We start from the raw sequence: 230686 nt of genomic DNA, 5'->3' as shown, positions 1-230686 counted from the left end.
TGCGCCCCGAGGGCCAGTGCCTGACCGTCCCGGCCGCCGACCGGTCCGGCCCGGTCGACGACCTCGACGGCACGTCCAAGCTGGTGCGCGAGTGCGGCCGGCGCGCCGCGGACCAGGCGCAGCCGGACGGCGGCGACCGCTGGTTCGAGGTCGTGCGCTCGATCCTCGACGACGAGGACAACCCGTGGTGGACGACCTCCCCCACGGCCTTCTACGACAAGGACAGCGGCCGGACCCGCACCACCCGCGACGAGCTGCTCGCCCAGGCCATGAAGGACGCCCGCTACGAGCTGACCGCGAAGCTCGGCAAGAACATCGACACCTGGAGCTGGGGCCGCCTCCACACGCTGGACCTGCGCAACCAGACCCTGGGCACCGGCGGTCCCGCGGTCGTCCGGTGGCTGCTCAACCGCGGCCCGTGGCAGCTCGGCGGCGGTGAGGCCGCGGTCAACGCGACCGGCTGGAACGCGGCCGGCGGCTACGAGGTCGTCTGGGTGCCGTCGATGCGGATGGTGGTCTCGCTCGACGACTTCGACAAGTCCCGGTGGATCAACCTGACCGGAGCCTCGGGCCACGCCTACAGCTCGCACTACACCGACCAGACCACCAAGTGGGCCAAGGGCGAGCTGCTGCCGTGGGTCTTCACCAAGCAGCGGGTCGACGGGGCCACGGAGGACACCCTCGCGCTGACCCCGTAGCCCGCACGGGCGGCGTGCGAGGACCAGCACGGGAGGGGGGCGGGCCGTCGGGCCCGCCCCCCTCAGCCGTCCGCCGCTCCCTCGTCCGCCCCCCTCAGCCGTCCCCGAAGCGCCGTACGCCCTCGGGGGTGACCACCGCGTCGACCGGCCGGTCGTGCGGCTCGTCGGGCACCCGGTCCAGCACCTCGTGCGCGTACAGCAGCACCACCAGAGCGGGCGTCACCCCCGCCGTGTCCAGCCGGGCCAGGACCCGGTCGTACGAGCCCCCGCCGCGGCCCAGCCGCAGCCCTCGGCCGTCGACGGCCAGCCCGGGGAGCAGGACCGCGTTCGCCCCGGTCACCGCGGCCGGGCCGAGCCGGGGGCCGGTGGGCTCGTACAGTCCGCGGGCGGTCCGCACCAGGCCGCCGGGGCCCTCGTACGGGGCCCAGTCCAGGTCGTTGTCCGGCAGCAGGACCGGCAGCAGCACCCGCTCCCCGCGCTCGCGCAGCACGTCGAGCAGCGTGCGGGTGCCGGGCTCGCCGCCCATCGACACATAGGCCGCCACCGTCCGGGCGCCTGACAATTCAGGCAGATCCAGGGCGTGTTGCGCGATCGCCCGCTCGGCCACCGTGCGTTCACGGGCCGTCAACCCGCGTCTCACCTGGAGGAGGTGCTCCCGCAACTCCCTCTTGCTAACGTTTTTGTCACTCATTTGACGCGCAACCGCCGCCTATCCCCATCAAGCAACCGCAACTTCATCTTCACCTCATATACAGCGGTTATCGTTGTCCCATGACGCACGCACGTACCCGGATTAGCAAGGCTGTGATCCCTGCCGCCGGTCTCGGCACCCGGTTCCTGCCCGCCACGAAGGCGACTCCCAAGGAAATGCTGCCGGTGGTGGACAAGCCCGCCATCCAGTACGTCGTGGAGGAGGCCGTCGCCGCGAACCTCTCCGACGTCCTCATGATCACAGGCCGGAACAAGCGTCCGCTCGAGGACCACTTCGACCGCAACTACGAGCTCGAGTCGGCGCTGACCGCCAAGGGCGACGAGGCCCGCCTGGCGAGGGTCCAGGAGTCCAGCGACCTCGCCACCATGCACTACGTTCGCCAGGGCGACCCGCGCGGCCTCGGCCACGCCGTGCTCTGCGCCGAGCCGCACGTCGGCGACCAGCCCTTCGCGGTGCTGCTCGGCGACGACCTGATCGACCCCCGGGACCCGCTGCTCGGCCGCATGATCGAGGTGCAGGAGCAGCACGGCGGCAGCGTCGTCGCGCTGATGGAGGTCGACCCGAGCCAGATCCACCTCTACGGCTCCGCCGCCGTGGCCCCCACCTCCGACGGCGACGTGGTCCGCGTGACCGACCTCGTCGAGAAGCCCGCGCCGGGCGAGGCCCCCTCCGCCTACGCCGTCATCGGGCGCTACGTGCTGGACCCGGCGGTCTTCGCGGTGCTCGGCAAGACCCAGCCGGGCCGCGGCGGTGAGATCCAGCTGACCGACGCGCTGCGCGAACTGGCCCAGCAGGACGGCCCGGACGGCCCCGTGCACGGTGTCATCTTCACCGGCCGGCGCTACGACACCGGAGACCGTGGCGACTACCTGCGTGCGATTGTCCGACTGGCATGCGAACGTGATGACCTGGGCCCGGACTTCCGGTCCTGGCTGCGCACGTATGTCAGCGAGGAGATGCAAGCTTGAGCAGTGGCACGGCCGACCGCGTCTGGTCCGTCTCGGAGCACCTCGACAACATCCTGCGGCAGCTGAAGCCGCTGGAACCCATCGAGCTGCAACTCCTCGACGCACAGGGGTGCGTCCTCGTCGAGGACGTGATGGTGCCGGTCGCGTTGCCGCCCTTCGCGAACAGCTCGATGGACGGCTACGCGGTCCGCACCACCGACACCCAGGGCGCCGACGCATCACATCCGGCCGTGCTCACCGTCATCGGTGACGTGGCGGCCGGCAGCGGCGAACTGCCCACCGTGGGGCCCGGGCAGACCGCCCGGATCATGACCGGCGCCCCGCTGCCCCCCGGTGCCGAGGCCGTCGTCCCCGTCGAGTGGACCGACGGCGGCACCGGCGGTGCTCCGGTCGTCGGCATGCCGGCCGCGAGCCGGAGCCCCGACGCCGTGGGCGGCGAGGTCAGGGTCTACCGGCCCGTGGGGCCGGGGGACCACGTCCGCGCCCGGGGCAGCGACGTCGCCGCGGGTGAGCTGGCGCTCAGCGCCGGCACGGTGCTGGGCCCGCCGCAGATCGCCCTGCTCGCCGCCGTCGGCCGGGCCACCGTACGGGTGCGGCCCCGGCCGCGGGTGGTCGTGGTCTCCACCGGCAGTGAGCTGGTCCCGCCCGGCGAGGAGCTGGGCCCGGGCCGTATCCACGACTCCAACAGCTTCATGCTCACGGCCGCCGCCCGCGAGGCCGGCGCCCAGTCCTACCGGGTGGGCGCGGTCGCGGACGACGCCGAGACCTTCCGGGCCACCGTCGAGGACCAGCTGATCCGGGCGGACCTCGTGGTCACCAGCGGAGGCGTCAGCGTCGGCGCGTACGACGTGGTGAAGGAGGCGCTCGGCGAGGAGATCGAGTTCCGCAAGCTGGCGATGCAGCCCGGCAAGCCGCAGGGCTTCGGCTTCATCGACGTCGGCGCGCGCAGCGAGGCGGAGGGCGGCGGTGAGGACGCGGACGCCGCGCCGCCGGAGCCCGAGCGCACCCCGCTGCTCGCCCTGCCCGGCAACCCGGTCAGCGCCTACGTTTCCTTCGAGCTGTTCGTCCGGCCCGCGATCCGCACCCTCATGGGCGTGGAGCCGGTCTTCCGGACGACCGTGCAGGCCGTCTGCGAGGGCGGACTGACCTCCTCGCCCAAGGGCAGGCGGCAGTTTCTGCGCGGCCGCTACCACCCCTCCACCGGCCGGGTCACCCCCGTGGGCGGGGCCGGATCGCACCTGGTCAAGGCGCTCGCCCACGCGAACGCGCTGATCGTGGTGCCCGAGGACACGACGGAGGTCGCGGCGGGCTCGGAGGTCGAGGTCGTGCTGCTCGACTGAGCGGGTACCGTTACTGCCCACGCGAGCACGCGGCGAGCAGTGGGAGTGCCGTACCGATGACAGAACAGCAGCATCTGACGCACATCGACGAGGCGGGGGCGGCCCGCATGGTCGACGTCTCGGAGAAGGACGTCACCGCCCGTACCGCCCGCGCCACCGGCCGGGTCCTGGTGTCGCCCCGCGTCATCGAGCTGCTGCGCGGCGAGGGGGTGCCCAAGGGCGACGCCCTCGCCACCGCGCGCATCGCCGGGATCATGGGCGCCAAGCGCACCCCCGACCTCATCCCGCTCTGCCACCCGCTGGCGGTCTCCGGGGTGAAGGTCGACCTGGTCGTGGGCGACTCCTCCGTGGACATCACGGCCACCGTGAGGACGACCGACCGCACCGGCGTCGAGATGGAGGCCCTCACGGCGGTGAGCGTCGCCGCGCTCACGGTCGTCGACATGGTCAAGGCCGTCGACAAGGCCGCGGTCATCACGGACGTACGGGTCGAGGAGAAGACCGGCGGCAAGTCCGGGGACTGGAGCCGCAGCCGATGAGGGCGCTCGCGATCACCGCGTCCAACCGCGCGGCCGCCGGGGTCTACGAGGACCGGGGCGGCCCGCTGATCGTCGCCGGGCTGCGGGACATGGGCTTCACGGTCGACGGCCCGCGCGTCGTCCCGGACGGCGAGCCGGTCGGCAGCGCGCTGCGGGAAGCCGTGGCCGGGGGGTACGACGTCGTCGTCACCACCGGCGGCACCGGCATCTCGCCCACCGACCGCACCCCGGAGGTCACCCGCGCCGTCCTGGACTACGAGGTCCCCGGTGTCGCCGAGGCCATCCGGGCCGCGGGCCGCGAGAAGGTGCCCACCGCCGCCCTGTCCCGTGGCGTCTGCGGTGTCGCCGGGCGCACCCTGGTGGTGAACCTCCCGGGGTCGACCGGGGGCGTCAAGGACGGCCTGGCCGTCCTGGCCCCGATCCTCGTCCATGCCGTCGAGCAGATCCACGGCGGCGACCACCCTACGTCTGGGAGACCGAGCTGAACGGGTCCTGGCCGACCGAGCTGGCGGACGGGGACGTCCTCCTCCGCCCGATAAGGATGCGCGACCAGCGGGCCTGGCGCGAGGTGAACCGGCGCAACCGCGAATGGCTGCGCCCATGGGAGGCCACCGTGCCCCCGGCGCCCCCCGGCCACCTCACCCAGCGGCCCACCTACCGGCAGATGGTCCGCCATCTGCGCCACGAGGCCGCCGCGGGCCGCATGATGCCGTTCGTCATCGACTACCAGGGACGGCTCGCCGGACAGCTCACCGTCGCCGGCATCACCTGGGGCTCCATGTGCAGCGCCCACGTCGGCTACTGGGTCGACGAGGCCGTGGCCGGCCGCGGGGTCATGCCCACCGCGGTCGCGCTCGCCGCCGACCACTGCTTCCGCGCGGTGGGACTGCACCGCATCGAGGTCTGCATCCGGCCGGAGAACATGCCGAGCCGGCGGGTGGTGGAGAAACTCGGCTTCCGCGAGGAAGGCCTGCGCCCCCGCTATCTCCATATCGACGGAGCCTGGCGTGACCATCTGGTCTTCGCGTTGACGGCGGAGGAGGTGCCGGAGGGAATGCTCCACCGCTGGCACCAGGCCCGACCTGGCACGGCTCACAAATAAAATATCTGTTCGAAAATAGCCGCGGATCCGACTCCGACTTGAACGCAATCAGAAAAAAATTTCGGAGTATCAGCCAGATCGTGCGACACACCGCGCCAAATTGCGTATGCCCTGTCGCGAACCCCCCTACCGTGTGATGCGTGAGCAGCAGCGGCCTCATCTACGCAGTCATCGTCGGGGCCTGGGCTGCCTACTTGGTGCCGATGTGGCTCCGTAGGCAGGACGAGCTCAACGAAGCGCGCCCGACGGAACGCTTCAGCACCGCCATCCGGCTGTTGTCCGGACGTGCGGCACTGGAGCGCAGGTACGCCAAGACGGAGGACCCGGAATCGGAGGCCGAGGCGGAGCCCGCGGTCGACGTCCGGGCCCTTGCCGTGCCCGCGACGGAAGTGAAGCCGACGTCCCGGCAGAGCGGCCAGGCGGGCGCGTCGGGGAAGAAGGCGAAGCAGGCGAAGCAGGGCGGTCAGGCGAAGTCCGGGAAGTCGAAGAAGCCCAATCCGCGGGCCAAGGTGCTCGCCGCCCGTCGCCGCACCATCACGCTGCTCTTCCTGGGTTTCACCGCGGGCATGATCGTCGCCGCCGTCGGCGGCGTCGCCTTCCTCTGGGCCCCGGCCGCGCCCGCCGTGCTGCTCACGTTCTACATCGCCTACCTGCGCGCCCAGGAACGCCGCCGGTTCGTGGTCAAGCTCGACCAGCGCCGCGCCGCCGACGCCGCCAAGCGGCTGCGTGAGGCCCGTACGACCCGCGAGCCCGCCCCCCTCGACGCGCACGACGTGGTGGAGCCCGCACCGCCCGCCGAGGAGCCCGCGACGGCCGACCGGCGCGCCCTCGTGGAGCAGACCGACCACGCCGAGTGGGTCGACCAGCAGCGCGTCCCCACCGAGGACACCTGGGAAGTCCCGGCCCCGCGGCCGACCTTCTCCACCGCCCCGGTCACCCCGCGCCGCTCCCGCGACCGCTCCCGCACCCCCCTGTTCGACCAGCACGCCGACCGCGACCGCCCCCGCGCCGCCAACGAGTGACCTCCCCGCACCCGGGGGCGCGGAGCACCCCCGCCGGGATGCTAGAGTTTTCCTCGTTGCAAGGGCCTGTGGCGCAGTCCGGTAGCGCACCTCGTTCGCATCGAGGGGGTCAGGGGTTCGAATCCCCTCAGGTCCACAACAGCTCGAAGCCCCTGTCGGAGAGATCCGGCAGGGGCTTTGTCGTGCCGTACGGCAGCGAAGTGCAGCAGCACGCCAGTTGCGCGGCACCTGACTACCTGAGCAATGATGCGTGCGTGAGCGATGAACCAGACGAGGTGAGCGAGGCGATAGCGGGCGAGCTGCGTCTCATGGATCCCATCGTGCGGGCGTCGCGGTCCCTGACCGGGCAACTGCTCGACCCTGAGTTCGTCGAGGTCGGCTCCTCGGGCCGGCGATGGACCTATGCGCACATGCTGGCCGAGTTGTCGGACATGGAAGGCAGCTCCGAAGACGGTCCCCGTTACGAGCCCACGGACGTCACGGGGGTCGTCCTGGCTCCCGGACTGGTGCACCTCACGTACGAGACGACGATCAACGGTCGGCGGGCCCGCCGCAGCTCACTCTGGCGCAAGCGGGGCAGCGGAGCGCAGTGGCGGATGTACTACCACCAGGCCACTCCCGTGCCGCCGGAAGTCGCATAGCGGCGGATTCAGCATCGAGGGGGTCACCAGCGCGGAGGCCGTGCCACTCTCGTGCCGGAACGGGCGGGGAGTCCGGGGGGAATCCCGGTGCGCAGAGGGAATCCCCTCAGGTCCACAACGCACGGGATCCCGACCCGACGGTCACCGTCGGGTCGGGATCCCGGCGTTCGGGCCCCGGTTCGCGGGTTTCCCACCCGGCGAGCCGCGCCGGAGGCGGAAGGGCTGACGCCGATGGAACGGAAAGAGCCCGGTGGGTGAACATCATCCGCCGGGCCCGTTCGTGTGCTGCCGCGGCTTCCGGGGCTGCTGGGGCGACTGTTACGGTCCTTGACAATTGCGTGGGGGGTACAAGCCGGGGGGCTTGGGGAATCGCGCGGCGCGGGAGCGCCGCGACACGGCTGCCGCTGTGCCGCTCCGCTTTCTTCGTGACTTCCAGGAGGAACGGGTGGCCAGACGTGCCCTCGTCCGTATCGCCGCCGTGACTGCCGCCGTGGCGTGCGCGGTTGCCGTGGGCTACGGTCCGCCGCCGACGCCGGCCCGGGCCGCGACCTCGCAGGAGACGGTCATCCCGGCCGAGCCCCGTTCGATGCCGCAGCGGGCCTCGCTGCAGAGCGCAGGTGTCTCCGGGTTCCTCGAGTACCGCTCCGTCTCGGCGCGCGGAGCCCTGTGGTGGACCCGCAACGACGGTACCCGGGTGCAGATGGACGACCCGGGACGACACGGCCCGGCCTCGTTCGGCACCTCCGGCACCTCGGACGTCGTCGCCCTGGAGTACCAGCACCACGTCGTCCTGCGGGACATGACGGACGGCACCGTGGACACCGTCACCGTGCCCGGCGAGCAGTACTACATGCAGACGTACGGACGGACCGTCCTCAGCGTCCAGAACACCAACGGGGAGCACACCGGACTGCACCTCCTGCACGACGACCACGGCACCACGGTGGACGTCCCGGTCACCGGGCTTCCGGAAGGCGCGGTCTTTCCCCTCTTCCCGCACGGGTCCAGTGACGGATTCCTGCTGTTCGTCTCCCTCCCCGGCACCTCCACCGGCTCCTACGCCTGGGTCGACGTGGCCACGGGCAAGGCGGTCCTCCTTCCCGCCGGCGTCGCCGACTCGACCCCGGTGATCGATTCGCGGTACGTCCTGAGCCGGGCGTCGGGCACGGTGGCGGCCTACGCGCGCGGCAGTTGGGACGCTCCCGCGCACACCGTCGCGCTGTCCGACGACGCCAAGGTCCTGGGCACGGTGGGGGACGCCCTCGTCGTGGCGCGCCATGTGCCGGAGTACGGCGTGGCGGACTCGGCGACGGCCGTGTGGCGGCTGTCCGCCCTGCCCTTCGACGGCTCTGCCGAGCGCCCTCTCGTCACCCGTGCGTCCGCGACGGCGGTCCCGGCCCCGGACGGGAGCCTGGTCTTCGCGGGAGGCGAGTCGGCCACCGACTACGGGATCGGGAGGATCACCGCCGATGCCGACGGGCGTCCGAAGGCCACGCGCATCACCGGCCTGCCGCCCGTGCCCATGGCCGTCGAGCAGGTGGCGGTGTCCAACGGACGGCTCGTCACGCTGGAGAACGGCAACGGCCTGACCGCCTTCTACAGCCGTGACCTCGGCGGCACCACCCAGGTGACGTACGGCGAGCGGCGGCAGGTGGCCCCCGTCGCGCGCCGGCACAGCAACTGCACCACCGGGTGCCCGCTGATCAAGGCCACCGGCGACGGGCGCGTCGTCTACACCGGCTTCGCGAACGCCGGCGAGGCCGACGCGCAGAGCCTCTACGCCACGGGCGACGGCCCGGCGAGCGCGGTGACCGAGCGCGCCACCGGCTTCTCCGGCCCCGAGGACGTCGCACTCAGTGCCGCTTCCGGCCGGACGGCGGTCGTCTGGTACCGGCAGGGCAAGGACAACTACAACTTCACCGACCTGGACACCGGCAGCGTGCTGCGCAAGCTCCCGGAGGGGTCGCGCTGGGCCCTGTGGGGACGCACCCTGTGGACGCCGACGGGGACGACGGGCGTGGCCGCCCAGGACCTCCGTACCGGCGCACGGATCACCAGCTTCTCCCTGACGGGTTGCTCCGACAGCGCGGCCCTGGCGGCGGTGGGCCGCTGGGTGCGCTGGGCGTGCCCGAGCGGGGACACGGTCAAGGTCGGCGTCTACGACACGGTGACCAAGAAGCAGGTCGCGCTGCCCTACACGGGCGTCCAACGACTCGGCGACGGCTTCGTCGTCTCGCGTGAGAGCGACGGTGTCCTGACGCTGTACGACGTCCACACCGGCACCGTGGTGAAGCGGACGCTCGCGGGCAACTCCGTCTCCTGGTCGGTGGACCCGTACACCGGCTACGTCGCCTACACCGACACCGCCCAGAACGTCCACGTGCTCAACGTCGCCGTACCCGCGTCCGCGTTGAGCGTGCCGGACGCGCAGGTCGGCACGACCGTCGACACCGACTCCACCCCCGTGGGCTGGCGCGGGAAGTGGTGGCTCTCCAAGCCCGCCGCGTCGTGGAAGCTGGTGCTCAAGCGCAAGGCGACCGGCGCGGTGGTGCGGACGGTGAGCGGGGGCGCGGCCCGGGCCACGATCAGCGCCGTCTGGGACGGCCGGGACGCCAAGGGTGCCCTGCTGGCCAACGGCGCCTACACCTGGACGCTCAGCGCCGTCCCCGCCGACGGCGCCGGCGCGGCACTGACGACCTCCGGAAGCGTGAAGCTGAGCGGTGGAGCAGCCGTACGACGGGACTTCGCGGGCGGTGACGGCTTCGGCGAGCTGCTGACGCTCACCTCCTCCGGCACCCTCGCCTTCCAGAAGGGCAACGGCGCCGGGAAGTTCTCGGGCACGCTCTCGGGCGCCGGGTGGCCCGCCGGCATCACCGCGGTCCCCTACGGCGACGTGAGCGGTGACCGGTGCAACGACGTGATCGTGCGCTTCAGCAGCGGCACCGTGCGGGCGTACAAGCCGGGCTGCGGCAAGGCGGTCACGACGTCAACGCCGTACACCTCCCTGGGCACCGGCTTCCAGCAGTACAACGTGCTGACCTCGCCGGGGGACGTGACGGGCGACGGCCGTGCCGATCTGATCGCGCGCAAGTCCTCCAACGGAGACATCTACCTGTTCGCCGCGACGAGCGGTGGGAAGCTGGCGGCGGGCAAGCGGATCCGGGCGTCGTGGGACGAGTACAAGAGGCTCATCGGCGCGGGCGATCTGAACGGGGACGGGTTCGGCGATCTGCTGGCCCAGGACAAGTCCAACGAGCTGTGGCGCTACGAGGGCGACGGCAAGGGCGCGTTCAAGGCCCGGGTCCTGGTCGCGAAGGACTGGGGCGCCACGTACAACGCGGTCGTCGGCGTCGGTGACATCACGGGCGACGGCAAGGCCGACCTGGTGGCCCGGGACACCGCCGGCGTCCTCTACCGGCAGACCGGTCACGGCAAGGGCACCTTCGCCGCCCGCGTGAAGATCGCGACGGGCTGGAAGGCCTACAAGAGCGTGTCCTGAGTCGTCCCCGGCCGGCGGACACGCCCGGCGGACACGGCCCGGCAGACCGAGTTGCGGTCTGCCGGGCCGCCGCGCCTGGGGTCGGCGCCACCGCGGGTGGCGTGACTCAGTGCGCGGGGCAGGGGCCCGTCAGCCGCGGACGATGTTCTCCGCCTGCGGGCCCTTCTGTCCCTGCGTCACGTCGAAGGTGACGTGCTCACCCTCCGTGAGCTCGCGGTAGCCGTTGCCGGCGATGTTCGAGTAGTGGGCGAACACGTCCGGCCCTCCCCCGTCCTGCTCGATGAAGCCGAAGCCCTTCTCCGCGTTGAACCACTTCACGACGCCAGATGCCACGGTGTTCGTCCTTCGCATGCTGCTGCTGCGGCGCACCCAGGGCGCGCCGGCGGACCCTCGATTCCGGGCCGCCGCTCCTTGCTTACCCGATGATGTGCTGCCTTCGCCAGCGAATACGCCTGCGTCGGCGCAGGTGTCTTCGCGGGTCGTGTGTTCCCCGGTGGCGCGGGGCCCGGGCCGAGGGTTGCGAACGGGCCTTCATGGAGCGCACCTTCGCACGGCAGGTGCTCGCGGCGAGCGTTGGCGGGGCGGCGTGGACATGGTCGTACCCCGGGCGGCGGCCAGGTCGGCGCACGTCGGGACGGTGCCGTTCGGCGCCTACTTCACCACCACGCACCCGCCGACCGACACGCAGCGGCAGATGACGCAGCAGGCCCTCGACGACACCGGAGCCGACGTCCGGTTCCATCTGGAGGAGGGCCCCGACGACCCGACCGACGTCGTGCCGCTGGCGCTGGGGATCTTCGCCGCGGTCATCACGCTCGGCGCCGCCGGAACCGCGACCGGCCTGGCACGCGCCGACGCCGAGACCGACCTGGCCACGCTCGCCGCCGTCGGCGCGCCGCCCGGGATCCGCCGACTGCTCAGCGCCTTCCAATGCGCCGTCGTGGCCGCCACAGGCGTGGTGCTGGGCGCCGTGACCGGGATCGTCCCGGCCATCGGCCTCCGCCTGGTCGACCGGCGCATCATGCTGGCCTTCCACCAACGGCAGCTCGACGAGGGCACCGCGCCCCGGATCACCGAGCACGTGCTCATCGTGGTCCCCTGGGGGCTGCTGGCCGCCTTGCTGATCGCGGTGCCGGTGGTGGCCGCCTGCCTGGCGGCACTGGCCACCTCGTCGCGACCCACGACCACGCGCCGGGCCGCGTAGGGCACTCCCGCCGGACGCCCCGGCCGCGGGAAATGGGCTGGCCTTCGGCGGGGTTCGGGGGGAGCATGCGACGGTGGGGATTTCGAGGCCGCCGGACGGCGAGGTGGAGGTGCCCGCGCCGATCGGGGCGCTGGCGGGGGAGCGGACGCCGCTGCCCGTGTGGCGGAACGAGGCGGGCGGGGTGACGTTCCGGCTGGGAGCGGGGGAGGACCGGCTGTTCGCCAAGTGGGCGCCGGCGGGCTCGGGGCTGGATCTGGGGGCCGAGGCGGAGCGCCTGGAGTGGGCGGGCCGCTTCACACCCGTGCCGCCCGTCCTGGAGCACGGGGCGGACGGGGACGGGGCCTGGCTGGTGACGCGCGGGCTGCCCGGGGAGAGTGCCGTCAGCCCGCGCTGGACGGCGGATCCCGGCACCGCGGTGCGTGCGCTGGGAGCCGGGCTGCGCGCGTTGCACGAGCGGCTGCCCGTGGACCGCTGCCCGTACGACTGGTCCGTCGGCACCCGCCTGGAACGCGCCCGGCGGTCGGGCAGGGACGTGCCGGGGGACCTGCCGCCGGCGCCGCCCGTCGAGCGGCTCGTGGTGTGCCACGGCGACCCCTGCGCGCCCAACACGCTGCTCGGGGAGGACGGGACCTGGTCGGGCCACGTCGACATGGGCGCCCTCGGGCTGGCCGACCGCTGGGCGGACCTGGCCGTCGCCACCTGGAGCACCGAGTGGAACTACGGCCCCGGCTGGGAGGACGCGCTCCTGGACGCGTACGGCATCGCCCCCGATCCGGAGCGGACCGCCTTCTACCGGCGGCTGTGGAGCGTCACCTGACCGGTGACCCCGGGCGGGTGGGGTGGCACGATCGGGGCGGAAGAGGAAGCGCGAGCGTGAGGGGGCGGGGCGCAATGGCCATCGGTCTGGAGAAGGTGCAGGCGGCGGCGCCCGGGCTGGTGAGCCTGTACAAGGGTGCCCGGGTGTCGCTGGAGAAGGCCGGGGTCGCGGGGGAACGGGCCGCGGTGTACCTGGTGCTGGACCGGTCCGGCAGCATGCGGCGGCACTACCGGGACGGCACGGTGCAGCGGCTGGCCGAGCAGGCCCTGGGGCTCGCGGCGAACCTCGACGACGACGGGGCCGTGCCGGTGGTCTTCTTCTCCACAGAGGTGGACGGCGTCGCCGAGATCGGCCTCGACGGCTACGAGGGGCGGATCAACGCGCTCCACGACAGCTACGGCCACATGGGCCGCACCAACTACCACCTGGCGATGCAGGCGGTGATCGACCACTACCGGGCGTCCGGCGCGACGCAGCCCGCGTTCGTCATCTTCCAGACGGACGGCGGTCCTTCCTCACGCACGGCCGCCGAGCGGCTGCTGTGCTCCGCGGCCGGGTTGCCGCTCTTCTGGCAGTTCGTCGGCTTCGGGGATCCGGAGGGCAAGGACTTCGACTTCCTGCGCAAGCTGGACGAACTCCCGGTGCCCGCCAAGCGGGTGGTGGACAACGCCGGTTTCCACGCCGCCGGGGAGGAGCCCGCGGCGGCGTCGGACGCCGAGCTGTACGCGGCGCTGATGGAGGAGTTCCCGCAGTGGCTGGCGGCGGCGCGGGCGGCGGGCGTCATCCGGGGCTGACGGTCACCTCGGCGGGACCGGCGGTGGGTGCGGCGGCCGTCGCGACGAGGCGGTCGAGTTCGGCGGCCGACCCGGGTGCGAGCCGGTAGACGCCCTGGAGGCCGACCGACCGCATCAGACGGCCGTCCTCGACGAACCGCAGCCGGCGTTCGGCGCGGCGCGAGCGGTAGGTGAGCCGTTCCAGCAGCTCGCCGGGGACGGTGGTGCCGAAGTCGAGCGGGGTGCCGGGTGGGCCGACCAGCACCTCGGACACGCAACCGCCCTCCAGCGGCGACCAGTCGGGCAGTTTCGCCAGCTCGTCCGCGGCCTCCTCGTACGGGATGATCCGTGCCACCTCCAGGCGGCCCAGCACATGGAGCCTGGTCCGGTGGACGCGCAGCGGGAAGACGCGGTCGCCGGGCCGTACGCCCGCGAGCCGGAAGCTGGGCAGGGACTGGTGCGGGCCGCCGAACAGGACGCGGAGCGGGCGTCCGGTGTAGCCGTCGCGCGTCAGCCGGCGGCAGAGGTCGTTGGTCCACAACGTCGTGAAGGACTGCGGGGTGTCGGACGGTTCGGACATGGCGGCCACGGTAGGGGGCGGGACCGACAACGTCCGCGGCCGGGGCGGGGGGCGTGGCGTGTGACCGAGGTCATGGCAGGGCCGGGGGTGGATCCGCCACGGGGCGCCCGGGCCACGTGGGATGCTCAGGGCGGTTGTTACCCGCCGGTAAGTCGCGGGTTGCCCTCTCTGCCGTGCGTACCCCCCACCACACGCTCCGAGGACCCTCCATGCGCGCATCCGCCTCCAGGCACGTCCGCTTAGCCGCCGCCGCGGCCGTCTCCCTGCTGCTCGCCGGGTGCTCGGCCGCCGCCCCCTCGGCCGTCACCCCCGCCCCGGCCGCACCGCCGTCCGCTACCGCGCGGGCCGCGGCCGGCGTCCAGGCCGCGCCGTCCCACGACCTCGCCGTCAGGGCGGCGCCCACGAACACCTCGACCGCCGTCGCCCGGGCCGGCGGCGACGGGCGCGCCCGGCGGGCGGCGCTCAAGGTCGCCTCGTACGACGGCAGGACCCGGCGGGCCGTCATCTCCGCCGCCGAGGCGCCGCGAACCGGCGACGTGATCGCCAGCGGTCCTGCCCCGGGCGCCCCCGACGGGCTGCTGGCCGAGGTCACCCGCGTCCTGGACGGCGACGGCACACGGACCCGGGTCGAGACGGCGCCCGCCACGATGAGCGCCCTGCTCGGCGGGGACAAGGCCGAGGGCACCGTGCCGGTCGACCCCGCGGAGGTGGACGTCGAGCCCCTGGTGGCGGACGTCGAGGTCTCCCGGGCCACGCCGGGCAGCCGTACGACCGGCCCGGGCGGTGCCCAGTTGCCCCTGGGCAGCCTGCGCCTGGACGTCGGCGCGGAGGGCGGGGTGCCCGCCGCGGGCCTGCGGGTGTCCGGTTACGTCGAGGTCGTGCCCGAGGTCGAGTTCTCCTACGACGGCGGTCCGGCGCTCTCGCCCGACGCCGCGTTCCTCGGCCTGTCGGGACGGTGGACCTCCGGCTGGGAGGTGCGCGGCCGGGCAGCCGTCCCGGCGGAAGGCGGCCGGCCGCTGCGGGTGCCCTTCGCCAGGCTGCACGCGGACCCGGTCATCCAGGTCGGGCCGGTCCCGGTGGTCGTCAACCTCGACCTGACCTGCTACCTCCAGGTCGAGGCGGACGGCACGGTGAGCGTCGACGTACGGCAGGACCTCAAGGGCGGATTCCGCCTCGGCGGCGACTACGAGCGGACCGCGGGCTGGCGACCGGTCACCGCGGCCGACATGACGAGCACCCCGGTCCGCGCCGCGCTGACCGCCACCGGCCGGGTCAAGGCCACGGTCGGCGCCGAGGCGAGCGTCGGCCTGTACGGGGCCGTGGGCGTCACCGCCGACCTCGCGCCCTACCTGCGCGGTGAGGCCACGGCCGGCGCCGCGTCCCGGGGCAGCGCCGGCTCCGCGGCCCTGGCCTGGAGGCTGTACGGCGGTGTGGACCTCACCGGGGCGCTGCAACTGCGCCTGGGCGTCTTCGGCACCCCGCTCATGGAGCAGCGCGTCCCGCTCGGCGCCCTGCATCGCGAATGGCTCCTGGACGACGGCTCCCTCAGGCCGAGGGCCTGACCCCGGCCCGATGCCCAGCTCCGGCCGCCGGATCGGGTGGTCAGCGCAGGGGGTTGGGCAGGCCGGTCCAGTGGTCGCCGCTCGCGGAGGTCTCCAGCCGCATCAAGGTGAGCGCCTTGACGGGGAGTTCGGGGGCGGCGAGCAGGGCCGCGCGGTCGGTGCGGGTGTCCGCCGTGGCGGGAAGGGCGTCGAAGGCACGGGCGGCCTCGGTGCGCACCGCGGCCCACAGCCGTGCCTCGGTGGGGCGATGGGCCTCGCCGAGCGCGGAGACGAGGCTGCCGAACGTGGTGGCGACCAGGGAGCCGTAGAGCTTGGCGTGCAGGACCGCGGGGTCGTCGCTCAGGCCCCGGCCGAGCGGGGGCACGGTGATGCCGTGCCGGGCGAGGCGGGCCGGGCTGATCCGGACGTCGGCCAGGTCGCGGTAGACCAGCCGCAGCGGGCGGGCGTGCCGGTCGAGGACGACCAGGAGGTTCTGCCCGTGCGCCTCCAGGGCGACGCCCTGGGACAGCAGCCGCAGCATGGCCGGCAGCGCGAGCCGGGCGAAGGCGGTGAGCCAGGCGGTGCCGTCGTGCGGGGCGCCCGGTCCCGCGGCCGTGAGCAGTGAGCGGAGCAGGGGCGGCCCGCCGTCGGCGGGCCGCCCGGTGAGCGCGGCGACGGGCAGCACGCTCTGCCCGGCCGCCGGGTCGGCGAAACCGGACGGGGACTCCCGCAGCAGCGCCGCGAGGTCGGGGCTGGCCTCACCGCCGACGACGGCGGCGACCGCCGCGAGGTTGCGGGTGACGCGCAGCGTGCCGCCGCCGAGCCGCAGGGTCAGCTCGTCCAGCAGCGCGGACAGCGGCTCGCTGTCGGTCACCGAGCGGGCCGAGATGTCGCGGACGGCCGAGGTCATCCGCATGCTCAGCGCCGTCTTCAGATGCGGCCCGCCGTCGAGCGGGGCGAGGGTGCGCACCGACATCAGCGGCCGGGTGGGGACCGCGGCCTCGGCGTACGGGCGCAGCCCCAGGGCGGGCAGGATGTGCCGGGTCTGCCAGGGGTGGACGGGCAGCAGGACCCGGTCGCCGTCGCGGAACCGGTCCGGCCAGACGCCCGTGACCAGGGAGCGGGCGGCCGGGACGGCGACGAGGTCGAGGGCGACGACGGGCCGGTGCTCGGGCCCGTAGGCCAGTTGCTCGGCCACGGAGAAGCCGGGACGGCTGCGGCAGCACGGGTGGTAGGGATGGCCGTCGACGACGCCCTGCTCGAAGGAGGCGAGGGTCGGCGGCCGGCCGCCGTGGCCCGCCAGGCCCGCGGCGCCCGCCCGGGACAGGGCCAACGAGGCGACGCTGTCGTCGAGTTCGTCGCGCAGCAGGCCCGATCCCGGCAGCCCGAGGGCCTCCACCAGGGCGGCCGGGTGGTCGTGGGACCGGCCGTCCAGCAGCAGGGGCAGGGCGGGCTCGTCCGGCGACCCCAGGTCGTGCGGCAGCCGCCGCGGCCCGGTGAGCACCCGGCCGTCGAGGAACAGCACGCGGTCCGGGCCGCGCGAGGCGATGCCCGGCAGGGGTTCCAGGAGCAGGGCACGCCACAGACGGCCGAGGACGGCGGCGCGCGCACCGGGGAGCGCGGCGGTGTACGCGTCGTGCAGGTCGGGGCGGAGCGTCGCCAGCTCGGTGGCGAACGCCGTCTCCAAGGGGCGCCGCGTCGCAGCCGCCGAGTGCGGGTACATGATGGGTCCCTACCCTACGAGGAGGCGGCCGACCGTGCATCGACCAGGGCACCGACCAGCGGGAACGAGCCGTCGTGGGTGACGCCTGGGACCGCGCCGAGGCGCTCTCCGCGACGGCCCTGCTGAACTGCCTGCTGCGCGAGCTCGCCGAGGCCGCGGGCGAGGACGGGGGCCGTCCGGTCCACCGGCTGCCCGCGACCGGCCGGCTGCTGCGGGTGCGGGCCGGGCGCCATCCCGCCGGGCCCGAGCTGCGCACCGGGGACGGCTGGCGGCCGCTCCCGCTGGAGGCGCTGGTCGACGTCGCCGCCGCGGAGCTCACCGCGCGCACCGGTGTCGCGGGCACCGGGCTGCCCGCCGAGATCGGCGACAGCCGCGACGTGCTCGCCTCCCTGCTGGAGGCCCGCGAGCACGCGCCGTCGCCCGCCGATCCGTACCTGCGCTCCGAGCAGGCCCTGGTGGCCGGCCACCGCCACCACCCCGCCCCCAAGACCCGCGGCGGCGGCCCGCCGGAGAGCTGGCTGCCGTACTCGCCGGAGGCGCACACGAGCTTCCCGCTCACGCTGCTCGCGGTCCGGGCGGACCTGCTGGCCGGTGAGGGCGACACCTCGGTGCTCGACCGGCTGTACCCGGACGTCCCCGAGGGCTACCGGGTCCTGCCCGCGCACCCCTGGCAGCTGGCCCTGCTGGGCGACCTCCCCGCGTTCCGGGACGGACGTCTGCTGCGCCTGGGGCACACCGCCGTACCGGCCGTGCCGACGGCGTCCCTGCGGACGGTGTACCTGCCGGACGCCGACCTCTTCCTGAAGTTCAGCCTCGACGTGCGGATCACCAACGACATCCGCCGACTGTGGCGGCACGACCTGCGCTGGCTCGGGCCGGTGGACGAGGTGCTGCGCGCGGTACCGGAGGCGGACGTCCTGTCCGACCGCGGCTACCGGACCGCCGACCTGGGTGGCCGGGACGCGTTCGAGGGGCTGGCCGTGCTCGTCCGGGACGGCTTCGGGGAGCACCTGCGCCCCGGGCTGACCCCGCTGCTCGCGGCGGCCGTCGCCGAGGGGTACGAGAGCAGCCCGCTCGCCGCGCCTGGCCTGACCGCGGACGGCGCGCTGGCCTGGTGGGAGGCGTATCTACGGCAGGTCGTGCCGCCGGTGCTGCACGCGTACCTCCGGCACGGTGCGGTGCTGGAGTGCCACCTGCAGAACGTGCTCGTCGCCGTGGACGCCGACGGCGTGCCCGGCCAGGCGCTCTTCCGCGACCACGAGGGCGTCAAGCTGGTCGAGGAGCGGCACCACGAGCTGCTCGGCCGCCACGCACGTCCGGACGCGCCCGGGCCCGGCGTGGACGCCGCCCACGGCTGGGAACGGCTGGTCTACTGCCTCGTCACCAACAACCTGCTGGAGATCGCGGGCGCGGTCGCCGAACGCCACCCGGCGCTCACGCCGGTGCTGTGGGCGCGGGCCCGGGCGTTCCTCGTGGAGTGGGCGGCCGGTCAGGGGGACCCGGTGCCCGTGCGGGAGCTGCTCGCCGCCCCGTACATCCCCGCGAAGACCAACCTGCTGCTGCGCTGGACCGGCGCGGACGGCGCCGCCGCCCGCTACCTGCCGCTGCCGAACCCGCTGCGGCCTCAGGGCGCCGTGGTGACCGACTCCAGCGAACGCCGCGTGGCGGGGCCGTAGAACCCGGAGGTGTCGCCCGTGACGCCGTAGCCCATCTGGTACCGCTGGACGGCGTACTTGACGCCGCCGTCGTACTTGCCGTCGGCCGGACCGTCGTAGAGCTGGACCTGGGTGAGCCGCTGCTGCAGCGCCACGACCTCGGGGCCGCGCGAACCGGGCTTGAGCACCGCGCCGGAACCGGCGGTCGCGGTGCCGGTGGTGCCGCCCGGGGCGGTGGCGGTCGCGGTGCCCGTGGCGGAGGCCCGTGGCAGGGTGCCGGACGTGGAACCGGAGCCGGAGGCGGACGGGGAGGCCCCGCCCGCGCCCGTGCGCGCCGACGGGACCGGGGCGCCGCGCGAGGGCTCCGCGGTGCCGTCGGAGTCCGGCAGGGTGGGCAGCGCGAGCCGCGGCGGCGAGGTGCTCGGATCGGGCAGCGCGCGGTCGGCCCCGCCCGGACCGGTGACGAGGTGCCCGAGCAGGGCCAGGACACCGACGCCGGCGACCGCCCCGGCCACGGTGACGACGGCCCGCAGGCGCCGCCGGGAGCGGGCCGCCCCGCCGCGCGCCCTGCGGTGCCCGCCCGCCGGGTGCGGTACCCGCGGCGGCTCCTGCGGGTCGCCGGGGCCACCGCCCGTGCCGTGCGGCGTGTCGGGGAACAGTTCGGCGTAGTCGGGCGCGGGCCCCTCGGGGCCCACGCCTATCAGCGGTCTGACGGTCGTCCCGCCCGGCCGGCCGTCGTTCATCTCTCCTCGCCCGCCTGGTCGGGCACGAGGCGTTCGAGGACGTCCTGGAACTCCTCGCCGACGGTGATCAGCAGCCCGTCGCCGTCCTTCCGGCTGAGCTGGGTCAGCACGCCGTCCCGCCACCAGTAGACGTACGGGCTGATGGGGCCCACCGCGTCCTCGTGGCCCGCCGCCGCGAAACCCGCCATGCCGTTGAGCGCCGGGATGACGCCGCTGTCACGGATGGCGTGGAAGGCCAGCTGGTGCCGGAACGGCATGGCCACCAGCGCCCCGTCGGCGGTCAGCGGCTCCCCGGTGACCCGTTCCACCAGCTCGTCCAGGACCAGCACCCGGGCGGCGGTGAAGAAGGAGTCCCCGACGAGGACGTCGAAGCGCACGTCGGCGTGCCGGACCACCTCGTGCCGTTCCACCGGCAGGTCGCGCAGGTTGAGCAGGGCGCGGCCGCGCAGCTCACGGGCGTCGCCGAGCGGGACCAGGGCGTGGTCGGCGAGCGTCATCACGCTCTCCGGGAGGTCCAGGGCGAGCACCTCCAGCAGCCCGGGCGCGGCGATCCGGGCGTAGCGGAAGGTCTCCGGGTCGATCGCCTCGGGGGTGACCAGACGCGGGTAGAGCCGTTCGCGGATCTCCTCGGCGGGCAGGGTCTCCAGCGGCGAGGGCCCGTCGAGGGTGCGCAGCACCGCACCGATGTGCTCCCGCGCCAGCAGCGGCCACACGCGCGGGCCGCGCCGGTCGTTGTGGCACAGCGCGGCGAGGTTGCCGAGCCCGAAGCGACGGCCGGAGTCGTCGGTCACCATGTCCGCGAAGACCGTGACCTCCAGCCCGAGTTCGGCGAACGACTCGCGCACGATCGCGCGGAAGCGCGCGCCCTCGTCCACCGAGAAGAAGGCGTACTCGGGGTCGCGGGGTGCGTCCCGCTGGTCACGCTTCGGCCCGCGCCGGAAAATCCCCACCTCAGCTGTCCCCTCGACCTGGACTCGACGAGCAGGGCGCGATCCTATCGGCAGGCGCCCGGGGCCGCCGTCTCCGTCAGCCTTCGCCGTCCGGCGCGTCCCGGTAGGTCTCCAGCAGCCGCAGCCACACCTCGCTCATCGTGGGGAAGGCCGGTACGGCGTGCCACAGCCGTTCCAGCGGCACCTCGCCGGCGACGGCGATGGTGGCGGAGTGCAGCAGTTCGCCGACCGACGGGCCGACGAAGGTGACGCCGACGAGGTGACCCCGGTCCAGGTCGACGACGGCACGCGCCTTGCCCTTGTACCCGTCGGCGTACAGCCCGGCTCCGGAGACGTTGCCGATGTCGTAGTCCACGACCTTGACGCGGCGGCCCTCCCGCTCGGCCTGCTCGGCGGTGATGCCGACGGCGGCGGCCTCGGGTTCGGTGAAGACGACCTGGGGGACGGCGACGTTGTCGGCGGTGGCCGCGTGCCGGCCCCAGGGGGCGGTGTCCAGGGGTTCCCCCTTGGCGCGGGCGGCGATGGCGGCGCCGGCGATACGGCCCTGGTACTTGCCCTGGTGGGTGAGGAGGGCGCGGTGGTTGGTGTCGCCCGCGCAGTACAGCCAGCCGCCCTCGACGTCCTTGACCAGGCAGGTGTCGTCGACGTCCAGCCACGACCCGGGGGTCAGGCCGACCGTCTCCAGGCCCAGGGCGTCGGTGTGCGGGACGCGGCCGGTGGCGAACAGGACCTCGTCGGTGACGAGTTCCGACCCGTCCGAGAGCGCCAGGGTGATCGGCCCGGACTCCGACGCCCTCCGCAGTTCGGTGACCGACACACCGGTGCGGATGTCCACCCCGGCGGCGCGCATCCCGTCCGCGACGAGCTCGCCCACGAACGGCTCCCAGCGGGGCAGCAGCCCGGAGCCGCGGACCAGCACGGTCACCTCGGAGCCGAGCGACCGCCAGGCGGTCGCCATCTCGACGCAGACGACGCCTCCGCCGACCACCACGAGCCGCCCCGGCACCTCGGGGGAACTGGTGGCGTCGCGGCTGGTCCACACGTGGTCGTCGGCGATGCCGGGCAGGTCGGGCAGTTGCGCGCGGGTACCGGTGCAGACCGCCACGGCGTGCCGGGCGACCAGGACGCGCTCGCCGCCTTCCGGGGTGTCGACCACGACCCGGCGCGGGCCGTCGAGCCGGCCGCGCCCCCGGACGAGGTCGATGCCGGCCGAGTCCAGCCAGCCCACCGCCCCGTCGTCCTTCCAGTTCCCCGTCCACCAGTCGCGCCGGGCCAGCACCGCGGCGGCGTCGAGCCGCCCGCCGGCCGCCTCCCGTGCCCCCGCGACCGCCCGCGCCGCGTCCAGGGCGGCCTGCGGGCGCAGCAGCGCCTTGCTGGGGATGCACGCCCAGTAGGAGCACTCGCCGCCGACCAGTTCCGCCTCGACCACCACGGTGGTCAGTCCGGCCTGCCTGGTGCGGTCGGCGAGGTTCTCCCCGGTGGGGCCCGCGCCGATGACGATGACGTCGTAGGTGTCCGTGCTCGCGTTCGTGCTGCTGTCTGCCGCCGTGGTCATGGTCCCACCGTAGGCAACACCGCGTCCGCGCACAGCCGGAACCAGCGTGTCCCGCCGCTTCACCCGTACGGCGAGGGGCGTCCCCGCCGTGGTGACCGGCCCCAGGGGCGGGACGGGCGGCGGCGCCGGGAGCGCGCTTCGTGGACATCGCCCGGGGCGCATGGGGAGCGGGACCCCGCGCGACTGGTGGGCCATCAGGGCGAGGCCGCAGGCGGCGCCCGAGGGTGCCGGCGTCCGCGGCCGCCGGTCGGGGCCGCTTCAGGCGGGCAGTTGCTGCTCCGTCCAGATGACCTTGCCCCGTTCGGTGTAGCGGGTGCCCCAGCGCCGGCAGAGCTGGGCGACGAGGAAGATCCCGCGGCCGCCCTCGTCGGTGGTGGCCGCGCGGCGGAGCCGGGGGGAGGTGCCGCTGGCGTCGGCGACCTCGAAGACCAGCGCCCGGTCGCGCAGCAGCCTGGCCTGCACGGGGCCGGCGCCGTGGCGGATGGCGTTGGTGATCAGCTCGCTGGCGATCAGCTCGGTGGTGAAGGTGAGCTCGTCGAGGCCCCAGGCGCGCAGCCGGCGGGTGATCGCGGAGCGGAGCGCGGAGACGGCCGCGGGGTCGTCGGGCACGTCCCAGCAGGCGACCTGACGCTCGTCCAGGGACCGGGTGCGGGCGACGAGCAGGACGACGTCGTCGGCGGAGGGGGCGGGGCGCAGCGCGGCCTCGAGCGCCGCGCAGACCTCCTCCGGCGGGCAGCCCCGCGGGACGGCGGTGAGGGCGCGGCCGAGCCGGCGCATCCCGGTGTCCGGGTCGAGGTGGCGGCCCTCGATGAGGCCGTCGGTGTACAGGACGAGGCCGCTGCCCTCGGGGACCGCGAACTCGGCGGACTCGAAGGGGAGTCCGCCCAGGCCCAGGGGCGGCCCGGCGGGCAGGTCGGGGAAGCGCACCTCGCCGTCCGGGGCGAGCAGCGCGGGCGGCGGATGGCCGGCCCGGGCCAGCTGGCAGCGCCGTGCGACCGGGTCGTAGACCGCGTAGAGGCAGGTCGCGCCGGCGAGGCCGGGACCGGCGCCGCTCTCGTCGTCGAGGCGGACGACGAGGTCGTCCAGGCGGCCCAGCAGCTCGTCCGGGGGCAGGTCGAGGGCGGAGAAGTTGTGCACGGCGGTGCGCAGCCGGCCCATGGCGGCGGCGGCGTGGATCCCGTGCCCGACGACGTCACCGACGACCAGGGCCACCCGCGCGCCGGAGAGCGGGATGACGTCGAACCAGTCGCCGCCGACCCGGCCGCGCGCCGCGGGGAGGTAGCGGTGGGCGACGTCCACGGCGTGCTGCTCCGGTACGCCGTGGGGGAGCAGGCTGCGCTGGAGTTCGAGGGCGAGGTGGTGCTCGCGGGTGAAGAGCCGCGCGTTGTCGATGCAGACGGCGGCGCGGGCGGCGAGGTCGCGGGCGAGGGTGAGGTCGTCCTCGGCGAACGGTTCCGTCCGCGCGGCGCGTTGGAAGGTGGCGACGCCCAGCAGGGTGTCGCGGGCGCGCAGGGGGACGGCGAGGACGGCGCTCGCCTCGCCGTCGGGGCCCGGGGCGGTGTCGCGGACCGCGGAGCCGCCGTACAGCGCTCTGGCCTGGGGGCTGTCCGGGGCGAGGCGAATCGGTTCGCCCCTGGCGTACGGGCCGTGGCCGCGGGCCGCGCCGTCCGTCGCCACCCGGCGCAGCTCCGCCCCGGGGGCACCGGGGGCACCGGGGGCACCGGGGGCCGTGCCGTCCAGGACGGGGCAGTACAGGTCGACGGTCGCGTGGTCGGCGAACCGGGGCACGGCGGCCTCGACGATCTCGCGGGCGGTGCGGGCGACGTCGAGGGTGGTGCCGATCCGCAGGGCGGCGTCGCTGAGCAGTTCCAGGCGGCGGCGCGCGGCGACGGCCAGGCGGCCGACCCCCGGCTCGCCGACCAGCAGCGGGCGGCTCGTGGCCCCGCCCGGGGCGTTGCCGCGCGTGCCGGCGTCCCCGGGCACGCTGACCTCCACGACGGCGCCGCCCGCGAGGGGCCGGCACAGCAGATGGGCCGTGCGGCCGTGGGAGAGGGGGAGTTCGAGCGCCTCCCGCCGTCCGGCGGCGATCAGCCCGGCCGCGGTCTCGGCGAGCACCGACTCGTCCCCGTCGGTGAGCCCGGCCGGCGGGCCGACGCCGGGGATGTGCCCCACGCCGTCGAGCCGCAGGGGGGCGGCCGCGGCGCCGCGGTGCTCGGCGGTCAGGTAGCCCTGCAGCAGGGCGCGTTCGCGTTCCCCGCACTCCTCCAGGAGCCGCTGCTCGATGGCGAGGGCGCAGCCGCGGGCGAGTTCGGCCATGAGGGGGTGCGCGTCGCCGTACAGGCTGGTGAGGTCGAGCACGCCCTCCACCCGGCCGCTGAGGGGGTGGCGGACGGGCACGCCGAAGCAGGTGAAGCCGCGCAGGGCGGCGGAGAAGTGCTCCTCGCCGGAGACGCGGACGGGGTGCCGGGCGGCCAGGGCGGTGCCGATGCCGTTGGTCCCGGCGTCGAGTTCGTGGTAGCTGAAGCCCGGGGCGAGCCGGACCCGGTCAAGGGCGGGCAGCAGCGGCGGCTCGGCGGCCCGGCGGTCGATCACCAGCCCCCGGTCGTCGGTGAGCAGGACGGCGGTACGGGTGCCGGAGAGCGTGCCGGCGAGCCGGTCGAGGACCGGACCGGCGGCCCGGACCAGTGCCCCGGTGGGGTCGACGTCGTCGGTGTACGGGACCTCGAGCCGTTCGGGGTCGAGGCCGGCGGTCTGACAGCGTTCCCACGAAGCGAGGATGGGTACCCGCACGGATTCGACCACCAGGCTCACTCCTTGACGTCCGCGTCCCAGGTCCCGAACGTAGGGCGGCGGCACGGCGACGGGGGGCGGGTCGGTGAAATCCCTGCGTACAGCCACCCTTGTGGGTGACGGCCCGTTTGACAGGGGGCAACACGACCGTCACGGCGGGGGAGATCGCTTCGCGAAGCGGCGCGCGGTGGTGAAGACTTGGACCCGCCGCAGCCGTACGCCGTACTTGGGAGGATCCACCATGTCCACCACGCCGCACTCCACCACGCGGGTCGCGCACACCGTCTGGGACGGCAGTCTGACGGAGGGCAGCGGGGTCGTGACCCTCGACTCCTCCGGCATCGGGGAGTACCCGGTGACCTGGGTCGCCCGTTCCCAGGAGCCGGGCGGGAAGACCAGCCCCGAGGAGCTCATCGCCGCCGCCCACTCCAGCTGCTTCTCGATGGCCCTGTCGGCCGGCCTGGGCAAGGCGGGCACCCCGCCGACCCGGCTGCGCACGCAGGCCGACGTCACCTTCAAGCCGGGCACCGGGATCACCGGCATCCACCTGACCGTCGAGGGCGAGGTGCCCGGGATCGACGAGGCGGAGTTCGTCAAGGCGGCCGAGGACGCCAAGGCGAACTGCCCGGTGAGCAAGGCGCTCGCGGGCACGGAGATCACGCTCACGGCCTCGCTGGCCTGACGCCGCGCGGCGCCGGCGCGTGAGCCGGACCGTGTGCACTGCCCATCGAAACGTTTCGGTTTCGGTGGGCGGTGCCATATTGTCGTTGGGATACGAAACCGTTTCGCAGGGGACGAGAGACGGAGCGCGGAACATGACGACCGACGCGAGCGCACCGGCGCGCCGCACCCGGCTGACGCCCGAGCGGGAGCAGGAGCTGTACGGCGCGGTGATCGACCTGCTGCGCGAGGTCGGGTACGACGCGCTGACGATGGACGCGGTCGCCACCCGCACCCGGTCCAGCAAGGCCACCCTCTACCGGCAGTGGAAGAGCAAGCCGGAGCTGGTCGTGACCGCGCTCAGGTGCACCAAGCCGGTGCACGTGGAGAACGTGGACACCGGTTCGCTCCCCGGTGACCTGCACGAGCTCGCCGACCGCATCGGCGACGGCTCGGACGTGGACACCCCGCTGATCCGGGGCCTGGCCCACGCCTCCGCCACCAACCCCGACCTCGCCGAGGCGATGCGCCAGCACCTGATCGAGCCCGAGCTCACCGGGGTGCGGCAGCTGCTGGGGCGGGCCGCCGACCGGGGGGAGATCGACGCCGCCGTCCCCGCGGCCGAGTTCATGCCGCACATGATGCTCGGCGCCGTGATCACCCGCCGCCTGCTGGAGGACGTGGAGGTCGACGCCGCCTTCATGCACCGCTACATCGACGCGGTGGTGCTGCCGGCGCTCGGCATCGGACCCGGTCACGGCACGGCGCCTCGTTGCGTTGGCGGATCGTCCGAGTAGCCCACGACGAGGACGCCTCTCCGCCGTGCGATGGACCGCACCAGACCCCGCGGGGCCCGCCCTCCGGGCGGCCGGCACTGCTTTGACGACGGGCCTAGTCGCTGACCGTGCTGCGCGGCCGGTACTCCAGGTCCTCGTACTCGGGGTGGTGCGCGATCCAGCCCGCGATGAACGGGCAGGCCGCCAGCACGCTCTGGCCGTGCTCCCGCGCCTCGTCCAGCGCGTGGCGGGCAAGCGCGGAGCCCACGCCCCGGCCCTCGAACTCCGGGTCCACCTCGGTGTGCAGGAAGGCGATCATCTCGGGGGTGCGGATGTACGTGGCGAAGCCCGCCAGCCTGCCGCCGACGTGCGCCTCGTAGCGTCGCGCGCCCGGGGTGTCCGTCACCTGTGCGTCGCTCTTCACGACTGGTAGCCCTCCACCGTGTGCGAGGGGCGCACCTTCGCCTCGCCAGGGTCCCCGCCGGCCTCGGCCTTGGCGCGGCGCTGGCGGAGCAGGTCCCAGCACTGGTCGAGCTCGCGCTCCAGCTCGTCGAGCCGGGCCTGCTCGGTCCCGCTGTCCACCCGCCCCTCGCTGAGGAGCTCGCGCAGGGTCCGCTCGTCGGAGACCATCGCGCTGATCCGTTCCAGGATCGCCCTCTCGGGGCGATCTCCCGCGTGCTGCTCGGCCACGGCCGCACCTCCTCGGTCCTCGGCTCCTACTCTAGGCAGCCGGTTGCGCCCCTGCGATCGAAACACTTGCGTTTCGATAAGGCGGGCCCTAGTCTCGACGTGTACGAAACGGTTTCGTATCTCGTCGGGTTCCCGGCGTCCCGACCCCTCCCTGCCCTCCCCGTGACCGACTGGAGCGCGTCCCGCATGTCCCAGAGCACCGCCGACCCGAAGGCCGGCACCGGCGCACCCCCCGCGGGGGGCGAGACGAAGGCGCCCGACGCCCCGGCGGCGCAGCGCTGGTGGGTCCTCGCCGTCATCGGCATCGCCCAGCTGATGGTCGTGCTCGACGCGACCATCGTGAACATCGCCCTCCCCTCCGCCCAGGCCGACCTGGGCTTCACCGACGGCAACCGGCAGTGGATCGTCACCGCCTACGCCCTCGCCTTCGGCAGCCTGCTGCTGCTCGGCGGCCGGATCGCGGACCTCTTCGGCCGCAAGACCGCCTTCCTCGTCGGCGTCGCGGGCTTCGCCGGGGCCTCCGCGCTCGGTGGCGCTGCCGGCAGCTTCGAGATGCTGGTGACCGCCCGGGCCCTGCAGGGAGTCTTCGGGGCGCTCCTCGCACCCGCCGCGCTCTCGCTGCTCACCACGACCTTCACCGACGCCAGGGAACGCGCCCGCGCCTTCGGCATCTACGGCGCCATCGCCGGCTCCGGGGCGGCCGTCGGCCTGCTGCTCGGCGGGGTGCTGACCGAGTACCTGAACTGGCGCTGGACCCTCTACGTCAACCTGGCCTTCGCGCTGGTCGCCTTCCTCGGCGGCGCGGCCCTGCTGCGAAGGGCGAGCCGCCGTCCCGGCGCGACGATCGACCTGCCCGGCACCGTGCTGGTCTCCGCCGGGCTGTTCGCCGTCGTCTTCGGCTTCTCCAACGCCGAGAGCCACGACTGGAGCTCGCCGCAGGTGTGGGGCTACCTGGCCGCGGGCGCGCTGCTGCTGGCCGCCTTCGCCTGGTGGCAGACCCGGGCGCGGCACCCGCTGCTGCCGCTGCGCGTGCTGCTGGACCGCAACCGGGGCGCCTCCTTCGCCGCCTCGCTGGTCTCCAGCGCCGGCATGTTCGCGGTCTTCCTCTTCCTCACCTACTACCTGCGGCTCACCCTCGGCTACTCCTCGGTCAGGACGGGCCTGGCCTTCCTCCCGCTGGTCGGCGCCCTGATGGTCGGCGCCCAGGTCGCCACCACCGTGCTGGTGCCCCGGGTGGGTCCGAAGCCCGTGGTGCCGGCCGGTTTCGGCCTCGCGGCGGCGGGCCTGGCCTGGCTGACCGGGCTCGGCCTGGACAGCGGCTACGCGGCCGACGTGCTGCCGCCGCTGCTGGTGATCGGCCTGGGCATGGGCCTGATCTTCCCGCCCGCGATGAACCTGGCCACCACCGGTGTCGGCGCCGAGGACGCGGGCGTCGCCTCCGCCGCCGTCAACGCCATGCAGCAGGTCGGCGGCTCGATCGGCACCGCGCTGCTGAACACCCTGGCCACCGGTGCCGCCACCGACTACGCCCTGGCCCACCGCACCGATCCGCTGGTGAAGGCGCAGGCCGCGCTGGAGGGCTACGCGACGGCCTACTGGTGGGCCGCGGCCTTCTTCGCGGCCGGCCTGGTGATCAGCTTCCTGCTCTACCGGCGTGGAATTCCTGCTCAGGACGGGAATGCTGAGGCCGCCCCGGTCGTCCACATGTAGGGGGAATGAGCTGCGGGGCCGCCCCTGAGCGGTGGGAAGGTCCCGCACGCGCCGACCCGTGGGGACGGGGTGCGGTGCGACGGAGGGCCCGGTGCCGGCGTCCGTGGTTGCACACGGAAGCCGTGCCGGGCCTTTCCCATGCGATTCCACGGTGATCCGGGGAGCCCGGGGCAGATGTGACGGAATCTGCGTGCGGTGCACCGCAAAAGGGAACCTATGGTCAGTTAATGTGCGTTTTCACTGGTCCACAGGGTTTCGTCGAAAGGCCCCTCGGTTGAACCTGCTCGACCTCCTGCTGCTGGTGCTGACCGTCGCCTACGCCGTCGCCGGCTTCCGGCGCGGACTGGTCGTGGGCTGCATCTCGCTCGCGGGCTTCCTCGGCGGTGCGGTGGTCGGCGTGTGGGTGCTGCCGTACGTGCTGCAGTACGTCGAGTCGGGCACGCCACGGGCGACGCTGGTCGCGCTGCTGACCGTTCTGGTGCCCGCGGCCGGCGGGCACGCCCTCGCCTCCGGGGTCGCCTGGAAGGTGCGGACGGGTCTGGACTGGGGCCCGCTGCGCTGGCTCGACGGGGTGGGCGGCGCGGTGGCGAACGCCGTGGCCGTGCTGCTGGTCGCCTGGGTGGCCGCGAGCGTGCTGGTGACGTCCTCCTCCAGCGTGCTGGCGCAGTCGATCCGCGGGTCCGAGGTGCTCGGCGCGGTCCAGGACACCATGCCCCGGCAGGCACCCACCTGGTTCAGCAGGGCGACCAGCGCACTGGCCGAGGCCGGGTTCCCGCAGGTGTTCAACCCCTTCGAGTCCGAGCCCGTCAACGGGGTGCCCGCGCCCTCCGGGGACAACGTCACCACCGCCGCGGCCGGCGCGGCCGCGCGCAGCACCGTCAAGATCGAGGGCGTCGCGTTCGTGGACGGCCGCCGTCAGGGCCAGGAGGGCACCGGTTTCGTCTTCGCCGACGAGCACGTCATGACCAACGCCCACGTGGTGGCCGGGGTGGACGAACCCGCGGTGCAGGTCGGCGGCCTCGGGCGGGCCTACCGGGCCACCGTGGTGCTCTTCGACCCCGGCAAGGACGTCGCCGTCCTGGACGTACCGGGGCTGGACGCGCCCGCGCTGAGCTTCACCGACGACGCCGTGAGCGGTGACGGTGCGGTCGTGGCGGGCTACCCGCAGGACGGCGGCCTCGACCTGCGCGCCGCGACGGTGGCCGGCCGCATCCGCGCCACCGGCCAGGACATCTACGGCGACGGAACGGTCACCCGCGACATCTACCAGGTCCGGTCCGTGGTGCGCCCCGGCAACTCCGGCGGCCCGCTGCTGGACACCTCCGGACGTGTCTACGGGGTGGTCTTCGCCCGCTCCACCGCCGACTCCACGACGGGCTACGTGCTGACCGCCGACGAGGTGCGCTCCGACGCGCTGCGCGGGGCGCGCGCCACGGAGCCGGTGGACACCGGCGACCGGGCCGCGCTGTGACGGCCGCGCGGTGACCGCCGGACCGCGGCGGGCCTCCGCATACGTTCGACGTTAGACTTTCCCTTTACGCGGAAAACCGGACGAACCCATCGAAGACATAGAAACCATCGAGCGTCGTCCGGCGCCGAGCCGGACGAGGACGACCGCGGCCGAGCACGCGGGAGTGGTGCCGTTGTCATGATCTCCATCCTCTTCGCCGTCCTCGCGGCCTGCAGCAACGCCTTCGGGACGGTCCTGCAGCGGCGCGCGGTGCTCACCGTCCCCGCCTCGAAGTCGCTGCGCCTGGGCCTGATGAAGGACCTGCTGCGCACCCCGGTCTGGCTCGCCGGCATCCTCGGCGTCATCCTCGCCGCGATCTTCCAGGCCCTGGCGCTGGGCACCGGTTCGCTCGCCGCGGTCCAGCCGGTGTTCATCCTGGAACTGCCGCTGGCCCTGGTGATCGGCGGCATGGTCTTCCACGTGGAGCTGTCCCACAAGGCGTGGGCCAGTGTGGCGTGCATCGCCGGGGGCCTGGCGCTGTTCCTCTTCTCGATGGCGCCCAGCGGTGGGCGGGACCAGGTGCCGGGCATCTGGTGGGTGCCGACGCTGCTGATCGTCGGCGGGCTCGGCGCCGTGCTGGTGCTCGCCGGGCTGCGGCGGCCCACCGGCCTGATGCGCGCCGCCTGCCTCGGTGGGGCGGCGGCGGTCGGCAACGCCCTCACGGCCGCGCTGATCAAGTCGTCCATGGACGTCCTGGAGCACCAGGGGATCGCGGCCTGGCTGCTGTCCTGGCAGACCTACGCCTTCGCCGCGGCCGGCGGGTTCTCGTTGTTCCTGCTGGGGACCGCGATGCAGGGGGGACCGCTGATCGCCTCCCAGCCCGCCCTGACGCTCGGCGACGCCGTCGTCGGCTTCTGCCTGGGGGTCACGCTCTACGGCGAGCAGCCGCGCACCGGCTTCTGGCTGCTGCCCGCGCTGGCGGGGTTCGCGGTCCTCAGTTACGGCGTCTTCGCGATGTCCCGCACCCAGTGCCTGTACAAGTGCGTCCACCCCGAGGAGCACCTGGCCAGCCCGGCCGGGGAACCCGCCGCCTCGACCATGTGAACCGCACGCGGACGCCCCCCGGAACCGGCAGCCGGTCCCGGGGGGGCGTCCGCGTGCGGGGCGCCGCTCGTCAGTGGCGCGGGGCGGGGTACGCCTTGGGCAGGCGCATGCCGCGGTCGGCCATGATCTGCCGTACGTGGTTGGGGTAGTCGGTGATGATGCCGTCGATGCCCATGTCCATCAGGGCCTCGATGGTCGGGTTGTCGTCACAGGTCCACGGGATGACCTTCAGGCCGCGCTCGTGGGCGTCGTCCACCATCTTCCCGGTGACGTAGAACGTGAAGTTCGGGTCGGCGATGGTGCCGTTCTGCGGCATGCCGTAGACCGGGGAGAGCGCCTTGACGCCCGGTATGGCGGCGGCGGCCTTGACGAAGTCGCCGTCGTAGTCGTCGGCGTCGATGCCGCCGAGCCACGGGGAGGCGCCGGGCTTGCCGACCTGGAGGAAGTCGTAGTTGGTGAGCGCCACCAGCGGGTACTTCGGCGCGAGCTTGTGCATCTCGTTCAGGGCGCCCCAGTCGAAGGACTGGATGGTGACCTGCTTCTCGATGCCCGAGCGGTGGATCTCCTCGAAGACCCGGCGCACGAACAGCTCGCGCGGCGCGGTCTGCTCGGGGGCGCCGGCCTCCACCTTGGTCTCGATGTTGAGCTTGACCTTCTTGGCCTTGTAGCTCTTGACCAGGCCCAGGACGTCCTTGAGCTCCACCATGCGGTGGCCCTTGATCTGCTCCTGCTCGGGGAAGCCGGGCAGCTGCTGGTAGCCGCAGTCCATCGTCTTGATCTGGGCCAGCGTCAGGTCCTTGATGTACTTGCCGACGTACGGGTACATCGGGTCGCCCGCCGTCACGGGGCCGGTGTCCTTGCACTTCTGGGCGCTGATCTGGCGGTCGTGGTTGACGACGACCTTCTGGTCCTTGGTGACGTGGGTGTCCAGCTCCAGGGTGCTCACCCCGAGGCGCAGGGCCTTGCCGAAGCCCTCCAGGGACTCCTCGGTGGTCATGCCGATGCCACCGCGGTGGGCCTGCAGGTCGAACGAGGCCTTGGGGGAGTGGCCGTGGTCGTGGTGGGCCGTGGCCGCCTGGGCGGCGGTGGGGACCACGAGCGCGGGGACGACGGCCAGGGCTGCGATTGCGTGCCGGAGGGACATTTACACCTCGTCTACATCGGACGAACAGGACCTGGTGACGCTAAGCCGCAGGTCGAGCGCGTACGAAGCCCGCGCGTGAGGGCATGGTGAACGCCCGGGGAACGATCGTCCCCCGGGCGTGGCCCGGTCACGGACGGTGTCAGTCCAGGAGGCCGTCGTAGTCGGGGAGCTTGAAGGTGCGCTCGGCGTGGCCGCCCACCAGGTCGGTGGTGTTGTTGCCGATGTTCGCGACGATCGTGTATCCGCGCTTCTCGATGGCGGCGCGCTGCGCCGTCTTGTACGCGCTGACCTCGTCGAAGAGGTCCGGGATCGAACGGCCGTAGAGCCCGGCGACCGGGTAGCCCTCGCGGTCGAGGTTGTAGTGCGTGGCCGGGTAGATGAAGTCCGGCCGGGCGGTGACGAAGAAGACGTCCACGCCACGGGAGTCCGCGTACCGGGCGAGGTCACGCGTCGGCGCCACGGCCGGGGGGAACCACCAGTCGAAGTACGTCTCCAGCGCGGTGTTGTCGATGTCCAGCACGATCGCCAGCTTCTCGCCGGGCTTCCGGGCGGCCGTGCGGTCCTGGACGTAGGTGTGCGCCTGGTCGATCACCGGGCGCACGTCCCGCAGCCAGGTCCCGTGGTCGACCGAGGCGGCGGTGGCGGAGGCCGTGGTGGCCGCCGCCACCGGGACGCCGGTGGGCTCGGAGGCGTGCGCGTCGGCGGGGAGCGCGATGCCGGACACCCCGGCGGCGATGATCGCCGCGACGACGGCGCCGCGTCTCCAGGTGAGGGTTTTGAGGGTTGTCATGCACCGTACGTTCGCTGGTGCGGGTAAGCGGAAACTGGCGTTCGGATTACCGGTTGGTAACTATCCTTGGGGCGCGGACAATTGGCCGGCGAAGGCCACGAACGCGGTCCACGCGTCCGGCTCGAAGGCCAGAACCGGGCCGGACCTGTCCTTGGAGTCCCGTACGTGGACGGCGGCCGGGCCGACCGCCACCTCGACGCAATCACCACCGTCGCTGCCACTGTGACGGGACTTGAACCACACGAGAGCGCTCACAGTTCACCCGCAATCTGCTCGATCACCTTGGCCGAGTCCTCCGGCGTGAGGGCCTGCGCCCGGATCATGCCATAGCGCTGGTGGAGCAGACTGACCCTTTTCCGGTCATCGGTGAGCAGGCCCCCGGCCTGGCCCTCGGCGTAGGCGAGCAGGTGGCGTTCGGGGTTCTCCAGCAGGGTGAAGGGGCCGTCGAGGCCGGCGTGGGTCCCGTAGCGTGCCGGCATCACCTGGATCTGGACGTTGCGCCGCCGCCCCACCTCGACGAGGTGCCGCAACTGCTCCCTCATCACGGCCGGTCCACCCGTCGGGCGGCGCAGGACCCACTCCTCCAGGACGAAGGAGAGCATGCACACCGGCTTGCGGGTGAACAGCGCCTGGCGGGCCAGCCGGTCCTCGGTCCAGCGCTCGGCCTCGTCCTCCTCCAGGGCCGGACAGCGGGCCGCGAAGACCGCGCGCATGTAGGCCTCGGTCTGCAGCAGGCCCTTGATGACATGGGAGTCGTACGCGCCCAGGCTCAGCGCCCGGGCCTCCTCGTCCGCGTACTCCCCGTACCCCACGGGCAGCTTCTCCCGGGACAGATGGGGTGCCACCGCCTTCAGCGCCCCGGGTGAGCCCAGCAGTTGCTCGGCCTGTCGATGAACGCTGTGCTGGCGATGCGCTCACCGCACTCGATCTTGACGGTCTGCGACTTCGAGTAGCCCGTGTGCGCCGCCACCGCGTCCAGGGTGAGCCCCTGACCCTCGCGCAGCGCCCTGAGCAGGTCTCCGAAGATCCTCATGCTCACCGAGCGCTTGTCCTCGACCGTCACGCGGCCACCCCCGTCCGGCTGCCCTGGCGTCGTCCCGCAGCGCCACGCTAGGCACGCGGCGGCCGGCGGCGCGCCGGGAACCGGCGGAATTCACCTGACGCGGGGAATCGGCTTGCAGGCTTCCCTCGCGGTGCGACGCGGGCGGCATCGCCGCTCCGATGGGTTCACGGCGCCCGCGCGGTCGCGCACACCCTCGCCGAGGGGGACGACGCGTCGTAGCGCGGGGTCACTCCGGCAGTCGCGTCCCCTCCGGGAGCCGTAGGGCGAATTCGTCCGCCAGGACCCGCAGCACCTCGTCCGCGTCCGCCAGTTCCCGTTCCTTGCGGGTGCCGTCGGCCGTCGTCTCCGTCAGGTGGCGTCCGGTCAGGGACAGGTGCGCGTCGCCGGTGGTGCGCTGGGCGTAGACGCCGCGGGAGAAGGGGGAGCGCGGATTGGTCGCCACGTGCCAGTTGATGACCTCGTAGTCGGGGGCCTGGAAGGGTTCCACCGTGAAGGCGTACTGGTCCTCCCAGCCGTCGTCACCGGCGCCGGGCGGGTACGCCTGGAGCTTCCACAGTTCCAGCGGCCCGTCGTGCGGCGCGTGGACCAGCCGGTGGCGGCGCGGCGCGTCGTGCAGCTCCACGTCCGCCACCAGCGGCAACGGCTCCAGCAGGGCGCCGATGCTCCCGAAGCCGACGTCGCTCACGTACGGCACCGGCTCGCCGGGCACCTCGGCGAGCATGAGCATGTGCGTACGGGGGCGGACGTCCCCCGGCTTCGCCCCCACGAGCACGCGCGCGGTGAGCAGCGTGACCCGGAACCCGAGGGCGGTGAGCGCCGCGGCGAACAGGGTGTTGTGCTCGTAGCAGTAGCCCCCGCGCCGGCCGTGGACGAGCTTTGCCTCCAGGTCGGGCAGCGCGAGCGAGGGCGCCCGGCCCAGGACGGGGTCGAGGTTCTCGAACGGGATGCCCAGCATGTGGGCGCGGTGCACGGACCGCAGCACCTCCGCCGTGGGGCGGACTTCCCCGGCCCAGCCGATGCGGGCGAGATAGGCATCGAGATCGAGCGTCATACGACCACCCTACGGATGCGGGGCGATTCCTTCGCCCCACGGACCGGCCCCTACACGGGCGCGGGGTGGCGGTCGTCCTCGCTCTCCTCCAGGAGTTTGCGGGCGAGGCTGTCGACGGCGCGGTCCATCAGGGCACGGTCGGCGGGGTCGGCGATCGTCCAGTCGTCGAGCCGGGAGTCCAGCCAGCGGCGCCAGGCCGCGGCGAGGAGGTCGAGCTGGGCGCGGCCGGCCGCGGTGAGGGCGAGGGTGTCGCCGTCCACGCGGGCCCAGCCGCCGCGGGCCACCTTGGCGAAGGCGGGTTCGAGGACCTCGCCGGGCATGTGGTGGGCGCGGGCGACGGCGTCCAGTGAGGCGCCGCCCTGGAAGCGGTCGCGCCAGTGGATCTGCCCGAGCGCCCAGGCCTCGCCCGGGGTGAGCGGGGAACCGGAGTCGGCCAGGATGCGGAGGGCGACGGCGGGCTCCGCGGCGTGTTCGCGGCGCATGACGCCCGCGACCGCCCGCTCCAGTTGGACGACGGCGTCGGGGGAGTCGGGGGCGGAGAAGCCCTCACCCATGTCCGAGGCGCCGGCGCGGGCGCTGTCGCGCAGCGGCACCTCCTTGAGGAACCAGGCGATGACGAAACCGGCCAGGGCCACCGGGGCGACCCACAGGAAGACGTGCTGGATCGTGTCGGCGTAGGCGTCGACGATCGGGGCGGCCCGGTCGGGCGGGAGCGCCCGCAGGGCCTGCGGGTCCTGCGCCGCGGCGGCCGGGACGCCGGGCACCTCGGCGAGGGCGGCGGACAGGGCGGGGCCGAGCCGGTTGCCGTACAGGGTGCCGAAGACGGCGGTGCCGAAGGCGCTGCCGAGGGTGCGGAAGAAGGTCACCCCGGAGGTGGCGGTGCCCAGTTCCGCGTACGCGACGGTGTTCTGGACGGCGATCGTCAGGACCTGCATGGCCAGGCCGATGCCGAGGCCGAAGACGAGCATGTACAGGGACTCCAGCCACGGCCCGGTCGCCCGGTCCATGGTGGACATCAGGTACAGGCCGAGCGCCATGACGGCGGTGCCCGCGATGGGGAAGGCCTTGTAGCGCCCGGTGCGGCCGATGACGGTGCCGGAGGCCATGGACGTGCCGAGCAGTCCGGCGACGAGCGGGAGGGTGCGGACCCCGGACTCGGTGGCGGAGACCCCGTCGACGAACTGGAGGTAGGTCGGCAGGTAGGTGAGCGCGCCCAGCAGCGCGAAGCCGACGATGAAGCTGAGCAGCGAGCACACGACGAAGACCGGGTTGCGGAACAGGTGCATGGGGAGCATCGGCTCCCTCGCGCGCAGCTCGACCAGGACGAACGCGGTCAGCAGCACGGCCGAGGAGACGAACAGCCCGACCACGACGGCGGAGTCCCAGGCGTACTGGCTGCCGCCCCACTCCAGGGCGAGCACCAGTCCCGAGGCGCCCAGGGCGACCAGCGCGATGCCCGCGTAGTCGACGACGGGGCGGACGGCGGCCCGGACGACGGGGACGGTACGGGCGGCCATCACGACCATCACGATCGCGACGGGGACGTTGACGTAGAAGCACCAGCGCCAGGTGGCGTGGTCGGTGAACAGACCGCCCAGCGTCGGGCCGACGACCGTCGTGACCCCGAAGACCGCGCCCAGCGCGCCCTGGTACTTGCCGCGCTCGCGCAGCGGGATGACGTCGGCGATCAGGGCCATCGCCGTGACCATGAGCCCGCCGCCGCCGATCCCCTGGACGGCGCGGGCGACGATCAGCATGAGCATGCTGGTGGCGGCGCCCGCGAAGACCGAGCCGGCGACGAAGACGACCGCGCTGACCTGGAAGACGACCTTGCGGCCGAACAGGTCGCCGAACTTGCCGACCAGTACGGTGGAGACGGTCTCCGCCAGCAGGTAGGCCGTGACCACCCAGGCCATGTGCCCGGCACCGCCGAGGTCCGCGACGATCGTCGGGAGCGCGGTGGAGACGATCGTCTGGTCCAGGGCCGCCAGCAGCAGGCCGAGCACGATCGTCACGAAGACGACGTTGGTCTGGCGGCGGCTCAGGGCGGGCGGCCGGCCGGCGGTGGGGACGGTGACGGCCATGGCTCCACCCTCGCGCGGGCCCGCCGGTGCCGCCCGGCCACACGCCCGTACGGGCTATGCGCGGGCGTCCGCTACCGCTTGAGCTCCTCGCGCAGCCTGCGGTCGATCGCCAGGGCGAGCTCCGCCTCGACGACGGCCTGCACCAGGGGACGCAGCCGGGCGATCGCCTCGCTCAGCCGGGTGGTGTCGCCGGACTGCAGGTCGGCCTCCGCGTCCGGCAGGACGTAGGTGCGGGCCAGCTCGACGAAGAGCTCGGCGAGCAGGTCCATGCGGCCCCGCATGGCGCGGCCCGCGGCGAGCACCTCGGCGAGCGGGACGCCCTCCCGGACCAGTGCGGCCGAGGCCTCAAGCAGCCGGCGGCTGACGTGGACGACGTCGTCGCCGTCCACGGCGAGGTAGCCGATGTCCAGGGCGGTGGCCAGGTTCTCCGCGGTGGCCTGGTCGCCGTAGTGGTCGGCGAGGCCCTCCGGGGTGAGCCGCAGCGGCTCCTCCTCCGACCAGCGGGTGGGCAGTCCCGGGTCCAGGCCGAGCAGTTCGCCGACGTCGCGGCGGCCGCTCTCCCAGGCGTCCATCAGCTCGGCGATGCCGCCGAGGGTGTGGCCCCGCTCCAGCAGGGCCGTGATGGTCCGCAGCCGGGCCAGGTGGTGGTCGTTGTACCAGGTGATGCGGCCCTCGCGGCGCGGCGCCGGGAGCAGCTTGCGCTCCCGGTAGAAGCGGACGGTACGCACCGGGACCCCGGCCGCTTCGGCCAACTCGTCCATCCGGTACTCGCGCTCGTGCGTCGCCACGCCGATCAGCCTATGCGGTGCGCGCGTCACATCGCGCCGCCCGCCCTCTACCGCTGGTAACGCCTTCTGGTCTACGCTCCGAACCGCGCCAGTGAACACTGGCGCGATTCGGCAAGGGGCGGCACCGAGAGGCGGCGGTATGGCCGGACACAGCGAACACGTGCGGGTTGCGGTGATCGGATCGGGGTTCGGCGGACTCGGCGCCGCCGTACGGCTGCGACGCGAGGGGATCACCGACTTCGTCGTCCTGGAGCGCCGGGACTCCGTCGGCGGGACGTGGCGGGACAACAGGTACCCGGGGTGCGCCTGCGACGTGCCCTCGCACCTGTACTCGTTCTCCTTCGCGCCGAACCCGCAGTGGCCGCGCACCTTCTCCGGCCAGCCGCACATCCGGGCCTACCTGGAACGGGTCGCGGACACCTTCGGCCTCCGCCCGCACCTGCGCCTCGGCACGGAGGTCACCGAGGCCCGCTGGGAGGCCGGCGCCCGGCACTGGCGCATCACCACCTCCCGCGGCGAACTCACCGCCGACGTCGTGGTCTCGGCCACCGGGCCGCTGTCCGACCCCAAGCTGCCGGACGTCCCCGGTCTCGACGCCTTCCCGGGGAAGGTCTTCCACTCCTCGCAGTGGGACCATGACTTCGACCTCAAGGGCAAGCGGGTCGCCATGGTCGGCACCGGGGCCTCGGCCATCCAGATCGTGCCCGCGATCCAGCCCGAGGTGGAGCGCCTGACCGTGGTGCAGCGGACGCCCCCGTGGGTGATGCCGCGCATGGACCGCGGGATCAGCCGGGCCGAGCAGTGGCTGCACGGCAAGGTGCCGGCCACCGCCAGGGCGCGGCGCGGACTGCTCTGGCTGATCCGCGAGTTCCAGGTCGGCGCGTTCACCAAGCGCCCGGCGATGATGCGCGGCGCCCAGGCCATGGCGGCCGCGCACCTGCGCAAGGCCGTCAAGGACCCGGCGCTGCGGGCCAAGCTGACCCCCGACTACCGGATCGGCTGCAAGCGCATCCTGCTGTCCAACGACTACTACCCGGCGCTCGCGCGGCCCAACACCGAGGTCGTCGCCTCCGCGCTGAAGGAGGTGCGCGGCTCGACCCTCGTCATGGCCGACGGCACCGAGCGCGAGGCCGACGCCATCGTGTTCGGCACCGGCTTCCACGTCACCGACATGCCCATCGGCGATCGGGTGTTCGGCGCCGACGGCCGCTCGCTGACCGAGCACTGGAAGGACGGCATGGCCGCGCTGCGCGGCTGCACCGTCGACGGGTTCCCCAACCTGCTGTTCGTCATCGGACCCAACACGGGTCTCGGGAACAGCTCGATGATCCTGATGATCGAGTCCTCGCTGAACTACGTCGCCGCGTACCTGCGTGCCCTGGACACCACCGGCGCCGCCGCGCTCGACGCCCGCCCGGAGGCCGTGCGGTCCTGGAACGGGGAACTGCAGCGCCGCATGGCGCGCACGGTCTGGAACACCGGGGGCTGCGTCAGCTGGTACCTGGACGACCAGGGCCGCAACACCACCGTCTGGCCCGGGACGACCGCGGAGTTCCGGCGCGCCACGCGCCGGCTGGAACTGCAGGAGTACGAGACCGTGCCCGCCGGTGCCCCCGGGGAGCACCCGGAGCGCGTGGAGGTCGCCTCGTGACCGCGTCCGTCTTCGACCTCCCGGCCGCCCGCCGCACGCACTCCGTGCGGTCCGCGGACGGCACCTCGATCCACGTGGAGGAGTACGGCCCCGAGGCCGGCACCGCGCCCACCGTGGTGCTGATCCACGGCTGGACGTGCAGGACCCTCTTCTGGGCCCCGCTCATCCACGAACTCGCCGGGGAGTGCCGGGTCGTGGCGTACGACCAGCGCGGCCACGGCGCCAGCGGGACCCCGCGCCGCGGCGGCTACGGCACCGGCGCGCTCGCCGACGACCTCACCGCGGTCCTGGAGTCCGTCGTCGAGGGCGACGAGAAGGTGGTGCTGGTCGGCCACTCCATGGGCGGGATGACCGCGATGGCGGCCGGCGACCGCGCCGCCGTGCAGACCCGCACGGCCGCGGTGCTGCTGGTCAGCACCGGCAGCGGGCGGCTGCTCGCCGAGGCGGCGGTGCTGCCCCCGCGGGTGCGCAGCAAGCGGGTGCGCGACGCCTTCCACCGCTTCCTGCTGGTCAGTTCGGCGCCGCTCGGCCCGCAGTCCGCGGTGACCCGGGCCGCGCTCAAGTACGGGATCCTGGGAGCGGCGTCGAGTAAGGAACTGGTGGCCGCCACCGCCCGCATCGTGCACGCCTGCGGGCGCCGGCAGCGCGCGGCGTGGGGCCGGGTGCTGGCCGGGCTCGACCTGGACGCGGGCGTCTCCGCGCTGCGTGCGCCCACCGCCGTGCTCGTGGGCGGCGCCGACAAGCTCACCCCGCCGGCGCACGCGCACGGCATGGCCGCCCGGCTCTCCCGGTTCGCCGGGCTCACCGAACTGCCGGGCCTCGGCCACATGACGCCGCTGGAGGCACCGGCCGCGGTGGCGGGCGTCGTACGCACCCTCGTCGAGGACCACCTGCGGCCCGGGGCCCAGGTCAAGGAGGAGACGGCATGAGCAGGTCGCTGAACGGGCAGGTCGCGGTGGTGACCGGCGCCGCCCGTGGGGTGGGGGCGCTGCTGGCCCGCAAACTCGCCGCGCGCGGCGCCCGGTTGGCGCTGGTGGGGCTGGAGCCGGACGAACTGAAGCGCGTCGCAGCGGAGATCGGCCCCGACACCGGGTACTGGACGGCCGACGTCACCGACCGGGAGGCCATGGCCCGCGTGGCCGGGGAGGTCGTGGAGCGCTACGGCCGCGTCGACGTCGTGGTCGCCAACGCCGGTGTGGCGACCGGCGGTCCGTTCCTGGACGTGGACCCCGCCGACTTCGAACGCGTCATCCAGGTCAACCTGCTCGGCAGCGTGGTCACCGCCCGCGCGTTCCTGCCCGCCCTCCTCGCCTCGCGCGGCTACCTGCTGCAGATCGCCTCGCTCGCCGCGATCACCCCGGCGCCGCTGATGACCGCGTACTGCGCGAGCAAGGCGGGGGTCGAGTCCTTCGCGCACTGCCTGCGCGCCGAAGTCGGCGTCAAGGGCGTCAAGGTCGGTGTGGGGTACCTGAGCTGGACCGACACCGACATGGTGCGCGGCGCCGACGAGGACGACGTGATGCGCGAGGCCCGCGCACGGCTGCCCTGGCCGGCCAACCGCACCTACCCGCTGGAGCCGGCGGTCGAGCGCATCGCGGACGGGATCGCACGCCGCTCGCCGCACGTCTACGCCCAGTGGTGGCTGCGTGGAATGCAGTCCGTGCGCGGGTACTTGCCGGGCCTGATCGGGGGTGCCCTGGGGCGGCGCGAAATGCGCCGCCTGGAGCCGAGGATCGCCGCCGCGGGCGGCATCCGGCACGGACTCGTCGGCCGCGGCGGCGCCGCGGACGAGCGGGCCCGGTCGGAAAGGCCCGTCTGACCAGCGCTGTTCACGGAACGCGTTCGTCCGAAATGCGTACTGTGTCCGGCCGTGTCAGCCTGGTCGAGGCCCATTCCATACATCACGAAGGAGTGATCATGGGCAAGAACGACCCCACGCGAAGCAAGGCCGGGCAGCAGAACCGCCCGCAGGCTCAGCCCCAGTCCCAGGAGCGCATCGGCCAGACCCGCGAGCGCGCCCAGGGCATGGCAGGCGAGCCGATGCGCCAGCAGGGCAAGCAGCAGCACCGCGAGCCCGGCCACGGCCAGCCGTCCAGGACGTCCCCGCAGTCGACGCCCAAGGGCGACCGCCAGCGCTCGCTGGAGGAGATCGACGAGCGGCAGGACCGGGACAGCTGACCCGCGTGGTCCAGGCGTGAGCGTGGAGGGGCGCGCCCGTTCAGGGCGCGCCCCTTCCGTCGTCCCTGACGGGGGAGGGACTCAAGGACGCGGGGGGAGCGGGGGCCGACGCCGGTCCGGGCGGTCGGACAGATCGGGCGGTGTGGAGGCCGGGTGCTTCTCCAGCAGGTCAAGTGCCGTCTGCACGGCGACCTCCAGGTCGGTGCGGCGGCCCTCCGCCCAGTCCAGCGGGGTGCGGATGATCGGGATGTCCGGTTCCACGCCGTAGTTCTCCACCGACCAGCCGTAGGCCTCGAACCAGGCGGCGTTCATCGGCACCGTGATCACCGTGCCGTCGCCCAGACGATGCCGGCCGGTCATGCCGACCACGCCGCCCCAGGTGCGGTGACCCACCACCGGGCCGATGCCCAGCAGCCGGAACGTGGCGGTGATCATGTCGCCGTCGGAGGCCGTCGCCTCGTCCGCCAGCGCCACGATCGGCCCGCGCGGGGCGTTGCCCGCGTAACTCACCGGCTGCGCGTGCCGGGTGTGGTCCCAGCCGAGGATCTTGCGGGTCAGGCTCTCCACCACCAGGTCGCTGATGTTGCCGCCCGCGTTGCCGCGCACGTCGACGATGAGCGCCGGATGGACGATCTCGATGCGCAGGTCGCGGTTGAACTGCGCCCAGCCCGAGCCCCCCAGGTCGGGGATGTGCAGGTAGCCGCACCTGCCCTCGCTCAACGCCCGGACGACCGCGCGTCGTTTGGCCACCCAGTCCTGGTAGCGCAGCGGCCGTTCGTCCACCAGCGGCACCACCGCGACCCGGCGCGGATGCCCGCCGTCGGGCGGGGTGAAGGTCAGCTCCACCGTGGTGCCGCCCGCGGCCGACAGCAGCGGACCGGGTCCGGCGACCGGGTCGACGGCACGGCCGTCGACGTGGGTGAGCGTCGCGCCCTCCAGGACGCCGGTGCCGGCCAGCGGCGAACGGGCCCTGGAGTCCGAGGACTCGCCGGGCAGGATGCGCGCGAGCACCCACCGGCCGTCCTTGGTGTGGACGAAGTTGATCCCGAGCAGCCCGATCGGCCGCTGGTAGTGCGGCGGCCCCTCGCTGCGGCGGGCGGGCGCCACGTACGCGTGCGAGGTGCCCAGTTCGCCCAGGACCTCGCGCTGGAGGTCGGCGAACTCGTCCGGGGTGGCGACCCGTTCGACCAGCGGGCGGTACTGGTCGAGGATCGCCGGCCAGTCGATGCCGCACATGTCCGGCGCCCAGAAGTAGTCGCGGATGATCCGCCCGGCCTCGTCGAACGCCTGCCGCCACTCGGCGGGCGGGTTCGCCTCGTGCAGGATCCGGCGCATGTCGATGTAGACGGTGGAGTCCAGGTCGCCCGGCTCGTACGCCGGGACCACGGTCAGGTCGCCCTCGTCGAAGACCACCAGTTGCGTGCCGTCGCCGCTGACCCGGTACCAGTCCATGTGCCGCACCAGCTCGACCCGCTTGGACTTGGCCAGGCCGAAGTACTCCAGGGTGGGGCGCGCGGAGGGATCGGTCGGATTGACGAAGGTCTCGCCGAGCGCGCCGGAGATCGGCCAGCGCAGCCAGGTCAGCCCGCCCCGCACCGCCTCCAGCGAGCTGTACTTGGAGGCGGGCACCGGGAAGGGCGTCACCCGCATCGGCAGCCCGGCCGCCTCCACGGCCAGCGGCCCCTCGGCGAAGCCGGTCGGGTCCAGCCCGCCCCCCGGCGGGCGGCCCTCCACGGGCAGCGCGAAGGGCGAGGGCGTCGCCGAGTGCAGCGGCACCAGGTGCGGGCGGCAGCCCAGTGGGAAGGACAGGTCGCCGGTGTGCACGTCGTACACCGGGTCGAAGCCGCGCCAGGACAGGAAGGCCAGGTAGCGGCCGTCGCGGGTGAAGACCGGCTGCTCGTCCTCGAAACGGCCGTTGGTGACGTCGATGAGGGTGTGCTTGCCGGTCTCCGGGTCCGGGCTGAGCCGGGCGATCCGGATCTTCCGCAGCGAACGGCCGATGACCGGGTGGGACCAGGCGATCCAGTTGGAGTCCGGGGAGAAGGCCAGGTCACGAACGGGGCCGTTGGTGGAGCGGACGAGCTCGGCCACGACGCCCGACTCCGCGTCGACCATGAGCAGCCGCCCGTCGTGGGAGGCGACGGCGAGGATCTGGCCGTCGGGCGAGGGCACCAGTTCGTGGACGCGGCCGAGCAGCCCGCACGCCAGCCGCGTGCCGCCGCTGCGGCACGGGGGCCGTGGCAGCGTCTGCCCCTCGGCGGACGCCGGGTCCTGCGCCGGTTCCTCCTCCGCCTCCTCCACGGACCGCAACGCCTGCGCGACGGCGTCGTCGGCGTCGGCGATGTCGGCCGCGGCCAGCGCCGCGGGGCGGCCCGGCAGCGCGGCGATCTCGATGGCGTCCTCGCCTTCGGCGTCGGTGACGAAGGCGATCCGCCCGGTGTCGCCCAGCATGACCGGCAGCCGGACCCGCGACCCGGGCACGTCGGAGATGGTGCGCGCGGGCCCGTCGCGGTGGGTGAGCCAGTACAGGCTGCCGCGCACGCACACCGCGCTGGCGCGGCCGGTGCGGTCCACGGCCAGCCCGTCCAGGTACGCCGAGGCCGGGACCTGGTACGGGCGCCGGCCGGCGCGCGGGCCGCCGAGGTCGACCGCGACGCGGTGCGGCACCGACCTCGGGCCGAGGTCGTCGACCAGCCACACCTCACCCGCGCACTGGTAGACCACGCGCGTGCCGTCGGTCGCGGCGCTGCGGGCGTAGAAGTCGGCGTGGTCGGTGTGCCGCCGCAGGTCCGTGCCGTCCGGCAGGCAGGAGTACAGGTTGCCGACGCCCTCGTGGTCGGAGAGGAAGGCGATGCGCCCCGCCACGAACATCGGCGACTCCAGGTGGCCGTCGACCTCCGGCACCAGCCGCCGGCACTGCAGCCACAGCCGCCCCGTCGCCCCGCCCCGGTACCGCTTCCACGAGGCCGGTTCGTGCGGCGCGGTCGCCGTCAGCAGCAGCGTCCGGTGCTCGCCCTCGGCGCTGTCGTCCACGGCGATGTCCGACACCGGGCCCCAGGGCAGACGGCTGCCCGGGCCGCCCTCGTCGGGGATCGCGTAGGCCCACGTGTAGTGCGAGAACGGCTCGCCGTGCGACGAGACCGCCAGGATCCGGCCGTCCGGCGTCCAGGAGCGCACGCGCGTGTCGGTGCTGCCCCAGTAGGTCAGCCGGCGGGCCGGGCCGCCCTCGACCGGCGCGACGTACACCTCGGGGTCGAGGGAACGCCAGCTGTTGAAGGCGATCACGGAGCCGTCGGGCGAGAAGCGCGGATGCCCGACCCGGATCCGGTCGGCCGTCACCCGCCACGCGCGCCCCTCGTCCAGGGGCGCGACCCAGATGTCGTCCTCGGCGACGAAACAGAGCCGCTCGCCGTGAACATGCGGAAACCGGAGGTATGCGGCGTCGCTCACTCATCCATCGTTCGCGGCTCCCGGAGCCCGGGCAACTTTTCCGGTCCGCGTCAGCGCAGGCACTCCCGCACCGCGCGGACCAGTGCCTGGGCGCGGGGATCGGCGGTGACGTTCTTCTGCATGCCGTTGGTGACGTATCCGAAGGCCACGCCCTCGCCGGGGTCCGCGAAGCCCAGCGACCCGCCCCGGCCGGGGTGGCCGAAGGAGCCGGGGGACAGGAGCGGGGCGGCCGGGCCGTGCAGCATGAAGCCCAGGCCGAAGCGGGTGTTCACCACCAGCACGCGGTCCGGGCCCTCCGACTCCGGGGTGCGTGCCGAGGTGAGGGTCGCCGGGGCGAAGAGCCGCGCCCCCGGGCCCTCGACCTCCCCGATCAGCGCGGCGTAGAAGCGGGCCAGCGAGCGCGCGGTGGCGATCCCGCCGGAGGCCGGCAGCTGCGCCGCGTGGTACCCGGGGTCGTTCTCGTCCGGCAGCGGGTCGATCGCGCCGAACGCGCGCCGGGTCAGCGACGACGGGTCCTCGTACGCCTCGGTCACGTTCCGCTTGGGTCGCGCCCGCAGCCCGGCCGCGGCCGGCGGCGGCGGGGTCTCCACGGCGGCGATCCGCCCGACGCGGCGCTCCTCGCCCGCGGGCAGCCCGACCCACAGGTCGAGGCCGAGCGGGCGGGCGATCTCCTCCGCCACGTAGCGCCCTATGGACCGGCCGCCGCTCGCCCGCTGCACCAGCTCGCCGATCAGCCAGCTGTAGGTCTGCGCGTGGTAGCCGTGGTCCGTCCCCGGTGCCCAGAACGGGGCCTGGGCCGCGAGCGCCCGCGGTCCGCTGCTGCCGTCCTGCGCCTGGCCCGGGCTGAGCGGGGTGTCCAGCGCCGGCACACCGGCCCGGTGCGCCAGGGCGTCGCGGAACGTGACCCGCTCCTTGCCGGCGGTCTTGAACTCGGGCCAGTACGTGCCGACGGGCGCGTCCAGGTCCAGCTGGCCCCGCTGGTGCAGCAGGAGCAGGCACGCCGCGGCCACGCCCTTCGTCGCCGAGCGCACCACCTGCGCGGTGTCCTGCGCCCAGGGCGCGCCTCCGTCCCCGTCCCCGTCGGCGGAGCCCGCCCACAGGTCCACGACCTTGCGGCCGTCCCGGTACAGCGCCACGGCCGCGCCGCGCTCGCCCCGCTCCTCGAAGTTCCGGACGAAGGCCTCCCGGACCGGCTCGAAGCCTTCCGTCACTGCTCCGTGGACGTCCACCACAGCCCGTGCTCCCACCATGCGCCGCCGTTGTTGCTCCTCCCATGGTGCCTCCCGCCCGCGACCGGTCAGGACCGGGGTCGGCACGGCGCGGCAGCGCCAGGGGGTGTCCCGGGAAGCGGTCAGGCGGTGGCCTTCGCCGCGGCGCGGCCCGCCGTACGGCCGGAGAAGATGCAGCCGCCGAGGAAGGTCCCCTCCAGCGAGCGGTAGCCGTGCACCCCGCCGCCGCCGAAGCCGGCCGCCTCACCCGCCGAGTACAGCCCGGGCAGCGGCTCGCCGTCGGCGCGCAGCACCCGCGCGTCCAGGTCGGTCGCCATCCCGCCGAGCGACTTGCGGGTCAGGATGTTCAGCCGTACGGCGATCAGCGGGCCCGCTTTCGGGTCCAGCAGCCGGTGCGGCGCCGCGGTGCGGATCAGCTTGTCGCCGATGTAGTTGCGGGCCCCGCGGATCGCGGTGACCTGCAGGTCCTTGGTGAAGGTGTTGGTGATCTCGCGGTCGCGGGCCTCGATCTCGCGGCGCAGCGCGGTCTCGTCGATCAGGTCGTCCTTGGTGATCGCGTTCATGCCGCGCACCAGCGCCGCCAGGTCGTCCTCGACGACGAAGTCGACGCCGTGCTCCTTGAACGCCTCGACCGGGCCCGGCGCCCCCGGCAGCGCGCGCTTGAGCACGTCGCGCACGCTCTTTCCGGTCAGGTCCGGGTTCTGCTCGGAGCCCGACAGCGCGAACTCCTTCTCGATGATCTTCTGGGTGAGGACGAACCACGTGTACTCGTGGCCGGAGCGCATGATGTGCTCCAGCGTCCCCAGCGTGTCGAAGCCCGGGAAGAGCGGCACCGGCAGGCGCTTGCCGGTCGCGTCCAGCCACAGGGAGGACGGCCCCGGCAGGATGCGGATGCCGTGCCTGGCCCAGATCGGGTTCCAGTTCTCGATGCCCTCGGTGTAGTGCCACATCCGGTCGCCGTTGATCAGGTGCGCCCCGGCCGCCTCGGCGATCCCCAGCATCAGGCCGTCCACGTGCGCCGGAACGCCCGACAGCAGCTTGCGCGGCGGCGTGCCCAGGCGCTCCGGCCAGGCCTTGCGCACCAGGTCGTGGTTGCCGCCGATGCCGCCCGAGGTGACGACCACCGCCTGCGCACTGAGCTGGAACTCCGCGCGGATCTCCCGCGAACTCGCCTGGCCGCGCTCGGCGTCGCTGTCCACCAGGACCTCGCCCGCCACGCCGTCCACCGCGTCGCCCGTCGTCGTCAGCGCCGTCACGCGGTGCCGGAAACGCAGCTCGACCAGCCCTTTGGCGACCGCCTCCCGCACCCGGCGGACGAACGGCGCCACGACGCCCGGCCCGGTGCCCCAGGTGATGTGGAAGCGGGGCACCGAATTGCCGTGCCCGGTGGCGAGGTAGCCCCCGCGCTCCGCCCAGCCCACCACCGGGAAGAACCGTATCCCCTGCGCGTGCAGCCAGGACCGCTTCTCACCGGCGGCGAAGTCCACGTACGCCTCGGCCCACTTGCGCGGCCAGTGGTCCTCCGCACGGTCGAAGCCGGCGGTCCCCATCCAGTCCTGCAGGGCGAGTTCGCGGCTGTCCTTGATCCGCATCCGGCGCTGCTCGGGGGAGTCGACGAGGAACAGCCCGCCGAAGGACCAGAACGCCTGGCCGCCGAGGTTGCTCTCCGGCTCCTGGTCGAGCAGGAGGACCTTGCGGCCCGCGTCGGCCAGCTCGGCCGCCGCGACCAGACCGGCCAGCCCCGCTCCGACGACGATGACGTCCGCGTCCAGCGCCATGGTGTGCCTTTCCGCTCCCCTTTGGTGTGGGGGCACGTTACGCTACGCGCGAGTAAGGAGGCGAGAGGGCAGCGCCTTTCAACATCGCTCGCCGGCGGGGGATGACGCCATGCGCAGGTTCGAGGGACACGTCGCCGTCGTCACCGGAGGCGCCCAGGGCATCGGCGCGGCGACCGCCCGGCGCCTGATGTCCGAGGGCGCGGACGTCCTGCTGGCCGACCTGGACGCGGAGCGTGCCGCCGCGACGGCGGAGGCCCTCGGCAAGGAGACCGGCGGCCGGGCCGCGGCGGTGGCGTGCGACGTCGTCGACCAGGCCGCGGTGGACGCCGCCGTGACGTACGCCGCCGAGCGCTTCGGGCGGCTGGACGTGCTCGTCAACAACGCCTACGCCTGCCACGTGGACCCGCCGCGGTTCGAGGACCTGCCCGACGCGGAGTGGTACGAGGACCTGGAGGTCACCCTCACCGGGGCCATGCGCTGCGCCCGCGCGGCGCTTCCGCTGCTGGCGCAGGCGGGCGGGCGCGGGGCGATCGTCAGCATCGGCTCCGTCAACGGGCACATGAACTTCGGCAACCACGCCTACAGCGCCGCCAAGGCGGGCCTCGCCTCGCTGACCCGCACGCTGGCCGTGCACGCCGCCCCGCGCGGCGTCCGGGTCAACCTCGTCGCCCCCGGCACGGTGCGGACGCCCGCGTGGGCGGGGCGCGAGGAGGCCCTCGACCGCCTCGCCGGGGTCTACCCCCTCGGGCGGGTCGGCGAGCCCGACGACATCGCGGCGGCCGTCGCGTTCCTCGCCTCCCAGGACGCGTCCTGGATCACGGGCCTCACGCTCCCCGTCGACGGGGGCATCCTCGTCAACGGGTCCGCCTTCCGCGCGGCGCTGGACTGACGCCCGGGCCCGGTGTCTGTCTGCGGCTCGTTTGGGCCTGCGGCGGGCGGTTTCCCCGCCGCCCTCCCGATTGCCCGGCGCGGTCAGTGACCGCCGGCGCGGCACCGACCCAGGCACACGGTGCGAAACCCGCACTGACCGCGCCGGGCAATCGGGAGGGAGGGCGGGGGATAAACCCAACCGCAACCACAACGGCGCCGCAGACGAAGACCCGTCACACGTGAAGCATGAGCCCGATCCCGGCCACGACCACGAGCGCCGCGACGATGCGCGGGCGCCCCAGCCGCTCCTTGAAGAAGACCGCCCCGATGACCGCCCCCGCGATGATGGAGGTCTCCCGGAGGGCCGCGATCGGCGCGAGGGCGCCCCGCGTCTGGGCCCACAGGACGAGGCCGTACGCGGACATGGACAGCGCCCCGCCGAGCAGTCCGCGGGCGGCGACCGGGCGCAGTTGCGCGGGGAGCGCGGCGCGGCGCACCGCGAGGGCGCAGCACACGAGCAGGACGCCCTGGATGAGCAGGAGCCAGGCGACGTAGCCCAGGGCGGTGCCGGACGCGCGGACGCCGACCCCGTCGACCACGGTGTACGCCGCGATGGTCAGCCCGGTGCCCACGGCCGCGCCCACCGCCGGCCAGTCCTTGCTGCGGCCGCGCATGCCCCACAGGGCGGCCCCGCCGAGCCCGGCGGAGGCGACGAGGACGCCCGCGGTCTGCAGGGCGTCCGGCACCTCGCCCACGAAGACCGCCGCCAGCAGCGTCACGACCATGGGGGCGACACCGCGCGCGATGGGGTAGACCTGCCCGAAGTCCCCCAGCGTGAAGGACTTCATCAGCAGGTACATGTACGCCATGTGGATCCCCACCGACACGATCAGGTAGGGCCAGGCGTCCCCCGCGGGCAGCGGGGCGAACCCGGCGGTCGCCGCGCCGCAGATCGCTCCGCCGCCCCCGACGAGGGTGAACGCGACGAGTTGGTCCTTGATGCCGTGGGCGATGGCGTTCCACGCCGCGTGGGTGACCGCCGCGAGCAGGACGGCCGCCGCTATCAGGGGCGTCACGCGGTGCGTTCGCGGACGTCGGCGAGGGTCGCCCCGGCGTGCCCGACCAGTTCGGCCGGGGCCATGGGGAAGACGGTGTGCGGGGTGCCGGCGGCCGCCCACACGGTGCCGTGCGCCAGCAGCCCCCGGTCGGCGAGGACGGTGGTGCGGGTCCGGTGCCCGAAGGGGGGTACGCCGCCGATGGCGTACCCCGTGGTCTCGCGCACCAGGTCCGCGTCGGCCCGGCGCACCTCGTTCGCGCCGAGTTCGGCGCGGACCCGCTCCACGTCGACCCGGGACGCGCCGTCCATCAGCACCAGCACCGGGACCCCGTCCGCCGCGAAGATCAGGGACTTGACGATCTGGCCGAGCTCGCAGCCGATCGCGGCGGCGGCCTGCGCCGCGGTGCGGGTCGCGTCCGGGAAGGCGCGCACGGGTACCTGGAGCCCCAGCGTGGTGAGTGCCTCCGCGAACCGGGGATGGGCTGCAGCTGATGTCGACATGGCCAGCACGCTAGCCCTCGGCGGGGCCGGGGTGCCAAGCCATTTGCGGGCGGGTCACGAGGCGGCCTTCAGCACCGAGGCCACGATCGGCCCGGCGGAGTCGCCGCCGTGCCCGCCCTCCAGGACCATCCCGGCGGCGGCGACGTCACCGCGGTAGGCGAGGAACCACCCGTTGGGCTGTTCCTGGCCGCCGACCTCCGCGGAGCCGGTCTTGGCGCCGACGTCGCCGTAGACCCCGCGCATCGCGCCGGCGGCGGTGCCGCTCGACGCGGTCAGCCGCATCATCGACTTGAGGTTGCTCCGCACGCCGGACGGGAGGGCGCTGCCCGCCTTCGCGAGCGGACCCTCGATCAGGTCGGCGGCCACCAGCCGGGGCTGGCGGAACACCCCGTTCTGCACGGTGGCGGCGACGGAGGCCATGTTGAGCGGGCTCATCTGTATCTGGCCCTGGCCGATCATCTCCTCCGTCATCTCGTCGCCCGGGCCGCCGGGGACGCGGCCGTCCCAGGCCGGGACGCCGACGTTCCAGGTCCGGCCGAAGCCGTAGTAGCGCTGGGCGACCGAGGGGACCGAGGACTCGTCGAGGTGGCCGGCGAGCTTGATGAAGCCGGTGTTGCAGGAGATCGCGAAGTCCCGCTGGAAGGTGGCCGACGGGTCGGAGGAGCTCTCCACGTTGTGGAACATCTTGCCGTTGTCGAAGTTCGCGGTCGCCGGGCACGGCGCCGGGGTGCCCGGGGACACGCCCTTCTCCAGCAGGGCGGTCGCGGTCACGACCTTGAAGGTGGAGCCGGGGGCGACCTGCGCGTTGAAGGCGTTGTTGTTGTCGCTCGCCGGGTTGTTGGCGAAGGCGAGGATCTCGCCCGTGCCGGTCCTGACCGCGGCGACCGAGGACTGGCTGCTGCGCTTGACCGCCTGCTCGGCGGCCTTCTGCAGCGTCGCGTCCAAGGTGGTGGGGAGCTTCGCGGCCGTGCCCTTGGTGATCACGTGCAGCGTCTGCCCGGGGCCGTCGGCGCCGTTCACCCAGGTCTCGATGCCCGGCTTGCCTCCGGAGAGCTTGGCCCCGTAGCGCTCGCGCAACTGCGGCAGCACCGAGGCCAGGGACGGGTAGTCGTCGGCGTCCAGTTCCTTGCCGTTGCGGTCGACGACGACCACCGGCGGCGAGGCGGCCTCACCGGTCTCCAGCGACTGACCTTCCGTCAGTTTGGGGTGCAGCACCGCGGGTTCCCAGTCCACCATGGGGCGGTGGGTGGTCTCGCCGCGGAAGACGGTGAGGGCCGAGGAGTACGTCCACGTGGAGGACTTGCCCTGGTAGGAGAGCGAGGCCACGACCTTGAACGGCACCACGGTCCCCTGGGCCGTGCCCGGCGTCAGCCGTACGCGGGCGACGTGCGCCTGCTTCCGGTACGCGGACAGGTCCCCGGACGCCGCCGCCGCGTCGTTGGTGAGGGCCCCCGCCGCGGTGGTGTCCCCCTTGGCCCACGCGGCCAGGAAGTCCGCGGCGGTCTTCTTCACCTCCGCCGCGGTCGGCGGACCGGTCTCCGCCGGGGCGGCCTCCGTGGCGAAACCGCCGCCCCCGGCCAGCCCGTTGTAGATGTTGTACGCCCCGTACCCCGCGGTCCCCACCAGTCCCGCGGTCAGCGTGGCGACGATCCCCAGCTTCACACCTCGGCGCATGGCACCGACCCTCCCCGTGGTCCCCTGAACGTGTTCAAAAATGAGGCAATGCAAGCGCACTCTACGGGACGGAGAGGGGCCTGAGGCTGTCGACCGGGTCACAGCTTCGGCACGCGCTTCCCATCGATCGGGAAAGTCCGCCGGTCGGGGCCATCGTGCGGCGGGGTCAGCGTTCCGGCCCGGGCGGCAGCCGTTCCTCGTCGGTGAGGGCCAGTTCCGCCCAGACGATCTTGCCTTCGGAGGTCCTGCGGACACCCCACCGCGTGCACAGCTCCGCGACGATCAGCATGCCCCGGCCGCCCTCGTCGGTGGGGTCGGGACGGCGCGGCAGCGGCGGGCCCGGACCGGCGTCGAAGACCTCGCAGGCCAGCTTCATGTGCCGGATGAGCCGCAGCCGTACGGGTCCCGCCCCGTGCAGGACGGCGTTGGCCAGCAACTCCCCGACGATCTGCTCGGCGGCCGCCCGCAGCCGGTCCAGCCCCCAGGCGGACAGCTGCCGGGCCGCCTCGGCCCGCACCCGTCCGACCGCGGCCGGATCGGCGGGCATCTCCACGCGGAACACCCGCTCGGGGCTCAGCCGGCAGGTCTTGGCGAGCAGCAGGGCGACGTCGTCGTCCTGCCCGCTCTTGGGCAGCAGGTCGACCACCGCGGCGGACAGGTCCTCCAGCGACGTGCCCGGCGGCCGGCTGAGCGCGGTCCGCAGGCGCTCCAGGCCCTCGTCGATGTCACCGTCCCGGGTCTCCACGAGCCCGTCGGTGTACAGGGCGATCACGCTCCCCGCGGGCAGTTCCAGGTCGACCGACGGGAAGGACCGCAGTCCCACGCCCAGCGGCGCGCCCGCGGGGATCTCCGGGAAGCCCGCGGTGCCGTCCGGGGTGATGATCACCGGCGGCGGATGCCCGGCCCGGGCGATGGTCAGGCGCTCGTCGGTGGGGTCGTAGACCGCGTACAGGCAGGTGGCGCCGAGGATGCCGGCGGCGGGCGAGGGCTCGTCGGAGTCCTCGAAACCCAGCCGGACGACGAGGTCGTCCAGTGCGGACAGCAGCCGGTCGGGGGGCAGGTCCAGGCCGGCGAGGGTGCTCACCGCCGTGCGGATCCGCCCCATGGCCGCGGCGGCGTTGAGCCCGTGCCCCACCACGTCCCCGACGACCAGCGCCACCCGGGCACCGGACAGCCGGATCACGTCGAACCAGTCGCCGCCCACGCCGTCCTGCGTGTCCGCCGGGAGGTAGCGCCAGATCGTCTCCAGGGAGAACCCGGCGCTCGGGTTGCGGGGGAGCAGGCTGCGCTGCAGCGTCAGGGCCATCGTGTGCTCGCGCGTGTAGCGGCGGGCGTTGTCCAGGCTGAGGGCGGCACGGCTGACCAGCTCCTCCGCGAGCGTCCGGTCGTTCTCGTCGAACGGCGTGGGGTTCTCGCTGCGGACGAGCACGGCGACACCGAGGATCTCGTCCCGCGCGACGACCGGGAGGATCAGCAGGCTGTGCATCCCGAGGTCGAGGACCCGCTCCAGTCGCCGCGGGTCCTCCTCCAGCCACGTGCCGGGCTCGGTGTCCAGCTCCGCCTCCATGTACGTCCGGCCGGAGCTCAGCACCTCGATGAACGGCGAGTGCCGGGGGACGAAGACGGGGCTGCCGCGTGCGTAGAGCGACTCCCGGAAGTCGTGGTGGACCGAGGCGATCCCCGCCCGGTGGAAGACGGGGACGTTGCCGTCCTCCAGCGGGCCGAGCCGGGTGAGCGGGGCGTCACCGAGCCGCACCGATTCCGCGAGGTCGATCGTCGCGTAGTCGGCGAGCAGCGGCACCAGCAGGTCGGCAAGGTCCTGCGCGGTCTGCAGGACGTCCAGGTTGGTCCCGATGCTGGTCGCCGCGCGGCCGAGCACGGTCATGCGGTCCCTGGCCCGCCGGCTCTCGGTGACGTCCACGTTGACCGAGCAGACGCCGGCCCGGCCGTGGCGGACGTCCTCGATCCGGAAGACGGAGAGCGCGTACGCGCGGTGCCGCAGCCGGTCCAGCTGGCTCAGCTCCCGGTCGATCACCGGGACGCCGCTCTCCAGGACCTCGCGCAGCAGGGCCTCGACCTGCTCGGTGTTCGAGTAGAGCGGTGACTCGTCCAGGTGCCGGCCCAGGCGCTCCTCCCGGGAGAGGCCGAACGCCTCGGCCAGGGCGTCGTTCAGCCACGCGGTGCGCAGGTCGCTGTCCCAGATCGCCATCGGGAAGGGGCACAGCTCCGCGGCCGACTCCAGCACGGACGGAGGGACCCCGGCCGTCGAGACCAGCCAGTCCGTCGTGCCCGAGGCCCCCGGCAACCCGGTCACCCGCAGGTCCACGTCCAGCGGCCCGCCGTTGCGGTGCCGCAGCGCGACCGGGCCGGCCCACTCCCACGTGAACCCCCGCGACCCGCCCTCCGGGCCGTCCAGCAGCATCGACGCCGGCCTGCCCAGGACGTCCGCCGCCGCGTAGCCCAGCAGCCTCTGCGCGACCTCGGTCCAGCGGACGAGGACCCCCTCCGCGTCGACCACCGCCAGAGCCGCGCCGACGCTGTCGAGCGCCGACGCCTGACCGGGCACGTTGCGATCGGGGGCGGACATACGTGACATTCCCTCGGGGTTCACGCTAGGTCCGTGGTCGTCCCCCTGCAAACGGTCACCGAGCAGGTCAGCGGCCCCGCGGCCGGGCGGGTCAGATCCAGGTGTCCAGCCACATCCGGTCGCGCCAGGCGTCCATGGGGATCGTCTGCCCGGTGTAGAGCGGGAAGAAGTAGATGAAGTTCCAGACGATCAGCAGCACCAGCGTGCCCGCGCCGACCGCGCCCCACATGCGGCGGCGTTCGCTCGCGCCGGGGGGTCCGAGGATCGCGCCGAGCATCATCGCGACCGCGAGGCAGAGGAAGGGCACGAAGACGACCGCGTAGAAGAGGAAGATCGTCCGGTCCTGGTAGAGGAACCACGGGAGGTACCCGGCCGCGATGCCGCAGGCGATCGCGCCCGCGCGCCAGTCGCGGCGGAAGATCCAGCGGTACAGGACGTACAGCAGGGCGAAGCACCCGGCCCACCACAGCAGCGGGGTGCCGATCGCGAGCACCTCGCGGGCGCAGCCGCCGGCCGCGGTGCAGCCGTCCTCGCCGAGCTTGGGGGACTCGTAGAAGTACGACACCGGGCGGCCCAGGACCAGCCAGCTCCACGGGTTGGACTGGTAGGTGTGCGGGGAGTGCAGGTTGACGTGGAAGTCGTACACCTGCGACTCGTAGTGCCACAGGCTGCGCAGCGCCGCCCAGGACCGGGAGGGGAAGCCGCCGTCGCCCTTGGCCCAGTCACGGTCGTAGCCCTTGTCGGTGGTGAACCAGCCGAGCCAGGACAGCAGGTAGGTGACGACGGCGACGCCGACCATGGACAGGCCCGCCCACAGCCCGTCCAGCCAGAACGCCGTCAGCCGGGGGTAGCGGGCACCCGCCACGCGGCGGGCGCCGGCGTCCCACAGCACGGTGAGGACGCCGAACAGCGCCAGCACGTACAGGCCGTTCCACTTGGTGCCGATGGCCAGGCCCAGGCAGATCCCGGCCACGATCCGCCACGGGCGGACGCCCAGCCACGTGAAGGAGGCGACGCGGTCGTCCGGGCGGCCCTCGGGCAGGGCGGCGGCGAGCCGGGCCCGTGCGCGGTCCCGGTCGATCAGCAGGCAGCCGAAGGCGGCCAGCACGAAGAACATGACGACGAGGTCGAGCAGGGCGACGCGGCTCATGACGAAGTGCAGGCCGTCGACCGCCATCAGGCCGCCCGCGAGGCAGCCCAGCGCGGTCGAGCGGAACAGCCGGCGGCCGATCCGGCAGAGCATCAGCACCGACAGCGTCCCGAGCACCGCCATCGCGAAGCGCCAGCCGAAGGGGTTCAGCCCGAAGATCCACTCACCGGAGGCGATCACCCACTTGCCGACCGGCGGGTGCACCACGTACGAGGGGGCGTCGGAGAGCGGGATGGAGGGCGGGGTGGCGAGGATCAGGTCGTTGGCCTTGTCCGGCCAGCTGCCCTCGTAGCCGTACTGCAGGAGCGACCAGGCGTCCTTCGCGTAGTACGTCTCGTCGAATATCACCGCGTGCGGGCTGCCCAGGTTCCAGAACCGCAGCAGGCCCGCGAAGAACGCCACGAGCAGCGGCCCGCCCCAGCCCGTCCAGCGGGCCAGCCGGCGCGCCGTCGCCGGGCCCACGCCGAGCGCCGCCCACGCCCGTGTCCCCGGCTCGGGGAACGGCGGGACCAGGCGCTCGCGCACCCCGGGGCGCGGGCGGTCCACGTAGCCGAAGCGGCGCAGCTGCCGCTGCCAGGGGCTCTGCTCCTCCGCGGCCTTGGGGGCGTCCTCGACCCGGTGCGCATGCGTCGCGGTGTCACTCGTCACCGGGCCATCGTAGGGAAGCCGCATGTGTATGTGCTGAGGACCGGGCCAACCGGGCGTACGCCGCCGTGCCGCGGCGGGCCCGGCCGGGTGTGCGGCGGATGGGAGACTGGGGCGGTGACTAGCTCCGCAGGACCGGCCGCAGGCGTACTCGTGCTCGCAGGGACCCCCATCGGTGACGTCGCCGACGCGCCGCCCCGGCTCTCCGCGGAGCTGGCCGGGGCCGACGTGATCGCCGCCGAGGACACCCGGCGGCTGCGCCGGCTCACCCAGTCCCTGGGCGTGACCACCACCGCGCGGGTCGTGTCCTACTTCGAGGGCAACGAGACGGCCCGCACCCCGGAGCTGGTCACGGCGCTGGAGGAGGGCGCCCGGGTGCTGCTCGTCACCGACGCCGGGATGCCCTCGGTCTCCGACCCCGGCTACCGGCTGGTCGCGGCGGCCGTCGAGCGCGACATCCGGGTGACGGCCGTCCCCGGACCGTCCGCCGTGCTGACCGCGCTCGCCCTCAGCGGCCTGCCCGTGGACCGCTTCTGCTTCGAGGGCTTCCCGCCCCGCAAGGCCGGCGAGCGGCGGGCCCGGCTGGGCGAGGCCGCGGGGGAGCGGCGCACCCTGGTGTACTTCGAGGCCCCGCACCGCCTCGCCGACACCCTCGCGGCGATGGCCGAGGCCTTCGGCGCCGGGCGCCGGGCCGCCGTCTGCCGGGAGCTGACCAAGACCTACGAGGAGGTCCGGCGCGGTCCCCTGGAGGAACTGGCGGCCTGGGCCGCCGAGGGGGTGCGCGGGGAGATCACGATCGTCGTCGAGGGCGCCCCGGAGACCGGGCCGCAGGAACTGGACGCCGCCGAGCTGGTGCGCCGGGTCCGGGTCCGTGAGGAGGCGGGGGAGCGGCGCAAGGAGGCGATCGCGGCCGTGGCGACGGAGGCGGGGCTGCCCAAGCGGGAGGTCTTCGACGCCGTGGTGTCCGCGAAGCACGCCGCGAACCAGCCCACAACCGGCTAAACGCGGCGCGGTGCAAAGTCCTATCGTAGGAGAGGGAAAAACCTGGGCCGCCTGCTCGGCCCCGTGTCACATACTCCCCAAAACTGGCTCAAGAAAGGGCACCCCCGCTATCGCCGGCGCCTTCCCGGGCGTTCGCTGATGGAGGGAAGTCCCGCTCCGGACGCCTCGTCCGGAGGGCAACAGGAGCTGCCATGAGCGAGACCATCGGAACCGATGGCACGGTTCGTGAGGCGTACGCCTTCGTCTGCATCAGCTGCGGACGGGGATGGGAGCAGGCGTACGAGATCGAGCACCACGTCGACGCACAGGGCCACGAGGTCGTCTGGTACATGGCGGACGGCAAGCGGGTACCGTCCCCGCTGACCCGGCCGACGTGCGTGGAGTGCGAGAGCCACAAGGTCCGCATCATGCGGGCCGGACAGGTCTCCGATGTCGCCGGGTCCTGGTCGGCCACCGCGGCCGCCGGCCCGCTGCCCGCGGCCTCCGACATGCGCCGGGTGCCGGCCTCGCCCGCCGTGGAGGACGCCGAGCGCCGCGCACGGCACTGGTCGCCCCGCAACCTGCTGCACCGCAGGAGGGACGCCCGGTAGCCGCCTCGGCCCCGCGCCTAGGATCTGGGGCATGCCCGAGCAGAACCAGAGCCAGAGCCGGCGCCCGAAGAAGGACGCGTCCGCCGCCCCTCCCCTCCCCGAACCGCTCGCGGTCCCGGTGGCGGACTCGCACACCCACCTCGACATGCAGGAGGGCAGCGTCGAGGAGGCGCTGGCGAAGGCGGCGTCCGTCGGCGTGACGACCGTGGTCCAGGTCGGCTGCGACGTCGACGGCTCCCACTGGGCGGCGCGCACCGCCGGGGCGTACGACCAGGTGTGGGCGGCGGTCGCCCTGCACCCCAACGAGGCCCCCCGGATCGTCCACGGGGACCCAGACGGCTGGAGCCGGCAGGGGGCGCGGCAGGCGGGCGGGCTGTCCGCGCTGGACGCCGCCCTCGCGCAGATCGACGCCCTCGCCGCGCTGCCCCAGGTGCGCGGCGTCGGCGAGACCGGGCTGGACTACTTCCGCACCGGGCCCGACGGGGTCGAGGCCCAGCAGTACTCCTTCCGCCGCCACATCGACATCGCCAAACGGCACGGCAAGGCCCTGGTCATCCACGACCGCGAGGCCCACGCCGACGTGCTGCGCATCCTCGGCGAGGAGGGCGCGCCCGGCACCGTCGTCTTCCACTGCTACTCCGGCGACGCGGAGATGGCCAAGCTCTGCGCCGACAAGGGCTACTACATGTCCTTCGCCGGCAACGTCACCTACAAGTCCGCCCAGGACCTGCGCGACGCGGTCGCCGTCGCCCCCGCCGAGCTCCTCCTGGTCGAGACCGACGCGCCCTTCCTCACCCCCGTACCGCACCGCGGCCGCCCCAACGCCCCGTACCTGATCCCGGTCACCGTGCGGGCCATGGCCGCCGCCCGGGGCGCCGCGGAGGACGACCTCGCCGCGGCCATCGGGGCCAACACGGCCCGGGCCTTCGGCTACTGACGCCGCGTCGCGCGGTTCGCGCGGTCGGCGTAACGCCGGATGTCCGATTCCGGACGCCCGGTGGCCGCGCCGGCGGCCGCCGGGGGCGGCGCAGGGCGCGCTGACCACGGTCACGAAGGGTGTCGCGGCCCCCTCGCCCGGCGACACGGCGTGACCGTTCGGCTTGGGAGAGTGACGAATCCTCCGCTATGGTCCCGGTTCGGTCCGATCGGACCGGGCCGGAGGTACGCCGTGAGCAACATGAGCAAGGCGGGCACGACGCAGGCCGGAACTCGGTCCTACGCGGACGGCCCCTACCACAGGACACCGGGCACGGCCCCCGTCGACGAGGACGTCGAGCCGCGTCCCGGACGTGCGGCCGCCCGGCGCAGGCGCGCCGCACGGCGCCCGGACGCGCTGAGCAGGCTGCTGCCCCAGGCCCTGGTCGTCGCCTGCCTGGCGGGCGGCAGCACCGCCTACCTCGCCGGCGGCAAGGCCGTACAGCTCAGCGTGGACGGCCGGCCGCGCACCCTGCACACCTTCGCCGGGAGCGTGGAGGAACTGCTGCAGCGCCAGGGCATCGACGTCGGCGACCACGACATCGTCGCCCCCGACCCCGACGCGGCGCTGCAGGACGGCGACACCGTCGCCGTCCGCTACGGCCGCCCGATCGCGCTGACCCTCGACGGCCGGCCCCGGCGGATCTGGACCACGGCCGGCACCGTGGACGGCGCCCTGCGTCAGCTGGGCGTGCGCGCGGACGGCGCGTACCTGTCCGCCTCCCGCGGCGAGTCGATCGGGCGGCACGGGCTGGAGCTGGACGTCCGCACCGAACGCCAGGTGACCTTCCTCGTCGACGGCCACGAACGGCCGGTCCGCACCAACGCCGCCACCGTCGGCGAGGCGCTGCGTGACGCCGGCATCGCCCTGCACGGCCTCGACACCACCTCCGCCGACCCCGACAGCTTCCCGCGCGAGGGCCAGACGATCTCCGTCCGGCGCATCCGGGGCCACGACGAGGTCCACGAGGAGCCGGTGCCCTTCCCCGTCGAGCGGACGCAGGACCCCTCGCTGTTCGAGGGCACCACCGCCGTCGACACCCGGGGCAGGAACGGGCTGCGCCGCGTCACATACGCGTACCGCACGGTCGACGGGGTCCGGCGCAAGCCGCGGCGCATCGCCGAGGAGGTGCTGCGCGAGCCCGTGCGGCAGGTCGTGCGCGTCGGCACCAAGCCGCTCCCCGACAGCGTCCAGGGCGCCGACCACCTCAACTGGAAGGCCCTCGGCCGGTGCGAGGCGGGCGGCCGCCCGAACGCGGTGGACGCCTCCGGCACCTACGGCGGCCTCTACCAGTTCGACCAGCGCACCTGGCGCAACCTGGGCGGCCACGGCCGCCCCCAGGACGCCTCCGCCAAGGAGCAGACGTACCGCGCCAAGCGCCTGTACATCCAGCGCGGTGCCAGCCCCTGGCCGGTGTGCGGCCGCAAGCTCTACTCCTAGGGCCCGTCGTCACATGCCCTCCCCCAACCTTCGGCCGGGGGTGCCCCCACCCCGCGCGCTCCCCCAGCCGGCGCTGGGAGGTGCCCCCAGGCACGGCACTCCCCCAGCCTCCGGCCCGGGGGAGTTGTCGAATCGTCCGAGTAGCCCACTACGAGGACAACTCTCCGCCTTGCGATGCACCGCACCTGGGGGCACCCCCCCAGCGGAGCTGGGGGAGCCGCTGGGCCCGGAGGGAGGCAGGCAGGACTTCGACGACAGGCCCTGGCCCGCGGGAGGTCCCGCCGGGCCCGGATACCCTTGAGCGGTGAGCACCACCGACCACTCCGGTCCCGCCGACGACGCCCTGCTCGGCCCCGCCGACATCCGTGAGCTGGCCGCCGCGCTGGGCGTCCGCCCCACCAAGCAGCGCGGCCAGAACTTCGTCATCGACGCGAACACGGTGCGCCGCATCGTGCGCACCGCGGACGTCCGGCCCGACGACGTGGTCGTCGAGGTCGGCCCGGGGCTCGGCTCGCTCACGCTGGCGCTGCTGGAGGTGGCCGAGCACGTCACCGCCGTGGAGATCGACGACGTGCTCGCCGAGGCCCTCCCTTCGACCGTCGCCGCCCGGCTGCCGGGCCGGGCCGGCCGCTTCGCGCTCGTGCACCGCGACGCGCTGCGCGTCGAGGAGCTGCCCGGCCCGCCGCCCACGGCGCTGGTGGCCAACCTGCCGTACAACGTGGCCGTCCCGGTGCTGCTGCACATGCTCGCGACCTTCCCGAGCATCGAGCGCTCCCTGGTCATGGTGCAGTCCGAGGTCGCCGACCGGCTGGCCGCAGGGCCCGGTTCCAAGGTGTACGGGGTGCCCTCGGTGAAGGCGGCCTGGTACGCCGAGGTGAAGCGGGCCGGGGCCATCGGCCGCAACGTCTTCTGGCCCGCCCCGAACGTGGACTCCGGGCTGGTCTCGCTCGTCCGCCGCAAGGAGCCGCTCGCCACCACCGCCACCCGCGAGCAGGTCTTCGCGGTCGTGGACGCCGCCTTCGCGCAGCGCCGCAAGACGCTGCGGGCCGCGCTGGCCGGCTGGGCGGGCTCGGCCGCCGCCGCCGAGGAGGCGCTGGTGGCCGCGGGGGTGTCGCCGCAGGCGCGCGGGGAGGCACTGACCGTGGAGGAGTTCGCGGCGATCGCCGAGCACGGCGGTGGCGGCCGCTCACCGCGGTGACAGAGGGCACAATGGGGGCGCCGCCGTGCCCCACGCACCCAAGGCCCCGCATCGAGTGCCCCGCGCTCACGCTCCGAGGAGAACCGCGCAAGTGACCCGCCGACCCGCGTCCGTGACCGTCCGCGTCCCCGCCAAGGTCAACGTCCAGCTCGCGGTGGGCGGACCGCGCCCCGACGGCTTCCACGACCTGGCCAACGTCTTCCTCGCCGTCGGCCTGTACGACGAGGTCACCGTCACTCCCGCCGAAGAGCTGCGGATCACGGTCGCCGGACCGGACGCCGACCAGGTCCCGGCCGACGCGAGCAACCTCGCCGCCCGCGCCGCGATCGCGCTCGCGGCGCGGCACGGGCTGGAGCCGCGCGTCCACATCCACATCGCCAAGGACATCCCCGTCGCGGGCGGCATGGCCGGCGGCAGCGCCGACGCGGCGGGCGCCCTGGTCGCCTGCGACGCGCTGTGGGGCACCGGCGCGAGCCGCGAGGAGCTGCTCGCGATCTGCGCCGGGCTCGGCAGCGACGTCCCGTTCAGCCTGGTGGGCGGCGCCGCCCTCGGCCGGGGCCGCGGTGAGCTGCTGGAGCCGCTGGAGACCGGCGGCACCTTCCACTGGGTCTTCGCCGTCGCCGACGGCGGCCTGTCCACGCCCGAGGTCTACCGCGAGTGCGACCGGCTGCGCGGCGACGCGGAGGTGCCGGAGCCCGAGGCGTCCCCGGCCCTGCTCGACGCGCTGCGCACCGGTGACGCGGTGGCCCTCGCCGCCTCCCTGGCGAACGACCTCCAGCCGGCCGCGCTCTCCCTGCGCCCCTCGCTGGCCGCGACCCTCGCCGCGGGCGCCGAGGCCGGCTCCCTGGCCACCCTGGTCTCCGGCTCCGGGCCCACCACCGCCTTCCTCGCCAAGGACGCCGAGTCCGCGCAGGCCGTCGCCGCCGCCCTCGCCGCCTCCGGCACCTGCCGCGCGGTACGGGTCACCACCGGCCCCGCGCAGGGCGCGACCCTGCTCTGAGTACCCGTACCCACCGTCTTCCGGGGCGAGTGGTCGAACGGGCGGGCCGCGTCAGGGCTGAGCCGGGCTTCACCCCACCCGGCCGACCTTGAGGACGAGCACGGTGACGGTCCCGGCGCCGGGCCGGTACAGAACACGCCAGTCGCCGACGGACAGCCGCCAGTACCCCGAGGCTCCCAGGGCGCGCGCAGTCCGGGGGTGCGGTTCCCCGGCCACATCCCGGACAGCAGCCGCGCACGCCTTGGGTCACGAGGCATCGGCCTGACGGTCCTCGTCCTCCAACCGGGCCGTGAACTCGTCGTGCGTCATCGTGGGGCCGGTGGGAGCCGATTCGCGGGCCGCCGCCTCGGCGGCGTCCGCCGCATCGCGCAGACGCTGCAGTTCCTCGAGTTCGCTCATCGGGATGAGCGCGGCGGCGGGTTTCCCGTACTCGCTGATCAGGATGTGTTCATGCCCGTGCCGGACTCGGCCGACGAGCTGTCCGAGCCGGTTGCGCGCTTCCACGAGCGGATACGTATCCATGGGAAAACCGCACAGACCTGCGGCTTTGTACGGTTGGCGATTCACCTGTGGTGGGCGAGCCCACCCGCACGGGTGTCCGGGGGGCGGTCGCCGTGCCCGGGGGGTGAGGGGGCCGCACTACCCTGGGAGGTCGTTCTTTCGTAGTGACAGGAGTCCCATGGCCGTCAACCTGGTCAACGTCGAGTCCGTCAGCAAGGTGTACGGAACGCGCACCCTGCTGGACGGGATCTCGCTCGGCGTATCGGAGGGCGACCGCATCGGCGTCGTCGGCCGCAACGGCGACGGGAAGACGACCCTGATCCGGATGCTGGCGAAGCTGGAGGGACCGGACACCGGGCGGGTGACGCACACCTCGGACCTGCGGCTGGGCGTGCTGACGCAGCACGACAGCCTGGACCCGCAGGCCACCGTCCGGCACGAGGTGGTCGGCGACCGCGCGGACCACGAGTGGGCGGGCGACGCGAAGATCCGGGACGTGCTCACCGGCCTCTTCGGGGGGCTGGACCTGCCCGGCTTCCCGCAGGGGCTGGACACGGTGATCGGGCCGCTGTCCGGTGGTGAGCGCCGCCGGATCGCGCTGGCGAAGCTGCTGATCGCCGAGCAGGACCTGGTCGTGCTCGACGAGCCCACCAACCACCTCGACGTCGAGGGCATCTCCTGGCTGGCCGGTCATCTGCGGGCACGGCGCTCGGCCCTGGTGTGCGTGACCCACGACCGCTGGTTCCTTGACCAGGTCTGCACCCGCATGTGGGACGTGCAGCGCGGTGACGTCCACGAGTACGAGGGTGGTTACAGCGACTACGTCTTCGCCCGCGCCGAGCGCGAGCGGATCGCCGCGACCGAGGAGGTCAAGCGGCAGAACCTGATGCGCAAGGAGCTGGCCTGGCTGCGCCGCGGTGCCCCCGCCCGCACCAGCAAGCCGCGCTTCCGCATCGAGGCGGCCAACGAGCTGATCGCCGACGTGCCGCCGCCGCGTGACAACGCCGAGCTGATGAAGTTCGCGACGACCCGGCTGGGCAGGACCGTCTTCGACCTGGAGAACGTGACCGTGCAGGCCGGGCCCAAGGTGCTGCTGAAGCACCTGACCTGGCAGCTGGGCCCCGGCGACCGGGTCGGCCTGGTCGGTGTCAACGGCGCGGGCAAGACGTCCCTGCTGCGGGCGCTCGCGGACGCCGCCGTCAGCGAGGGCGAGCAGCAGCCGGTGGCCGGCAAGGTGGTGGTCGGCAAGACCGTACGGCTGGCCTACCTGTCGCAGGAGGTCGCCGAACTCGAGCCGTCGCTGCGGGTGCTGCAGGCGGTGGAGTCGGTGCGCGGCCGCGTCGACCTCGGCAAGGGACGGGAGATGACGGCGGGTCAGCTCTGTGAGAAGTTCGGGTTCACCAAGGAGAAGCAGTGGACCCCGGTCGGTGACCTGTCCGGTGGCGAGCGGCGCCGGCTGCAGTTGCTGCGGCTGCTGATGGACGAGCCCAACGTGCTCTTCCTCGACGAGCCCACCAACGACCTGGACATCGAGACCCTGACCCAGCTGGAGGACCTGCTCGACGGCTGGCCCGGCTCGATGGTGGTCATCTCCCACGACCGGTACTTCCTGGAGCGCACCACCGACCGCACCTTCGCCCTGCTCGGCGACGCGACGCTGCGCATGCTGCCGCGCGGCATCGACGAGTACCTGGAGCGGCGCCGCGCCGCCGTCGAGGCCGCCACCCCCGCCCCCGCCCCGGCCAAGCCGAAGGGCGGCGGCGACAGCCGCGCGGCCAAGAAGGAACTGCAGCGCATCGAGCGGCAGCTGGACAAGATCGGCGAGCGGGAGTCGAAGCTGCACGCCGCCATCGCCGAGAACGCCACCGACTTCGAGAAGGTGGCCGAACTCGACATGGAACTGCGGTCGCTGGCCGCCGAGCGCGAGGAACTGGAGATGCGCTGGCTGGAGCTGGCGGACGAGGTGTAGCAGTGCCGTAACGGTCCTTCGGCGCGGGGGCGGAACGGTGCGTCACCGGTGGTACAAAGAGGGTCACCGTCCGCCCCGCACACCTGTGCCCGAAAGGTGCCCGCTGATGTCGCAGCCGCCGCCTCCCCCCGGCAACCAGCCCGGATTCGGGCCGCAGCCGCCTCAGTACGGTTACCCGCCGCAGCAGCCCAACCCCTACGCCCAGCCACCGGCCCACCCCCAGGGACAGCCGCCGCCGCCCCCGCCGCCGGGCCCGTACGGCCCCAACCCGTACGCCCAGGCGCCGACCCAGCCCCTCCCGGGGTACGGCTACCAGCCGTACCCGCAGCCGCCGAAGCGCGGCAACGGCAAGGTGGCCGGGATCGTGGCGGCGGCGATCGCGGCGGTGCTGGTCGTCGGCGCGGGGGTCTTCCTGGTCGCGAACGGTGGCGACGACGAGCCCTCGGACACCCCGTCGAAGGGCGGCAGCACCCGGCCGGCCGGCGACGGCCCGCTCAAGGCCCGCGCGTTGTGGGACAAGAGAGCGGTGCGGCCGTCCAAGGCCGAGATCACCGCCCCGGTGGCGGAGGCCTGGTTCACCGGCGACGCGGTCGTCAAGACGATGCCGGACGCGCTGCGTTCCTTCGACATCGACAGCGGCAAGGAGAACTGGTCGATACCGCTGGAGGGGGAGTCCTGCCCGGGCCCGGAGTCGGCGGCCGGTGACCGCCTGGTGCTGCAGTACGGCACGGACTGCGACAGCGTGATCGCCGTCGACATCGCCCACGGCAAGAAGCTGTGGGCGAAGAAGCTGCCCGACCCGGACGGCCGGACCTCGCACAGCTACTCGCAGATCGCGCTCACGGGCGACACGGCGGCCGTCTCCTGGATCGGCGGTTCGGTCGCGTACAAGATCAGCACCGGGGCCGTGCTGTGGACGCCCAAGGCCGGTTCGGAGTGCACCGACAAGGGCTACCACGGCGGCCCCGCGCTGGTCGCGGTCGTCGAGTGCGGCGGCTTCGGCGGTGACGAGTACGTGCAGGGCCTGGGCGAGGGCGGCGCCAAGAAGTGGTCCTGGCAGGTGCCGAGCGGCAGTGAGGTGTACAGCGTCATCTCCACGGACCCGGTGGTCGTGGGGCTGTCGGCGGGCAGCCTGTCGATGACCGACATCGTGTACCTGGACGGCGGCAAGATGAAGAGCCGCATCTCGCTGGGCGCGGGCGGCGCGGACGCCACGTACCGGATCCACTGCGAGGACAACCGGTGCACCAACGTCGCCGTCGACGGCACGACCATCTACCTGCCCACCAAGACCCACTCGGGCAGCGGCACCTCCTACTCCCAGACGAACGAGATCGCCGCGCTCGACCTCACCACCGGCAAGCCGAAGTGGCTCGCCAAGCCCGACCAGGAGCGCGAGCTCAAGATCGTCGGCATCAGCGGCGGCAAGGTCGTCGCGTACCAGAAGAACACCTACGACAAGCCGGGCCGCCTGCTGCGGCTCGATCCCGCGACCCGCGGGTTCACCGTCTTCATGGAACTGCCGGAGAGCGGCAAGGACATGGAGAACGACTTCCTGGACAGCGGTTCGGGCTGGTGGCTGTACCAGGACCACTTCTTCCTGACCTCCGACCACATCTCCGCCTCCGCCAACCTGACGGACCGGTCCATCGCCGCCTTCGGCTGACCGGGCCGGGGGGAGGGGGACGGCACGCGGGCCCACAAACAAGCACACCCGGTCGCAAGTCGGCCATGTTTGGAGATAATGCGGATTTAGGGAGGCTTCTGCCGAGTAGGGGGCGCAAAGCGTCGAACAAGCGTGTACCTTCCCGGGCATGGCCCGGGGCCGCCGCGGGGGCACAGGCGGTATGCCGGAGGGGCTTCGCCGCGGCATGTGAAGGGGGACCGGCTTGGACTCGGTGGGCAGGCCCGCACCAGTCCATGGGGGGATGAGGGGGACGCCCATGGGCGTACGGCTCGTCGTTGTCGACGACCATCGTCTGCTGGCCGAGGCGCTCGCCTCGGCGCTGAAGCTGCGCGGGCACCGGGTGCTCGCGGCGGCCGCGCCCGCGTCGGGCGCGGCGGATCTCGTACTGAGCCGGTCGCCCGAGGTGTGCCTGATCGGGACGGCGGCGCCGGCCGAGCCGGGCGCCTTCGACGCGGTCGTCCGCATCAAGCGGGAGCGGCCGGGGGTCGCGGTGCTGGTCCTGGGGCCGGTGCCCAACCCGCGCGGGATAGCCGCCGCGTTCGCCGCCGGCGCCTCCGGCTACGTACGGCACGACGAGCGGATCGAGGGCGTCGAGCGGGCGATGGCCAAGGCGCGTGCCGGCGAGGTGGCGGTCGCGCCCGCGCTGCTGCAGGGCGCGTTCGCCGAGCTGCTCAACCCGGTGGCCGAGCCGGACGACGAGGGCACCAGGCTGCTGCAGATGCTCACCCCGCGCGAGGTCGAGGTGCTGCTGCGGGTCGCGGAGGGCGAGGACACCCGGCTGATCGCGGCGGGCATGCGGATCGCGCCGAGCACCGCCCGTACGCACGTCCAGCGGGTGCTGATGAAGCTGGGGGTGGGCTCCCGGCTGGAGGCCGCCGCCCTTGCGGCCCGCACGGGGCTGCTGGACCGGGTCAGTCACCATCTCCCGGGCGGTGCGATCCCGCCTCAGGCGTCTCCTGCGCAGCGGGCGGGGGAGGAGGGGGACTGAGCTTCATCCACAGGAGGAAGAGCAGTCCCAGCACCAGCATGCCGATCCCGGTCCAGAGGTTGATGTTGATGCCCTGGGCCTTGGCGATGTCCGCGTCGGACGCGGTGATCCCGGCGATGGTCACGATCACCCCGTAGACCACGAAGAGGCCGCCGATCACACGGCGCACGTCGAACAGGCGTGCCGCCGAGGCCGACTTCTGCTCCAGGTCCTCGATGCGGTGCTGGAAATCCGGCTCGTTGCCGTACTCGCTCACGACGCGTCACCTCACAGGGAGAAGGGGATGTAGCACAGCGCGGCCAGGAGGACGGCGCCCCAGCCGAGCAGAGCGGGCCTGCGGTACCAGGCGTCGTCGCCCTGGGCGGGCGGCTCGGCCATGCCGGGGGAGGTGGTCCCGTAGACGAGTCCGGCCAGTGATTCGACGGGCTTGGGCTGGGTGAACCACGAGACGAGGATCATCACGACACCGCCGACGACGAAGGCGGCGATGGCGGAGACGAAGTTGGCGCCCTGGTCGCTGGGGATCGAGATCAGGCCGCCCTTGTAGAACCAGAAGTAGTTGATCATCGCGGCGACCGTGCCGCTCAGCAGCCCCCAGAAGCCGGCCGCGGCGGTGGAGCGCTTCCAGAACATGCCGAGGATGAAGACGCAGAACAGCGGCACGTTGAAGAACGAGAACAGCGTCTGCAGGTAGTTCATGATGTTGCTGAAGGACGAGGCGATGAAGGCCGTGCCCATGCCGATCAGCACGCCGATCGCGGTCACCACGCGACCGGTGGTGACGTAGTACCGGTCGGGCCGGTCGCGCCGCACGTAGGCGCCCCAGATGTCGTACGTGAAGACGGTGTTGAAGGACGAGACGTTGGCCGCCATGCCGGCCATGAAGGCGGCGAGCAGCCCGGTGATCGCGATGCCGAGGACGCCGTTGGGCAGCAGGTCGCGCATGAGCACCGGGATCGCGTCGTTGTACTGGAGCCCGCTGCCCGGCTTGCCGATGTCCGGCTCCATGACGAGGGCGATCAGTCCCGGCAGGACCACGATCAGCGGGATGAAGATCTTGGGGTACGCGGCGATGAGCGGGGTGCGCTGGGCGGCCGAGAGGTTCTTCGCGGACAGGGCGCGCTGCACCTCGGCGAAGTTGGTCGTCCAGTAGCCGAAGCTGAGGACGAAACCGAGGCCCAGCACGATGGTCAGCCAGTTCGCCCCCAGCGGGTTCGACGAGCCGATGCCGGTGCCGTCCCAGGCGGTGAGGAACGCGGCGCCGTGCGAGTCGGTGAGCGAGTCCGTCAGCCCGGACCAGCCGCCGACCCGCTTCAGGCCGACGACGGTGAGCGGGATCAGCGCCGCGAGGATCACGAAGAACTGCAGCACCTCGTTGTAGATGGCCGAGGACAGGCCGCCGAGGGTGATGTAGAAGAGCACGAAGAAGCCGGAGACGACGATCGCCACCCACTGCGGCCAGCCGATCAGCGCCTCCAGCACGATCGCCATCGCGTAGAGGTTGACGCCCGCGATCAGCAGCGCGGACACCGCGAAGATGATCGAGCTGAGCAGGTGCGAGGCCGGTCCGAAGCGGTGCAGCAGGAACTCCGGCACGGAGCGGACCTTGGAGCCGTAGTAGAACGGCATCATCACCAGGCCGAGGAAGACCATGGCCGGAATGGCGCCGATCCAGTACCAGTGCACCGTGTACGCCCCGTACTGTGCGCCGTTGGCGGCCATCCCCAGGATCTCGGTGGCGCCCAGGTTGGCGGCGATGAACGCCAGACCCGTGACCCAGGCGGGCAGTGACCGGCCGGACAGGAAGAAGTCGAGGCTGGTCCGGACGGCGCGGCGGGCGGCGAAGCCGATGCCGAGGACGACGACGAAGTAGATCGCGAGGATCGAGTAGTCGAGCGCGTTCGTGGGGAGCCGTAGCCCTTCTGCCAGGTTCTGCATGGTGTGATCACTCCCCGCAACGGGGTTTCCGTTGACGTTGCTGTTGCGTTGTGGTTCATTGTGTTTGGTTCTGTTTGTTGGCGTGGTGTGAGGAGCCCGCAGGGTGAAGAAGACATCGACCCGGCTCGCCGACGGGCGCGAGCTGATCTACTACGACCTGCGCGACGACGAGCCCCGCGACGCCGTCGACCGCCGCCCGCTGGACCCGGTGACCAGCGCCTCGGAGATCCGCCACGACCCGCTGCTCGGTGACTTCGTCGCCATCGCCTCCCACCGTCAGGCCCGCACCTACCACCCGCCCGCGGACGAGTGCCCGCTGTGCCCTTCCCGGGACGGCCGGTTGAGCGAGATCCCCGAGGACCACTACGACGTGGCCGTCTTCGAGAACCGCTTTCCCTCGCTCAGCGGAAAACATGGCCGCTGCGAGGTCGTCTGCTTCACCGACCGGCACGACAGGTCCTTCGCCGACCTCACCCCCGAGCAGGCGCGGCTGGTCCTCGACGCCTGGACCGACCGCACGGCCGAACTCTCCCGGCTGCCCGGCGTCGAGCAGGTCTACTGCTTCGAGAACCGCGGCGAGGAGATCGGCGTCACCCTCGGCCACCCGCACGGCCAGATCTACGGCTACCCGCACGTCACCCCGCGCACCGAGCTGATGCTCCGTTCGCTGGAGCGGCACCGCGAGGCCACCGGCGGCCGCAACCTCTTCGACGACCTCGTGGCGCGCGAGCGCGAGGACGGCAGCCGTGTCGTCCTGGAGGGCGAGCACTGGACGGCGTTCGTGCCGTACTCCGCGCACTGGCCGTACGAGGTGCACCTCTACCCCCGCCGCAGGGTGCCGGACCTCACCGCCCTGGACGAGGCGGCCCGCGCCGAGTTCCCCGGGCTCTACCTGGAACTGCTGCGCCGCTTCGACCGGCTGTTCGGTCCCGAGGGGGCGCCGCCCACCCCGTACATCTCCGGCTGGCACCAGGCGCCGTTCAGCAGCGCGCAGCGCGAGGAGTTCGCGCTCCACCTGGAGCTGTTCACGATCCGCCGCACCGAGGGGAAGCTCAAGTACCTCGCGGGCTCCGAGTCCGGCATGAGCGTCTTCATCAACGACGTGCCGCCGGAGACCGCCGCGAGCCGCCTGAGGGAGGTCGCCTCCCCGTGAGCGGCGCACCCGTGATCGTCACCCCGCCCCCTACCGGCGAGTGTTCATCCGGCGCCGCTACCGTGGCCCCGAGTCGAACTCGAGAAAGGCTGTGACCCTGTGAGCGACCCGAGCACGAAGAAGGTTCTGGTCACCGGAGGCGCCGGTTACGTCGGCAGCGTCGTGGCGGCCCATCTGCTGGAGGCGGGCCACCGGGTCACCGTCCTGGACGACCTGTCCACCGGCTTCCGGGACGGCGTCCCCGAGGGCGCCGACTTCGTCGAGGGGCGGGTCCAGGACGCGGCGAAGGTGCTCGACGCCACCTACGACGCCGTGCTGCACTTCGCCGCCAGCTCCCAGGTCGGCGAGTCCGTCGTCCACCCCGAGAAGTACTGGCGCAACAACGTGGTGGGCACGCTGGACCTGCTCACGGCGATGCGTGACGCCGGGGTCCGGCGGCTGGTCTTCTCCTCCACCGCCGCCACCTACGGCGAGCCGAAGTCCGTCCCGATCACCGAGGACGACCCGACGCTGCCGACCAGCCCGTACGGCGCGTCCAAGCTCGCCGTCGACCACATGATCACCAGCGAGGCCGTCGCCCACGGCCTGGCGGCGGTCTCCCTGCGCTACTTCAACGTCGCGGGCGCCTACGGGGCGTTCGGCGAGCGCCACGACCCCGAGTCGCACCTCATCCCGCTCGTGCTGCAGGTCGCCCAGGGACGCCGGGAGGCGATCTCGGTCTACGGCGACGACTACCCCACCCCCGACGGCACCTGCGTCCGCGACTACATCCACGTCGCCGACCTGGCCGAGGCGCATCTGCTCGCCGTCGACGCGCCCGCCTCCGGCGAGCACCTGATCTGCAACCTCGGCAACGGCAACGGCTTCTCCGTGCGCGAGGTCGTCGAGACCGTCCGCCAGGTCACCGGTCACCCCGTCCCCGAGGTCGTCGCCCCGCGCCGCGGCGGCGACCCGGCCGTCCTGGTGGCCTCCGCCGAGCGGGCCAAGGAGCGCCTGGGCTGGCGTCCCTCGCGCACCGACCTCGCCCAGATCGTCCGCGACGCCTGGACCTTCGCCCAGGACCTGCGGGACCGGGAGGACGCCAAGTGAGCGAGGACGGCTTCCGCGCCACGTACGGCACCGGCCCCGAAGGGGTCTGGGCCGCCCCCGGCCGGGTGAACCTGATCGGCGAGCACACCGACTACAACGACGGCTTCGTGATGCCGTTCGCGCTGCCGCACACCACCGTCGCCGCGGTCGCCCGCCGCGCCGACGGCCGGCTGCGGCTGCACAGCGGCTCGCCGGACGTCCCCGCCGGCGTCGTCGAACTGCACGTCGACGAACTCGCACCCGGCGGCGGTGCCGGCTGGGCCGACTACCCCGCGGGCGTCATCTGGGCGCTGCGCGACGCCGGGCACGAGATCACCGGCGCCGACATCCACTTCGAGAGCACCGTCCCCACCGGCGCCGGCCTGTCCTCCTCGGCAGCCCTCGAGGTCGTCACCGCCGTCGCCCTGAACGACCTCTACGGCCTGGGCCTGGAGCGGTGGCGGATCGCCCGGCTCTGCCAGCGCGCGGAGAACGTCTACGTGGGCGCCCCCACCGGGATCATGGACCAGACCGCCTCGGCGTGCTGCACCGAGGGGCACGCCCTGTGGCTCGACACCCGCGACCTGTCGCAGCGCCAGATCCCCTTCGACCTGGCCTCCCAGGGCTTGCGGCTGCTCGTCGTCGACACCCGGGTCACCCACGCCCACAGCGAGGGCGAGTACGGCAAGCGGCGGGCGGGCTGCGAGGAGGCGGCGGCGCTGCTCGGCGTGGACGCGCTGCGGGACATCCCGTACGAGGGGCTCGACGAGGCCCTCGCCCGCGTCGAGGACCCCGAACTGCGGCCGCTGGTACGGCACGTGGTCACCGAGGACCGCCGGGTCGAGCGGGTCGTCGAACTGCTGGAGACGGGCGACGCCCGTGCCATCGGGCCGGTGCTGACCGAGGGCCACGCCTCGCTGCGCGACGACTTCAAGGTCTCCTGCCCGGAACTCGACCTGGTGGTGTCGGCCGGTGTCGAGGCGGGTGCCCTCGGCGCGCGCATGACCGGCGGCGGCTTCGGCGGTTCGGCGATCGTGCTGGTGGAGGAGTCCGCCGCGGAGAAGACCGCCGAGGCGATCGCCGGTGCCTTCGCCACGGCCGGCCACCGCGAGCCGCGCATCTTCACCGCGGTGCCGTCCGCGGGGGCCCGCCGGCTGGTCTGACCCGTTGCGGAGACAGAGAGCAGGCCCCGGTCCCGGGGCCTGCTCCCTGCCGTGGGAGGCCTGCACGGCAGGAAGTCCGTCACGCCCGGCGGGTGGCCGGGCACCGCGTGGACGACGCCGGGGAGCCCACGGTCCGCGCCCCCACCGGCGCTGCCGCGGCGCGGCACGCCTTCCTCCGTCCACCGCTGTGGAAAACCGCACCGTGGACCACAGTTCGGCACGTCCCGGGGAACTCCGTCCCGCAAGTTTTTCCATTCGGGCGCCTTTGTCTGCTCCTGCCCCTACGCTTTTTGGCAGCGCCGGTGGGGGCCGGCGGCATCAGGGGGCGAGACACAAGGGTTCGGCACCTGGTTGGGGACGGCTGCTAGCCCGGCGGCGTGCGGCGTCCGCTCCAGGTGCCGGGCCTCCGTGCACATCGACCTCGTCCGTGGGGGGAAGTGCCGAATGCCGGGAGTGGGGCCCGTGGGACGAATCCGCGTTCTCGTCGTCGACGACCACCGCATCTTCGCCGAATCGCTCGCGGCCGCCCTCGCGGCCGAGCCCGATGTCGACGTCTCGGCCGCCGGGAGCGGGGCGGCTGCCCAGCGCTGCCTGGAACGCGCGGCCTCCGACGGCCGCCGCTACGACGTGCTCCTGGTCGACGCCGACCTGGGGACGACGTCCGCCGTGGGGGTCCGGGTGATGGGCGCGCCCAGGGCCGCCCCGCTTGGCGCGGCCGACGGCGGCGCCCAGGCCGGGCTCGACGGCATCGCCCTGGTGGAACGCGTACGGTCCGAACACCCCGCCACCCGGACGGTCGTGCTCGCCGAGCGGGACGACGCGCGCCGTGCCGCCCGCGCCCTGCAGGCCGGCGCCTGCGGCTGGGTCGCCAAGGACTGCTCGCTGTCCCGGCTGCTGGCCGTGATGCGCGGCGTCCTGCGGGACGAGACGCATCTGCCGCCCGCCCTGCTCACCGGCGTGCTGCGGGAGTTGACCGCCGCGCGCCGGCACCGGACGGAGAGCGAGCGGCTGGTGGAGTCGCTCACCCCGCGCGAGCAGGAGGTGCTGCGCTGCATGGTGGCCGGCCTGGGCCGCAAGGCGGTCGCCGAGCGGCTGTACCTGTCGCCGCACACCGTCCGCACCCACATGCAGAACGTGCTGGGCAAGCTGGGCGTGCATTCGACGCTGGCCGCCGTGGCGCTGGCCCGGCGGGCCGGGGTGCCACCGGCCGACGGAGAGGGTGGCCGGGTGGGTTCCGCGGCCCCGGTGCAGCACGTTTGACGGCATGGAGCGCGGCGGATCGCCCTCCCCGTGACCGGGGAGAGCGACCCGCCGGGTCACCGCGGATACCCGCGGTCATTCACCGCCGACGCCGGTGGCCGGCGCCGGGCGGTCACCGCTGACGCCGGTGGTCGGCGCCGAGCGGCTGGTGTCACGGTCGTTGGCACGGTCGCGGTGACCGTTCTCCTGACCGCGGTCATTGAGGCCGTCGAACGGGTCGCGGCCGTTGTTGTCGCCGCGGTGGTTGTCACCCGCGTCGTCGAAGGGGTCGCGGTTGTTGTCGCCGCGGTTGTCGCCCCGGCCGTTGCCGCCGCGACCGTTGTCCCCGCCGTTGCCGCCATTGCCGCCGCGACCGTTGTCCCCGCCGTTGCCGCCGTGGCCGTTGTCACCGCGGTTGCCGCCCCGGCCGTTGTCACGGCAGTTGAAGCCACCGTTGAAGCCGGGACCGCCGACGAAGCCGGGACCGGCGATACCGCCGATGCCGCCGACACCGCCGACACCGCCGACACCGCCGACACCGCCGACTCCGCCGACTCCGCCGACTCCGCCGACGAAGCCCGGACCGCCGACGAAGCCCGGACCGCCGACGCCACCGACGCCACCGACACCGCCGACCCCGCCGACGCCACCGACGAAGCCCGGACCGCCGACGCCACCGACACCACCGACACCGCCGACCCCGCCGACGCCACCGACCCCGCCGACACCGCCGACACCGCCGACGCCACCGACACCGCCGACGCCACCGACGCCGCCGACGCCGCCGACAAAGCCGGGACCACCGCGACCGCCGGGGCCGTCGCTGCGCTTGGCGAGGGCGACGCTGTCCAGGGGTTCCTCGGCGCGGGTGTCCTCGCGGAACGGGTCGTCCACGCCGTTGAAGCGCTCGTCGCCGCGGCCGTGCTCGCGGCCGCCGTGCCCGTTGTTGCGGCAGATGCCGATGCCGCCGATACCACCGACGAAGCCGGGGACACCGATGCCACCGACTCCGCCGACCCCACCGACGCCACCGATGCCACCGATGCCGCCGACGCCACCGACACCACCGACACCACCGACGCCGCCGACACCGCCGACGCCACCGACTCCGCCGACGCCGCCTACCCCACCGGTGCCGCTGCACCAGCCGGGCACGGGACCGACGTTGGCGACGAAGCGGGCCGAGGACCAGGCCCAGAGGTTGCCGCTGAGCTGGTACCAGCGGGGGTTGCCGCCGATGGGGCTGCCCACGGACTTGCAGACGATGGCCACCAGGGCGTTGAAGGGGATGACGCCGACGCTGGCGAATTGGACGCCCGGTCCGCTGCGGACCCGCAGACCCGTACGGGCGACGACGCGGCCCTGGAACAGGGCTGCGTTGGGGGAGCGTGCGGACTTCACCGCCACTTCACGGGACAGGTCCCGGAGACGCTCCGAGGGGGAAACGAGTTCACTTTGGCCGTCCGGTCCAGGAGCGGCAGGCACCCCGGCGGCAGGCCGGCCGTCGGTGGCGAAGGCGGTGCCCATGGTGCCGATGGCGAGGGTGCCGGCCAAGGCGCCGGTCACCGCGGTTGCGGCTATCTTGCTTGCGCGGGTGTGCAGAGTCATCTGCATCTCCAAGGTGGAGCGGGACCCGGCGGGGTCCAGGGAAATGGAAGCCGGACGCGCCCCGACCGCCTTCCACTTGACGTTGTCGGAATGTGGTGCGCCGGCAGCCGCAAAAGTGGCCATTTGAGCCTTTATGCGGCGTTCACGGTCATCACGCTAAGTGCGCCACTTTGTGTGCGCAACCGGTGGCGGAGCGTGGCCGTTTGTGATCATTCCCTGGCGGTTACGCCGGGTAATCGCCGTCAACCGGGGACGTTGTCGAAGGGCGCGGTCAACTGTCGGAGCAGGTTCGCGAGTTCCCCCCGCTGGCGGCCGGAGAGCTCGCCGAGGATGGCCCGCTCCTGGGCCAGCAGGCCCGCCAGGGCCTGGTCCGCCCGGTCCCGGCCCTCCGGGGTGAGCCGTACGAGGACGCCGCGCCGGTCCGAGGGGTCGGGCAGCCGCTCCACGAGCCCCTTCTTGGTGAGCCGGTCGATCCGGTTGGTCATCGTCCCCGAGGTGACCAGCGTCTGGGTCAGTAGCTGTCCGGGGGAGAGCTGGTAGGGCGCGCCCGCGCGGCGCAGGGAGGTCAGCACGTCGAACTCCCAGGGCTCCAGACCGTGCTCGGAGAACGCCAGCCGACGGGCCCGGTCCAGATGCCTCGCCAGCCTGCTGACCCGGCTGAGCACCTCGAGCGGTTCGACGTCGAGGTCAGGGCGCTCCCTGCGCCACGCAGCGACCAGCCGGTCGACCTCGTCCTCCATGGAGATCAGTGTAAGGGTTGTGTCGACATGAAGTCTCTTGACATCAAGAGATTAGCTCTGGAACCTTGTGGGCAAGGTCGGCGGCAGGAAGAGATCCATCTCTCGCCAGGGAGTTCGAAACATGCCCGCAGCAGCCTGGGATCCCCAGCAGTACCTCCACCACTCCACCCACCGCACCCGCCCCTTCCACGACCTGCTGGCCCGGATACCGGAGCTGCCCGGCGCGAGCCCGCGGATCGCGGACGTCGGCTGCGGTCCCGGCAACGTGACCGCCCTGCTCGCGCAGCGCTGGCCCGATGCCCGGATCACCGGCCTCGACAGCTCCGCCGAGATGCTGGAGGCCGCCCGGGCCTACGAAGGCCCCACCGCCGGGGGCGGCAGCCTCACCTTCCGCCCCGCCGACGCCGGACACTGGGTCCCCGACGGCACCTACGACCTGATCGTCTCCAACGCCGCCCTCCAGTGGGTCGAGGGCCACGCCGAGCGCTTCCCCCTCTGGGTCGAGCACCTCGCTCCCGGCGGTGTCCTCGCCTTCCAGGTCCCCGGCAACTTCTCCTCGCCCAGTCACGCGCTGCTCGGCGACCTCTGCGACTCCCCGGCTTGGCGCGACCGCCTCGGCGAGGGCCACGGCCGCCGCTACGTCCACATCCTCCAGCCCCCCGGCTACCTGGAGCGCCTCATCGAGATCCCGGACGTCGAGGTGGACGTCGACGTCTGGGAGACCACGTACGTACAGCTCCTGCAGGGCGAGGACGCGGTGCTCGAATGGACGAAGGGAACGGCGCTGCGCCCGGTGCTGACCGCCCTCGAGGACGACCCGGAGGCCACCGGGGAGTTCCTCGGCCAGTACCGCGACCTGCTGCGCAAGGCCTACCCGGCAGGGCCGCACGGCACCGTCTTCCCCTTCCGGCGGATCTTCGCCGTCGCACGGAAAGCGGGGTGATCCCGATGATCACCGCCCTCGACCACGTCCAGCTCGCCGCCCCGCCCGGCTCCGAGGAGATCCTGCGCGCCTTCTACACGGGGGTCCTGGGGATGAGCGAGGTCCCCAAGCCGCCGGTGCTCGCCGCCCGGGGTGGCTGCTGGTTCGCCGCGGGCCCGGTCCAGTTGCACATCGGCGTGGAGGAGGACTTCCGCCCTGCCCGGAAGGCCCATCCGGGCTTACGCGTGAGCGGCATCGGGGCCTATGCGGACCGGCTGGAGTCCCGCGGCGCCGCGGTCGTCTGGGACGGTGACCTGCCGGGCCATCGCCGTTTCTACACCGACGACCCGTTCGGCAACCGTCTGGAGTTCCTGGAGCCCGTCGACGCCGTGTGACGCCCCGGCGGCGCCGGTCACCCCGCGGGGGCCCGGCGCCGCCGGGCGGTACAGCCGGTACAGCCGGTACAGCCGTCACAGCGTGAGGAAGGCCGCCCCCAGGAGTGCGGCGCCGGCCAGGGCGGCGGTCCAGGCGGTGCGGGGCCAGCGCAGCCCCCCGGCCAGGACCAGGGAGGCGAGGAGCAGGGCGCCGCCCAGCGGGACCCAGGCGTGCAGCACACCGGCGAGCCCGGTGCGCACCACGTCGTCCGTGCCGGGCTTGACCGCGACCGGTATCCGCTCGCCGGTGCGGTGGGTGACCGCCTTGTCGATCGTCACCTTCCCGCGGAGGGAGCCGAGACCCTCCGGCACGAAGGGGCCGGTGCAGGTGTCGGCGCCGCAGGTGGAGACCGTCATCGTGCCCTGTTCGCGGCCCTTGGTGAGCATGACGTGCTGGGCGGTCTTCCACGAGGTCCACACCCCGGCCGCCAGCATGACCAGGACCAGCGCGCTCAGCACCACGATGCGGCCGACCAGCAGCAGCCCCCAGGCGCTCTCGGCGGTGCGGCGGGCGAGACTCCGTTTGACCATGCGGGCGATCCTTGGCCATTGCATGGCACTCGGTCAACCTTTCGATGGTCAACCGTTGTAGGTTCCCTGCGCCCTCTCCAGCCCCTCGCAGACGAGCGACTCGACCGCGTCGGCCGCCCGGTCCACGAACCACTCGAGCTCCTTGCGCTCGGTGGAGGAGAAGTCCTTCAGGACGAAGTCCGCGACCTGCATCCGCCCCGGCGGGCGGCCGATGCCGCAGCGGACCCGCAGGTAGTCGGGGCCGAGGGACTTGGTGATCGACTTCAGGCCGTTGTGGCCGTTGTCGCCGCCGCCCTTCTTCAGGCGCAGGGTGGCGTAGTCGATGTCCAACTCGTCGTGGACCGCGACGAGGTTGCCGAGCGGCACCTTGTAGAAGTCGCGCAGCGCCGTCACCGGGCCTCCGGAGAGGTTCATGTACGTCATCGGCTTGGCCAGCACGACGCGGCGGCCGCCGATGCGCCCCTCGACGACCTGGGACCGGCTCTTGTGGGTCTTGAAGCGCCCGCCGATCCGGTCGGCGAGCAGGTCGGCGACCATGAAGCCGATGTTGTGCCGGTTGCCGGCGTACTCCGGTCCGGGGTTGCCCAGACCGGCCACCAGCCAGGGCCCCTCGGGGGCGCTTTCCGCTGCGCTCATGCTCATGTCGTCCATTCAACAGGACCGCCGCCCCGCTCCTTGCGGAGCGGGGCGGCGGACGGGGAACTGCGGGTGCTGCCGTACTTACTCGGCAGCGGCCTCGGCGCCCTCGCCCTCGGCGCCCTCACCCTCGCCTTCGGCGGGAGCCTCGGCCTGGGCGGCGACGACCTGCAGGACGACGGTGTCCTCGTCGACGGCCAGGGTGGTGCCCTTGGGGAGCGGGATGTCCTTGGCGAGGATGGAGGTACCGGCCTCCAGGCCCTCGACGGAGACGGTGACGCCGTCGGGGATGTGGGTCGCCTCGGCCTCGACCGGCAGCGCGTTGAGCACGTGCTCCAGCAGGTTGCCGCCGGGGGCGAGCTCGCCCTCGGTGTTGACCACGATCTCGACGGTGACCTTCTCGCCGCGCTTGACCGCGAGCAGGTCGACGTGCTCCAGGAAGCCCTTCAGCGGGTCGCGCTGCACGGCCTTGGGGATGACCAGCTCGTTGCCGTCACCCTCGATGTCCAGGCTGATCAGGACGTTCGGGGTGCGCAGGGCGAGCAGCAGGTCGTGGCCGGGCAGGGCGACGTGCTTGGGGTCCTGGCCGTGGCCGTAGATGACACCGGGGACCTGGTGCGAGCGGCGGATGCGGCGGGCGGCGCCCTTGCCGAACTCGGTGCGCAGCTGCGCGGAGATCTTCACCTCGGACATGGGGATCACACTCCTCGTGATGACGACGGGACTTCGGTCGGTCGCCCAGCCCACGACGGGCCGTTCCACTTACGAGGAGCGCGTCGATAACGGAGTCCGCCGCCGAAACGGGAACGGCCTCCCTCGCCGAGCAACTCGCAGAGTCTACCCGGCGGGGAGGCCGCCCCGGAAATCGATCAGACGGTGATCAGTGCGCGTCCTCGAAGAGGCTCGTCACGGAGCCGTCCTCGAAGACCTCGCGGACCGCGTTGGCGATCGTCGGCGCGATGGACAGCACCGTGATCTTGTCCAGGTCCAGTTCACCCGGCGTCGGCAGGGTGTCGGTGAAGACGAACTCGCTCACCTTGGAGTTCTTCAGCCGGTCCGCGGCCGGGCCGGACAGGACACCGTGGGTGGCGGTGACGATGACGTCCTCCGCGCCGTTGGCGAACAGGGCGTCCGCGGCGGCGCAGATGGTGCCGCCGGTGTCGATCATGTCGTCCACCAGGACGCAGATGCGGCCGCGCACGTCACCGACCACCTCGTGCACGGTGACCTGGTTGGCGACGTCCGGGTCGCGCCGCTTGTGGACGATGGCCAGCGGCGCGCCCAGGCGGTCGCACCAGCGGTCGGCCACGCGCACCCGGCCGGCGTCGGGGGAGACGACGGTCAGCTTCGAGCGGTCGACCTTGGCGCCCACGTAGTCCGCCAGTATGGGCAGCGCGAACAGGTGGTCGACCGGGCCGTCGAAGAAGCCCTGGATCTGGTCGGTGTGCAGGTCGACCGTGAGGATCCGGTCGGCGCCCGCGGTCTTCATCAGGTCGGCCACGAGGCGGGCCGAGATCGGCTCGCGGCCGCGGTGCTTCTTGTCCTGGCGGGCGTAACCGTAGAACGGCACGACCACGGTGATGCGCTTGGCGGAGGCCCGCTTCAGCGCGTCGATCATGATCAGCTGCTCCATGATCCACTTGTTGATGGGAGCGGTGTGGCTCTGGATGACGAAAGCGTCCGAGCCGCGGGCCGACTCCTCGAAGCGGACGTAGATCTCACCGTTCGCGAAGTCGAAGGCCTTCGTCGGCACAAGGTTGACGCCCAGCTCACGTGCCACCTCCTCCGCGAGCTCGGGGTGTGCGCGGCCGGAGAAGAGCATCAGCTTCTTCTCACCGGTCGTCTTGATCCCGGTCACTGCACCGTCTCCTTGGTGTTCAACGCAGCTTCGCCCTCGGTGAGGGAGCTGGCGGAATTGTGTGCACCTCACACGGTACGCGCTGCGTGGCGCGACCGCGCACGTGGGGAAGGCCACCCCGCACGCGCTCCCCCGCCGGTCAGGCCTCCGGCGCGGCCTGCTGGGCCTGTTCGGCGGCGTGGGCCGCCGCGCTGCCGGGCCGCTTCCTGGCCACCCAGCCCTCGATGTTGCGCTGCTGGCCGCGCGCGACGGCGAGCGAACCGGCCGGCACGTCCTTGGTGATCACGGAGCCCGCGGCGGTGTAGGCGCCGTCCCCGACTGTGACGGGGGCCACGAACATGTTGTCGGAGCCGGTGCGGCAGTGGGAGCCGATCGTGGTGTGGTGCTTGGCCTGCCCGTCGTAGTTGACGAAGACGCTGGCGGCGCCGATGTTCGTGTGATCGCCGATCGTCGCGTCGCCGACGTAGGACAGGTGCGGCACCTTGGTGCCCTCGCCGAGGGTGGCGTTCTTCATCTCGACGTAGGTGCCGGCCTTCGCCTTGGGGCCGAGCTTGGCGCCCGGGCGCAGGTAGGCGTACGGGCCGACCGAGGCGGCCTCGCCGATCTCCGCGCTGACGGCCACGGTGTTGCTCACCGTGGCGCCGGGGCCGACCAGGGTGTCGGTCAGCGTGCAGTTGGGGCCGACCACGGCGCCCGAGGCGAGCCGGGTCGCGCCGTACAGCTGGGTGTTCGGCAGCACCAGGGTGTCGGGCTCGAACTCCACGGTGACGTCCAGCCAGGTCGACGCCGGGTCCATGATCGTCGCGCCCTCCAGCATCGCCCGGTGCAGCAGGCGGTCGTTGAGGATGCGGCGGGCCTCGGCGAGCTGCACGCGGTTGTTGATGCCGGCGATCTCGCGGTGGTCCCCGGCGACCGAGGCGCCGACGCGGTGGCCGGCCTCGCGCAGGATGCCGAGGGTGTCGGTGAGGTACTCCTCGCCCTGGGCGTTGTCGGTGGTCACCTTGGCCAGCGCGTCGGTCAGCAACTGCGCGTCGAAGGCGAACACCCCGGAGTTGATCTCGGGGATGGCCCGCTGCTCGTCGGTGGCGTCCTTCTGCTCGACGATCGCCAGCACCGAGCCGTCGGCGTCGCGCACGATGCGGCCGTAGCCGGTCGGGTCGGGGACCTCGGCGGTCAGCACGGTGACGGCGTTGCCGTCGGCGGCGTGGGCCTCGACCAGCGTGCGCAGGGTGTCCGGGGTGAGCAGCGGGGTGTCGCCGGCGGTGATGACCACCGTGCCGGTCAGCTCCGGGAGTTCCGCCAGGCCCGCCCGGACCGCGTGGCCGGTGCCGTTCTGCTCGTACTGCACGGCGGTGCGGACCGCGGCGTCGGTCCCGGCCAGGTGGGCGGTCACCTGCTCGCGGGCGTGACCGACCACGACCAGCAGGTGCTCGGGCTCCAGGGCGCGGGCCGCGGCCACGACGTGTCCGACCAGGGAGCGGCCGCTGATCGTGTGCAGGACTTTGGGGGTCGCCGACTTCATACGGGTGCCCTCACCCGCGGCAAGGACGATGACGGCGGCCGGGCGGTGGGCGCTCACGGAACGGACTCCTCGGCGTGGGGTGAAGGTCACCCGAAGGATACCGGGGCGTTTCGGGCGGGGAACGCGGAAGGGTCGCGACGGTTGCCGCGACCCTTCGGTCAGTGCTCCGCTGCCAGGATTCGAACCCGGACTTAAGGGACCAAAACCCTCAGTGCTGCCGTTACACCACAGCGGAAGGAAACCCCGGCCGGACAGGACATCCGGTCAGGGTGCCCGTCTGGCCTCCACCACTATGCCGCACCGGCGGCCTCCAATGCGACGAGAAAGATCGGTACTTCCCCTCGTGAAAGGTGGGTACAAGTGTCAAGAGCCGTATTCCCGCCGACACGCGTGCTCTGTCCGGCCTTCACTTAGCCCTGCCATACTTACGAAGCCGTAAGTTACGGTGGCGTAGCCCCCGACCTTCATTGAGGGACCACCATGACCACACAGACCGACGTGATCACCGAGTCCCCGGAACCCGGGGCCGGCTCCGGGGCCCCGCTTCCCCGCGCCACGCTCGGTGGTGACAAGAAGCAGTCACTCGAGCAGATCACCCTCGGACTCTTCATCGGCATCCCCTTCCTCGCCCTCGTCGCGGCGATCCCGCTCGCGTGGGGATGGGGCCTGAGCTGGCTCGACCTCGGCCTGATGGTGGGGATGTACTACCTCGGCTGTCACGGCATCACCATCGGCTTCCACCGCCACTTCACCCACGGCTCCTTCAAGGCCAACCGCCCGCTGAAGATCGCCCTGGCCATCGCCGGGTCGATGGCCGTCGAGGGACCGATCGTGCGGTGGGTCGCCGACCACCGCAAGCACCACAAGTTCTCCGACGCCGACGGCGACCCGCACAGCCCCTGGCGCTACGGCGAGACCGTCCCCGCGCTGATGAAGGGCCTGTGGTGGGCCCACATGGGCTGGTTGTTCGACGAGGAGCAGACCCCCCAGTACAAGTACGCCCCCGATCTGATCAAGGACCCGGCGATCCGCCGGATCAGCCGTGACTTCTGGCTCTGGACCTCCGTCTCGCTGCTGCTCCCGCCGCTGATCGGCGGCCTGGCGACGATGTCGTGGACCGGCGCCGCCACCGCCTTCTTCTGGGGCTCCCTGGTCCGTGTGGCCCTGCTGCACCACGTCACCTGGTCGATCAACTCGATCTGCCACGCGGTCGGCAAGCGGCCCTTCCGCTCCCGCGACAAGTCCGGCAACGTCTGGTGGCTGGCCGTGCTGTCCTGCGGCGAGTCCTGGCACAACCTCCACCACGCCGACCCCACCTCCGCCCGGCACGGCGTGCTCCGCGGCCAGGTCGACTCCAGCGCCCGCATCATCCGCTGGTTCGAACTGCTCGGGTGGGCCAGTGACGTACGGTGGCCGACCGCTGACCGCATCGCCGCCCGCCGTAAGGAGAGCGTCAGCGAAGCGGCATGATTGACGGGTGAGCGACGGCAGAAGCAGCAGCAGGGGCAGCGAGGGCACGCCGTCGCGGCGTGCCCGACGGGTCCGCATGACGGGCAAGGAGCGCCGCGAGCAACTCCTCGACGTGGGGCGCACGCTCTTCGCCGAACGCGGTTTCGAGGGCACCTCCGTCGAGGAGATCGCGCACAAGGCGGGCGTCTCCAAGCCCGTCGTGTACGAGCACTTCGGCGGCAAGGAGGGCCTCTACGCCGTCGTCGTGGACCGCGAGATGCGGTGCCTGCTGGACATGGTCACCGGTGCCCTCACCGGTGGCCATCCGCGCGAACTGCTGGAACAGGCGGCCTTCGCGCTGCTGGACTACATCGAGCAGTACACCGACGGCTTCCGGATCCTCGTACGGGACTCGCCCGTCGCCCAGTCCACCGGCACCTTCGCCTCACTGATCAGCGACATCGCCACCCAGGTGGAGGACATCCTGGGCATGGAGTTCAAGCAGCGCGGCTTCGACGCCAAGCTCGCCCCGCTCTACGCGCAGGCGCTGGTCGGGATGGTGGCGCTCACCGGGCAGTGGTGGCTGGACGCCCAGAAGCCCAAGAAGGCGGAGGTCGCCGCGCACCTGGTGAACCTGTCCTGGAACGGCCTGTCCGGGCTCGAGCCCAGGCCGCGGCTGATCGGCCACCGCAAGAACTGACGCCGCGCCCCGCTCCGTACGCACAGGACGAAGGGCGGTGCCCCCGCGCGGGGGCACCGCCCTTCGTCGTGTCCTGCGGCAGGTGGTCAGCCGGTGTTGCGCAGGCCGGCCGCCACGCCGTTCACCGTCAGCAGCAGCGCGCGGGCGAGCAGCGGGTCGGGCTCCTCGCCGCGGGCGGCGGCCTCGCGCTGCCGGCGCAGCAGCGCCACCTGGAGGTAGGAGATCGGGTCGAGGTAGGCGTCCCGGATCCGGAAGGTCTGCTGGAGCACCGGCTGCGCGTCCAGCAGCTCCGCCTCACCGGTGATCCGCAGCACCTCGGCGACCGTCAGCTCGTGCTCGGCCTTGATGACGTCGAAGACGTGCTTGAGCCCGTCGGGCACCAGGGTGCCGACGTAGTGCTCGGCGATCCGCAGGTCGGTCTTGGCCAGCGTCATCTCGACGTTGGACAGGAAGTTCCGGAAGAAGTGCCACTGCTCGTACGCCTCGGCGATGTCCGCCTCCCGGCCCGCCTCGCGGGCGGCCCTCAGGCCCGAGCCGACGCCGAACCAGCCCGGCACGATCTGCCGCGACTGCGTCCAGCCGAACACCCACGGGATGGCCCGCAGCCCGTCCAGGCCCGCCCCGCTGTCCGGGCGGCGCGAGGGGCGCGAGCCCAGGTGCAGCTCGGCCAGCTGGTCCACGGGGGTGGAGGCGAAGAAGTACGCGGGCAGGTCCGGGTCCTCCACCAGCCGCCGGTAAGCGGAGTGCGCGGCGTCGGAGACCACGTCCATGGCCGCGTCCCAGCGGGACAGCGCCTCCTCGGACTGGCGGGGCGCGGTGTGCAGCGCCGAGGCCTGCAGCGTGGCCGCGACCGTCAGCTCCAGGTTCTCCCGCGCCAGGGACGGGATCAGGTACTTGTCGGAGATGACCTCGCCCTGCTCGGTCACCTTGATCTCGCCCTCCAGCGTGCCCCACGGCTGCGCCAGGATCGCGTCGTGCGTCGGGCCGCCGCCCCGGCCGACGGTGCCGCCGCGGCCGTGGAAGAGCCGCAGCCGCACCCCGTGGCGGTGCGCCACGTCACGCAGGCTCCGCTGCGCCCGGTGGATCTCCCACTGCGAGGTGGTGATGCCGCCGAACTTGGAGCTGTCGCTGTAGCCGAGCATGACCTCCTGCACGTCGCCGCGGAGCGAGACGAGCTTGCGGTACGAGGGGTCGGAGAGCATCTCGTCGAGCAGCCTGTCGGCGACCTTCAGCTCGTCGGTGGTCTCCAGCAGCGGCACGATGCCGATCTTGGCGATCCCCGCGTGCAGGTCGATCAGCCCGGCCTCGCGGGCCAGCACCGCCGCCGCGAAGACGTCGTCGGAGCCCAGGCACATCGAGATGATGTACGACTCGACCACCTCGGGCCCGAACCGCTCGAAGGACTCCCGCACGGTGTCGAAGACGCCCAGCGTCTTCGCCCCCGCCGCGTCCAGCGGCGCCGGGGACGGCGCCAGCGGCCGCCGCGAGCGCAACTCCTTGGCGAGCAGCCTGCGCCGGTAGTCCCGCGGCATGTCCGCGTACCGCCAGGACTCCTCGCCGAGCCGGTCGAAGAGCTGGCCGAGGGCGTGGTGGTGGGCGTCGGCGTGCTCGCGGACGTCCATCGTGGCCAGCTGCAGACCGAAGGCGGCCAGCGTGCGGATGGTGCGGTCCAGACGGCCGTCCGCGATCAGCTCACCGCGGTTGGCGCGCAGCGAGTCCTGCACCAGACGCAGGTCGGCCAGGAGGCCGCCGGTCCCGAGGTAGTCGCGGCCGGGCACGTGCGGCGTGCCGCCGGCCAGCCGCTCCCGGGTGTTGAGCAGCTTCTGCCGGATGCAGGTGGCCTTGAGGCGGTAGGGCTCCTCCGCGTTCAGCCGCTTGTAGCGGGGGCTGATCTCCGGGAGGCGCTGCAGGTCCTGCTCCAGGTCGGCCAGCAGCTCGGGCGAGGCGCCCGAGTTGCGGATCGAGTTGGACAGCGCCGCGCGCAGGTCGTCGACCAGCTCCAGGGCGTCGGTGATGCCGTGCTCGTGCTGCAGGATCAGCACGTCCCAGGTGACCTGCGGGGTGACGTTGGGGTTGCCGTCCCGGTCGCCGCCGATCCAGGTGCCGAAGGTCAGCGGGCGGGTCTCCGCGGGCAGCGGCACACCGACCCGCTCCAGCTCGACCGCCAGGTCCTCCAACACGTCGCCGACCGCGCCCGCGTGCAGCTCGTCCAGGTAGTAGATGGCGTTGCGCGCCTCGTCGGCGGGCTCGGGGCGCACGACACGCAGTTCGTCGGTCTGCCAGAGCAGGTCGATGTTCTCCGCCAGACGCAGGTCGCTGCGGCGGCGGTCCCCGCCCCCCTCGACGGACTCGTCCAGCAGCGCGGCGATCACCCGCAGCTTGTTCAGCACGCTGCGGCGGGCCGCCTCGGTCGGGTGGGCGGTGAAGACCGGACGCACGTTGAGGTTGCGCACGGTCTGCCGCAGGTGCTCCGGGTCGGCGTCCTTGAGCAGGTCGGCCGTACGGGCCAGCAGCCCGCCGTCGGCCGCCCTGCGGGAACGCAGCTCACGGCCCCGGTGCACCTGCTCGGTGACGTTGGCGAGGTGGAAGTAGGTGGAGAACGCCCGTACCAGCTTGGCCGCGGTCTCCAGATCGGTCTCGCCGAGCAGGGCGGCGGCGGCCTCGCCGTCGCTGCGGGTCAGCGCCCGCACCCTCTCGACGAGATCGAGGAGCTCCGGGCCCTCCTGCCGGACGAGCGTCCCGCCGAGGAGGTCTCCCAGGCGGCGGATGTCCGCGCGGAGGGGGGCGCTGCCGGTGGTGTTGTCGGCGCTGCTCACAGGTGCGGCTCCTCGTGCAGTGGAATGGTCGGCGGCATTGTCCGGACCGCGCTGTCCGACGGCACAAGGATAGGTCGGGGCCGGCCCACGGACCGGGGCTGACCGCCAGGCGGACACCGTCGCGTCTAGGCTGGTCCGTATGAGTACGACGGGGGAGTACGTACCGGACGGGGCCGGCGGACGAAGCCGGGTGGTCGCCGGGCCGTGGTGGTGGCCCAGGCGGCGCAGCATGGTGCTCGACGTGTCCCTGGCCTTCGTCTCGGCCGTGGAATGCCTCCTGGAAGGCGCGGCCTTCGCCGAGAAGTCCGGGGTCTCGCCGGTCGTCACGGGTCTGTTCGGCCTGCTGGTCGGCTCGGTGCTGGTGCTCCGCAGGCGCTGGCCGGTCCTGGTCGTCCTGGTCTCCATCGCCGTCACGCCGGCCCAGATGGGCATCCTGCTGAGCATCGTGGGGCTCTACACCCTGGCCGCCTCCGACGTACCGCGGCGGATCATCGCGGTGCTGTCGGGGATGACCATGCTCGGCATGCTGATCGTCACCTTCCTGGAGATGCACGGTGACCTCGGCGGCGCGGCGTACCACGCGCCGCTGGCCGTGGTCGTCCTCACCTCCGTGCTCGCGGCGGTCGGCGTCACCGCGCCGCCGGTGCTGCTGGGCCTGTACGTCGGCGCCCGGCGCCGGCTCGTGGAGAGCCTGCGGGAACGGGCGGACGGCCTGGAGCGGGAGCTGTCCCTGCTGGCCGAGACGGCCACGAGCTCCGCGGAGCGTGCCCGCATGGAGGAGCGCACCCGCATCGCGCGCGAGATGCACGACGTCGTCGCACACCGGGTGAGCCTCATGGTCGTGCACGCGGCCGCGCTGCAGGCGATCGCCGTCAAGGACCCCGAGAAGGCCTCGGCCAGCGCGCAGCTCCTCGGGGACATGGGGCGGCAGGCGCTCAACGAACTGCGCGAGATGCTGGGCGTCCTGCGGGCGGAGCCGGTGACGGCGGCGCGGGCGGCGTCGGCGGGTGCGGCGGTCCGTGTCGTGGCCGCTGCGGAAACGATTGCGCCCGCCCCGTCCCCGCCCGCGGCCGCGGCCGGGGACGCCGAGACGGAGGACGAGCAGGGGCCGTGCCTGGCCGAGCTCAGGCGGCTGCTCGACGAGTCGCGGGCCACCGGGATGGACGTCGAGCTCACGGTGGAGGGGGAGGAGCGTCCGCTGGCGGCGCGGGTCGAGGCCACGGTCTACCGCGTCGTGCAGGAGGCGCTCACCAACGTCCACAAGCACGCGCCCGGCGCGTGGGCCCGCATCCGCCTCGCCTACCGCGAGGCGGAGGTCGCGGTCCTGGTGCAGAACGGCCCCTCCGACGGGGCGCCCGCGCTGGTGCTGCCCAGCGGCGGCAACGGGCTGGTCGGCATGAAGGAGCGCGTCACGGCGCTCGGCGGGGGGTTCGCCGCCGGCACGACCCACGAAGGCGGGTTCCGCGTCTCCGCGATGCTTCCCGCGTAGCGGTACGGCCCGGGGTGCCCCTTGCGGCCCGTTGTTGTGTGCGGGTTCGTTGCGCCTGCGGCGGGCGGTTTCCCCGCCCTCCCCTCATGGGCGCATCCCGCCACACCCCCTCCCACGGGTTGGGGCGCACGACGGCCCCGGTGGGGGTGAGTAAGGCACCTGCGGCAACCCCGAACCGCCTTGTCACCCCATCCATCATCGCTGCCATCGACGAGTGGCTGTGATCAGCACCTCCACAGACGTCCTACGCGACCCTGACCACGTACTTGCCCTGGACGCCGCCCGCCTCCAGCGCCCGGTGTGCCGCTGCTGTCTCCTCCAGGGGGAAGACCGTGTCCACCGCGGGGCTCAGCTTGCCCTCGACCACATGGCGGGCGAGGTCGTCGAAGTCCGCCCGCGTGGGGTTGCCGCTGAAGAAACGCACCCGGCCGTGTCCGTGGACCGCGCTGACCGCGAGGTAGCCGAGCGACGCCGCAGGCCGTTTCAGGTCGAAGGCGATGGTGACCATGCGCCCGCCCGGATTCAGTAGGCGCCGGAAGGCCCGCAGGTCGGTCCCCGCGGTGTCCAGGACCACGTCGAAGCGGCCCAGTTCCGCCGGCCGCACGGTCCGGTGGTCGATGGCCTTGTGCGCGCCGAGCCCGCGGACGAAGTCGAGGTTGGCTGCACGGGCCAGGGCCGTGACCTCGGCGCCGTACGCCCGTGCGAGCTGGACGGCGGCGTTGCCGACACCGCCCGCCGCGCCCCGGACGAGGAGTCGTTCGCCGGGGCGCAGCCCGGCTTTGTCCCGCAGCGCGGTGATGGCCGTGGTGGCCACCGGCAGCGCGGCGGCGTCCACCAGGTCAAGGCCGTCGGGGAGCCGGCCGACCCGCTCGGCGGGCACGGTCACGTACTCGGCGGCGCTGCCGAACCCGGCGGTGCGGCCCAAGACCCCCCATACGCGGTCGCCGGCCGTGAACCGTGTGACTCCGGCACCCAGCGCGGCGACCTCGCCGGTGAAGTCCAAGCCGACGCGCTTGGGGAAATTCCGGCCGCTCAGCAGGCGGAGACGGCCGGCACGGGCTGCCAGTTCGCCGCCGTTGACGCTGAACGCGCGCACCTTCACAAGGACCTCGCCGGGGGCCGGCTCGGGGCGTGGCACGCGGCCCGTATAGAGCACATCGGGGCCGCCATAGCGGTCGTAGAGCACTGCCTTCATCATGCGGTCCTTCATCGTTCTGCCTTTGCCGCCGGGGGCCCTACAGGGATCTGGCATCGACCGTAAACTCTTAAGTGGACGCAATCGTCCGCTTGGACCGGAAGCGAGAGACAGTGATGGCGGAATCCTCTCGGATCACCCCCCGGGACGAGGTGCGGGCGGACGCCCGGCGCAACCGGGAGCGCCTCCTCGTCGCCGCCCGTGCGGTCTTTGCGGAGCGCGGAATCGACGCCCCGATGGCGACCGTGGCCCGACGGGCCGGGGTCGGCGTGGCGACGCTGTACCGGCATTTCCCGACCCGGGACGCCCTGGTGGGAGGCGCGTTCGCGCAGCAGATGGAGACCTGCGCGCGGGCGCTCACCGAGGCTCTGGCCGCCCCTGACCCGTGGCAAGGCTTCCAGCAGCTGGTCGAGACGGTCTGCGCTCTGCAACGGGAGGAACGCGGGTTCCCGGCCGCGTTCGTCGCGGCCTTCCCGGAAAGCACCTCGGAACACGCGCAGTCCCGGCAACGAGCCGAGCGGGACTTCACGACCCTGGTACGCAGGGCCCAGGCGTCGGGCGCGCTGCGGGCCGATTTTCACCCTTCCGACCTCGCCGTGGTCCTGTTGGCACACTGCGGTCTGGTGAACGCCCTACCGGATGATGGTGCAGCGTCCCGGCGCCTGGTGGCCTATCTGCTCCAGTCGTTCCGCACCGACACGGCCAACGGTCCGCTGCCCCCGCCGGCTGCCCTGACACTGCGCAGCCTCCCGATCGCAACTGACGGTCCCCAGGGGCAGCGGCCCCCGAGAGCCTGACGGGAAACGGTACCTGCCGCAGGGCACATCCAGTCCGATGACTCCACTTTCGCAACAGGCCCTAGCGGTGCGGGCCTCGCGGGGTCGTTGTGGAGTCGGTGCCGCGCCGGGGTACGCCCCCAGGCTTCGGCCGGGGGGACCCCCAAGGGGGCACTCCGCCACACCCCCTCCTGCCGGTTGAGGCGACGCGCCGGGCAATCGGGCGGGAGGGTGGGGATGCCCGCCGCAGGCGCAACGCACCCGCACACAACAACCGGCCGCAAGGGGCACCGCAAACGCAACGACCCGGCGGCGCGGTCAGGTCGTGAGGCGGTGGGGGCGGGAGCCCGTCGTGAGGGCGCCGAGGGCCGCGTCGATGGTCGGGCCCAGGTAGTAGTCGCCGGTGTGGTCGAGGCAGTAGACGCGCCCCTCGGCGTCGATCGCGAGCTGCCCGTGGCCCGCGGACTCCTCCCCGAGCGGTGCGACCTCCGTGTCGAGCGCGCTGCCGAGGTCGCCGAGGGTGCGCGCGAGGTGCAGCCCGTGGAGCGGGTCGACGCGGACCGTGCTGGGTGCGACGTGGCGGCCGGGGGAGGTGACGGCCGGCACGGTGAGGCCGCCGAACTCGGCCCAGGCCTCTACGGCGGCGGGGAAGACGCTGTGGCGGTGGCCGCCGGGGGAGACGTAGGCGCGGAGCGTGTCGGCCCAGACCTCGGCCTGCCGGATGTCCCAGCGGCCGGGCTGCCAGCCGGCGGCGCGCAGGGCCACGTCGACGCCGACGGGGAAGCGGGTCGAGTTCATTCGGCGTCGGCTCCCGGGTCGAAGGCGCGGACGCCGAAGTGCGCGAGCAGCGCCTCGCAGGAGCGGCAGGGCGGGGCGTAGGTGCCGTGGGCGGGGTCGCCGTCCTCGCGTATGCGGCGGGCGGTGAGCTTGGCGCCCTTGAGGGCCTTGCGGGCCTCGCCGTTCGTGAGCGGCTTGCGCGCGGCGCGCTTGCTGCGGGCGCCGTCGACGGTGGTGAGGTGGCGGGACAGCAGCACCGGCTCGGGACATCGCCCGGTGAAGCGCTCACGCTGGGCGACGGGGAGGGCGTCGAGGACGTCCTGGACGAGCGGGTGGAGCGGGGGCGGCTGGTCCGCCTTGGCGCCGGTGCAGGTGAGGACCTCGTCCTTGACGGACAGCGCGGCGGCGACGGCCGGCAGGATCCCGTCGCGCCGGTGGCGCAGCGACGGTGGCGCGGGCGCTTCGTCGGCTCCCCAGTTGAGCCGCGGATCCGCGGCGTCTCTCGTCAGCATCTTCGTACGGCCCTCCGATCCGTCCTCGCGTCGAGGACGTCCCCCTATGTGCGTAAGACTGCCAAACGGACAAGGCGTTACGGAAGTCGGTTGTGAGGTGAGAGGTTTACTTTGTGCCGGATGTCACGGCACTGTGGGGAGATGCGTATCGTCGTCCGGTGTGCTGCCGCAGTGGCGCTCCTTGCGTTGGCCATTGGTTGTACGGATAGTAGCGCCGGGTCGGACGGGAGAGGGGCCAAGCCCACGGAGAACGGCCGGGATTCGACCACGGCCTCCACGGGAGGGGCACAACGCACGCTCACCGCAGCCCGGTTGAAGGCGGCGCTGATCACCTCCGCCGATGTGCCCGGCTACGTGGTGACGGGCGGCGCGGGCGTGCCCGTCCCCGAGGAGTCGCTGACCGCGGACCGGCCCGGGTGCCGTCCCCTGTCCGACCCCGTGAGCAGCCGCCCCGTCCGGCCGCGCACGGCCCAGGTGACGGCCGCCGTCACCACGCGCGGGGCGCTCGGCGGTGACGGCGGGCTGGACCTGCTGCTGCTCGCCGCCCACCGGCCCGGCGAGGCGGGCGAGGTCGTCGCCGGGATCACCGCCGCCCTGAGGCAGTGCCGTTCCTTCGGGACGACGGACGGGGAGGGAGGCGCCCGGCACTTCGCCGTCCGTCCCGCGCGGGCCCCCGCGGTGGGCGACGAGGCGGTCGCCTACGTGATGACCGACACCGCCGACGCCACGCGAGGCACCGCCACCGTCACCGTCGTGCGCACCGGGGGCAGCACGGCCACGTACGTCACGGTCAGGCCGTCCGGTGACCCGGGGGGACCGCCCCTGGCCGTCGCGCGCGCCCAGCACGGGAAACTCGCCGCGGCCGCCGTCCAGTCGTGACCGGAACCAGCTCAAGCGACTCTTGCCACACCCCATAGGCTGTGCCCAACACCGGATCCAGCATGGGGGCATCGGCAATGACGACAGGTCGGCCCGGGTATCGGGCCGCGCCACCGAACGCGGCTTACGCCGGTCAGATCGTGCACTTCCCGGACCCGGTGCGGCGCGCCCGCCACCCGCAGGGCGTACGCGTGGACGAGCGCGGCTTCCCCGACTTCTCGCCGTACGCCCGCGCGGCGGCCGAGATCGCCGAACCGCCGGACGGCTTCGGCATCGACGAACTCCGGCTGACCGACTACGTGTCGGCCAACGCCGCGCAGCACGCCGCCGGTCACGAGTTGTGGGGCAGCCTGTCCCCCGTCGCCACGCCGCACGGGTGGAGCTGGCACCACGTCGCCGGCAGCCGCCGTCTGGAGCTGATCCCCGCCGAGGTCAAGTCGTTGCTGCGGCACCACGGAGGCCTGGCCACCACCGCCTCCGCCGACCACGACAAGCGCGGCACCCGGCCGCTCCAGGAGACCCGGCCGGTCCACTTCGGCGTGCGCAAGGACGGGGTCGCCGTCACCGAGCAGCAGGTCCGGGACGTCGAGGAGGAGCTCGGCTACCGGCTGCCCGGCGCGTACCGCACCTTCCTCAAGGCGGCGGGCGGCAGCGCACCGCGCGGTGTGGCCCTGCTGCCCATGCTGGGACTCCTGGTCGACCAGCCCTTCTTCACCGTGCGGGACGAGGCGGCGGCCAACGACCTCGGCTACGTCAACAAGTGCCTGCGGGACCACCTCACCAAGGACTACCTGGCGATCTCCTACGTCCAGGGCGGTGTGCTCGCCGTGAAGGCGCGCGGCGCCGACCTGGGTTCCATGTGGCTGTGCCCGTACGACGACGTGCGGGACGCCGACGGCGCCTTCGGTTCCACCGAGGAGCGGGTCACCGGGCTGCTGCTGCCCTGCGGCGAGGACTTCGACGCCTTCCTCGCCGCGCTCGCCGGCGACCCGCCGGAGCTGGAGACGGTGGCGAACCTGATGGTGGACGGCGGCTTCGCCCGCGCCGTCCCGGTGGAGGGGTGAGGCAGGACATGGTCACGTTCGCGGAGGCGCAGGAACGCGCCGAGCGGTGGATCAACGCCGACGTCCCGGCCTACCTCGCACGTGAGGTGCAGGTGCGCGAGTTCGACCGGGGCTTCGTGGTCTGGTCCGAGCCGAGGGACGGCGGTCCGACCTCGGACGACGGGGAGACCCGCATCGTCATCGCCCGGGACAGTGGCGACGCCACGCTCTGGCCCGCGCTGCCCGTGGGCGAGATCATCCGCCGCTGGGAGGAGATCTACGGGGCCGCGGCCGGCGCGGTCGCGGACGCCGTGCCGGAGCGGCCCCGGCGGATCGACCTGGAGGCGACGTCCTTCCTGCTGAGCCCGCCGCAGTGGCTGCAGGACGCCGCCGACCGGCTCGGCATCCCCGACCGCCGTGACGTTCCGGACGGCGCCCTGTCCGACACCGTCCCCACACCGCCGCGCGCCCCGGCCCCGGTCAGCACGCCCGGTCCCGCCACGCCCACCCAGCCGTACGTCCCGACCCCGACCCCGCCGATGCCGACCCCGTACGGCGGCGCGCCCACCCCGCCGCCCGCCGCGTGGCGGGACGCCAACGACAGCCAGGGCGCGGGGGCGTCCGTGCCGCCGCCGGCGACCGTCTACGCGCCGCCGATCAGCGACTCGGACGACGCCCACACCCCGCCGCCGATGACGAGCGCCGACGCCAGCACCGAGCGGCTGCCCGGTGTGGCGGAGGCCGGGACGCCGCTGCCGCGGCCCCAGGCGCAGGGCGGTTACGGCCACCCCGGCGCCGGCACGCCGCCCCCGCCTCCGCCGCCCCCACCGGCTCCCGGGCCCGGCGCCTACGGCTACCCGGGCGGCTCGTCCACGCCCCCGCCGCCGGGGCCCCCGCCCTCCCCGTTCGGCGGTCCGGCCGTGGCCCCGCCGCCCCCGCCGCCGGTGGCCCAGCAGGGCCCGCCCCCGCCGCCGCCCGTGCCGTCCACCCCCGCCAGGCCCGCCCCCGGGGACGTGCACCACGCCGCGACGATGCTGTCCCGCCCGGACGGCCCGCCTCCGCCGCCCCCGCCGCCGCCCGGTCCCGGCCGCGGCGCCGCCGACGTGTCCGCCGCCGAGACCTCGAAGGCCGGCCCGCCCGGACCGCCCGCGCCGCCGCCCGGTCCGGGCGTGCCCGGCACCCCGGCCGCCGGGTACGTGCCCACGCAGCTGGTGCAGGCGCTCCCCGCGAACGACCGGCCCGGTCCGCCCGTACCGCCGCAGCCGGCGGCCGGGGACGTGCACCAGGCCGCGACGATGCTGTCCCGCCCGGACGGCGCCGCCGGGGCGTCGGCACCGCCCCCGCCCCCGCCGCCGCCCGGTCCGGTCGCGGCGCCGCCGCAGCCCCCGGCGTACGGCTACCCCCAGCAGCCGCAGGCCCAGCCGCAGCCGCCCACCGGGGTGCCCACGGTCGGCCCGGGCTACCTGGCCGTGCTCCGCTACCGCGCGCAGGACGGCTCGGAACAGCAGCTGATGCGCCGCTCCGCACCCGGCACGCCGCACCCGGAGTGGCAGATCCTGCACGAGCTGCGCGCCCTCGGCGTGCCGCCGCAGGCGGTGCTGGAGCTGCACACGGAGCTGGAGTCGTGCGACCTGCCGGGCGGCTACTGCGCCCGGATGATCCGCGAGACCTGGCCCCAGGTGCGGATCAGCAGTACCGCCCCCTACGGCAAGGACCACGCGAGCCGTCGCGCGGGCGTGCAGCACCTGCTGACGCACCTCGGCGAGCTGCACCAGGTGGCGAGTGCCCCGGCGCACGCGCACCCGCACCGGGTGCCGCTGCCCGAGCAGCACCAGGTCCAGCGGGTCCCCCCGATCCCGCTGGACGCGATCGGGCAGGAACTGGCGCAGTCCTTCGGGCCGCAGGGCGTGTTCCGCTTCGACCAGCGGGCGGTCGCCCGGCAGGGCGTGCCGGACCTCGTCGCCCAGACGCTCACCTGGTCCGGGCTGCCGGTGGACTTCGGGCCGTTCTTCTGGGCGCAGGCCCAGCCGGGGCGGCCGGTGCCGACCCTGGCGGAGCTGGCGGCCGAGCGCGGCGTGCAGCCGGCCCCGGACGCGGGCTCGTACCTGGTGATGGGCAATGACTTCGGCCGCCAGCTGTGCGTGCAGTACGGCACGGCGCACATCGTCGCGGTGCCGCTGGAGGCCGGGCCGGGCGGTACGGCTCCCGTGCCGCAGTTCGTCAACTCCAGCCTGCCGGAGTTCGTCCGCTGCCTGGCACTGCTCGGGAAGATGTGGCGCTGGCGGCTCGGCCTGACGCCCGAGCAGGCGGGCCGCTGGACGGTCGACTTCCAGAACCAGCTGGCCGCGCTCGACCCGGCGGCGGTGGCGTCGCCCGAGCACTGGTGGCCGGTGCTGATCGAGCAGATGTGGGACGGGATGCTCTAGGTCCCCGTACGGCGTCGCTCCGGCCGGTCTGCGGACCGGTCGGAGTGTCGCGTTATGGGTAAATCCGGCAAATCCCCGAGAATGGGGGTATGAGTACGGCACACCCCCGCGGTGGCCACGGCTTCGCCACCGTCCGTGGCCGCGGGTACCGCACCGAACAGGTCGACCGCTTCCTGGAGGAGCTGTCCGAGGACCGCGACGCTGCCTGGGAGCGTGCCGCGCGGCTCACCGTCCTGGCCAACGAGATGACCGCGGAGTGCGCCGCGCTGCGCGAGGCGGTCTCCACGCTCTCGCCGCCCACCTACGAATCCCTCGGGAAGGGCGCACTGGACCTGCTGCGGCTGGTCGAGGAGGAGGCGGCCTCCGTACGCGAACAGGCCGAGGAGGAGGCCCGGCACGCGCACGACGCGGCCGCGGCCGCCCGCCGCACGCTCATGGACGAGGCCCGCGCGGCCGCCCACGCCCGCCGCGGCACCGCGGACGAGCAGGCCGAGCAGGTGCTGGAGCAGGCCCGTGCCGATGCCGGGCGCATGCTCGGCGAGGCCCGCGACGAGACCGGCCTGCTGCGGGACGAGGTCGCCCGGGAGCTCGACGCCGCGCGGCGGGAGGGCGAACAGGCGCTCGCCGAACTGGAGAAGGAGCACCGCGAGCGCTTCGACACCCAGGAGCACGAACTCGCGGAGGGCGAGGCCGGGGTCGACTCGCGCCTCGCCGAACTCACCTCGTACGCCGAGGCCATGGTGGACGACGCCCGCCGGGCCCTGGCGGAGACGGAGGAGGCCGCGCGGCGTCGCCAGGAGGAGGCCGACGCCGCTGCCGCGGAGCTCCTCGCCCAGGCCAGGGTGCGGGAGGAGCGCATCCGTCTGGCCGCCGAACGCGAACTGCGCGAGCACGAGGTCCGCCGGGAGGAGATCCGCGAGCACCTCGCCCACGTCCGTGGCAGCCTCGCCGCCCTCACCGGCCGCGAGGCCCCCGACGCCGAGGAGGAACCGGGCCCCGCCGCCCCCGACGTGCCCTCCCCCTCACCCGGGGACGATCAGGAACCGTCGTAGGCGGGGAACTCCCCGCTGTCCAGGACCCACGGCCCCACGGGGACGGCGTCCCCGAAGGCGTAGTCGTGGCGCGCCCGGTAACGGGGGCCGTCGTCGCCGGGCGCCGGCCCCGGATCGGAGAGGACGGCCAGAGTCTTGTCGCGCGGGTCGATGATCAGGTAGAGCGGGATGCCCATGGCGGGGTTGTCCCGGGTCTTCTCGCGGTAGTCGTTCCCCGGGTTGGACGTGGCGGCAATTTCGGCCACCAGCGCGACGTCGCCGGGGTCGAGGAAACCAGGGGTGTCGAGGACCTGTTCCGGTACGACGACGAGGTCGGGGCGGCGCATGCGCCCTATGGCGGGCGCCTCGACCTCGGGACCGCTGTGGGCCACGTGACCGGCCCAGTCCGGATCGTCGGCCATCTGCCGCTCGATCTGCCGCCGCAGCCGCAGGGCGATCAGCTCGTGCCGGTTGACCGGCGGCATCATCTCGTGATGACGCCCTCGCCGATCTCCACGGCCCAGGTGTCCTCGCGCTCCATCAACTCGTCGGCGATGGCCCGCATGCGCGCGTAGGTCTTCGCGTCCACGGCGTCACCGTACCGCCGGGTCCTCCTCCAGGACCGGGAAGCGTCGGGGCGCCACCAGGAGGACGGCGGCCAGGGACAGGACCGCCGCGACGGCCGCGCCGGCGTACACGTGGTTGACCGCCGCCGCGACGGCGCGGCGCACGTGGTCGTCGATGTGCGCGGCGCCGGCGATGGAGTCGAGGTCGGTGCCCGAGCCGTGCAGGCGGGAGGCGAGGGTGGCGTTGGCGACGGCACCGAAGACGGCCGCGCCGACGCTCTGGCCGACCTGGCGGCAGAAGAGGATCGACGAGGTGGCGGTGGCCCGTTCGCTCCACGGGACGGTGGACTGCACGCCGACGATCAGGGGGAGCTGGAAGAGCCCGAGGGCGGCACCGAGCAGCAGCATCACCAGGGTGGGCTGCCAGGCGGGACCGGCGTACGGGAGCAGCACCAGTACGACGAGGACGACGGTGGCGGCCGCCATGCCCAGGGCGGCGGTGTTGCGGAAGCCGATGCGCAGGTAGACGCGGTTGCTGAGCGCGGCGGACAGCGGCCAGCTGAGCGTCATCACCGACAGCACGAAGCCCGCCGCTATCGGCCCGAGCCCGAGCACGGTCTGGGCGTACGTGGGGAGGAAGACCGTCGGGGCCACCATGAGGACGCCGAGCATGCCGAGGGCCAGGTTGACGGCGACGATCACCCGGCGCCGCCAGACCCAGCCGGGGATGATCGGCTCGGCGGCCCGGCGCTCGGCCCACACGGTGAGGGCGCCCAGGACGAGGCTGCCGCCGAGCAGCCACCACCGGGCGGGCCCGCCCTGCACGAGGCCGGTGATCAGCAGCCCGCCGGAGAGGAAGAGCAGCAGCGCGCCGGGCCAGTCCACGCGGTGCCGGGTCCGCTCGCCGACCCGCTCGCGCAGATGACGGGAGATGAGCAGGAGCGCGACCGCCCCGACGGGCAGGTTGATCAGGAAGATCCAGCGCCAGCTGGCGTAGCCGGCGAACAGCCCGCCGCACAGCGGCCCGAGGACGGCGGAGACGGCCCAGACTGTGGAGATCGCCGCCTGGATGCGGCCGCGCTCCTTGAGCGGGTACAGGTCGCCGGCGATCGTCTGCACGGTCCCCTGGATGGCGCCGCCGCCGAGCCCCTGCACGATGCGGAAGGCGATCAGGCCGGCCATGTTCCACGCCCCGGCGCACAGCACGGAACCGAGCAGGAAGATCCCGATGCCGGTCAGCAGCACGGGCTTGCGGCCGAAGGTGTCGGCGAGCTTGCCGTAGACCGGGAGGGTCACCGTGACCGCGAGCAGGTAGCCGGAGAAGAGCCAGGAGAAGACGGAGAAGCCGCCCAGCTCGCCGACGATCTGCGGCACCGCGGTGGAGATGATCGTGGAGTCCATCGCCGCCAGCGCCATGGCCATCATCAGCGCGGCGACCACCGGGCCGCGCCGCTGCGGCCCCGTCCCGGAAGCGGTGGCGGCTGCGGTCGCGGTCTGCTCGGTGCGCTCCACGGGACCCCCTGGTTGTGTGTACGACACACGATTTCATGCCGGGCCCCCGCGCGCACAGGGGGTTCCCGCAGGCCGGACGGCAGGGCTTGAACCTCCCGCGGCCGGAGGGTGCAGGCTCGACCCCGAGCCGGGTCCGCCGAAAGGTGCAGTCCCCCTAGGGGTCCCACCGGACTTTCTCCTACCCCCGGTTCGTACCGGCGGAGGACGAGGGAGCCCTCCTGGGCTCCCTAGCCTTCTGGTGGGGCTAACCCCCGGGCCGATACGGAGACCCGCACCATCGTCCCGGCCCCCTCCCCGAAGCCAGTCTTGGTACGCGACGCAGCCCGCCCCGAAACGGCGGCGACGACCACTCGAACAGGAGCAGTCCAGTGACAACGGCAGTATCGATTCCCAAGTCCGGGGGCAGCGGAGAACGTACGGCCGTGGCCGCCCGGGCCCGTCAGGTCACCAAGGCGTACGGCTCGGGCGAGACCCGGGTCGTGGCCCTGGACGCGGTCGACGTCGACATCGACCGCGGCCGCTTCACCGCGATCATGGGGCCCTCCGGCTCCGGCAAGTCGACCCTGATGCACTGCCTCGCCGGTCTCGACACCGTGACCGACGGACGGATCTGGGTCGGTGAGACCGAGATCACCAAGCTGAAGGACAAGAAGCTCACCCAGCTGCGGCGGGACAAGATCGGCTTCATCTTCCAGGCCTTCAACCTGCTGCCGACCCTGAACGCGGCCGAGAACATCACCCTGCCCATGGACATCGCCGGCCGCAAGGCCGACCCCCAGTGGCTGCAGCGGGTCGTGGAGACCGTCGGCCTGGCCGGCCGCCTCAAGCACCGGCCCGGCCAGCTCTCCGGCGGTCAGCAGCAGCGCGTCGCGGTGGCCCGCGCCCTCGCCGCCCGGCCGGAGATCATCTTCGGTGACGAACCGACCGGCAACCTCGACTCGCGCGCCGGCGCCGAGATCCTCGGCTTCCTGCGCCGCTCGGTCGACGAACTCGGCCAGACCATCGTCATGGTGACGCACGACCCGGTCGCCGCCTCCTACGCCGACCGCGTCCTCTACCTCGCCGACGGCCGGATCGTCGACGAGATGCGCGACCCGACGGCCGACTCCGTCCTGGAGCGCATGAAGGACTTCGACGCCCGCGGGAGGACCTCGTGACCGTCGTCAAGACCTCGATGCGCAACTTCGTCGCGCACAAGGGCCGCATGGCGCTGTCCGCCATCGCCGTTTTGCTGTCGGTGGGCTTCGTCTGCGGCACGCTCGTCTTCACCGACACCATGACCTCCACCTTCGACAAGCTCTTCGCCGCCACCGCGTCGGACGTCACGGTCACGCCCAAGGGCGCGCCCAGCGACGACGAGATGCAGATGACCACCAAGGCGGCCACCGTGCCGGCCGCCACGGTCGCGCGGCTGAAGGACGTCGAAGGCGTCAAGTCCGCGACGGGCGAGGCCAACAGCCAGACCCTGACCGTCACCGACGCCGCCGGCGAGAACCTCGGCCCGACCTCCGGCGCTCCCACCATCGCCACCAACTGGGACTCCACGGAGCTGCGTTCGGTGGACGTCACCTCCGGCCACGCCCCGCGCGGCCCCACCGAGGTGATGGTCGACGCCGACACCGCCGACAAGAAGCACCTCGAACTGGGCGACGAACTGCGCGTCATCGCCATCCCCGGCGAGTTCCACGCCCGGATCAGCGGCATCGCCACCTTCAAGGTCACCAACCCCGGTGCGGCGATCTTCTACTTCGACACCTCCACCACCCAGACCAAGGTGCTCGGCGCCAAGGACGTCTTCAGCAGCGTCGGCCTGACCGCGAAGGCCGGGGTCAGCGACGACCAGCTGAAGAAGAACGTCACCGCCGCCCTCGGCTCCACCGCCGGCTACAAGGTGCAGACCCAGGCCGAGTGGACCGCCGAGAACCAGAAGGACATCGGCGGCTTCCTCGACGTCATCAAGTACGCGATGCTCGGCTTCGCCGGGATCGCCGTCCTCGTCGGCATCTTCCTGATCGTCAACACCTTCTCGATGCTGGTCGCCCAGCGCACCCGGGAGATCGGCCTCATGCGGGCCATCGGCGCCAGCCGCCGCCAGGTCAACCGCTCGGTGCTGGTGGAGGCGCTGCTGCTCGGCGTGGTGGGCTCCGTGCTCGGCATCGGCGGCGGCGTCGGGCTCGCCGTCCTGCTCATGAAGCTCATGGGCAGCGCGGGCATGAACCTCGACACCTCGTCCCTGACGGTCAAGGCCTCCACCCCGGTCATCGGGCTCGTCCTCGGCGTCGTGGTCACCGTCCTCGCCGCCTACCTGCCCGCCCGGCGGGCCGGCAAGGTCTCCCCGATGGCCGCGCTGCGCGACGCCGGCACCCCCGCCGACGGCCGGGCGGGCAAGGTGCGCGCCGCGATCGGGCTGGTCCTCACCCTCGCGGGCACCGCAACCCTGTTCGCCGCCGTGCAGGCCACCAAGGCCGCGGACGGCTCGATGTTCCTCGGCCTCGGCATCCTGCTCACCCTGGTCGGCTTCGTGGTCGTCGGGCCTCTGCTCGCCGGCGTCGTCGTCCGGGTGATCAGCGCGGGCGTCCTGCGGGCCTTCGGCCCGGTCGGCCGCCTCGCCGAGCGCAACGCGCTGCGCAACCCCCGGCGCACCGGCGCCACCGCCGCCGCCCTCATGATCGGCCTCGCGCTCGTCGCCGGACTGTCGGTGGTCGGCTCCTCCATGGTGGCCTCGGCGACCGACCAGCTCGACAAGTCGGTCGGCGCGGACTTCATCATCGCCTCCGACAGCGGCCAGCCGATCACCCCGCAGATCGAGCGGGCCATCAAGGCCGCGCCGCACCTCGCCCACGTCACCGACTACAAGTCCCTCGACGTCAAGCTCACCGCCCCCGACGGGTCGGTGTCCGACACCTCCCTGTCCGCCGCGGACCCGACGTACGCCCAGGACCTCCAGGTCAAGACGGTCGCCGGCGAGCTGTCGGCCGCCTACGGCACCAACGCGATGTCGGTCGGCGAGAACTTCGCCGACAAGCACAAGGTCAAGCTCGGGGACGAGCTCGCCGTCCGCTTCGCGCACGGCGAGACCGCCACACTGACGGTCGCCGCCATCACCTCGGCGGACACCGTCTTCGACCAGGGCGCGATGTACACCAACATCACGACCGCGGCGCGCTACGTGCCGGCCGACCGGATGCCGATCAACGACATCATGTTCGCCGCCGCCAAGGACGGGCAGCAGGACGCGGCCTACGCCGGGCTGAAGAAGGCGCTGCACGACTTCCCGCAGGTCCAGGTCCGCAACCAGGCCGACTACAAGCAGCTGCTCAAGGACCAGATCGGCCAGCTGCTCAACCTGATCTACGGCCTGCTGGCCCTGGCGATCATCGTCGCGATCCTGGGCGTCGTGAACACCCTCGCCCTGTCGGTGGTGGAGCGCACCCGGGAGATCGGCCTCATGCGGGCGATCGGCATGTCGCGGCGGCAGCTGCGGCGCATGATCCGCCTGGAGTCGATCGTCATCGCCCTCTTCGGCGCGGTGCTCGGCCTCGGCCTCGGCATGGGCTGGGGCGCCTCGGCCCAGCAGCTGCTGGCGCTCCAGGGGCTCGGGATCCTGGAGATCCCCTGGCCGACGATCATCACCGTCTTCATCGGCTCGGCCTTCGTCGGACTCGTCGCGGCGCTGGTGCCGGCGTTCCGGGCGGGGCGGATGAACGTGCTCGGCGCGATCGCCACGGAGTAGGCCTTGCGGCCCATGGCCCCGGGTGCGCCTCGTGCGCCCCGGGGCCGTCGCCGTGTGCGGCTTGTTTGCGCCTGCGGCGGGCGTCCACCCGGGTGGGAGCACCCCCCACGGCCACCCCGGGGGCCCGCGCGCAAACGACCCCGGACCGGTCGCGGCGCCGGGTGTCCGCGGAGCGTCGTACGCTGGGACACCCCGGCTCGTTCGACGCGTCGGGCTGTTCGCGTTGCCCCGCCTGTCTGCCTCTGGGACGGAAAGCCACATGAGCCTGAACGGTCTGCTCGACGTCGTCGTGGACGACCCCGCGCTCGCGGAGGCGGTCCGCGGTGCCGCGGACGGCAACCGCCCGCACGTCGACCTGGTGGGTCCGCCCGCCGCCCGCCCGCTGGCCCTGGCCGCGCTCGCGGCCCGCGCCGGCCGCACCCTGCTGGCGGTGACGGCGACCGGCCGTGAGGCCGAGGACCTGGTCGCGGCCCTCCAGTCGCTGCTGCCCGAGGACTCCGTCGTGGAGTACCCGGCCTGGGAGACGCTGCCGCACGAGCGGCTGTCGCCCCGCTCGGACACCGTGGGCCGCCGCCTGGCCGTGCTGCGCCGGCTGGCGCACCCCAGCAAGGACGACCCGACCGCCGGCCCGGTACGCGTCGTGGTCGCACCGATCCGCTCCGTGCTGCAGCCGCAGGTCAAGGGTCTGGGCGATCTGGTCCCGGTGGCCCTGCGCACCGGGACGACCGCCGATCTGAACGACGTCGTGGACGCCCTGGCGGCCGCCGCGTACGCCCGGGTGGAGCTGGTGGAGAAGCGCGGCGAGTTCGCCGTGCGCGGCGGGATCCTGGACGTCTTCCCGCCCACCGAGGAGCATCCGCTCCGGGTGGAGTTCTGGGGCGACGACGTCGAGGAGATCCGCTACTTCAAGGTGGCCGACCAGCGCTCGCTGGAGGTCGCCGAGCACGGCCTGTGGGCGCCGCCCTGCCGGGAGCTGCTGCTCACCGACGAGGTGCGGGCGCGCGCCGCCGAGCTGGCCGAGGAGCACCCGCAGCTGCGCGAACTGCTGGACAAGATCGCCCAGGGCATCGCCGTGGAGGGCATGGAGTCCCTCGCCCCGGTGCTGGTGGACGACATGGAGCTGCTGCTGGACGTGCTGCCGGCCGGGTCGATGACCGTGGTCTGCGACCCGGAGCGGGTCCGTACCCGGGCCGCCGACCTCGTGGCGACCAGCCGGGAGTTCCTGGAGGCCTCCTGGGCGGCCTCCGCCGGGGGCGGCGAGGCCCCGATCGACCTGGGCGCGGCCTCGCTGTGGAGCATCGCCGACGTGCGCGACCGGGCCCGTGAGCTCGGCGTCCCCTGGTGGTCGGTGAGCCCGTTCGCGGCGGACGAGGGAACACCGGACGACGAGGGCGACACCCTCAAGCTCGGCATGCACGCCCCCGAGGTCTACCGGGGCGACACCGCCCGGGCGCTGGCCGACACCAAGGGCTGGCTCGCCGACGGCTGGCGCGCGGTCTACGTCACCGAGGGCCACGGTCCCGCCGCCCGCATCGTGGAGGTGCTGGGCAACGAGGGCATCGCCGCGCGCCTCGACACGGGGCTGGACGGGCCGGTCGAGCCCTCCGTGGTCCATGTGGCCTGCGGCTCGCTGGAGAGTGGCTTCGTCGACCCGGCCCTGAAGATCGCGGTGCTCACCGAGACCGACCTGTCCGGCCAGAAGTCCTCCACCAAGGACATGGGCCGCATGCCGTCCCGGCGCCGCAAGACCATCGACCCGCTGACGCTGCAGGCGGGCGACTTCATCGTGCACGAGCAGCACGGCGTAGGCCGCTACGTGGAGATGGTGCAGCGCACCGTCCAGGGCGCCACGCGCGAGTACCTGGTGGTCGAGTACGCCCCCGCGAAGAAGGGCCAGCCGGGGGACCGGCTGTTCGTGCCGACCGACCAGCTGGAGCAGATCACCAAGTACGTCGGCGGCGAGGCGCCCTCGCTGCACCGCCTGGGCGGGGCGGACTGGACGAAGACCAAGGCGCGCGCGAAGAAGGCGGTCAAGGAGATCGCCGCGGACCTGATCCGGCTGTACTCCGCCCGCATGGCCGCGCCCGGCCACAGCTTCGCGCCGGACACCCCCTGGCAGCGGGAGCTGGAGGACGCGTTCCCGTACGCGGAGACCCCGGACCAGCTCACCACGATCGCCGAGGTCAAGGAGGACATGGAGAAGTCGGTCCCGATGGACCGGCTGATCTGCGGCGACGTCGGCTACGGCAAGACCGAGATCGCGGTGCGGGCGGCCTTCAAGGCGGTGCAGGACGGCAAGCAGGTCGCCGTCCTGGTGCCCACCACGCTGCTGGTGCAGCAGCACTTCGGCACCTTCTCCGAGCGCTACTCGCAGTTCCCGGTCGTGGTGAAGGCGCTGTCCCGGTTCCAGAGCGACAGCGAGGCCAAGGCGGTCCTGGAGGGCCTGCGCGAGGGGTCCGTGGACGTCGTCATCGGCACCCACCGCCTGTTCTCGTCGGAGACCAAGTTCAAGGACCTGGGCCTGGTCATCGTCGACGAGGAGCAGCGCTTCGGCGTGGAGCACAAGGAGCAGCTGAAGAAGCTCCGCGCCAACGTCGACGTGCTGACCATGTCCGCCACGCCCATCCCGCGCACCCTGGAGATGGCGGTCACGGGCATCCGCGAGATGTCGACGATCACCACCCCGCCGGAGGAGCGGCACCCGGTGCTGACCTTCGTCGGCCCGTACGAGGAGAAGCAGATCGCCGCCGCGGTCCGCCGCGAACTGCTGCGCGAGGGCCAGGCCTTCTACATCCACAACCGGGTGGAGAGCATCGACAAGGCCGCCGCGCGGCTGCGCGACCTGGTCCCCGAGGCGCGGATCGCCACCGCGCACGGGCAGATGGGCGAGTCGGCGCTGGAGCAGGTCGTGGTGGACTTCTGGGAGAAGAAGTTCGACGTGCTGGTCTCCACGACGATCGTCGAGTCGGGCATCGACATCTCCAACGCCAACACCCTCATCGTCGAGCGGGGCGACAACTTCGGCCTCTCCCAGCTGCACCAGCTGCGGGGCCGGGTCGGCCGCAGCCGTGAGCGCGGTTACGCCTACTTCCTGTACCCGCCGGAGAAGCCGCTCACCGAGACCGCCCACGAGCGGCTGGCGACGATCGCCCAGCACACCGAGATGGGCGCCGGCATGTACGTCGCCATGAAGGACCTGGAGATCCGCGGCGCAGGCAACCTGCTCGGCGGCGAGCAGTCCGGCCACATCGCGGGCGTCGGCTTCGACCTGTACATCCGCATGGTCGGCGAGGCCGTGGCCGACTACCGGGCCGGCCTGGAGGAGGGCGGCGGCGAGGTCGAGGAGGCCCCGCTGGAGGTGAAGATCGAGCTGCCGGTCGACGCGCACGTCCCGCACGACTACGCGCCCGGCGAGCGGCTGCGTCTGCAGGCGTACCGGTCGATCGCCGCGGTGAACTCCGAGGAGGACGTCAAGGCCGTCCGCGAGGAGCTCACCGACCGGTACGGCAAGCTCCCGGAGCCGGTGGAGAACCTGCTGCTGGTCGCCGGGCTGCGGCTGCTGGCCCGCCGTCTGGGGGTCTGCGACATCACCCTGCAGGGCAGCAACGTGCGCTTCTCGCCCGTCGAGTTGCGCGAGTCGCAGGAGCTGCGGCTGAACCGCCTCTACCCCCGCACGGTCGTGAAGCAGGCGGCCAGGCAGATCCTGGTGCCGCGCCCCACCACGGCGCGGATCGGCGGCAAGCCGGTGGTCGGCCGGGAACTGCTCGCGTGGACGGCGGAGTTGCTGACCACGGTCCTGGACAGCTGAAGCCTCCAGGGACGCGAAAGGGCCCCGTCCGCGCGAGGTCGAGGTGCGCGGACGGGGCCCTTTCGCTCCGGAGGCCTCCCGCGGTTCAGCCCAGCAGGCGCCGCAGGTTCAGCCGGCCCCACAGCAGGCTGGTGGAGAACGACAGCACCATCACCGCCAGGACCAGCCCGACCAGCAGCACCGCGGCCACCGGTCCGCTCAGGTCCGGCGAGACCATGCGGTGGACCAGTTCCTCGACGAAGAGCACGTGCACCATGTACGCGCCCAGCGCCGCTCCGGCCAGGTGCTTCAGGCGCGGCTGGAAACGCTCCGGGATGCGGATCCGGCTGACCAGCAGCAGGACGCAGACGCTCATCGCGGCCACGAAGAGGTGGGCGTTGGGGATCACGTAGTGGACCCGCGTGTTGTACCAGAGGCACCCGGCCATGGTGAGCGGCAGCAGTACGACCAGCCACCGGCGCCACGGGACCGCGCCGGCCGGCAGGGCGAAGAGCATGGCGCCGCCGACCGCGTACACCAGGGAGTAGGTGCCGAAGCCCCAGGCCACGGGGGGCAGGTCGGTGTGGGTCAGGTCCCCGACCAGGGCCAGGACGCTCGGCAGGACCGCGATGCCCAGCAGCACCGCCCCCAGCCCCCAGGGCCGCTTGCCGTCCTTGATCAGCATCGCGAAGGCGAGCAGCACGATGATGGGGATGTAGTTGTACATGAACCACAGGTGGTAGGCGGGCTGCACGGAGCCGATGAGCGAGTCCCTCGCGAGCTCGGTCATGGGCCGCTCGTTGCGGTCCCGGAGCCAGGCCCACACCAGGTAGACCGCTGTCCACGCGAAGAGCGGGACGGTGTTGCGGATGATCCTCTGCCACATCCGGGCGCTGTCCCGCGGAGGGGCGCCGACCAGCACCGCCCATCCGGCGATGGCGAAGTACATGGGCACCGCGAACGGGTTGACCGCCTCGGCCACGTGCCCCGCCCAGTACGTCGCGGCCCCGTGGGACGCGTCGTTCCCGGTCGAGCGGATGAACTGGGAGCCCACGTGGCCCAGCATGACGGTGGCGGAGCACAGCAACCGCATCAGGTCGATGTCGTAGCGGTGTTCCCGCGCGTCGGCGGAGTGTCCGGGGGAGGCGGAACTGCGCTGCAACGGCAGTCGGACGGCTGTTTCATTCGACACCGCGTGATGATCGGGCACACGGATGTCGTGGAACCGAACGGTCGCCCAACTCCCCGGGGCCTGGCGGTGTCGGAACGGTCTCGGTCCGCCGGGCGGCCCCGGCGGCCCCGGCGCCCCCGGCGGCCGCGGTGGCCCGGGGTGCCGCCGCAGCCGCCCGGCGGGGTGCCCGTTCACCCGTGATTCGCCCTGATGTGGCGGGGGGTTCGTCCGGCGTCATCGGAGCGGGCTTTCCCTCACCCCTTCGGGTGTCATTGTCCGATGGCCGCAACGCGTGCGCGGCGCCGGGTCCCCTCTTCCCGCCTGGTGTTTCCCGTCCGGCCCGGCGTCCGGAGGTACCGGTGGGCGGCTTGCCCGGCGGGGGGCGCGGGGCTAGCGTCCGGCATCGCTGGACGGATCGTCCGGCGTGGGTGGACGGCGCCGGGACGCCCGCCCCGCCGCGGTGGTCCGACCCGCGCGCCGATGACTCCCGGGCCCGGGGATCCGCCGTCCCATCCCCCTTTCCATGGACGGATCCCCGGGACCCGGGCTCACCACCCAGCCCCCGGAGGAACACGTGCCCGGACCACACCCGCCCGCCCGGCGCCGCGCATGACGCACGGACCCTGGGACCTGCTCGCCCGCGGGGGAGTGGACGTCCTGTCCCTCATGGCGCTGGTGGGCCTGCTCTACCGGCGCGGCTGCCCGGCCCCGCAGATGCCGCTGGTGCTGACGGCGCTCAACGTCGGCCTGTTCGCGGCGATGAGCGCGATGGGCGCAGGCTCGTTCCCGGCCGGGGTGGGCTTCGGGCTGTTCGGGATGCTCTCCCTGGTCCGGCTGCGCAGCACCGCCTTCACCGCCCGGGACGTCGCGTACACCTTCACGGCGCTGGTGATCGCCCTGTGCGGGGGCCTGCCGCAGCGGGAGATCTGGTTCGTCGTGGCGCTGGACGTGCTGGTGCTCGCGGCCGTCCTGGTCGTCGACGACCCGCACGCCCACCGGCCGACCCGGGTGGTGCGCCTCACCCTGGACCGCCTGTACGCCGACCCCGCGGCGATCCACCGGGAGGTCGTGCTGAGGTTCGGCCAGGAACCGCTGGCGGTGCTCGTGGACGAGGTCGACTTCGTGCGCGAGACGACCCGGGTCTCGGTCCGCTACCGCGGCGACTCGCCCCTGGGCTGGGGGTTGCCGGACGACGGTGCGGGGCCGGCCGCCGGACGGGGCGGCCAGGACAGCCTGCTCGAGAGCAGGCTCGTGTGACCGGCCCGGAGGGCTTCGCCGAGGCGCTGGGACTGGCCCGGCTGCGCGGGGCGACCCTCGCCGAGGTCGACGCGGCCGCGGCACTGCAGCACCGGGTCGACCGCAAGTACCTGCTGCCGGCCCTGTCGGCGCGCTGCCTGGTCGCCGCCCTGGCGCCGACGCACCACGTGCTGGACGTCGGTGGCCGCCGCACCACCGGGTACCGCAGCACGTACTTCGACACCGCCGGGCTCGGCGCCTGGTACGCGCATGTGCAGGGGCGCAGGCGCCGCTGGAAGGTCCGCACCCGGCTCTACGTCGAGGACGGGCTGTGCCGCGTCGAGGTCAAGACCAAGGACGGCCGCGGCGCCACGGTCAAGCACGCCCGCATCCTGGCCGCCCGGGAGTACGGCCTCATCGGCGCCGGGGCGGCCGCCTTCGTCGACGACGTGCTCGGCGCCGCCGGGGTCCCGGTCCGCTCCGGGCTGCTGTCCCCCGCCGGGGAGATCCGCTACGTCCGCGCGGCCCTCGCCGACCTGACGGCCGGCAGCCGGGTCACCCTCGACGGCCGGCTCACCTGCCACCGCGGCCGGGCGACGGCCGCACTGAATCACGGCTTCGTCCTCGTCGAGACCAAGGGCGGACCCCGTCCGGGCGCCGCCGACCGGCTGCTGATGGGCCTGGGGGTACGGCCGCTGCCGCTCAGCAAGTACGTCGTGGGACAGGCCCTGCTCGTCCCGGGCCTGCCCGGCAACGACGTGCGCCGCCTGGTGCGGTACTGCTTCCACGCCCCCACGCGCGCCGAACCGGAGGCCCGGGTCCCCGGCCCGGCCGGACCCGCGTGGTGAGCACGGCCCACCGCAGGGCGCCGGTCCGCTCCCGGGCCCCCCGCACGGGCCGCCGGTACCCGGCCGTCGCCGTCGCCGCCGTGGCCGCGGCGGTCCTCGGCCTGATCGGCACCCACGTCACCGCCCCCGCGGACCCCGGGGCGGGCGGCGCGGTGCGGCGGATCGAGCAGGACCCGCCGCCCCCACTGTTCCCGGACGCCGAAGTGCGCGGCTGGACCACGCGGCTCGACGCGCAGCAGCGGGCCGCCGACGCGCTCTACGCCCGGTGGCGGTCGGGGCACGGCACCGCCCGCGACGACCCGGCGTTCGTCCGCTGGGCGGCGGACCAGATGCCCGGTCCGCCCGCGGAAGCCGCACGCGCCGCCGGACTCGGGGAGGTCCGCCGTCTCGCCCGTACGCGCACCGCCGCCGGCCGGACGGCCGCCGCGTGGCTCGCCGCCCACGGGGAGCGGGACATCTGGCGCCTGTACCTGGACGACCGGCGCGAACTGATGCCCCGCGCCGAGGGCGAGGCCGCCCGGGTCCGCCTGGACGCGGCGCTGGAGCTGGCCGGCACGATCAGCGGCCGGCTCGCCGGGCACTACCGGCGGTCCCGCCCCTCCGCCCTCGATCCCGCCCTGGGCCCGGCCCGGAAGGCCACCCCGGCCGCCGATTGCGCCTGCGCCTACCCGGCGGCGCCCGCGGCGCTCTCCTCCGCGGCCGTCGCCGTCCTCACCGCCTGGGCCCCGCGGCGCGCCGCCGAGTACCGCTGGATGCAGGTCCAGGTGGTGCACGCCCGGCTCTACACCGCCGACCACCTACGGGACGACCTCCTCGCCGGCGCCCTGCTCGGCGCCCTGGTCGGCGACTACATCCGGGCGGCGGACACCACCCCGACGAACCGCGCATGACCAACGGCACCCCCTGTGACCTGCGGCGCCAGCGCGTCCCCACGCCAGGTTCACCTGGACGCCACCCCGGGAACGCCGGTGTTCACCACATTCGCACCCCCCTCCCCCCATGGCGTCCCATAATCTGCCGGGGCAGGTGATATCGGACAGCGACCGGGACGGACCCATGCACATCGCCGTCTTCCCGAGGTGCCGGAGGCCGTGGGCCGGACCGGGCCGGCGGACGTGCCCGGCGAGGAAGCCGGGGAAACGGGGTACACGGGGGTCCAGGAACTGTTCGACATCGCCCGGTTCGCAGAGCGGATGGACCGCGCGTGGGGGCCGGCGGTCACGGACGGCCGTGCCGTCCCACCCACCGGCCCGCTGCCCACCGTGCCCGCGATGACGGACCGGGCCCCCGTCCACGACCATCCGATCCCGCAGCCCGGCCGGACCCTGGCCGAGCTCCGCGAGCGCACCCGGGAGTGACCGCCGATCTCCGCCCAGACGACCACCGCCGCCCCCGCCCTCACCACCGGTCACGCGACCGGGACGAGCGAGGCGTCCACCACGCCCGTCGCCCGGCCGCGTGAGCACAGATACGACATCGACCTGCTGCGCGTCCTGTGCTCCATCGGTGTCATCGTCTGCCACGCCGCCGGCCAGCTCCTCAACGCCGTGGGCCGCGAGCCCTCCGGCGGCCGGCCCGTCTACTGGACCGGGCTCGTCTCGGACGGGCTGACCCGGTGCGCGGTGCCGCTGTTCTTCGCGATCGCCGGCTGGGTCGTGCTGGTCGGCGCGACCCCCCGGGACGGCACGCAGGTCCGCAGACGGCTGACCCGCATCGTGGTGCCGATGGGCGTGTGGACCGCCGCGTACCTCGCCTGGGACTGGATCCGGGACACCAACTCCCGTCCCACGCAGCGGCTGGCCTTCGAGTCGCTGTTCGGCTCGATCCAACCCGCCTACCACCTCTGGTACCTGTACGCCTACGTGCCGGTGATCCTGCTGCTCTCGCTCGCCGCGCTGATAAAGGCGGGCAAGCGGCCCTGGGGCCTGGGCGGCCTGCTCGTCCTGCTGGCCATCGCGCCGACCTTCATGGGCGACCTCGGCAAGGTCCTCCACGTCAACCTGCCCGACTTCGAGTGGAACCTGTCCCCGTACCAGGTCGCGTACGCCGCCGCCGGGTCCGCGCTGCTCGCGCTGCCGCTCGCGGCCACCACCGGCCGCCGCCGGCGGCTGAGGTGGCTGGCGGCCGGGGTCTGCGCGTGGGCCGCGGTGGTCGCGTACGAACACTGGGTGCACTACCCCTCGCCCTACGCGGGCCTCGCCGTGCCGTTCCTGGCGGGCGCGCTGGTGATGGCCCTCAACCGGATCAGCATCCCGGAGCGCCTCCGCCCACTGGTGTCCCGGCTCGGCGGTGCGGCCTTCGGCGCCTACCTGGTGCACCTGATGTTCCTGCGGGCGCTCGCCCCGCACCTCGTCTCCGCCGACGCGGGCTGGCCGGGCGCCGTCCTCATGATCACGCTGCTGGTGACCGGGACCGTGGTGCTCTCCTTCGCCGCCAGCCTGCTGTGGACGCGCCTGCGGCTCAACCGCTGGCTGGGCTGACCCCCGAAGGCGCCGGAGCACGTGACGGAGGGGCGCCGTGTCGCGACACGGCGCCCCTCCTGGCGGACCGGTTCCCCCGGGAGGCTCAGCCGAGGACGGTCTTCAGCTTCGCCACGTTGTCCTGCGTCACCTTCCACAGCGCCTCCTGGCGCCCGTGGACGTCGGCGACGGTCGCCGACAGGTTGTCCAGGATGCCGATGGAGCGCTCCGCGAGGATCGCGCCGAGGTTCCGGTCGTGGACCGAGACGCCCCACTCCGGGCGCTCGATGTCGGACAGGAAGTACGCCATCTTCGGGTGGGAGATCAGGCTGATGATGGGCGTGCCGCAGCCGAACGGGATCATGCCCGCGTGGCCGCGCATGCCGATCACCAGCTTGGTGCGCGCGAAGGCGGTGCGCAGCTGGTCGGTGTCGAAGTCGTACATCGGCTCGACCGGCAGCGAGATGCCGTACTCACGCCGCAGGTCGAAGACGAAGCGCTCGTCGTCCAGCGCGTGGGCGGCGTAGCGGACCTCGGCGTGCTTGCCGATGGCACGGACCGCGGTGGCCATCTCCCGGAGGAAGTGGTCGTAGTCGTGGCCGAAGCGCAGCCCGGCGCGGTCGTAGGCGCAGTTGATCAGCACCGTGTCGTCCCGCTCGACCGGGTCCTGCCAGCCGGGCACCAACTGGCGGGAGACGGTGGTCGGGCAGGGCTGGAAGAGCACCCGGTCCTGCAGCTCCGCGGGGAGCAGCGCGCGGACCTTCTCCACCGAGCCGTGGTTGCGCAGACCGAAGAACGCCGACTTGGAGACCAGCAGCCGCAGGCTCTCCTCGAACCGGCGGCGCGTGTACGACTGGCCGTCGAAGGCGTTGTAGCCCACCGCGAAGACCGCCAGCGGGACGTCGATCTTCTCCAGCAGCCGGTCCGGCACGTTCCACTGCCAGGCGCTGTTGCCGTTCGGCGAGGTGTCCGGGATGAACAGTCCGCCGCCGCCGATGACCAGGCCGCGGCGGGAGTTCACCCGCTCCAGGGCCGCCTCGTCGAACAGCTTGTGCGCGTGGATGGAGTGCCAGCCGCGGTCACCGGTGTCCGGGCCGAAGCAGAGCCGGACCGTCTCGGGCAGGATCTTGTCGCCCGCGTTGCCCTGGCGCTCCATGTAGAACGCCACGTGCGCCAGCTGCTCGGAGGGGGTGCCGGTCTCGGCCGGGCGGGCGGCGATCGCCTCCGCGCGCTCGTACGAGATCCGGCAGGCGCGGTCGCTGACGTCCGCGTTGAGGCCGGCCAGGGCGTACTCGCGGGAGGCCGTGTTGTCGCCCAGGATCCACGCCATGTTCGCCAGCCGGCCGAAGGGGCGGGCGGCGGCCGGGGCGTGGGCCGTGGAGAGCAGCAGGTGGGCCGTGGCCTCCTCGTAGCGGGAGGTCGACATCAGGGCCTGGCCGAGCAGCTCGTGGGAACGGCTCTCGTCGGCCGGGATGGGGGAGCGGCCGAGGATCTCCACCGCGTCCTCGTACCGGCCCTTGGACAGGTACGCCTCGGCGACCTCGCGGACGCCGTCGTGCCGGCCCTCGCTCGCCACGAGGTGGCGGCCGAAGTGGATCAGCAGGTCCGGGTGCTTCTCGTCCTCCAGGGCCAGGAAGCGCTCGACGAAGTCCGCGTGGGGGAGGTCGTACTCCTGCCACGCCGCCTCGGCGCCCGAGTAGCCGTGCTCGCCGCCGTTCCACGGCTTGTGACGGCCGGTGAAGTGCAGGATGACGACGTCTTCCTCGTCGGGGGAGCGGTCGCCGGACAGCCGCCGCTTGACGAAGTTGTAGCGCGGGTCGATCTTGACGAACTTGCCCGCGAGCAGGGCGTTGAGGATGCCCTGGTCGTGCTTGTCGAGCTCGTACGTGCCGGAGGTGCCGACGGCGTCGATCTGCGCGCAGAACTCGTCGGTGAGGTACTCCTTCTGGATGACCAGCAGGCCGCTGTTGAGCTTCGACTGGTCCAGCAGGAACTGCGGCACCGCGCCGATGCCGTGCCGCATCCGCAGCAGCTCGCCCAGGTCGCCGAGGACGACCATGTCGGTGTCGAGCGTGATGACCGTGTCGTAGTCGCGGATCCGGAAGACGTCGAGGATGAAGTACGCCTTGCGGATCAGGTAGTTCTCCGGGTCGCCCTTGACGAAGGCGTCGTAGCGCTCGGGGACGACACGGCGCATGACCACGCGCGGGTGCAGCTTGCGGATCTCGGTGACCGAGGCCGGCTGCAGGTCGTCGTAGAGGACGACGAAGTCCTCGCAGAGGCCGGGGTTGGTCAGGGCCAGGCTGCGCAGCAGGGTGAGGAAGCCGGGCAGGTAGTTCTCGTCGACGTACGACGCGAAGGCGACGCGGCGCTTGCCGGTCAGCGTTTCGCTCCGGGGTGCCGGAACCGGGACAGAGGCGGTCATCGGAGCGATATCCTCATTTCAGTGACGTCCTGGGCGCGGGCCATGACCCATTCCTTCTCGTCCGCGTAGCCGTGCGCGGTGGCGATCGGGAGCTTCATCGCTTCCTGCAGGCGGTAGGCACCGCTGTCGTAGAAGTCGAACCCGATGAGGTCGATCTTCGGGTTGACGTCCAGGAAGTCCAGCAGCCACAGCATGTTGAAACCGCTGGTGGGGATGGACGGCATCGCGTCCTCGCCGATCCTGCCGATCTCGCGCACCGGCCAGCGCAGCGTGCGGTCGCCGACGTAGCGCTGGGCGCCGGGGACCAGGCGGCGGCGGACCGAGTTGCGCCACTGGTGGTGGCTGCCGCTGAAGACCAGCCGCGTCTGGACCTTCTTGTCCCAGTTGAAGTTGTGCAGGTGGATCGTCGCGTGGATGTCGGTCTTGGTGCCGGTGGCCGGCGCCTCGATCCGGTACGAGTTGAAGCGGACGACGAGGTCGTAGGAGTCGATCTCCTGACCCATCGTGCTGGAGCCCACCCGCTGGGAGTTGGCGACCAGGCAGATCGTCTTCCCCGCGATGAGGTTGCGGAAGTCGCTGAGGCCGACCATCTCGGAACCGGTCAGCGCCGGGTCCGGGATCGGGTCCAGCTCGCGCAGCCGGCGGTCGTCGGCGTACAGCTCGAGCAGCTGGGTCGAGCCGGCCAGCCGGCCGCGGTCCCGCTCCAGACGGAGGTTCACGTAGTCGGTCAGCGCCGCGCGCACCGAGGTGGCGGAACCCTCCTGCTCGCTCATCCCGACGAGCGCGGCCACGAGCCGGGGCTCGGCGCGCTCCCAGTCGCCGGCGTCCTTGAGGGCCAGGCCCTCGGCCCACAGCTCGGTCTCCGGGACGCCCGCGAACTCACGGGAGCCGGGGGCCTCCTTCTGGAGCAGCTGCAGCGTCCGCGCGAGGCGCTCGCCGCTCTCCCGCAGCTTGGTGATGCGACCCGCGATGTTGAGGTCGTCGTTGGGGGTCAGCGCCAGGAAGCGCTCGTACGCGGCGATGGTGGCCGCGTCGTCGCCGAGCGCGTCCATCAGGCGCGCCCGCAGGCGCCAGCCGGCCCGGGACTGCTTGCGGACGCCGAGGACCGTCTCGGTGATGCGCGTCGCGAGCTGCAGCTCGTCGGCGCCCTGCACGTCCACGGCCTTGTTGCCCACCTCGAGCAGGGCGTCGAAGACCTCGGGGTTCGACTTCGGCCAGGTGCTCTTCCCACCGGTGAGTGCGGCGGCGTCACCCGGATCCGTCATCGCGGCCGCGTACCGGGCCAGCAATTCCCGGATCGCCTCGGCGAGCTGGCCCTTTCTCCAGTCCAGGTTCTTGGCGAGCTTGCCGCCGTGGACCGCACAGGACCGGACGCACTCGGCCACGGAAACCGAAGCGATCGGAATATCCGCGCCCGCGGAGTTGTCCAATCTTTTCTCGAGCCATCCAGCCCGGAACTTGACCATGCTGCTCCCAACAATTACACGGCCGCTGGGGAGAACTGCATGGGTTTCCCGCGCGGATCAACAGACGCCGCCCGGGCACCTCGACGCACATGGACACGCGCACGGCACATGGGGCGGAGGCGATCACCATAGGGAGTGGATATGACGTTCAAGTGAACGAGGATCTAAGCGGATGCGAACGGGGAAGGCGGCGGTCGGGGGGCGTCGCGGGCGACATGGGGAAAAGTGGGAGTTCGTATTCCGTATTCCTTGCGTTCACCTTGCCGAAGCATTCCCGACGCCCTCTCTGGATCTAGTCCGATACGCTTGTCCTCCGGCACCGTCCGGGGGGCCGGAGTCCGTGGCCCGCGTCGAGATCGTCTGGATTCCCAGGTGCCCAAACTTTCGGTAATCGTCCCCTTCCGCAATATTCAGCCATATGCGCACGACATGTTGTGCGGGCTGGCCAACAATGCGGGGGCGGACACCGAGTTCATCCTCGTCGACGATCACTCGACGGACGGCACCCCGGAGATCCTGGACCACTGGGAGCACCGGCTGCCGGGTATGAGGGTGATCCGGCACGAGCAGAACAAGGGCGTCGCCCAGTCCCGCAACAGCGGGCTGGACGCGGCCGGCGGGACGTACGTGACCTTCCTGGACGGCGACGACTGGTACGCCCGCGGCTACCTCGACGAGCTCGTCGCCGGCATCGAGCGGCTGGGCTGCGACTTCGTGCGCACCGGGCACGTCAAGGCCACCGGCACCGAACGGGTCGTGCACCGCCCCCCTGCCAGGCGCTGGGACGCCGTGCTCGACCCGCGCGACGCGATCACGCCCGCGCATGTGTCGACCATGGTCGACTACCCCTTCGTCTGGGCCGGGATCTACCACCGCCGGCTCTTCGAGGACGGCGGCATGCGCTACAGCACCAGCCTGCGGACCGCGGAGGACCGCGAGTGGGTCTGGCGGCTGCACCTGACGGCCCGGTCCTTCGCGGTGATCCGCCCGGTCGGGGTCTTCTACCGGCGCGGGGTCAGCGACTCGCTCACCCAGATCAGCGACGGCCGGCAGCTGGACTTCATACCCGCCCACGACGCGATACTCGACGACGTGCTCGCCGACCGCGAGGCCGAGCGCTTCCTGCCCAAGATCGTCCGCACCTACTGCGCGCTGATCGCCTTCCACATGTCCAACGTGCGGCGCTACGACGCCGGGACCGGCAGGCAGCTCAAGCGGCAGTCCGCCGTCGCCCTGGCCCGCATGCCGCAGGACGTGCTGGACCGGACCCTCGCCGAGATGGACGTCCAGCGCGCCCACGTGCTCCAGCGGCTGCGCGCCGACGCGCGGAAGGCGGCCTGACGATGACCCTGCCGACGGCCGAACGGGCTGAGGAGAGCATGAACCACGACCGGGCCCAGATCTTCGAGGTCTCGACCCTCTACGGCGCCGCGACCCTCGCCGCCGCCCTGGACGCCGGCGCCTTCGGGCCCCGTACCGGCACCCGGCGCATCCTGCTGGTGAGCAACAACGCCCCGGTCCCCGAGACGGTCGTCCAGCTCTCCGACATGCACGGGTACCAGCGGATCGTCACCCGCTTCGACGAGGTCGTCTCGTGGAACGAGGTGATCCACCCGCACCGGCCCTCCAAGTGGGCCCCGTTGGAGGACGAGAGCTCCATCTGGCAGCGGTTGTTCCGGCACTCCTGGGGCCTGGGCGACGTCCCCGTCGAGCTCGTCGTGGAGTCGATCCAGGTCAACCCGGCACGTGCGCTCGCCACGATCTTCGCCGAGAGCGCCGTCCACGTGTACGCGGACGGCCTGATGAGCTACGGGCCCACCCGTGAGAAGCTGCCGGGCCCCCTCGGCAACCGCGTCCAGCGGGTCCTCCACCTCGACCTGGTGCCCGGACTGCGCCCGCTGCTGCTGGCGGAGACCGGCGCGGAGCCCGAGCTCGTCCCCGACGACGCCTTCAGGGCCGTGCTCAAGGAGATCGCCGTCGAGGCGGCGGACGACCCCCGGCTCACCGCCCTCGCCCAGGACCCGCCGACCGCGGTGCTGCTCGGCCAGTACCTCGCCGCCCTGCGCATCCTCACCCCGCAGGAGGAAGAGGAGCTGCACGTCACCATGGTGCGCGGCGCGATCGCCGCGGGTCACCGCTCGATCGTCTTCAAGCCCCACCCCACGGCGCCGGCCGGCTACTCCCAGGCGATGGAGGAGGCCGCGGCCGCCGAGGGCGCGCGGCTGCGCGTCCTGGACGGCCCGCTGCTGGCCGAGACGCTGTACGAGGTCTGCCGGCCGGAGCTGGTCGTCGGCTGCTTCTCCACCGCGATGCTCACCGCGAGCGCCTACTACGACGTCGCGATCGCACGGGCCGGGACCCGTCTGGTGCTGGACCGGCTCACGCCGTACCAGAACAGCAACCGCGTCCCGCTGACCATCGTCGACCACCTCGTGCCCGACGTCGCCACCCCGGGTGCCCAGGGCGGCGCCGCCGGGGAACTCGCCCCGCTCGTACGGGCCGTGGGCTTCTGCATGCAGCCCAGGATGCACCCCGGGCTGCGTGAGGAGACCGCGGCGTGGCTGCGGGACCACCTCGGCCCGGACACCGAGTACTACTTCCGGCGCCGCCGCCTCACCTCGCTCGGGCTGCCCGGCGGCGGCCCGCTCAGCGCCACCCAGCGGCTGCGCGGCAACACCACCGTGCGCCGCATGGTGCGCGTGGCCCGCCGCCTGCGCTCCCGGCGTTAGGCGCCGGCCGCTAACGCCCGACCTGCCCCAGCCAGGTCAGCGTCCGCCGTACCTCCAGCGAGAAGGGGTGGTGCGGGCCGTGCACCCGGTCGGAGTCGTACAGCAGGCGGGACAGCACGTCGTGGGCGGCCATGCGGTCGCCCACCGACAGCAGCAGGTGGCCGATGCGGCGCCGCACCTCCAGCGGCAGCTCCGGGTCGGTGGCGCGGTACTGCTCGAAGGAGGGCAGCAGCGCCCGGTACTCGGCGAGCGCCGCCGGGGCCTCGCCCAACTGCTCCAGGCACTGCGCGGCCTCGTAGCGGTACTGCAGCGACTGGCGGCCCAGCGGCCCCGACTCGGCGGCCAGTTCGTCCGCGAGCCGGCGCAGCTCCGGCAGGGCGCGGCGGTACTGGCCGTCCTCCATCAGCGTGGCCGCGTACTGCTTGCGCAGCATCCGCACCACCGGTGACTGCTCGCCGTGCTTCTCCGCGGCGGCCGGCAGCACGCCGCCCAGGATGTCGACCGCCTGCGTGATGCGTCCGGCGTCGAGCAGCCGCTTCACCTCGTCGACGGCCTCCGCGATGCCGTGGCCCGCGGGGGCCCCGGTCGCGCCCGGGGCGGGGGTGGGCTGCGAAGGGGCGGCCGGCCGGTCGGGCCAGGGCGCGAGCGGACGCAGGAAGGGGCGGGTGGGGTCCATCGGCCCGAGGGGACGGTGGACGACGCCGGGCACCGGCAGCAGCGGCGCCAGCCGGCGGTAGGTCTCCTGGGCGTCGGCCGGGCGGTGCTGCGGGTCCTTCGCCAGCAGTTGCAGCACGAGCGCCTCCAGCGGTTCCGGCACCTCCGGGCGCACCTGTCGCAGCGGCACGGGCTGCTCGTACAGGTGACGGTGCAGCACGCCGAGCGCCGTGGCGCCCGCGAACGGGACGGTCCCGCTGACCAGTTCGTGCAGCAGCACCCCGAGCGCGTACAGGTCGGTGCGGGGCCCGACGGCGCCGCTCATCGCCTGCTCGGGCGCCATGTACGCGGGCGTCCCGATGGGCGTGCCGGTGTGGGTGAGCCGCGTCGTGTCGGTGTCGAGCACGGAGGCGACGCCGAGGTCGAGGACGACCATGGTGCCGTCCGGACGCACCATCACGTTGCGGGGCTTGAGGTCGCGGTGCACGATCGGCACCGCGTGCACCGCCGACAGCACGGCGCACAACTGCGCGGCCACGGCGACCGCCCAGGGCCAGGGGTAGGGGTCGTGCTCGGCGAGGTGGTCGGCGAGGTCGGCGCCCTCCACGTACTGCATGACGAAGTACAGCTCGTCCGCGTCGCTGCCCGCGTCGTGGACGGTGACCAGCCCCGGATGGTCGACCTGGGCGGTGACCCGGCACTCCCGCTCGAAGCGCCGGCGCAGTTCCTCGGCGTCGCCCCCGCCGGCCACCTTGTCCGGGCGCAGCAGCTTCACGGCCACCCGCCGGTCCAGCCGCCGGTCGTACGCGGTCCACACCTGGCCCATGCCGCCCTGACCGAGGACCGTGGCCAGCTCGTAACGGCCGGCGACGATCCGTCCGTTCACTGACCGCCCTCCTGCTTGCGCAGCAGGTCGCTCAGCTCGTCCAGTTCGGCCCGCACCTGGTTGATCCGCGGCGGGTGCGGGTGCGGGTGCGGGGATGCGGGCGACTGCGGCGGCACGGAGGCCTGCGGCGCGGCGGGCGGGGGCGGGGTCGTGCGGTAGGGGTTGTAGTCCACCGGCGGCTGCGGCGGCGCCTGCTGGTGCGGCGGGGGGTACGGCACGGTCGTGGCGTACGACGGGTAGCCGGGCACCGCGGCCGCCCGGTGCAGCGCCAGGTCGGCCACCAGGTAGTGGACGCCGACCAGGGGGACGAGGGCGATGGCGGTGAGCATCGCCACGTCAGTCCAGGGGCTCTCCTCCGGCAGCGTGCCGACGGTCGCGAAGGAGGCGATGCTCACCGCGGTGCAGATCCAGAAGAACACCCAGTCCATGGTCCGGCGCCGCTGGATGGCCAGGTGCAGCAGCGGGAGGCCGGACAGGAAGCCGCAGCTGATCGCGGTGATCGTGAGGAAGATGGCACGGAGCGTGATCGCCGTGGCCTTGGACTGAGCGGGTGGGTACGGCGGGACCGGGCCGGGGCCGTTCATCACTGCTCTCGTACTCCCTGGACATCAGTGCGGAGGACAGCTGCGGGTGGTATCGCGAGAGTATCCGCCGTCGCCGACGGGCTGTCACCCGATCCCGTAACTATTCGGGACGCACCGTGCCGTCGGTCAGCCCGTCGTAGAGCCCCTGCACCAACTGCTCACCCAGCTGTCCCGCCAGCCGCAGGGTCTCCTCGAAGGCGGCCAGGGTGCGGAAGCGTTCCCCGTACCGGCGCTGGTCGGCCGGCGGCAGCCGCGGCACCTGGAGCCGGCGGACGTCCAGCCGCGTCGCGGTGGAGGCGTAGCTGCTGGCCTGGCGGTTGTTGGCGGTGCCGCGCAGGAAGCCGGCGAGGAACCAGGGGTCCAGGGCGGCCGGGTCGGGGCGCAGCAGGTGGAGGTTGCGGCCGAGGGCCGCCCCGGCGGTGGCGGCGTCGACGACGCGGGCGGCCGAACCCCGGCCGAGCACCGGGACGACCACGTCGCCCTCCTGCGTGAGGACCGGCTCCTCCTCGGGCGGCCCCTCGGGCAGGCTGCCGCTCGGCGCGCCACCGCCGAGGACGTCGTGCTCGGTGAGCACGGCGGGACCGCCACCGGGGCGGGCGCTCCCGGTGCCGCCCGCGCGCAGCACCAGCGCCCCGGCACGGGCCAGTTCGCCGACCGTGGTGAGCGGCCAGCGGGCGGGCTCGGCCGCCCCGGCGGGGGCGGGGGTGAGCTCGGCGGTGCGCAGCAAGGTGGCGGCCAACCGGTCGCGCACCCCGGAGAGTTCGGCCGCCCCGCCGCCCGCGGCGGGCGGCGGCAGGTGGCGGGCGGGGGCCAGGTCCACGTCGTCGTCGAGCAGGTCGATGACCTTCAGGGCGCGGCTCACACCGGGCCGCTCCTCCGTGGTGCCGTGCCGGTCGAAGGAGTGCCAGGCGTCCAGCACGGTGGCGCGCACCGACTGCCAGGGCACCTTCTCGCCGCCGGGGGCCGCGTCCTGCGACCCCGCGGTGTCGACCAGCAGCAAGTGCGGGGAGGCCGCCGTGCCGGCGCCCGGCCTGCGCAGCACCCACAGGTGGAGCGGGATGCCGTACGGGGGCGCGGCGCCGGCCGGGAGCGCGACCACCGCGCGCAGGGCGCCGCGCCGCAGCAGGTCGGCCCGGATCCGGCGGCCGGAGCGGCGCGAGGCGGCGGCGGGCGGCATGAGCAGCACGACGGTCCCGCCCTCCCGGACTCGGGCCAGGCAGTGCTGCACCCAGGCGAGTTCGGACTCGGTGCGGGCAGGGAAGCCGTACTCCCAGCGGGGGTCGTAGGCGAGGTCCTCGTGGCCCCAGTTGCGCTCGTTGAACGGCGGGTGGCACAGCACCGCGTCGGCGGCGAGCCCGGGGAAGGCGTCGGCGCGCAGGCTGTCGCCGCCGGCGACCCGCACCACGGCGGCGGGGTCGGCGTGCAGGGCCAGCCGCAGCGCCGCCAGCGCGGCCAGGTCCGGGTCGGCCTCCTGGCCGTACACCTCGTGCGGGGCCTCGACGGCACGCAGCAGGGTCCCGGTGCCGCAGGCGGGGTCCAGCACGGTACGGGCGGGGCCGGCGAGCGCGGCCATCAGCTCGGCGGGCGCGGCCGGGGTCAGCGTGTACTGCCGGGGGTTGGCGTCCAGGTGGCGTCCGAGCAGGAACTCGTAGGCCTGGCGCGGGCCCATCCCCGCGGCGAGCTCGGCGGCGCCGCGCAGCAGTTCGGCGTCGACGGGGGTGCCGAGGGCGAACCGCCCGCCGAAGTGCCGCTCGAAGAGGTCCCGTACGGCGTCCTCGGCCTCGGCGCCCTCCATCGGGAGCCCGTCGGCGGGGTGTTCACGGACCAGCAGGCAGACGGCGCCGGCCTGCCGGAGCGCGGCGGCGGTGCCCGAGGGATGGGACTCGGCCCGCTGCCAGACCCGTTCACGCAGCGGGACCTCGGCGAGTTTGCCCTGGGCACGGAGCCAGCTCTCGACCTCCGGCAGCGCGAAGGCCGGGCTGGTGTCGGTGCCCCCCACGGGCTTGGGGAAGTCGGCGTGCCTGCGGCGCCAGTTGCTGACGGCCGCCCGCCCCACCCCGGCCAGCCGCGCGATCCCGGCGGCGGTCACCTCGCTTGCGTTCTCCGGCACCTGGCTGGCTCCCTTCCCGCGGCGGGTGCGGCTGTGGCCCCGAGCATAGCGGTGAACGAAAGATCCGACCCTTCACGCGTGAACTCATGTGAATCGAGATTTTATGTTGACTCGGTTCACAGCTCATGCTGTCATTGACCCATCGGTTCACGGAGTCCCCGGGCGTTCCGCCGGCCCGCAACCGTCATCCACACGCTGTCCACCAGGGGGGACGATCCTCATGACCACCACTCGCGGAGCGCTCACGGCGCTCGGCTGCGTCACCGCCGCCCTCACCATGGCCGCCTGCGGCCCGCTCGGCGGCACGGCGGAACCGGCCGCCACCGGCCTCGCCGACCAGCCGGCCACCACCATCGAGAAGAAGGCCGTGGCCGCCATGAAGTCCGCCCCGGCGATGACCGTCGACCTCGACGGCATCTCCGACGGCGAGCGGGTGAAGTTCCGCATGACGATGAGCAGGACCGGCGACTGCAAGGGCGAGGTCACCGCCGAGGGCGGCACCGTCCAGCTCATCAAGGCGGGCCCCTCGCTCTACATGAAGGGCGACGACGCCTTCTGGAAGAGCCAGGGCTCCGACGGCGCCGCGATGAAGGACCTCCTGGCCGGCCGGTGGATGAAGACCAAGGCCGACACGCCGGACAACAAGGACCTCGTCAAGGCCTGCGACCTGAACGAGTTCCTCGTCGAGGTGGAGAAGGACTCGGACGGCGAGCTGGGCGGGAAGAAGGGCGAGCCCACCACCGTGGCGGGCAGGCCCGCCGTGCCGATCACCAGCAAGGACCGGGCCGAGACCACCACCGCCTACGTGGCCACCGAAGGCAAGCCGTACCTGCTGAAGCTGGTCGTCAAGGGCGGCAAGGAGCCCGGCACGATGGTCTTCTCCGACTTCCACGAGACGGCCGCGATCACCGCCCCGGCGGCCAAGGACACCGTCGACATCGACAAGCTCGCCGGCTGAGCCACCGGCTACGATCCCCGGGCCCTGGCGCGCGCCGCGCCAGGGCCGTCCCCTTCCCGAGAACGGCGGAACGCACCATGGAAGACCGGATACCCGACGACATCGCCGCCCTCGCCGCGGCCGAGGGGCTCGGACGGCACCGCCTCACGATCATGCCGAAACGGCACGGCTTCCTGATGACGTGCAACTTCGTGTTCATGATCCTCGTGGGGCTGGCCTGCTTCGTGCTGCCCGGCCTCTGGTTCCTCCACCATGCCCTGCGCACCCCCAACTTCTCCCGCAAGGCCGCCGCCCGGCGCCTCCACTTCTTCGAATCCGGGCTGGTCGAGATCGACCACGCCGGCGTCCCCGCCGCCTTCCGCTGGGACTCGATGACGGTGCTGCAGGAGATCACCGAGTCCTACGTCAACGGCATCCACGTCGCCACCGGTTACCGCTACACGCTGCACAAGCCGGACGGCACGGTCCGGAAGATCCTCAACTTCTACGCGGAGCCGGAGCGGTGGGGGCCGTTCATCCAGCAGGAGGTCGCCGCCTTCCAGTTGCCGGGAATGCTGCGGATGCTGGCGGAGGGGCGGACGCTGACCTTCGGGGACATCTCGGTCAACCGCTCCGGCGTTGCGACGCCCCGGCGCGGGGCCGTCACCTGGCAGGAGATCGAGGGCGTCCGGGTCACCGACGGCGTGCTCGTGCTGAAGAAGGCCGGCAAGTCCCTGTCCTGGTCGTCCAAGAAGGTCAAGGACATCCCGAACTTCCTCCTCTTCCTCTCCCTTGTGGACGAGCTGCGCCGAACCTCCGTCGCGCACTGACCGTCCGGGCGCCGTACGCCCCCTGCCCGGCCCCACCTCCCACCCCCTAGAGTGCCAAGGTGCTGACAACCAGGGCGGGATCGGCAGCGGCAGCGGCAGCCGTCGCCGTGCTGCTCGGCGTGGGTCTGGCCGGGTGCACGGGCGAGGGCCTCGGCAGCGGGGCCGGGAGCGACGGGGCCCCGAAGGGCAGCGCGCTCAAGGCGGTCGGCGACCTGGCGGTGAAGGGCCGGGCGCCCAAGACGGGCTACGCGCGGGACGAGTTCGGCGCGGCCTGGGCGGACACCGACCACAACGGCTGTGACACCCGCGACGACATACTCCGCCGGGACCTCACCGGCACCTCCTTCCGCGCCGACCGGGGCGGGGACTGCGTCGTCGCCTCGGGCACCCTCGACGACCCCTACACCGGGAAGCGGATCGACTTCACGCGCGGGCGCAGCACGGTCGACATCGACCACGTTGTGGCGCTCTCCGACGCCTGGCAGAAGGGCGCCAAGTACTGGTCCCGCGACAAGCGCAAGCAGATCGCCAACGACCCGCTGAACCTCCTCGCCGTCGACGGCCCGACCAACCGCGGCAAGGGCGACGGCGACGCCGCGACCTGGCTGCCGCCGGACAAGGCCTTCCGCTGCCCGTACGTGGCCCGCCAGGTGGCGGTGAAGAAGAAGTACGGGCTGTGGGTCACCGGGGCAGAGAAGGCCGCCATGGAGAAGGTGCTCGGCACCTGCCCCGACGAGCCCCTGCCGGACGCCGGCAGGCCGGTGACGTCCGCAGGCGGGAACGGCGGCAGCGGCGACAGCGACGGCTCCGGTTCGGGCGACGGGAAGGAGGGCACCGCCCCCTCCCCGGGTGCCTCGTACGCGAACTGCGCCGCGGCCCGCGACGCCGGTGCGGCCCCGCTGCACCGCGGCGACCCCGGCTACTCCCGGGCGCTGGACCGCGACGGCGACGGGGTCGCCTGCGACACCTGAGGTGCCGCGGATCGTTTGTGCAGTGTGTTGTGCGGATCGCTGGATATCCCGGTGCCCTGCTCAATATCCTCGATCACTGCATCACTGCCAGGTCGTGCACCGTCGCTCGATCCCTTGCCGGGAGGCAAAAATGCTCCGCCGCAGGACTGCTCTCTCCGCCACCGCCGCCGCAGCCGTGCTGCTCGCAGCGCCACTGCTGACCTCCTGCGGCACGCCGCACGCAGGTGCCGCGGCCGTCGTGGACGGCCGGCAGATCACCGTGGAGACGGTCCAGGCGAAGGTCGCCGCGGTGCGCGCCGCGCAGGAGAAGACCCCGCAGGCCGCCCAGCTCATCGAGGCCAGCAGCGACCTCCAGCGCAACGTCGTGCACCGGCTGGTGCAGAACGAGGTGATCGAGAAGGCGGCGCAGGACGTGGGCGTCTCCGTCACCCGCAACGAGCTCCAGGAAGCCCGCGGGGACACCGAGAAGCAGGCGGGCGGCAAGGCGGCGCTGGAGGCCCAGCTGCTGCAGACCTACGCGATGGTGCCCGCCGACATCGACGAGAGCATCCGTACCGACCTGCTGATGCAGAAGGTCGCCGCCCACTACGGCGCCGACGTGCAGACCCCCGAGGGCCAGACGGCGCTGATCAAGGTGCTGCGCGACACGTCGAAGAAGCTGAACATCGACGTCAACCCGCGCTACGGGAAGTGGAACTCCGACAAGCTCGACCTGGACGCCACCAAGGACCCGTGGCTGACCGAGGTGAGCCGCCGCGCCGCCCAGGCCTAATGCACCGGAACCGGGGCCGGGTCCGACCTCGGACCCGGCCCCGGCGCCGTTGCGCGGCGAGGTAGTTTCGTCGGGTGGACCACTCCGATGACTCCGCCCGTCCGGGCCGCCTGGTACTGCTGACCACCACCCACCGGGTCGCCCCCGGCCTGCTCTCCTGGCCCGCCTGGGAGCTGCTGTGCGCCGCCGACCTGGTCCTCTGCCCCGACCCCGGGCACCCGCAGCTGCCGTACCTGCGCGAGGCCGGGGTCGCCGTCGAGGCGTCCGCGCCCACCGGACGGGAGCTGGTCGACCTCACCGAGGGCGGCCGCACCGTGGTCTACCTGGCCGGCGGCGAGGGCGACCGCGGCGTCACCGACGAGCTCGCCCGGCTCGGCGGCTCCGGCCGGGTCCGCATGCCGGACCTGGAGCTGCTGCCCGGGTCCTACGACCTGCCGGGCGCGCGGCTGCTCGACCTGGTGCAGGTGATGGACCGGATCCGCCGCGAGTGCCCCTGGAGCAGCGTCCGCACCACGCAGGAACTGGTGAAGTACGGCATCGAGGAGGTCTACGAGCTCGCCGAGGCCGCCGAGGAGGGCGACCGGGAGGCCCTGCGCGAGGAACTCGGCGACGTGCTGCTGCAGGTCGTCTTCCACGCGCGGATCGCCCAGGACGACCCGGAGGAGCCGTTCTCGATCGACGACGTCGCCGCCACCATCGTGGAGAAGCTGATCCACCGGCACCCGCACGTCTTCGGCGACGAGGTCGCCGAAACGCCGGAGGACGTCCGGGAGCACTGGCTGCGCACCAAGGCGGAGGAGAAGCGGCGCGGCTCGGTCACCGAGGGCATCCCCCTCGGCCAGCCCGCGCTCGCGCTCGCCGCCAAGCTCGGCTCCCGGGCCCGCCAGGCGGGCCTGTCCGTGGCCGCACCAGGCCAGGACGCCGCCGACACCGGCGAGCGCCTGCTGGCGCTCGCGCTCGCCGCCCAGGAGGCCGGCATCGACCCGGAGTCCGCCCTGCGCGCCGCCGCGCGCCGCTACCGGGACGCGATCCTGGAGGCCGAGAAGGCGGAGGCCGAGAAGCAGGGCTGACCCTCCGTTCCGGGTCATCCCCGCTGTCCCGAGTGAGTTGGGGCAGAGCGGGTAAATGGGTCATATGATGCGAGCACTGGAACAGATCCAGCTGGCCGTGCCGCACGACTACATCGTCGGCATCGCGCCGCTGGTAGTGGGCATTTTCCTGGTCGGGATCCTCGTCGGCGCGGTGTCGATCGGGATGTGGGCCCGGGGCAAGGAACCGCCCCCCGAGCAGAAACCGCAGCCCCGTGGCGGGGCGTGGCACACTCGCCAGGAGTACGGCCGGGAGACCCCGGCCGACCACGGCCCCGGCCACCAGGACGGTGAGCGGCACACGCTCACCGAATGGCGGGAGCCGGACGAATGGCCGCAGGACGGCGTCCGGCGCCTCCCGCACTCCCTGAAGGGCTTCGGCAACTGGGGCTCCCACGGCGTGCCCGGCCCCGAGGGCGCCACCCGCGGCCCCGCGGGCACCCGCAGCCCCGAAGGCGGCACCCGCAGTCCCGCGGGCACCGCGGGCGGGTCCCCGGGCGGCGCTCCCAGGGGCGCACCGACCCGTTCCGGGCCGGGACAGGAGGAAGGCGGCAAGGAGGAGCACTGAGCCGCGGCCACCGGGCCCGGCCGCGGCCGCTCTAGGCTGGCGGCCATGCGCATCGACGTAGGGCACGCGTGGCCGCGCGACGAGGCGGAGGCCCGGGCCCTGCAGGACCGGCTCCGTCCGCTGGCGGACCACCGCGGGCCCGGCCCGCAGCGACCGCGGTACGTGGCCGGACTGGACGTCGCCTACGGCGGCGGTCACGGTGTCGAGGGCGACGCCGTCGCCGCCGCCGTCGTCGTGCTCGACACCGCGACGCTGGCCCCCGTCGAGCAGGTCACGGCGACCGCCCGGGCCACGTTCCCGTACGTCCCCGGGCTCTTCGCCTTCCGCGAGCTGCCCGTGCTGATCGACGCGCTGGAGAAGCTCTCCGTCACGCCCGACCTGCTGCTCTGCGACGGCCAGGGGCTGGCGCACCCGCGGCGCTTCGGGCTCGCCTGCCACCTGGGCGTGGTCACCGGCCTGCCGGCGGCGGGGGTGGCGAAGACGCCCTTCGTCGGCACCTGGGACCCCGCCGCGCTCGGCGACGCCCGGGGATCGACCGCACCGCTGGTGGACGCGGGGGAGACGGTGGGCCGGGTGCTGCGGACCCAGGCCGGGGTGAAGCCGGTCTACGTCTCGACCGGCCACGGCGTCGACCTGGACACCGCCTGCCGTCATGTGCTCGCCCTGGCCCCCTCCTACCGCCTCCCGGAGACGACCAGGCTCGCCGACCGGCTCAGCCGCGACCGGCTAACGTCATGGGGTGCATGAGAGCGTGACCCCCGACCCCGGCATCCCGGCCGCCCCCGAGCTGTTCACCTGGCAGTTCGCGACCGATCCGTACCCCGCGTACGCCTGGCTGCGCGAGCACTCCCCGGTGCACCGCACGACCCTGCCCAGCGGGGTGGAGGCCTGGCTGGTCACCCGGTACGCGGACGCCAAGCAGGCGCTCGCCGACGCACGGCTCAGCAAGAACCCCGTCCACCACTCCGAACGCGCCCACGCCAAGGGCAAGGTGGGCATCCCGGGCGAGCGCAGCGCCGACCTGATGACGCACCTGCTCAACATCGATCCGCCCGACCACACCCGGCTGCGGCGGCTGGTCTCCAAGGCCTTCACCCCGCGCCGGGTGGCGGAGTTCGCGCCGCGGGTGCAGGAGCTGACCGACCGCCTGATCGACGGTTTCGCCGCCAAGGGCGAGGCGGATCTCATCCATGAGTTCGCGTTCCCGCTGCCGATCTACGCCATCTGCGACCTGCTGGGCGTCCCCGCCGAGGACCAGGACGACTTCCGCGACTGGGCGGGCATGATGATCCGGCACGGCGGCGGGCCGCGCGGGGGAGTGGCCCGCTCGGTGAAGAAGATGCGGGCCTACCTGCTGGAACTGATCCACCGCAAGCGCTCGGAGCTCGGCGACGACCTGATCTCCGGACTGATCCGGGCGAGCGACCACGGTGAGCACCTCACCGAGAACGAGGCCGCCGCGATGGCCTTCATCCTGCTCTTCGCGGGCTTCGAGACGACCGTCAACCTCATCGGCAACGGCACCTACACCCTGCTGCGCCACCCCGAGCAGCGGCGGCGGCTCCAGGACTCCCTCGCCCGTGGCGAGCGCGAGCCGCTCGCCACCGCCGTCGAGGAACTGCTGCGCTACGACGGGCCGGTGGAGCTGGCGACCTGGCGGTTCGCGACCGAACCCCTCACCGTCGGCGGGCAGTCCGTCGCCACCGGCGATCCGGTGCTGGTCGTCCTGGCGGCCGCCGACCGCGATCCGGAGCGCTTCGCCGACCCGGACACCCTGGACCTGTCGCGCCGCGACAACCAGCACCTGGGGTACGGCCACGGCATCCACTACTGCCTGGGCGCCCCCCTCGCGCGGCTGGAGGCGCAGTCCGCCCTGGCGACGCTCCTGACCCGGCTGCCGGACCTGCGACTGGCCGCCGAGCCGGCCGACCTGAGGTGGCGCGGCGGCCTGATCATGCGGGGCCTGCGGACCCTGCCGGTCGCCTTCTCACCGGAACGTGACTGACAGGACGTCAGAACGTGATCTTCGCGTGATCCGTGAGACACCGACTTGTGATGCATGGGCCAAGACCACTACCGTCGGGCGCCATCGCAGTATTCGAATGTGAAAGGCGATGCCGCAATGCTGAAGTCCGGGAACGGCCGACACCGCAAGCCGCGTCAGGCCCCGACCGCCATGGTCGCGGTGGCGGCGACCGGGGCGGGCCTCACGCTCCCCCTCTTCGCAGCGAGCGGCGCCAGCGCCGCCGACGCCAACAGCACCTGGAACGCTGTCGCCATGTGTGAGAGCGGCGGTCTGTGGAGCTCCAACACCGGCAACGGGTTCTTCGGCGGCCTGCAGATCACCGAGGAGACCTGGGAGCAGTACGGCGGCGCCCAGTACGCCGAGCGCCCGGACCTCGCCAGCCGCAACGAGCAGATATCCGTGGCCGAGAAGATGCTCGCCGAGCTCGGCCCGGACGCCTGGTCAGGCTGCGCCGACTCCTCCGGCCTCACCGACGCCCTCGACGACCTGCTGCACGGCGGCCAGGACCAGGACGGCCAGGGAACGGGCGACTCCACCGGCTCCGGCGACCAGGACACCGACGGGGACGGCGCCACCTCCGGCGACGACAGCACGGGCACCACCTCCCCGGGCACCGACGAGGACACCACCGCCACCCCGGACGCCGACGCGACCGAGGGCCCCGACGCATCCGCGACCGCCTCCGCCGACGACAAGGGCAAGGGCAAGGGCGAGGGCAAGGGCACCGGCAAGCACCGCAAGCCGGAGGCCGGCACCGCCACCGACGGCACCGGGAACACCACGGGTTCGACCGGTACCCGCAGCGGCGACCCCGCCGGCCTGCCGGCCCACTTCGTGGAGGGGGAGGCCGCCTGGGGCGTCGTCCCGCTCACCACCGACACGCGCGCGGAGACCAAGCAGGCCGACACCGGCCGGGACAGCGGCACCAGCGCCAAGACCACCACCGGCAGCCGCTACCTGGTGCAGGAGGGCGACTCGCTCTGCGAGATCGCGGTGGAGCAGCACGTCGGCGGCGGCTGGCGCGGCCTGTACGACGCGAACCGCGACGTCATCGGCGACGACCCGAACGTGATCAGCCCCGGCTCGTACCTGGACCTCGGCCGCTGAGGCCCCCGTGCGCCGCCGGGCCGGGAGTCCACCCCCGCCCGGCGGACACCGGCTGACATCGGGCTGAACTTTCTCCTCCGTTCCGCGCACGGGCGCGTCCATCCCCCGAGCGTGCCCGGCCGGGGCTTTTCGGGTCGGTTAGGCTCATGCCGAAACGAAGAGACATCCAGAAGGAGACCCACGTGCCGTCCATCGACGTCGTCGTAGCCCGGGAAATCCTCGACTCGCGAGGCAACCCCACCGTCGAGGTCGAGGTCGGCCTCGACGACGGCAGCACGGGCCGTGCAGCCGTCCCCTCCGGTGCGTCCACCGGTGCGTTCGAGGCCCTCGAGCTCCGCGACGGTGACAAGAGCCGTTACCAGGGCAAGGGCGTGGAGAAGGCCGTGCTGGCCGTCATCGAGCAGATCGGCCCGGAGCTGGTCGGCTACGACGCGACCGAGCAGCGGCTGATCGACCAGGCGATGTTCGACCTGGACGCCACCCCGGACAAGTCCTCCCTCGGCGCCAACGCCATCCTCGGTGTCTCGCTGGCCGTGGCCCACGCGGCCTCCGAGGCCTCCGACCTGCCGCTCTTCCGCTACCTGGGCGGCCCGAACGCCCACGTGCTGCCGGTCCCGATGATGAACATCCTGAACGGCGGCTCGCACGCCGACTCCAACGTGGACATCCAGGAGTTCATGATCGCGCCCGTGGGTGCGGAGTCCTTCTCCGAGGCCCTGCGCTGGGGCGCCGAGGTCTACCACACCCTCAAGGCGGTCCTGAAGGAGCGCGGCCTGTCCACCGGCCTCGGCGACGAGGGCGGCTTCGCGCCGAACCTGCCGAGCAACCGCGACGCCCTCGACCTGATCGTCGAGGCCATCAAGAAGGCCGGCTACCAGCCCGGCCAGGACATCGCGCTCGCGCTCGACGTGGCCGCCTCCGAGTTCTACAAGGACGGCAGCTACTCCTTCGAGGGCAAGTCCCTGTCGGCGGCCGAGATGACCGCGTACTACGCCGAGCTGGTCGCGGCGTACCCGCTGGTCTCCATCGAGGACCCGCTGAACGAGGAGGACTGGGACGGCTGGAAGACCATCACCGAGGAGCTCGGTGACAAGGTCCAGCTGGTCGGCGACGACCTGTTCGTCACCAACCCCGAGCGTCTGCAGCGTGGCATCGACAGCGACACCGCCAACGCCCTCCTGGTCAAGGTCAACCAGATCGGCTCGCTGACCGAGACCCTCGACGCGGTCGAGCTGGCCCAGCGCAACGGCTACAAGTGCATGATGTCGCACCGCTCCGGCGAGACCGAGGACGTCACCATCGCCGACCTCGCCGTCGCCACCAACTGCGGCCAGATCAAGACCGGCGCCCCCGCGCGCAGCGAGCGCGTCGCCAAGTACAACCAGCTGCTGCGCATCGAGGAGATCCTCGACGACGCCGCGGTGTACGCCGGCCGCTCCGCGTTCCCCCGCTTCAAGGGCTGACCCCGTCCGGTGCCGCCCGCCGCGTCCGCGGCGGGCGGCACCGTGCGCCAGCAAGGGCCACCCGAACCCCACCGGAGGTGCACGTGCCGGATCGCTTCTCCACCGCGACACGCATCCGTGCCCTCGGGGCACAGGCGCAGGCCCGCGTCTACCGCGCGGCCGGCCGCCCGCGGCCGGTGCTGCCCCGTGGACGCAACCGGCTGACCGGCCGGGCCGCGCTGCTGGCGCTGGTCGTCTGCGCCCTGGTCGTCGCCCTCGCCTACCCCATGCGCCAGTACGTGGCGCAGCGCTCGCAGATCGCCGACCAGCGCAAGCAGGCCGAGCAGGCGCGCAAGCGGGTGGACGAGCTGCGGGAGGAGAAGGCCCGCTGGCAGGACCCGGAGTACGTCAAGGCGCAGGCCCGGGCCCGGCTGCACTACGTACTGCCGGGCGAGACGGCGTATACGGTGGTGGAGCCCACCGGGGCCGCGGCTCCCGAGGACTCCGGCGCCCGCCGCAGCGACAGCGCGGCCCGCCGCCCCTGGTACGCGAACCTGTGGGACGGCGTCGACCACGCGGACGCCGCCGCCACCACAGCACATCGTTGACGCAAGCCCCTGAGAGAGACACGCCCAGGCATGGAAAAGCCCCCGCCGCAGACCGAGCACGCCCCGCCCACCGAGGCGGACATCGCCGCCTTCAAGGAGCAGCTCGGCCGCCCGCCGCGCGGCCTGCGGGCCATCGCGCACCGCTGCCCCTGCGGCAACCCCGACGTGGTGGAGACGGCGCCGCGCCTGGAGGACGGGACGCCGTTCCCGACGCTGTACTACCTGACCTGCCCGCGCGCCGCCTCGGCGATCGGCACCCTCGAGGCCGAGGGCGTCATGAAGGAGATGACGGCCCGCCTCGCGCAGGACGAGGAGCTGGCCGCCGCCTACCGCGCCGCGCACGAGGACTACATCGCCCGCCGGGACGCCCTCGAGGTCCTGCAGGGCTTCCCCAGCGCCGGCGGCATGCCGGACCGGGTGAAGTGCCTGCACGTCCTGGTGGGCCACTCCCTCGCGGCCGGCCCCGGGGTGAACCCGCTGGGCGACGAGACGATCGCGATGCTGCCCGAGTGGTGGCGCAAGGGCCCGTGCGTGAGCCCGTGCGGCACCGCCGGGCAGGAGGAGGGCGAGGACCGGTGACCCGGGTGGCCGCCATCGACTGCGGTACCAACTCCATCCGCCTGCTCGTCGCGGACGCGGACCCCGCGACCGGTGAGATCAAGGACCTGGACCGCCGGATGACCATCGTCCGGCTCGGCCAGGACGTGGACCGCACCGGCCGGCTCGCCCCCGAGGCCCTGGAGCGCACCTTCGCGGCCTGCCGCGAGTACGCGGGCGTGATCGAGGAACTGGGGGCGCGCAAGGTCCGGTTCGTGGCCACCTCCGCCTCCCGTGACGCCTCCAACCGGGACGACTTCGTGCGCGGCGTGGTGGACATCCTCGGCGTGGAGCCCGAGGTGATCACCGGCGACCAGGAGGCGGAGTTCTCCTTCACCGGCGCCACCAAGGAACTGACCGGACGTACGGACCTGGAACGGCCCTTCCTGGTCGTGGACATCGGCGGCGGCTCCACCGAGTTCGTCGTCGGCGACCGCCACGTCACGGCCGCGCGTTCGGTCGACGTCGGCTGCGTGCGGATGACCGAGCGCCACCTGGTCCGCGACGGTGTGGTCACCGATCCGCCCACCGCCGGGCAGATCGCCGCCATGACGCGGGACATCGACGCCGCCCTCGACCTTGCCGAGCGGACCGTCCCGCTGCGCGAGGCCCGCACCCTCGTCGGCCTGGCCGGGTCCGTCACCACGGTCGCCGCGATCGCGCTGGACCTGCCCGAGTACGACTGGGCCGCCATCCACCACTCCCGCGTCCCGGTCGGGACGGTGCGGGAGATCAGCGCGCGCCTGCTCTCCGCCACGCACGCCGAACGCGCCGCGATCCCGGTGATGCACCCGGGACGGGTCGACGTGATCGGCGCGGGTGCCCTGGTGCTGCTGCGGATCATGGAGCGTACGGGCGCCCGGGAGGTCGTGGTCTCCGAACACGACATCCTCGACGGGATCGCCTGGAGCATCGCCTGAGCAGGGCCTTTTCCAACTGAGCGGGCTTTCGGGGCGGGCGTGACACGCCCGCCCCACAAAGTTCGTGAATTTCTTCACATGAAAGTTCCCGCCGGACGGCCCAACTTTCCGGGGCCGGCACCCCGCGAGCCCTCCAAAACCCTTGGTGCGCCCGTGTTTCGGGGGTGTTGCGGGACGGTGGCGTGGTGCCCCCGGATGCCGATCGCCGCTGGTCGGACGGGGCGCTCAACGCCCGCGCCACCCACCGGGTTCCCCCTGGGTGCTGTGGCCCTGGTCACGAAGCGGCGCAGTGTAGCAGAGGGCACCGCAAACCTTGTGAAGGGGCTCACGAGGTACCCCCTGGGGCGTGGTGAATACTCGAAGCATGAGCACCACGGAGCGTCCCAGGATCCTCGTAGTAGGCGGAGGGTACGTCGGCCTGTACGCGGCGCGGCGCATCCTCAAGAAGATGCGTTACGCGGAAGCGACGGTGACCGTCGTCGACCCGCGCTCGTACATGACGTACCAGCCGTTCCTGCCGGAGGCCGCCGCCGGCAGCATCTCCCCCCGCCACGTCGTGGTGCCGCTGCGCCGCGTGCTCCCCAAGGCGGAGGTCCTCACGGGCCGGGTCACCACCATCGACCAGGACCGCAAGGTCGCGGTCGTCGAGCCGCTCGTGGGCGAGACCTACGAACTGCCCTTCGACTACCTGGTGGTCGCGCTCGGCGCCGTCTCCCGCACCTTCCCGATCCCCGGCCTCGCCGAGCACGGCATCGGCATGAAGGGCGTCGAGGAGGCCATCGGCCTGCGCAACCACGTGCTGGAGCAGCTCGACAAGGCCGACTCCACCAACGACGAGGACGTCCGCCGCAAGGCGCTCACCTTCGTCTTCGTGGGCGGCGGCTTCGCCGGCGCCGAGACGATCGGCGAGGTCGAGGACATGGCCCGCGACGCGGCCAAGTACTACACCAACGTCAAGCGCGAGGACATGCGCTTCATCCTCGTCGACGCCGCCGACAAGATCCTCCCCGAGGTCGGCCCGGAGCTGGGCACCTGGGGCCTGGAGCACCTGCGCGAGCGTGGCATCGAGGTCTACCTCGGCACCTCCATGAGCTCCTGCGTCGACAAGCACGTGGTGCTCGCCAACGGCCTGGAGGTCGACGCCTCCACCATCGTGTGGACCGCGGGCGTCAAGCCCAACCCGGCGCTCGCCCGGTACGGCCTCCCGCTCGGCCCGCGCGGCCACGTGGACACCGCCCCGACGCTCCAGGTCCAGGGCACCGACTACATCTGGTCCGCCGGTGACAACGCCCAGGTCCCCGACCTGGCCTCCGGCCCCGGCGCCTGGTGCCCGCCGAACGCCCAGCACGCGCTGCGCCAGGCCAAGGTGCTCGGCGACAACGTGGTGTCCGGCATGCGGGGCTTCCCGCAGAAGGAGTACAAGCACGCCAACAAGGGCGCGGTGGCCGGCCTCGGCCTGCACAAGGGTGTCGCCCTGATCCGCTTCGGCAAGCTCAAGCTGAAGTTCAAGGGCCGCCTGGCCTGGTACATGCACCGTGGCTACCACGGCATGGCGGTCCCGACCTTCAACCGCAAGATCCGGGTCCTCGCGGACTGGACGCTGGCGATGTTCCTCAAGCGCGAGGTCGTCTCGCTCGGCGCCATCGAGAACCCGCGCGAGGAGTTCTACGAGGCCGCCAGGCCGGTCCCGGCCGCGGCGGTCGCCGCCGAGGCCACCAAGGCCAAGGCCTGAGCAGGTAACGGTCCGGCCGAAGGGCGTCCGCCATCCGTGGGGCGGGCGCCCTTCGCCGTGCCCGTGTCCCTGGCCCCGGGGCACAGGACATGAGATGGGTAGAGGTAAAGAAGCGGTAGTGCGGGAATGTCGGTGTATCCCGCATCCGTTTCCCAGCCCAGTGGACCCGTCTTCATGGAGGCACGGAGGTACCCGCCATGGCCGATGCGGCCGGACGACTGACCGCTCTCGCCGAGCAGGCGCTCGGCGTTCCCCTCCCGCTGCGCATCCGCGCGTGGGACGGCAGCGAGACCGGACCGCCCGACGCCCCGACGCTGGTCGTGCGGCACCGCCGGGCGTTGCGCCGGCTGCTGTGGAAGCCCGGCGAGCTCGGCCTGGTCCGTGCCTGGGTGGCCGGTGAACTCGACGTCGAGGGCGACCTGTACGAGGCGCTGGACCGGCTCTCGGGGCTCGTCTGGGATCGCCCCACCGAGGACGACGGGGCGTCACCGCGCCGTCTGCTCGGTCTCGCGCGCGACCCCGAGACCTACCGGCTGGCCCGGGAGGCCCTCGCCCTCGCCGGACCCGGACTGCCGCCGCCCCCGCCGCCGGAGGAGGTCCGCCGGCGCTCCGGGGTGCTGCACAGCCCGATCCGCGACCGGCAGGCGATCAGCCATCACTACGACGTCGGCAACGACTTCTACGGGCTGGTGCTCGGCCCGTCCATGGTCTACTCGTGCGCCTACTGGGAGGGGCCCGACGCGACCCTGGAGGACGCCCAGCGGGCCAAGCTCGACCTCATCTGCCGCAAGCTGGAACTGCGGCCCGGGCAGCGGCTGCTGGACGTCGGCTGCGGCTGGGGCTCCATGGTGATGCACGCCGTCGAGCACTACGGCGTCCACGCCACCGGCGTCACGCTCTCCACCGAGCAGGCCTCCTCCGCGCGCAAGCGGGTCGCCGACGCCGGCCTCGCCGACCGGATCGACATCCGCGTGCAGGACTACCGGGCGGTCGACGACGGGCCGTACGACGCCATCTCCTCGATCGGCATGGCCGAGCACGTGGGCCGCGAGCGCTACCGGCAGTACGCCGGGGTGCTGTACGGGCTGCTGCGGCCCGGCGGGCGGCTGCTCAACCACCAGATCGGCCGCCGCCCCTGGGCCGACGAAGAGGCCTACCACGTCGACGAGTTCATCGACCGGTACGTCTTCCCCGACGGAGAGCTGGCTCCGCTCGGCTCCACCGTCTCCCGGCTGGAGGAGGCCGGGCTCGAGGTACGGGACGTGGAGGCGATCCGCGAGCACTACGCCCTGACCCTGCGGCAGTGGGTCGCCAACCTGGAGGCGCACTGGCCGGAGGCCGTCCGCCTCGCCGGAGCCGGCCGCGCCCGTGTCTGGCGGCTGTACATGGCGGCCTCCGCGCTCTCCTTCGAGCAGAACCGCATCGGCGTCAACCAGGTGCTCGCCGTCCGCCCGACCAAGGACGGCGGCTCCGGGATGCCCCGCACCCGGGCCGACTGGCTGGGCCCGGGCCGGCAGGACTGACATGCCGGGGGGCGGAGGCCGTCGCGGCCTCCGCCCCCCGGGCGCCTCCCGCCGTCCCGCTACTCGGCCTTGATGGCCTCCAGCATGTTCAGCCGGGCCGCCCGCCGGGCCGGCCACAGCGCGGCCAGGACGCCCACCAGGGCGGCCATCGCCAGGAACACCCCGATCCTGTCCCAGGGCAGCGTCATCGCGTAGCTCGGCAGCTGTGGCTTGATCAGCCCGCCGACGGCCCAGGCGAGGAACACCCCGAGCCCGAGGCCCAGTACCGCGCCGAACAGCGAGATCACCAGGGACTCCAGCCGGATCATCCGCTTGACCGCGGCACGGTCCAGGCCGATCGCGCGCAGCATGCCGATCTCGTGCTTGCGCTCGAAGACCGACATCGCCAGCGTGTTGATCACACCCAGCACCGCGACCAGCACGGCCATCGCGAGCAGCCCGTAGAGGATGTTCAGCATCAGGTCGATCGTGGAACTGAGCTCGCGGGAGATGGCCGCCTTGTCCTGGACCTTGATCACCGGGTTCTCGCCGAGCGCCTTCACCAGCGCGTCCTGGTTGGCCTCTTCGGCACCGCCGGCCATCCGCACCAGCACCCGCATGTCCCCTGCTTCGGGGGTGTGCGGGGTGACCGTGGCGTTGTCCATGATCACGCCGTTGATGAGGTCGCCGCCCTCGTAGACGCCGCCGATCGTCAACCGCCCCTTGGTGCCGTCGTCGTAGCGCACCGGCAGGCTCTGCCCGGTGTGCCAGCCGCGCCGCTCGGCGGTGTCGGAGTCCACGACCATGGAGTCGCCGTGCACCGAGGCCAGGGAGCCGTGGGTGAAGTCCAGGGTGAGCAGCCGCCCGATCTGCGGCGCGTCGACGCCGGTGACCCACTCGTCCTCGCCGCCCAGTTCGGTGTGCGCGTCGCGCACCGCGCTGGAGTCGCTGACGCCGTCGATGCCGGCGACCCGCTCGGCCACCTCGGGCGAGAGGTTCCGGCCGGTGGCCATCGTGATCTGGTAGTCGGCCTTCAGGTGGGCGGCGGCCATTTCGTCCACGGTGGTCTTGACCGAGATGGCCACCACCGTGAGGGCGGTGATCAGGGTGAGACCGATCATCAGGGCCGACGCGGTCGCGGCGGTGCGCCGCGGGTTGCGCACCGAGTTCTGCCGGGCGAGCTTGCCCGTGACCCCGAAGGGCCGCAGCAGCGGCGCGGCCGCGGCGACCACCGGCCGGGACAGCAGCGGCGTGAGGACGAAGACGCCGATCAGCAGCAGCCCGGCGCCGCCGCCCAGGACCATGTTGCCGTTGTCCTTCATCCCCGAGCCGGCCAGCACCAGGACCACACCGGCCGCCGACAGCAGCGCGCCGAGGGTGTTGCGCAGGAGCAGGCCCTTGACGGTGGCCGGGGCGTGCACGCTGCTCATCGCCGCGACCGGCGGGATCTTGGCGGCCCGGCGGGCCGGCAGCCATGCGGCGAGCATGGTGACGCCCACACCGACGGCGAGCGCAGCCCCGGCCGTGCCGGGCTGTACGGACAGGGCGCCCTCGGGCAGTTCCGCGCCCGCCGAGCCGAGCACCGCCCGCATGACGGCCGCGATGCCGATGCCCAGCAGGAACCCGGTGGCACCGGCCGCCACGCCCACCACGAGGGCCTCGACCAGCACCGACCGCGTCACCTGTCGGCGGCTGGCGCCGACCGCGCGCAGCAGCGCGAGTTCCTTGGTGCGCTGGGCGACGAGCATGGTGAAGGTGTTGGCGATGATGAAGATGCCGACGAAGAGCGCGATGCCGGCGAAGCTGAGCAGGGTGGTGTTGAAGGTGCTGAGGTCGGAGGCGATCTGCCGGGCCTCGTCGTCGGCCAGTTTCTGCCCGGTGGTCGCGGTGGCGTCCTTGGCGTAGCGCGGCAGCAGCTTTTCGATCTCGGCCCTGAGCGTGGCCTGCGCGGTGCCCGGCGCCGCCTTGACGTCGATCTCCTCGTACGTGCCCGGCTTGCCGAAGAGCTTCTGGGCCGTGGCCGTGTCGAAGAGCACCAGGCTGCCGCCCGCGGCGACGTTGCCGTCGTCGGTGGAGAAGACGCCGGTCACCTTCTGCCGCATCACCGGGCCGTCGATGGACATCCGGACGGTGTCGCCGACGGCGTAGCCCGTCCGCTCCGCGGTCTTGGAGTCCAGCGCGATCTCGGAGGAGGTCCGCGGGGCGCGTCCCTCGCGTATCGGATAGCGGTCCGCACCGGCATAGTTGCCGCCGCGGGTGGACCAGCCGTCGCCGACCAGCCGGCCGTCCTTGCCGGCGACCGCGGTGAAGCCGGTGACGGTCGCGGTGGTGGACGCGGTGCCGGGCAGCCGGCCGATCTCGTCCACCAGCCGCTGGGGGAGCGGATGGTCGACGTCCCCGTAGGTGACGGCGACCGAGACGTCGGAGTAGCTCCTCGCGGAGGCCTTGCGGAGGGCATTGCCGATGGTGTCGGTGAACACCAGGGTGCCGGAGACGAAGGCGACGCCGAGCATCACGGCGAGCACGGTCATCAGCAGTCTGGCCTTGTGCGCCAGCACATTGCGCAGGGCGGTACGGAACATGTCAGGGCTTGTCTCTCGGTCGTGGCTCGTGGTCGGCGGCGCGGATCAGCTGGTACGGCCCTTGGCGTCGAAGCGCTTCATGCGCTCCAGCACCGTGTCCGCGGTCGGGCCGTGCAGCTCGTCGACGATCCGCCCGTCGGCGAGGAAGACCACGCGGTCGGCGTAGGAGGCGGCGACCGGGTCGTGGGTGACCATGACGACCGTCTGGCCGAGCTCCTTCACGGAGTTGCGGAGGAAGCCGAGGATCTCCGCGCCGGAACGGGAGTCGAGGTTGCCGGTCGGCTCGTCGGCGAAGATGATCTCGGGCCGGCTGGCCAGTGCCCGGGCGACGGCGACCCGCTGCTGCTGTCCGCCGGACAGCTGGGACGGCCGGTGCGACAGCCGCCCGGACAGTCCGACCGTCTCGACGACCCGGTCCAGCCACTGCTTGTCGGTCCTGCGGCCGGCGATGTCCATCGGGAGCGTGATGTTCTCCGCGGCGGTGAGCGTCGGCAGCAGGTTGAACGCCTGGAAGACGAAGCCGATCTTGTCCCGGCGGAGCTTGGTGAGCTGCTTGTCCTTCAGCGAGGACAGCTCGGTGTCGCCGATCCGCGCCGAGCCGGACGAGACGGTGTCCAGGCCCGCCATGCAGTGCATCAGCGTGGACTTGCCCGAGCCCGAGGGCCCCATGATCGCGGTGTACTCGGCGGCTCGGAACTCGACCGTCACCGCGTCGAGCGCGACGACCCGGGTCTCGCCCTCCCCGTAGACCTTGCTGAGGTCGGTGGCGCGGGCGGCCGTGGCCGTGGCGGTGGGGTGTGCGGTGGTGGTGGTCACGGCACGCTGCTCCTGTCGGGACGGGGGGAGTCGATCGGACCCCTCCATCGTCCCGACGGGAGACGTCGCCGGGATCCGTCCACATCGTGGTTCTGCAGGCAGTCCCGAGAGGTACGCGCGGACCCCCGCGTCCTACTTGGGGATGACGGGGACCCCGACATCCCGCCCCCGGGTGGAAGCGATTTCGCGTCATATGCAGCGGGTGCGGTCCGCCGCCCGGACCGCCCCGGGCCTGTGCTTTCCTCCGGACGGGACAGATCTGATGGACCGTCAGTCAGCCTTAAAATCAGACAACATGACGAATCCTGGGCCCTGTTCCACCCGCCCCGCCGGATAGGGTCGTACTGCGCTCTCGCACCGCCACGCCCGGATGGTGGAATGCAGACACGGCGAGCTTAAACCTCGCTGCCCCTTGCGGGCGTACCGGTTCGAATCCGGTTCCGGGCACTCACTTCCTCACCGGCGTGGCACCACCGCCACGTTCTCAGCCCTGTTCCCGTTCCACCGGGAGCCACAGTTCGGCCTCCGCCTCGGTCCCGTCCGCGGACGGACGGGCGCGCAGGATCTCGGGGCCGGGGCGGCTGCGGTACGGGTTGGAGGGGAACCACTGGGTGAACACGTCCCGCCACAGCTCCTGGATGGCCTGCGGCGCCGGCCCTGAGGTGGTGAAGACCGCCCAGGTGCCCGCAGGCACGGGGAGGACCGTGGTGCCGTCGGGCGCGGCCGCCGACGTGATCACCCCCTGGTGGTAGTCGAGAAAGGTGCCTTCGGCGCGGCTCGGGTCCAGGTCGTCGCAGACCGCGACGACCCCCCGCGGTTCCTGGTCCGACAGCTCCTCCAGACGCGCCACGAGCCGCGGGTCGATCCCGCGGACGAAATCGACGATCGCCTGGTTCGGCCCCGAGTGCACCAGGGGGACCCGGGCCTTGAGACCGACGACCCTGAAGTCCGGCCTGTCCACGACGCGGTAACGCATGCTGCTGCTCCCTTCGACGGTGAGGCGGAAGGCCAACCGGGGCTGGGAGACCAGCGCGGCGCCGGTGCGCCGGGCCTCACCCGGCCCGACCCCGTGCACGGCGCGGAACGCCCGGGCGAAGGCCTCGCCCGATCCGTACCCGTAGCGCACCGCGACCTCCAGCAGCGTCGCCGGCCCCGCGAGCACCTCCGCACCGGCGACGGTCAGCCGGCGGCGCCGTACGTACTCCGAGAGCGGCATGCCCGCGAGCGCGGAGAACATCCGGCGCAGGTGGTACTCCGAGGTGCCCGCGACACGTGCCAGCTCGGCCACGTCGACCTGCCCGTCGAGATGGCGCTCGACCTGCTCCAGGGCCTGGTTGAGACGTTCCAGCACTCCCTGTCCCCTTCCTCTTCCACGACCCACGCTAGGCGTCGGGCACCCCGCCGGACCCGACATCCCGTGCCCGGTCGGGTCGGGTGGCCGCGACGTCCGCCGCCGCACGGGCGAACGCGCGGACCCGGGCCGTGGTGTTGCCGTGCCGCCACACCAGGCCGCGCTCGATGGGCGGTGCGTCGTGGAGGGGGACGTAGGCGAGGTCCGGCCGGGGGTAGTAGCGGCGGGCGTGCTCCCCGACGGGGAGGACGCCCCGGCCCAGCGCCACCAGGGTGAGCATCTCGGAGAACGACCCGCCGGCCGGCCCCTTCGGGACCGTACGGCCCGACGGGGTGCGCTCCGGGGTGCGGTCCCGCTTGAACGCCACCGAGGTCACCTCCGGGTACTGCACCACGGGGTGGTCCGCGAGCACCTCGAGCGACACCGACTCCCGGCCGGCCGCCGGGTGCCCCGCGGCCACCGCGAGCACCCGGCGCTCCCTGAGCAGCACCGGTCCGCGGACCATCCCGTCGAAGGGGAAGGAGGCGAGGAGCACGTCGACGGAACCGTCCAGCAGGCTCGCCCGGGAGGTGGCCAGCTGGACCTCGCGCACGTCCACCCGGCAGTCGGGGTGGCGCTCGGAGAACAGGCGGACCACCCTCAGCAGCGTGGGCGCCGTGCCCTCGCCGAGGAAGGCCACGCGCAGCGCGCCGGTGATGCCGCGGCCGGCGTCGGCGGCCCTGCGCAGCGCCTCATCCATCCCGGCGACGAGGGGGAGCAGATCGTCCGCGAGCTGCCTGCCGACCGGGGTGATCCGGACGCTGCGGCTGTTCCGTTCGAAGAGCGGGCAGCCGATGGTGCGTTCCAGCTTGCCCACCACCTGGCTGACCCGCCCGGTGGTGACGCCCAGGCGCTCGGCGGTCCGGCCGAAGTGCAGCTCCTCGGCGAGGGTGAGGAAGGCCTCGATCTCCACCCGCTCCAGCACGCTTCCCCCTCGGCGTTGAGTTCCGCTCAACGATCGTACGGCGATCATGCCTTGATGACGGCGGCCCCCCGGCGGATCGTGGAGGACGTCCACGGCACACCACCCCTGGAGGAGACATGACCGTGCTGCGCGTGAAGGCCTTCGACCACCTGGTCCTCAACGTCGCCGACGTCGAGCGGTCCCTGGCCTTCTACACCGGACCGCTCGGCCTGGAACCGGTGCGCGTCGACGAATGGCGCGCGGGGAAGGCCCCGTTCCCGTCGGTGCGGGTCACCCGGGAGACCATCATCGACCTGGTCGCCGGGCCCCGCGGCGAGTCCAACGTCGACCACATCTGCCTCACCGTCGAACCGCTGGACTGGGAAGAGGTCGTCGCGTCCGGGGTGTTCACGGTGCTGGAGGCCAACGTGCGGCGGTTCGGCGCGCGCGGCTCCGCTCTGTCGACCTACGTCGAGGACCCGGACGGCAACACGGTCGAACTGCGCTGGTACCCACAGGACGCGCAGGACTGAGCGCAGCTCCGGGCGCCGCCTTCGGCGCCCGGCCCGGTTGCTACAGTGCGCCCGTGTCCGACTCCTCGCGTGAATCCCTGTCCGGCGCCGGCTGGGAGAGCCAGCAGGCCGGCGCCTACCGGGAGTTGATGCCGGCCCGGGTGGTCAACCTGTCGTGGCTGGACCCGGTGACCCTGTGGAAGGCCCGCAACGGCCCGCTCGCCTCATTGTTCGGCGACCCGACCGGCCGGGACCGGCAGCGCTGGGTGAACGGCCAGTTGGAGCGAGGGGCGTCCGGCGCGGACCTGGTGATCGAGCGGGACGACCCCGACACCTTCTCCTTCCTCCTCCTCGGCGACACCGGCGAGGGCGACGACCCGCAGTACGCCGTCGTCCCCGGGATGCTCAAGGCGGGCGCCGGCACGCGCTACGCCGTGATCTGCAGCGACGTCCTCTACCCCGTCGGCAGCGCCAACGAGTACGACACGAAGTTCTTCCGGCCCTACCGGGACTACGACGCCCCCGTCTACGCCATCCCCGGGAACCACGACTGGTACGACGGGCTCAACGGCTTCATGCGGGTGTTCTGCCGCGCCCCCGCCCTGCCGCCCGCGCCGCGCCCCCGCCGGTTGACCCGGGCCTGGTGGCGCAGCCTGCTGTGGGCGAAGCCCGACGTGCCGGACGACGCCCGGCTCGACGAGGCCCGCCGGATGCGCTCCGCGCCCTCGCAGGCGGCCTCCCAGCCCGGCCCGTACTGGGCGATCGACTCGGGGCCGATACGGATCATAGGCATCGACACCGGGCTGCTCGGCGACATCGACAGGGAGCAGGGCGAGTGGCTGCGCCGGGTCTCCCTGGGGCCCCGCCCCAAGATCCTCGTCACCGGTTCCCCGATCTACGTGGACGGCGAGCACCACCCCTGCGCCATCGAGGGCGGCGGCACGGTCGACGAGGTCGTCCGCGACCCGGAGCACAACTTCGTCGCCGTGATCGGCGGGGACATCCACAACTACCAGCGCTACCCGGTGGACGTGGACGGCCGGAGGATCGAGTACGTCGTCTCCGGCGGCGGGGGCGCCTTCATGCACGCCACCCACACGATCCCCCGGGTGGAGGTCGGCGGCGTCACCGAGGACCGCTTCCGCTGCTACCCGATGCGCGGCGACTCCCTCGCCTTCTACAGCCGGCTCTACGGCCGCCGGCTCCACCTGCGCCGCCTGTTCGACCTGACCCCGGACGAGGCGTCCGCGGTCCTCGCCCGGCGTCTCGGCATCCCGGCCACCCGGGCCACCGGCGCCCGCGTGACCTGGCGGACCCGCTTCGTCGCCGGCGTCCTGGGCGCTCCGCCCCGGCCGCACCGCAGGCGCCGGCTGCGCCTGCCCGTCCGCCGGGTGCTCACCCGTCTGCTCTCCCCGGGCTCGGCGACGTACAGCCCGCCGTTCTTCAAGAGCTTCCTGCGGCTGGACGTCAGCCCGGCCGCCGTCCGCGTGCGGTGCTTCGCCGCCACCGGCCTGCTGGCGCACGAACTGGACCCGCCGGTCGAGGACGACTTCACCGTCCCTTTGCCGTAGACGAACGGTACGTGAACGGCGCGCCCGTTCCCCCGGCCCTCCCCGCTGCGCGCATCACGATGCCCCGCGACGGCGGTGATCTGCACGAACGCGCCGGATGCGGCCGTGCGGGGCGGCCCGCACGTGAGGCTGCCGCGACCACCTGTACGGACAAGTCCGGGCCTAGGCTTTTACCGTCACCTGAAGGTTCCGTCGCGTTCTGGACATCTGCGCTTAGTCAACCTTCCCCCTAAGGCTCCTAAGTTCACAGCCAAGCAATGGCAAGCAGTGAGCAACGGAGGTCGTTGTGTCCGAGGGTGTACGCAGGGCCCGGCGGTACGCCGCGCCCGTGGCGGCTGCGGCCGCCGCCGCGGTCGTGACCATGGTGGTCAGCCCGACGCTGGGTGCGTCGGCCACGGCCCCGCAGACCGCAGGCAAGGGCAAGGCCCCGGCTGCGAAGAACGTCATCTTCATCAACGGCGACGGCATGGGTGCCGCCGCCCGGCAGGCCGCGCGCCTGCACCTGACCGGTCTGAACGGTCAGCTCGCGATGGACAAGCTCCCCTACTCGGGTCAGCTGACCACCGAGCCGGACGACCCGAAGGCCGTCGTCACCGACTCCGCCGCGGCCGCGACCGCGTGGGCGACCGGTGAGAAGACCTACAACGGCGCGATCAGCGTCGACGTGGACGGCAACCCGCTGGCCACCCTGGGCCAGCAGGCCAAGGCCGCCGGCAAGGCCACCGGCCTGGTCACGACCGCGCAGGTCACCGACGCGTCGCCGGCCGCCTTCTTCTCCAGCACGGCCAACCGGTCGGCGCAGGACGAGATCGCGCGCCAGTACATCGAGGTCAGCAAGCCCGACGTCATCCTGGGCGGTGGCGAGGACTGGTGGCTGCCCGCGGGCAGCCCCGGCGCCTTCCAGGACAAGCCCGCCGAGGACACGTCCGAGGCGAGCAAGGGCACCAAGGGTGACCTGATCACGAAGGCCAAGAAGGCCGGCTACTCCTACGTCTCCAGCGCGGACCAGCTCAGCCGCGCCAAGGGCGGCAAGCTCCTCGGTCTCTTCGCCAACGAGGAGATGTTCCAGCAGCGTCCCGAGGGCCAGGGCGACGTGTACAACCCGGTGGTCGGCCTGTCCACCATGACCAGCAAGGCCCTCAGCACGCTGGACAAGAACAAGAAGGGCTTCTTCCTCATGGTCGAGGAGGAGGGCGTGGACGAGTTCGCGCACTCCAACAACGGCACCCGCGTCCTGCAGTCCATGCAGGAGCTGGAGAAGGCCGTCGCGGTGGCCCGCGCCTACGTGGCCACCCACCCCGACACCCTGCTGGTCGTCACCGGTGACCACGAGACCGGCGGCCTGGCCGTGGAGGAGGCCGACTCCGCCGACGAGTCCGGCGACGGCATCTCCGCCGAGGACGGTCCGTTCAGCATCCGCGGCAGCGACAAGTCGTTCTACATCGACTGGACCACCTCCGGTCACACCGGTGTCGACGTCCCCGTCACCGCGGCCGGCCCGCTCGCGAACCGCTTCACCGGCAAGCACGCCAACACCTACGTGCACGACGTGCTGAGCGAGATCCTGGCGACGCGTCGCTGAGCGAGGATCCACTTCCGGCGGGTGCCGGGGAGGGGACCGCCCCTCCCCGGCACCCGCCGTTCCTCCCCCGGCGGTGTGGCGCCGCGGGGACGGGGAAAGGCGTGGTGGCAGGCATGGTGAGCGGGCCGCAAAAGATCCTCCTTGAGGCGTAGGCGACCCGCTTTGCCATACCATTACTCTTGGTGCGGAGCCGTATCGCGCGGCCATGGAGGAGTGACAGATGAGGAGCAGCAACCCGGTCTTCTCGCGGCGTGGGTTCTCCCGCGGGGAGGGCTACGCGGGCTTCGGCGGTCAGCCGCAGACGCAGGGTGTCCCCCAGTCGGGCGGCAACCCCTACGCGGGCACGAACCCGTACGCGGGCAGCAACCCCTACGACACCACGTACCAGGCCCCGCCGGGCGCCCCCGTGCAGACCGGCCGGATGACGATGGACGACGTCGTCATGCGCACCGCCATGACCCTGGGCACCGTGGTGCTCGGCGCGCTCGTGGCGTGGTTCGTGCTGCCGGTCTCGGAGAAGAGCTACGGCCTGGCGATCGGCGCCTCGCTCGTGGCCCTGGTCCTGGGCCTGATCCAGTCGTTCAAGCGTGAGGCCTCGCCCGCGCTGATCCTCGGCTACGCGGTCTTCGAGGGTGTCTTCCTCGGCATCTGGAGCAAGATCCTCAACTTCATGTGGCCGGGCATCCCGCTGCAGGCCGTGCTGGGGACCATGGCGGTCTTCGTCGGCATGCTGGTGGCGTACCGCACCCGCCTCATCCGGGTCACCGCCCGCTACGCCCGCATCGGCATGGCGATCGCCATCGGCTTCGTCATCCTGACGTTCGTCAACCTGATCGCCGCGATGATCGGCGGCGGTGACGGCCTCGGCCTGCGCAGCGGTGGGCTCGGCATCGTGGTCGGCATCATCGGGATCGCGCTGGGCGCGTTCTTCCTGTCGCTGGACTTCAAGCAGATCGAGGACGGCATCCAGTACGGCGCTCCGCGCCAGGAGTCCTGGCTGGCGGCCTTCGGGCTCACGCTCTCCCTGGTCTGGATCTACCTGGAGATGCTGCGGCTGATCGCGATCCTGCGCGGCGACGACTGAGTGCGCTGACCCGCGAGGGACATTCAACGGGCCCCGGAGGCAATGCCTTTCGGGGCCCGTTCGCATGTGCGGGAGGGGAGGCGCGTCAGCCGAACCTCCGCGCGGCCCGCCTCAGGTCGTATTCGTGGACGATGGCCTTGGCGTGTCCGTAGGACAGGTCGTGCTCGCTGCGGAGCCAGCTGACTTTCTCCTCGAAGCGGAGGAAAGCGGGCCCGTCGTCGACCGTGCGAAGCCATTCGCCGATCTCGCGGCCGGTGCAGTGGGGGATGTGGGAGAGCAGGTTCCGGTGGGTCTCTTCCGAGAAGGTCTGTGACATCGGCGCCTCCGGTATGCGTTCCGGTCACCCCACCGTGCCTGAGCCGTCGACCGTTGGCAACAGTGCAACGCACTCGGTTGTGTGTACGCACCGGTAGGCTCGCGCCGTGCTGGACTGTACGACGCTCCGCGACGCCGCCGGACTCCTGGCGGCGCGTTACCGCTCCCTGCCGCAGAGCCGGCTCCGTGGCGAGGTGGCCCGGGCGGGCCTGGAACTCGCCCGTGAACTGGCCGCCCTGGCACAGCGGATCGAGTTCCCCGGGCGGGAACCGCTGCCGGTGCCGGACGAGGGGGTCTTCGTGATCGGCGACCAGATCTCCGTGGCCGCCCACGACCTGGCCGCCGCCCTGGAACCGCATCCGGAACTGGCGCACGTACGCGACGCGGCCGTGTCCCGGATCGGGGACACGGCCGCGCGGTGCGGTCTGTAGGACGGGGAGGACGGGGAGGACGGGCTACAGCGAGGCGACCACCCGGTCGGCGAGCACGTAGACGGACTCCTCGCCGTAGGTGAAGGTCAGCGCGTAGCCGCCCGCGACGGCGGAGCCGCCCAGCAGTATCGGGGACTCGCCCTGGTCCAGGGCGTCGCAGAGGCGGTCGGCGGTGTCCCGGTCGCCCGGGGTCATGCAGAGCGTGGTGCCGTCGGCGAAGACGTACACGTCGAGCGTGCCGAGCGGGCCGGGACGGACGTCGGCGAGCGGCATCCGCAGGTCCGCGAGTTCGGACAGGCGCTCGGCGGTCTGCTCCTGGTTGGCCACGACCGGTGCCGGGACGCCGAAGTCGGGGTCGGAGGGGTGCCGGAAGGGCGCCGGGCCACCGGGCTCCAGGCCCGCGAGGTCGGCCTGGCGGGGCAGGAACGGGCCGTACGGCAGCACCTCGTAGTCGGTGCCGGCGGTGCCCGGAACCGGGCCGGCCCCCTGGCCGCCGAAGAGCTGGGCGTCGAGCTGCGGGTCCACGAGGGCCTCGCCGGACTCGCCCGTCCCGTAGCCGAGGGGGGCTTCCTGAGCGGCCCAGAAGGCACGTGCCTCGGCCAGTTCGCGCTCCCGCTCGTCGGCGAGCGCGTCGGCGACGGCGGTGCGGATGGCCTCGGCGTCCGGAGTGGTGCGTGCGGCGGGAACCCCGGCCGCCCGCCCGGCACGGGCCTCGGCCAGGTCCGCGCGCAGGGCCGCGACGTCACGACGTACGCCGCGTGTGGCGAACAGCGCGGCGGAGCCGGCGGCCACGGCGGTTGCCGCGCCCGCCAGCAGGACGAGGAACATGGCGCTCACTGGCGTACTCCCGACTGTGCTTTCCCGAGCCTGGCCCCCTGTACACCACCACTCTGCACCGGAATCCATGGCCTCTGCAGTGCGGAACGTCACGAAATGGGAGGGTCCAAAGTCTCGCCCCGTACCAGTGGCACGCCTCTGACCTGCCTAAACGACCGCCCCCGGGATTAGGTCACATCCAGGGGGCGGTTCGATTGCGACTTGTGTCTCGAACGTACGTCCGAGAGTCGGGAAGGGCCGGCGGGGCCCGTTACGACAGGCGCTCGATGACCATGGCCATGCCCTGGCCGCCGCCGACGCACATGGTCTCCAGGCCGAACTGCTTGTCGTGCCACTGGAGCGAGTTGATCAGCGTGGTGGTGATGCGGGCGCCCGTCATGCCGAAGGGGTGACCGACGGCGATCGCGCCGCCGTTGACGTTGAGCCGGTCGATGTCGACGCCCAGATCCCGGTAGGAGGGGATGACCTGCGCCGCGAAGGCCTCGTTGATCTCGACCAGGTCGATGTCGTCGATGGTCAGCCCGGCACGCTTCAGTGCCTGGCGGGACGCCTCGACCGGGCCGTGGCCCATGATCTCGGGGGAGAGGCCGGAGACGCCGGTGGAGACCACCCGGGCGAGCGGGGTGATGCCGAGCTCGCGCGCCTTGGTGTCGCTCATGACGACCAGCGCCGCGGCGCCGTCGTTCAGCGGGCAGCAGTTGCCGGCGGTCACGGTGCCGTCGGGGCGGAAGACCGGCTTCAGGCCCTGCACGGCCTCCAGGGTGACCCCGGCGCGCGGGCCGTCGTCCTTGGCGACGACCGTGCCGTCGGGCAGCGTCACCGGGGTGATCTCGCGCTCCCAGAAGCCGTTCTTGATGGCCTCTTCGGCCAGGTTCTGCGAGCGGACGCCGAACTCGTCCTGGTCGGCGCGGGTGACGCCCTTGAGGGCCGCCAGGTTCTCGGCGGTCTGGCCCATCGCGATGTACGCGTCCGGGACCAGCCCGTCCTCGCGCGGATCGTGCCATTCCCCGCCGCCCTGCGCGGCGCGGGCCGCGGTGCGGGCCTCGGCCTCGGCGAAGAGCGGGTTGTGGGTGCCGGGCATGCCGTCGGAGCTGCCGTTGACGAAGCGGGACACGGTCTCGACGCCGGCGGAGATGAAGACGTCGCCCTCGCCCGCCTTGATGGCGTGCAGCGCCATCCGGGTCGTCTGCAGCGACGAGGAGCAGTAACGCGTGACCGTGCAGCCCGGGAGGTGGTCCATGCCCATCTGCACGGCCACGATCCGGCCCAGGTTGTGACCCTGCTCGCCGCCGGGCAGGCCGCAGCCCAGCATCAGGTCGTCGATCTCGCGCGGGTCGAGCTGCGGCACCTTGGCGAGGGCCGCCTGGATGATCGTGGCGGTCAGGTCGTCGGGGCGCAGGTCCTTCAGGGACCCCTTGACGGCCCGGCCGATGGGGGAGCGGGCGGCAGAGACGATCACGGCTTCGGGCATCGCGACTCCTCGACGAGGCGGCGGGGGTACGGCTGGGACTCTCTGGGAAGTTACCTGTACGTAGCGGAGGGAGTCACGGCCTGGGGGCTGTGACGCGGACCTCTTTCTGAGCGCTTGCTTAGTCCATGATGGCGCATCCTCGTGGCGAACGCGCCCCCCCGTGCGATGCTGACGTGGTGAATCCGGACGACCTGGTACGGCTGCGGCGCGCCCGTGACGCGATGGACCGCGACTACGCGGAGCCCCTCGACGTCCCCGCACTGGCCCGCGCGGCGCTGATGTCCCCCGGCCACTTCTCGCGCAGCTTCCGGGCCGCGTTCGGCGAGTCCCCGTACAGCTACCTCATGACGCGCCGGATCGAGCGCGCCAAGGCCCTGCTGCGGCGCGGCGACCTCACGGTCACGGAGGTCTGCTTCGCGGTCGGCTGCACCTCGCTCGGCTCCTTCAGTTCGCGCTTCACCGAACTCGTGGGCGAGACCCCGAGCGCCTACCGCGCGCGCGACCACGGGCCGGGCGCGCCGATCCCGGCGTGCATCGCGAAGCGGTACACCAGGCCGGTCAGGAACAAGGAAGCGAAGACCGCGGCACGGGCCTAGCGTGGTCCGCATGGACATCACGCTGTCACAGTGCTTCATCGCCGTCGACGACCACGACAAGGCGCTGCCCTTCTACCGCGACGTCCTCGGCCTGGAGGTCCGCAACGACGTCGGCTTCGAGGGCATGCGCTGGGTGACGGTCGGCTCGCCCGACCAGCCGGGCGTGGAGATCGTGCTCGAACCGCCCCTGGCGGACCCGGGCGCCTCCGACGCGGACAGGCAGGCCATGAGCGAGCTGCTGGCCAAGGGCATGCTGCGCGGGGTCATCTTCGCCACCGGTGACGTCGACGCCACCTTCGAGCGCATCCGCGACGCGGGCGGCGAGGTGCTCCAGGAGCCCATGGACCAGCCCTACGGCGTCCGTGACTGCGCCTTCCGCGACCCCTCCGGCAACCTGCTCCGCTTCAACCAGCGCAAGGCCGGCTGACGCCGGTTCCGGGCGTCATGGCCGTTGGGGCAGACGGCGGCGGGTGAAGGCGCGGGGCTGCCGCACAGCGCGCATCGCCGCCCCCGGGGGCCGCACCGCGCGGGGGTCGACCCCCTGCGGCAAGCGGTGGGCGGCATCCGCGTCGGGTGCCCTCGCGGGTGGATTGGGAGAACGCCCCCGCCGCAGGCGCAGCGGCCCCGCGGACGGCGGCGGCGGGTTGCCGTGCGGCGCGTCCCGCCGCCCGGAGGGCCGCACCGCGCGGGGGTGGCCCCTGCGCCTTCTGCGGACGGCGGCGGTCCGCCTCGGGGCCTGGTGGTCCGGAGTTCGGGCGGGTGGGTGGGAGACAGCCTCCGCCGCAGGCGCAGCGGACCCGCGGGCGGCGGCGGGTACCGCCGCCCGGAGGGCCCGCAACCTGCCGGAGGCGCTAGTTCTGGGCGGCCTCGGCCGCCGCCGCGGCGGCGGGTTCCGTCGCGTCGGGGAGGCGGCGACGGCGGCGGCGCTTGAGGAGGGCCCAGCGGCCGCGGGGGCCGGAGACCGTGCCGGCGGCCGCGGTGACCTCGGTGCCGGCCTCGCCCGCGGCTTCCGCGGCGGCCTGGGCCACCGGGAGGAAGCCCTCGCCGCGCCGGGCGTCGGGGCGCTCGTCCTCCTCGGGCCACAGCCCGACCGCGGAGCACAGCGTCGGCAGCATCGCCATGGCCGCGGTCGCGTAACCCTCGGCCGACGGGTGGTAGTTGTCCGGGCCGAACATCTCGCGAGGGCGGGACTCGAACTCGGGCCCGAGCAGGTCGCCCAGTGACACGGTGCGGCCGCCGAGGCCGACCACCGCGATGGTCTGCGCGGCCGCGAGCTGACGGCTCAGCCGCCGCGCGATCCAGCGCAGCGGCTGGTAGACCGGCTCGATCGTGCCCAGGTCGGGGCAGGTCCCGACGATCACCTCGCAGCCGGCCTCGCGCAGCCGCCGCACCGCGTCGGACAGCATCCGCACCGAGACGGCCAGCGGCATCCGCCGGGTCACGTCGTTCGCCCCGATCATGATCACGCACAGATCGGGCGCGGTACCGGGAACGGGCCCCAGCAGAAGATCGACCTGGCGGGCCAGGTCGTCGGACTGTGCGCCGGGATTGGCCACGTTGACCAGCCGCACCGGCCGTTCCGCCACCGCCGCCACCCCGGAGGCCAGCAATGCGCCGGGGGTCTGGCTCGCCCGGTGCACCCCCTGCCCCGCCGCCGTGGAGTCGCCCACGAGGGCCAGCACGATCGGCCGCTCGTCGGTGCTCAGCGCGAAGGCGGCGCCGTAGACGCCGTCCGCGCGGGGCGGGACGGCGTCGGAGCCGCCCACGGTCCTGCGGGCGAGCGCGGCCTCGGTCAGCACCAGGCCGACCGCGGCGCCGCCCAGCAGCCCGATGCCGCCACCTCCGTACGCGGCGGCCGTCGCGATCCGCCGCGCCACCCTTGCCCTGGACAACGTCCACCTCCCGCGCCGGGTGTGCGGACCCTCGTGGCCCGACCCGTACAACGATTTGTTGCCCCGTCCGATGCCCGCCGCAACCGCTGGGCGGCCCCGACTCAGGTCAGTCGCTGCTGCGCGACGAACCAGGCGAGCTGGGTGCGGTTGGCGGTTCCGGTGGACTCCATCAGGGACCGGATCCTGCGCTGCAGCGTGCGCAGGGATATCCCCAGCTGGGAGGCGATCGCCTTGTCGGGCAGCCCGGACATCAGCAGCGAGAGCAGCTGCTCGTCGAGCTCGGGGGAGCCGGGGAACTCCGGGTCCTCCTCCGTCTCGCCGAGCGAGGGCATGCGCAGCGGCGTGCCGCGCAGCCAGCGGTCCTCGAAGAGCTCCAGCAGCGCGTCGACCAGCACCGAGGGGTGGAGCAGCAGCAGGCCGGCGGAGGAGACCACGGACCGGTCGCGGCCGCCGGACAGCGGCAGCAGCGCCCGCTCGGCGTCGACGATCATCAGCTTCATCGGCACGGTCGGCGCCGCCCGGGCCAGCTCGCCCGGCTCGACGAAGCCCGGCATGTCGGCCGCCCCGGGGTACACCAGGGCCGTCGTCTCGTACAGGGAGCGGTACTCGACCCCGGCGGTCAGCCGCTCCTTCTGCACGACGTTGCCCGCCGCGGCGACGTACGGCGGCCGCACGAAGGTCAGCACCTCCTTGCGGGCCTCGCGCTGCAGCTGCTCGATCATGTGCTGCTGCTCCGTCTCGCCGTGGATCACCTCGGCGATCCCGCCCGGCATCACCGGCTCGGCCGGCCGGGACGGGCGCACGGCGGCGAGGGCCGTGAGCCGTTCCCGCACGGAGGCGAGGCCGGACTCCACGGCGGCCAGGCCGCTGAGGGCGGCGGCGTAGTCGGCGTTGCCCGTGCCCGCTTCGGTGGTGTCCGGGTGTTCCTGGTCAGGCATTGCCCACCCCCCGGTTGTATAAGCCCGGTGTCGTAACAGCGACGTGTCGTGATCGCGCCACGGTGTGACTCTACAACCGGACCTTCCGGGGCGTACGTAACACCAATGTGAAGCGTGCGACGCCCGGTGCCCGCGTGGGCGACCCCCCACCGGAAAACCGCTTACCCTGGCCTCACAATCACGGAGAACCCGGAGACAATGGTGCAGTTCCACGACTCGATGATCAGTCTCGTCGGCAACACCCCGCTGGTGAGGCTCAACAGCGTGACGGCAGGAATCCAGGCGACCGTCCTGGCCAAGGTCGAGTACTTCAACCCCGGAGGTTCGGTCAAGGACCGCATCGCGCTGCGGATGATCGAGGCCGCGGAGAAGAGCGGCGAGCTCAAGCCCGGCGGCACGATCGTGGAGCCCACCTCGGGCAACACGGGCGTCGGCCTGGCGATCGTGGCCCAGCAGAAGGGCTACCACTGCATCTTCGTCTGCCCCGACAAGGTCTCCGCGGACAAGATCAACGTCATGCGGGCCTACGGCGCCGAGGTCGTGGTCTGCCCCACCGCCGTGGACCCCGAGCACCCGGACTCGTACTACAACGTCTCCGACCGGCTGGTGCGCGAGACCCCGAACGCCTGGAAGCCGGACCAGTACAGCAACCCCAACAACCCGGCCTCGCACTACCACTCCACCGGCCCGGAGCTGTGGGAGCAGACCGAGGGGAAGATCACGCACTTCGTGGCGGGCGTCGGCACCGGCGGCACCATCTCCGGCACCGGCCGCTACCTGAAGGACGCCTCGGACGGCAGGGTGAAGGTCATCGGCGCCGACCCGGAGGGCTCCGTCTACAGCGGCGGCTCCGGCCGGCCGTACCTCGTCGAGGGCGTCGGTGAGGACTTCTGGCCCACCGCCTACGACCGCACCGTCGCGGACGAGATCGTCGCGGTCTCGGACAAGGACTCCTTCCAGATGACCCGCCGCCTCGCCAAGGAGGAGGGCCTGCTCGTCGGCGGCTCCTGCGGCATGGCGGTCGTCGCGGCGCTCCGCGTGGCCGAGCGGCTCGGCCCGGACGACGTCGTGGTCGTCCTGCTGCCGGACTCCGGCCGCGGCTACCTCTCGAAGATCTTCAACGACGAGTGGATGGCCGACTACGGCTTCCTGGAGGAGGGCACTGGCCAGGCCCGCGTCTCCGACGTGCTGGACCGCAAGGACGGCGGCATCCCGCAGCTGGTGCACATGCACCCCGAGGAGACGGTCGGCCAGGCCATCGAGGTGCTGCGCGAGTACGGCGTCTCGCAGATGCCGATCGTGAAGCCGGGCGCCGGGCACCCCGACGTCATGGCCGCCGAGGTCATCGGCTCGGTCGTGGAGCGGGAACTGCTCGACGCGCTGTTCACCAAGCGCGCCACCCTGGACGACCCGCTGGAGCGGCACATGAGCGCGCCGCTGCCGCAGGTGGGTTCCGGCGAGCCGGTCGGCGACCTGATGGCCGTGCTGGGCTCCGCCGACGCGGCGATCGTGCTGGTCGAGGGCAAGCCGACGGGTGTGGTCAGCCGCCAGGACCTGCTCGCCTTCCTCGCCGAGGAGGCCAAGTAGCGGCACCCGGGGACGTGCCCGGGACGCCCCCGGGAGGTCCGCCACGGGTTCGCGGAAGTGGTACACCCACGTCACGTGGCCGCAGCACGCGCTTAACACGGGTCCGGCACATTGGTGGATGTCGGCGGACGGCACACCGGTCGCCCGGCCGACACCACGGATGTGGCGCCAAGGACCTCCGGAGCGGCTCCCGGACCTCCATGGTGACCCCAGGACGTGTGGCCCGGCCCTGATCCGGCCCACGTCCCTCGCGGGGACCGCCGTCGTCCCGCCCCCCGGGTGACCGGGGGTGCGGCGGTTCCCGCGCAATCTGTGGAAGAGCGGTCCGCGTCCACGCGCGGGCCGCTCTTCTGGTTGAGTGGCCGCCGTGATCAGCGCACAGACGTTCGCAGCCGTCGAGGAGTCCATACGCACCGTGGCCGACGAGGAGGCGCTCGCCCGCTTCGGCCGCCTCGCCGAGGGCGACGTCGACGAGAAGAAGGGCCCGCTGGACCTCGTCACGGTCGCCGACCGCCGGGTCGAGGAACGCCTCACCCGTACGCTCACCCGCCTGCTGCCGGGCTCCGCCGTCATCGGCGAGGAGGCCGTGCACGCCGACCCCGCGCTGCTCGGGGCACTGCTGGGCGAGGCTCCGGTCTGGATCGTCGACCCGGTCGACGGCACCTCCAACTTCGTCCGCGGCGACTCCTCGTTCGTCACCCAGGTCGCCCTGGCCGCGCGCGGTGAGCTGCTCGCCTCCTGGACGTACCGGCCCGTCGACGGGGTCCTCGCCACCGCCCGGCGCGGCGAGGGCGCGCACCTGGGCGGCCGTCCGCTGCGGCTGGGCACCGGCGGCGCCCAGGACGCGGACGAGGTGCTCCTGGTGGCCGGCGCCCGGCCCGCGCACCTCACCGCCGACCAGCACCGGAGGCTGTACGAGCTGGGGGCCGCGCACGGCGTCAAGCCCTGGGCGAGCGGCTCCGCCGGCTGCGACTACCTCGACGTCGCGCTCGGGCGGCTCGACGCGGCCACCTACGCCTACGACAACCCCTGGGACCACTCCGCTGGCGTCCTGCTGGTCGCCGAGGCGGGCGGAACGGTGCTGGGCGCGGACGGGCTGCCGTTCCGCATGGCCGCCGGGCCGCTGCCCTTCGCCGCGGCACGCGACGAGACCGCGGCCCGCCGCGTCGTGGCACTGCTCACGGCGTAGCGCGAGCAGGCGGCGGCGCGTCGGACCCCCGGGGCCCGCCGTCGAAGGACCTTCTCCCCGGCGCGGCGCCGGCTGCGGTCGCGGAGTCGGGCACCCGCGTGCCGGGCCATGCGTCCCCGACTCGTGCGGCGCCCCGCCGCGGACGCGTTCCGGCCCGCGCGGGGGCCGCCCGCCGCCTCAGGGCCGTCAGTCCTCCCAGGCGTCCGGGTCCTTGCCGCGGCGCGGCGCGCTGCCCCGCTCGTTGAACAGCCACCCCAGCGAATGGGCGGCGTTGACGGCGACGATGCCGACCCAGGCGACGAGGAGCCCGGGCAGGTCGCCCTTGTCGGCCGCGATGGCGGACAGCGGGATCGCCATGATCAAGGAGAACGCCCCGAAGCCGTAGCGGGCGCCGAAACGGCCGCCCCCAAGGCCGCGCGCCTCCGGGCCGACCCGGCGCCCGGCACGGGCGAACGCCGTCTGGTGCTCGGCCAGTTCGCGGCGTACCCGCCGCTCGACCTGGGAGTCGATGCGCCGGTCCATCTTCTCCAGGAAGGAGTCGATGAGGGCCGACTCGTACTCCTCCCCCAAGTCCTTGCGCGCCTGGATGGTGGCGGCGAATTCCTTCTTGAGCTCTGGGTCAAGGGCGTCCATGACGCCACCGTACGGACCGGTCGGCCCGGTGGCACTGGGGGAAACCCCCGAACCTTCCCGGAGGTCGCCCCAGTAGGGTCGTGGGGTGACCGGACACGCGCCGCGCCTGCTGACCGCCCTGCACCACGCCCCGTCCGACCGCCCCGACGCCGTCACCGTCGACGGGCGCCCGAGCTCGCGCGAGGAACTGCTCGGTGCCGCGGGCGCCTTCGCGGCACGCGTCGCGGGTGCCCCGGCGGTCGCCGTGCACGCGGCGCCGTCCCTGGAGACGGTCGTGGCGGTCGTCGGCGGCCTCCTCGCGGGCGTCCCGGTCGTCCCGGTGCCGCCCGACGCGGGACCGGCCGAGCGCGACCACATCCTGCGCGACTCCGGGGCCGTGCAGGCGCCCCCGGTCGTGGTCACCGAGCGCAGGTCCTGGGACGGCCCCGAGCCGGACCCGGACACGACGGCCCTCGTCCTGTACACCTCGGGCACCACCGGGGCGCCCAAGGGCGTGCTGGTCCCCCGCCGCGCGGTCGCCGCCGGACTCGACGCCCTCGCCGGGGCCTGGGAGTGGACGCCGGAGGACACCCTCGTCCACGGCCTGCCGCTGTTCCACGTGCACGGCCTCGTGCTCGGCGTGCTCGGCGCGCTGCGCACCGGGAGCCGTCTGGTCCACACCGGCCGCCCCACCCCGCAGGCGTACGCGGCGGCGGGCGGCAGCCTCTACTTCGGCGTGCCGACCGTCTGGGGCCGGGTCGCGGGGGACCCGGAGTCCGCCAGGGCGCTGAGCGGCGCCCGCTTGCTGGTCTCCGGCAGTGCGCCGCTGCCGGCGCCGGTCTTCCGCGAACTGGAGGCGCTGACCGGGCAGCGGCCGGTCGAGCGCTACGGCATGACGGAGACCCTGATCACGGTCAGCACCCGGGCGGCCGGTGAGCGGCGCCCCGGCTCCGTCGGGCTGCCGCTGCCGGGGATCCGCACCCGGATCGCGGCCGAGCCGGGCGCGGAGATCGGTGAGCTCCAGCTCACCGGGCCCACCCTCTTCGACGGCTACCTGGGACGGCCGGAGGCGACCGCGGCCTCGTACACCGAGGACGGGTGGTTCCGCACCGGGGACATCGCGGCGATCGAGCCGGACGGCATGCACCGGATCGTCGGCCGGGCCTCCACCGACCTGATCAAGTCCGGTGGCTACCGGATCGGCGCGGGCGAGGTGGAGAACGCCCTGCTGGACCACCCCGCGGTGCGGGAGGCGGCCGTGGTGGGCGCCCCGCACACCGACCTCGGCCAGGAGGTCGTGGCCTACGTGGTGGCGGACGGCGTGAGCGAGCGCGAGCTGATCGACTTCGTGGCCGGTCACCTGTCGGTGCACAAGCGCCCGCGCAAGGTCCGCTTCCTGACCGAACTGCCGCGCAACGCGATGGGCAAGCCGCAGAAGAAGCTGCTGCCGCCCGTGTGAGCCGGGGCGCCTTGCCCTCCTGCATAGAATCATGCAGAGTCATCGGCACATGAATGGCCGACCGGAGAGGGCGTCATGGCCACCGAGAACGCCACCGGAGCCGACGGGACCGACACCGCGTCCGCGCGCCTGATGAAGCTGTTCGAGGCGCACCGGCTCACGCCCACCCAGCGCCGCATCGCGCACTGCCTGGTGCGGCGGGCCGCCGACGCGCCCTTCCTGTCCAGCGTCGAGGTCGCCGAACTGGCCGGGGTCAGCCAGCCCTCCGTGACCCGCTTCGCCGTCGCGCTCGGCTTCGACGGCTACCCCGCGCTCCGCCGCCACCTGCGCGACGTCGCCCCCGCCGCAGCGCCCCAGGGGCAGCCGGACGGCGACCGGTACAACGAGTACCAGGAGGCCGTGCAGGCCGAGATCGAGAACCTGCGGCACCTCGCCGCGCTGCTCGCCGACCCCGCCCCGGTCGCCCGCGCGGGGGCCCTGCTCGCCGCGTCCCGGCCGCTGCCCGTGCTGGGACTGCGGGCCGCGGCCGCCCAGGCCCGCGGCTTCGGCTACTTCGCGGCCAAGGTGCACCCCGACGTCCGTCTCCTCGACGAGGGCGGCAGCATGCTCGCCGACCGCGTCGACGCGGCCGTGCGCGCCGGGGCGAGCGCCCTGCTGTGCTTCGCGCTGCCCCGGCATCCCCGTGAGGTGGTCGAGGCCCTGGAGTACGCCCGCTCCGCCGGGCTGACCGTCGTCACCGTCGCCGACAGCGCCTTCGCGCCGGTCGCCGCCCACTCCGACGTCCTGCTCCCTGCGGCCGTCGGCACGGGACTCGCCTTCGACACCGCGTGCGCGCCGATGCTGCTCGGGCGGGTGCTGCTGGAGGCGATGTGCGACGGGCTGCCGGACGCGCAGGCGCGGCTGGAGGAGTTCGACGCCAAGGCCGCGGCGCAGGGCCTGTTCGTGGAGTGAGCCGCCCCGAGGCACGGGGGCGGGCGGCGGGTCGGACGCCGGGTCAGGCGCCCACCCCGTCGTGCTCCACGACCAGATGGCGGGGACCGCGCAGCACCGGGCTTCGCCGGTACGGCGGCGGGTCCTCCGCCAGCCGGAGGTCGTCCAGGTCGCGCAGCAGCGCGGTGAGGGCGATCTGCGCCTCCAGCCGGGCGAGCGGCGCCCCGAAGCAGCTGTGCACACCGCTGCCGAAGCCCAGGTGCTGGTTGTCCGTGCGCTGCGGGTCGAAGCGGTCGGGGTCACGGAAGCGCTGCGGATCACGGCTGCCGGAGGCGAGCACCAGGACCAGGGGCGCCCCCTTGGGCACGGTGACCCCCGCGACCTCGACGTCCACCAGCGGGGTGCGCTGGGGCAGCATCTGCACGGGCGGCTCGAACCGCAGCAGTTCCTCCACCGCCTGCGGCATCAGGGCCGGTTCGCGGCGCAGCAGGTCCAGCTGGTCGGGCCGGCGCAGCAGGGTGAGCATGCCGTTGGTGATCAGGTTGACGGTGGTCTCGTGCCCGGCGACGAGCAGCAGCACCGAGGTCACCATCAGCTCGATCTGGGTCAGCCCGCCGACCGGGTCCTGGTCGTTGACGAACGCCGACAGCAGGTCGTCGGAGGGCTTGCCGCGCCGCTGCTCGGCCAGCCCGCCCAGGTAGACCCCCATCGCCCTGCGGGCCTCGGTGGCGGCCTGCGTGCGCTGCGTGGGGTCCTCGTCGGGGTTGAGGTCGAGTCCGCCGACGATCTGGTCCGACCAGCCGCGGAACATCGGCTCGTCCTCCTGGGGCACGCCCAGCAGCCGGCAGATCACGGTGACCGGGAGCGGGTAGGCGAAGTCGTCGACGACGTCGATGCGCTGCTTGTCCCGGAGCCCGGCGAGGAGGCCGTCGGCGATCCGGACGATCTCACCGTGCATGGCGTCGACCCGGCCCGGGGTGTGCGGCGGGCCGAAGGGCCGCATGGCGGTGCGGCGGAGCCGGTCGTGCTCGGGATCGTCCACGCCGATGAAGGACGGCGCCAGTTCCCCGGCCAGCCGGGCCTCCTGCGGGTCGCTGCGGTGGCGCCGGTCGGAGCTGATGCGCGGGTCGTGGAGCAGGGCCGTGATCTCGTGGTAGGTGCCGACGAGGTAGCTGCCGTCGTCCTGCGGCGCCACCTTGCTCTCGCGGAGTTCGGCGTAGAGCGGGTAGGGATCGGGCCGGCTGGCGTAGTCGGTGATCCTTCGGAACAGCGTGTCCGCAGCCATGCGCGGGGCTCCTCGTCGTCGTGGGCCGCGGCGTCCTGCCACGGCCCGTCCGCGGCGCCGGCGGCGGCGGCCTCAGCCGCCGTGCCGCACCAGGGTCAGGCGCCGGTCCGGCAGATGACCGGTGAGGGCGACCGTCGGGCCGTGCGAGAGCACCGCGGGGTCCGGTACGTCGGACGGCAGGGGGATCATCGGGACGGTCCGGTCGGCGGCCCCGGGCTCGGGCGGGAACGGCGCGGCCGTCTCGATCAGGTTCTGGTAGTAGTCCAGCCACTTGGCCCGGTTCACCGACACCGCCGCCGTGATGCGGCCCTTGTAGCCGTAGACGACGACCAGCCGGGCCTCGCGCAGCGAACCCTGGGCGACGACGACCTGGTCGGAGTAGGTCGGCACGCCCACCGACTTGATGTTGTGGCCGAACTGGCTGGACCAGAAGGCCGGCACGGCCAGGTGCGGCCGCCGGAACGGGCCCGCGCTGACCATGTTGTGCGCCGCCACCTCGGCCTGCGCGACCGCGTTGCCCCAGTGCTCCAGGGCGAGCAGCTGGTAGCCGAACAGGGGGTGCGGGAAGCGGGCCACGTCGCCGGCGACGAACACGTCGTCGGTGACGATGCCGTACATGTTGAAGGCACGGCAGCCGGCGTCGCAGGTCACACCGCGCGGGCCGGCGGCCAGGCCGGACTCGGCCAGCCACTCGGTGTTGCGGACCGCGCCGAGGGCGACCACCGCCACGTCCGCCTCGACGGTGCTCCCGTCGGAGAGCCGGGCGCCGGTCAGCCGGCCGTCCCCCTCCAGGGAGGTGACCTGCACCCCGCAGCGGAGGTCCACCCCGTGCCTGCGGTGCATCTCGGCGGCGACCGCGGCGAGCGTCCCGCCGAGCGCGCCCACCAGGGGCGCGGGGCCGCGCTCCACCACGGTCACGGGGATGTCCCGCTCCCGGCAGGCGGACGCGATCTCCGAGCCCGTGAAACCGGCGCCGATCACCAGCACCCGCCGGGGCCCGGCGTCCAGCCGTTCGGCGAGCCCGGCCGCGTCGTCGCTGGTCCGCAGCGCGAACACACCGTCCAGGGCGGCCTCGGCAGGGTTCGGCCAGGGCCGCGCGCGGGTGCCGGTGGCGATCAGCAATCGGTCGAAGGGCAGTTCCTCGCCGTTCGCGAGGAAGACGCGCCGGCCGATCCCGTCGACCCCCGTGGCGGCGACGCCCAGCTTCCACTGCGCGTCCACCTCCCGGCGGGCCGGCAGCCCGGTCGCCGTCGCGGGCACGCGCCCGAGCAGCACCTGCTTGGACAGCGGCGGCCGGTCGTACGGCGGGTGCGGCTCGTCGCCCACCAGCGTCAGCGACCCCGCGAAACCCTCGTCGCGCAGCTTCTCGGCGGCCCGCAGGCCGGCCAGGGACGCGCCGACGATGACGATGCGCCCGTCGCGCAGTTCACCGGACATCGGCACCCGCCGCCCCGCCCACGAGGATGGCCTGCACCGGGCACGCCACCGCGGCCCGGTGGACGCGCTCCTGCTGGTCCTCCGGGACGGCGGGGACGTACAGCAGGGCCTCCTCGCCGTGCAGTTCGAAGACTTCGGGAGCGAGGAACGCGCACTGCGCGTAGGCCTGGCAGCGATTGAGGTCGACCACGATGTTCATACGCACCACTCCAGCCCCGAAGGCCCCCGCTCTCAGTGGTAGCACTGCCTCCGCGGCCCCGCATGCGGTGCCGTTCTCACGGAATTTTGATGTTCCGTGAGTAACCTCCCTCCCCAGCACTGACGGAACGAGCCGTGGAGGAAGGGAGACAGCGGTGGTGCGCGGAGCGTATGCGCTGGCGCGGGTGGCGGTCCTGGTACGGGTGCCGGCGCGGTGGCTGTGGTGGCTGGGGGTCGTGGCGGCGGTGGTCGGGGTCTTCGTGCCCGGACTGACCGGACGCCGCATCGGGGTGCTGGGTGGCGCCGCACTCTTCGTGGTCGCCGCGGTGGTGGCCTTCCTGGTGCGCCGGCGGCGGTACACGGCCCTCGCGGAGGCGGCCGAGCGCGCGCCCCGGGGCGTCTTCCTGCAGGACCGCCGGGTCACGGCGCGCGCCTGGACCCGGGCCCGGCGGTGGTGGCTGCTCGCGGCGTTCGTGGTGGCCCTCGCGTCCGGCGCGGCCGCGCCCGCCGCGGCGGGGATGCTGCTCGCGGGCGCCGGAGCGGGGCTGTGGGCCAAGGCGGTGCGCCTGGGGCGCTGGGAGCGGGCGCACGAGACGCTGCTGTGGGTCAGGCCCGAGTACGTGGGACGCGGCCCCGCCGCGGCGTCCGTCCCCGGCTACGAGGCCACCGGACCCGTGGCCGGCGACGCGGGCCCCGGCGGCTCGTCCCGCCGTCGCGCCGCGGCGGCCCGCTGACCCGTCCGGGTGAACGAGCCACGGCCGCGCGGCCGTGGCTCAGCCGCCGCTCTCCCGTACGAGGTCCTCGATCGTCTGGGCGCGGCGCAGGGTGCGGAAGTCCGGGCCGGGCCCGCAGTAGCCGTGGACGGCGGGGCGGGGCAGCGAGTTGTACGCGAAGTGCGTCGAGAAGTAGTACGCCCCCGTGTCGGGCAGCGCCACGAGGTCGCCCTCCGCGAGCAGCGGCAGCTCGCGCGCCGTGGCGACGAGGTCGCCCGCGAAGCAGCACGGCCCGGCGATGTCCTGGACGACCGGGGCGCCGTCCTTGGGGCGTCCCTCCGGGTCGAGCGCCAGGACCCGCAGCGGCCAGGCGCCGGGCGCGAAGACGGTGCGCGTGGCGACCTGGGCGCCGGCGTGCGTCACGGCGATCGCGCGGCCCCCGGCCGTCTTGGCGTACTCCACGCGCGCCAGGATCGTGCCCTGCTTGGCCACCAGTGACCGCCCGAACTCGGTGACCAGCGCGTACCGCCCGTCGAAGAGTCCGGGCACGGCCGCGCGGAGCGCGTCGGCGTAGGCGCGGAAGCCCGGCCGGACCTCGTCGGAGGCGAAGTTGACCGGCAGGCCGCCGCCGATGTCCAGCGTGGTGACCTGCCGGCGCCCGGCCGCCGTGTTGATCTGCTCGGCGAGCTCGTACGCCGCGCGGACGCCGGCCGCCATCAGTTCCAGGGGTACGCCCTGCGAACCGGTGTGGGTGTGCAGCCGGGTGAGCCAGGGACGGTCGAGGTAGGCGCGGACCACCCACTGCGCCGCGCCCTCGTCGCGCAGGGCGACGCCGAACTTCGACGTGGCGGTGGCCGTGCTCATCGCACCGATGCTGCCCGCGCCGACCTGGGGATTGACCCGCAGGCCCAGCGGGGCGGCGGTGGTGCCGGGCGGCACGAGCCGGTCCAGGCGCGCCAGCTCCTGCGGGTTGTCGGCGTTGAGGGCGATGCCGAGGGCGAGCGCCTCCCGCAGTTCGTCCGGGGTCTTGGCGGGGGAGTCCAGCACGATCCTTCCGGCGGGTACGCCCGCGGCCCTGGCCAGGGCGAGCTCGCCGGGGCTGGCGACCTCCGCGCCGATGCCCTCCTCGGAGAGCAGCCGCAGCACCGGCACCAGGGACGCGGCCTTGACCGCGAAGGTGTGCGTGACCTCCACCCCGGGCGTGGCGAAGGCCGCCCGCAGATCGGCGGCGGCCGCCCGGACGCCGTCCAGGTCCAGCAGGCCCACCACCGGCCTGTCGGTGCCGATCAGTCCCTGCCCGACCGCCGCGCGAAGTGCCCGTTCCCGTCGTACCGCGGGTTCCTCCGTCATACCGCCATCGTGTCAGGCCGAGGCCGTCGGGGCGGGACCGTGACGGACGGGCCCCCGGCGGGTACGACCTGCCCGTGGGGGACGTGACCCCGACACGGCCCCGCGGGACGCGCCGGAGGCACGTCGCCCCGGTTGACTAGTGCTATTCAGAAGGCGAGGATGTGAATGACTCAATCCAGTCGCGAGGAGGCAGGGGCATGACCGGAACCGGCGCCGGACCGAGGACCGTACGCGCACCGCGCGGAAGCGCGCTCACCGCACAGGGCTGGCAGCAGGAAGCCGCGCTGCGCATGCTGCAGAACAACCTCGACCCGGAGGTCGCCGAGCACCCCGAGAAGCTGGTCGTGTACGGCGGCACCGGCAAGGCCGCCCGCGACTGGCGCTCCTTCGACGCCATGGTCCGCACCCTGCAGGGGCTGAAGCAGGACGAGACGATGCTCGTGCAGTCCGGCCGCCCGGTCGGCGTGATGCAGACCCACGAGTGGGCGCCGCGGGTGCTCATCGCCAACTCCAACCTCGTCGGCGACTGGGCCACCTGGGAGGAGTTCCGCCGCCTGGAGGTGCTGGGCCTGACCATGTACGGCCAGATGACGGCCGGTTCGTGGATCTACATCGGCACCCAGGGCATCCTGCAGGGCACGTACGAGACCTTCGCCGCCGTCGCGGAGAAGAAGTTCGGCGGCAGCCTGGCCGGCACCATCACCCTCACCGCCGGTCTCGGCGGCATGGGCGGCGCCCAGCCGCTCGCCGTCACCATGAACGGCGGCGTCGCCATCTGCATCGACTGCGACCCGCGCGCCATCGAGCGCCGCATCGAGCACCGTTACCTGGACGTGCGCGCCGACTCCCTGGAGCACGCGCTCGCCCTCGCCACCGAGGCCCGCGACCAGCGCAAGCCGCTGAGCATCGGCGTCCTGGGCAACGCGGCCGAGCTGGTGCCGCAGCTGCTCGCCATGGACGCGCCCATCGACGTCGTCACCGACCAGACCTCCGCCCACGACCCGCTGGCGTACCTGCCGATCGGCGTCGACTTCGAGGACATGACCTCGTACGCGGCCGAGAAGCCCGCCGAGTTCACCCAGCGCGCCCGCGAGGCGATGGCCAAGCACGTCGAGGCCATGGTCGGCTTCATGGACGCGGGCGCCGAGGTCTTCGACTACGGCAACTCCATCCGCGGCGAGGCCCAGCTCGCGGGCTACGACCGGGCGTTCGCCTTCCCCGGCTTCGTCCCGGCCTACATCCGCCCGCTGTTCTGCGAGGGCAAGGGCCCCTTCCGGTGGGCGGCGCTGTCCGGCGACCCGGCCGACATCGCCAAGACCGACAAGGCGATCCTGGAGCTCTTCCCGGAGAACGAGTCGCTGGCCCGCTGGATCAAGATGGCCGGTGAGCGGGTCCACTTCCAGGGCCTGCCCGCGCGCATCTGCTGGCTCGGCTACGGCGAGCGCGACAAGGCCGGCGAGCGCTTCAACGAGATGGTCGCCGACGGCACGCTGGCCGCCCCGGTGGTCATCGGCCGCGACCACCTCGACGCGGGTTCCGTCGCCTCCCCGTACCGCGAGACCGAGGCCATGCTCGACGGCTCCGACGCGATCGCCGACTGGCCGCTGCTCAACGCCATGGTCAACGTCGCCTCCGGCGCCTCCTGGGTCTCCATCCACCACGGCGGCGGCGTCGGCATCGGCCGCTCCATCCACGCCGGCCAGGTCACCGTCGCCGACGGCACCAAGCTGGCGGGCGAGAAGATCCGCCGCGTGCTCACCAACGACCCGGGCATGGGCGTCATCCGGCACGTCGACGCCGGGTACGACCGCGCCGACGAGGTCGCCGCCGAGCGCGGTGTGCGCGTGCCCATGCGCGAGGGCGGCGAGGGCGTCGAAGGCGGGGAGGCGTGACCTCCTCGTTCCACGAGATGTGGACGGAGTTGCGGCCCATCGGCCGCGACTCCGGCTCCGGCGGCTACCGCCGCTACGCCTGGACCGGCGCGGACGCCGACTGCCGCGCCTGGTTCAAGGCGCAGGCCGAGGACCGGGGCCTGGCGTACGAGCTCGACCGCAACGGCAACCAGTGGGCCTGGCTGGGTGATCCCACCGCCGGCGACGCCGTCGTGACCGGTTCGCACCTGGACTCGGTGCCGGACGGCGGCGCCTTCGACGGGCCGCTGGGCGTCGTGTCCTCCTTCGCGGCGCTGGACGAGCTGCGGGCCCGCGGCGCCGCGCCCGCCAAGCCGCTGGCGATCGTCAACTTCGGCGACGAGGAGGGCGCCCGCTTCGGGCTGGCCTGCGTGGGCTCCCGGCTGACCGCGGGACAGCTCACCGCCGAGAAGGCCCACGCGCTGCGCGACGGCGACGGAGTCACCCTGGCGCACGCCATGGAGCGGGCCGGGCACGACCCCGAGGCGATCGGCCCGGACCCCGCACGCCTCGCCCGCATCGGCGCGTTCGTCGAGCTCCACGTCGAGCAGGGCCGCTTCCTGGCCGACACCCCGCACGCGGTGGGCGTCGCCTCCGCCATCTGGCCGCACGGCCGCTGGCGGTTCGACTTCCACGGCGAGGCCAACCACGCGGGCACCACCCGCCTGGAGGACCGCCGCGACCCGATGCTGACGTACGCCAACACGGTGCTCGCCGCCCGCAAGAAGGCCCGGCTCGCCGGCGCGCTGGCCACCTTCGGCAAGGTCGGCGTCGAGCCCAACGGCGTCAACGCCATCGCCTCCCTCGTACGCGGCTGGCTGGACTCGCGCGCCGCCGACGAGGCCACCCTCGCCGAGGTCGTCGGCGGGATCGAGCGCGCCGCGGTCGAGCGGGGCGAGCGCGACGGGGTCCGGGTGGAGGTCACCCGGGAGTCCTTCACCCCGGTCGTGGAGTTCGCGCACGGCCTGCGCGACGAACTCGCCAAGCTGCTGGGGAACGCCCCCGTGCTGCCGACCGGGGCGGGACACGACGCCGGCATCCTCTCCGAGGCCGTCCCGACCGCCATGCTGTTCGTACGGAACCCCACCGGGGTCTCGCACTCCCCGGCCGAGACGGCCACCGAGGACGACTGCCTGGCCGGGGTGACCGCACTCGCCGACGTACTGGAGGGCCTGGCGTGTCGCTGACGCCGCAGAGCTACTGGGCCGAGTACGCGTGGACCGGCGGCCGCGTCGAACGGGGCGTGGTCGTCGACACCACCGCCGACGGCCGGATCGCCGCCCTGCGCACCGGGGCCGCCGCGCCGCCCGTCGGCGCCGTGACGCTGCGCGGGCTCACCCTGCCGGGGCTGGCCAACGCCCACAGCCATGCCTTCCACCGGGCCCTGCGCGGCACGGTGCAGCAGGGCAGCGGCACCTTCTGGACCTGGCGCGAGGTCATGTACCGGGTCGCGGCCGCGCTGACCCCCGACACCTACTTCGACCTCGCCCGCGCCGCGTACGCGGAGATGGCCCTGGCGGGCATCACCTGCGTCGGCGAGTTCCACTACGTGCACCACCGGCCCGGCGGCGCCCCCTACGACCAGCCCAACGCCATGGGCGAGGCGCTGATCGCCGCCGCGGACGAGGCGGGCATCCGCATCACCCTCCTCGACACCGTCTACCTCTCCTCCGGCTTCGGCGCCGCCCCCGAACCGCACCAGCTGCGTTTCGGCGACGGCGACGCCGAGGGCTGGGCCGAGCGCGCGTCCGCCCTCGCCGACCGGCCCCACGCGCGGATCGGCGCGGCCGTGCACTCGGTGCGCGCGGTCCCGGCCGACCAACTGGTCACCGTCGTCCGATGGGCCGAGGACCGCCAGGCGCCGCTCCACGTCCACCTGTCCGAACAGCCCGCCGAGAACGAGGCCTGCCTCGCCGCCCACGGCGTCACCCCCACCCGGCTCCTCGCCGACCACGGTGTGCTCGGCCCGCGCACCTCGGCGGTGCACGCCACCCACCTCACCGACGAGGACATCGCGCTGCTCGGCGGCTCCGGCACCACGATCTGCATGTGCCCCACCACCGAACGGGACCTCGCCGACGGGATCGGCCCGGCCAGGCGGCTGCAGGAGGCGGGCAGCCCGCTCAGCCTCGGCAGCGACAGCCACGCGGTGATCGACCTGTTCGAGGAGGCGCGGGCCATGGAGCTGGACGAGCGGCTGCGCACCCGCACCCGCGGCCACTGGACCGCCGCCGAGCTGCTGCGCGCCGCCACCACGGACGGTCACGCCGGCCTGGGCTGGGCCGACGCCGGGCGACTGGAGGCGGGGGCGCTCGCCGACTTCACCACGATCGCGCTGGACAGCGCGCGCACCGCGGGCCCCCCGGCCCGGCTCGGCGCCGAGACCGCCGTCTTCGCGGCCACCGGCGCCGACGTCCGCCACACGGTGGTCGGCGGCCGCCACGTCGTCCGCGACGGCGCGCACCAGCTCGTCCACGACGTGGGCGCGGCCCTGACCGCCGCGATCTCCGCCGTATCCGCCGCCGAAGGAAGCCCGTCATGAGCAGCAGCGTCATCACCAACATCGGCAGCCTGGTCACCAACGACCCGGCGCTCGGCGAGGGCCCGCTGGGGCTGCTGGAGGACGCGGCGCTCGTCATCGACGGCGAGCACGTGGCCTGGGTCGGCCCCTCCGCCGCGGCGCCTGCAGCGGACGAGTCGTACGACGCGGCCGGCCGGGCCGTCATCCCCGGCTTCGTCGACTCCCACTCGCACCTGGTCTTCGCCGGCGACCGCACCCGCGAGTTCAACGCCCGCATGTCGGGCCAGGCGTACACCGCGGGCGGCATCCGCACCACCGTCGCCGCCACCCGGGCCGCGAGCGACGAGGAGCTGCACGCCAACGTCGCCCGCTACGTCGCCGAGGCGCTGCGCCAGGGCACCACGACCATCGAGACCAAGTCCGGCTACGGCCTCACCCCGCACGACGAGGCCCGCGCCCTGCGCATCGCCGGCGACCACGCCGACGAGGTCACCTTCCTCGGCGCGCACATCGTCGCCCCCGAGTACGCCGACGACCCGGCCGGCTACGTCGACCTGGTCACCGGCCCCATGCTCGACGCCTGCGCCCCGTACGCCCGTTGGGTCGACGTCTTCTGCGAGCGCGGCGCCTTCGACGGCGACCAGGCCCGCGCCGTCCTCACCGCCGGTGCCGCCCGCGGTCTGGTCCCGCGGGTGCACGCCAACCAGCTCGGCCACGGCCCGGGCGTGCAGCTCGCCGTGGAGCTGGACGCGGCCTCCGCCGACCACTGCACCCACCTCACCGACGCCGACATCGACGCGCTCGCCGACAGCCGCACGGTCGCGACGCTGCTGCCCGGCGCCGAGTTCTCCACCCGCGCCGTCTACCCCGACGCGCGGCGGCTGATCGACGCGGGCGCCACCGTCGCGCTGTCCACGGACTGCAACCCCGGCTCCTCCTTCACCAGTTCCATGCCCTTCTGCGTGGCCGTCGCCGTACGGGACATGCGGATGACCCCCGACGAGGCGGTGCGGGCCGCGACCCTGGGCGGGGCGCTGGCGCTGCGCCGGGACGACGTCGGGCGGCTCGCGCCCGGCGCGCGGGCCGACGCGGTGCTGCTGGACGCCCCCTCGCACGTCCACCTCGCCTACCGGCCGGGGGTACCGCTGGTGTCCGCCGTGTGGCGGCGCGGGGTGCGCGCATCGATCTGATCCGCCCCGGTGCGGGCGACGCGGCCGCTCCGGTGGTAGACGTTCGGGAATGAGACCTCGACGTGTGCTGACCGTGGCCCTGCTGTCCCTGGTGGCCGCGGCCCCGTTCGCCACGGCGGTACCGTCCCGCCCGGACGCCGACGAGGTCCGGCCGCTCGGGCAGGTCGTGCCCGCGCCGTCCTCGGTCGAGCCGGACGGGACGGCGTTCACCCTCGGGGACGCCGCCGGGATCCACGTCCCCGGCGGCTCCGCACAGGCCGGGGCGATCGCCGGCCAACTGGCCGAGCTGCTGCGGCCGTCGACCGGGTACGCCCTGCCCGTGACGACGGACCGGGCCGGCGAAGGCATCGTGCTCGCGCTCGACACCGCCGCCCGCACCGGGGCGGAGGGCTACACCCTGCGGTCCACCGCCCGTACCGTCGTCATCCGCGCGGCCACGCCCACCGGGCTCTTCCACGGGGTGCAGACGCTGCGGCAGTTGCTGCCCGCCGACGTCGAGCGCCGGTACGTCGTCCGGCGGCCGTGGACCGTCCCGGGCGGCACGATCTCCGACGCCCCGCGCTACGGCTACCGCGGCGCGATGCTGGACGTGGCGCGCCACTTCTTCACCGTGGACGAGGTCGAGCGCTACGTCGACCAGCTCGCCCTCTACAAGATCAACCGACTGCACCTGCACCTGACCGACGACCAGGGCTGGCGCATCGCCGTCGACGGCCTGCCCCGGCTGACCGCCCACGGGGGCAGCACCGAGGTCGGCGGCGGTCCGGGCGGGTTCTACAGCAAGGCCGACTACCGCGAGATCGTGGCGTACGCGGCGAGCCGCTACATGACCGTCGTGCCCGAGATCGACATGCCGGGCCACACCAACGCCGCCCTCGCCTCCTACGCCGGGCTCAACTGCGACGGCGTCGCCCGCGAGCTCTACACGGGCACCAAGGTCGGCTTCAGCTCGCTCTGCGTGTCCAGGCCCGCCACCACCGCCTTCGTGGAGACCGTCCTGCGCGAGGTGGCCGCCCTCACCCCCGGCCCGTACCTGCACGTCGGCGGCGACGAGGCGCGGGCCACGCCCCACGCCGACTACGTCGCCCTCATGGACCGTGCGCAGGCGGTGGTCCGCGGGCTCGGCAAGACGCCCGTCGGCTGGCACCAGCTGACCGGCGCCCACCCCGTCCCGGGCGCCGTCGCCCAGTACTGGGGGACCGGCGCCAAGGACCAGGCCGACGTCGCGGCCGCCGCCCGCGCGGGCACCCGGCTGATCCTGTCGCCGGCCGACCGCGCCTACCTCGACATGAAGTACGACGAGGACACCCCGCTCGGTACCTCCTGGGCGGGCCGGATCGACGTCCGGCGCGCCTACGACTGGGACCCCGCGGACCTCGTCGCGGGCGCCCCGGCCGACGCCGTCCTCGGTGTCGAGGCCCCGCTGTGGTCCGAGACGGTCACCAGCAGCGCCGACATCGAGTACATGGCCTTCCCCCGCCTGCCCGCCGTCGCAGAACGCGGCTGGACCCCCGCGGCGCGCACCGGCTGGGCGTCCTTCCGGGAGCGCCTGGCGGCCCAGGGCCCGCGGTGGACGGCGATGGGGATGAACCACCACCGGGCTCCCGGCATCGACTGGCCGGCCGCCGCCACCGGCCCCGGCGACGTCGCCGGACTGTCCTGACGAAAGGCCGGGCCCGGTGAGAGGGAACTCTCACCGGGCCCACCGCGCCGTGCCGGGGAAGGGGAACGGTCACTCCTCCACGAGCAGCCCCCGACGCAGCCGCCCGAGGGTGCGGCTGAGCAGCCGCGAGACGTGCATCTGGGAGATGCCGAGCTCCTCGCCGATCTCGGACTGTGTCATGTTGCCCACGAAGCGCAACGAGAGGATCTGCCGGTCGCGCGCCGGGAGCTCGGCGATCAGCGGCTTGAGGGACTCCACGTACTCGATCCCCTCCAGACCGTGGTCCTCGTAGCCGATGCGGTCGGCGAGGGCCCCCTCGGAGTCGTCCTCCTCGGGCTGGGCGTCCAGCGAGCTCGCGGTGTACGCGTTGCTGGCGCTCATGCCCTCGACGACCTCGGACTCGGTGATCTGCAGCCTGTCGGCCAGCTCGGCGACGGTCGGCGCGCGGTCCAGCTGCTGTGCGAGCTCGTCACCGGCCTTGGCCAGGTCCAGCCGCAGCTCCTGGAGCCGGCGCGGGACCCGCACGGACCAGGAGGTGTCGCGGAAGAAGCGCTTGATCTCGCCGATGATCGTCGGCATCGCGAACGTGGGGAACTCGACCCCGCGGCTCAGCTCGAAGCGGTCGATGGCCTTGATCAGCCCGATCGTGCCCACCTGGACGATGTCCTCGACGGGTTCGCTGCGGGAGCGGAACCGGGAGGCGGCGAACTTCACCAGGGCGAGGTTGAGCTCGACCAGCGTGTTGCGTACGTAGCTGTACTCGGGCGTGCCCTCCTCCAGCGTCTCGAGCCGCTGGAAGAGCGTCTTGGACAGGGCCCGAGCGTCGACCGGACCCACCTCGTCGAAGGGCGGGATCTCCGGGAGGTCCTCCAGGCCCTCCGGTGTTCCGTGTTCCTCGTGGACGCTGGCCTCGGTGGTCGCCGACGCGTCGCGCGCGTCGAGCCGGGATGCCATGCTCTCCTCCTCGGTGCGGCGGCAGGGCAAGCGGAGCGTGAAATTCAGCCCACACTCAACGCCTACCCCGTTCGGCGCGGATATTGCAACCCGGCGGTCATCGATCTGCGGGCCGCCGCCGGAGCGACTACCGCCCTGATCAGGAAACGCGTAGGGTGCGAGATGCGGATCGCCGAGTCGTCCGGGAGGAGTGTGCATGGACCGCGAGATGGTCGACACGGCCGGGCGGGACCGGCTGCACGTTTCCGTGCAGCGGTACGGCACGAAGGCGGTCGTGGCACCTGCCGGTGAGCTCGACCACCACACCGCCGACCTGCTGCGCGAGCCGCTCGACGCACTGATCGAGGACGGCTTCGGCACCCTCGTGGTGGACTGCACGCATCTGGAGTTCTGCGACTCCACCGGACTCAACGTCCTGCTCGGCACCCGGCTGAAGGCCGAGGCCGCGGGCGGGGCGGTCCATCTGGCCGGGATGAAGCCGGCCGTGGCCAAGGTCTTCGCGATCACCGGGGCCGAGGCCGTGTTCACCGTCCACGACACCCTGGACGACGCCCTCAAGGAGTGACCCTCCGCAGCAGCTCCCCACGGGGGCGTTGTGGCACGCCCTGTTTCGTCCGCATCCGGAGGTGTTCACCGGAGCGGCCCGGGCAGGAGAGACCTCGGGATCACTTCGGACACTGGCGGACATCGGTGAGTGGAGGCGCTGATGAGCACCACCCGGCCCCCTACGGCCGACGACCGCGACCCGGATCCGGGCGATGCGGCACTGCCGCCGCGCGCCCAGGGCGCCCAGGACGCTGAGGCACGGCGGCTTTCCCTTGCCGACGTGGCCGGCGTGGTGCCCAGCGCCCGTGACTTCACCCGCCAGGCCCTCTACGACTGGGGCTGGCTGCCGGCCGAGACCGCGGACCGCCGCGCGGCGGCCGAGGACGTCCTGCTGGTGGTGTCCGAGCTGGTCACCAACGCCTGCCTGCACGCGGGCGGTCCCGAGGAGCTGCGGCTGTTCCGGCACTCCAAGGCGCTGCGCCTGGAGGTCGCCGACGGCGGCTCCGGCAGTCCCGCCCCGCGGACCCCGCACCGGGCCGGACGGCCTGGCGGGCACGGGATGTTCATAGTGCAGCGGCTCTGCCTGGACTGGGGGGTCGTACGCCACGCCGACGGCCGGCCGGGCAAGACGGTCTGGGCCGAGGTCGCCGCCCCGGCCTGAGCCGGATCTCTTCCCCTCTTTCCCTCACGGGCGTACTGTCGCGCCACATCTGATGGACCGTCAGTAACTTCTGGGGGAAGGGAGACATCCGGTGTCGCTCCCCAAGCGCAAGGTGGCCGCGGTGTCGACCGCCGGCGCCGTCATGGCGGCGGCGGCCGTCCTCGGCAGCGCCCCGGCCGCGTACGCGAAGGTCGTGGACGTCACATACGACTGCAAGACCCCGATCGGCGACAAGAGCGCCGTCTCGCCCATCGACATCACCGCCACCACATCGGGGTCGGGCTACAGGATCGTGATGTCGTTCCGCAAGGGCGTCTCCTCCAGTCCCGTCGACCTGGGGAAGGGCGCCATGAATCCGAGTGCCCTCATCACCCTCGGCGGGGCCGACAGCGGGTCGCTCAAGGTGTCGGGTCCCGCGAACGCCGCGACCGTGCCCGCCAACACCCCGATCAAGATCAACGACTTGTCGGGCACCTACGTCCCGCGCAGGAGCGGCAAGGTCACCTTCACCGCGGGGGTGCTCACCATCAAGGCCCTCGGTACGACGACGACCTGCACCCCGGGGAACGGCCCGGGGCCCTCGCTGACCCTCGACGTCACCGCGGCGGCCGGGTCCAAGGGCGGCTCCGCCTCCGGCGGTTCGGGCGGGTCCGGCGGCGAGTCCCTGCCGCGGACCGGGCCCGAGGACGGCGCCGTCGCCCTGGGCACCCTCGGTGGCACCGTCCTGCTCCTGGGCGCCGCCGGCGTGCTCTGGCTGACCCGCCGTCCAGGACACCGGATCTGACGATCCGTCAAATTCGGTCAGGCTTTCGCATTGACTTCTCTTGATCGCCGGACGTCAATGACCGTCGGCGGTACAGAAAGGGACTCTGTACCAGAAAAGTGATCAAGAGGTGCAAAATGATCGCGTTTCCTCGCAATGGCGCCTTATGGAGACGGAGGTCCGCCGCCGTGCTCGGGGCGTTCGCCCTCGCACTGGGCGGCGGGACCCTCCTTGCCGGGCCCGTCGCCGCGGCGGCCTCCACCTTCCAGGTGCACTGCATTCCGCCGGGCATCTCCGGCATCCCGCCGTTCGACGGGCCGACCGTCGCCGGCATCTCGGTGAGCGACGCGACCCCGCAGGTCGGCGACACGGTCACCGTCACCTACGTGCTGGACGGCCCCATGGCCAACACCAGTAGCTTCAACCTCCCCATCCCCGAGGACCAGATCACCCCGACCGTCAAGGTGCGGCTCGGCGGCGCGCAGACGCAGGAGCTCACTCTCGTCGGCCCCAAGGAGAACCCGGTCATCCCGGCCGGTGCCGACTTCCCGAACTTCACCATCACCGGCACCTTCACGGTCACCGCGCCCGGTCAGATCACCCTCACCCCGGGCGACTACAACGTCCACTCCGACTACGGCATCTCGGCCGACACCCCCTGCACCGTGCTCAACCCGCCCGCCCCCGTCGCCGAGACCATCACCGTGGCCGCGCCCAACGGCCGGCACATCGCGCTCGGTTCCTCCTCCGGCCCGATCGGGGCGCAGGTCACGGTCACGGGCACCGGCTTCACCGCGGGCGCCGCCGTGACCGTCGCGGGCGTCCAGGGCGCCACCGCCACCGGTGAGTTCACCTCCGCCACGGCCGACGGCTCCGGTGCCTTCAGCGCGACGCTGGCCGTCGGCGACCTCGACACCACCGGCATCGTCGCGTTCGAGGGCGGCGGGTACGACCCGGCGACCGCCGCCGGGCCGGTGGCCTACACCGTCATCGACACCACCCCGCCGCCGCCGGGCAGTCAGAAGCTCACCACCTCGGTGAAGGCGGGCACCCTGTCGATGGCCCAGGCCGGGGACACCGTCGAGATGGCCCCCGTCGACTTCGGCGAGGGCGGCCCCTCCACGGGCGCACTGCAGACCGTGACCGTCAAGGACTTCCGCGGCGGGAGCACGGGCTGGTCGCTCACCGGCAAGGTCACCGACTTCAAGGGGCCCGGCGGCGCGCTCATCGGCGCCGACCGGCTCAGCTGGCAGCCCGCGTGCGTCGCGGCGTCCGGCAGTCCCAGCACCTGCGCCGCGGGCTCCGCCGGCACCGTGGGCAGCGCGGGCGCGACGCTGGCCCAGGCGTCTGACGGGACCCTGACCGGTGGCGAGTTCACCGTGGACGCGGGACTGTCGCTGGACGTGCCCGCGTTCTCCGCCACGGGAAGCTACTCCGGAGTCTTGACCCTCACGCTTACCTGACGCACAGTCAGATAGCTCGGGTGGGCCGGCCGCCGCGACCGGCCCACCACCGGACCGCGAGGGAGCGCCGCCATGACCAGAGCCAGTGCCGGAGCCAGGGCGTCCGGCGCGCTCCCGACCGTCCTCCTCGTCCTCCTCGTCCTGCTCGGTCTCCTCGGCCTCGGCACGGCATCCGCTCCCGCCGCCCTCGCCGCGGACAACGGCCGCTGGTCGGTCTTCCCGGCCCCGGCCGCCGGGGCGAAGGACCGCAGCCCCACCGCCCAGGAACGGCCCTTCTTCAGCCTGGAGGCCGACCCCGGAACCACGATCGCGGACAAGGTCTCCGTCTCCAACCTCTCGGGCGGGCCGATGACCTTCCGGCTCTACGGCGCGGACGCCTACAACACCCCGCGCGACGGCGGCTTCGCCGTGCGCGGTGCCGACGAGGAGAACACCGACCTCGGCTCCTGGGTACGGCTGGCCCGGAGCAGCATCACCATCCCCGCCCGCACCCGCGCCGACATCCCCTTCACCGTCACCGTCCCCGCCGACGCCTCGCCCGGCGACCACCCCGGTGCGATCGTCGCCCTCGACACCCGCGTCGGCGCCGCCCCGGGCGACGTACGGGTGGGCGTGCGCAGGGCCGTCGGGGCCCGCGTCTACCTGCGCGTCGCAGGACCAGGCCTCGCCGCCCTGTCCGTGGAGCACGTCACCGTCGGCCACGGCGGACCGCTGTTCCCCGGCGCCGGCGACAGCCACGCCACCATCCGCTACACCCTCGTCAACCGGGGCAACGTCTCGCTCACCCCGCGGCTCGCCGTCACCGCGCGGGGCCTGTTCGGCCGCACGCTGCTGGACCGCCCGGCACGCACCCTGCCCCTGGAACTGCTGCCCGGCCAGCGCGTCGAGCTCACCGAGCCCTGGGCGGGCGCCCCGCAGTTCGACCGGGTCGGCGTGCGGCTGCGCGTCACCGCGGTACGCGCCGACGTCGACGAGACCGCCGGCGCCTCGTTCCTCGCGGTGCCCTGGGCGGCCGTGGGCCTCGCCCTGGCCCTCCTCGGGGGCCTGGTCATCCTGCTGGTGCGGGTCCGCGCGCGGCGCCGGGCGGCGCCGGCGGACCCGGCGGTGGGGGAGGAGCCGTACGAGGCCGGCGGCACCGACCTCGCGGCCCGCGCGGGCGGCGGACCCGACGACCCCGGCGCCACCGGCGCGACCGTCGGCGGCAGGACGGCGTGAGGCCCATGCGACGGCGCACCCACCGGATCCCCGCGGCAGCCCTCTGCCTCCTCGCGCTGCTCCTCCTGAGCGCCCCCGCCCCCGCCGCGGCGGCTCCCGGCCCGGCCGTGACCGTCAGCCCCGAGCAGGCCGGCGCCGGCGGCGACATCACCGTACGGGGCACCGGCTGGCGGCCGGACACCCTGCTCACGCTGCTGATCTGCGGCCAGAACGCGATCGGCGGCACCAACTCCTGTGCCAACGCGTACGGCCGGGCCGTCACCACCGACGCCCACGGCGCCTTCCGCCGCGCGATGCCGGTCGCGGAGCCGCCCGAGCCCTGCCCGTGCGTCGTCCACGTCGCCACCGTCACCGGCGAGCACACGCTGGTGGACGCGCCCTTCGTCGTCGCCGGCCACCCGACCGCCCCGCTGCCCGAGCGCACCGGCGACGGCCGGCTCGCCGTGCTCAGCGCCCGGCTCGACGGCTCGAACGGCCTGCTCACCTGGTTCGGCGCCCCGCCCGGCCGGCGCCTGGTGCTCACCGTCGGCAACCTCGGCACGGGCCCGGCCAAGGACCCCGTCTTCCGGGTCGGTACCTCCCACGGGCTCTTCGGGCCCCAGTGGGAGGAGCGCACCTGGCGCGGCACCGTCCAGCCGGGCAGGAAGGCCCGGGTCGAGCTGCCCGTCGAGCTGGCGGCCGGCGCCCACGGCGACTACACCGTGACCCTGGAGCACGGGGGCAAGGTGCTGGTCACCGAGCCCTGGGACGTCCCGCGCCCCTGGGGCGTGACCCTCTTCTGGCTCCTGCTCTGCGTCGTCGTGCCCGCCGCGCTCTTCCGGCTCTGCATGGCCGTCGTCAACCGGGTCCGCCCGGGTGCCCCGGGACCTGCGGGCCCGCCCCCCGGCCCGCCGGCCGGCCCGGCGCCCGCGCTGCCGTGGTTCAGCCACGACCACCAGCCGCAGCACCGCACCGCTGAGGCCACCTCATGGACGGACGGCACCGCCCACCGCCACGAAAGGAACCACACGTGACCCACCGACGATCCCGGGCCGCCACCGCCGTCGGCCTCGCCCTGATGCTCAGCGGTGCGGGCGTCCTCGCCGCGGCCCTCCCGGCCGCTGCCGCCGAAGTGGCGTACGCCACCGAGTGCACCCCGCCCTCGGCGTCCGGCCTGCCCAAGGTCAACGGGACCACCAAGGCCGACATCAGCGCGCCCGCCACGGCCGCGGTGGGCGACGAGATCGAGGTGGTCTGGAAGTTCACCCAGGCCGCCTCCAAGAACCCGGACCTCATCGACCTCCCCGCGAACAGCGTCAAGCCGTCCGGTGAGATCACCGTCGCCGGCGCCCAGAGCGGCGGCCTGGCCGTCGAGGGACCGCGCGAGAACCCGGCGATCCCCAAGAACAGCGAGATGAAGCTCTCCGACATGAAGGGCACGCTGAAGCTCACCGCACCCGGCGACGTGACGCTCACCCCCGGCGGCTACGCCATCAACGCCTTCTCCACGGACACCAGGTGCGTGCCCACCGGCACCGTCCCGGTCGCCGCGACGATCAAGGTGACGGCGGACGGCGGCGGCACCGGCACGCCGACGACCACCCCGACCACGACCCCCACCACCACGCCGAGCACCACCCCCACGACGACGCCGAGCACCACGCCCAGCGGCACCGCCACCGGCGGAACCTCCCACACCGGCAAGGAGGTCGACGTCTCCTACGCCTGCAAGACCCCGATCGGCGACAAGAGCGCGGTCTCGCCCGTGCGGATCGACGCCGAGGAGAAGGGCGGCGCCTACGACCTCACCGTCCGCTTCGGCGAGTCCGTGATGGACAGCCCCGCCGACATACCCGCCGACTCCGTCAAACCCTCCATGAAGGTCGAGGTCGGCGGGGTGGACCAGGGCGAGGTCGCCGTCGAGGGCCCCACCAACAAGGACCCCATCAAGGCGGGCGACCCCATCGAGATCCCCGACCTCACCGGCAGGTACACACCCGCCCACGACGGGCAGGCCACCCTCACCCCGGGCGTGCTGACCGTCGAGGCCCTCGGCACCACCACGACCTGCACCCCCATCAAGGACCCCGGAGTCTCCCTGACCCTGGACGTCACCGGCCAGGAGGGCGGCATCACCGGCGGTTCCGGCGGGTCGTCCGGCACGTCGGGCGGCACGACCGGCACCTCCGGCGGCCTCGCCGACACCGGTTCCTCCGACCGGGCCGCCCTGCACGCCCTCGCCCTCGTCGCGGGGACCGTCCTCCTCCTCGGCGGCGCGGTCTTCACCTTCACCCCGTGGAGCCGCCTGCGGCGCTGACTCCCGGGGCGCGCACCGGCTACCGCGCGGTGGGGCCGTCCAGCTCCTCGATCGAGGCGTTGGACGGCCCGCGCTCGCCCCGCAGACCCTCCGCCACCGACCCGGCGTCGCGCAGCACGCGGACCGCGTTGCGCCACGCCAGCTTCGCGAGGTCGTCCTCGGACCAGCCGCGGCGCAGGAGTTCGGCGAACAGCCGCGGGTACCCCGAGACGTCGCCGAGGCCCTCGGGGAGGTGGGCGACGCCGTCGTAGTCGCCGCCGAGGCCGAGGTGGTCGACGCCGGCGACCTCGCGCATGTGGTCGAGGTGGTCGGCGACGGTGCCGATGTCCGCGACCGGCCGGGGGTGGTCGGCCGCGTAGGCCTCCTGGACGGCCTGGGCCTCGGCGGACTGGTCGAGCGGGTGCAGGCCGTGGGCCTTCATGTTCTCGTTCGCGCCGACGATCCACTCGGCGGCCGCCGGCAGGATGAACTGCGGCACGAAGGTGGCCATCGCGACGCCGCCGTTGCGGGGCAGCTGCTCCAGGACGTCGTCCGGGACGTTGCGGACGTGGTCGCAGACGGCGCGCGAGGAGGAGTGCGAGAAGAGCACCGGGGCCTGGCTGACCCGCAGCGCCGCCCGCATGGTGCCGGGGGAGACGTGGGAGAGGTCGACGAGCATGCCGAGGCGGTTCATCTCGCGGACGACCTCCTCGCCGAAGGCGGTCAGGCCGCCGTGCCGCGCCTCGTCCGTGGCAGAGTCGGCCCAGTCGATGGTGTCGTTGTGGGTGAGCGTCATGTAGCGCACGCCCAGCGTGTACAGCATCCGCAGCACACCCAGGGAGTTGGCGATGCTGTGCCCGCCCTCGGCGCCCATCAGGGAGGCGATGCGGCCCTCGGTGCGGGCGGCCTCCATCTCGTCCGCGGTCACCGCGAGGCGCAGGGCGTCCGGGTGACGGCCGACCAGGCGCAGCACGCAGTCGATCTGCTCCAGCACGGCGACGACCGCGTCGCCCCCGGTGAGGTCGCTGCGGACGTACACCGACCAGAACTGCGCCCCGACGCCGCCCGCCCGCAGCCGGGGGATGTCGGTGTGCAGGTGGGCGGACTGGTCACCGGCGATGTCCCGCCGGTCGAGGTCGTAGCGGACCTGCTCGCGCAACCGCCACGGGAGGTCGTTGTGGCCGTCCACCACGGGGTGGGCGGTGAGCAGCTCCTGTGCGTGTGCGAGCAGGTCCATGGACTACTTCTTCCCTCCGAAACCGAAGCCGGCCGACCCCTCCACCTTGGCACGCAGGCGCTTGCCCTTCTCGGTGGCCTGCTGGTTCAGCTCGTCCTGGAAGTGCCGCATGCGCTCCAGCAGTTCGGCGTCGTGCGCGGCGAGCATGCGCACCGCCAGCAGGCCGGCGTTGCGCGCGCCGGCCACCGAGACCGTGGCGACCGGGACACCGGCGGGCATCTGCACGATGGACAGCAGCGAGTCCATGCCGTCCAGGTACTTCAGCGGTACGGGCACGCCGATCACCGGCAGCGGCGTCACCGACGCCAGCATCCCGGGCAGGTGCGCCGCGCCGCCGGCGCCCGCGATGATCGCCTTGAGGCCGCGCTCGGCGGCCTGCTCGCCGTACGCGACCATCTCGCGCGGCATGCGGTGCGCGGAGACGACGTCGACCTCGTACGGCACCTCGAACTCGTCCAGCGCCTGCGCGGCGGCCTCCATGACCGGCCAGTCGGAGTCGGAACCCATCACGATGCCGACCAGCGGCCCAGCGGGATTGCTCACTCTTGGATCGTCCCTCGCAGGTAGTCGGCGGCGTGCCGGGCGCGTTCGCGCACCTCGGCCAGGTCGTCGCCGTAGGTGTTGACATGGCCCACCTTGCGGCCGGGCTTCACGTCCTTGCCGTACATGTGGATCTTCAACTGCGGGTCCCGGGCCATGCAGTGCAGGTACGCCGCGTACATGTCGGGGTAGTCGCCGCCGAGCACGTTGGCCATCACCGTCCACGGCTGGCGCGGGCGCGGATCGCCCAGCGGCAGGTCCAGCACCGCGCGCAGGTGGTTGGCGAACTGCGAGGTTATGGCGCCGTCCTGGGTCCAGTGGCCGCTGTTGTGCGGGCGCATGGCCAGCTCGTTGACGAGGATCCGGCCGTCCCGGGTCTCGAAGAGCTCGACCGCCAGGTGCCCGACGACACCGAGTTCCTTGGCGATGGTCAGCGCGAGCCGCTGGGCCTCCACCGACCGCGCCTCCGGCAGCTCGGGCGCCGGCGCGATCACCGTGTCGCACACGCCGTCGACCTGGATGGACTCCACCACCGGGTAGGCGACCGCCTGCCCGTGCGGGGAGCGCACGACGTTGGCCGCCAGCTCCCGCACGAAGTCGACCTTCTCCTCGGCCAGCACCGGCACGCCCGCCCGGAACGGCTCGGCGGCACCGGCCTCGTCGCGGACGACCCACACGCCCTTGCCGTCGTAGCCGCCGCGCACCGTCTTGAGCACGACGGGGTATCCCTCGCCCTCCTCGGCGAAGCGCGTCACGTCCGCGGGGCCGGAGACGATGCGGTGCCGCGGGCAGGGCACGCCGATCGAGTCGAGCTTCGCGCGCATCACGCCCTTGTCCTGGGCGTGCACCAGCGCGTCGGGCCCGGGGCGGACGGCGATGCCGTCGGCCTCCAGCGCCCGCAGGTGCTCGGTGGGGACGTGCTCGTGGTCGAAGGTGATCACGTCGCAGCCGGCGGCGAACGCGCGCAACGTGTCGAGGTCGCGGTAGTCGCCCACCACGACTTCCCCGGCGACCAGGGCCGCGGAGTCCACGGGCGTGTCGCTGAGGAGCTTGAACCTGATGCCGAGGGGGATGCCCGCCTCGTGGGTCATACGGGCGAGCTGGCCGCCGCCGATCATGCCGACTACCGGGAATGTCACAGTCACCAGGATATCGGGGCACGAATGTCGCACCGACCGCCGTCCCGCGGGGGCCCCGGATAGCATGAAGGTCACTGACCAGACACAGACGGGGCCGAACGATCACATGGACGGTGCGACCGGGTCCAGCACCCGCGCAGGACTGCGGAACCGGCTGACCGCGATGACCCGCGAGATCGCCAAGTTCGGGGCGGTCGGCGGGGCGGGGGTCCTGGTCAACATCGGGGTCTTCAACTTCGTCCGGCACGTCACCGACCTCCAGGTCGTACGGGCCAGCATCATCGCGACCGTCGTCGCGATCGTCTTCAACTACGTGGGCTTCCGCTACTTCACCTACCGTGACCGCGACAAGTCGGGCCGTACCCGCGAGCTGACCCTCTTCCTGGCGTTCAGCGCGGTGGGCCTGGTGATCGAGAACGGGGTGCTCTACACGGCGACCTACGCCTTCGGCTGGGACAGCCCGCTGCAGAGCAACGTCTTCAAGTTCATCGGCATCGGCGTGGCGACCCTGTTCCGCTTCTGGTCCTACCGCTCCTGGGTGTTCAAGGCACTGCCCGTCCGCGAGACGGTGCAGCAGGCAGAATCGTTCCTGGTCGCGAAGGGCACCGAGACCCCCGGCGCCAGGACCGGAACCCACGGCGCCCGGTCCTCCGCGCGCTGAAGGCCGGCTAGCGCTTCTCCGTGCCCCTCCCGCGGGTGGCCCGGTCCTCCCCTGCCAGGAAGAGCGCGAAGACCGGAGGACGCTGCTGCAGCAGCTCCAGCCGGCCTCCGTCGGCCTCGGCCAGGTCGCGCGCGACCGCGAGGCCGATGCCGGTGGAGTTGCGGCCGCTGACCGTGCGCTCGAAGACCCGGGCCCCCAGCTCCGGCGGCACGCCCTGCCCCTCGTCCGTGACCTCGACCACGACCTGCGTCCCGGTGACCCGGGTGGAGATCGCGACCGTGCCGGAGCCGTGCATCAGCCCGTTCTCGATCAGCGTCGCCAGCACCTGGGCCACCGCCCCAGGGGTGCCGACCGCGCGCAGCCGCTTCTTGCCCGCGGAGGTGATGGCCCGGCCCGCGCTGCGGTACGCCGGGCGCCACTCCTCCACCTGCTGCTTGATCACGTCGTCGATGTCGAAGACGACCGCCGAGCCGGTCCGCGGGTCCCGCGCGTTGGTGAGCAGCCGCTGCACGACGTCCGTGAGCCGTTCCACCTGACCGAGTGCGATCGTCGCCTCCTCCTTGACGGCGTCCTCGTCCTCGGCCGTGGCGATGATCTCCTCCAGCCGCATCGACAGCGCCGTCAGCGGCGTCCGCAGCTGGTGGGAGGCGTCGGCCGCCAGGCGCCGCTCGGCGGTCAGCATCCGGGCGATCCGCTCGGCGCTGCGGTCCAGCACGTCGGCGACCCGGTCCAGCTCCGGCACCCCGTAGCGCCGGTGGCGCGGTCTCGGGTCGCCCGAGCCCAGGCGCTCCGCGGTCTCCGCCAGGTCGGTCAGCGGGCTGCCGAGCCGGCGCGCCTGGCGCACCGCGAGCACGACGGCGGCCAGCACCGCCAGCAGCGCCACCGCCAGGATGATCAGCAGGGTGCGGCCGATCTCCTGGCTGACCTTGCTGCGGGACTCCTCGACGGTGACGATCTCGCCCTGCTCGCCGGTCTGCCGGGAGGAGATCACCTGGCCCGTGGGCCTGGTGCCGATGGTGATCGGGTCCGCCCCGGGGATCTGCACCAGCGCGTACCGCCCGGGGGCGATCTGCTGGGCCAGCACCTCGCGGCTGATCCGCTCCTCGCCGATCATCCTGCTCTCGACGATGCCGACCAGCCGGACCGCCTCCGAGTCCACGCTCTCCTTGGCGCTGTTCTCGATCGTCCGGGCCTCCACCAGGACGAGGGAGACACCGAAGACGGCGATGACGACGAGCACCACGGCGAGCGTGGACTGGATGAGACGGCGGCGCATGAGTGAAGCGTCTCAGACCGTGAGGGCCCCGGGCGTGCTAGTTCTTCTCGAACCGGAAGCCGACACCGCGCACCGTGGAGATGTAGCGGGGGGCCGCCGCGTCGTCGCCGAGCTTCTTGCGCAGCCACGAGATGTGCATGTCCAGGGTCTTGGTGGAGGACCACCACGTGGTGTCCCAGACCTCGCGCATCAGCTGCTCCCGGGTGACCACCCGGCCGGCGTCGCGCACCAGCACCCGTAGGAGGTCGAACTCCTTCGCGGTGAGCTGCAGTTCCTCGTCGCCCATCCACGCGCGGTGCGACTCGACGTCGATCCGCACGCCCTGGGTGGAGGGATGCTGGGCCTCGGCGGTGCCGCGCCGCAGCAGCGCCCGCACCCGGGCCAGCAGCTCGGCCAGCCGGAAGGGCTTGGTCACGTAGTCGTCGGCGCCGGCGTCCAGGCCGACTACCGTGTCCACTTCGTCGGCGCGGGCGGTGAGCACCAGCACCGGGAAGCCATGGCCTTCGGTGCGCAGCCTCCTGCACACCTCCAGCCCGTCCATTCCGGGCAGCCCCAGGTCGAGCACCAGAAGATCGAAGGAGCCGAGCAGGGCGGCTTCGAGCGCCGCGGGTCCGTCCTCGCGCACCTCGACCTCGTACCCTTCGCGGCGCAGCGCGCGTGCGAGCGGTTCCGAGATGGATGCGTCGTCCTCGGCGAGCAGTACGCGGGTCATGGGCTGATGGTAGTCCGCCCGGAGAAACCGCACGCCGGGCGGGCCGTCACTGTTGTGAGGTACATCTCAAGTCATCCCATATAGCACATCTCGCGCTGCCATAAGGTAACGAAAGGCCCGAAACAGCCCATGGGACCTCTGGCGCGCCCCACGCGTCGAAGGACCCTTCTGCGACGGGACCGGTCCCCACCAGTATTTCAGTCAACGACCTGTAGGCCGGGGCCGCGCCTGTGAGGCGTCGGCCGTGGATCCCGGTGCGCCTTGGTGCGCCCCGGTGCCGGTCACCCCCCACCCGGGCGCGCACCGCTCTCGCAGCGCGTCCCGAGAAGCAAGGAAAGTCCATGGCGTCCAGCCTGACTGAGGGCCTTGCCGCGCCGAACTCCGGATTCAGCGGCAGGAACTTCCTCGGCCACCCCCGCGGCCTGGTCACTCTCTTCCTGACCGAGACGTGGGAGCGTTTCAGCTACTACGGCATGAGGGCGCTGCTCGTCCTCTACCTGACGGCCTCGGTCGCGGACGGCGGCCTCGGCATGAAGGCCGCCACCGCCTTTGCCATCTACAGCGTCTACACCGCCACGGTGTACCTGCTGGCGATGCCGGGCGGATGGTTCGCCGACCGCCTGTGGGGCCCGCGCCGTACGGTCGCCATCGGCGGCGCGATCATCATGATCGGCCACTTCCTGCTGGCCGTGCCGGTGAAGGCCTCCTTCTTCGTCGGCCTGGTCCTCATCGCCGTGGGCTCCGGCCTGCTGAAGTCGAACATCTCGACGATGGTCGGCCAGCTCTACCCGGACCGCAACGACCCGCGCCGCGACGGCGGCTTCACGATCTTCTACATCGGCATCAACCTCGGTGCCTTCCTCGCCCCGCTGGTCATCGGCACCGTCGGCCAGCAGGTCAACTGGCACCTGGGCTTCGCCCTCGCGGGTGTCGGCATGGCGCTCGGCCTCGCCCAGTTCCTCATCGGCACCAAGCACCTCGCGCCGGTCTCCAGCGTGGTCCCCACGCCGCTGGACGCCGCCGAGCGCGCCGGCCTGATGAAGAAGGCCCTGCTGTGGCTGGTCGCCGCCGTCGTCTTCTACGGCGTGGTCACCTTCACGGGTCACTTCACGATCAACTGGGTGCTGTGGCCGCTCTCCCTGCTGGGCCTGGCCGTGCCGAGCTTCTACTTCTGGCGCATCCGACGCGACCAGGAGCTCACCTCGGACGAGAAGACCAAGGTCACCGGCTACATCTGGTTCTTCATCGTGGCGGCCCTGTTCTGGATGATCTACGACCAGTCCGGTTCGACCCTGACGGTCTTCGCCTCCGAGCACACCGCGTCCACGCTGTGGGGCTTCGACTTCCCCGAGAGCTGGTTCCAGTCGCTGAACCCGCTGTTCGTGATGGCCCTGGCCCCGGTCTTCGCCGCGTTGTGGATGCGGCTGCGCCGGAAGAACCCGAGCACGACCGTGAAGTTCGCCCTCGGTCTCATCGGCATCGGCGCCTCCTTCGTCGTGATGATGCTGGCGCAGGCCGCCGCCTCGGGCGACGCCAAGGTCACCCCGCTGTGGCTGGCCGTGGTCTACCTGATCCAGACCACCGCCGAGCTGTGCCTGTCCCCGGTGGGCCTGTCGGTCACCACCAAGCTGGCCCCGGCCAAGTACGCCAGCCAGATGATGGGCCTGTGGTTCCTCGCCGTGACGGCAGGTGACTGCGTGGCGGCCATCCTCCAGCTGGTCATCGGCGACGGCTTCCTGTCGGAGACCTCCTTCGCGGTCCAGGGCTTCGTGGCGCTCGCCGTGGGCGCGGCCTTCATCGCGTACCGCAAGCGCGTCATCCAGCTCATGGGCGACGTCCACTGACGTCTGTGCCCCGCGCACGCGCCGAGGGCCCGGAGCGGCACGCTCCGGGCCCTCGGCGCGTCTTTGTGCGGCGCCGCGGTTGTTGCTGTTGCGGTTTCTCCCCCGCCCTCCCGCCCGATTGCCCGGCACGGTTCGTGCGGGCCTGCGCACCGTGTGCCTGGGGTCGGTGCCGCGCCGGGCAATCGGGTGGGCGGCGGGAAAACCGCCCGCCGCAGGCGCAAACAACCCGCACACGACAACGGGCCGCAAGGGGCACCCCGGGCCGCAGCCCGGAGGGCTACGCGTGGGGGCGGCCCATCGCCCGGAACGTCCAGCCCGCCGCACGCCACACCGCCGGCTCCAGCGCGTTCCGCCCGTCGATGACGTGCCGGTGCCGGGCCACCGCCCCGAGCACCGCCGGGTCGAGCTCGCGGAACTCCCGCCACTCCGTGAGGTGCAGTACGACGTCGGCCCCGCGGACCGCCTCCAGCGCCGTCGCGGCGTACCCGAGCGTCGGGAAGAGCCGCCGCGCGTTGTCCATGGCCTTGGGGTCGTACACGGTGACCTGGCCGCCCTGGAGGTGGATCTGCCCGGCGACGTTGAGCGCGGGGGAGTCCCGCACGTCGTCGGAGTCGGGCTTGAAGGCCGCGCCGAGCACCGCGATGCGCTTGCCGAGGAAGCCGCTGCCGCCGCAGGCCTCGCGGGCGAGCTCGACCATGTGGCTGCGGCGGCGCATGTTGATGGAGTCGACCTCGCGCAGGAAGGTCAGCGCCTGGTCGGCGCCGAGCTCACCGGCGCGGGCCATGAAGGCGCGGATGTCCTTGGGCAGGCAGCCGCCGCCGAAGCCGATGCCGGCGCGCAGGAACTTGTCGCCGATCCGCTCGTCGTGGCCGATGGCCTCGGCGAGCTTCACCACGTCGCCGCCGGCCGCCTCGCTGACCTCGGCCATGGCGTTGATGAAGGAGATCTTGGTGGCGAGGAAGGCGTTGGCCGCCGTCTTGACCAGTTCCGCGGTCGGGTAGTCGGCGACGACGAAGGGGGTGCCCTCGCCGACGGGGGCCGCGTAGACCTCGCGCAGCAGCTTCTCGGCGTGCCCGGAGGCGACGCCGACCACGATCCGGTCCGGGTGGAGGGTGTCCTGGACCGCGAAGCCCTCGCGCAGGAACTCGGGGTTCCACGCCAGTTCCGCCCCGTCCCCTGCGGGGGCGAGCTCGGCGAGGCGGGCCGCCAGCCGTGCCGCGCTGCCGACCGGGACGGTCGACTTGCCGACGACCAGTGCGGGCCGTTGCAGGTGCGGGGCGAGCAGCTCGAAGGCGCTGTCGACGTAGCTCATGTCACAGGCGTACTCGCCCTGCTTCTGCGGGGTGTTCACGCAGACGAAGTGGATGTCGCCGAAGGCGGCGACCTCCTCCCAGGAGGTGGTGAAGCGCAGCCGCCCGCTGGAGTCCGGCAGGCCGGCGACGTGGCGGCGCAGCAGTTCCTCCAGGCCCGGTTCGTACATGGGCACGCGGCCCGCGGCGAGGGTCTCGATCTTGGCGGGGTCGATGTCCAGGCCCAGCACTTCGAAGCCCAGCTCGGCCATCGCCGCGGCGTGCGTGGCGCCGAGGTAGCCGGTGCCGATCACGGTGAGCTTGAGCGCCATGCGGACGGTCCCTCCCAGGTCGTGGCCTGATTGCGAGGTTGAGCATAGCCCCGGGCGGTGACCGGGCTTTCCCCGGCGCGTGCACCGAAGGGGGCCGGGGCATGGGCATGGCACCGTCCCAGGCGCCACAATGCCCCCTACGCACGCGTGGGGAGCGGGTGCACAGGGTGGGGGTGGATCATGACGACGACGGATCCGGTGGGCCACGAGGAGACGGCGGTCCCGGAAACGGAGCGGGAAGCGGCGCCGGGGAGGACGGCGGAGCCGGCCCGCAGGAGGCGCAGTCGCACCCGGAGGGTGCTGCTGGGCGCGCTGGTCCTGCTGGCCGCGGGGGTGCTGGGGGTGGCCGGGACGCTGTGGTGGACGGTGGACCACTACACCGGCAAGGTGGCCCGCATTCCCAACGTGTTCCCGACGAAGGTGCCCGAGAGCGAGCAGCCGCAGGCCGCCAAGGGCGGTGAAACTTTCCTCCTCGTCGGTGTGGACACCCGCTCCGAGCTGCCGACCACCGGCCGGGACGCCAAGGCCCCGGAGTGGAAGCGCGGTGCCCAGCGCAGCGACACGATGATGCTGGTGCACCTGCCGGCCGACCGCGAGCACGCGTACGTGGTCTCGCTGCCCCGCGACAGCTGGGTCCCGATCCCGGGGAACGGCAAGGCCAAGCTGAACGCCGCCTTCTCCTGGGGCGGCCCGCCGCTGCTGATCGACACCGTGCAGCGGCTCACCGACGTGAAGGTCGACCACCTCGCCGTCATCGACTGGAGCGGCTTCAAGACCCTCACCGACGACATCGGCGGCGTGGACCTGGACGGGAAGCACATGAACGGCGAGGAGGCCCTCGCGTACGTCCGCTGGCGCTACGACCTGCCGCGCGGTGACCTGGACCGCACCCACCGCCAGCAGGCCTTCCTGCGCGCGGTGATCGCCAAGACGCTGACCAAGGACTCCATGAGCAACCCGCTGAAGGCGAAGGAGCTGCTGGACCGGGTCACCGGTGTGGTCAGCGTCGACGACCGGCTCTCCGACGGGGACCTGCGCGACCTGATGTGGAGCATGCGCGGGGTGCGCGAGGGCGACATGGTCTTCATGAACGCCCCGGTCGGCGGGCTCGACATGATCAAGGGCCAGTCGGTGGTGCTGCTCGACGAGAGCGGCACCGCGCGGCTGTGGGAGGCCATGCGCAACGACACCATGGCCGAGTACGTGGCGAACCACTCCCTCGACCGCCTGGGCTCCTCCACCCCGTGAGCCCCGCGGGCGCCGGCGGGAAGAACGAGGGGCCGGCCGGGCGCGGTGTGCGCGCCCGGCCGGCCCCTCGGCCGTCCCACGAGGTCAGGAGTCGGGCGTGACCGTGACCTTGTCGTCGTTCTTCAGCTCCGAGACGAGCTGCTTGACCTTCGGCATGTCCCACTTGAGGGCGCTGCCCACGTTGGTGCTGATGGAGCCCGAGGTCGGCATGTTCATCGAGACGCCCTCACCGCCGGAGACGCTCTTCATCGCCCAGAACATCGACGCCAGGTCCCACAGGCTCATGTCCTTGTCGACGATCAGCGTGTCCAGGCCCGCGCCCATGGTCGGGTAGAGCTTGAAGGGGTTCAGGACCGTGCTCGGCGTGGCCGTCTGGCCCGCGAGCGCGGCGAGGAACTTCTGCTGGTTCTTGGTGCGGCCCAGGTCGCCCTCGGCCTCCTGGTAGCGCTGGCGGACGAAGGCCAGGGCCTCGTCGCCGTTGAGGGTCTGCTTGCCCTTCTTGATGTGCAGGCCCGAGTTCTTGTCGTCGATGTCGCGGGGGATGTCCAGCTCGACACCGCCGACCGCGTCGACGAGGCCCGCGAAGCCGGCGAAGCCGATCTCCGCGTAGTGGTCGATGTGCAGGCCCGTGTTGTACTCGACCGTGCGCACCAGCAGCGTCGGTCCGTCTATCGAGTAGGCGGCGTTGAGCTTGTTCCGGCCGCGCGAGGCGAACGTCTTGCCGGACTCGGAACCCTTGAACTCGGGGATCGTGACGTAGGAGTCACGGGGGAGCGAGATCAGCGAGTTCCCGTTGTCACCGACGTGCAGGATCATCATCGAGTCGGTCCGCTTGCCCTCGGCGGAGCCGGTGTGCAGCTGCTTCTTCTGCTCGCCGGACAGGCCCTCACGGCTGTCGGAGCCGACGATGAGGTAGTTGGTGCCCTCGCCGGTCTCCGGGCGGTCTATGACCGTGCCGAGGTCCACCTCGCGGCGCACCTTGCCGTCCGCCCAGAAGTAGGTGCCGATCGACCAGGCGGCGACCACGACGACCAGACCGATCAGGACGGCCTTCACCCGCCGCTTGCGGCTGCCGGGCGGTGAGGTGCGGCCGCCGGTGGACGGCGGGCCGTACGAGCCGCCGCCGTGACCGTCGTGGCCCGCGCCCGGGCCTGCGTGACCGGGGACGCCGCTGCCGTACGCCTGCTGGCGCGGCACGCTGCCGGGAGCCGCCGCCGCACGGCGCGGGGACAGCTCGGGGGGCAGCGGCGGCTCGGAGATCTGCTGCTGCCGCTGGTTCCTGTTGTCGGACCAACCGTCGGGCCATGCGTTCATGTACCGCAGTGTGCCCTGCCGCCCTGCCCGTCATTGCCTCCGTGGCGCTTCTGAAGCAGAGCTGATGCAAAGGTCACAGGACCGCGGTGATGCGGTGACCGGTTGTGTCCGGGTGCTCTCAGCCGGTGAGGTGCGTCGGGGCGTTGGTGTGGGTCTCGATCATTCCGGCGGCCTGTTCCAGCAGTTCGTGCGCCAGGTTGGAGCAGGCCCGGGAGGCGGCCACGTCCTCCCCTATGCGCATGTCCGGCTCGTCGTTCGGATTGCGCCGCGAATAGCCGTGGCCCACCACGCCCGGGGCGCCGTCCCCGGAGAGCGAGGCGGTGCAGGCGGTGCGGCTGCCGTCCTCCTCCAGCGACAGCTTGATCGTCCACGTCTTCTCCATGGCGGATCACCTCTTGGACTTAGGGACGTCGGCCCCTTTCTCAGCATCCGCCCGGCCCCGCCGCCGGGCAAGGTGTGCCCGGCGGGAGCACGGCACGGCAGTGCTTAGGGTGGAGCCATGTTCGAGGAGCCACCCCCGCACCCTGTCCCGTTCAAGCCCACGTCCGCCTCGCGGATCACGCTGGCGCACATCATGACCCACCACGACACGAACCTGCTGGGCACCGTGCACGGCGGCGTGGTCATGAAGCTCGTGGACGACGCGGCGGGCGCCGTCGCCGGACGGCACTCCGAGGGGCCCGCGGTGACCGGCGCCATGGACGAGATGGCCTTCCTGGAACCGGTGCGGGTCGGCGACCTGCTCAAGGTGCAGGCCCAGGTCAACTGGACCGGGCGGAGCTCCATGGAGGTCGGCGTGCGCGTGCTGGCCGAACGCTGGAACGAGTCCGGCCCGGCGACCCAGGTCGCCAGCGCCTACCTGGTCTTCGTGGCCGTGGACTCCGAGGGCGCGCCGCGTCCGGTGCCCCAGATCGAGCCCGAGACCGACCGGGACCGGCGGCGGCTGCAGGAGGCGCAGATCCGCCGCACGCACCGGCTGGCCCGCCGCCGGGCGATCATGGAGCTGCGCGAGAAGCGCGCCGCCGAGGGCTTCGAGGACTGACGGCGCCCGGCGCCCGGCCCTCAGCCGCACGCGACGCGGTCGCCGCGCGCGGGCGGGAGCTCCACCGGCGGCGCCGCGGGCGGGTCCGGCTCACCGGCCCGCACCGGGGTCACGCCGTCGTAGTCCGCGCCCACGGTGATCCGCAGCGTCGACCCCAGCCCGGAGACCGCCCGCAGCTCGGCGTACGGCAGGGCCGTCCCCAGGGCCTTGGCGGAGCGGTCCCAGCCCGGGTCGTAGTGGATGACCGTGTACTCCGCGTCGTGCCGGACGGTGTTGCCGGGCGTACCGGTGGTGCGGAAGCCCAGGCGGCGCAGTTCCTTGTCCACGCGCGCCCCCAGTCCGTTGACCGTCGTCCCGTTGTTGACCTGGACGCGGATCGACTTGGGTGGCACGTCGACCTGTTCCGGCTCGGGCGCCGAGGGGCTGGGCGTGGCCAGGGGGCCGCCGTCCGGGCCGGTCAGCGGGCGGTCCTCGCGCAGCGCGTCGAAGATCCGCCCGGCGCCCTTCACGTCCCAGCGCAGGGTCGTGCCCACGCCCTGCACCCGGAACGGCGTGGCGTCCACCGGCACCGACGCGAACTCCACCGAGCTCGCCCCGAAGCCGCCCCGCAGCCCCGTGGCGAGCGCGATCAGGTCGTCCGGCTTGGTCTGCCGGTCCGCGCGCACCGAGCCCAGCGCGGCCCTGGCCACCTGGTCGAGCTTGACGGGGTTCTGCAGCAGCCCGATGTCGGTGACCCGGCGGACCAGGGCGGCCAGGAACCGTTGCTGGTTCTGCATCCGCGGGAGGTCGGGGCTCCCGGGGTAGTGACCGGAGCGCACGTACCGCAGCGCCGTGCCGCCGTCCGCGCGGACCGTGCCGGCGGGCAGGTCGAGGCCGGTCAGGGGGTCCCGCAGCGGCTGGGCGAAGCACAGGTCGACGCCGCCGATCTTGTCGACGGTCTTCATGAAGGAGCCGAAGTCGAACTCGGCGTAGTGGTCGACCTTGATCCCGGTCATCTTCTCGACCGTGCTGACGGCGAGCGAGGGGCCGCCCACCCCCCAGGCCCACTTCAGCTTGCCGGGGCGGGGCAGCTCCGCGTACGAGTCCCGCGGCAGGGCGACCACGCTGACCCGCCTGCCGTCCCGCGACAGGTGCGCCAGCATCATCGTGTCGGTGCAGTCGCAGGGCTCCCCGCCCAGGCGCAGCGCGGTGCGCTGCGCCGCGGTCAGCCCGCGGCGCACGTCGGTGCCGACCAGCAGGAAGTTGGTGCCCTTGGTGGGGTTGGGCCGGTTCTTCATCCCGGCGAAGGCGTCCACCCGCGCCAGGCGGTCGTCCATGTGCCCCAGGACGGCGTGCCCGATCCCGCTGGCGGTCAGGATGCCCAGCGAGACGGCGCCGAGGACGCGCATCCCGCGGCGCACGGGCGACCGCTTCCGGGCCCGGCGGGCGGCTGTGATGGGCTGCTGACGGCGACGAGCGACGGTCATGGAGTCACGCTAAGGAGTCATACCGTCGTACGGGATGAGCCCCGCCCGCCTGCACGTGTTCGTATCATCCGTTCGCGGTAACGTGTCCGGCTGTGAACGCTGCGACCCCCCACGTGCTGCCCGCCGTCTCCGTGATCATGCCGGTGCTCGACGAGGAGCGGCACCTGCGCAACTCCGTCCGCCACATCCTCGAACAGGACTACGCGGGCGAGCTCGAGGTCGTCATCGCCCTCGGCCCCTCCACCGACCGCACGGACGAGATCGCGGCGGAGCTGGTGCGGGAGGATCCCCGCGTCCACACGGTGCCCAATCCCACCGGCCGCACCCCCGCCGCCCTGAACGCCGCCATCAAGGCCTCCCGGCACCCCGTCGTGGTGCGGGTCGACGGCCACGGCATGCTCTCGCCCGACTACATCGACACCGCGGTGCGGCTGCTGGAGGAGACCGGCGCCGCCAACGTCGGGGGCATCATGCACGCCGAGGGCGAGAACGACTGGGAGCGCGCCGTCGCCGCCGCCATGACCTCGAAGATCGGCGTCGGCAACGCGGCCTTCCACACCGGCGGCGCCGCCGCCCCCGCCGACACCGTCTACCTCGGGGTCTTCCGCCGTGAGGTGCTGGAGCAGCAGGGCGGCTACAACGAGGAGTTCATCCGCGCCCAGGACTGGGAGCTGAACTACCGCATCCGCGAGGCCGGCGGCCTGATCTGGTTCTCGCCCGAGCTGCGCGTCTCGTACCGTCCGCGGCCCAGCGTGCGCGCGCTGGCCAAGCAGTACAAGGACTACGGACGCTGGCGCCGCGTGGTCACCCGTTACCACCAGGGCTCGGTCAACCTGCGCTACCTGGCCGCCCCGGCCGCCGTCGTGGCCATCGCGGCGGGTGTGGTGGTCGGCGCCGCGGTCACCCCGCTCGGCTTCGTCGTCCCCGGCGGCTACCTCGCGGCCATCGCGCTGGGCTCGCTCCCGGCCGGCAAGGGCCTGTCCGCCGGCGCGCGGCTGCAGATCCCGGTGGCGCTCGCCACGATGCACATGGCGTGGGGCTACGGCTTCCTGACCAGCCCGCGCTCGCTCGCCCGGCGGGTCATCGCCAGCCGCCGCCCGGCGGTCCGGGCGGCGGCCGACGCGTGATGCGGCGGGTGGACCCCTACCAGCTGTAGTAGGAGTTCACCTTCATGCACGCCGAGTCGTCGGAAGCGTTGAGCGCGCTCGCGCTGTCCAGCACTTCCTTGGTGTCGGAGCTGCTGGCCGCGGGGTAGGTCGACCCGGCGGTCCAGTCGGCGCCGATCACCAGCGTGATGCCCTCGGCGGACGAGGACTTCTTCACCGCGCCGGTGGGCAGCTTCAGCGCCTTCGCCACGGCCAGGGCGTCGGCCTGGTCGTCGTCGCTCGCGTAGGTGATCGTGCTGCCGGACTGCGACTGCGGCGTGGAGTCGGACTCGGCCTGGGTGAAGCCCAGGGTCTTCAGCTTCTCCGTGACCGTGCTCGCCCGGCCGGGGGTGGCGGGCACCGAGGTGCTGCCGGTGCCGTTCTGGACCGTCACCGCGATCTCGCCCTTGGGCGAGGCCTTCGCGGTGGCCGTGGCCGTGCCGGTCTTCTTTTTCTTCTTCGAGGCCTTGCCGTCCACGGCCTGGTCGTTGCGGAGCAGCGTGAAGAGCTTGGTCGCCGCGGAGGTCGGCACGACGTGCGCGGTCGGGTTCTGCGGGTCGGCGCCCCAGGGCATCGTCGTCATGGTGATGCGGTCGGTGGGAACGCCCTTGAGGTCGTTGCCCAGGTCGTAGAGCTTCTTGACCGTGCCGAGGCCGGTGTCGACGGTCAGCGCCTTGGTGGCGGCCTCCGCCAGGCCCGTCAGCTTGCCCGGGTCGTTGAGCTTCGCGCTGGACTTCAGCTGGCGCACCATCGCGTTCATGTACATGTGCTGGGCGTGGGTGCGGCCGATGTCGCTGCCGTCCTCGAAGCCGTGCCGGGTGCGGAGCCACTGGAGGGCCTGCTTGCCCTTGATGACGTGGTCGCCCTTGGTGAGCTTGAGCCCGGACTTGCGGTCCCAGACGTTCCCCTTGACGCAGACCGGGACGCCGCCGACCGCGTCGGCCATGGACACCACGCCGGCGAAGTCGATCATCATGAAGTGGTCGATGGATATGTCGGTGAGCTTCTCCCAGGTGGCCACGGTGCAGCCGGGGCCGCCGTGCTGGAGGCTCGTGTTGATCGTCTCCGACGTGGTCTCGGGGTAGACCCGCCCGTCGTCCGGGTCGGTGCACTTGGGGATGGTGACCCGGGTGTCGCGCGGAATGCTGACCACGGTCATGTTGCTGCGGTCCGCGGAGACGTGCAGCAGCATCTGGACGTCGGCGAGCGGCTTGCGGTCGGCGTCGGCCCTGGCGCCGCCGAGCTTCTGGTTCGCCTTGGACGCACGGCTGTCGGAGCCCAGCAGCAGGATGTTCAGCGGGGTCTGGCCGGCGGCGTTGGCCTTGCTCTTGGCGGCCTGGCTGTCGCCGAGGTTCAGCGCGTCCTTCTTGATGTTCGCGTTGAGGTGCTGGTAGTACGCGTAGGCGGCGCCGGCCGAGCCGAGTATCGCCACCGACGTGACGATCGCCACCCAGCGCAGGGCGCGCCTCTTGCCCTTCTTGCGGCGGCGGTTGCCGCGGCGGCCGCCGCCGTCGTGGCCGTCGTCGTCCGCCCCGTCGCCCTGCGTCGCGGTCAGGGTGCCGGTGGACGCCCCGTCGCCCCCGTCGTCCTCGTAGGCGCCGTGGTCGGCCCGGTGGCCGTCGTCGCCGTAGCCCCCGGTGTCGTAGCCCGTGGCGTCGTAGTCCGCCGGCTGGTAGGGCGCGTACGGCTCCTGGGGCGGGTACCCGCCGCGCTGCGGCTCCTGCGGGCGGTAGCCGCCGCGCTGGGGCTGCTGCGGGACCGTCGGGTGCGGGGTGGCCTGCTGCGGGACGTACGGCTGCCCGTGACCGTTCCCGTACGGAGAGTCGTCCCATCCGGGTTCGTGAGGATCGTAGGGGGCGTTCCGCCCTCCGGGGATGCTGCCGTGGCGCATGTGTGCCCTCCCATGACGCGCTGGTCACTACGGTCACCGGTTGCGCCGCAGCGCGCGGATCGTGGGTGATTCTCAGCTGTGCGACTGTCAAGGTCCTGTGGAACCGGAACAGCCCTGCTCGCGGATGGTTGGAGGTCACGATACATAAACCGCGACGGGGTCAAGGCATTCGCTTCTTATCGCCTGTGTAAAACGATCGTGCGCACTACCCCAAACCGGGATCCCAGCGATATGGCCTGTACACGTCCATGCAGGCCGAATCATTCGCTCCGTTCAGGGCCCCGGCGCTCGTGGGCAGCGATCCGTCGTCGTCGGCGGCACCCTGGAAGACCGTCCCGTCCCGCCAGTCCGCGCCCACGAGGAGTGTGACGGAGGCGACATGTGAGGATTCCTTCACAACACCGGCGGGGAGCTTGAACACCTTCGCCACGGCGAGCGCGTCCGAGCGGCCCTGCGCGCCCTCGGCGGCCGGGTACTCGATCACGGTGGCCGCCGACGGCTGCGGTGCGGTGGCCGCAGCCGCCTTCCCGAACCCGCCTTGGCCCAACGCCGTCGCCAGGGCGCGCGCCCTGCCGTTCACGGGAGTGCCCGTCGCGTCGCCCGCGGTGCCGTTGACGACCGAGACCGGGATGTCCGCGGCGGGCCGCGCCGCCGGCCCGGTGGGCTCCTTCTTCGCCTTCTTCTTCCCCTTGTCGTCGAAGGGGAGGTCGTGGACGAGCCGCGACCACACCTTGGGGGCGGCCACCGGGTCCGGCATGTAGTGCTGGTCGTTCTCGGTGTCCGTGACCGGCGGCATGGTCAGCATCGTGATCCGGTTCGACGGGACGCTCTTGAGTTGCATGCCGAGGTCGAAGAGCTTCTTCGGGGTGCCGATCTCCTCCGACACCTGCAGCGCGTTGGTGGCGGCCTCGGCGAGGCCCCGCAGCCGCCCGCCGTCGGTGAAGACGTTCTGCGAGCGCAGCTCCCGCACCATCGAGTTCATGTACATGTGCTGCGCCTTGGCGCGCCCGAGGTCGCTCTCGAAGGCGTGCCGGGTGCGCAGCCACTGCAGGGCCTTCTTGCCGGTGATCTTCTGCGAGCCCGCCCTGAGCTTCAGCCCGGAGCCGCCCGGCTGCTGCGGGGTCGGGTGGTCCCACACCGGCTGCTTCACGCAGACCTCGACGCCGCCGACCGCGTCGGCCATCTTCACCACACCCGCGAAGTCGATCATCATCCAGTGGTCGATGTAGACCTTGGTGAGGTTCTGCACGGTGGCGAGCGTGCAGCCGGGGCCGCCGCGCGCCAGGCTCTCGTTGATGATCGCGTGCGTGGTGGCGGCGAACTTCTTGCCCGTCTTGGGGTCGGTGCACTTCGGGATCGGCACCCGGGTGTCGCGCGGGATGCTCACCACGGACATGTTGCTGCGGTCGGCGGAGACGTGCAGCAGCATGATCACGTCCGCGCGGGGCGGTTCGTCCTTGGTGTACCTGGCGCCGCCGAGCTTGAGGTTCTCCGCGGAGTTACGGCCGTCGGCGCCCAGCAGCAGGATGTTCAGCGCGTTCGTCGGCGCCTTGGCCACGTCGCTGTCGCCGCTGTTCCGCTTCCCCTTGCGGAGGTTGTGGCTGAGGTGCTCGTAGTACGCGTAACCGGCCCCCGCCGTCCCGAGTATGAGCACCGCGAGGGTGACCGCGATCCACCGGACGACCCGGCGTCTGCGGCGCTGCGGCGGCCGTGCGCCCGGCTGTCCGCCGCCGCGCCCAGGGTCCGTGTGCGGGGCGCGCGCCGCGTCCGTGCCCCGCTGCGCGGCCCCGTCCCGCGGGTGGTCGTCGTAGAGGCTGTCGTCCCAGCCGAGATCGCGCACACGACTGTCCGTCATCGTCCGGTTCCCACCCCTGATACCCCTGTCGACCCTGGTGCCCGTGCCGGGCGGCTACTTTGCGCACACGCTCTTGTCGTCCGCCTCGACCTTCTGGATGCCCTCGGGTGCCTTCGTCGGCGGGGCGATCGGCGTGCCCGCCCGGGTGAAGTCCTTGCCGAGGGTGAGCGTCATGTTGGCGCGCGGGGCGGCGTCCTCGGTGCCCTGCTTGAGCGCCGAGGCCGGCAGCCCCATCATGTCGGCCAGCCGGCGCGCCTGGTCGGCCTGGTTGGGGGCGTACTCCAGCGTCGTCTTCTGCAGTTCGGTGGGCGCGTTGCCGCCGTTGGTGGAGCGGCTGACGCCCTCGTCGTTCTGCAGCCAGTTGACGGTGTCCTGGGCGGCGCCGAAGACCCCGCTGCCGTTCAGCACCTCGACCCGCACGTTGATCGCGTCGGCCTTGGGGCCCTTCAGCTTGGCCGCATCGGACGCCTTCTGCTTCTTCTTCACCTCGGTGAGCGAGACGTCGTTGCGCACCATGGTGAACAGCTGCGGCGCCTTGGTCTCGTCCAGCACCACGGTGGCGTGCACCTTCTCGGCCGGGTTGTCTATCACCGGCACGGTCGCGAAGGTGATGTTCTTGGTGTCGACCCGGCTCAGGTCCTTGGCGAGTTGGCTGAGCTTGGGCACGCTGCCGATGCCGGTGTCGACGGTGAGCGCCTTCGTCGCCGTGTTCGCCAGCTTGAGCAGCTTCGTCGGACTGGTCAGCGTGTCGCCCGACTTCATCGTGCGCATCATCGAGCTGAGGAACTGCTGCTGCAGCTGGATGCGGCTGAGGTCGCCGCCGAAGCCGACGCTGTGCCGGGTGCGGACGAAGGCCAGCGCCTGCTCGCCCGCGACGACGTGCCGGCCCTTGTCCAGCTTCAGGTGCGAGTCCGGATCGTCGATGTCCTTGGCCAGGCACACCTCGACGCCCCCGACCGCCGTCGACAGGTCCTTCACCGCATCGAAGTTGGCCATCATGAAGTGGTCCGGGGTGATGCCCGTCAACGCCTTGACGGTGCGCATCGTGCAGCCCGGGTCGCGGCCGTACTGGCCCAGGCTGGTGTTGAAGCGGACGTCGCTCTCACCCGGGATGATCTTCGTGGAGCCGTCGGACTGCTTCGTCGGGCAGTCCGGGATGTCGGTGATGATGTCCCGGGGGATGCTCAGCGCCGTCGCGTTGGAGCGGTCCTTGGAGACGTGGAAGAGGATCGTGGTGTCGGCGTGGCCGACGTTGGCAGCGTCGCCGTACTTGCCCTTCAGGCCCTGCCGGCTGTCGGTGCCGATGACCAGGATGTTGACCGGTCCGGTGGAGGTGGCGTTCTTGGAGCCGATGCCCGGGTCGATCGTGTGGATGTTGCCGTTGAGCTGCTGGTACAGCGCGTAGACGCCCACGCACGCCGCGATGACCACGACCCCGAGCGTTCCGGCGGTCCAGATCAGGGCCCGCTTCTTGGTGGACTTCCGGGACTTGGGTCGGCGCCGGCTGGTGCGCGCGGCCGCCCGGCCGCCGCCCTCGCCCCTGGTGCCGCCTGCCCGGTTGCCGCCCGCCGCCCTGCCGGTGCCCGCTGCGCGGCTGCCCTCGGTGGAGCGGCCGCCCGTCGTGGCGCGACCCTCGCCCTCGGCGCCGGAACGGCCCTGCCGCGCGCGGCTTCCGCCCTGCGGCTGGACGCGCGGTGTCCGCCGGCCCGTCCCCTGCGCGGGGACGCCGGGTTCCTGCTGCTGCGGGGGGTCCAGCCGCAACTGGTAGCTGCCCGTCTCGGGATCGAAAACCCACTGATCCGCCGGGTCGACGTGCTGCCTACGGCCTTGCGTGTCCACGGTCGATCGAGTCCTCCGTCTCGGCCGCTGCAACAGGCCGGATCGCTCACACTAACCCCACAGTTCAGCGTGTACGCCCGTCGCTGACAAATTCCGCTCTCCTACACCTGGACAAACTGTTCAATCCCCACTGGCGCCGCACACGTCGCGGTCGGCGGTGGTGCCGCGGTACGAGGGGGAGGCGCTCGCCGACCCCGACGGTGTGGGAGATGCGGGAGAGGCGGTGGAGGTTCCGCCGGCCGTCGGGCGGGCGGAGCCGGAGCCCGTGCCCTTGTCGCCCTCGACGGTCACCTGCCCGTCCTCGCGCAGGGTCGTGAACAGTTCGTCCGCGGCGGGTTGCACCAGTTCGTCACGGTTGGGGTCCGCCGTGTACGGACGCCGCGGCACGGTCAGGAAACGCACCTGGTCCGTCGGCGTCTTGCGCAGGCTCTGGGCCAGCTCGTACAGCTCGGCCAGCGAGTCGAGACCCTCGTCCGCGGTGAGCGAGGAGGTCGCGGCGTCCAGCAGCGGGTAGAGCTTGGCGGGGTTGAGCAACACGCCCGTGGAGTCGACCTTCTGCACCAGGGAGGCGAGGAACTGCTGCTGGCGGTCCATGCGCTGGGTGTCGCTGCCGTCGCCGATGCCCTTGCGGGCCCGGACGTAGCCGAGTGCCTGCTCGCCGTGCAGCTCCTGGCGGCCGGCCTCCAGGTCCAGGTGCGCGTCCTCGTCGTGCACGGCGTGCGGGACGCAGACCTCGACGCCGTCGACCGCGTCGACCATCTTCTTGAAGCCGTTGAAGTCCACCACGAGGTGGTGGTCGACGCGGATCCCGGTGAGCTTCTCCACCGTACGGATCGTGCAGGCGGCGCCGCCGAACTCGAACGCCCAGTTGAACTGGGCGAACTGGGGATTGGTCATGCTGCCGTCGGACCGCCGGCAGGAGGGGATGTGGACCATGAGGTCGCGCGGGAGGCTGACCGCCGTCGCGCTCTTCCGGTCCGCGGCCAGGTGCAGCAGTATCGCGGTGTCCGACCGCTGGGTGCCGGTGTCCTGGCCGTACTTGCCGTTCCCGTCGCCACGGTTGTCCGAACCCAGGAGCAGGATGTTCTCGGCGGTGGTCGCCTCGGGCAGCGCCTTGGGCCGCTCGGACTGGACCCGCATCAGCTCGTGGGCGGTGTCCGTGTCCGTGTGGATGTTCCCGTCGAGCTGCTTGTACAGGTACCAGGAGACCCCAGCCCCTGCCAGCAGCACCAGGGAGACGACGACGGCGAGGACGCGCAGCCAGGTGCGGCGGCGCTTCCTCGGCGCGGTGTCGGCGGGAGGGGTGTCGGCGGGAGGGGCGTCCTCGGCTTCCGGCGAATCGGCTGGCGTGGTCACGTCCGGGCCCGTCCTTACAGGTGCTGCTGATGATCAGGTCACCTATAGAGACCGTCCAAACCCGTCCTCGGTTGTGCGGAGTTGTTCAGTTCCGTCCGAGGGCTTCAGGAACGGTGGGCCGGTGCGAGGTCAGGCCGTGTGGGTCACCCGCTCGCTCTCCCGGCGTTTGTCCAGGTCGGCGGGGGGAAGCCGGTCCAGGTTGCGGCAGAGCACGACGGAGGCGTCCGCCGCCAGCGGTGCCAGCAGCCCGGCGGCCAGACCGTCCCAGTCGTCGTACGGCCGGCCCGAGAGCAGCCGCGCCCCGGCCGTCAGTCCCAGGGCCGCGGCGGACGCGCGGGCCCGTTCGACCACCTGCGCGCCGGTGAGCTCCTCCCCGCCCGGCAGCTCCAGCGCGGGCGCCGCAGCGTCCACCGGCGCGTACGGGACGAAGCGGTCGCCCTGGGAGGGGACCTCGACCGCGTAGTCGAGGAAGCCCTCCGGCGGCTGCGGGAAGCGGCCGCCCAGCGGGCGCAGCGCCAGCGCGACCCGCTCGCCGGAGCAGGCGCGGGCCTCCTCCAGGGCGTCCGGGCCGGAGACCACGAGGTCGGCCTCGCCCGGGTCACCGCCCGGCACCACGACCACGCCGGTGGAGAAGCAGGCGAGCACCCATACCGCGGTCTGCCAGTGCGCCGGCAGCAGCAGTGCCGCACGGTCACCCGGCTGGGCGCCCAGTTCGTCCTGGATGAGGTTGGCGGTCTTGGCCACCCAGTTGCCGAAGGTGGCCACCGACAGTTCGACGCGTTCGCCGGTGGCGTCGTCGTAGAAGGTGACCAGGGGCCGGGCGGGGTCCGCCGCGAGCGCGGAACGCAGCAGGTCGGCGGGTGTACGGGCAGTCGATGTCACGCGGCCCAGGCTACGTCAGGCGGGACCGTCCCGGGTGCCTCTGATGGACCGGCAGAACAGGACGGCCCGTCAGATCCCGGCTGCGCGTTCTGGGGCGTTATGTAACTGTTCTTCCCATGCGTGCACTTCTTGCGACGTCGATCTCCGCGGCGTGCATGGCTGCCCTCGCCCTGCCGCTCGCCTTCCCCTCCGGTGCCACCGCCACCATCCACGCGCCGGTGCGGGCGGCCGCCCCCGACACGCCCCCCGGCGACACCCACACCCTGCCGCTGGCCCCGCTCGCCACCTCCGGCCGTGCCATCGGCACCCCGCTCGCCCAGGGGCTGCCCGCCCGTGCCGTGCGACCGTTCTCCCTGATCGGCATCACCTGGGACGACGTCGGTACCGACCTGCGGGGCACCGTCCAGGTCCGGACCCGCGCCACCGGCACCGGCATCTGGTCCGGCTGGCGCACCGTCGAGGCGCACAACGACGACGCCCCCGACGCCGGCTCGCCCGAAGGCTCGGCATCACCGGTGCGCGGCGCGACCGCCCCGCTGTGGGTCGGCCGTTCCGACGGGGTCGAGGTGCGGGTCGTGCCCGAGGCCCCCACCGGCAGGCGCGGAGTGCGGCCCGGCCTGCCCAGGGGACTGCGACTGGAGATGGTCGACCCCGGGGACGAACCGGGTGACGGGTCCGGCGACGGCCCCGGCGACGACCTGGGCGGCAGCTACCTCGACCCCGACGCCGCGCTGGACCCCGGGCCCGCCGGTCCGGGGGTCGGCGGCCCGGACGGCGGCGGCCCGGACGGCGGTGGCACCACGGGCGGCCCCTACGACGGCGGCGATCCCTTCGACGGCGTCGGCCCCAGCGAGGCCGGCGACCCGCTCGAAGGCGTCGGGCCCAGCGAGGGGGGCGACCCGCTCGGCGGCCGCCACCCGCAGGACGGCACCACCACCGACACCACCACCGACACCGCCGCGGACCCGAGCGACACCTCGGGCACCCCGGTCGAGTCCCCCTTCGTCCCCGCGCTCACCCGGTCCCAGACCGAGGCCCTCACCGGGCATCGCTTCACCGGCGCGCGCCCCCGCATCGTCACCCGGTTCGGCTGGGGCGCCGACGAGCAACTGCGCAGCGAGGAGTCGGAGTTCACCGACGACGTCAGCGCGATCTTCGTCCACCACACCGCCACCGGCAACGACTACGAGTGCTCCGACTCCCCCTCGGTCATCCGCGGTATCTACCGCTACCACGTCAAGAGCAGCGGCTGGCGCGACATCGGCTACAACTTCCTCGTCGACAAGTGCGGAAACATCTACGAGGGCCGCAGCGGCGGCGTCTCCAAGGCCGTCTTCGGCGCGCACACCCTCGGGTTCAACGAGCACACCATGGGCATCGCCGTGCTCGGCGACTACTCCGAGGAGCAGCCCACCCGTGAGGCCCTGTCGGCCGTCGCCCGGCTCGCCGCGTGGAAACTCGGAATTTACGGCCGTGATCCGGAGGGCATGACATACCTGGTGTCCGGAGGGAGCAACAAGTACCCGAAGGGTACGCGGGTCCGCATGAACGTCATCTCGGGCCACCGGGACGGATTCGCCACGCAATGCCCGGGAACGGAGTTGTACGACGATCTCGGCATCATCCGCCGCACCGCGGCGGGGCTCCAGGGCCGCTGATCGCACCCTGCATAGGATTGGCCGCTCATGCGTTCGGCCCGCCAGGAAGCGGAGACAAACACAGGTGACTGAAGCGATCCTCTTGGTCGGCGGCAAGGGCACCAGACTGCGCCCCCTGACGGTGCACACGCCCAAGCCCATGGTCCCCGCGGCCGGCGTCCCGTTCCTCACCCACCAACTGGCCCGGGCGCGCGCGGCGGGTGTCGAGCACATCGTCCTGGCGACCTCCTACCTCGCCGAGGTCTTCGAGCCGCACTTCGGCGACGGGTCCGCCCTCGGGCTGCGCCTGGAGTACGTCACCGAGGACGAGCCGCTCGGCACCGGCGGGGCCATCCGCAACGTCGCCGACCGCCTGGACTGCGCCCCCGGCGACCCGGTCCTCGTCTTCAACGGGGACATCCTCACCGGCCTCGACATCGCCGGCCTGGTCGCCACCCACCGCGACTCAGGCGCCGACGTCTCCCTCCACCTGACCCGGGTCGAGGACCCGCGCGCCTTCGGGCTCGTGCCGACCGACACTACCGGCCGCGTCACCGCGTTCCTGGAGAAGCCGGAGACGCCCGAGGAGATCGTCACCGACCAGATCAACGCCGGTGCCTACGTCTTCCAGCGCTCCGTCATCGACTCCATCCCCACCGGCCGCGCGGTCTCCGTCGAGCGCGAGACCTTCCCCGGCCTGCTGGCCGACGGTGCCCACCTGCAGGGCATGGTCGACTCCACCTACTGGCTCGACCTCGGCACCCCGCACGCCTTCGTCCGCGGCTCCGCCGACCTCGTCCTCGGCCACGCACCGTCCCCGGCTGTCCCCGGCCGCTGCGGGGAACGCCTCGTCCTGGAGGGCGCCCGGGTCGCCGACGACGCCAAGCTCACCGGCGGCACCGCCGTGTCCGCGGGCGCCGTCATCGGCTCCGGGGCGGTCGTCGAGGGCAGCCTGGTCCTGGCGGGCGCCGTCGTCCACCCCGGAGCGACCGTCGTCGACTCCCTCATCGGCGCGGGGGCGGTCATCGGCGAGCGCACCGTCGTCCACGGCTCCGTCATCGGCGACTCCGCGCACATCGGTGCCGACAACGAACTGCGGCACGGGGTGCGCATCTGGTGCGGCGCGGTCATCCCGGACGGCGCGGTCCGCTTCTCGTCCGACCAGTAGGCGACCGGCCGCAGGCCGGTGACCGCCCAGGACCCCGGCTGGCGGGCGCACCCCGCTCACCGGCCGGAAACCCGGAAGCCGCAGGGCCCACGCCGTACCCTCGGAGGGTGCACCCCGAGCAGAGCCGACTCCTCCGCGCCGCGACCGGCCGCGTCCCCGGCCCCCGCGCCCCCGGCCGCACCCGCCGCTGGACCCCCCGCGGCCCCCTGGACCTCGGCCTCACGCTCGGCCCTCTGCGCCGCGGCCCCGGCGACCCCGCGTTCCGCGTCGGCGCCGACCGCGCGGTCTACCGGGCCTCGCGCACCCCCGAGGGCCCCGGCACCCTGCGCATCGCCCGCCCCTCCGGCGGCGAGGTCGAGGCCGAGGCCTGGGGCCCCGGCGCCGACTGGCTCCTGGACCGCCTCCCCGGCCTGCTCGGCGACGCCGACGACCCCGCCGCCTTCACCGCCCGCCACCGCGTCGTCCACGAGGCCCACCGGCGCAACCCCGGGCTGCGGCTGACCCGTACGGGCCTGGTGCTGGAGTCCCTCATCCCCGCGATCCTCGAGCAGAAGGTCACCTCCGACGAGGCCTACCGCTCCTGGCGGGTCCTGCTGTGGCGCTTCGGCGAGCCCGCCCCCGGCCCCGGCGAGGAACTGCGCATGCGCGTGATGCCCGACGCCCGCGGCTGGGCCATGATCCCCTCCTGGGAGTGGCACCGCGCCAACGTCGACGGCAAGCGCTCCGCCGCCGCGGTCCGGGCCGCCCGCGCCGCCGCCCGCATGGAGCAGGCCACCACCCTCGCCCCCGCCGACGCCCTCGCCCGCCTCCAGGCCGTTCCCGGTATCGGCCCCTGGACCGCGGCCGAGACCCTGCAGCGCAGCAACGGCGACCCCGACGCGATCACGGTCGGCGACCTCCACCTGCCGCACACCGTCGGCTACGCCCTCACCGGCGCCCACCGCTGCGACGACGCGACCATGCTCGAACTCCTGGAGCCCTACGCCGGCCAGCGCCACCGCGCCGCCCGCATCATCCTCCTCACCGGCCGCCGTCCCCCACGCCGCGCCCCGCGCATGGCCCCGGGGAACATCGTGGCCCTCTGACCGGGGTGGAAACGGGTCAGAGGGCCGGCGCCGTACTCCCCGCAGGGACGCCCTCCTCGTTCATCTCGGACAGGAAAGTCCGTCTCGTCTTCCGCGACGCACGGTGAGACGGACGATCGCCCTCGCAGGGGCCGCGATGCTGCTGGGGTCCCTCATGGGGTGCGGTACGCGACAGGCCGGCGACCCGGGGGCCGGTACGAGCGCGCCCCGGCCGGCCGACGCGAACAGTGTCGCCGCCGACGTGAGCGGTGCGGCGGAATCCGCTGGACTCAAGGCCGCGGCCTCGGCGTCGCCCGAGGACCACGGCTGTGTCGTCGGTCTCATGGCGCAACCGATCGGGAAGGAGCCCGCCCGGACGATCGATGCGGCACTCGACCGGCTCCACGAGAACGGGTGGAGCGGTGAGGAGCGATCGCATCCGGGGGGCATCCCTCAGGTTCGCCTGACGCGCCAGGGCTGGACACTCCTGATCCGGGACTACTCGCAACCCTCCGACGCGGTACGCGACATCACGGGTCTTGTCGCTCTCAAGGCCACCAGGGACGACTGTGGGGCCACTTCGGAGCCGCACCGGTCACCGCGTTCGCCACGGTGACCGGCCCCGGCCCGCGGCCCGGGAGGCGTGTGCGGCCCGAACGGCCCGTCACCGCACCGCGATGAACGCCTCCGCGCTCCGTCCCGGCCGCTCCTTCGGCGGCGCCGCGGGGCGGCCGACGGCGACGGCTCCCATCGGGTCCCAGTCCTCCGGCAGGTCCAGCACCTCGCGCACCACGTCGCGGCAGAACATCGTGGAGGACACCCACGCCGACCCCAACTGCTCGCCGGCCAGCGCCACCAGGAAGTTCTCCACGGCCGCGCCCATGGCGACCACGAACATCTCGCGCTCCGCCGCCGACCGCCGCGGGTCCGGGTAGTCGTGCGCCCCGTCCGCGACCAGGCAGGGCACCACCAGGTACGGCGCCTTGCGCAGGACGTCGCCGCGGCGCACCCGCTTGGCGATGGACTCCTCGCTGCGGCCGTCGCGGCGCAGGTCCGCGATCCACGCGTCGCGCATGGCGTCCAGCAGCCGGACCCGTGCCGGTTCCGACTCCAGCAGCACGAAGCGCCACGGCGTCGTGTGGTGCGGCGCCGGAGCGGTGACCGCGAGGGCGACGGCGCGCCGTACGGCCGCCCCGTCGACGGGCTCGTCGGTGAACTCGCGGATCGTGCGCCGCAGGGAGACCGCCTCGCGGACGGCCTCCGAAGTGCCCAGCCGGAACATGTCGTTGGCGGCGACCCGGACGAGGGCGCGGCCGCCTTCGCCGTCCTCCTCCGAGGGCAGCAACAGGCGGTCCAGACCCCGTACGAGGGCGACGGGCGCCCCGGTGGACTTGCCCTTCACCAGGTCACCGGCCGCGGCGAGCTCGTCGGCCAGGGCTGTGACCGTGACCGCCAGTTCGTTGCCGTGGGAGTCGGTGGCGCCCCGCAGGTCGTCCAGCACGCGCAGCCCGGCCGCGCCGATCGCCACGTCGGTCAGGCCCTCGCGCCAGGGCCGCCCGAAGGTGTCGGTGACGACCACGCCGACGTTGACGCCGAGCGCGTCCCGCAGCCCCGCCCGGATGGCGCGGGCGGAGGCGTCCGGGTCCTCGGGCAGCAGCAGCACGGTGCCGGGGGCCGTGTTGGAGGCGTCCACGCCGGCCGCGGCCATGACGAAGCCGTGCCGGGTCTCCACGATCCGGGTCGGCCCGCGCCGTGCGACGAGCCGCACCGTCTCGGCGTCGATCGCGGCCTCGCGGTCGGTGGCGCGCACCACGCGCCCCTCCGCCTTGCTGACGATCTTCGAGGTGACGACGAGGACGTCGCCGTCGGCCAGTTCCGGCGTGCTCGCCGCGATGAGCTTGGCCAGGTCGGCGCCGGGCTCGACCTCGGGCATGCCCGTGACGGCCCACACGCGGTAGGAGGCGATCACGCCCGCACCTCCCCGGCCAGCGTCAGCGCCTCGCGGGCCATCGCGGCCGTCGCGTCCAGGTCCGTCATCATCAGCGGCACGGCCCGGCACCGGATGCCGGCGGCCTCGACCTCGTCCACCGCCCCGGCGTCGACGGTGTCGACCAGCCAGCCGTCCAGGAGGCCGGAGCCGTAGTGCGCGGCGACCGCCGCGGCCGTGGACTCCACGCCGACCGCCGCCAGCACCTTGTCCGCCATGCCCCGCACCGGCGCGTTCCCGACGATGGGGGAGAGGCCCACCACCGGCACGCCCGCCTCGGCGATGGCCTCGCGGATGCCGGGGACGGCCAGGATCGTCCCGACCGACACCACCGGGTTGGACGGCGGGAAGAGGATGACGTCCGCCTCGCCGATCGCCTCCAGCACGCCGGGCGCGGGCTTGGCGCCCTCCGCGCCGACCGGCAGCACCGCGTACGCCGGGACGGAGGCCCGCAGCCGCACCCAGTACTCCTGGAAGTGGACCGCCTTGCGCCCGCCACCGGGGCCCGCGTCCGGGTCGTCGACGACGACGTGCGTCTCGATCCGGTCGTCGGTCATCGGGATCAGCCGCACTCCCGGCTTCCAGCGCGCGCACAGCGCCTCGGTGACCGCGCTGAGCGGATAGCCCGCGCCGATCATCTGGGTGCGCACGATGTGGGTCGCGAAGTCGCGGTCGCCGAGGCCGAACCACTCGGGCCCGACGCCGTAGGCGGCCAGTTCCTCCTTGACCGTGAACGTCTCGTCGGCGCGGCCCCAGCCCTGTGCCTCGTGGATCCCGCCACCGAGGGTGTACATGACGGTGTCGAGGTCGGGGCAGACCTTGAGGCCGAACAGGTGGATGTCGTCGCCGGTGTTGCCGATGACGGTGATGTCCGCCTCCGGCGCCGCCGCCTTCAGGCCGCGCAGGAAACGGGCTCCCCCGATGCCGCCGGCCAGTACCACGATTCGCATGCGGACAGTCTGTCAGCCCGCCGCGTCAGCCTGCGAACGTCCCCTCGGTCGCGGGCTCCCCGGAGGTGCAGGCGTACGGGGTCATCTCCGTGAGGCCCGGGAAGTAGACGTGCAGGCTGACCGCGCCTTCGAGGGAGTCGTTGACCACCTCGTGGACGTAGCCGGGGGCGAACACCCGCTGGTGCCCCGGCAGGAGTGAACGGCGGGTCCCGCCGTTGCCGCCGAGGGCGCGCTCGGTCAGTTCGCCCTCGAGGACGGTCAGCACGCCCGAGGAGCCGCCGTGGTCGTGCAGCCCGCTGCCCTGCCCCGGCACCCAGCTGAGCAGCCAGACCTCGTAGCCGGGTCCGGTCTCCAGGCGGTCGTACCAGCGCGTGGTGGCGTCGTAGCGGACGCGCGGCGCCCAGCGGCCGCGGTCGGCCGCGATCCTGCGGGCCAGCCCGGCGAATTCCGCGACGGTGGCGGGGTGGGCGGGAGCGGGCGGGAGGAGGTGGGGGATGGCGAGGGGGTCGCCGGCGATCGAGACGTCGCTGTTCATGGGTGCGGGAGTTCCTACGGGAAGTGAGGAGCGTCAGGCATGCGCATGAGGCTGTGCGGGCTGGGAAGAGTCCTTCAGCGGCAACAGCTGGAACAGCGACAGTGAGCTTCCACGGCGCGACGGAACTCGCCGAGGCGGCGGGTCCGGGCAGGCGCGTGGGTCACTGACATGCGCCCTAGCACACCGGGTCCTCGGCGGCCTGTCAACTTGATGTCGGGTTTGTCGTAAATCTTTCACCTGATCCGGCTATTCGACATGGCGAAAGGTTTGTGCGCCGAAGACCCAGGAAAAGTGCCGACGCAACCACACGGCTACGCAGGAACGTCTCCTCGTGAAACGTCGTTGTGTTTTCGTGATCGCATCGTGATCGCCGCCCCCAGGGGGCGTCGACCGTGGTTGACGTATGCGGACGTTTGGGCTGATTTGAACACTTTCTGTCAGGCCTTGGTTCCGCAGGGTGAATAACGGGCCCAATAGCAGATCTCGGCTTGACTGGCCCGTATCGGCACACTTGTAATTTCACTCGTGTCGTTCGACCGTCGCAGGTAACGGCAACATCACGGGGACGCGAAAACAGACGAGGGGCGCGCATGACCGAGCTGTTCCAGCTGTTGCTGGCCGAAGAGGCCGACGAAGAGCTCGGGTGGCAGGAGCGCGCGCTGTGCGCGCAGACCGATCCCGAGTCCTTCTTCCCCGAGAAGGGCGGCTCCACCCGCGAGGCCAAGAAGGTCTGCCTCGCCTGCGAGGTCCGTTCCGACTGCCTCGACTACGCCCTCGCCAACGACGAGCGCTTCGGCATCTGGGGCGGCCTGTCCGAGCGCGAGCGCCGGCGACTGAAGAAGGGCGTCGTCTAGAGCCCTCCCCGGGCTCCCGCCCGGCACATCGGGGTTCGTACGTATATGTGCCCCGGACCCGGAAGGGCCGGCTCCCGCAACCGTTAGTGTGGGGGCCCGTCCGAGACGCCCAAGGCGTCGTCCGAAGTCCAGCGAACCGGGGCCCGAACCTCGATGTCCGTGAACAGTTCAGCCGGGACTCAATACGCCGCCCAGGCACCGGAGTTCCCGCGCCACGTCGTCACCGCCGTGCTCGTCGCCCACGACGGTGCCCGCTGGCTGCCCAACGCGCTCTCGGGTTTGGTCTCCCAGGACCGCCCGGTCCAGGACGTCATCGCCGCCGACACCGGCAGCGCCGACGACTCCGCCCGCCTGCTCGCCGAGAGCCTCGGCGACCACCGCGTCCTGCACCTCGCCCGGCGCAGTGGCTTCGGCGCCGCCGTCGACGAGTGCGTGCGCGCCGCCGAGCCCCTGACCGTGGAGCAACTGCCCTACCTGGGGCGGCCCAGCAGCTGGGACCCGGTCTCCCGCACCTGGAACGACGACGCCTACGACGAGCCCGAGGAGCCGCACGGCGAACCCGTGCAGTGGCTGTGGCTCCTGCACGACGACTGCGAGCCCGCCCCGGACGCCCTCCTCAACCTCCTGAGGGTCGCGGACGCCTCGCCGTCCGCCGCGATCATCGGCCCAAAGCTGCGCAGCTGGTACGACCGGCGCCAGCTGCTGGAGGTCGGCGTCTCCATCGCCCGCAGCGGCCGCCGCTGGACCGGCCTGGAGCGCCGCGAGCAGGACCAGGGCCAGCACGACCAGGTCCGCCAGGTGCTCTCGGTCTCCAGCGCGGGCATGCTGGTGCGCCGCGACGTGTGGGAGGACCTCGGCGGGTTCGACCGCCGGCTGCCGCTCATGCGCGACGACGTCGACTTCTGCTGGCGCGCCCAGTCCGCCGGCCACACCGTCCTCGTCGCCCCCGACGCCGTCCTGCGGCACGCCGAGGCGGCCTCCCGCGAGCGCCGTCCCGTCGACTGCGCCGGCCGCTCCGTCGTCAACCCGCACCGCGTCGACAAGGCGGGCGCCGTCTACACGCTGCTGGCCAACACCCGTGGCGCCCTCCTCCCGTACGTCTTCGCGCGCATCGTGCTCGGCACGGTGCTGCGCACCCTCGCCTACCTCGTCGGCAAGGTCCCCGGACAGGCCGTCGACGAGATCACCGGCCTGCTGTCGGTCCTGCTGCGCCCCGGCCGCCTCCTCGGCGCCCGCCACCGGCGTTCCCGGCCCGCCGTCCCGGCCTCCGAACTGCGGACGCTCTTCCCGCCGCCCGGCGCGACCGTACGGGCCACCGTCGAGCAGGTCGTCAGCAACGTCTCCGGCCGCGCGGCCGCCGACGCCTCCTCCGCCGGACGCCACGGCGGGCTGGACTCCGGGCCCAGCGGCGGCGACGACGACGGCGAGTACCTGGAGGTCGAGCAGTTCGCGCTGCTGAAGCGCGTCGCGCGGCAACCCGCCCCGATGCTCTTCGCCGTCCTGCTGCTCTTCTCCCTCATCGCCTGCCGCGCGCTCCTCGGCGGCGGCGCCCTGTCCGGCGGCGCACTGCTGCCCGCCCCCGCCGACGCCTCCGACCTGTGGGGCTCCTACCTCGGCGCCTGGCACGCCCTGGGCGCCGGCAGCACCGAGACCGCGCCGCCCTACCTGGCGATCGTGGCCACCCTGGCGAGCGCCCTGCTCGGCAGCACCGGCCTCGCCCTGACCGTGCTCCTCGTCGCCTCGGTGCCGCTCGCGGGCCTCAGCGCCTACTTCGTGTCGCGGCCGCTGGTCGAGTCCCGGCTGCTGCGCGCCTGGGGCGCCGTCGCGTACGCCTTCCTGCCCGCCGCCACCGGCGCCCTCGCCGGCGGCCGGCTCGGCACCGCCGTCCTGGCCATCCTGCTGCCGCTCATGGCCCGCGCCGCCGTCTCCGCGGCGGGCCTGCGGATGTCCGCCGACGCCGTCGAGCGGGGGCTGCGGCCCGGCTGGCGCGCCGCCTGGGCCGTCGCGCTGCTGCTGACGATCACCACCGCGTTCACCCCCATCACCTGGCTCGTCACCCTGGTGCTCGCCGGCGTCGCCATCGCCACGCGCGTCGTGCGCGGGCAGGGCCGGCTCCTCGTCCCGCTGGCCATGCGCGCCGTGGCCGTCCTCGGCGCCCCCGTGGTGGTGCTCGCGCCCTGGTCGATCGGGCTGCTCACGCACCCCAAGCGCTTCCTGGACGAGGCCGGTCTGCCGTTCGGCGCCAAGTCCGCCACCGCCACCGACCTCCTCCTGATCAACCCCGGCGGCCCCGGCGCCGCCGGCGGCTACCTGCTCGCGGGCATCGTCCTCGCCGCGCTGGCCGCACTGGTGCGCGGCGAGCGCCGCTCGGCCATCGTCACCGCCTGGGCGGGCGCCCTGACCGGCCTGGTCTTCGCCGTCCTCGCCAACAGCACCTCCTGGGCCGGCCCCGCCACGCTGGTGTACGGCCTCGCCCTGCTCGCCGCCGCCGCGGTGGGCGCCGAGGGTGCCAAGGAACGGCTCGCCGCCTCCGGCTTCGGCTGGCGCCAGCCCGTCGCCGCGCTCGTCGCCCTGGCCGCCGTGCTCGCCCCGCTGTCCGCCGCCGTCGGCTGGATGGCCGGCGGCGCCGACGGCCCGCTGGAGCGCCGCGACCCGACCCAGGTGCCCGCCTTCGTCGCCGAGGAGAGCACCACCCGCGACCAGGCCCGCACCCTCGTCCTTTCGGGCACGCCCGCCCACGTCTCGTACGCCCTGGTCCGGGGCGCCGGCGCCCGCCTCGGCGACGCCGAGATCGCCGCCGCGGCCGGCAGCGACGCCCGGCTCGCCAAGATCGTCGGAAATCTCGTGGCCGGCTCCGGCGCCGACCAGGCCAGCCAGCTCGGCGGCTACGCCGTGCGCTACGTCCTCGTCCAGAGCGGCGCCCCGCGCGAGATGAGCCGCACCCTCGACAGCACCCCGGGCCTGTCCCGGCTCAGCCAGGCCGACGGCAGCGCCCTGTGGCGGGTGGACGACGACGTCGCCCGCATCACGATCGTCGAGCCCTCCGGCAGCGGCGACGACAACGGCTCCGGCGACGCCGAAGACACCGGCTCCGGTGAGGACGCCGACGCCCCCGCCGCCGTCGTCACCGTCGCCTCCGGCAAGGTGGAGGCCCACACCACCGTCCCGGCCGGCGCCGACGGCCGCGTCCTGCGCATCGCCGACCGCGCCGCCCCCGGCTGGACCGCCACCCTCGACGGCAAGGAGCTCACCGCCACCACCGTCGACGGCTGGGCCCAGGGCTTCCGGCTCCCCAGCAGCGGCGGCCGGCTCGACCTCGTCTACGACGACCCGTTCACGCACACCGTGTGGGTGTGGGTCCAGGGCTTCCTCGGCCTGGTGCTCGTGGTCATGGCCCTGCCGGGCCGGCGCCGCGAGGTCGACGACGACCTGCCCGACGCGGAGGCCGCGCCCGTGGCCGCAGCCGCAGCCGCGGCCGCCGGCATCCCGGCGCAGGGCGGCGGCGACGGCCGTCGCGCCCGCCGGCTGCGCGCCGCCGCCGAGGCCGAGGGGGAGGCGGACGACGCCCCCGCGGAGCCCGAGGCCGCCGGGCCCGCGCACCAGGAGCAGGCCGAGTACGCGCAGTACGCCGAGTACGACCCCTACGCCGCCGGCCCCCAGCAGGACGACCCGTACGGCCAGGAGCAGTGGGCCGCGGAGTACACCAGCACCTACGGCTACGAGCAGCCCGCCCAGCCGCAGGAGCAGGTCTACGACCCGTACGGCTACGGCCAGGAGTCCCAGCAGCCCGGCTACGACCGGCAGGGCTACGAGCAGCAGTCGCAGCAGCCGCAGCAGCCGCAGGGGTACGAGGAGCAGCCCCGGCAGCAGGGCTACGACGCTTCGTACGCCCCCTACGGCACCTACGACACGGACGCTTACGACACGGACGGCTACCGCCGCGACGGGAGCAACCAGCAGTGAACCGCAGCACCCTCTCCCTGATCGGCGTGACCGCCGCCCTGGCCGCGGTCGCCGGCGTCGCCACCGTCTCCGGCGCGGGCACCCCGGACGCGGCGCCCGCCGTGAGCGCGGCGCGGCTGCCCGTCGAGCGGTCCACGCTGGCCTGCCCGGCCCCGTCGGACTCGGACTTCGCCACGACCACGTACACCGCCTTCACGCCCAAGGGCGACTCCGCCGGCTCGGGCGGCGCCGCCGCCCTGCTGGCCGCCGCCGACCAGGACGGCAAGGCCGAGGCCAAGCGCAAGCCGGTCGCACCGCTGAAGGAGGCCGGCCAGCCGGTCACCGCGGTCACCGAGGCCTCCGACGCCCCCGCGCTCATCGGAACCGCCGACGGGGCGCTCGCCCCCGGCTGGACCGTGCAGCAGACCACGGTCGTCGACGCGGGCCCGGCCCGGGCGGTGCTGGGCGCCTCCTGTGCCGTGCCGGACAGCGAGTTCTGGTTCCCCGGGGTCAGCACCGGCGCGGGGCGGCAGGACTACGTCCACCTGACCAACCCGGACGACACCTCCGCCGTCATCGACCTCGCGCTCTACGGCGACAAGGGCGAGGTCAAGACCAGCACGACCGACGGCATCACGGTGCCGCCGGGCGCGACCGTACCCGTCCTGCTCTCCACGCTCACCACGGAGAAGTCCGACGCCCTCACCCTGCACGTCAGTGCCCGCAGCGGCCGGGTCGGCGCCACCGTGGAGGCCGAGGACGCCAAGGCCGGCGGCGACTGGCTGCCCGCCTCCACCGACCCCGCCGCCGAGGCCGTCATGCCCGGCATCCCCGGCGACGCCTCCGATGTGCGCCTGGTGGTCTTCGCGACCGGCGACAGCGACGCCGACCTCAAGCTGCGGCTCGCCTCCTCGGGCGGCGAGATCACCCCCGCCGGGCACGAGACCGTGCACGTCAAGAGCGGCATGACCACCGCCGTCGACCTCGGCGACGTCACCAAGGGCGAGGCCGCCTCGCTGATCCTCAGCCCCACCGACCCCTCCGACGAGGCACCCGTGGTCGCCGCCCTGCGGATCACCCGCGGCAAGGGCGCCGACCAGGAGACCGCCTTCCTGCCCGCCACCGCCCCCATCGGCGACCGCGCCAGCGCCGCCGACAACCGCACCAAGGGCTCGACGCTCGCCCTGACCGCGCCGGAGGGCGACGCCACCGTGCGGGTCGTCACCTCCGCCTCGACCAAGGGCGGCGAAACCGTCACCAAGAACGTCCCGGTCAAGCGCGGCACGACGGTCGTCCTGTCACCGCCCGCCCCCTCCACGGGCAAGGGCTCCTTCGCCGTCACGGTGGAACCCGCCTCGGGCGGCCCCGTCTATGCCTCCCGGATGCTCGCCCTGCCGGAGGGCGGCGTCCCGATGTTCACCATCCAGACCATGCCGGACGACCGGGGTCTGGTCGCCGTGCCGAAGTCGGAAGAGGACCTGTCCATCCTCAACCGCTGACGATCCGCGACCGGCACGGGCCCGCGGGCCCGTGCCGGTACCGGGATCAGCCCTCCCCGTACCGGGGGTCGACGTTCTCCGGTGACAGCCCGAGCAGTTCGGCCACCTGCTCCACGACCACGTCGTGCACCAGCAGGGCCCGTTCGTCGCGGCTCTTGGCCCGGATCTCCACCGGCCGCCGGTACACCACGATGCGGTGCGGGTTGCCCTTCTGCCCGCCGAGGAGTCGCCCCAGCGGCACCCCGTCGTCGAACCGGCCGTCGACCGGGGCGCCGTCGGCGGCGTCCGCCGGCCAGGGCACCTCCTGCACCGCGAACTCCACCTCCGCCAGCTGCGGCCAGCGCCGCTCGAGCCGGTCCGCCGCGTCGCGCACCAGGTCGTCGAAGGCGTCGGCGCGGGTGCGTGCCAGGGGCACCTGTGGGGGCGCGATGGGGCCGCGCATGCCGCGGCCGTGTCGGTCGCGGTGGCGCTGGCGCGGTGCGGGCGAAGGGGTGTCCATCACCTCTGAGAGTAGCCGTCGGGAGCCCTGGTTATGCGGCTCCGTGACCGCTGCCACCACCACGGGGGACGAGGACCGGACATCCCCGTCGATGTCGCAGAATGTACGGTCGCTCGCCCCTGGCGCCCACGTGATTCCCCTGCCCTGACCGCTTCACCGATCGCAATTGGCATCATTTGCAGCGTTTGGTGATCGGTGTCCTCGGAGGGGCACCTGCACATTTCCGGCCCTTTGCAGGTCAGGTGTGGTGACCCCAGGTCGGACCTTCCCGGCCAACCCGGACGACACGACGGGGTGAGCTCCTGGGGAGTCGTCGCGGCCCGCTCAAGAGTGCGGTACCGTCCAACGTCGTGAGCCTTGTACGTCGCTGTTCGCGCACCGCGTGTGGCCGTCCCGCCGTCGCGACGCTGACGTACGTCTACGCGGACTCCACCGCCGTCCTCGGACCGCTCGCCACCTACGCCGAACCCCACTGCTACGACCTGTGCTCGGAGCACTCCGAGCGCCTCACCGCCCCCCGCGGCTGGGAAGTCGTACGGCTCGCCACGGACACCGGCCCCACGCGCCCCAGCGGTGACGACCTCGAAGCGCTCGCCAACGCCGTGCGTGAGGCCGCCCGCCCCCAGGAGCGCGAGGGCAACGGCACCAACGGCCGCGGCGGCGACCCCATGGAGATCGCCCGGCGCGGGCACCTGCGCGTCCTGCGCTCGCCCGACTCCTGAACCGGCACCCCCGCCATACCCCGCCCCGGGTCCGCACGTGCACCCGGGCTCCTCATCGGCGCGTTCGGATCCGCCCGGTAGGTTGGCTCTTGCCACGATCCATCCACCGGCAACCGGATTCCAGAGTGGAGCACATGCGGTGACCGACCTCTCCCAGCTCGTGAAGGCGTACGACGTCCGCGGAGTCGTCCCCGACCAATGGGGCGAGCCGCTCGCCGAACTCTTCGGCGCGGCCTTCGTCACCGTGACCGGTGCCGACGCGATCGTGACGGGCCACGACATGCGGCCCTCCTCGCCCGGCCTGTCCCGGGCCTTCGCCCGCGGCGCGGCCTCGCGCGGCGCCAAGGTCACCGAGATCGGCCTCTGCTCCACCGACCAGCTGTACTTCGCCAGCGGCAAGCTCGACCTGCCCGGCGCGATGTTCACGGCCAGCCACAACCCGGCGCAGTACAACGGCATCAAGATGTGCCGCGCCGGCGCCGCCCCCGTCGGACAGAACACCGGCCTCGCCGAGATCCGCGAACTGGTCGAGCAGTGGTCCGAGACCGGCCTCCCGGCGAGCGACGCCACCCCCGGCGAGGTCACCCAGCGGGACATGCTCGCCGACTACGCCGCCCACCTGCGCACCCTGGTCGACCTGAGCTCCATCCGGCACCTCAAGGTCGTCGTCGACGCCGGCAACGGCATGGGCGGGCACACCGTCCCCACCGTCTTCGACGGGCTGCCCCTCGACCTCGTCCCGATGTACTTCGAGCTCGACGGCACCTTCCCCAACCACGAGGCCAACCCCCTCGACCCCAAGAACATCGTCGACCTGCAGGAGAAGGTGCGCGAGACCGGCGCCGACATCGGCATCGCCTTCGACGGCGACGCCGACCGCTGCTTCGTCGTCGACGAGCGCGGCGAGCCCGTCTCCCCGTCCGCGATCACCGCCCTGGTCGCCGCCCGCGAACTGGCCAAGCACCCCGGCTCCACCGTCATCCACAACCTGATCACCTCGTGGACCGTGCCCGAGGTCGTCAAGGAGCACGGCGGGACGCCCGTCCGCACCCGCGTCGGCCACTCCTTCATCAAGCAGGAGATGGCCCGTACCGGCGCCGTCTTCGGCGGCGAGCACTCCGCGCACTACTACTTCCGCGACTTCTGGAACGCCGACACCGGCATGCTCGCCGCGCTCCACGTCCTCGCCGCCCTCGGCGGCCAGGACGGCACGCTGTCCGCGCTCGTCGCCGAGTACGACCGCTACGCCGCCTCCGGCGAGATCAACACCGCCGTCGACGACCAGGCCGGCCGCACCGCCGCCGTCCGCGCGGCCTACGCCGACCGCCCGGGCACCGGCCTCGACGAGCTCGACGGCCTCACGGTCACCGGCGACGGCTGGTGGTTCAACCTGCGCCCCTCCAACACCGAGCCGCTGCTGCGCCTCAACGTGGAGGCGCGCGACACCGAGCTCATGGCCGGCGTCCGCGACGAGGTCCTCGCCATCGTCCGCGCCTGACGGCCGCCCCGCCGGAGGAGGCACCGCACCGCACCGCCTCCTCCGGCGGGGGACCGGGGCCCCGACACGGTCACGCGGCCCCGGCCGCCCGGCGATAGGCTGAATCGGCCGGTCCGGACGCGTACGCCCGCACACGGCGGACACCCGGAAACCACGACCACGACACGACCACACGGGAGAAGCCACCCATGCCGCTCGTCGAAGCCAGCCTCCTGGAGATCCTCGCCTGCCCCGCCTGCCACGCGCCGCTGCGCGAGGACGTCGAGGCCACCGAGCTCACCTGCACCTCCGCCGACTGCGGCCTGGCCTACCCCGTGCGCGACGACATCCCCGTCCTCCTCGTCGACGAGGCCCGCCGCCCCGCCTGACGCGACCCGGCCGCCCGGCACCGCACCCCCGCCCGGCAGCGCGCGCCGTACGCACCACCGGCGCCGGCACGGGCACCCGCACCGCACGGCGCCCCGCGACACCCGACACAACCGGACCGGACCGGAGGTCACCCCCGATGCTGGACGAGACGCTGCTCGACGACCCCGACGCCCTCGCCCGCGCCGACACCCGCGGCCTCCTCCTCGGCGTTGCCGCCGCAGGCGCCCGCGTCCGCACCGCCGCCCGCCTCGCCCAGGAGGCAGGCGTCGGCGAACTCAAGCCCGACGGCCGCCCCCGCAGCGTCCTGGTCGCCGGCCCCGGCGCGGTCGCCGTCGCCGCCGTCGCCGAACTGCTGGCCGCCCTCGGCAACGGCAGCGGGCCCGTACTGCCCCTGCACCCCACCGGCCCCGCCCCGTACGACCTGCGGTGGGCCCTCCCCGGCTGGGCCGGCCCGCTGGACCTGCTGCTCATCGCCAGCCCCGCAGGCACCGAGGCGGGCCTGGCCGACCTCATCGAGCAGGCCTACCGCCGCGGCTGCACCGCCGCCGCCGTCGTCCCCGCCGGCTCACCCATCGCCGAGGCGATCCAGCAGGTGCGGGGCATGGTCCTGCCGTACGCCCCCGCGCCCGACCCGGCGTCCGTCGCGGGGGTCCTCGGCGAGGCCGCCGACCCCGCCGAGGACCTCGGCGCCTTCTGGGCGCTGCTCACCCCGCTGCTTGCCCTCGGCGACCGCATCGGCCTGCTCGCCGCCCCGCCCGACGCCATCGAGCGCGTCGCCGACCGCCTCGACGAGGTCGCCGCCCGCTGCGGCCCCGCCACCGCCACCTACAGCAACCCCGCCAAGGCACTCGCCTCCGAACTCGCCGAATCCCTGCCGGTGATGTGGAGCGAGGGACCGGTCGCCTCCGTCGCCGCCCGGCGCTTCGCCGCGGCCATCGCCGCCCGCGCCGGACGCCCCGCCCTGCACGGCGAACTCCCCGAGGCACTCGACACCCACGGCGCGCTGCTCGCCGGCTCCCTGGCCGGCGCCCTTGACCCCGAGGACTTCTTCCGCGACCGCGTCGACGAGCCCGAGGACCTGCGCCTGCGCGTCGTGCTCCTGCACCGCCCCGGCAACGCCGCATCGAGCTCCGCCCCGCTCGCCCGCGAGCTCGCCACCACCCACGACACCCCGCTGAGCGAGCTCGCCCCCGCAGAGGGAGGCGACCTGGAATCCGCCGTCGAACTCCTCGCCGTCACGGATTTCGCCTCCGTTTACCTTGCCATCACTTCCACCGGGAGATCATGACCGCATGGACCGCCTGACCAACACCATCCGCCCGTACGCCTGGGGTTCCACCAGCGCGATCCCCGAACTGCTCGGCACCACCCCCACGGGCGAGCCGCAGGCCGAACTGTGGATGGGCGCCCACCCCGGCGCCCCCTCCCGCATCGACCGCGGCAACGGTCCGGTCCCGCTCGACCAGGTCATCGCCGCCGACCCGGACGGTGAACTCGGCGCCCCCGCCGTCGAACGCTTCGGTCCCCGGCTGCCGTTCCTGCTCAAGCTCCTCGCCGCCGGCTCCCCCCTCTCCCTGCAGGTGCACCCCGACCTCGCCCAGGCCGCCGCCGGCTTCGCCGACGAGGAGGCCCGCGGCGTCCCCGTCGACGCCCCGCACCGCAACTACAAGGACGCCAACCACAAGCCGGAGATGATCGTCGCGCTCACCCCCTTCGAGGGACTGTGCGGCTTCCGCCACCCCGAGGAGACCGCGGCCCTCCTCTCCGCCCTCGGCGTCGACTCCCTCAAGCCGTACGTCGACCTGCTGCGCGCCCACCCCGAGGAGGCCGCCCTCCGCGAGGTCCTCACCGCCGTGCTCGGAGCCGAACACGACGCCATGGCCGGCACCGTGGACGAAGCCGCCGAAGCCGCCGGCCGGCTCGCCACCGAGGGCGGACCGAACGCCGACGCCTACGCCGCCTACGCAGCCATCGCCCACGCCTACCCCGGCGACCCCGGCGTCATCGCCGCCATGCTGCTCAACCACGTCCGGCTCCAGCCCGGCGAGGCGCTCTTCCTCGGCGCCGGCATACCGCACGCCTACCTCAGCGGCCTCGGCGTCGAGATCATGGCCAACTCCGACAACGTCCTGCGCTGCGGACTCACCCCCAAGCACGTCGACATCCCCGAACTGCTGCGCATCGTCCGCTTCCACGCGGGTGACGCCGGTGTCCTGCGCCCCGAGGCGTCCCCCGACGGCGAGGAGCTCTACGGCACCCCCATCGACGAGTTCCGGCTCTCCCGGTACTCGCTCGCCGCCGGCGCCGCCCCCCGCACCCCCCACGACCGCACCGCCCAGATCCTGCTCTGCACCGAGGGCACCGCCACCCTGCGCACACCCGCCGACCCGGCGGCCCTGGAACTCACCCTCGGCCGCGGCCAGTCCGCCTACGTTCCCGCAGGCGAACAGGTCGAACTCACCGGCGAGGGGACCGTCTTCCGGGCCACCGTGGTGGCCTGACGCACCACGCGAAGCACGGCCTGCAAGAATGTCCCGCCGTAACGCCGTAAAGACCGGGCAAAGACCAGGGCCGACGGAAGGGACCACCAGCACCTATGAGCGCGTCAGGCGGAACCAAGGCGATCGTCGCCGCATTGGGCGCCAACCTCGCCATCGCGGTGAGCAAGTTCGTGGCGTTCGCCTTCAGCGGCTCCTCGTCCATGCTCGCCGAAGGCGTGCACTCGGTGGCCGACTCGGGCAACCAGGCGCTGCTCCTGCTCGGCGGCAAGAAGGCCCAGAAGAAGGCCACCGAGGAACACCCCTTCGGCTACGGCCGTGAGCGGTACATCTACGGCTTCCTCGTCTCCATCGTGCTGTTCACCATCGGTGGCGTCTTCGCCCTCTACGAGGGCTACGAGAAGGTCCAGCACCCCCACGAGATCGAGCACTGGTACTGGCCCATCGGCGTCCTGATCTTCGCGATCGTCGCCGAGGGCTTCTCCTTCCGCACAGCCATCAAGGAATCCAACGTGGTGCGCGGCAAGCAGACCTGGAGCCAGTTCATCCGCACCGCCAAGGCCCCCGAGCTCCCCGTCGTCCTCCTCGAGGACTTCGGCGCGCTCGTCGGCCTCGTGCTCGCCCTCGGCGGCGTCGGCCTGTCCCTGCTCACCGGCGACGGCATCTGGGACGGCATCGGCACCCTCTGCATCGGCGTCCTCCTCGTCGCCATCGCGCTCGTCCTCGCCTCCGAGACCAAGTCGCTGCTCCTCGGCGAGGCCGCCGGACCCGAGGTCGTCGCCCGCATCCGCGCGGCCATCGTCGACGGCGACACCGTCACCCGCCTGATCCACATGCGCACGCTCCACCTCGGCCCCGACGAGCTCCTCGTCGCCGCCAAGATCGCCGTCGAGCACGACGACACCGCCACCGAGGTCGCCCGTGCCATCGACGCCGCCGAGGCCCGCATCCGCGAGGCCGAGCCCATCGCCCGCGTCATCTACCTCGAACCGGACATCTACCGCGAGCAGTCGGCCGCCCCCACTGCCCCCACGGCGGACTGACCCCCTCCACACGACCTCCACGCACCTTCCGGACGCGCCCGGCCACTCGGTGTAGATTCGTCCCTAGCCAGACGTCGCTGCTGATGGCGGTCGGGCGGTCCGGACACGGACCGGCCGAGGGAGAGAGGGCCTCCGACGGGCTGAGCTGCGGTCGAGGGAGACGTATGTCCGCATGCCTCCCCCCGCCCCGCAGCGGAAAGCCGATGTCCGTTCTGGAAGCACCCCACGAGGAGACTGCATGTCCCCCGTCACCAACGACTTCAAGGTCGCCGACCTCTCCCTGGCCGCCTTCGGCCGCAAGGAGATCACCCTCGCCGAGCACGAGATGCCCGGCCTGATGGCCATCCGCGAGGAGTTCGCCTCCTCCCAGCCGCTGGCCGGCGCCCGCATCACCGGCTCCCTGCACATGACCGTGCAGACCGCGGTCCTCATCGAGACCCTCGCCGCCCTCGGCGCCCAGGTCCGCTGGGCCTCCTGCAACATCTTCTCCACGCAGGACCACGCCGCCGCGGCCATCGCCGTCGGCCCGAACGGCACCCCCGAGAACCCGCAGGGCATCCCCGTCTTCGCCTGGAAGGGCGAGACCCTCGCCGAGTACTGGTGGTGCACCGAGCAGGCCCTCACCTGGCCCGACTCGCCCACCGGCGGCCCGAACATGATCCTCGACGACGGCGGCGACGCCACCTTGCTGGTCCACAAGGGTGTGGAGTTCGAGAAGGCCGGCCAGGCCCCCGACCCCTCCACCGCCGACAGCGAGGAGTACGAGCAGATCCTGCTGCTCCTCAACCGCACCCTCGGCGAGAACCCCCAGAAGTGGACCCAGCTCTCCTCCGAGATCCGCGGCGTCACCGAGGAGACCACCACCGGCGTCCACCGCCTGTACGAGATGCAGCGCGACGGCACCCTGCTGTTCCCCGCGATCAACGTCAACGACGCCGTCACCAAGTCGAAGTTCGACAACAAGTACGGCTGCCGCCACTCCCTCATCGACGGCATCAACCGCGCCACCGACGTCCTCATCGGCGGCAAGGTCGCCGTCGTCTGCGGCTACGGCGACGTCGGCAAGGGCTGCGCCGAGTCGCTGCGCGGCCAGGGCGCCCGCGTCATCATCACCGAGATCGACCCCATCAACGCCCTCCAGGCCGCGATGGACGGCTACCAGGTCACCACGCTCGAGGACGTCGTCGAGACCGCCGACATCTTCGTCACCACCACCGGCAACCGCGACATCATCCTCGCCGAGCACATGCAGCGCATGAAGCACCAGGCGATCGTCGGCAACATCGGCCACTTCGACAACGAGATCGACATGGCCGGCCTCGCCAAGATCCCCGGCATCGTCAAGGACGAGGTCAAGCCCCAGGTCCACACCTGGACCTTCTCCGACGGCAAGGTCCTGATCGTGCTGTCCGAGGGCCGCCTGCTCAACCTGGGCAACGCCACCGGCCACCCCTCGTTCGTGATGTCCAACTCCTTCTCGGACCAGACCCTGGCCCAGATCGAGCTGTTCACCAAGCCCGAGGAGTACCCGATCGGCGTCTACGTCCTGCCCAAGCACCTCGACGAGAAGGTCGCCCGGCTCCACCTCGACGCCCTCGGCGTCAAGCTCACCACCCTGCGCCCCGAGCAGGCCGCCTACATCGGCGTCCCGGTCGAGGGCCCCTACAAGCCGGACCACTACCGCTACTGACGCCGCCCGGGCCGCCCGCACGACAGCGCGCCACCGGCCCCGACGGCACCTCAGGAACCACCCCGCAGGCCCCCGCCCCCGGCGGGGGCCTGCCCCGTCGGGCCCCCGCCCGCTTTGTAAGGTCGAACCATGCCCCGCGGCCGCTACTCGTTCCACGACACCCACGACCACACCCCCCTCGGCGAAGAACACTTCCACTGCGCCACCGGCCCCGCCGGCTGGCGCTACACCGCACAGAAGACCCACCCCGACGGCGGCCACGCCGGCTCCGTCGACCTCACCATCGATGAACTCGGCCGCCCCATCCGCCTGGAACTGCACGCCGCGAGCTGGCAGGTCCGCGGCGCCGCCCTCGACGGCCTCACCTGGGTCCGTACCGACCCCTCCGGCGAACACGCTCAGGAGGGCAACGTCCCCGCCCACGCCTTCACCGGCGCGTCACCCGCGTTCTACGTCGCCACCGCGCGGCTGCTCCGCCTGCGGCCCGGCTCCCCGGCCACCCGCGTACGCCTCGTCGCATTCCAACCCCCCGTGCTCGCACCCCGCACCCTCGACCAGTCGTGGGCCCTGATCACGAGCGAAGCACACACCACCGACAACGACCCCCTGCTCGTGGACGAATACCAGGTCAACGACCTGGAGACCGGTGAACAGCACACCGTCCACATCGCCGGCGACGTCGTCCTCTCCGCCCCGGGCATCGAACTCGAGGACCTCGAGTCACCCCCGTCCCGGTTCCCGACGGACTGACCCCGCCGACGCAGCGGCGACCCCTCACGCCGGAGGCGCGAAGCCCGTCGACGAGGACGAGGAGGAGGGCGACGTCGAGGACGAAGGCACCGGCGCCTGAGGGGCCTGCCCCCCGCGCCCCGGCGGCACCGCGTCCCCCCGTACTCCGCCGTCCGTACCGGGCGCCACCCAGCCCCCCGCAGGCGGCACCGGCGCCCAGCCCTTCCCCGGCTCCGCGACCCCGAAGCCCCCCGGCTCGGCGACCCCGTCGGCCGGAGCACCGACCGGAGCCCCGAAGACCCGGCGCGCGTCCCGCGCCTGCCGCTCCGCCACCACAGCCGCAAGGAACCCCGCCGGCGGCGTCCCCTCCGGCACCGTGGCCCCCGTGCACGCCACGACGTCCCCCGCGAGCCGTTCCGCCATCGACCAACCCACCCGCGGATCCAGCTGATGCATCCGCGACAGGTACTGCCGCACCGCCAGCCACAGCCCCTCCGGCACCGCCGACAGGTCGACCCCCGCCAACTGCCCCGCCAGCCACGGCGGCGCGGGTGGCATCGGCCGCGGCGACCGCGGCACCGGAATCCGTTCCCGCACCACCAGCGTCCCCGCGAAGACGTCCCCGATCCGCCGACCGCGCGCCGACACCAGCGAGGCGATGCAGGCGATCACCCCGAGGAACATCTGGATCTCGACCACCCCGACCGCCCCGCGCACCAGCGCGTGCCGGAACCGGATCGGCCCCCCGTCGTCCCGCACCACCCGCAACCCGCAGGCCAGCTTCCCCAGCGACCGCCCCCGGGTCAGCGTCTCCACCGCGATCGGCACCCCGAACAGCACCAGCACCAGCGAGGTCACGTACACCGCTGCCACCGCCGCCCCGTCCATTGACGCCGTCGCCACCATCAGCACGATCGACACGACCAGATAACCGCCGAAGTACACGACGCCGTCCAGCGCCGCCGCCAGCGCCCGGCTCGGCAGCTTCGCCGGGTGCAACCCCAGTTCGACCGCCTCACCCGTCACCAGCCGGCCGGCACCGCCCGCCGCGCTCGCCTCACCCATGCGGGAACCCTCCTCCTGCCCACCCCGGACCCGGAGCGACCAGTTTGCCCCGTCTGCCAAGCTGGGACCTCCCCGGCCAGCCAGGAGCAGCGCCCATGGACCTCGACGTCTTCGCAGCCGCCCACCGCCACGAGTGGGACCGGCTCGACACGCTGCTGCGCCGGCGTCGGCGCCTGTCCGGGGAGGAAGCCGACGAACTCGTCACCCTCTACCAACGCGCCGCCACCCATCTGTCCCTCGTCCAGTCCAGCGCCCCCGACCCCGCACTCGTCGGACGGCTCACCACGCTCGTCGCTCGCGCGCGCAGCGCCGTCACCGGCGCCCGCACCCCCGGTTGGCGCGACGCGGTCCTCTTCTTCACCCGCGCCTTCCCTGCCGCGATGTACCGCTCGCGCCACTGGTGGGTCCCCACCGCGCTCGTCTCCACCGCGGTCGCCGCCCTCATCGGCTGGTGGGTCGCCACCCACCCCGAGGTCCAGTCCGCCATCGCCGCACCCGACGAACTGCGCGCCCTGACCCGCCCCGGCGGCGAGTACGAGGCGTACTACTCCAGCCACCCCGCCGCCTCCTTCGCGGCCCAGGTCTGGACGAACAACGCCATGGCCGCCGGCTACTGCCTGGTCCTCGGCGTCTTCCTCGGGCTCCCCGTCCTCTACGTACTGTTCGAGAACATGCTCAACCTGGGTCTCGGGCTCGGCCTCATGGGCTCCGCGGGCCGCCTCGACACCTTCCTCGGGCTGCTCCTCCCGCACGGCCTCCTCGAACTGACCGCCGTCTTCGTCGCCGCCGGCACAGGACTCCGCCTCGGCTGGACCGTCGTCGACCCCGGCCCGCGCCCCCGCCGTACGGCCCTCGCCGAAGAAGGCCGGGCCGCCATCGGCATGGCCATCGGCCTCGGCGCGGTCCTCTTCGTCTCCGGCGCCCTCGAAGCCTTCGTCACCCCCTCCGGCCTGCCCACCTGGGCTCGCATCGGCATCGGCGTCACCGCCGAGCTGCTCTTCCTCGTCTACGTCTTCGTCATCGGGCGCCGCGCGGCCCTCGCCGGCGAGACGGGCGACCTGGAACGGGGGGACCGCAGCGACGTCCTGCCCACCGCGGCGTGACCCGGACGGCCGACGCCGACGATGTGCATCCGGCGTTGCTGACCTGCTAGTCTCCTCTTCGCCCCAAGACACCTGTTGACACGGGTGGCACGGGGAGGTAGATTTGAGCAGTTGCCTCGAACTGGACATGTTCGAGGGCCAGCGGCTAGAATCTAGCCCGCTTCGAAAGACTATCGATCGCATCGCACCTCTCAGAAAGAACTTTCTGAGTGGTCTTTCGTGTCGCTATTCATAGAGGCAAAATCCCGGCGGTAATCGGACACGAAAGAGTCTGATAAAGTCGGAGACGTCGAAAGGCGAAAGCCGGAAGACAAACCCCGCTCCAATAGGGGGCCGGAAACGAAGAGCGGAAACGCGAAACGGATCTGGTAAGGTTGGAGACAACGAAGGGAAAGCCCGGAGGGGCCGGTGAAACGGTCTCGAAGGAAGCTTCCGTTCCTTGAGAACTCAACAGCGTGCCAAAAGTCAAC

General features: G+C 73.0%; 198 protein-coding genes, 3 tRNA genes and 1 pseudogene (1 of these 202 cut by a window edge). 118 read left to right on the top strand and 84 right to left on the bottom strand.

The features are described 5' to 3' along the window. Positions 1–698: the end of a penicillin acylase family protein gene (locus ACFYYN_RS21365; RefSeq protein WP_500547086.1), read on the top strand. Its footprint begins 2137 nt before the window's first position; 698 of the gene's 2835 nt are visible here — the last part of the coding sequence; its start codon lies off the left edge, out of view; its stop codon occupies positions 696–698. Between the two features lie 94 nt (positions 699–792). Here ACFYYN_RS21365 and ACFYYN_RS21360 read toward each other — a convergent pair whose 3' ends face one another. Next, complete coding sequence (locus ACFYYN_RS21360) at positions 793–1389, bottom strand: 5-formyltetrahydrofolate cyclo-ligase (RefSeq protein WP_500547085.1); 597 nt, start codon at positions 1387–1389, stop codon at positions 793–795. 80 nt (positions 1390–1469) lie between these two features. Here ACFYYN_RS21360 and ACFYYN_RS21355 point away from each other — a divergent pair, with 80 nt between their 5' ends. The 9 genes from ACFYYN_RS21355 (at position 1470) to ACFYYN_RS21315 (ending at position 10521) form a co-directional block, all read left to right on the top strand. Beyond that, entirely contained in the window at positions 1470–2378 is a 909-nt protein-coding gene (locus ACFYYN_RS21355; RefSeq protein WP_500328921.1) for a UTP--glucose-1-phosphate uridylyltransferase, read from the top strand. Continuing rightward, positions 2375–3718 (top strand): molybdopterin molybdotransferase MoeA, encoded by a 1344-nt coding sequence (locus ACFYYN_RS21350; protein WP_500328922.1) that lies wholly within the window; start codon positions 2375–2377, stop codon positions 3716–3718. The genes ACFYYN_RS21355 and ACFYYN_RS21350 overlap by 4 nt, the downstream gene beginning before the upstream one ends. Positions 3719–3774: 56 nt before the next feature. Next, positions 3775–4257: a cyclic pyranopterin monophosphate synthase MoaC gene (gene moaC, locus ACFYYN_RS21345; protein WP_500328923.1), complete on the top strand. Its 483-nt coding sequence runs from the start codon at positions 3775–3777 to the stop codon at positions 4255–4257. Then, the gene (locus ACFYYN_RS21340) at positions 4254–4742 is read left to right on the top strand and encodes a MogA/MoaB family molybdenum cofactor biosynthesis protein (protein ID WP_499512326.1); all 489 of its coding nucleotides are present in this window, start codon (positions 4254–4256) and stop codon (positions 4740–4742) included. The genes moaC and ACFYYN_RS21340 overlap by 4 nt, the downstream gene beginning before the upstream one ends. Beyond that, positions 4739–5359 (top strand): GNAT family N-acetyltransferase, encoded by a 621-nt coding sequence (locus ACFYYN_RS21335; RefSeq protein WP_500329012.1) that lies wholly within the window; start codon positions 4739–4741, stop codon positions 5357–5359. The genes ACFYYN_RS21340 and ACFYYN_RS21335 overlap by 4 nt, the downstream gene beginning before the upstream one ends. 140 nt (positions 5360–5499) lie before the next feature. After that, complete coding sequence (gene sepX, locus ACFYYN_RS21330) at positions 5500–6381, top strand: divisome protein SepX/GlpR (RefSeq protein WP_500547084.1); 882 nt, start codon at positions 5500–5502, stop codon at positions 6379–6381. Between the two features lie 62 nt (positions 6382–6443). Then, positions 6444–6517 (top strand) — tRNA-Ala (locus ACFYYN_RS21325). Positions 6518–6635: 118 nt separating this feature from the next. Continuing rightward, positions 6636–7022, top strand: a complete 387-nt coding sequence (locus ACFYYN_RS21320) for a nuclear transport factor 2 family protein (RefSeq protein WP_500547083.1) — start codon at positions 6636–6638, stop codon at positions 7020–7022. A gap of 445 nt (positions 7023–7467) precedes the next feature. After that, positions 7468–10521, top strand: a complete 3054-nt coding sequence (locus ACFYYN_RS21315) for an FG-GAP-like repeat-containing protein (protein ID WP_500547082.1) — start codon at positions 7468–7470, stop codon at positions 10519–10521. Between the two features lie 129 nt (positions 10522–10650). On the opposite strand, the gene ACFYYN_RS21310 is transcribed toward ACFYYN_RS21315, so the two are convergent. Then, positions 10651–10854, bottom strand: a complete 204-nt coding sequence (locus ACFYYN_RS21310; protein ID WP_499512323.1) for a cold-shock protein — start codon at positions 10852–10854, stop codon at positions 10651–10653. Positions 10855–11113: 259 nt separating this feature from the next. Between ACFYYN_RS21310 and ACFYYN_RS21305 the strand changes: the two genes are divergently transcribed. The 3 genes from ACFYYN_RS21305 (at position 11114) to ACFYYN_RS21295 (ending at position 13336) form a co-directional block, all read left to right on the top strand. After that, on the top strand, positions 11114–11725 hold the full coding sequence (locus ACFYYN_RS21305) for a hypothetical protein (RefSeq protein WP_500547081.1): 612 nt from the start codon (positions 11114–11116) through the stop codon (positions 11723–11725). A gap of 73 nt (positions 11726–11798) precedes the next feature. Then, positions 11799–12542 (top strand): aminoglycoside 3'-phosphotransferase, encoded by a 744-nt coding sequence (locus ACFYYN_RS21300; protein ID WP_500547080.1) that lies wholly within the window; start codon positions 11799–11801, stop codon positions 12540–12542. Between the two features lie 74 nt (positions 12543–12616). Continuing rightward, on the top strand, positions 12617–13336 hold the full coding sequence (locus ACFYYN_RS21295; protein WP_500547079.1) for a vWA domain-containing protein: 720 nt from the start codon (positions 12617–12619) through the stop codon (positions 13334–13336). Here the strand turns inward: ACFYYN_RS21295 and ACFYYN_RS21290 are convergent. Then, complete coding sequence (locus ACFYYN_RS21290) at positions 13323–13895, bottom strand: hypothetical protein (RefSeq protein ID WP_500547078.1); 573 nt, start codon at positions 13893–13895, stop codon at positions 13323–13325. The genes ACFYYN_RS21295 and ACFYYN_RS21290 overlap by 14 nt on opposite strands. 209 nt (positions 13896–14104) lie before the next feature. Here ACFYYN_RS21290 and ACFYYN_RS21285 point away from each other — a divergent pair, with 209 nt between their 5' ends. After that, positions 14105–15457 carry a hypothetical protein gene (locus ACFYYN_RS21285; RefSeq protein ID WP_500547077.1) on the top strand — a complete coding sequence of 451 codons (1353 nt, stop codon included), beginning with the start codon at positions 14105–14107 and terminating at the stop codon, positions 15455–15457. 40 nt (positions 15458–15497) lie between these two features. Here ACFYYN_RS21285 and ACFYYN_RS21280 read toward each other — a convergent pair whose 3' ends face one another. Next, a complete protein-coding gene (locus ACFYYN_RS21280) occupies positions 15498–17159 on the bottom strand; it encodes an IucA/IucC family protein (protein ID WP_500547076.1) in 1662 nt (553 codons plus the stop codon). A gap of 74 nt (positions 17160–17233) precedes the next feature. Here ACFYYN_RS21280 and ACFYYN_RS21275 point away from each other — a divergent pair, with 74 nt between their 5' ends. Continuing rightward, a complete protein-coding gene (locus tag ACFYYN_RS21275) occupies positions 17234–18835 on the top strand; it encodes an IucA/IucC family protein (protein WP_500547075.1) in 1602 nt (533 codons plus the stop codon). Here the strand turns inward: ACFYYN_RS21275 and ACFYYN_RS21270 are convergent. From ACFYYN_RS21270 to ACFYYN_RS21255, 4 genes are all read right to left on the bottom strand, one after another. Further along, positions 18784–19557 (bottom strand): peptidoglycan-binding domain-containing protein, encoded by a 774-nt coding sequence (locus ACFYYN_RS21270; protein ID WP_500547074.1) that lies wholly within the window; start codon positions 19555–19557, stop codon positions 18784–18786. The two genes, ACFYYN_RS21275 and ACFYYN_RS21270, sit on opposite strands and share 52 nt — an antisense overlap. Continuing rightward, positions 19554–20507 carry a hypothetical protein gene (locus ACFYYN_RS21265; protein WP_500357755.1) on the bottom strand — a complete coding sequence of 318 codons (954 nt, stop codon included), beginning with the start codon at positions 20505–20507 and terminating at the stop codon, positions 19554–19556. The genes ACFYYN_RS21270 and ACFYYN_RS21265 overlap by 4 nt, the downstream gene beginning before the upstream one ends. A gap of 76 nt (positions 20508–20583) precedes the next feature. After that, a complete protein-coding gene (locus ACFYYN_RS21260; protein WP_500547073.1) occupies positions 20584–22062 on the bottom strand; it encodes a dihydrolipoyl dehydrogenase family protein in 1479 nt (492 codons plus the stop codon). Positions 22063–22320: 258 nt separating this feature from the next. Then, positions 22321–24864 carry a SpoIIE family protein phosphatase gene (locus ACFYYN_RS21255; protein ID WP_500547072.1) on the bottom strand — a complete coding sequence of 848 codons (2544 nt, stop codon included), beginning with the start codon at positions 24862–24864 and terminating at the stop codon, positions 22321–22323. A gap of 229 nt (positions 24865–25093) precedes the next feature. Here ACFYYN_RS21255 and ACFYYN_RS21250 point away from each other — a divergent pair, with 229 nt between their 5' ends. Further along, positions 25094–25534: an OsmC family protein gene (locus ACFYYN_RS21250; RefSeq protein WP_499512309.1), complete on the top strand. Its 441-nt coding sequence runs from the start codon at positions 25094–25096 to the stop codon at positions 25532–25534. A 133-nt stretch (positions 25535–25667) separates the two neighbouring features. Then, complete coding sequence (locus tag ACFYYN_RS21245) at positions 25668–26309, top strand: TetR/AcrR family transcriptional regulator (protein ID WP_500547071.1); 642 nt, start codon at positions 25668–25670, stop codon at positions 26307–26309. Between the two features lie 94 nt (positions 26310–26403). Here the strand turns inward: ACFYYN_RS21245 and ACFYYN_RS21240 are convergent, their stop codons facing one another. Next, positions 26404–26712: a GNAT family N-acetyltransferase gene (locus tag ACFYYN_RS21240; RefSeq protein ID WP_500328960.1), complete on the bottom strand. Its 309-nt coding sequence runs from the start codon at positions 26710–26712 to the stop codon at positions 26404–26406. Further along, positions 26709–26978 carry a DUF2630 family protein gene (locus ACFYYN_RS21235; RefSeq protein ID WP_500547070.1) on the bottom strand — a complete coding sequence of 90 codons (270 nt, stop codon included), beginning with the start codon at positions 26976–26978 and terminating at the stop codon, positions 26709–26711. Before ACFYYN_RS21235 ends, ACFYYN_RS21240 begins: the two co-directional genes overlap by 4 nt. A gap of 186 nt (positions 26979–27164) precedes the next feature. Here ACFYYN_RS21235 and ACFYYN_RS21230 point away from each other — a divergent pair, with 186 nt between their 5' ends. The 3 genes from ACFYYN_RS21230 to ACFYYN_RS21220 all read left to right on the top strand — a co-directional run bounded on the left by ACFYYN_RS21230 (position 27165) and on the right by ACFYYN_RS21220 (position 31242). Further along, on the top strand, positions 27165–28688 hold the full coding sequence (locus tag ACFYYN_RS21230) for an MFS transporter (protein WP_500547069.1): 1524 nt from the start codon (positions 27165–27167) through the stop codon (positions 28686–28688). 274 nt (positions 28689–28962) lie between these two features. Beyond that, the gene (locus ACFYYN_RS21225) at positions 28963–30159 is read left to right on the top strand and encodes a MarP family serine protease (RefSeq protein WP_500547068.1); all 1197 of its coding nucleotides are present in this window, start codon (positions 28963–28965) and stop codon (positions 30157–30159) included. Positions 30160–30336: 177 nt separating this feature from the next. Further along, positions 30337–31242, top strand: coding sequence for a DMT family transporter (locus ACFYYN_RS21220; RefSeq protein ID WP_500547067.1), 906 nt, complete (start codon positions 30337–30339; stop codon positions 31240–31242). A gap of 70 nt (positions 31243–31312) precedes the next feature. Here the strand turns inward: ACFYYN_RS21220 and ACFYYN_RS21215 are convergent, their stop codons facing one another. From ACFYYN_RS21215 to ACFYYN_RS21180, 8 genes are all read right to left on the bottom strand, one after another. Next, positions 31313–32386 carry a glycerophosphodiester phosphodiesterase family protein gene (locus ACFYYN_RS21215; RefSeq protein WP_500547066.1) on the bottom strand — a complete coding sequence of 358 codons (1074 nt, stop codon included), beginning with the start codon at positions 32384–32386 and terminating at the stop codon, positions 31313–31315. Positions 32387–32525: 139 nt separating this feature from the next. Further along, on the bottom strand, positions 32526–33176 hold the full coding sequence (locus tag ACFYYN_RS21210; RefSeq protein ID WP_500547065.1) for an HAD family acid phosphatase: 651 nt from the start codon (positions 33174–33176) through the stop codon (positions 32526–32528). Positions 33177–33236: 60 nt separating this feature from the next. Next, a complete protein-coding gene (locus ACFYYN_RS21205) occupies positions 33237–33431 on the bottom strand; it encodes a DUF397 domain-containing protein (RefSeq protein WP_500547064.1) in 195 nt (64 codons plus the stop codon). Further along, positions 33428–34021 (bottom strand): DUF5753 domain-containing protein, encoded by a 594-nt coding sequence (locus tag ACFYYN_RS21200; RefSeq protein WP_500547063.1) that lies wholly within the window; start codon positions 34019–34021, stop codon positions 33428–33430. The genes ACFYYN_RS21205 and ACFYYN_RS21200 overlap by 4 nt, the downstream gene beginning before the upstream one ends. Before the next feature lie 5 nt (positions 34022–34026). Continuing rightward, complete coding sequence (locus ACFYYN_RS21195) at positions 34027–34239, bottom strand: helix-turn-helix domain-containing protein (RefSeq protein WP_500547062.1); 213 nt, start codon at positions 34237–34239, stop codon at positions 34027–34029. Positions 34240–34465: 226 nt separating this feature from the next. Continuing rightward, positions 34466–35290 (bottom strand): arylamine N-acetyltransferase family protein, encoded by an 825-nt coding sequence (locus tag ACFYYN_RS21190; protein ID WP_500547061.1) that lies wholly within the window; start codon positions 35288–35290, stop codon positions 34466–34468. Between the two features lie 50 nt (positions 35291–35340). Then, a complete protein-coding gene (locus ACFYYN_RS21185) occupies positions 35341–37374 on the bottom strand; it encodes an MDR family MFS transporter (RefSeq protein WP_500547060.1) in 2034 nt (677 codons plus the stop codon). Between the two features lie 71 nt (positions 37375–37445). Beyond that, a complete protein-coding gene (locus ACFYYN_RS21180) occupies positions 37446–38162 on the bottom strand; it encodes a MerR family transcriptional regulator (RefSeq protein WP_500328971.1) in 717 nt (238 codons plus the stop codon). 139 nt (positions 38163–38301) lie between these two features. Here ACFYYN_RS21180 and ACFYYN_RS21175 point away from each other — a divergent pair, with 139 nt between their 5' ends. The 4 genes from ACFYYN_RS21175 (at position 38302) to ACFYYN_RS21160 (ending at position 41991) form a co-directional block, all read left to right on the top strand. Next, positions 38302–39813, top strand: a complete 1512-nt coding sequence (locus ACFYYN_RS21175; protein WP_500547059.1) for a flavin-containing monooxygenase — start codon at positions 38302–38304, stop codon at positions 39811–39813. Continuing rightward, a complete protein-coding gene (locus ACFYYN_RS21170) occupies positions 39810–40742 on the top strand; it encodes an alpha/beta fold hydrolase (protein WP_500547058.1) in 933 nt (310 codons plus the stop codon). Before ACFYYN_RS21175 ends, ACFYYN_RS21170 begins: the two co-directional genes overlap by 4 nt. After that, a complete protein-coding gene (locus ACFYYN_RS21165; protein WP_500328974.1) occupies positions 40739–41632 on the top strand; it encodes an SDR family oxidoreductase in 894 nt (297 codons plus the stop codon). Before ACFYYN_RS21170 ends, ACFYYN_RS21165 begins: the two co-directional genes overlap by 4 nt. Before the next feature lie 98 nt (positions 41633–41730). Then, positions 41731–41991 (top strand): hypothetical protein, encoded by a 261-nt coding sequence (locus ACFYYN_RS21160; RefSeq protein ID WP_500547057.1) that lies wholly within the window; start codon positions 41731–41733, stop codon positions 41989–41991. An 81-nt stretch (positions 41992–42072) separates the two neighbouring features. On the opposite strand, the gene ACFYYN_RS21155 is transcribed toward ACFYYN_RS21160, so the two are convergent. From ACFYYN_RS21155 to ACFYYN_RS21145, 3 genes are all read right to left on the bottom strand, one after another. Beyond that, complete coding sequence (locus tag ACFYYN_RS21155; RefSeq protein WP_500547056.1) at positions 42073–45441, bottom strand: S41 family peptidase; 3369 nt, start codon at positions 45439–45441, stop codon at positions 42073–42075. 50 nt (positions 45442–45491) lie between these two features. Beyond that, positions 45492–46691, bottom strand: a complete 1200-nt coding sequence (locus ACFYYN_RS21150; protein ID WP_500547055.1) for a serine hydrolase domain-containing protein — start codon at positions 46689–46691, stop codon at positions 45492–45494. A gap of 101 nt (positions 46692–46792) precedes the next feature. Then, positions 46793–48448, bottom strand: a complete 1656-nt coding sequence (locus tag ACFYYN_RS21145; protein ID WP_500547054.1) for an FAD-binding dehydrogenase — start codon at positions 48446–48448, stop codon at positions 46793–46795. Positions 48449–48557: 109 nt separating this feature from the next. On the opposite strand from ACFYYN_RS21145, the gene ACFYYN_RS21140 reads away from it, so the two are divergent. Further along, a complete protein-coding gene (locus ACFYYN_RS21140) occupies positions 48558–49337 on the top strand; it encodes an SDR family NAD(P)-dependent oxidoreductase (RefSeq protein ID WP_500547053.1) in 780 nt (259 codons plus the stop codon). A 214-nt stretch (positions 49338–49551) separates the two neighbouring features. On the opposite strand, the gene ACFYYN_RS21135 is transcribed toward ACFYYN_RS21140, so the two are convergent. The 5 genes from ACFYYN_RS21135 to ACFYYN_RS21115 all read right to left on the bottom strand — a co-directional run bounded on the left by ACFYYN_RS21135 (position 49552) and on the right by ACFYYN_RS21115 (position 56959). Beyond that, positions 49552–50394, bottom strand: coding sequence for an EamA family transporter (locus ACFYYN_RS21135; protein ID WP_500547052.1), 843 nt, complete (start codon positions 50392–50394; stop codon positions 49552–49554). Further along, positions 50391–50876 carry a YbaK/EbsC family protein gene (locus tag ACFYYN_RS21130; protein ID WP_500547051.1) on the bottom strand — a complete coding sequence of 162 codons (486 nt, stop codon included), beginning with the start codon at positions 50874–50876 and terminating at the stop codon, positions 50391–50393. The genes ACFYYN_RS21135 and ACFYYN_RS21130 overlap by 4 nt, the downstream gene beginning before the upstream one ends. Positions 50877–50930: 54 nt before the next feature. Further along, entirely contained in the window at positions 50931–52550 is a 1620-nt protein-coding gene (locus ACFYYN_RS21125; RefSeq protein WP_500547050.1) for a penicillin-binding transpeptidase domain-containing protein, read from the bottom strand. Positions 52551–52716: 166 nt separating this feature from the next. Continuing rightward, the gene (locus ACFYYN_RS21120) at positions 52717–55137 is read right to left on the bottom strand and encodes a SpoIIE family protein phosphatase (RefSeq protein ID WP_500547049.1); all 2421 of its coding nucleotides are present in this window, start codon (positions 55135–55137) and stop codon (positions 52717–52719) included. 91 nt (positions 55138–55228) lie between these two features. Continuing rightward, on the bottom strand, positions 55229–56959 hold the full coding sequence (locus tag ACFYYN_RS21115) for a dolichyl-phosphate-mannose--protein mannosyltransferase (RefSeq protein WP_500547048.1): 1731 nt from the start codon (positions 56957–56959) through the stop codon (positions 55229–55231). A gap of 90 nt (positions 56960–57049) precedes the next feature. Here ACFYYN_RS21115 and rsmI point away from each other — a divergent pair, with 90 nt between their 5' ends. The 6 genes from rsmI (at position 57050) to ACFYYN_RS21085 (ending at position 63138) form a co-directional block, all read left to right on the top strand. After that, the gene (gene rsmI, locus ACFYYN_RS21110) at positions 57050–57934 is read left to right on the top strand and encodes a 16S rRNA (cytidine(1402)-2'-O)-methyltransferase (protein WP_499512282.1); all 885 of its coding nucleotides are present in this window, start codon (positions 57050–57052) and stop codon (positions 57932–57934) included. A 191-nt stretch (positions 57935–58125) separates the two neighbouring features. Further along, positions 58126–58524 carry a hypothetical protein gene (locus tag ACFYYN_RS21105; protein ID WP_500328984.1) on the top strand — a complete coding sequence of 133 codons (399 nt, stop codon included), beginning with the start codon at positions 58126–58128 and terminating at the stop codon, positions 58522–58524. Positions 58525–58555: 31 nt separating this feature from the next. After that, positions 58556–59461 carry a TatD family hydrolase gene (locus tag ACFYYN_RS21100; protein WP_500547047.1) on the top strand — a complete coding sequence of 302 codons (906 nt, stop codon included), beginning with the start codon at positions 58556–58558 and terminating at the stop codon, positions 59459–59461. A gap of 231 nt (positions 59462–59692) precedes the next feature. Continuing rightward, positions 59693–60940, top strand: a complete 1248-nt coding sequence (locus ACFYYN_RS21095) for a resuscitation-promoting factor (RefSeq protein WP_500547046.1) — start codon at positions 59693–59695, stop codon at positions 60938–60940. A gap of 304 nt (positions 60941–61244) precedes the next feature. Beyond that, positions 61245–62138, top strand: a complete 894-nt coding sequence (gene rsmA, locus ACFYYN_RS21090) for a 16S rRNA (adenine(1518)-N(6)/adenine(1519)-N(6))-dimethyltransferase RsmA (RefSeq protein WP_500328987.1) — start codon at positions 61245–61247, stop codon at positions 62136–62138. A 91-nt stretch (positions 62139–62229) separates the two neighbouring features. Beyond that, on the top strand, positions 62230–63138 hold the full coding sequence (locus tag ACFYYN_RS21085) for a 4-(cytidine 5'-diphospho)-2-C-methyl-D-erythritol kinase (RefSeq protein ID WP_500547045.1): 909 nt from the start codon (positions 62230–62232) through the stop codon (positions 63136–63138). Between the two features lie 69 nt (positions 63139–63207). Here ACFYYN_RS21085 and ACFYYN_RS21080 read toward each other — a convergent pair whose 3' ends face one another. Beyond that, entirely contained in the window at positions 63208–63354 is a 147-nt protein-coding gene (locus ACFYYN_RS21080; RefSeq protein ID WP_500547044.1) for a type II toxin-antitoxin system RelE family toxin, read from the bottom strand. Between the two features lie 30 nt (positions 63355–63384). Next, entirely contained in the window at positions 63385–63660 is a 276-nt protein-coding gene (locus ACFYYN_RS21075) for a type II toxin-antitoxin system Phd/YefM family antitoxin (protein ID WP_500547043.1), read from the bottom strand. Between the two features lie 157 nt (positions 63661–63817). Between ACFYYN_RS21075 and ACFYYN_RS21070 the strand changes: the two genes are divergently transcribed. The 3 genes from ACFYYN_RS21070 to ACFYYN_RS21060 all read left to right on the top strand — a co-directional run bounded on the left by ACFYYN_RS21070 (position 63818) and on the right by ACFYYN_RS21060 (position 68283). Continuing rightward, the gene (locus ACFYYN_RS21070) at positions 63818–65608 is read left to right on the top strand and encodes an ABC-F family ATP-binding cassette domain-containing protein (RefSeq protein WP_500328991.1); all 1791 of its coding nucleotides are present in this window, start codon (positions 63818–63820) and stop codon (positions 65606–65608) included. A 106-nt stretch (positions 65609–65714) separates the two neighbouring features. After that, a complete protein-coding gene (locus ACFYYN_RS21065) occupies positions 65715–67274 on the top strand; it encodes an outer membrane protein assembly factor BamB family protein (RefSeq protein WP_500547042.1) in 1560 nt (519 codons plus the stop codon). 277 nt (positions 67275–67551) lie between these two features. Next, positions 67552–68283 (top strand): helix-turn-helix transcriptional regulator, encoded by a 732-nt coding sequence (locus ACFYYN_RS21060; RefSeq protein WP_500329014.1) that lies wholly within the window; start codon positions 67552–67554, stop codon positions 68281–68283. Here the strand turns inward: ACFYYN_RS21060 and ACFYYN_RS21055 are convergent. Together ACFYYN_RS21055 and ACFYYN_RS21050 are read right to left on the bottom strand one after the other, a co-directional pair. Continuing rightward, positions 68207–68539: a hypothetical protein gene (locus ACFYYN_RS21055; protein WP_500328993.1), complete on the bottom strand. Its 333-nt coding sequence runs from the start codon at positions 68537–68539 to the stop codon at positions 68207–68209. The genes ACFYYN_RS21060 and ACFYYN_RS21055 overlap by 77 nt on opposite strands. A gap of 11 nt (positions 68540–68550) precedes the next feature. Continuing rightward, on the bottom strand, positions 68551–70221 hold the full coding sequence (locus ACFYYN_RS21050; RefSeq protein ID WP_500547041.1) for a sodium:solute symporter family protein: 1671 nt from the start codon (positions 70219–70221) through the stop codon (positions 68551–68553). A 103-nt stretch (positions 70222–70324) separates the two neighbouring features. Here ACFYYN_RS21050 and galT point away from each other — a divergent pair, with 103 nt between their 5' ends. From galT to ACFYYN_RS21030, 4 genes are all read left to right on the top strand, one after another. Continuing rightward, on the top strand, positions 70325–71374 hold the full coding sequence (galT, locus tag ACFYYN_RS21045) for a galactose-1-phosphate uridylyltransferase (RefSeq protein ID WP_500547040.1): 1050 nt from the start codon (positions 70325–70327) through the stop codon (positions 71372–71374). Positions 71375–71473: 99 nt separating this feature from the next. Next, positions 71474–72463 (top strand): UDP-glucose 4-epimerase GalE, encoded by a 990-nt coding sequence (gene galE, locus ACFYYN_RS21040; protein ID WP_500547039.1) that lies wholly within the window; start codon positions 71474–71476, stop codon positions 72461–72463. Beyond that, positions 72460–73605 carry a galactokinase gene (galK, locus tag ACFYYN_RS21035; RefSeq protein ID WP_500328997.1) on the top strand — a complete coding sequence of 382 codons (1146 nt, stop codon included), beginning with the start codon at positions 72460–72462 and terminating at the stop codon, positions 73603–73605. Before galE ends, galK begins: the two co-directional genes overlap by 4 nt. Before the next feature lie 444 nt (positions 73606–74049). Next, on the top strand, positions 74050–74865 hold the full coding sequence (locus ACFYYN_RS21030; RefSeq protein ID WP_499512266.1) for a LuxR C-terminal-related transcriptional regulator: 816 nt from the start codon (positions 74050–74052) through the stop codon (positions 74863–74865). A 75-nt stretch (positions 74866–74940) separates the two neighbouring features. On the opposite strand, the gene ACFYYN_RS21025 is transcribed toward ACFYYN_RS21030, so the two are convergent. Then, positions 74941–76452 carry an SH3 domain-containing protein gene (locus ACFYYN_RS21025; RefSeq protein ID WP_500547038.1) on the bottom strand — a complete coding sequence of 504 codons (1512 nt, stop codon included), beginning with the start codon at positions 76450–76452 and terminating at the stop codon, positions 74941–74943. A gap of 242 nt (positions 76453–76694) precedes the next feature. Then, positions 76695–77192: a MarR family winged helix-turn-helix transcriptional regulator gene (locus tag ACFYYN_RS21020; protein ID WP_326575414.1), complete on the bottom strand. Its 498-nt coding sequence runs from the start codon at positions 77190–77192 to the stop codon at positions 76695–76697. A gap of 121 nt (positions 77193–77313) precedes the next feature. On the opposite strand from ACFYYN_RS21020, the gene ACFYYN_RS21015 reads away from it, so the two are divergent. Then, on the top strand, positions 77314–78135 hold the full coding sequence (locus ACFYYN_RS21015; RefSeq protein ID WP_500547037.1) for a trans-aconitate 2-methyltransferase: 822 nt from the start codon (positions 77314–77316) through the stop codon (positions 78133–78135). A 5-nt stretch (positions 78136–78140) separates the two neighbouring features. Beyond that, complete coding sequence (locus ACFYYN_RS21010; RefSeq protein ID WP_500547036.1) at positions 78141–78509, top strand: VOC family protein; 369 nt, start codon at positions 78141–78143, stop codon at positions 78507–78509. 75 nt (positions 78510–78584) lie between these two features. Here the strand turns inward: ACFYYN_RS21010 and ACFYYN_RS21005 are convergent, their stop codons facing one another. From ACFYYN_RS21005 to ACFYYN_RS20980, 6 genes are all read right to left on the bottom strand, one after another. Then, positions 78585–79079, bottom strand: coding sequence for a hypothetical protein (locus tag ACFYYN_RS21005; RefSeq protein ID WP_499512262.1), 495 nt, complete (start codon positions 79077–79079; stop codon positions 78585–78587). Positions 79080–79127: 48 nt separating this feature from the next. After that, positions 79128–79730: an aminoacyl-tRNA hydrolase gene (gene pth / locus ACFYYN_RS21000; protein WP_500368946.1), complete on the bottom strand. Its 603-nt coding sequence runs from the start codon at positions 79728–79730 to the stop codon at positions 79128–79130. Positions 79731–79799: 69 nt separating this feature from the next. Then, positions 79800–80408 (bottom strand): 50S ribosomal protein L25/general stress protein Ctc, encoded by a 609-nt coding sequence (locus ACFYYN_RS20995; RefSeq protein WP_499512260.1) that lies wholly within the window; start codon positions 80406–80408, stop codon positions 79800–79802. A 187-nt stretch (positions 80409–80595) separates the two neighbouring features. Then, entirely contained in the window at positions 80596–81573 is a 978-nt protein-coding gene (locus tag ACFYYN_RS20990) for a ribose-phosphate diphosphokinase (RefSeq protein ID WP_329187428.1), read from the bottom strand. A gap of 139 nt (positions 81574–81712) precedes the next feature. Beyond that, entirely contained in the window at positions 81713–83152 is a 1440-nt protein-coding gene (glmU, locus tag ACFYYN_RS20985) for a bifunctional UDP-N-acetylglucosamine diphosphorylase/glucosamine-1-phosphate N-acetyltransferase GlmU (RefSeq protein WP_500547035.1), read from the bottom strand. Between the two features lie 107 nt (positions 83153–83259). Continuing rightward, positions 83260–83330 (bottom strand) — tRNA-Gln (locus ACFYYN_RS20980). Positions 83331–83575: 245 nt separating this feature from the next. On the opposite strand from ACFYYN_RS20980, the gene ACFYYN_RS20975 reads away from it, so the two are divergent. Next, positions 83576–84565: an acyl-CoA desaturase gene (locus tag ACFYYN_RS20975; protein ID WP_500547034.1), complete on the top strand. Its 990-nt coding sequence runs from the start codon at positions 83576–83578 to the stop codon at positions 84563–84565. 76 nt (positions 84566–84641) lie between these two features. Further along, positions 84642–85244 carry a TetR/AcrR family transcriptional regulator gene (locus ACFYYN_RS20970; protein WP_018559808.1) on the top strand — a complete coding sequence of 201 codons (603 nt, stop codon included), beginning with the start codon at positions 84642–84644 and terminating at the stop codon, positions 85242–85244. An 86-nt stretch (positions 85245–85330) separates the two neighbouring features. Here the strand turns inward: ACFYYN_RS20970 and ppc are convergent, their stop codons facing one another. Next, a complete protein-coding gene (ppc, locus tag ACFYYN_RS20965; RefSeq protein ID WP_500547033.1) occupies positions 85331–88060 on the bottom strand; it encodes a phosphoenolpyruvate carboxylase in 2730 nt (909 codons plus the stop codon). 139 nt (positions 88061–88199) lie between these two features. Between ppc and ACFYYN_RS20960 the strand changes: the two genes are divergently transcribed. Continuing rightward, a complete protein-coding gene (locus ACFYYN_RS20960; protein ID WP_500547032.1) occupies positions 88200–89549 on the top strand; it encodes a sensor histidine kinase in 1350 nt (449 codons plus the stop codon). Between the two features lie 244 nt (positions 89550–89793). Here ACFYYN_RS20960 and ACFYYN_RS20955 read toward each other — a convergent pair whose 3' ends face one another. After that, a complete protein-coding gene (locus tag ACFYYN_RS20955; protein WP_500547031.1) occupies positions 89794–90759 on the bottom strand; it encodes an NAD(P)-dependent alcohol dehydrogenase in 966 nt (321 codons plus the stop codon). A 101-nt stretch (positions 90760–90860) separates the two neighbouring features. Here ACFYYN_RS20955 and ACFYYN_RS20950 point away from each other — a divergent pair, with 101 nt between their 5' ends. Further along, a complete protein-coding gene (locus ACFYYN_RS20950) occupies positions 90861–91541 on the top strand; it encodes a TetR/AcrR family transcriptional regulator (protein WP_500547105.1) in 681 nt (226 codons plus the stop codon). Positions 91542–91838: 297 nt separating this feature from the next. Here the strand turns inward: ACFYYN_RS20950 and ACFYYN_RS20945 are convergent, their stop codons facing one another. Both ACFYYN_RS20945 and ACFYYN_RS20940 read right to left on the bottom strand, forming a co-directional pair. Beyond that, entirely contained in the window at positions 91839–92318 is a 480-nt protein-coding gene (locus ACFYYN_RS20945) for an SUKH-3 domain-containing protein (protein WP_499512255.1), read from the bottom strand. Beyond that, positions 92315–92809 carry a YwqJ-related putative deaminase gene (locus ACFYYN_RS20940; protein WP_500547030.1) on the bottom strand — a complete coding sequence of 165 codons (495 nt, stop codon included), beginning with the start codon at positions 92807–92809 and terminating at the stop codon, positions 92315–92317. The genes ACFYYN_RS20945 and ACFYYN_RS20940 overlap by 4 nt, the downstream gene beginning before the upstream one ends. A 312-nt stretch (positions 92810–93121) precedes the next feature. Between ACFYYN_RS20940 and ACFYYN_RS20935 the strand changes: the two genes are divergently transcribed. From ACFYYN_RS20935 to ACFYYN_RS20920, 4 genes are all read left to right on the top strand, one after another. Next, entirely contained in the window at positions 93122–93688 is a 567-nt protein-coding gene (locus tag ACFYYN_RS20935) for a hypothetical protein (RefSeq protein WP_500547029.1), read from the top strand. Between the two features lie 77 nt (positions 93689–93765). After that, positions 93766–94752 carry an HNH endonuclease gene (locus ACFYYN_RS20930; RefSeq protein ID WP_499512252.1) on the top strand — a complete coding sequence of 329 codons (987 nt, stop codon included), beginning with the start codon at positions 93766–93768 and terminating at the stop codon, positions 94750–94752. Between the two features lie 8 nt (positions 94753–94760). Beyond that, positions 94761–97157, top strand: a complete 2397-nt coding sequence (locus ACFYYN_RS20925) for an SUKH-4 family immunity protein (protein ID WP_500547028.1) — start codon at positions 94761–94763, stop codon at positions 97155–97157. A gap of 89 nt (positions 97158–97246) precedes the next feature. Beyond that, the gene (locus ACFYYN_RS20920) at positions 97247–98209 is read left to right on the top strand and encodes a DivIVA domain-containing protein (protein WP_500547027.1); all 963 of its coding nucleotides are present in this window, start codon (positions 97247–97249) and stop codon (positions 98207–98209) included. Here the strand turns inward: ACFYYN_RS20920 and ACFYYN_RS20915 are convergent. After that, a complete protein-coding gene (locus tag ACFYYN_RS20915) occupies positions 98194–98676 on the bottom strand; it encodes a Uma2 family endonuclease (protein ID WP_500547026.1) in 483 nt (160 codons plus the stop codon). The genes ACFYYN_RS20920 and ACFYYN_RS20915 overlap by 16 nt on opposite strands. Before the next feature lie 105 nt (positions 98677–98781). Continuing rightward, on the bottom strand, positions 98782–100266 hold the full coding sequence (locus ACFYYN_RS20910) for an MFS transporter (RefSeq protein ID WP_500328694.1): 1485 nt from the start codon (positions 100264–100266) through the stop codon (positions 98782–98784). 368 nt (positions 100267–100634) lie between these two features. On the opposite strand from ACFYYN_RS20910, the gene ACFYYN_RS20905 reads away from it, so the two are divergent. From ACFYYN_RS20905 to mfd, 3 genes are all read left to right on the top strand, one after another. Then, entirely contained in the window at positions 100635–101423 is a 789-nt protein-coding gene (locus ACFYYN_RS20905) for an ABC transporter ATP-binding protein (RefSeq protein ID WP_499512247.1), read from the top strand. After that, on the top strand, positions 101420–103999 hold the full coding sequence (locus ACFYYN_RS20900; protein WP_500547025.1) for an ABC transporter permease: 2580 nt from the start codon (positions 101420–101422) through the stop codon (positions 103997–103999). Before ACFYYN_RS20905 ends, ACFYYN_RS20900 begins: the two co-directional genes overlap by 4 nt. A 259-nt stretch (positions 104000–104258) precedes the next feature. After that, positions 104259–107807 carry a transcription-repair coupling factor gene (gene mfd, locus ACFYYN_RS20895; RefSeq protein ID WP_500547024.1) on the top strand — a complete coding sequence of 1183 codons (3549 nt, stop codon included), beginning with the start codon at positions 104259–104261 and terminating at the stop codon, positions 107805–107807. 85 nt (positions 107808–107892) lie between these two features. Here the strand turns inward: mfd and ACFYYN_RS20890 are convergent, their stop codons facing one another. Beyond that, a complete protein-coding gene (locus ACFYYN_RS20890; RefSeq protein WP_500547023.1) occupies positions 107893–108978 on the bottom strand; it encodes an acyltransferase in 1086 nt (361 codons plus the stop codon). Between the two features lie 588 nt (positions 108979–109566). Between ACFYYN_RS20890 and ACFYYN_RS20885 the strand changes: the two genes are divergently transcribed. From ACFYYN_RS20885 to ACFYYN_RS20865, 5 genes are all read left to right on the top strand, one after another. Further along, entirely contained in the window at positions 109567–110214 is a 648-nt protein-coding gene (locus tag ACFYYN_RS20885; RefSeq protein WP_500547022.1) for a DUF4956 domain-containing protein, read from the top strand. Beyond that, on the top strand, positions 110211–111041 hold the full coding sequence (locus tag ACFYYN_RS20880) for a VTC domain-containing protein (RefSeq protein ID WP_500547021.1): 831 nt from the start codon (positions 110211–110213) through the stop codon (positions 111039–111041). The genes ACFYYN_RS20885 and ACFYYN_RS20880 overlap by 4 nt, the downstream gene beginning before the upstream one ends. Further along, positions 111038–111931, top strand: coding sequence for a hypothetical protein (locus ACFYYN_RS20875; RefSeq protein WP_500547020.1), 894 nt, complete (start codon positions 111038–111040; stop codon positions 111929–111931). The genes ACFYYN_RS20880 and ACFYYN_RS20875 overlap by 4 nt, the downstream gene beginning before the upstream one ends. 201 nt (positions 111932–112132) lie before the next feature. After that, complete coding sequence (locus ACFYYN_RS20870) at positions 112133–112399, top strand: hypothetical protein (protein WP_500547019.1); 267 nt, start codon at positions 112133–112135, stop codon at positions 112397–112399. A gap of 6 nt (positions 112400–112405) precedes the next feature. Then, positions 112406–113521, top strand: a complete 1116-nt coding sequence (locus ACFYYN_RS20865; protein ID WP_500547104.1) for an acyltransferase — start codon at positions 112406–112408, stop codon at positions 113519–113521. 85 nt (positions 113522–113606) lie between these two features. Here the strand turns inward: ACFYYN_RS20865 and ACFYYN_RS20860 are convergent, their stop codons facing one another. Together ACFYYN_RS20860 and ACFYYN_RS20855 are read right to left on the bottom strand one after the other, a co-directional pair. Beyond that, positions 113607–115925, bottom strand: coding sequence for a glycosyltransferase (locus ACFYYN_RS20860; protein ID WP_500547018.1), 2319 nt, complete (start codon positions 115923–115925; stop codon positions 113607–113609). Next, positions 115922–117310 (bottom strand): glycosyltransferase family 29 protein, encoded by a 1389-nt coding sequence (locus tag ACFYYN_RS20855; protein WP_500547017.1) that lies wholly within the window; start codon positions 117308–117310, stop codon positions 115922–115924. The genes ACFYYN_RS20860 and ACFYYN_RS20855 overlap by 4 nt, the downstream gene beginning before the upstream one ends. Before the next feature lie 453 nt (positions 117311–117763). Here ACFYYN_RS20855 and ACFYYN_RS20850 point away from each other — a divergent pair, with 453 nt between their 5' ends. Both ACFYYN_RS20850 and ACFYYN_RS20845 read left to right on the top strand, forming a co-directional pair. Then, positions 117764–118732, top strand: a complete 969-nt coding sequence (locus ACFYYN_RS20850) for a glycosyltransferase family 2 protein (protein WP_500547016.1) — start codon at positions 117764–117766, stop codon at positions 118730–118732. Positions 118733–118734: 2 nt separating this feature from the next. Beyond that, positions 118735–120120: a polysialyltransferase family glycosyltransferase gene (locus tag ACFYYN_RS20845; RefSeq protein WP_500547015.1), complete on the top strand. Its 1386-nt coding sequence runs from the start codon at positions 118735–118737 to the stop codon at positions 120118–120120. Positions 120121–120130: 10 nt separating this feature from the next. On the opposite strand, the gene ACFYYN_RS20840 is transcribed toward ACFYYN_RS20845, so the two are convergent. The 3 genes from ACFYYN_RS20840 to ACFYYN_RS20830 all read right to left on the bottom strand — a co-directional run bounded on the left by ACFYYN_RS20840 (position 120131) and on the right by ACFYYN_RS20830 (position 124354). Continuing rightward, positions 120131–121660 (bottom strand): protein kinase domain-containing protein, encoded by a 1530-nt coding sequence (locus ACFYYN_RS20840; protein WP_500328682.1) that lies wholly within the window; start codon positions 121658–121660, stop codon positions 120131–120133. Next, entirely contained in the window at positions 121657–122244 is a 588-nt protein-coding gene (locus ACFYYN_RS20835) for a hypothetical protein (protein ID WP_500547014.1), read from the bottom strand. The genes ACFYYN_RS20840 and ACFYYN_RS20835 overlap by 4 nt, the downstream gene beginning before the upstream one ends. Before the next feature lie 100 nt (positions 122245–122344). Next, on the bottom strand, positions 122345–124354 hold the full coding sequence (locus tag ACFYYN_RS20830) for an N-6 DNA methylase (RefSeq protein ID WP_500547013.1): 2010 nt from the start codon (positions 124352–124354) through the stop codon (positions 122345–122347). Positions 124355–124574: 220 nt separating this feature from the next. Here ACFYYN_RS20830 and ACFYYN_RS20825 point away from each other — a divergent pair, with 220 nt between their 5' ends. The 15 genes from ACFYYN_RS20825 to ACFYYN_RS20755 all read left to right on the top strand — a co-directional run bounded on the left by ACFYYN_RS20825 (position 124575) and on the right by ACFYYN_RS20755 (position 139475). Next, entirely contained in the window at positions 124575–125312 is a 738-nt protein-coding gene (locus ACFYYN_RS20825; protein ID WP_500547012.1) for a hypothetical protein, read from the top strand. 77 nt (positions 125313–125389) lie between these two features. Further along, positions 125390–126121 carry a DUF6585 family protein gene (locus ACFYYN_RS20820; protein ID WP_500328678.1) on the top strand — a complete coding sequence of 244 codons (732 nt, stop codon included), beginning with the start codon at positions 125390–125392 and terminating at the stop codon, positions 126119–126121. 59 nt (positions 126122–126180) lie between these two features. Then, on the top strand, positions 126181–127092 hold the full coding sequence (locus tag ACFYYN_RS20815) for a GmrSD restriction endonuclease domain-containing protein (RefSeq protein WP_500547011.1): 912 nt from the start codon (positions 126181–126183) through the stop codon (positions 127090–127092). 130 nt (positions 127093–127222) lie between these two features. Then, complete coding sequence (locus ACFYYN_RS20810) at positions 127223–127864, top strand: SurA N-terminal domain-containing protein (protein WP_500547010.1); 642 nt, start codon at positions 127223–127225, stop codon at positions 127862–127864. A gap of 74 nt (positions 127865–127938) precedes the next feature. Then, positions 127939–128934, top strand: a complete 996-nt coding sequence (locus ACFYYN_RS20805; protein WP_500547009.1) for a nucleoside triphosphate pyrophosphohydrolase — start codon at positions 127939–127941, stop codon at positions 128932–128934. 64 nt (positions 128935–128998) lie between these two features. Continuing rightward, on the top strand, positions 128999–129520 hold the full coding sequence (locus tag ACFYYN_RS20800) for a DUF6479 family protein (protein WP_500328674.1): 522 nt from the start codon (positions 128999–129001) through the stop codon (positions 129518–129520). Positions 129521–129565: 45 nt separating this feature from the next. Further along, on the top strand, positions 129566–130267 hold the full coding sequence (locus ACFYYN_RS20795; protein ID WP_500547008.1) for an endonuclease V: 702 nt from the start codon (positions 129566–129568) through the stop codon (positions 130265–130267). Continuing rightward, the gene (locus ACFYYN_RS20790; protein ID WP_500328672.1) at positions 130260–131525 is read left to right on the top strand and encodes a cytochrome P450 family protein; all 1266 of its coding nucleotides are present in this window, start codon (positions 130260–130262) and stop codon (positions 131523–131525) included. Before ACFYYN_RS20795 ends, ACFYYN_RS20790 begins: the two co-directional genes overlap by 8 nt. 117 nt (positions 131526–131642) lie before the next feature. Next, positions 131643–132653: a transglycosylase family protein gene (locus ACFYYN_RS20785; RefSeq protein WP_500547007.1), complete on the top strand. Its 1011-nt coding sequence runs from the start codon at positions 131643–131645 to the stop codon at positions 132651–132653. A gap of 182 nt (positions 132654–132835) precedes the next feature. Next, complete coding sequence (gene eno / locus ACFYYN_RS20780; RefSeq protein WP_499516857.1) at positions 132836–134116, top strand: phosphopyruvate hydratase; 1281 nt, start codon at positions 132836–132838, stop codon at positions 134114–134116. A gap of 83 nt (positions 134117–134199) precedes the next feature. Continuing rightward, on the top strand, positions 134200–134703 hold the full coding sequence (locus ACFYYN_RS20775) for an FtsB family cell division protein (RefSeq protein ID WP_500547006.1): 504 nt from the start codon (positions 134200–134202) through the stop codon (positions 134701–134703). 30 nt (positions 134704–134733) lie between these two features. Further along, the gene (locus tag ACFYYN_RS20770; protein WP_500547005.1) at positions 134734–135282 is read left to right on the top strand and encodes a DUF501 domain-containing protein; all 549 of its coding nucleotides are present in this window, start codon (positions 134734–134736) and stop codon (positions 135280–135282) included. Further along, positions 135279–136220 carry a Ppx/GppA phosphatase family protein gene (locus ACFYYN_RS20765; RefSeq protein ID WP_500328668.1) on the top strand — a complete coding sequence of 314 codons (942 nt, stop codon included), beginning with the start codon at positions 135279–135281 and terminating at the stop codon, positions 136218–136220. The genes ACFYYN_RS20770 and ACFYYN_RS20765 overlap by 4 nt, the downstream gene beginning before the upstream one ends. Before the next feature lie 364 nt (positions 136221–136584). Continuing rightward, positions 136585–137952 carry an NAD(P)/FAD-dependent oxidoreductase gene (locus ACFYYN_RS20760; RefSeq protein WP_500333110.1) on the top strand — a complete coding sequence of 456 codons (1368 nt, stop codon included), beginning with the start codon at positions 136585–136587 and terminating at the stop codon, positions 137950–137952. 197 nt (positions 137953–138149) lie between these two features. After that, positions 138150–139475, top strand: coding sequence for a class I SAM-dependent methyltransferase (locus ACFYYN_RS20755; RefSeq protein ID WP_500547004.1), 1326 nt, complete (start codon positions 138150–138152; stop codon positions 139473–139475). Positions 139476–139534: 59 nt separating this feature from the next. Here the strand turns inward: ACFYYN_RS20755 and ACFYYN_RS20750 are convergent, their stop codons facing one another. Together ACFYYN_RS20750 and ACFYYN_RS20745 are read right to left on the bottom strand one after the other, a co-directional pair. Continuing rightward, positions 139535–142036 (bottom strand): ABC transporter permease, encoded by a 2502-nt coding sequence (locus ACFYYN_RS20750; RefSeq protein WP_500547003.1) that lies wholly within the window; start codon positions 142034–142036, stop codon positions 139535–139537. A gap of 45 nt (positions 142037–142081) precedes the next feature. Beyond that, positions 142082–142900 carry an ABC transporter ATP-binding protein gene (locus ACFYYN_RS20745; RefSeq protein ID WP_500547002.1) on the bottom strand — a complete coding sequence of 273 codons (819 nt, stop codon included), beginning with the start codon at positions 142898–142900 and terminating at the stop codon, positions 142082–142084. Between the two features lie 316 nt (positions 142901–143216). Between ACFYYN_RS20745 and ACFYYN_RS20740 the strand changes: the two genes are divergently transcribed. Then, positions 143217–143299: transfer RNA gene (locus ACFYYN_RS20740), tRNA-Leu, on the top strand. Positions 143300–143336: 37 nt separating this feature from the next. Here the strand turns inward: ACFYYN_RS20740 and ACFYYN_RS20735 are convergent. Beyond that, positions 143337–144203: an AraC family transcriptional regulator gene (locus ACFYYN_RS20735; protein WP_500547001.1), complete on the bottom strand. Its 867-nt coding sequence runs from the start codon at positions 144201–144203 to the stop codon at positions 143337–143339. Between the two features lie 31 nt (positions 144204–144234). After that, on the bottom strand, positions 144235–145167 hold the full coding sequence (locus ACFYYN_RS20730) for a LysR family transcriptional regulator (protein WP_500547000.1): 933 nt from the start codon (positions 145165–145167) through the stop codon (positions 144235–144237). Between the two features lie 116 nt (positions 145168–145283). Here ACFYYN_RS20730 and ACFYYN_RS20725 point away from each other — a divergent pair, with 116 nt between their 5' ends. The 4 genes from ACFYYN_RS20725 (at position 145284) to ACFYYN_RS20710 (ending at position 149895) form a co-directional block, all read left to right on the top strand. After that, positions 145284–145679 carry a VOC family protein gene (locus ACFYYN_RS20725; protein ID WP_500328661.1) on the top strand — a complete coding sequence of 132 codons (396 nt, stop codon included), beginning with the start codon at positions 145284–145286 and terminating at the stop codon, positions 145677–145679. 53 nt (positions 145680–145732) lie between these two features. After that, the gene (locus ACFYYN_RS20720) at positions 145733–147229 is read left to right on the top strand and encodes a metallophosphoesterase family protein (RefSeq protein ID WP_500546999.1); all 1497 of its coding nucleotides are present in this window, start codon (positions 145733–145735) and stop codon (positions 147227–147229) included. A 286-nt stretch (positions 147230–147515) separates the two neighbouring features. After that, entirely contained in the window at positions 147516–148811 is a 1296-nt protein-coding gene (locus ACFYYN_RS20715) for an alkaline phosphatase (RefSeq protein WP_500546998.1), read from the top strand. Positions 148812–149031: 220 nt separating this feature from the next. Then, complete coding sequence (locus tag ACFYYN_RS20710) at positions 149032–149895, top strand: Bax inhibitor-1/YccA family protein (protein WP_500546997.1); 864 nt, start codon at positions 149032–149034, stop codon at positions 149893–149895. 85 nt (positions 149896–149980) lie between these two features. On the opposite strand, the gene ACFYYN_RS20705 is transcribed toward ACFYYN_RS20710, so the two are convergent. Then, positions 149981–150211, bottom strand: coding sequence for a DUF4287 domain-containing protein (locus ACFYYN_RS20705; protein WP_319161564.1), 231 nt, complete (start codon positions 150209–150211; stop codon positions 149981–149983). A 106-nt stretch (positions 150212–150317) separates the two neighbouring features. Between ACFYYN_RS20705 and ACFYYN_RS20700 the strand changes: the two genes are divergently transcribed. Further along, positions 150318–150641: a hypothetical protein gene (locus ACFYYN_RS20700; RefSeq protein WP_500369029.1), complete on the top strand. Its 324-nt coding sequence runs from the start codon at positions 150318–150320 to the stop codon at positions 150639–150641. A 24-nt stretch (positions 150642–150665) separates the two neighbouring features. Here the strand turns inward: ACFYYN_RS20700 and ACFYYN_RS20695 are convergent, their stop codons facing one another. Together ACFYYN_RS20695 and ACFYYN_RS20690 are read right to left on the bottom strand one after the other, a co-directional pair. After that, positions 150666–151478: a hypothetical protein gene (locus ACFYYN_RS20695; protein ID WP_500546996.1), complete on the bottom strand. Its 813-nt coding sequence runs from the start codon at positions 151476–151478 to the stop codon at positions 150666–150668. Positions 151479–151728: 250 nt separating this feature from the next. After that, positions 151729–152949 (bottom strand): acetyl-CoA C-acetyltransferase, encoded by a 1221-nt coding sequence (locus tag ACFYYN_RS20690; RefSeq protein WP_499512208.1) that lies wholly within the window; start codon positions 152947–152949, stop codon positions 151729–151731. A 176-nt stretch (positions 152950–153125) separates the two neighbouring features. Here ACFYYN_RS20690 and ACFYYN_RS20685 point away from each other — a divergent pair, with 176 nt between their 5' ends. Continuing rightward, entirely contained in the window at positions 153126–153545 is a 420-nt protein-coding gene (locus ACFYYN_RS20685; RefSeq protein WP_500547103.1) for a helix-turn-helix domain-containing protein, read from the top strand. A 10-nt stretch (positions 153546–153555) separates the two neighbouring features. Then, positions 153556–153972 carry a VOC family protein gene (locus ACFYYN_RS20680; protein ID WP_500546995.1) on the top strand — a complete coding sequence of 139 codons (417 nt, stop codon included), beginning with the start codon at positions 153556–153558 and terminating at the stop codon, positions 153970–153972. A 424-nt stretch (positions 153973–154396) separates the two neighbouring features. On the opposite strand, the gene ACFYYN_RS20675 is transcribed toward ACFYYN_RS20680, so the two are convergent. Then, positions 154397–155422, bottom strand: a complete 1026-nt coding sequence (locus ACFYYN_RS20675; protein WP_500547102.1) for an SGNH/GDSL hydrolase family protein — start codon at positions 155420–155422, stop codon at positions 154397–154399. 116 nt (positions 155423–155538) lie between these two features. After that, a complete protein-coding gene (locus tag ACFYYN_RS20670) occupies positions 155539–156375 on the bottom strand; it encodes a helix-turn-helix transcriptional regulator (RefSeq protein ID WP_500328653.1) in 837 nt (278 codons plus the stop codon). Between the two features lie 201 nt (positions 156376–156576). Between ACFYYN_RS20670 and ACFYYN_RS20665 the strand changes: the two genes are divergently transcribed. Together ACFYYN_RS20665 and ACFYYN_RS20660 are read left to right on the top strand one after the other, a co-directional pair. After that, positions 156577–157962 carry a cystathionine beta-synthase gene (locus tag ACFYYN_RS20665; RefSeq protein WP_500328702.1) on the top strand — a complete coding sequence of 462 codons (1386 nt, stop codon included), beginning with the start codon at positions 156577–156579 and terminating at the stop codon, positions 157960–157962. A gap of 367 nt (positions 157963–158329) precedes the next feature. Continuing rightward, entirely contained in the window at positions 158330–159151 is an 822-nt protein-coding gene (locus tag ACFYYN_RS20660) for an inositol monophosphatase family protein (protein WP_500328652.1), read from the top strand. A gap of 186 nt (positions 159152–159337) precedes the next feature. Here the strand turns inward: ACFYYN_RS20660 and ACFYYN_RS20655 are convergent, their stop codons facing one another. Then, complete coding sequence (locus ACFYYN_RS20655) at positions 159338–159784, bottom strand: hypothetical protein (RefSeq protein WP_500546994.1); 447 nt, start codon at positions 159782–159784, stop codon at positions 159338–159340. 85 nt (positions 159785–159869) lie between these two features. On the opposite strand from ACFYYN_RS20655, the gene ACFYYN_RS20650 reads away from it, so the two are divergent. Further along, the gene (locus ACFYYN_RS20650; protein WP_500546993.1) at positions 159870–161222 is read left to right on the top strand and encodes an acyl-CoA synthetase; all 1353 of its coding nucleotides are present in this window, start codon (positions 159870–159872) and stop codon (positions 161220–161222) included. A 75-nt stretch (positions 161223–161297) separates the two neighbouring features. Next, on the top strand, positions 161298–162173 hold the full coding sequence (locus ACFYYN_RS20645; RefSeq protein ID WP_500546992.1) for a MurR/RpiR family transcriptional regulator: 876 nt from the start codon (positions 161298–161300) through the stop codon (positions 162171–162173). A gap of 43 nt (positions 162174–162216) precedes the next feature. Here the strand turns inward: ACFYYN_RS20645 and ACFYYN_RS20640 are convergent, their stop codons facing one another. From ACFYYN_RS20640 to ACFYYN_RS20630, 3 genes are all read right to left on the bottom strand, one after another. Beyond that, positions 162217–163437, bottom strand: a complete 1221-nt coding sequence (locus ACFYYN_RS20640) for a cytochrome P450 (RefSeq protein WP_500546991.1) — start codon at positions 163435–163437, stop codon at positions 162217–162219. A gap of 72 nt (positions 163438–163509) precedes the next feature. Further along, positions 163510–164874 (bottom strand): NAD(P)/FAD-dependent oxidoreductase, encoded by a 1365-nt coding sequence (locus tag ACFYYN_RS20635; protein ID WP_500546990.1) that lies wholly within the window; start codon positions 164872–164874, stop codon positions 163510–163512. Then, positions 164864–165073, bottom strand: coding sequence for a ferredoxin (locus tag ACFYYN_RS20630; protein WP_089222253.1), 210 nt, complete (start codon positions 165071–165073; stop codon positions 164864–164866). The genes ACFYYN_RS20635 and ACFYYN_RS20630 overlap by 11 nt, the downstream gene beginning before the upstream one ends. Before the next feature lie 154 nt (positions 165074–165227). On the opposite strand from ACFYYN_RS20630, the gene ACFYYN_RS20625 reads away from it, so the two are divergent. Then, positions 165228–165806: a hypothetical protein gene (locus tag ACFYYN_RS20625; protein WP_500546989.1), complete on the top strand. Its 579-nt coding sequence runs from the start codon at positions 165228–165230 to the stop codon at positions 165804–165806. Positions 165807–165845: 39 nt separating this feature from the next. Here ACFYYN_RS20625 and ACFYYN_RS20620 read toward each other — a convergent pair whose 3' ends face one another. Continuing rightward, positions 165846–167135 (bottom strand): type III PLP-dependent enzyme domain-containing protein, encoded by a 1290-nt coding sequence (locus ACFYYN_RS20620; protein WP_500546988.1) that lies wholly within the window; start codon positions 167133–167135, stop codon positions 165846–165848. Between the two features lie 197 nt (positions 167136–167332). On the opposite strand from ACFYYN_RS20620, the gene hutU reads away from it, so the two are divergent. From hutU to ACFYYN_RS20595, 5 genes are read left to right on the top strand one after another with little or no spacing between them, the layout of a single operon-like run. Then, on the top strand, positions 167333–169027 hold the full coding sequence (gene hutU / locus ACFYYN_RS20615) for a urocanate hydratase (protein WP_500546987.1): 1695 nt from the start codon (positions 167333–167335) through the stop codon (positions 169025–169027). After that, positions 169024–170232 (top strand): allantoate amidohydrolase, encoded by a 1209-nt coding sequence (locus tag ACFYYN_RS20610; RefSeq protein ID WP_500546986.1) that lies wholly within the window; start codon positions 169024–169026, stop codon positions 170230–170232. Before hutU ends, ACFYYN_RS20610 begins: the two co-directional genes overlap by 4 nt. Then, on the top strand, positions 170229–171587 hold the full coding sequence (locus tag ACFYYN_RS20605) for a formimidoylglutamate deiminase (protein ID WP_500547101.1): 1359 nt from the start codon (positions 170229–170231) through the stop codon (positions 171585–171587). The genes ACFYYN_RS20610 and ACFYYN_RS20605 overlap by 4 nt, the downstream gene beginning before the upstream one ends. Beyond that, positions 171584–172756: an imidazolonepropionase gene (gene hutI / locus ACFYYN_RS20600; protein WP_500546985.1), complete on the top strand. Its 1173-nt coding sequence runs from the start codon at positions 171584–171586 to the stop codon at positions 172754–172756. The genes ACFYYN_RS20605 and hutI overlap by 4 nt, the downstream gene beginning before the upstream one ends. Before the next feature lie 49 nt (positions 172757–172805). Then, entirely contained in the window at positions 172806–174419 is a 1614-nt protein-coding gene (locus tag ACFYYN_RS20595) for a beta-N-acetylhexosaminidase (protein ID WP_500546984.1), read from the top strand. A gap of 69 nt (positions 174420–174488) precedes the next feature. On the opposite strand, the gene ACFYYN_RS20590 is transcribed toward ACFYYN_RS20595, so the two are convergent. Continuing rightward, on the bottom strand, positions 174489–175373 hold the full coding sequence (locus tag ACFYYN_RS20590; protein ID WP_500328641.1) for an RNA polymerase sigma factor SigF: 885 nt from the start codon (positions 175371–175373) through the stop codon (positions 174489–174491). 196 nt (positions 175374–175569) lie between these two features. Here ACFYYN_RS20590 and ACFYYN_RS20585 point away from each other — a divergent pair, with 196 nt between their 5' ends. The 7 genes from ACFYYN_RS20585 (at position 175570) to ACFYYN_RS20555 (ending at position 182317) form a co-directional block, all read left to right on the top strand. Beyond that, entirely contained in the window at positions 175570–175938 is a 369-nt protein-coding gene (locus ACFYYN_RS20585; protein WP_500546983.1) for an STAS domain-containing protein, read from the top strand. Between the two features lie 141 nt (positions 175939–176079). Further along, positions 176080–176580, top strand: coding sequence for an ATP-binding protein (locus ACFYYN_RS20580; protein ID WP_500546982.1), 501 nt, complete (start codon positions 176080–176082; stop codon positions 176578–176580). A 142-nt stretch (positions 176581–176722) separates the two neighbouring features. Next, on the top strand, positions 176723–177364 hold the full coding sequence (locus tag ACFYYN_RS20575) for an LPXTG cell wall anchor domain-containing protein (RefSeq protein ID WP_500547100.1): 642 nt from the start codon (positions 176723–176725) through the stop codon (positions 177362–177364). Positions 177365–177480: 116 nt separating this feature from the next. After that, on the top strand, positions 177481–178806 hold the full coding sequence (locus tag ACFYYN_RS20570) for a beta-xylosidase (RefSeq protein WP_500546981.1): 1326 nt from the start codon (positions 177481–177483) through the stop codon (positions 178804–178806). Between the two features lie 72 nt (positions 178807–178878). Next, the gene (locus ACFYYN_RS20565; protein WP_500546980.1) at positions 178879–180021 is read left to right on the top strand and encodes a DUF916 domain-containing protein; all 1143 of its coding nucleotides are present in this window, start codon (positions 178879–178881) and stop codon (positions 180019–180021) included. A 5-nt stretch (positions 180022–180026) separates the two neighbouring features. Continuing rightward, positions 180027–181034, top strand: a complete 1008-nt coding sequence (locus tag ACFYYN_RS20560) for a hypothetical protein (RefSeq protein ID WP_500546979.1) — start codon at positions 180027–180029, stop codon at positions 181032–181034. A 44-nt stretch (positions 181035–181078) separates the two neighbouring features. Next, positions 181079–182317 carry a hypothetical protein gene (locus ACFYYN_RS20555; RefSeq protein WP_500547099.1) on the top strand — a complete coding sequence of 413 codons (1239 nt, stop codon included), beginning with the start codon at positions 181079–181081 and terminating at the stop codon, positions 182315–182317. Positions 182318–182336: 19 nt separating this feature from the next. On the opposite strand, the gene ACFYYN_RS20550 is transcribed toward ACFYYN_RS20555, so the two are convergent. From ACFYYN_RS20550 to ACFYYN_RS20540, 3 genes are read right to left on the bottom strand one after another with little or no spacing between them, the layout of a single operon-like run. Then, the gene (locus ACFYYN_RS20550) at positions 182337–183533 is read right to left on the bottom strand and encodes a dipeptidase (protein ID WP_500546978.1); all 1197 of its coding nucleotides are present in this window, start codon (positions 183531–183533) and stop codon (positions 182337–182339) included. 3 nt (positions 183534–183536) lie between these two features. Next, positions 183537–184040, bottom strand: coding sequence for a 5-(carboxyamino)imidazole ribonucleotide mutase (purE, locus tag ACFYYN_RS20545; RefSeq protein WP_361797940.1), 504 nt, complete (start codon positions 184038–184040; stop codon positions 183537–183539). A gap of 32 nt (positions 184041–184072) precedes the next feature. Further along, a complete protein-coding gene (locus ACFYYN_RS20540; RefSeq protein WP_500328635.1) occupies positions 184073–185212 on the bottom strand; it encodes a 5-(carboxyamino)imidazole ribonucleotide synthase in 1140 nt (379 codons plus the stop codon). A 106-nt stretch (positions 185213–185318) separates the two neighbouring features. Between ACFYYN_RS20540 and ACFYYN_RS20535 the strand changes: the two genes are divergently transcribed. Continuing rightward, positions 185319–185873 carry a GtrA family protein gene (locus ACFYYN_RS20535; RefSeq protein ID WP_500546977.1) on the top strand — a complete coding sequence of 185 codons (555 nt, stop codon included), beginning with the start codon at positions 185319–185321 and terminating at the stop codon, positions 185871–185873. Positions 185874–185880: 7 nt separating this feature from the next. Here the strand turns inward: ACFYYN_RS20535 and ACFYYN_RS20530 are convergent, their stop codons facing one another. Both ACFYYN_RS20530 and ACFYYN_RS20525 read right to left on the bottom strand, forming a co-directional pair. Beyond that, on the bottom strand, positions 185881–187149 hold the full coding sequence (locus ACFYYN_RS20530) for a sensor histidine kinase (RefSeq protein ID WP_500328634.1): 1269 nt from the start codon (positions 187147–187149) through the stop codon (positions 185881–185883). A 37-nt stretch (positions 187150–187186) separates the two neighbouring features. Then, a complete protein-coding gene (locus tag ACFYYN_RS20525) occupies positions 187187–187861 on the bottom strand; it encodes a response regulator transcription factor (protein WP_018559726.1) in 675 nt (224 codons plus the stop codon). Positions 187862–188202: 341 nt separating this feature from the next. On the opposite strand from ACFYYN_RS20525, the gene ACFYYN_RS20520 reads away from it, so the two are divergent. Then, positions 188203–189705 carry a peptide MFS transporter gene (locus ACFYYN_RS20520; protein WP_500546976.1) on the top strand — a complete coding sequence of 501 codons (1503 nt, stop codon included), beginning with the start codon at positions 188203–188205 and terminating at the stop codon, positions 189703–189705. 277 nt (positions 189706–189982) lie between these two features. Here ACFYYN_RS20520 and ACFYYN_RS20515 read toward each other — a convergent pair whose 3' ends face one another. After that, on the bottom strand, positions 189983–191326 hold the full coding sequence (locus tag ACFYYN_RS20515) for a UDP-glucose dehydrogenase family protein (RefSeq protein WP_500328632.1): 1344 nt from the start codon (positions 191324–191326) through the stop codon (positions 189983–189985). 180 nt (positions 191327–191506) lie between these two features. On the opposite strand from ACFYYN_RS20515, the gene ACFYYN_RS20510 reads away from it, so the two are divergent. After that, entirely contained in the window at positions 191507–192574 is a 1068-nt protein-coding gene (locus ACFYYN_RS20510; RefSeq protein WP_500328631.1) for an LCP family protein, read from the top strand. 84 nt (positions 192575–192658) lie between these two features. Here ACFYYN_RS20510 and ACFYYN_RS20505 read toward each other — a convergent pair whose 3' ends face one another. Both ACFYYN_RS20505 and ACFYYN_RS20500 read right to left on the bottom strand, forming a co-directional pair. Further along, on the bottom strand, positions 192659–193888 hold the full coding sequence (locus tag ACFYYN_RS20505) for an LCP family protein (protein ID WP_500546975.1): 1230 nt from the start codon (positions 193886–193888) through the stop codon (positions 192659–192661). 118 nt (positions 193889–194006) lie between these two features. Beyond that, positions 194007–194270, bottom strand: coding sequence for a DUF1876 domain-containing protein (locus ACFYYN_RS20500; RefSeq protein ID WP_499512179.1), 264 nt, complete (start codon positions 194268–194270; stop codon positions 194007–194009). A 117-nt stretch (positions 194271–194387) separates the two neighbouring features. Between ACFYYN_RS20500 and ACFYYN_RS20495 the strand changes: the two genes are divergently transcribed. Continuing rightward, the gene (locus ACFYYN_RS20495; RefSeq protein WP_500546974.1) at positions 194388–194930 is read left to right on the top strand and encodes an acyl-CoA thioesterase; all 543 of its coding nucleotides are present in this window, start codon (positions 194388–194390) and stop codon (positions 194928–194930) included. Between the two features lie 20 nt (positions 194931–194950). Here ACFYYN_RS20495 and ACFYYN_RS20490 read toward each other — a convergent pair whose 3' ends face one another. Next, positions 194951–196396 (bottom strand): LCP family protein, encoded by a 1446-nt coding sequence (locus ACFYYN_RS20490; protein WP_500546973.1) that lies wholly within the window; start codon positions 196394–196396, stop codon positions 194951–194953. Positions 196397–196470: 74 nt separating this feature from the next. Between ACFYYN_RS20490 and ACFYYN_RS20485 the strand changes: the two are divergent. Beyond that, positions 196471–197523, top strand: a pseudogene (locus ACFYYN_RS20485) (glycosyltransferase family 2 protein); the annotation flags it as partial. Between the two features lie 16 nt (positions 197524–197539). Here the strand turns inward: ACFYYN_RS20485 and ACFYYN_RS20480 are convergent. The 5 genes from ACFYYN_RS20480 to ACFYYN_RS20460 form a co-directional block, all read right to left on the bottom strand. Next, entirely contained in the window at positions 197540–199432 is a 1893-nt protein-coding gene (locus ACFYYN_RS20480; protein WP_500546972.1) for an LCP family glycopolymer transferase, read from the bottom strand. 205 nt (positions 199433–199637) lie between these two features. Further along, positions 199638–201287 (bottom strand): LCP family protein, encoded by a 1650-nt coding sequence (locus ACFYYN_RS20475; protein ID WP_500546971.1) that lies wholly within the window; start codon positions 201285–201287, stop codon positions 199638–199640. A gap of 54 nt (positions 201288–201341) precedes the next feature. Beyond that, complete coding sequence (locus tag ACFYYN_RS20470; RefSeq protein ID WP_500546970.1) at positions 201342–203126, bottom strand: LCP family protein; 1785 nt, start codon at positions 203124–203126, stop codon at positions 201342–201344. A gap of 120 nt (positions 203127–203246) precedes the next feature. Continuing rightward, the gene (locus tag ACFYYN_RS20465; protein ID WP_500546969.1) at positions 203247–204482 is read right to left on the bottom strand and encodes an LCP family protein; all 1236 of its coding nucleotides are present in this window, start codon (positions 204480–204482) and stop codon (positions 203247–203249) included. 129 nt (positions 204483–204611) lie between these two features. Beyond that, positions 204612–205364, bottom strand: coding sequence for a TIGR03089 family protein (locus tag ACFYYN_RS20460; RefSeq protein ID WP_500546968.1), 753 nt, complete (start codon positions 205362–205364; stop codon positions 204612–204614). A 116-nt stretch (positions 205365–205480) separates the two neighbouring features. On the opposite strand from ACFYYN_RS20460, the gene ACFYYN_RS20455 reads away from it, so the two are divergent. The 3 genes from ACFYYN_RS20455 (at position 205481) to ACFYYN_RS20445 (ending at position 209254) form a co-directional block, all read left to right on the top strand. Beyond that, complete coding sequence (locus ACFYYN_RS20455) at positions 205481–207022, top strand: peptidoglycan recognition protein family protein (RefSeq protein WP_500546967.1); 1542 nt, start codon at positions 205481–205483, stop codon at positions 207020–207022. Between the two features lie 64 nt (positions 207023–207086). Continuing rightward, a complete protein-coding gene (gene manB / locus ACFYYN_RS20450; RefSeq protein WP_500328622.1) occupies positions 207087–208169 on the top strand; it encodes a mannose-1-phosphate guanylyltransferase in 1083 nt (360 codons plus the stop codon). Positions 208170–208276: 107 nt separating this feature from the next. After that, a complete protein-coding gene (locus ACFYYN_RS20445; protein WP_500546966.1) occupies positions 208277–209254 on the top strand; it encodes a DNA-3-methyladenine glycosylase family protein in 978 nt (325 codons plus the stop codon). 643 nt (positions 209255–209897) lie between these two features. Here the strand turns inward: ACFYYN_RS20445 and ACFYYN_RS20440 are convergent. The 3 genes from ACFYYN_RS20440 to ACFYYN_RS20430 are packed head-to-tail and all read right to left on the bottom strand — an operon-like array spanning position 209898 to position 212705. Continuing rightward, positions 209898–211166, bottom strand: coding sequence for a coenzyme F420-0:L-glutamate ligase (locus ACFYYN_RS20440; RefSeq protein ID WP_500547098.1), 1269 nt, complete (start codon positions 211164–211166; stop codon positions 209898–209900). A gap of 32 nt (positions 211167–211198) precedes the next feature. Then, on the bottom strand, positions 211199–212170 hold the full coding sequence (gene cofD, locus ACFYYN_RS20435) for a 2-phospho-L-lactate transferase (protein WP_500328617.1): 972 nt from the start codon (positions 212168–212170) through the stop codon (positions 211199–211201). Positions 212171–212195: 25 nt separating this feature from the next. Then, positions 212196–212705, bottom strand: a complete 510-nt coding sequence (locus ACFYYN_RS20430) for a cysteine dioxygenase (protein WP_500546965.1) — start codon at positions 212703–212705, stop codon at positions 212196–212198. Between the two features lie 590 nt (positions 212706–213295). Between ACFYYN_RS20430 and ACFYYN_RS20425 the strand changes: the two genes are divergently transcribed. From ACFYYN_RS20425 to ACFYYN_RS20415, 3 genes are all read left to right on the top strand, one after another. Beyond that, positions 213296–213559 (top strand): WhiB family transcriptional regulator, encoded by a 264-nt coding sequence (locus ACFYYN_RS20425; protein ID WP_018559705.1) that lies wholly within the window; start codon positions 213296–213298, stop codon positions 213557–213559. A gap of 153 nt (positions 213560–213712) precedes the next feature. Further along, positions 213713–217522, top strand: a complete 3810-nt coding sequence (locus ACFYYN_RS20420; protein WP_500546964.1) for a glycosyltransferase — start codon at positions 213713–213715, stop codon at positions 217520–217522. Further along, positions 217519–219000 (top strand): DUF5719 family protein, encoded by a 1482-nt coding sequence (locus tag ACFYYN_RS20415; RefSeq protein WP_500546963.1) that lies wholly within the window; start codon positions 217519–217521, stop codon positions 218998–219000. The genes ACFYYN_RS20420 and ACFYYN_RS20415 overlap by 4 nt, the downstream gene beginning before the upstream one ends. 46 nt (positions 219001–219046) lie before the next feature. Here ACFYYN_RS20415 and ACFYYN_RS20410 read toward each other — a convergent pair whose 3' ends face one another. After that, positions 219047–219499 carry a metallopeptidase family protein gene (locus ACFYYN_RS20410; protein ID WP_500546962.1) on the bottom strand — a complete coding sequence of 151 codons (453 nt, stop codon included), beginning with the start codon at positions 219497–219499 and terminating at the stop codon, positions 219047–219049. A 302-nt stretch (positions 219500–219801) separates the two neighbouring features. On the opposite strand from ACFYYN_RS20410, the gene ACFYYN_RS20405 reads away from it, so the two are divergent. The 8 genes from ACFYYN_RS20405 to ACFYYN_RS20370 all read left to right on the top strand — a co-directional run bounded on the left by ACFYYN_RS20405 (position 219802) and on the right by ACFYYN_RS20370 (position 228069). Further along, positions 219802–220221 (top strand): DUF3499 domain-containing protein, encoded by a 420-nt coding sequence (locus ACFYYN_RS20405; protein WP_078619945.1) that lies wholly within the window; start codon positions 219802–219804, stop codon positions 220219–220221. 139 nt (positions 220222–220360) lie between these two features. After that, entirely contained in the window at positions 220361–221719 is a 1359-nt protein-coding gene (locus ACFYYN_RS20400) for a phosphomannomutase/phosphoglucomutase (RefSeq protein ID WP_500360454.1), read from the top strand. A gap of 188 nt (positions 221720–221907) precedes the next feature. Next, positions 221908–222087 carry a Trm112 family protein gene (locus tag ACFYYN_RS20395; RefSeq protein ID WP_431967699.1) on the top strand — a complete coding sequence of 60 codons (180 nt, stop codon included), beginning with the start codon at positions 221908–221910 and terminating at the stop codon, positions 222085–222087. Positions 222088–222224: 137 nt separating this feature from the next. Further along, positions 222225–223376 (top strand): SIS domain-containing protein, encoded by a 1152-nt coding sequence (locus tag ACFYYN_RS20390; RefSeq protein WP_500546961.1) that lies wholly within the window; start codon positions 222225–222227, stop codon positions 223374–223376. A gap of 4 nt (positions 223377–223380) precedes the next feature. Beyond that, on the top strand, positions 223381–224589 hold the full coding sequence (manA, locus tag ACFYYN_RS20385; RefSeq protein ID WP_500546960.1) for a mannose-6-phosphate isomerase, class I: 1209 nt from the start codon (positions 223381–223383) through the stop codon (positions 224587–224589). A 95-nt stretch (positions 224590–224684) separates the two neighbouring features. After that, complete coding sequence (locus ACFYYN_RS20380) at positions 224685–225629, top strand: cation diffusion facilitator family transporter (protein WP_500546959.1); 945 nt, start codon at positions 224685–224687, stop codon at positions 225627–225629. Positions 225630–225867: 238 nt separating this feature from the next. Then, positions 225868–227319: an adenosylhomocysteinase gene (gene ahcY, locus ACFYYN_RS20375; RefSeq protein WP_500546958.1), complete on the top strand. Its 1452-nt coding sequence runs from the start codon at positions 225868–225870 to the stop codon at positions 227317–227319. Between the two features lie 129 nt (positions 227320–227448). Next, positions 227449–228069, top strand: a complete 621-nt coding sequence (locus tag ACFYYN_RS20370; protein ID WP_500546957.1) for a hypothetical protein — start codon at positions 227449–227451, stop codon at positions 228067–228069. 24 nt (positions 228070–228093) lie between these two features. Here ACFYYN_RS20370 and ACFYYN_RS20365 read toward each other — a convergent pair whose 3' ends face one another. Then, positions 228094–229113 carry an RDD family protein gene (locus ACFYYN_RS20365; RefSeq protein WP_500546956.1) on the bottom strand — a complete coding sequence of 340 codons (1020 nt, stop codon included), beginning with the start codon at positions 229111–229113 and terminating at the stop codon, positions 228094–228096. 95 nt (positions 229114–229208) lie between these two features. Here ACFYYN_RS20365 and ACFYYN_RS20360 point away from each other — a divergent pair, with 95 nt between their 5' ends. After that, positions 229209–230216 (top strand): stage II sporulation protein M, encoded by a 1008-nt coding sequence (locus ACFYYN_RS20360; protein WP_500546955.1) that lies wholly within the window; start codon positions 229209–229211, stop codon positions 230214–230216. Positions 230217–230686: the final 470 nt, after the last annotated feature.

Source organism: Streptomyces sp. NPDC001902, assembly GCF_042891295.1.
Classification (GTDB): domain Bacteria; phylum Actinomycetota; class Actinomycetes; order Streptomycetales; family Streptomycetaceae; genus Actinacidiphila.
Note: the sequence above shows the minus strand (reverse complement) of the source record. Positions and strands in the feature narration are given on the sequence as shown.

Coding starts and splice junctions, on each gene's coding strand:
- ACFYYN_RS21360 (WP_500547085.1), bottom strand. CDS start 1,389: ATGAGTGACAAAAACGTTAGCAAGAGGGAGTTGCGGGAGCACCTCCTC.
- ACFYYN_RS21355 (WP_500328921.1), top strand. CDS start 1,470: ATGACGCACGCACGTACCCGGATTAGCAAGGCTGTGATCCCTGCCGCC.
- moaC (WP_500328923.1), top strand. CDS start 3,775: ATGACAGAACAGCAGCATCTGACGCACATCGACGAGGCGGGGGCGGCC.
- ACFYYN_RS21340 (WP_499512326.1), top strand. CDS start 4,254: ATGAGGGCGCTCGCGATCACCGCGTCCAACCGCGCGGCCGCCGGGGTC.
- ACFYYN_RS21305 (WP_500547081.1), top strand. CDS start 11,114: ATGGTCGTACCCCGGGCGGCGGCCAGGTCGGCGCACGTCGGGACGGTG.
- ACFYYN_RS21295 (WP_500547079.1), top strand. CDS start 12,617: ATGGCCATCGGTCTGGAGAAGGTGCAGGCGGCGGCGCCCGGGCTGGTG.
- ACFYYN_RS21290 (WP_500547078.1), bottom strand. CDS start 13,895: ATGTCCGAACCGTCCGACACCCCGCAGTCCTTCACGACGTTGTGGACC.
- ACFYYN_RS21285 (WP_500547077.1), top strand. CDS start 14,105: ATGCGCGCATCCGCCTCCAGGCACGTCCGCTTAGCCGCCGCCGCGGCC.
- ACFYYN_RS21280 (WP_500547076.1), bottom strand. CDS start 17,159: ATGTACCCGCACTCGGCGGCTGCGACGCGGCGCCCCTTGGAGACGGCG.
- ACFYYN_RS21270 (WP_500547074.1), bottom strand. CDS start 19,557: ATGAACGACGGCCGGCCGGGCGGGACGACCGTCAGACCGCTGATAGGC.
- ACFYYN_RS21260 (WP_500547073.1), bottom strand. CDS start 22,062: ATGACCACGGCGGCAGACAGCAGCACGAACGCGAGCACGGACACCTAC.
- ACFYYN_RS21250 (WP_499512309.1), top strand. CDS start 25,094: ATGTCCACCACGCCGCACTCCACCACGCGGGTCGCGCACACCGTCTGG.
- ACFYYN_RS21245 (WP_500547071.1), top strand. CDS start 25,668: ATGACGACCGACGCGAGCGCACCGGCGCGCCGCACCCGGCTGACGCCC.
- ACFYYN_RS21230 (WP_500547069.1), top strand. CDS start 27,165: ATGTCCCAGAGCACCGCCGACCCGAAGGCCGGCACCGGCGCACCCCCC.
- ACFYYN_RS21220 (WP_500547067.1), top strand. CDS start 30,337: ATGATCTCCATCCTCTTCGCCGTCCTCGCGGCCTGCAGCAACGCCTTC.
- ACFYYN_RS21215 (WP_500547066.1), bottom strand. CDS start 32,386: ATGTCCCTCCGGCACGCAATCGCAGCCCTGGCCGTCGTCCCCGCGCTC.
- ACFYYN_RS21210 (WP_500547065.1), bottom strand. CDS start 33,176: ATGACAACCCTCAAAACCCTCACCTGGAGACGCGGCGCCGTCGTCGCG.
- ACFYYN_RS21190 (WP_500547061.1), bottom strand. CDS start 35,290: ATGACGCTCGATCTCGATGCCTATCTCGCCCGCATCGGCTGGGCCGGG.
- ACFYYN_RS21185 (WP_500547060.1), bottom strand. CDS start 37,374: ATGGCCGTCACCGTCCCCACCGCCGGCCGGCCGCCCGCCCTGAGCCGC.
- ACFYYN_RS21175 (WP_500547059.1), top strand. CDS start 38,302: ATGGCCGGACACAGCGAACACGTGCGGGTTGCGGTGATCGGATCGGGG.
- ACFYYN_RS21165 (WP_500328974.1), top strand. CDS start 40,739: ATGAGCAGGTCGCTGAACGGGCAGGTCGCGGTGGTGACCGGCGCCGCC.
- ACFYYN_RS21160 (WP_500547057.1), top strand. CDS start 41,731: ATGGGCAAGAACGACCCCACGCGAAGCAAGGCCGGGCAGCAGAACCGC.
- ACFYYN_RS21150 (WP_500547055.1), bottom strand. CDS start 46,691: ATGGTGGGAGCACGGGCTGTGGTGGACGTCCACGGAGCAGTGACGGAA.
- ACFYYN_RS21145 (WP_500547054.1), bottom strand. CDS start 48,448: ATGGCGCTGGACGCGGACGTCATCGTCGTCGGAGCGGGGCTGGCCGGT.
- ACFYYN_RS21140 (WP_500547053.1), top strand. CDS start 48,558: ATGCGCAGGTTCGAGGGACACGTCGCCGTCGTCACCGGAGGCGCCCAG.
- ACFYYN_RS21130 (WP_500547051.1), bottom strand. CDS start 50,876: ATGTCGACATCAGCTGCAGCCCATCCCCGGTTCGCGGAGGCACTCACC.
- ACFYYN_RS21125 (WP_500547050.1), bottom strand. CDS start 52,550: ATGCGCCGAGGTGTGAAGCTGGGGATCGTCGCCACGCTGACCGCGGGA.
- ACFYYN_RS21120 (WP_500547049.1), bottom strand. CDS start 55,137: ATGTCCGCCCCCGATCGCAACGTGCCCGGTCAGGCGTCGGCGCTCGAC.
- ACFYYN_RS21115 (WP_500547048.1), bottom strand. CDS start 56,959: ATGCGGCTTCCCTACGATGGCCCGGTGACGAGTGACACCGCGACGCAT.
- ACFYYN_RS21105 (WP_500328984.1), top strand. CDS start 58,126: ATGAGCGAGACCATCGGAACCGATGGCACGGTTCGTGAGGCGTACGCC.
- ACFYYN_RS21100 (WP_500547047.1), top strand. CDS start 58,556: ATGCCCGAGCAGAACCAGAGCCAGAGCCGGCGCCCGAAGAAGGACGCG.
- ACFYYN_RS21075 (WP_500547043.1), bottom strand. CDS start 63,660: ATGGATACGTATCCGCTCGTGGAAGCGCGCAACCGGCTCGGACAGCTC.
- ACFYYN_RS21070 (WP_500328991.1), top strand. CDS start 63,818: ATGGCCGTCAACCTGGTCAACGTCGAGTCCGTCAGCAAGGTGTACGGA.
- ACFYYN_RS21065 (WP_500547042.1), top strand. CDS start 65,715: ATGTCGCAGCCGCCGCCTCCCCCCGGCAACCAGCCCGGATTCGGGCCG.
- ACFYYN_RS21060 (WP_500329014.1), top strand. CDS start 67,552: ATGGGCGTACGGCTCGTCGTTGTCGACGACCATCGTCTGCTGGCCGAG.
- ACFYYN_RS21050 (WP_500547041.1), bottom strand. CDS start 70,221: ATGCAGAACCTGGCAGAAGGGCTACGGCTCCCCACGAACGCGCTCGAC.
- ACFYYN_RS21030 (WP_499512266.1), top strand. CDS start 74,050: ATGCCGGGAGTGGGGCCCGTGGGACGAATCCGCGTTCTCGTCGTCGAC.
- ACFYYN_RS21025 (WP_500547038.1), bottom strand. CDS start 76,452: ATGACTCTGCACACCCGCGCAAGCAAGATAGCCGCAACCGCGGTGACC.
- ACFYYN_RS21020 (WP_326575414.1), bottom strand. CDS start 77,192: ATGGAGGACGAGGTCGACCGGCTGGTCGCTGCGTGGCGCAGGGAGCGC.
- ACFYYN_RS21015 (WP_500547037.1), top strand. CDS start 77,314: ATGCCCGCAGCAGCCTGGGATCCCCAGCAGTACCTCCACCACTCCACC.
- ACFYYN_RS21010 (WP_500547036.1), top strand. CDS start 78,141: ATGATCACCGCCCTCGACCACGTCCAGCTCGCCGCCCCGCCCGGCTCC.
- ACFYYN_RS21005 (WP_499512262.1), bottom strand. CDS start 79,079: ATGGTCAAACGGAGTCTCGCCCGCCGCACCGCCGAGAGCGCCTGGGGG.
- pth (WP_500368946.1), bottom strand. CDS start 79,730: ATGGACGACATGAGCATGAGCGCAGCGGAAAGCGCCCCCGAGGGGCCC.
- ACFYYN_RS20995 (WP_499512260.1), bottom strand. CDS start 80,408: ATGTCCGAGGTGAAGATCTCCGCGCAGCTGCGCACCGAGTTCGGCAAG.
- ACFYYN_RS20975 (WP_500547034.1), top strand. CDS start 83,576: ATGACCACACAGACCGACGTGATCACCGAGTCCCCGGAACCCGGGGCC.
- ACFYYN_RS20970 (WP_018559808.1), top strand. CDS start 84,642: ATGACGGGCAAGGAGCGCCGCGAGCAACTCCTCGACGTGGGGCGCACG.
- ACFYYN_RS20960 (WP_500547032.1), top strand. CDS start 88,200: ATGAGTACGACGGGGGAGTACGTACCGGACGGGGCCGGCGGACGAAGC.
- ACFYYN_RS20955 (WP_500547031.1), bottom strand. CDS start 90,759: ATGAAGGACCGCATGATGAAGGCAGTGCTCTACGACCGCTATGGCGGC.
- ACFYYN_RS20950 (WP_500547105.1), top strand. CDS start 90,861: ATGGCGGAATCCTCTCGGATCACCCCCCGGGACGAGGTGCGGGCGGAC.
- ACFYYN_RS20945 (WP_499512255.1), bottom strand. CDS start 92,318: ATGAACTCGACCCGCTTCCCCGTCGGCGTCGACGTGGCCCTGCGCGCC.
- ACFYYN_RS20940 (WP_500547030.1), bottom strand. CDS start 92,809: ATGCTGACGAGAGACGCCGCGGATCCGCGGCTCAACTGGGGAGCCGAC.
- ACFYYN_RS20930 (WP_499512252.1), top strand. CDS start 93,766: ATGACGACAGGTCGGCCCGGGTATCGGGCCGCGCCACCGAACGCGGCT.
- ACFYYN_RS20925 (WP_500547028.1), top strand. CDS start 94,761: ATGGTCACGTTCGCGGAGGCGCAGGAACGCGCCGAGCGGTGGATCAAC.
- ACFYYN_RS20920 (WP_500547027.1), top strand. CDS start 97,247: ATGAGTACGGCACACCCCCGCGGTGGCCACGGCTTCGCCACCGTCCGT.
- ACFYYN_RS20915 (WP_500547026.1), bottom strand. CDS start 98,676: ATGATGCCGCCGGTCAACCGGCACGAGCTGATCGCCCTGCGGCTGCGG.
- mfd (WP_500547024.1), top strand. CDS start 104,259: ATGAGCCTGAACGGTCTGCTCGACGTCGTCGTGGACGACCCCGCGCTC.
- ACFYYN_RS20885 (WP_500547022.1), top strand. CDS start 109,567: ATGACGCACGGACCCTGGGACCTGCTCGCCCGCGGGGGAGTGGACGTC.
- ACFYYN_RS20860 (WP_500547018.1), bottom strand. CDS start 115,925: ATGACCGCCTCTGTCCCGGTTCCGGCACCCCGGAGCGAAACGCTGACC.
- ACFYYN_RS20845 (WP_500547015.1), top strand. CDS start 118,735: ATGACCCTGCCGACGGCCGAACGGGCTGAGGAGAGCATGAACCACGAC.
- ACFYYN_RS20835 (WP_500547014.1), bottom strand. CDS start 122,244: ATGAACGGCCCCGGCCCGGTCCCGCCGTACCCACCCGCTCAGTCCAAG.
- ACFYYN_RS20825 (WP_500547012.1), top strand. CDS start 124,575: ATGACCACCACTCGCGGAGCGCTCACGGCGCTCGGCTGCGTCACCGCC.
- ACFYYN_RS20820 (WP_500328678.1), top strand. CDS start 125,390: ATGGAAGACCGGATACCCGACGACATCGCCGCCCTCGCCGCGGCCGAG.
- ACFYYN_RS20810 (WP_500547010.1), top strand. CDS start 127,223: ATGCTCCGCCGCAGGACTGCTCTCTCCGCCACCGCCGCCGCAGCCGTG.
- ACFYYN_RS20800 (WP_500328674.1), top strand. CDS start 128,999: ATGATGCGAGCACTGGAACAGATCCAGCTGGCCGTGCCGCACGACTAC.
- ACFYYN_RS20795 (WP_500547008.1), top strand. CDS start 129,566: ATGCGCATCGACGTAGGGCACGCGTGGCCGCGCGACGAGGCGGAGGCC.
- ACFYYN_RS20785 (WP_500547007.1), top strand. CDS start 131,643: ATGCTGAAGTCCGGGAACGGCCGACACCGCAAGCCGCGTCAGGCCCCG.
- ACFYYN_RS20770 (WP_500547005.1), top strand. CDS start 134,734: ATGGAAAAGCCCCCGCCGCAGACCGAGCACGCCCCGCCCACCGAGGCG.
- ACFYYN_RS20760 (WP_500333110.1), top strand. CDS start 136,585: ATGAGCACCACGGAGCGTCCCAGGATCCTCGTAGTAGGCGGAGGGTAC.
- ACFYYN_RS20755 (WP_500547004.1), top strand. CDS start 138,150: ATGGCCGATGCGGCCGGACGACTGACCGCTCTCGCCGAGCAGGCGCTC.
- ACFYYN_RS20750 (WP_500547003.1), bottom strand. CDS start 142,036: ATGTTCCGTACCGCCCTGCGCAATGTGCTGGCGCACAAGGCCAGACTG.
- ACFYYN_RS20745 (WP_500547002.1), bottom strand. CDS start 142,900: ATGGAGGGGTCCGATCGACTCCCCCCGTCCCGACAGGAGCAGCGTGCC.
- ACFYYN_RS20725 (WP_500328661.1), top strand. CDS start 145,284: ATGACCGTGCTGCGCGTGAAGGCCTTCGACCACCTGGTCCTCAACGTC.
- ACFYYN_RS20710 (WP_500546997.1), top strand. CDS start 149,032: ATGAGGAGCAGCAACCCGGTCTTCTCGCGGCGTGGGTTCTCCCGCGGG.
- ACFYYN_RS20705 (WP_319161564.1), bottom strand. CDS start 150,211: ATGTCACAGACCTTCTCGGAAGAGACCCACCGGAACCTGCTCTCCCAC.
- ACFYYN_RS20690 (WP_499512208.1), bottom strand. CDS start 152,949: ATGCCCGAAGCCGTGATCGTCTCTGCCGCCCGCTCCCCCATCGGCCGG.
- ACFYYN_RS20680 (WP_500546995.1), top strand. CDS start 153,556: ATGGACATCACGCTGTCACAGTGCTTCATCGCCGTCGACGACCACGAC.
- ACFYYN_RS20670 (WP_500328653.1), bottom strand. CDS start 156,375: ATGCCTGACCAGGAACACCCGGACACCACCGAAGCGGGCACGGGCAAC.
- ACFYYN_RS20655 (WP_500546994.1), bottom strand. CDS start 159,784: ATGGACGCCCTTGACCCAGAGCTCAAGAAGGAATTCGCCGCCACCATC.
- ACFYYN_RS20645 (WP_500546992.1), top strand. CDS start 161,298: ATGGCCACCGAGAACGCCACCGGAGCCGACGGGACCGACACCGCGTCC.
- ACFYYN_RS20640 (WP_500546991.1), bottom strand. CDS start 163,437: ATGGCTGCGGACACGCTGTTCCGAAGGATCACCGACTACGCCAGCCGG.
- ACFYYN_RS20635 (WP_500546990.1), bottom strand. CDS start 164,874: ATGTCCGGTGAACTGCGCGACGGGCGCATCGTCATCGTCGGCGCGTCC.
- ACFYYN_RS20630 (WP_089222253.1), bottom strand. CDS start 165,073: ATGAACATCGTGGTCGACCTCAATCGCTGCCAGGCCTACGCGCAGTGC.
- ACFYYN_RS20620 (WP_500546988.1), bottom strand. CDS start 167,135: ATGACGGAGGAACCCGCGGTACGACGGGAACGGGCACTTCGCGCGGCG.
- hutU (WP_500546987.1), top strand. CDS start 167,333: ATGACCGGAACCGGCGCCGGACCGAGGACCGTACGCGCACCGCGCGGA.
- hutI (WP_500546985.1), top strand. CDS start 171,584: ATGAGCAGCAGCGTCATCACCAACATCGGCAGCCTGGTCACCAACGAC.
- ACFYYN_RS20595 (WP_500546984.1), top strand. CDS start 172,806: ATGAGACCTCGACGTGTGCTGACCGTGGCCCTGCTGTCCCTGGTGGCC.
- ACFYYN_RS20590 (WP_500328641.1), bottom strand. CDS start 175,373: ATGGCATCCCGGCTCGACGCGCGCGACGCGTCGGCGACCACCGAGGCC.
- ACFYYN_RS20585 (WP_500546983.1), top strand. CDS start 175,570: ATGGACCGCGAGATGGTCGACACGGCCGGGCGGGACCGGCTGCACGTT.
- ACFYYN_RS20580 (WP_500546982.1), top strand. CDS start 176,080: ATGAGCACCACCCGGCCCCCTACGGCCGACGACCGCGACCCGGATCCG.
- ACFYYN_RS20575 (WP_500547100.1), top strand. CDS start 176,723: ATGGCGGCGGCGGCCGTCCTCGGCAGCGCCCCGGCCGCGTACGCGAAG.
- ACFYYN_RS20570 (WP_500546981.1), top strand. CDS start 177,481: ATGATCGCGTTTCCTCGCAATGGCGCCTTATGGAGACGGAGGTCCGCC.
- ACFYYN_RS20565 (WP_500546980.1), top strand. CDS start 178,879: ATGACCAGAGCCAGTGCCGGAGCCAGGGCGTCCGGCGCGCTCCCGACC.
- ACFYYN_RS20560 (WP_500546979.1), top strand. CDS start 180,027: ATGCGACGGCGCACCCACCGGATCCCCGCGGCAGCCCTCTGCCTCCTC.
- ACFYYN_RS20555 (WP_500547099.1), top strand. CDS start 181,079: ATGCTCAGCGGTGCGGGCGTCCTCGCCGCGGCCCTCCCGGCCGCTGCC.
- ACFYYN_RS20550 (WP_500546978.1), bottom strand. CDS start 183,533: ATGGACCTGCTCGCACACGCACAGGAGCTGCTCACCGCCCACCCCGTG.
- purE (WP_361797940.1), bottom strand. CDS start 184,040: ATGGGTTCCGACTCCGACTGGCCGGTCATGGAGGCCGCCGCGCAGGCG.
- ACFYYN_RS20535 (WP_500546977.1), top strand. CDS start 185,319: ATGGACGGTGCGACCGGGTCCAGCACCCGCGCAGGACTGCGGAACCGG.
- ACFYYN_RS20530 (WP_500328634.1), bottom strand. CDS start 187,149: ATGCGCCGCCGTCTCATCCAGTCCACGCTCGCCGTGGTGCTCGTCGTC.
- ACFYYN_RS20525 (WP_018559726.1), bottom strand. CDS start 187,861: ATGACCCGCGTACTGCTCGCCGAGGACGACGCATCCATCTCGGAACCG.
- ACFYYN_RS20520 (WP_500546976.1), top strand. CDS start 188,203: ATGGCGTCCAGCCTGACTGAGGGCCTTGCCGCGCCGAACTCCGGATTC.
- ACFYYN_RS20515 (WP_500328632.1), bottom strand. CDS start 191,326: ATGGCGCTCAAGCTCACCGTGATCGGCACCGGCTACCTCGGCGCCACG.
- ACFYYN_RS20510 (WP_500328631.1), top strand. CDS start 191,507: ATGACGACGACGGATCCGGTGGGCCACGAGGAGACGGCGGTCCCGGAA.
- ACFYYN_RS20505 (WP_500546975.1), bottom strand. CDS start 193,888: ATGAACGCATGGCCCGACGGTTGGTCCGACAACAGGAACCAGCGGCAG.
- ACFYYN_RS20500 (WP_499512179.1), bottom strand. CDS start 194,270: ATGGAGAAGACGTGGACGATCAAGCTGTCGCTGGAGGAGGACGGCAGC.
- ACFYYN_RS20495 (WP_500546974.1), top strand. CDS start 194,388: ATGTTCGAGGAGCCACCCCCGCACCCTGTCCCGTTCAAGCCCACGTCC.
- ACFYYN_RS20490 (WP_500546973.1), bottom strand. CDS start 196,396: ATGACCGTCGCTCGTCGCCGTCAGCAGCCCATCACAGCCGCCCGCCGG.
- ACFYYN_RS20480 (WP_500546972.1), bottom strand. CDS start 199,432: ATGCGCCACGGCAGCATCCCCGGAGGGCGGAACGCCCCCTACGATCCT.
- ACFYYN_RS20475 (WP_500546971.1), bottom strand. CDS start 201,287: ATGACGGACAGTCGTGTGCGCGATCTCGGCTGGGACGACAGCCTCTAC.
- ACFYYN_RS20455 (WP_500546967.1), top strand. CDS start 205,481: ATGCGTGCACTTCTTGCGACGTCGATCTCCGCGGCGTGCATGGCTGCC.
- ACFYYN_RS20440 (WP_500547098.1), bottom strand. CDS start 211,166: ATGCCCGAGGTCGAGCCCGGCGCCGACCTGGCCAAGCTCATCGCGGCG.
- cofD (WP_500328617.1), bottom strand. CDS start 212,170: ATGCGAATCGTGGTACTGGCCGGCGGCATCGGGGGAGCCCGTTTCCTG.
- ACFYYN_RS20430 (WP_500546965.1), bottom strand. CDS start 212,705: ATGAACAGCGACGTCTCGATCGCCGGCGACCCCCTCGCCATCCCCCAC.
- ACFYYN_RS20425 (WP_018559705.1), top strand. CDS start 213,296: ATGACCGAGCTGTTCCAGCTGTTGCTGGCCGAAGAGGCCGACGAAGAG.
- ACFYYN_RS20420 (WP_500546964.1), top strand. CDS start 213,713: ATGTCCGTGAACAGTTCAGCCGGGACTCAATACGCCGCCCAGGCACCG.
- ACFYYN_RS20410 (WP_500546962.1), bottom strand. CDS start 219,499: ATGGACACCCCTTCGCCCGCACCGCGCCAGCGCCACCGCGACCGACAC.
- ACFYYN_RS20395 (WP_431967699.1), top strand. CDS start 221,908: ATGCCGCTCGTCGAAGCCAGCCTCCTGGAGATCCTCGCCTGCCCCGCC.
- ACFYYN_RS20390 (WP_500546961.1), top strand. CDS start 222,225: ATGCTGGACGAGACGCTGCTCGACGACCCCGACGCCCTCGCCCGCGCC.
- manA (WP_500546960.1), top strand. CDS start 223,381: ATGGACCGCCTGACCAACACCATCCGCCCGTACGCCTGGGGTTCCACC.
- ACFYYN_RS20380 (WP_500546959.1), top strand. CDS start 224,685: ATGAGCGCGTCAGGCGGAACCAAGGCGATCGTCGCCGCATTGGGCGCC.
- ahcY (WP_500546958.1), top strand. CDS start 225,868: ATGTCCCCCGTCACCAACGACTTCAAGGTCGCCGACCTCTCCCTGGCC.
- ACFYYN_RS20370 (WP_500546957.1), top strand. CDS start 227,449: ATGCCCCGCGGCCGCTACTCGTTCCACGACACCCACGACCACACCCCC.
- ACFYYN_RS20365 (WP_500546956.1), bottom strand. CDS start 229,113: ATGGGTGAGGCGAGCGCGGCGGGCGGTGCCGGCCGGCTGGTGACGGGT.
- ACFYYN_RS20360 (WP_500546955.1), top strand. CDS start 229,209: ATGGACCTCGACGTCTTCGCAGCCGCCCACCGCCACGAGTGGGACCGG.